Source organism: Streptomyces sp. NPDC004838, from assembly GCF_053600955.1.
The window spans coordinates 57,672-227,038 of record NZ_JBSGAW010000010.1 but is presented as its reverse complement, the minus strand read 5'-3'; the positions used below and the strand labels follow the sequence as shown (position 1 = coordinate 227,038).

At 70.4% G+C, this 169,367-nt stretch carries 146 protein-coding genes, 5 tRNA genes, 4 pseudogenes and 1 riboswitch (1 of these 156 only partly in view); of the genes and pseudogenes, 70 read left to right on the top strand and 85 right to left on the bottom strand.

Annotation, left to right across the window (positions count from 1 at the left end):
* Window positions 1-173: 173 nt before the first annotated feature.
* On the bottom strand, window positions 174-2,600 hold the full coding sequence (locus tag ACWEFL_RS14575) for an MMPL family transporter (protein ID WP_451711610.1): 2,427 nt from the start codon (window positions 2,598-2,600) through the stop codon (window positions 174-176).
* Between the two features lie 545 nt (window positions 2,601-3,145).
* Here ACWEFL_RS14575 and ACWEFL_RS14570 point away from each other — a divergent pair.
* Window positions 3,146-3,823 (top strand): TetR family transcriptional regulator, encoded by a 678-nt coding sequence (locus ACWEFL_RS14570; protein ID WP_451711647.1) that lies wholly within the window; start codon window positions 3,146-3,148, stop codon window positions 3,821-3,823.
* A 100-nt stretch (window positions 3,824-3,923) separates the two neighbouring features.
* Entirely contained in the window at window positions 3,924-4,241 is a 318-nt protein-coding gene (locus ACWEFL_RS14565; protein ID WP_451711607.1) for a heavy-metal-associated domain-containing protein, read from the top strand.
* 1,150 nt (window positions 4,242-5,391) lie between these two features.
* On the opposite strand, the gene ACWEFL_RS14560 is transcribed toward ACWEFL_RS14565, so the two are convergent.
* The 5 genes from ACWEFL_RS14560 to ACWEFL_RS14540 all read right to left on the bottom strand — a co-directional run bounded on the left by ACWEFL_RS14560 (window position 5,392) and on the right by ACWEFL_RS14540 (window position 11,475).
* Window positions 5,392-6,681: a citrate synthase gene (locus ACWEFL_RS14560; protein ID WP_451711605.1), complete on the bottom strand. Its 1,290-nt coding sequence runs from the start codon at window positions 6,679-6,681 to the stop codon at window positions 5,392-5,394.
* Window positions 6,682-6,909: 228 nt separating this feature from the next.
* Complete coding sequence (gene recD2 / locus ACWEFL_RS14555; RefSeq protein WP_451711602.1) at window positions 6,910-9,117, bottom strand: SF1B family DNA helicase RecD2; 2,208 nt, start codon at window positions 9,115-9,117, stop codon at window positions 6,910-6,912.
* A 271-nt stretch (window positions 9,118-9,388) separates the two neighbouring features.
* Complete coding sequence (locus ACWEFL_RS14550) at window positions 9,389-10,207, bottom strand: hypothetical protein (RefSeq protein WP_451711600.1); 819 nt, start codon at window positions 10,205-10,207, stop codon at window positions 9,389-9,391.
* A complete protein-coding gene (locus tag ACWEFL_RS14545; RefSeq protein ID WP_451711597.1) occupies window positions 10,204-10,785 on the bottom strand; it encodes a SigE family RNA polymerase sigma factor in 582 nt (193 codons plus the stop codon). The genes ACWEFL_RS14550 and ACWEFL_RS14545 overlap by 4 nt, the downstream gene beginning before the upstream one ends.
* A 63-nt stretch (window positions 10,786-10,848) precedes the next feature.
* Window positions 10,849-11,475 carry a hypothetical protein gene (locus tag ACWEFL_RS14540; RefSeq protein ID WP_451711594.1) on the bottom strand — a complete coding sequence of 209 codons (627 nt, stop codon included), beginning with the start codon at window positions 11,473-11,475 and terminating at the stop codon, window positions 10,849-10,851.
* 733 nt (window positions 11,476-12,208) lie between these two features.
* Between ACWEFL_RS14540 and ACWEFL_RS14535 the strand changes: the two are divergent.
* Window positions 12,209-12,376 (top strand): annotated as a pseudogene (locus ACWEFL_RS14535) (MarR family transcriptional regulator); the annotation flags it as partial.
* An 83-nt stretch (window positions 12,377-12,459) separates the two neighbouring features.
* Here the strand turns inward: ACWEFL_RS14535 and ACWEFL_RS14530 are convergent.
* Complete coding sequence (locus tag ACWEFL_RS14530; RefSeq protein WP_451711592.1) at window positions 12,460-13,416, bottom strand: EamA family transporter; 957 nt, start codon at window positions 13,414-13,416, stop codon at window positions 12,460-12,462.
* A gap of 125 nt (window positions 13,417-13,541) precedes the next feature.
* Here ACWEFL_RS14530 and ACWEFL_RS14525 point away from each other — a divergent pair, with 125 nt between their 5' ends.
* From ACWEFL_RS14525 to ACWEFL_RS14515, 3 genes are all read left to right on the top strand, one after another.
* Window positions 13,542-14,471: a LysR family transcriptional regulator gene (locus ACWEFL_RS14525; protein WP_451711589.1), complete on the top strand. Its 930-nt coding sequence runs from the start codon at window positions 13,542-13,544 to the stop codon at window positions 14,469-14,471.
* Window positions 14,472-15,132: 661 nt separating this feature from the next.
* Window positions 15,133-16,974 carry a glycoside hydrolase family 3 protein gene (locus ACWEFL_RS14520; RefSeq protein WP_451711586.1) on the top strand — a complete coding sequence of 614 codons (1,842 nt, stop codon included), beginning with the start codon at window positions 15,133-15,135 and terminating at the stop codon, window positions 16,972-16,974.
* A gap of 216 nt (window positions 16,975-17,190) precedes the next feature.
* The gene (locus ACWEFL_RS14515) at window positions 17,191-17,817 is read left to right on the top strand and encodes a hypothetical protein (RefSeq protein ID WP_451711583.1); all 627 of its coding nucleotides are present in this window, start codon (window positions 17,191-17,193) and stop codon (window positions 17,815-17,817) included.
* 94 nt (window positions 17,818-17,911) lie between these two features.
* On the opposite strand, the gene ACWEFL_RS14510 is transcribed toward ACWEFL_RS14515, so the two are convergent.
* The 7 genes from ACWEFL_RS14510 to ACWEFL_RS14480 form a co-directional block, all read right to left on the bottom strand.
* Window positions 17,912-19,369, bottom strand: a complete 1,458-nt coding sequence (locus ACWEFL_RS14510) for a S28 family serine protease (RefSeq protein WP_451711580.1) — start codon at window positions 19,367-19,369, stop codon at window positions 17,912-17,914.
* A gap of 193 nt (window positions 19,370-19,562) precedes the next feature.
* The gene (locus ACWEFL_RS14505) at window positions 19,563-20,108 is read right to left on the bottom strand and encodes a hypothetical protein (protein WP_451711577.1); all 546 of its coding nucleotides are present in this window, start codon (window positions 20,106-20,108) and stop codon (window positions 19,563-19,565) included.
* 406 nt (window positions 20,109-20,514) lie between these two features.
* Window positions 20,515-24,414: an ABC transporter ATP-binding protein gene (locus tag ACWEFL_RS14500; RefSeq protein ID WP_451711574.1), complete on the bottom strand. Its 3,900-nt coding sequence runs from the start codon at window positions 24,412-24,414 to the stop codon at window positions 20,515-20,517.
* Window positions 24,415-24,545: 131 nt separating this feature from the next.
* Complete coding sequence (locus ACWEFL_RS14495) at window positions 24,546-25,508, bottom strand: serine hydrolase (RefSeq protein WP_451711571.1); 963 nt, start codon at window positions 25,506-25,508, stop codon at window positions 24,546-24,548.
* Between the two features lie 275 nt (window positions 25,509-25,783).
* The gene (locus ACWEFL_RS14490) at window positions 25,784-26,632 is read right to left on the bottom strand and encodes a serine hydrolase (protein WP_451711568.1); all 849 of its coding nucleotides are present in this window, start codon (window positions 26,630-26,632) and stop codon (window positions 25,784-25,786) included.
* Window positions 26,633-26,777: 145 nt separating this feature from the next.
* Complete coding sequence (locus ACWEFL_RS14485) at window positions 26,778-27,527, bottom strand: ABC transporter permease (RefSeq protein ID WP_451711566.1); 750 nt, start codon at window positions 27,525-27,527, stop codon at window positions 26,778-26,780.
* Window positions 27,528-27,529: 2 nt separating this feature from the next.
* Window positions 27,530-28,492 (bottom strand): ABC transporter ATP-binding protein, encoded by a 963-nt coding sequence (locus ACWEFL_RS14480; RefSeq protein WP_451711564.1) that lies wholly within the window; start codon window positions 28,490-28,492, stop codon window positions 27,530-27,532.
* A gap of 109 nt (window positions 28,493-28,601) precedes the next feature.
* Between ACWEFL_RS14480 and ACWEFL_RS14475 the strand changes: the two genes are divergently transcribed.
* The 4 genes from ACWEFL_RS14475 (at window position 28,602) to ACWEFL_RS14460 (ending at window position 32,733) form a co-directional block, all read left to right on the top strand.
* Complete coding sequence (locus ACWEFL_RS14475) at window positions 28,602-29,771, top strand: sensor histidine kinase (RefSeq protein WP_451711562.1); 1,170 nt, start codon at window positions 28,602-28,604, stop codon at window positions 29,769-29,771.
* A gap of 43 nt (window positions 29,772-29,814) precedes the next feature.
* Window positions 29,815-30,465: a response regulator transcription factor gene (locus tag ACWEFL_RS14470; RefSeq protein ID WP_451711559.1), complete on the top strand. Its 651-nt coding sequence runs from the start codon at window positions 29,815-29,817 to the stop codon at window positions 30,463-30,465.
* Window positions 30,466-30,672: 207 nt separating this feature from the next.
* A complete protein-coding gene (locus ACWEFL_RS14465; RefSeq protein ID WP_451711557.1) occupies window positions 30,673-31,830 on the top strand; it encodes an acyl-CoA dehydrogenase family protein in 1,158 nt (385 codons plus the stop codon).
* Between the two features lie 30 nt (window positions 31,831-31,860).
* Window positions 31,861-32,733, top strand: coding sequence for an acyl-CoA thioesterase (locus ACWEFL_RS14460; protein ID WP_451711554.1), 873 nt, complete (start codon window positions 31,861-31,863; stop codon window positions 32,731-32,733).
* Between the two features lie 228 nt (window positions 32,734-32,961).
* Here the strand turns inward: ACWEFL_RS14460 and ACWEFL_RS14455 are convergent, their stop codons facing one another.
* Together ACWEFL_RS14455 and ACWEFL_RS14450 are read right to left on the bottom strand one after the other, a co-directional pair.
* Window positions 32,962-33,741, bottom strand: a complete 780-nt coding sequence (locus tag ACWEFL_RS14455) for a phosphatase (protein WP_451711551.1) — start codon at window positions 33,739-33,741, stop codon at window positions 32,962-32,964.
* A gap of 298 nt (window positions 33,742-34,039) precedes the next feature.
* Window positions 34,040-34,633, bottom strand: a complete 594-nt coding sequence (locus ACWEFL_RS14450; protein WP_451711548.1) for an SACE_7040 family transcriptional regulator — start codon at window positions 34,631-34,633, stop codon at window positions 34,040-34,042.
* 96 nt (window positions 34,634-34,729) lie between these two features.
* Between ACWEFL_RS14450 and ACWEFL_RS14445 the strand changes: the two genes are divergently transcribed.
* The 4 genes from ACWEFL_RS14445 (at window position 34,730) to ACWEFL_RS14430 (ending at window position 40,591) form a co-directional block, all read left to right on the top strand.
* Window positions 34,730-36,346 (top strand): carboxyl transferase domain-containing protein, encoded by a 1,617-nt coding sequence (locus tag ACWEFL_RS14445; protein WP_451711545.1) that lies wholly within the window; start codon window positions 34,730-34,732, stop codon window positions 36,344-36,346.
* 179 nt (window positions 36,347-36,525) lie between these two features.
* Entirely contained in the window at window positions 36,526-38,484 is a 1,959-nt protein-coding gene (locus ACWEFL_RS14440; protein WP_451711543.1) for an acetyl-CoA carboxylase biotin carboxylase subunit, read from the top strand.
* Window positions 38,481-39,419 (top strand): hydroxymethylglutaryl-CoA lyase, encoded by a 939-nt coding sequence (locus tag ACWEFL_RS14435; protein WP_451711541.1) that lies wholly within the window; start codon window positions 38,481-38,483, stop codon window positions 39,417-39,419. Before ACWEFL_RS14440 ends, ACWEFL_RS14435 begins: the two co-directional genes overlap by 4 nt.
* Window positions 39,420-39,424: 5 nt before the next feature.
* On the top strand, window positions 39,425-40,591 hold the full coding sequence (locus tag ACWEFL_RS14430) for an acyl-CoA dehydrogenase family protein (protein WP_451711538.1): 1,167 nt from the start codon (window positions 39,425-39,427) through the stop codon (window positions 40,589-40,591).
* A gap of 114 nt (window positions 40,592-40,705) precedes the next feature.
* Here ACWEFL_RS14430 and ACWEFL_RS14425 read toward each other — a convergent pair.
* Window positions 40,706-42,304, bottom strand: a pseudogene (locus ACWEFL_RS14425) (beta-N-acetylhexosaminidase); the annotation flags it as partial.
* A gap of 316 nt (window positions 42,305-42,620) precedes the next feature.
* Here ACWEFL_RS14425 and ACWEFL_RS14420 point away from each other — a divergent pair.
* From ACWEFL_RS14420 to glmS, 3 genes are all read left to right on the top strand, one after another.
* Entirely contained in the window at window positions 42,621-43,559 is a 939-nt protein-coding gene (locus tag ACWEFL_RS14420) for a DUF4429 domain-containing protein (RefSeq protein ID WP_451711536.1), read from the top strand.
* A gap of 67 nt (window positions 43,560-43,626) precedes the next feature.
* Entirely contained in the window at window positions 43,627-43,929 is a 303-nt protein-coding gene (locus ACWEFL_RS14415) for a hypothetical protein (protein ID WP_451711535.1), read from the top strand.
* Window positions 43,930-43,982: 53 nt separating this feature from the next.
* The gene (gene glmS, locus ACWEFL_RS14410) at window positions 43,983-45,800 is read left to right on the top strand and encodes a glutamine--fructose-6-phosphate transaminase (isomerizing) (protein WP_451711532.1); all 1,818 of its coding nucleotides are present in this window, start codon (window positions 43,983-43,985) and stop codon (window positions 45,798-45,800) included.
* Window positions 45,801-46,239: 439 nt separating this feature from the next.
* Here the strand turns inward: glmS and ACWEFL_RS14405 are convergent, their stop codons facing one another.
* Together ACWEFL_RS14405 and ACWEFL_RS14400 are read right to left on the bottom strand one after the other, a co-directional pair.
* Window positions 46,240-46,809 carry an acetate uptake transporter gene (locus tag ACWEFL_RS14405; RefSeq protein ID WP_451711529.1) on the bottom strand — a complete coding sequence of 190 codons (570 nt, stop codon included), beginning with the start codon at window positions 46,807-46,809 and terminating at the stop codon, window positions 46,240-46,242.
* A gap of 331 nt (window positions 46,810-47,140) precedes the next feature.
* Window positions 47,141-47,662 (bottom strand): universal stress protein, encoded by a 522-nt coding sequence (locus ACWEFL_RS14400; protein ID WP_451711527.1) that lies wholly within the window; start codon window positions 47,660-47,662, stop codon window positions 47,141-47,143.
* A 1,320-nt stretch (window positions 47,663-48,982) separates the two neighbouring features.
* Between ACWEFL_RS14400 and ACWEFL_RS14395 the strand changes: the two genes are divergently transcribed.
* From ACWEFL_RS14395 to ACWEFL_RS14385, 3 genes are all read left to right on the top strand, one after another.
* A complete protein-coding gene (locus ACWEFL_RS14395) occupies window positions 48,983-50,203 on the top strand; it encodes a helix-turn-helix domain-containing protein (RefSeq protein WP_451711524.1) in 1,221 nt (406 codons plus the stop codon).
* 9 nt (window positions 50,204-50,212) lie between these two features.
* The gene (gene orn, locus ACWEFL_RS14390) at window positions 50,213-50,815 is read left to right on the top strand and encodes an oligoribonuclease (protein WP_451711521.1); all 603 of its coding nucleotides are present in this window, start codon (window positions 50,213-50,215) and stop codon (window positions 50,813-50,815) included.
* A gap of 156 nt (window positions 50,816-50,971) precedes the next feature.
* Window positions 50,972-51,044, top strand: a tRNA-His gene (locus tag ACWEFL_RS14385).
* A gap of 645 nt (window positions 51,045-51,689) precedes the next feature.
* On the opposite strand, the gene ACWEFL_RS14380 is transcribed toward ACWEFL_RS14385, so the two are convergent.
* The 3 genes from ACWEFL_RS14380 to ACWEFL_RS14370 all read right to left on the bottom strand — a co-directional run bounded on the left by ACWEFL_RS14380 (window position 51,690) and on the right by ACWEFL_RS14370 (window position 55,637).
* Complete coding sequence (locus tag ACWEFL_RS14380; protein WP_451711520.1) at window positions 51,690-53,198, bottom strand: cellulose binding domain-containing protein; 1,509 nt, start codon at window positions 53,196-53,198, stop codon at window positions 51,690-51,692.
* 289 nt (window positions 53,199-53,487) lie between these two features.
* Window positions 53,488-54,918, bottom strand: a complete 1,431-nt coding sequence (locus ACWEFL_RS14375; RefSeq protein WP_451711517.1) for a sensor histidine kinase — start codon at window positions 54,916-54,918, stop codon at window positions 53,488-53,490.
* A gap of 23 nt (window positions 54,919-54,941) precedes the next feature.
* Window positions 54,942-55,637, bottom strand: a complete 696-nt coding sequence (locus ACWEFL_RS14370) for a response regulator transcription factor (protein ID WP_451711514.1) — start codon at window positions 55,635-55,637, stop codon at window positions 54,942-54,944.
* Between the two features lie 133 nt (window positions 55,638-55,770).
* On the opposite strand from ACWEFL_RS14370, the gene ACWEFL_RS14365 reads away from it, so the two are divergent.
* Entirely contained in the window at window positions 55,771-56,379 is a 609-nt protein-coding gene (locus tag ACWEFL_RS14365; protein WP_451711511.1) for a hypothetical protein, read from the top strand.
* Between the two features lie 174 nt (window positions 56,380-56,553).
* Here the strand turns inward: ACWEFL_RS14365 and ACWEFL_RS14360 are convergent, their stop codons facing one another.
* Both ACWEFL_RS14360 and ACWEFL_RS14355 read right to left on the bottom strand, forming a co-directional pair.
* The gene (locus ACWEFL_RS14360; RefSeq protein WP_451711510.1) at window positions 56,554-57,426 is read right to left on the bottom strand and encodes a spermidine synthase; all 873 of its coding nucleotides are present in this window, start codon (window positions 57,424-57,426) and stop codon (window positions 56,554-56,556) included.
* A gap of 119 nt (window positions 57,427-57,545) precedes the next feature.
* Window positions 57,546-58,109: a hypothetical protein gene (locus tag ACWEFL_RS14355; RefSeq protein WP_451711645.1), complete on the bottom strand. Its 564-nt coding sequence runs from the start codon at window positions 58,107-58,109 to the stop codon at window positions 57,546-57,548.
* Between the two features lie 232 nt (window positions 58,110-58,341).
* Here ACWEFL_RS14355 and ACWEFL_RS14350 point away from each other — a divergent pair, with 232 nt between their 5' ends.
* On the top strand, window positions 58,342-59,763 hold the full coding sequence (locus ACWEFL_RS14350; protein ID WP_451711508.1) for a tetratricopeptide repeat protein: 1,422 nt from the start codon (window positions 58,342-58,344) through the stop codon (window positions 59,761-59,763).
* Between the two features lie 78 nt (window positions 59,764-59,841).
* Here the strand turns inward: ACWEFL_RS14350 and ACWEFL_RS14345 are convergent, their stop codons facing one another.
* The 4 genes and pseudogenes from ACWEFL_RS14345 to ACWEFL_RS14330 all read right to left on the bottom strand — a co-directional run bounded on the left by ACWEFL_RS14345 (window position 59,842) and on the right by ACWEFL_RS14330 (window position 65,105).
* On the bottom strand, window positions 59,842-61,176 hold the full coding sequence (locus tag ACWEFL_RS14345; protein ID WP_451711505.1) for an AAA domain-containing protein: 1,335 nt from the start codon (window positions 61,174-61,176) through the stop codon (window positions 59,842-59,844).
* A complete protein-coding gene (locus ACWEFL_RS14340; RefSeq protein WP_451711503.1) occupies window positions 61,173-62,858 on the bottom strand; it encodes a hypothetical protein in 1,686 nt (561 codons plus the stop codon). Before ACWEFL_RS14340 ends, ACWEFL_RS14345 begins: the two co-directional genes overlap by 4 nt.
* Before the next feature lie 320 nt (window positions 62,859-63,178).
* Window positions 63,179-64,297 (bottom strand): annotated as a pseudogene (locus ACWEFL_RS14335) (hypothetical protein); the annotation flags it as partial.
* Window positions 64,209-65,105: a phosphatase PAP2 family protein gene (locus ACWEFL_RS14330; protein WP_451711501.1), complete on the bottom strand. Its 897-nt coding sequence runs from the start codon at window positions 65,103-65,105 to the stop codon at window positions 64,209-64,211. The pseudogene ACWEFL_RS14335 and the gene ACWEFL_RS14330, both read right to left, overlap by 89 nt.
* A 237-nt stretch (window positions 65,106-65,342) precedes the next feature.
* Between ACWEFL_RS14330 and ACWEFL_RS14325 the strand changes: the two genes are divergently transcribed.
* From ACWEFL_RS14325 to ACWEFL_RS14310, 4 genes are all read left to right on the top strand, one after another.
* Window positions 65,343-65,996 (top strand): histidine phosphatase family protein, encoded by a 654-nt coding sequence (locus ACWEFL_RS14325; protein WP_451711500.1) that lies wholly within the window; start codon window positions 65,343-65,345, stop codon window positions 65,994-65,996.
* A 297-nt stretch (window positions 65,997-66,293) separates the two neighbouring features.
* Window positions 66,294-66,647: a hypothetical protein gene (locus tag ACWEFL_RS14320; RefSeq protein WP_451711497.1), complete on the top strand. Its 354-nt coding sequence runs from the start codon at window positions 66,294-66,296 to the stop codon at window positions 66,645-66,647.
* 226 nt (window positions 66,648-66,873) lie between these two features.
* Entirely contained in the window at window positions 66,874-67,536 is a 663-nt protein-coding gene (locus ACWEFL_RS14315) for a bifunctional DNA primase/polymerase (protein WP_451711496.1), read from the top strand.
* Window positions 67,527-67,600: transfer RNA gene (locus ACWEFL_RS14310), tRNA-Lys, on the top strand. Before ACWEFL_RS14315 ends, ACWEFL_RS14310 begins: the two co-directional genes overlap by 10 nt.
* Window positions 67,601-67,801: 201 nt before the next feature.
* Here ACWEFL_RS14310 and ACWEFL_RS14305 read toward each other — a convergent pair.
* A complete protein-coding gene (locus ACWEFL_RS14305; RefSeq protein WP_451711493.1) occupies window positions 67,802-69,004 on the bottom strand; it encodes a M6 family metalloprotease domain-containing protein in 1,203 nt (400 codons plus the stop codon).
* A gap of 114 nt (window positions 69,005-69,118) precedes the next feature.
* Between ACWEFL_RS14305 and ACWEFL_RS14300 the strand changes: the two genes are divergently transcribed.
* Together ACWEFL_RS14300 and ACWEFL_RS14295 are read left to right on the top strand one after the other, a co-directional pair.
* A complete protein-coding gene (locus ACWEFL_RS14300; protein ID WP_451711490.1) occupies window positions 69,119-69,316 on the top strand; it encodes a hypothetical protein in 198 nt (65 codons plus the stop codon).
* A gap of 575 nt (window positions 69,317-69,891) precedes the next feature.
* The gene (locus ACWEFL_RS14295; protein WP_451711487.1) at window positions 69,892-71,697 is read left to right on the top strand and encodes a putative bifunctional diguanylate cyclase/phosphodiesterase; all 1,806 of its coding nucleotides are present in this window, start codon (window positions 69,892-69,894) and stop codon (window positions 71,695-71,697) included.
* A gap of 299 nt (window positions 71,698-71,996) precedes the next feature.
* Here the strand turns inward: ACWEFL_RS14295 and ACWEFL_RS14290 are convergent, their stop codons facing one another.
* Both ACWEFL_RS14290 and ACWEFL_RS14285 read right to left on the bottom strand, forming a co-directional pair.
* A complete protein-coding gene (locus ACWEFL_RS14290) occupies window positions 71,997-73,676 on the bottom strand; it encodes a glycosyl hydrolase family 18 protein (protein WP_451711484.1) in 1,680 nt (559 codons plus the stop codon).
* 435 nt (window positions 73,677-74,111) lie between these two features.
* Window positions 74,112-75,194, bottom strand: a complete 1,083-nt coding sequence (locus tag ACWEFL_RS14285) for an LLM class flavin-dependent oxidoreductase (protein ID WP_451711642.1) — start codon at window positions 75,192-75,194, stop codon at window positions 74,112-74,114.
* Window positions 75,195-75,710: 516 nt separating this feature from the next.
* Here ACWEFL_RS14285 and ehuB point away from each other — a divergent pair.
* From ehuB to ACWEFL_RS14250, 7 genes are all read left to right on the top strand, one after another.
* Window positions 75,711-76,574, top strand: a complete 864-nt coding sequence (gene ehuB / locus ACWEFL_RS14280; protein WP_451711641.1) for an ectoine/hydroxyectoine ABC transporter substrate-binding protein EhuB — start codon at window positions 75,711-75,713, stop codon at window positions 76,572-76,574.
* Window positions 76,571-77,353 (top strand): ectoine/hydroxyectoine ABC transporter permease subunit EhuC, encoded by a 783-nt coding sequence (ehuC, locus tag ACWEFL_RS14275; protein ID WP_451711481.1) that lies wholly within the window; start codon window positions 76,571-76,573, stop codon window positions 77,351-77,353. Before ehuB ends, ehuC begins: the two co-directional genes overlap by 4 nt.
* Entirely contained in the window at window positions 77,353-78,003 is a 651-nt protein-coding gene (ehuD, locus tag ACWEFL_RS14270; RefSeq protein WP_451711478.1) for an ectoine/hydroxyectoine ABC transporter permease subunit EhuD, read from the top strand. The genes ehuC and ehuD overlap by 1 nt, the downstream gene beginning before the upstream one ends.
* 127 nt (window positions 78,004-78,130) lie before the next feature.
* A complete protein-coding gene (gene ehuA, locus ACWEFL_RS14265) occupies window positions 78,131-78,934 on the top strand; it encodes an ectoine/hydroxyectoine ABC transporter ATP-binding protein EhuA (RefSeq protein WP_451711638.1) in 804 nt (267 codons plus the stop codon).
* Between the two features lie 1,190 nt (window positions 78,935-80,124).
* A complete protein-coding gene (locus ACWEFL_RS14260) occupies window positions 80,125-80,673 on the top strand; it encodes a DUF6197 family protein (protein ID WP_451711475.1) in 549 nt (182 codons plus the stop codon).
* Window positions 80,674-81,063: 390 nt separating this feature from the next.
* Window positions 81,064-81,822, top strand: a complete 759-nt coding sequence (locus ACWEFL_RS14255; RefSeq protein ID WP_451711637.1) for an IclR family transcriptional regulator — start codon at window positions 81,064-81,066, stop codon at window positions 81,820-81,822.
* A gap of 161 nt (window positions 81,823-81,983) precedes the next feature.
* Window positions 81,984-82,057: transfer RNA gene (locus ACWEFL_RS14250), tRNA-Lys, on the top strand.
* Between the two features lie 121 nt (window positions 82,058-82,178).
* On the opposite strand, the pseudogene ACWEFL_RS14245 reads toward ACWEFL_RS14250, so the two are convergent.
* The 6 genes and pseudogenes from ACWEFL_RS14245 to ACWEFL_RS14220 all read right to left on the bottom strand — a co-directional run.
* Window positions 82,179-82,600 (bottom strand): annotated as a pseudogene (locus ACWEFL_RS14245) (acyl-CoA synthetase); the annotation flags it as partial.
* Between the two features lie 26 nt (window positions 82,601-82,626).
* Window positions 82,627-83,217, bottom strand: a complete 591-nt coding sequence (locus ACWEFL_RS14240) for a lytic polysaccharide monooxygenase auxiliary activity family 9 protein (protein WP_451711472.1) — start codon at window positions 83,215-83,217, stop codon at window positions 82,627-82,629.
* 297 nt (window positions 83,218-83,514) lie between these two features.
* Window positions 83,515-83,883 carry a DoxX family protein gene (locus ACWEFL_RS14235; protein ID WP_451711469.1) on the bottom strand — a complete coding sequence of 123 codons (369 nt, stop codon included), beginning with the start codon at window positions 83,881-83,883 and terminating at the stop codon, window positions 83,515-83,517.
* Window positions 83,880-84,476, bottom strand: a complete 597-nt coding sequence (locus tag ACWEFL_RS14230; RefSeq protein WP_451711466.1) for a TetR/AcrR family transcriptional regulator — start codon at window positions 84,474-84,476, stop codon at window positions 83,880-83,882. Before ACWEFL_RS14230 ends, ACWEFL_RS14235 begins: the two co-directional genes overlap by 4 nt.
* 424 nt (window positions 84,477-84,900) lie before the next feature.
* Window positions 84,901-86,349 carry an SPFH domain-containing protein gene (locus tag ACWEFL_RS14225; protein ID WP_451711464.1) on the bottom strand — a complete coding sequence of 483 codons (1,449 nt, stop codon included), beginning with the start codon at window positions 86,347-86,349 and terminating at the stop codon, window positions 84,901-84,903.
* 332 nt (window positions 86,350-86,681) lie between these two features.
* The gene (locus ACWEFL_RS14220; RefSeq protein WP_451711462.1) at window positions 86,682-88,226 is read right to left on the bottom strand and encodes a peptidoglycan-binding protein; all 1,545 of its coding nucleotides are present in this window, start codon (window positions 88,224-88,226) and stop codon (window positions 86,682-86,684) included.
* Window positions 88,227-88,412: 186 nt separating this feature from the next.
* Between ACWEFL_RS14220 and ACWEFL_RS14215 the strand changes: the two genes are divergently transcribed.
* Window positions 88,413-88,486: transfer RNA gene (locus tag ACWEFL_RS14215), tRNA-Lys, on the top strand.
* Between the two features lie 193 nt (window positions 88,487-88,679).
* On the opposite strand, the gene ACWEFL_RS14210 is transcribed toward ACWEFL_RS14215, so the two are convergent.
* The 5 genes from ACWEFL_RS14210 to ACWEFL_RS14190 all read right to left on the bottom strand — a co-directional run bounded on the left by ACWEFL_RS14210 (window position 88,680) and on the right by ACWEFL_RS14190 (window position 93,825).
* Entirely contained in the window at window positions 88,680-89,390 is a 711-nt protein-coding gene (locus ACWEFL_RS14210; protein ID WP_451711460.1) for a class F sortase, read from the bottom strand.
* A gap of 1 nt (window position 89,391) precedes the next feature.
* Window positions 89,392-89,937: a hypothetical protein gene (locus ACWEFL_RS14205; RefSeq protein ID WP_451711457.1), complete on the bottom strand. Its 546-nt coding sequence runs from the start codon at window positions 89,935-89,937 to the stop codon at window positions 89,392-89,394.
* A gap of 269 nt (window positions 89,938-90,206) precedes the next feature.
* A complete protein-coding gene (locus ACWEFL_RS14200) occupies window positions 90,207-90,986 on the bottom strand; it encodes an HAD-IIA family hydrolase (protein ID WP_451711455.1) in 780 nt (259 codons plus the stop codon).
* Between the two features lie 285 nt (window positions 90,987-91,271).
* Window positions 91,272-92,315 (bottom strand): hypothetical protein, encoded by a 1,044-nt coding sequence (locus tag ACWEFL_RS14195; protein ID WP_451711452.1) that lies wholly within the window; start codon window positions 92,313-92,315, stop codon window positions 91,272-91,274.
* A gap of 142 nt (window positions 92,316-92,457) precedes the next feature.
* Window positions 92,458-93,825: an ROK family protein gene (locus ACWEFL_RS14190; RefSeq protein ID WP_451711449.1), complete on the bottom strand. Its 1,368-nt coding sequence runs from the start codon at window positions 93,823-93,825 to the stop codon at window positions 92,458-92,460.
* Window positions 93,826-94,015: 190 nt separating this feature from the next.
* Between ACWEFL_RS14190 and ACWEFL_RS14185 the strand changes: the two genes are divergently transcribed.
* Together ACWEFL_RS14185 and ACWEFL_RS14180 are read left to right on the top strand one after the other, a co-directional pair.
* Window positions 94,016-95,101 (top strand): Gfo/Idh/MocA family oxidoreductase, encoded by a 1,086-nt coding sequence (locus tag ACWEFL_RS14185; protein WP_451711446.1) that lies wholly within the window; start codon window positions 94,016-94,018, stop codon window positions 95,099-95,101.
* A complete protein-coding gene (locus ACWEFL_RS14180) occupies window positions 95,098-95,571 on the top strand; it encodes a heme-degrading domain-containing protein (RefSeq protein ID WP_451711443.1) in 474 nt (157 codons plus the stop codon). Before ACWEFL_RS14185 ends, ACWEFL_RS14180 begins: the two co-directional genes overlap by 4 nt.
* Before the next feature lie 295 nt (window positions 95,572-95,866).
* Here ACWEFL_RS14180 and ACWEFL_RS14175 read toward each other — a convergent pair whose 3' ends face one another.
* From ACWEFL_RS14175 to ACWEFL_RS14165, 3 genes are all read right to left on the bottom strand, one after another.
* A complete protein-coding gene (locus ACWEFL_RS14175) occupies window positions 95,867-96,724 on the bottom strand; it encodes a fumarylacetoacetate hydrolase family protein (protein WP_451711441.1) in 858 nt (285 codons plus the stop codon).
* 238 nt (window positions 96,725-96,962) lie between these two features.
* Window positions 96,963-97,715, bottom strand: a complete 753-nt coding sequence (locus ACWEFL_RS14170; RefSeq protein ID WP_451711438.1) for a YidC/Oxa1 family membrane protein insertase — start codon at window positions 97,713-97,715, stop codon at window positions 96,963-96,965.
* A 90-nt stretch (window positions 97,716-97,805) separates the two neighbouring features.
* On the bottom strand, window positions 97,806-98,126 hold the full coding sequence (locus ACWEFL_RS14165) for a DUF6412 domain-containing protein (RefSeq protein ID WP_451711435.1): 321 nt from the start codon (window positions 98,124-98,126) through the stop codon (window positions 97,806-97,808).
* A 499-nt stretch (window positions 98,127-98,625) separates the two neighbouring features.
* Here ACWEFL_RS14165 and ACWEFL_RS14160 point away from each other — a divergent pair, with 499 nt between their 5' ends.
* Window positions 98,626-99,639, top strand: a complete 1,014-nt coding sequence (locus ACWEFL_RS14160) for an SEC-C metal-binding domain-containing protein (protein ID WP_451711432.1) — start codon at window positions 98,626-98,628, stop codon at window positions 99,637-99,639.
* 826 nt (window positions 99,640-100,465) lie between these two features.
* Here ACWEFL_RS14160 and ACWEFL_RS14155 read toward each other — a convergent pair.
* Window positions 100,466-101,665: a DNA cytosine methyltransferase gene (locus ACWEFL_RS14155; protein WP_451711429.1), complete on the bottom strand. Its 1,200-nt coding sequence runs from the start codon at window positions 101,663-101,665 to the stop codon at window positions 100,466-100,468.
* Between the two features lie 181 nt (window positions 101,666-101,846).
* Here ACWEFL_RS14155 and ACWEFL_RS14150 point away from each other — a divergent pair, with 181 nt between their 5' ends.
* Window positions 101,847-102,281 carry a very short patch repair endonuclease gene (locus ACWEFL_RS14150; protein ID WP_451711426.1) on the top strand — a complete coding sequence of 145 codons (435 nt, stop codon included), beginning with the start codon at window positions 101,847-101,849 and terminating at the stop codon, window positions 102,279-102,281.
* 129 nt (window positions 102,282-102,410) lie between these two features.
* On the opposite strand, the gene ACWEFL_RS14145 is transcribed toward ACWEFL_RS14150, so the two are convergent.
* Window positions 102,411-103,043, bottom strand: a complete 633-nt coding sequence (locus tag ACWEFL_RS14145; RefSeq protein WP_451711423.1) for an ATP-binding protein — start codon at window positions 103,041-103,043, stop codon at window positions 102,411-102,413.
* 219 nt (window positions 103,044-103,262) lie between these two features.
* Between ACWEFL_RS14145 and ACWEFL_RS14140 the strand changes: the two genes are divergently transcribed.
* The 5 genes from ACWEFL_RS14140 (at window position 103,263) to ACWEFL_RS14120 (ending at window position 107,156) form a co-directional block, all read left to right on the top strand.
* Window positions 103,263-104,108, top strand: coding sequence for a helix-turn-helix domain-containing protein (locus ACWEFL_RS14140; protein ID WP_451711420.1), 846 nt, complete (start codon window positions 103,263-103,265; stop codon window positions 104,106-104,108).
* Window positions 104,108-104,317: a DUF397 domain-containing protein gene (locus ACWEFL_RS14135; protein WP_451711417.1), complete on the top strand. Its 210-nt coding sequence runs from the start codon at window positions 104,108-104,110 to the stop codon at window positions 104,315-104,317. The genes ACWEFL_RS14140 and ACWEFL_RS14135 overlap by 1 nt, the downstream gene beginning before the upstream one ends.
* 74 nt (window positions 104,318-104,391) lie before the next feature.
* Window positions 104,392-106,110 (top strand): hypothetical protein, encoded by a 1,719-nt coding sequence (locus tag ACWEFL_RS14130; RefSeq protein ID WP_451711414.1) that lies wholly within the window; start codon window positions 104,392-104,394, stop codon window positions 106,108-106,110.
* A gap of 23 nt (window positions 106,111-106,133) precedes the next feature.
* Complete coding sequence (locus tag ACWEFL_RS14125; protein ID WP_451711412.1) at window positions 106,134-106,628, top strand: hypothetical protein; 495 nt, start codon at window positions 106,134-106,136, stop codon at window positions 106,626-106,628.
* Between the two features lie 15 nt (window positions 106,629-106,643).
* On the top strand, window positions 106,644-107,156 hold the full coding sequence (locus ACWEFL_RS14120; protein ID WP_451711409.1) for a nucleoside deaminase: 513 nt from the start codon (window positions 106,644-106,646) through the stop codon (window positions 107,154-107,156).
* Window positions 107,157-107,472: 316 nt separating this feature from the next.
* On the opposite strand, the gene ACWEFL_RS14115 is transcribed toward ACWEFL_RS14120, so the two are convergent.
* On the bottom strand, window positions 107,473-107,997 hold the full coding sequence (locus ACWEFL_RS14115) for a COG4315 family predicted lipoprotein (protein ID WP_451711407.1): 525 nt from the start codon (window positions 107,995-107,997) through the stop codon (window positions 107,473-107,475).
* Between the two features lie 171 nt (window positions 107,998-108,168).
* Between ACWEFL_RS14115 and ACWEFL_RS14110 the strand changes: the two genes are divergently transcribed.
* Entirely contained in the window at window positions 108,169-109,116 is a 948-nt protein-coding gene (locus tag ACWEFL_RS14110; protein ID WP_451711404.1) for a CHRD domain-containing protein, read from the top strand.
* A gap of 180 nt (window positions 109,117-109,296) precedes the next feature.
* Here ACWEFL_RS14110 and ACWEFL_RS14105 read toward each other — a convergent pair whose 3' ends face one another.
* The 5 genes from ACWEFL_RS14105 to ACWEFL_RS14085 form a co-directional block, all read right to left on the bottom strand.
* On the bottom strand, window positions 109,297-110,754 hold the full coding sequence (locus ACWEFL_RS14105; RefSeq protein WP_451711403.1) for a DUF445 domain-containing protein: 1,458 nt from the start codon (window positions 110,752-110,754) through the stop codon (window positions 109,297-109,299).
* A 273-nt stretch (window positions 110,755-111,027) separates the two neighbouring features.
* Complete coding sequence (locus ACWEFL_RS14100; RefSeq protein ID WP_451711401.1) at window positions 111,028-111,747, bottom strand: DUF1707 SHOCT-like domain-containing protein; 720 nt, start codon at window positions 111,745-111,747, stop codon at window positions 111,028-111,030.
* A gap of 33 nt (window positions 111,748-111,780) precedes the next feature.
* Window positions 111,781-112,887 carry an ABC transporter ATP-binding protein gene (locus ACWEFL_RS14095; protein WP_451711400.1) on the bottom strand — a complete coding sequence of 369 codons (1,107 nt, stop codon included), beginning with the start codon at window positions 112,885-112,887 and terminating at the stop codon, window positions 111,781-111,783.
* Window positions 112,888-112,893: 6 nt separating this feature from the next.
* Window positions 112,894-113,658 (bottom strand): ABC transporter permease, encoded by a 765-nt coding sequence (locus ACWEFL_RS14090; RefSeq protein WP_451711635.1) that lies wholly within the window; start codon window positions 113,656-113,658, stop codon window positions 112,894-112,896.
* Between the two features lie 43 nt (window positions 113,659-113,701).
* Window positions 113,702-114,502, bottom strand: coding sequence for an ABC transporter permease (locus ACWEFL_RS14085; protein WP_451711397.1), 801 nt, complete (start codon window positions 114,500-114,502; stop codon window positions 113,702-113,704).
* 341 nt (window positions 114,503-114,843) lie between these two features.
* Here ACWEFL_RS14085 and ACWEFL_RS14080 point away from each other — a divergent pair, with 341 nt between their 5' ends.
* Window positions 114,844-117,135 (top strand): transglycosylase domain-containing protein, encoded by a 2,292-nt coding sequence (locus ACWEFL_RS14080; protein ID WP_451711394.1) that lies wholly within the window; start codon window positions 114,844-114,846, stop codon window positions 117,133-117,135.
* An 80-nt stretch (window positions 117,136-117,215) separates the two neighbouring features.
* On the opposite strand, the gene ACWEFL_RS14075 is transcribed toward ACWEFL_RS14080, so the two are convergent.
* Both ACWEFL_RS14075 and ACWEFL_RS14070 read right to left on the bottom strand, forming a co-directional pair.
* Window positions 117,216-117,572 carry a GroES family chaperonin gene (locus tag ACWEFL_RS14075; protein ID WP_451711392.1) on the bottom strand — a complete coding sequence of 119 codons (357 nt, stop codon included), beginning with the start codon at window positions 117,570-117,572 and terminating at the stop codon, window positions 117,216-117,218.
* A 78-nt stretch (window positions 117,573-117,650) separates the two neighbouring features.
* Window positions 117,651-117,971 carry a DUF3618 domain-containing protein gene (locus tag ACWEFL_RS14070; protein ID WP_451711389.1) on the bottom strand — a complete coding sequence of 107 codons (321 nt, stop codon included), beginning with the start codon at window positions 117,969-117,971 and terminating at the stop codon, window positions 117,651-117,653.
* A 127-nt stretch (window positions 117,972-118,098) separates the two neighbouring features.
* Between ACWEFL_RS14070 and bcp the strand changes: the two genes are divergently transcribed.
* The 4 genes from bcp to ACWEFL_RS14050 all read left to right on the top strand — a co-directional run bounded on the left by bcp (window position 118,099) and on the right by ACWEFL_RS14050 (window position 120,313).
* Entirely contained in the window at window positions 118,099-118,566 is a 468-nt protein-coding gene (bcp, locus tag ACWEFL_RS14065; RefSeq protein ID WP_451711387.1) for a thioredoxin-dependent thiol peroxidase, read from the top strand.
* 192 nt (window positions 118,567-118,758) lie between these two features.
* Window positions 118,759-119,382, top strand: coding sequence for an HNH endonuclease (locus tag ACWEFL_RS14060; RefSeq protein ID WP_451711385.1), 624 nt, complete (start codon window positions 118,759-118,761; stop codon window positions 119,380-119,382).
* On the top strand, window positions 119,379-120,233 hold the full coding sequence (locus ACWEFL_RS14055) for an HNH endonuclease (RefSeq protein WP_451711383.1): 855 nt from the start codon (window positions 119,379-119,381) through the stop codon (window positions 120,231-120,233). The genes ACWEFL_RS14060 and ACWEFL_RS14055 overlap by 4 nt, the downstream gene beginning before the upstream one ends.
* Window positions 120,234-120,238: 5 nt before the next feature.
* Window positions 120,239-120,313 (top strand) — tRNA-Leu (locus ACWEFL_RS14050).
* Between the two features lie 61 nt (window positions 120,314-120,374).
* Here the strand turns inward: ACWEFL_RS14050 and rdgB are convergent.
* From rdgB to ACWEFL_RS14030, 4 genes are all read right to left on the bottom strand, one after another.
* Complete coding sequence (rdgB, locus tag ACWEFL_RS14045) at window positions 120,375-120,977, bottom strand: RdgB/HAM1 family non-canonical purine NTP pyrophosphatase (RefSeq protein WP_451711380.1); 603 nt, start codon at window positions 120,975-120,977, stop codon at window positions 120,375-120,377.
* A gap of 332 nt (window positions 120,978-121,309) precedes the next feature.
* A complete protein-coding gene (locus ACWEFL_RS14040) occupies window positions 121,310-121,693 on the bottom strand; it encodes a hypothetical protein (protein WP_451711632.1) in 384 nt (127 codons plus the stop codon).
* 171 nt (window positions 121,694-121,864) lie between these two features.
* Window positions 121,865-122,605, bottom strand: coding sequence for a ribonuclease PH (rph, locus tag ACWEFL_RS14035; RefSeq protein ID WP_451711377.1), 741 nt, complete (start codon window positions 122,603-122,605; stop codon window positions 121,865-121,867).
* A 102-nt stretch (window positions 122,606-122,707) separates the two neighbouring features.
* Entirely contained in the window at window positions 122,708-122,983 is a 276-nt protein-coding gene (locus ACWEFL_RS14030) for a glucose PTS transporter subunit EIIB (protein ID WP_451711629.1), read from the bottom strand.
* 280 nt (window positions 122,984-123,263) lie between these two features.
* On the opposite strand from ACWEFL_RS14030, the gene ACWEFL_RS14025 reads away from it, so the two are divergent.
* Both ACWEFL_RS14025 and ACWEFL_RS14020 read left to right on the top strand, forming a co-directional pair.
* The gene (locus ACWEFL_RS14025) at window positions 123,264-124,490 is read left to right on the top strand and encodes a PTS transporter subunit EIIC (RefSeq protein WP_451711375.1); all 1,227 of its coding nucleotides are present in this window, start codon (window positions 123,264-123,266) and stop codon (window positions 124,488-124,490) included.
* Window positions 124,491-125,139: 649 nt separating this feature from the next.
* The gene (locus ACWEFL_RS14020; RefSeq protein WP_451711372.1) at window positions 125,140-126,408 is read left to right on the top strand and encodes a PTS transporter subunit EIIC; all 1,269 of its coding nucleotides are present in this window, start codon (window positions 125,140-125,142) and stop codon (window positions 126,406-126,408) included.
* Window positions 126,409-126,577: 169 nt separating this feature from the next.
* Here ACWEFL_RS14020 and ACWEFL_RS14015 read toward each other — a convergent pair whose 3' ends face one another.
* Window positions 126,578-127,330 (bottom strand): MBL fold metallo-hydrolase, encoded by a 753-nt coding sequence (locus ACWEFL_RS14015; RefSeq protein WP_451711370.1) that lies wholly within the window; start codon window positions 127,328-127,330, stop codon window positions 126,578-126,580.
* A 199-nt stretch (window positions 127,331-127,529) separates the two neighbouring features.
* Here ACWEFL_RS14015 and ACWEFL_RS14010 point away from each other — a divergent pair, with 199 nt between their 5' ends.
* On the top strand, window positions 127,530-128,051 hold the full coding sequence (locus ACWEFL_RS14010; protein WP_451711367.1) for a type II toxin-antitoxin system PemK/MazF family toxin: 522 nt from the start codon (window positions 127,530-127,532) through the stop codon (window positions 128,049-128,051).
* A gap of 170 nt (window positions 128,052-128,221) precedes the next feature.
* Here the strand turns inward: ACWEFL_RS14010 and ACWEFL_RS14005 are convergent, their stop codons facing one another.
* From ACWEFL_RS14005 to clpS, 10 genes are all read right to left on the bottom strand, one after another.
* Window positions 128,222-129,172, bottom strand: coding sequence for a PLP-dependent cysteine synthase family protein (locus tag ACWEFL_RS14005; protein WP_451711364.1), 951 nt, complete (start codon window positions 129,170-129,172; stop codon window positions 128,222-128,224).
* Between the two features lies 1 nt (window position 129,173).
* Window positions 129,174-129,461, bottom strand: coding sequence for a MoaD/ThiS family protein (locus ACWEFL_RS14000; RefSeq protein ID WP_451711361.1), 288 nt, complete (start codon window positions 129,459-129,461; stop codon window positions 129,174-129,176).
* A 95-nt stretch (window positions 129,462-129,556) separates the two neighbouring features.
* Complete coding sequence (locus ACWEFL_RS13995) at window positions 129,557-129,661, bottom strand: putative leader peptide (protein WP_451711359.1); 105 nt, start codon at window positions 129,659-129,661, stop codon at window positions 129,557-129,559.
* A gap of 66 nt (window positions 129,662-129,727) precedes the next feature.
* Window positions 129,728-130,531 carry an ABC transporter ATP-binding protein gene (locus tag ACWEFL_RS13990; protein WP_451711356.1) on the bottom strand — a complete coding sequence of 268 codons (804 nt, stop codon included), beginning with the start codon at window positions 130,529-130,531 and terminating at the stop codon, window positions 129,728-129,730.
* A complete protein-coding gene (locus tag ACWEFL_RS13985; RefSeq protein ID WP_451711626.1) occupies window positions 130,528-131,505 on the bottom strand; it encodes a FecCD family ABC transporter permease in 978 nt (325 codons plus the stop codon). Before ACWEFL_RS13985 ends, ACWEFL_RS13990 begins: the two co-directional genes overlap by 4 nt.
* 374 nt (window positions 131,506-131,879) lie before the next feature.
* The gene (locus tag ACWEFL_RS13980; protein WP_451711353.1) at window positions 131,880-132,944 is read right to left on the bottom strand and encodes an ABC transporter substrate-binding protein; all 1,065 of its coding nucleotides are present in this window, start codon (window positions 132,942-132,944) and stop codon (window positions 131,880-131,882) included.
* A gap of 40 nt (window positions 132,945-132,984) precedes the next feature.
* Window positions 132,985-133,116, bottom strand: a riboswitch (cobalamin riboswitch).
* A gap of 15 nt (window positions 133,117-133,131) precedes the next feature.
* The gene (locus ACWEFL_RS13975) at window positions 133,132-133,554 is read right to left on the bottom strand and encodes a Mov34/MPN/PAD-1 family protein (protein WP_451711350.1); all 423 of its coding nucleotides are present in this window, start codon (window positions 133,552-133,554) and stop codon (window positions 133,132-133,134) included.
* A 109-nt stretch (window positions 133,555-133,663) separates the two neighbouring features.
* Window positions 133,664-135,145, bottom strand: a complete 1,482-nt coding sequence (locus ACWEFL_RS13970) for an amino acid permease (RefSeq protein ID WP_451711347.1) — start codon at window positions 135,143-135,145, stop codon at window positions 133,664-133,666.
* Window positions 135,146-135,712: 567 nt separating this feature from the next.
* Window positions 135,713-136,348: a DUF2017 domain-containing protein gene (locus ACWEFL_RS13965; RefSeq protein ID WP_451711345.1), complete on the bottom strand. Its 636-nt coding sequence runs from the start codon at window positions 136,346-136,348 to the stop codon at window positions 135,713-135,715.
* A complete protein-coding gene (gene clpS, locus ACWEFL_RS13960) occupies window positions 136,348-136,662 on the bottom strand; it encodes an ATP-dependent Clp protease adapter ClpS (protein WP_451711342.1) in 315 nt (104 codons plus the stop codon). The genes ACWEFL_RS13965 and clpS overlap by 1 nt, the downstream gene beginning before the upstream one ends.
* Window positions 136,663-136,808: 146 nt before the next feature.
* On the opposite strand from clpS, the gene ACWEFL_RS13955 reads away from it, so the two are divergent.
* Window positions 136,809-138,137 (top strand): nicotinate phosphoribosyltransferase, encoded by a 1,329-nt coding sequence (locus ACWEFL_RS13955; protein ID WP_451711340.1) that lies wholly within the window; start codon window positions 136,809-136,811, stop codon window positions 138,135-138,137.
* Window positions 138,138-138,551: 414 nt separating this feature from the next.
* A complete protein-coding gene (locus tag ACWEFL_RS13950) occupies window positions 138,552-139,139 on the top strand; it encodes an isochorismatase family protein (RefSeq protein ID WP_451711338.1) in 588 nt (195 codons plus the stop codon).
* Between the two features lie 173 nt (window positions 139,140-139,312).
* On the opposite strand, the gene ACWEFL_RS13945 is transcribed toward ACWEFL_RS13950, so the two are convergent.
* Window positions 139,313-139,672 (bottom strand): hypothetical protein, encoded by a 360-nt coding sequence (locus ACWEFL_RS13945; RefSeq protein WP_451711336.1) that lies wholly within the window; start codon window positions 139,670-139,672, stop codon window positions 139,313-139,315.
* Window positions 139,673-139,831: 159 nt separating this feature from the next.
* Window positions 139,832-142,249, bottom strand: coding sequence for an immune inhibitor A domain-containing protein (locus ACWEFL_RS13940; RefSeq protein ID WP_451711334.1), 2,418 nt, complete (start codon window positions 142,247-142,249; stop codon window positions 139,832-139,834).
* A gap of 381 nt (window positions 142,250-142,630) precedes the next feature.
* On the opposite strand from ACWEFL_RS13940, the gene ACWEFL_RS13935 reads away from it, so the two are divergent.
* Window positions 142,631-142,954 (top strand): hypothetical protein, encoded by a 324-nt coding sequence (locus ACWEFL_RS13935; RefSeq protein ID WP_451711333.1) that lies wholly within the window; start codon window positions 142,631-142,633, stop codon window positions 142,952-142,954.
* Window positions 142,955-142,991: 37 nt separating this feature from the next.
* Here the strand turns inward: ACWEFL_RS13935 and ACWEFL_RS13930 are convergent, their stop codons facing one another.
* From ACWEFL_RS13930 to ACWEFL_RS13920, 3 genes are all read right to left on the bottom strand, one after another.
* Window positions 142,992-143,831, bottom strand: a complete 840-nt coding sequence (locus ACWEFL_RS13930; protein WP_451711331.1) for an RDD family protein — start codon at window positions 143,829-143,831, stop codon at window positions 142,992-142,994.
* Between the two features lie 308 nt (window positions 143,832-144,139).
* On the bottom strand, window positions 144,140-145,705 hold the full coding sequence (locus tag ACWEFL_RS13925) for an RDD family protein (protein WP_451711329.1): 1,566 nt from the start codon (window positions 145,703-145,705) through the stop codon (window positions 144,140-144,142).
* A gap of 371 nt (window positions 145,706-146,076) precedes the next feature.
* Entirely contained in the window at window positions 146,077-146,631 is a 555-nt protein-coding gene (locus ACWEFL_RS13920) for an SRPBCC family protein (RefSeq protein ID WP_451711327.1), read from the bottom strand.
* A 129-nt stretch (window positions 146,632-146,760) separates the two neighbouring features.
* Here ACWEFL_RS13920 and ACWEFL_RS13915 point away from each other — a divergent pair, with 129 nt between their 5' ends.
* Together ACWEFL_RS13915 and ACWEFL_RS13910 are read left to right on the top strand one after the other, a co-directional pair.
* Window positions 146,761-147,363 (top strand): TetR/AcrR family transcriptional regulator, encoded by a 603-nt coding sequence (locus ACWEFL_RS13915; RefSeq protein WP_451711325.1) that lies wholly within the window; start codon window positions 146,761-146,763, stop codon window positions 147,361-147,363.
* Window positions 147,364-147,474: 111 nt separating this feature from the next.
* A complete protein-coding gene (locus ACWEFL_RS13910) occupies window positions 147,475-147,951 on the top strand; it encodes an SsgA family sporulation/cell division regulator (RefSeq protein WP_451711323.1) in 477 nt (158 codons plus the stop codon).
* 267 nt (window positions 147,952-148,218) lie between these two features.
* Here the strand turns inward: ACWEFL_RS13910 and ACWEFL_RS13905 are convergent, their stop codons facing one another.
* Window positions 148,219-149,658, bottom strand: coding sequence for an FAD-binding oxidoreductase (locus ACWEFL_RS13905; protein WP_451711321.1), 1,440 nt, complete (start codon window positions 149,656-149,658; stop codon window positions 148,219-148,221).
* A 108-nt stretch (window positions 149,659-149,766) separates the two neighbouring features.
* Between ACWEFL_RS13905 and ACWEFL_RS13900 the strand changes: the two genes are divergently transcribed.
* The 4 genes from ACWEFL_RS13900 (at window position 149,767) to tgmC (ending at window position 154,248) form a co-directional block, all read left to right on the top strand.
* Complete coding sequence (locus ACWEFL_RS13900; RefSeq protein WP_451711319.1) at window positions 149,767-151,515, top strand: tetratricopeptide repeat protein; 1,749 nt, start codon at window positions 149,767-149,769, stop codon at window positions 151,513-151,515.
* Window positions 151,516-151,717: 202 nt separating this feature from the next.
* Window positions 151,718-152,038, top strand: a complete 321-nt coding sequence (locus ACWEFL_RS13895; RefSeq protein ID WP_451711318.1) for a putative ATP-grasp-modified RiPP — start codon at window positions 151,718-151,720, stop codon at window positions 152,036-152,038.
* 18 nt (window positions 152,039-152,056) lie between these two features.
* Entirely contained in the window at window positions 152,057-153,019 is a 963-nt protein-coding gene (gene tgmB, locus ACWEFL_RS13890; RefSeq protein WP_451711623.1) for an ATP-grasp ribosomal peptide maturase, read from the top strand.
* Window positions 153,016-154,248, top strand: coding sequence for an ATP-grasp peptide maturase system methyltransferase (gene tgmC, locus ACWEFL_RS13885; protein ID WP_451711316.1), 1,233 nt, complete (start codon window positions 153,016-153,018; stop codon window positions 154,246-154,248). The genes tgmB and tgmC overlap by 4 nt, the downstream gene beginning before the upstream one ends.
* A 364-nt stretch (window positions 154,249-154,612) precedes the next feature.
* On the opposite strand, the gene ACWEFL_RS13880 is transcribed toward tgmC, so the two are convergent.
* The 5 genes from ACWEFL_RS13880 to hppD form a co-directional block, all read right to left on the bottom strand.
* A complete protein-coding gene (locus ACWEFL_RS13880) occupies window positions 154,613-155,236 on the bottom strand; it encodes a class F sortase (RefSeq protein ID WP_451711621.1) in 624 nt (207 codons plus the stop codon).
* 122 nt (window positions 155,237-155,358) lie between these two features.
* The gene (locus ACWEFL_RS13875) at window positions 155,359-155,754 is read right to left on the bottom strand and encodes a sortase-dependent protein (protein ID WP_451711314.1); all 396 of its coding nucleotides are present in this window, start codon (window positions 155,752-155,754) and stop codon (window positions 155,359-155,361) included.
* A gap of 107 nt (window positions 155,755-155,861) precedes the next feature.
* On the bottom strand, window positions 155,862-157,931 hold the full coding sequence (locus ACWEFL_RS13870) for a sensor histidine kinase (RefSeq protein WP_451711312.1): 2,070 nt from the start codon (window positions 157,929-157,931) through the stop codon (window positions 155,862-155,864).
* On the bottom strand, window positions 157,918-158,637 hold the full coding sequence (locus tag ACWEFL_RS13865; RefSeq protein ID WP_451711310.1) for a response regulator transcription factor: 720 nt from the start codon (window positions 158,635-158,637) through the stop codon (window positions 157,918-157,920). Before ACWEFL_RS13865 ends, ACWEFL_RS13870 begins: the two co-directional genes overlap by 14 nt.
* Window positions 158,638-159,017: 380 nt before the next feature.
* On the bottom strand, window positions 159,018-160,163 hold the full coding sequence (gene hppD, locus ACWEFL_RS13860) for a 4-hydroxyphenylpyruvate dioxygenase (protein ID WP_451711308.1): 1,146 nt from the start codon (window positions 160,161-160,163) through the stop codon (window positions 159,018-159,020).
* Window positions 160,164-160,310: 147 nt separating this feature from the next.
* Here hppD and ACWEFL_RS13855 point away from each other — a divergent pair, with 147 nt between their 5' ends.
* The 7 genes from ACWEFL_RS13855 (at window position 160,311) to ACWEFL_RS13825 (ending at window position 165,726) form a co-directional block, all read left to right on the top strand.
* The gene (locus ACWEFL_RS13855; protein WP_451711306.1) at window positions 160,311-160,787 is read left to right on the top strand and encodes an Lrp/AsnC family transcriptional regulator; all 477 of its coding nucleotides are present in this window, start codon (window positions 160,311-160,313) and stop codon (window positions 160,785-160,787) included.
* A gap of 34 nt (window positions 160,788-160,821) precedes the next feature.
* Complete coding sequence (locus ACWEFL_RS13850) at window positions 160,822-161,469, top strand: ABC transporter permease (protein WP_451711304.1); 648 nt, start codon at window positions 160,822-160,824, stop codon at window positions 161,467-161,469.
* 151 nt (window positions 161,470-161,620) lie between these two features.
* The gene (locus ACWEFL_RS13845; RefSeq protein ID WP_451711619.1) at window positions 161,621-162,814 is read left to right on the top strand and encodes a betaine/proline/choline family ABC transporter ATP-binding protein; all 1,194 of its coding nucleotides are present in this window, start codon (window positions 161,621-161,623) and stop codon (window positions 162,812-162,814) included.
* Complete coding sequence (locus ACWEFL_RS13840; protein WP_451711302.1) at window positions 162,811-163,671, top strand: ABC transporter permease; 861 nt, start codon at window positions 162,811-162,813, stop codon at window positions 163,669-163,671. Before ACWEFL_RS13845 ends, ACWEFL_RS13840 begins: the two co-directional genes overlap by 4 nt.
* Window positions 163,672-163,673: 2 nt before the next feature.
* Window positions 163,674-164,648, top strand: coding sequence for a glycine betaine ABC transporter substrate-binding protein (locus ACWEFL_RS13835; protein WP_451711300.1), 975 nt, complete (start codon window positions 163,674-163,676; stop codon window positions 164,646-164,648).
* Between the two features lie 113 nt (window positions 164,649-164,761).
* Window positions 164,762-165,508, top strand: coding sequence for an ArsR/SmtB family transcription factor (locus ACWEFL_RS13830; protein ID WP_451711298.1), 747 nt, complete (start codon window positions 164,762-164,764; stop codon window positions 165,506-165,508).
* A complete protein-coding gene (locus ACWEFL_RS13825) occupies window positions 165,505-165,726 on the top strand; it encodes a hypothetical protein (protein WP_451711296.1) in 222 nt (73 codons plus the stop codon). The genes ACWEFL_RS13830 and ACWEFL_RS13825 overlap by 4 nt, the downstream gene beginning before the upstream one ends.
* A gap of 87 nt (window positions 165,727-165,813) precedes the next feature.
* On the opposite strand, the gene ACWEFL_RS13820 is transcribed toward ACWEFL_RS13825, so the two are convergent.
* The 4 genes from ACWEFL_RS13820 to ACWEFL_RS13805 all read right to left on the bottom strand — a co-directional run.
* Complete coding sequence (locus ACWEFL_RS13820) at window positions 165,814-166,602, bottom strand: S16 family serine protease (protein WP_451711294.1); 789 nt, start codon at window positions 166,600-166,602, stop codon at window positions 165,814-165,816.
* Window positions 166,603-166,725: 123 nt separating this feature from the next.
* Window positions 166,726-166,962, bottom strand: coding sequence for a type II toxin-antitoxin system VapB family antitoxin (locus ACWEFL_RS13815; RefSeq protein ID WP_451711292.1), 237 nt, complete (start codon window positions 166,960-166,962; stop codon window positions 166,726-166,728).
* 53 nt (window positions 166,963-167,015) lie between these two features.
* Entirely contained in the window at window positions 167,016-167,657 is a 642-nt protein-coding gene (locus ACWEFL_RS13810) for an IclR family transcriptional regulator (RefSeq protein ID WP_451711290.1), read from the bottom strand.
* Window positions 167,658-168,065: 408 nt separating this feature from the next.
* Window positions 168,066-169,367 carry the 3' portion of a DEAD/DEAH box helicase gene (locus tag ACWEFL_RS13805; protein ID WP_451711289.1) on the bottom strand. It continues 489 nt past the right edge of the window, so 1,302 of the gene's 1,791 nt are visible here — the last part of the coding sequence; its start codon lies beyond the right edge, outside the window; it ends in the stop codon at window positions 168,066-168,068.

Genomic DNA, 169,367 nt, shown 5'->3' with positions numbered 1-169,367 from the left:
GATGCAGATCAGGTCGGTGCGCGGCACCATCACCTCGCGGACGAGGGTGTCGCCCAGCTCGAAGACGGAATGCACCATCCGGCGTTCCTCGCCGCCTCTTTCCCCGGTTCGCGGTCCGCTCACTGCGGCGACGGGGCCCTGGCCTGGAACGGGGCTCGTCGCCGTCGGCTTTCTCAGGCCCGCGGCTCACGCCCCGCGGCGACCTTGTCGCGCGACCCGGATCCCCCGCCCGGCCCGGAGCCGACCCCCGGACCGGAGTCGTGATCCGCCGAGTGGGCGGAATGAGCGAGGTGTGCGGCGGCAGGCACGCCGGCGGGTATCTCCCCCTCACTCAGCCCGAATCGCTCATGGAACCGGCGCAGCGGACCAGGCGCCCACCAGGTCCACCTGCCCATCAGCTTCATCACCGACGGCACCAGCAGACCGCGCACCACCATGGCGTCCATCAGCACGGCCAGCGCGATGCCGAGACCCAGCATCTTGGTGTTGGTCACCCGTGAGGTGCCTATGGCCACCATCACCACCGCGAGAATCAGAGCAGCCGCGGTGATCAGCCCGCCGGTGCGCTGGAGCCCGAACCGCACCGCCTGGTCGTGGTCGTGCGTACGGTCGTACTCCTCCTTGATCCGGGAGAGCAGGAAGACGCCGTAATCCATCGAGAGCCCGAAGGCGACGCAGAACATCAGCACGGGCAGATTGGTCTCGATGTCCCCGGTCGCGGTGAAGCCCAGCAGCCCGGAGAGATTGCCGTCCTGGAAGATCCAGACCATCGCACCGAACATGGCCGTCAGGCTCAGGCCGTTGAGCACCACGGCCTGGATGGGGATCATCACGCTGCCGGTGAGCAGGAAGACGAGCAGCAGAGTCACCACGATGATGATCCCGAGCGCCAGTGGCAGCCCGGCCCCGATCGCGGCCTTGGAGTCCTCCAGGACCGCCGCCCGGCCCGTCACCGAGGTCTCGAACGGCGCCGATATCTCACGGATGTCGTGCACCAGGCGCTGAGCGCCCTCGCCCACCGCCTCCCCCTCGGGCTGCACCGTGAAGTAGGCGACGCCGTCCGCGGTGATCGGCCCGTCCACCCGCATCACCCCCGGAATCGCCGCGATCCGGTCGCGGTACTCGGCGTACTCCGCGGGTGTCGTACGGGCCCCCTCCCTGTCCTCGGCGAACACCTCGACGCCACCGTCCGGGCTGCCGGGGAAACCGTCCCGGATGTGCTGCTGGACCACATGGGACTGGGCGGTCGACGGCAGTTGGCGGTCGTCGGGCGTACCGAACTTGACGCCGAGGAAGGGCAGGCCCAGCAGCACCAGAGCGGCCACGGTGGTGAAGGCGAACAGCGGGGCGCGGCACATCACCAGATCCGCGAGCCGGGCCCAGCCCGCACCCTTCTCGCGGGCCCCTTCGGGGCTGCTGCCGGTGTCGCCCTCCCCCGCCGCACCGGCCTTCGTCGACGACGCGGCCTCGGCGCGGCCGTCGCCTGGCGCCCGCTTGCGCCCGCGCCTGAAGAGAGTGCGTATGTCCAGCGCGTTGATCCGATGGCCCAGCAGCATGAGCGCGGCCGGCAGGAGAATCAGCGCGGCAGCGGCGGCGAGGAGGACCACCGCGATTCCCGCGTAGGCGAAGGAGCGCAGGAAGTACTGAGGGAAGACCAACATCGCGGCCAGGGACACGGCCACGGTCAGAGCGGAGAACACCACCGTGCGCCCCGCGGTGCGCAGGGTCGTGCCCACCGCGTCCCGCACCTCGGCCCCTGCTTCCAGTTCCTCCCGGAATCTGCGCACGATGAACAGGGCGTAGTCGATGGCGAGTCCGAGCCCCAGGGCGGTGGTGAGGTTCTGTGCGAAGACCGAGACCTCCGCGAATTCGGTGATGCCTCGCAGGACCGCGTTCGTCCCCAGGATGGCGACGATGCCGACGCCGAGCGGCAGGACCGCGGCGACCACGCTGCCGAAGACCAGGATCAGCAGGACAAGCGTCACCGGCAGGGCGATCAGCTCGGCCCGCAGCAGGTCTTCCTGAATGGTCGTCGTCATCTCGTGCGCGACGGCGACGGGGCCGCCGAGCGAGACCTCCACCGCGCCCTGCTGCCCCCGGAAGTCGGGCGCCATCCGCTCAAGGGTCTCGGCCCTGGCCTTCTCATCGCCCAGAACGCGGGCCACGATCAGGGCTTCGCCGCCGTCCTCCGAGCGCAGCGCCGGGGACGGGGTCTGCCAGTACGACCCGACGCCCGTGACGCCCTTCTCGGCGGCGAGCCGCTCCGCCAGTCGGCGTCCCTCGGCCGCGACCGCCGGGCTGTCCACACCCTCCTCGCCGCTCTGGACAAGTAGGAGCAGATTCGGCTGGGATGCGGGGAACTCACGCTCCAGAGCCTCGGTCGCATAGGTCGACTCGGCGGCCGGATCCTCCCAGCCGCCGCTGCCCATACGGTCGGCGACTCCGCTGCCGGCGAATACGGCGAGAGTCGTGATGATCAGGGCTGCCAGCAGCGCGAGGCGCGGGCGGGCGGTGACGAATCGCGTCCATCCCCCCACCCGCGGCGCGTCCCCGGCACGGGACGGGCTCCCTGCCGGAGGTGGGCTGTTGACTTCGGACATAGTGCGGTGTCCCCTTCACCGTGACCCATGCTCATGTCCGGACTTGCGAGCAGGCAGCATGGGTATATCGATCGCCAAGACATCGGCAAACACGAGCGATCGCTCGCATTAATCTAGAATGCGAGCGACCACTCGCATTTGTCAACCGCACCAGGAAGCTGGGGATTTCAGTGCCGGAGCCGACAAGGCGCGAGCGGACGGATTCGGGTCCGAAGCCACCGAGGACCGGGAAGCAGGCACCCGGAAAGCAGGAACTCCCGGCCCCCGCCCCCGCCACGCCCGCCGAAGCCGCCACCGGGACGGCCGGGGTCGCCCCCACCCGGTCGGCCGCCACTCACCGAGCGCCGGCCGCGGCCCGCGGAGCCACCACCGAAGAGGAACCCGGGCACGGAGAAGCAGGGAACGGAGGAGCAGGGAAAGGAACGGACCCCGAAACGGGAACGGGCCGAGCGGAAGAGGCAGAACCAGCAGAGACAGAGCCGGGGGAAGGAGCGGGGCCGGCGGAAGGAACAGGGCAGGCGGAAGGCACGGAACCCGAGGCGGGAATCGCGCACGCCAGGCCGCGCCGTCGCCAGGCCCGCGGCGAGCGCCGCATCGCCCAGCTCCTGGAAGCCGCCGCGTCCGTCTTCTGCTCCACCGGCTACACCGCGGCCAGTACCAACGCCATCGCCCGCGAGGCGGGCGTCTCCCCCGGCACCCTTTACCAGTACTTCCCGAACAAGGAAGCCATCGCCATCGAGCTCGGCGGTCGCCTGCTCGAAAGGTGGAGCGAGTCGCACGGCACGGCCCTCGTCGCCGTCGGCCTCGACCTCCCCCTCGACGCACTGCTCGACGCGGTCCTCGATCCGCTCTTCGCGTTCAACTACGAGAACCCCGCCCTCGCCGTACTGATCCAGAGCCCGGACGCACCCGGCCAGGTCGCCCAGGAGTTCGAGGCGATCCACACGGGACTGCTCACCCGCCTCGAAGAGATCCTCGGGGGCGATCTCCCCGACTCCACCCCTCTCGAACTCTCCCTCATCGCCAACACGGCCTTCGCCATCTTCAAGGCCGGCCTCGACCTGGCCCTCACCCACGAGGGCGCGGAGCGGGAGGCGTACGCCGCGGAGATCAAGAGGGCCATGTTCCGGTATCTGGAGCCGCTCTTCCCCGAGCACGGGAAGGGCACATGCGCCCGCATCTCGGCGCAGTCGGATTCCCCCAGCTCCATCAATACCCCCTAGGGGTATAGTATGGTGAGCAGCGCAGGCCCGGCAGCCTCCACAACCCGTGGCATGTCTGGAATGCGATGAATGCTGCCCCATGCCCTACGAGGAGAACGACATGACCGCGAAGTCCGAGATCGAGATCACCGAGACCGCTTCCGCCTCCAGCTGCTGCGGTGGCAGCACGTGCGGCACAGACGCGGCCGATGTCCAGACCGAGGGTTCCGTCACCACCGTCTACAAGGTCGCGGGAATGACCTGCGGCCACTGCGAGGGCGCCATCTCCAAGGAGATCTCCGCGCTGGCGGGCGTCTCCTCGGTGAGGGCCGTGGCCGCCACCGGTCTCGTCACCGTGTCGTCCGAGGCCCCGCTCGACGAGTCCGCCGTCCGCGACGCGGTAGACGAGGCCGGATACGAACTGGTCGGCCCGGCCTGAGCCCCGCCGCCCGCACCGGTCTCCGACGCGGGCCCGGCGACGACACCGACACCTCGGCCCCGGTCCGCCGACCGGGGCCGAAGGTGCCCCTCCGCCTCCCCACCCGGCATCCCGGTTTCACAACCCGAGCGGAGGGCGGGCGCGACACCGCGCGCCTCGACGGCGACGGGCACCACGCACGGGACGCACCCGCGATGCCGTACCGCGTCCGCCCTCCGCACGAGCCATGGCTCCCGGCGCTCCATACCGCCAGGGCCCGCAAGGCCGTCCGCGGGGCCGAGAATCGGCGGGCGTCGTTCTGGACCTTCCGACCCCCGGAGGGTCCAGGAGGGGGCGTTCCGACCCCCGGAGGGCCCAGGAGGGGCGCACCGAGCCGCCTCGCGGCGACGGAGGCATCGACCCCGGTGACGCTTCGCGGGCACAGGCGTACGCCGGGACACAGCCGCCACGGACGCAATTCGGGCACGGCTTGGGCACGACTCGGAAACGGACGCCGTGATCGAAGCGGGTGCGCCCGCTCCGTACGGAGCGGGCCGGTGCCACGGCGGATGCGATCCCGTCTCGCACGGTGGACGCCCGGCATGATCGAACGGAATATTTTCGCGATTTTCGGCTACCGGGCCGCCACATGGGCTCGGATGACATCCATGCTGATCAACCCCATGATCATCGAATTTGAGGTGGTCTTTTCGTCCGCCTTTGCGGGGACAGGGGACCGGCGATTCCGTCTCGGTGTGTGGCTACATGTGACGCACAAGACCTTCACAAAGAGACCTAGATCACAGATATTGAGGGGTAACCATCGGGGCCTCTCGCGGGTCTAAATGGACGATGCCAGGAACGTCTTGGGGGACGTTCGCGGGATGTCTTGGGGGACATCTCAGGCAAGCGTTGGCCGGGGCACGTGCCCGGGGAGCTTTGAGCGGCCCTCCCGTGCGTACGTACCCCGGCAGACCGCGTGAGCTTCTGCGGTTGCAGACACCCGGCCGGATCCCGTGGGGGGAATCCGCTCCGGGGATATGGGAAGCGCCCCGCTCGCCGACCCGTGGGGGGATCGGCGGTGGGGCGCTTTCCGCTTTGCTGTGGGGCTCCTTCGCCGTCGGACGTGACAATCCGCCGTCCGGCGTCGCGCCGGGCCTCGCGGGAACGGTCAGCGGGCCTCGACCGGCACGAAGTCGCGCAGGACCTCACCCGTGTAGATCTGGCGCGGACGGCCGATGCGAGATCCCGGCTCCTTGATCATCTCGTGCCACTGGGCGATCCAGCCGGGCAGGCGGCCGAGCGCGAAGAGCACGGTGAACATCTCGGTCGGGAAGCCCATGGCCCGGTAGATCAGACCGGTGTAGAAGTCGACGTTCGGGTAGAGCTTGCGCTCGACGAAGTAGTCGTCGGCCAGCGCGTGCTCTTCCAGCGTCAGGGCGATGTCGAGCAGTTCGTCGGACTTGCCGAGCGCCGAGAGGACATCGTGCGCCGCCGCCTTGATGATCTTCGCCCGGGGGTCGAAGTTCTTGTAGACGCGGTGCCCGAAGCCCATGAGCTTCACGCCGTCTTCCTTGTTCTTCACCTTGCGGATGAAGGTGTCGACGTCGCCGCCGGTCGCCTGGATGCCCTCCAGCATCTCCAGCACCGACTGGTTGGCACCGCCGTGCAGCGGGCCCCAGAGGGCGGAGATGCCGGCCGAGATCGAGGCGAACATGTTCGCCTGCGAGGAGCCCACCAGGCGCACGGTGGAGGTCGAACAGTTCTGCTCGTGGTCCGCGTGCAGGATGAGCAGCTTGTCGAGCGCCGAGACGACGACCGGGTCCAGGTCGTACTCCTGCGCGGGGACCGAGAAGGTCATGCGCAGGAAGTTCTCGACGTACCCGAGGTCGTTGCGCGGGTAGACGAACGGGTGACCGATCGACTTCTTGTACGCGTACGCCGCGATCGTGGGCAGCTTGGCGAGCAGCCGGATCGTGGAGAGGTGACGCTGATTGTCGTCGAACGGGTTGTGGCTGTCCTGGTAGAACGTGGAGAGCGCGCTGACCACGGAGGACAGCATGGCCATGGGGTGCGCGTCACGGGGGAAGCCGTCGAAGAACCGCTTGACGTCCTCGTGGAGCAGGGTGTGGTGGGTGATCTCGCCCTTGAAGGCCGCCAGCTCGTCGACCGTCGGAAGCTCTCCGTTGATGAGCAGATAGGCCACCTCGGCGAAGGTGGAACGCTCCGCGAGCTGCTCGATGGGGTAGCCGCGGTAGCGGAGAATCCCCTTCTCGCCGTCGAGGTAGGTGATCGCGGATTTGTAGGCGGCCGTGTTGCCGTAGCCGCTGTCCAAGGTCACGAGCCCGGTTTGGGCTCGGAGCTTTCCGATGTCGAAGCCCTTGTCGCCGACGGTGCTCTCGACCACCGGGTAGGTGTACTCGCCGTCCGCGTACCGCAGTACTACAGAGTTGTCGCTCACGTCATCCCTCACCGACGTAGTGCCTCTTCTTCGAGGTGCCCTGACTGTCTCTACCATCCCCCATTTGGCGCATGAGAGTGCACTCGGGGTCGACCATTGGGCCCATTGGAGGCACTGAGTGCCGCCAACCTGCTCATCCTGCCCCGTTCGCCCCGATTCCGGAAGTCGGGGTGTCATTTCCCACCCCGTGGGAAGGGCGGCTCATCCGGCCGGGCGAGCCGCTCCGCGTCACCCTCCGGCGAGCCGGTGATCCAGCGCCGTGAAGCGTCTGCCTGCGGAAACCGTGCGCACCGCCTGCCCTATCGCCTTCCGCGAACCGACGAGAACCACAAGTTTCTTGGCCCGGGTGACTGCCGTGTACAGAAGATTCCGCTGGAGCATCATCCACGCTCCGGTCGTGACCGGGATCACCACCGCCGGGTACTCACTGCCCTGCGAACGATGAATGGTCACTGCATACGCATGGGCCAGTTCGTCCAGTTCGTCGAAGTCGTACGGCACCTCCTCGTCCTCGTCCGTCAGCACGGTCAGACGCTGATCGTCCAGGTGAAGGGAGGTGACCACGCCGACCGTGCCGTTGAAGACGCCGTTCTTTCCCTTCTCATAGTTGTTGCGGATCTGGGTGACCTTGTCGCCGACGCGGAAAACACGGCCGCCGAAACGCTTCTCGGCCACATCGGGCCGTGCGGGGGTAATCGCCTGCTGGAGCAGGCCGTTGAGGGTGCCGGCACCCGCCGGACCCCGGTGCATCGGAGCAAGGACCTGCACATCTCTGCGTGGGTCGAGACCGAACTTGGCCGGAATTCTCTTCGCAGCTACTTCCACGGTGAGCCGTCCCGCGTCCTCCGTCTCGTCCTCCACGAAGAGAAAGAAGTCGGCGAGGCCCGTCGTAATGGGCTGTTGGCCGGAGTTGATCCGGTGCGCGTTGGTGACGACGCCGGACTGCTGGGCCTGCCGGAAGATCCGGGTCAGCCGGACGCTCGGCACCGGACTGCTGTCGGCGAGGAGATCGCGCAGCACCTCGCCCGCCCCCACACTCGGCAATTGGTCCACATCGCCCACCAGCAGCAGATGCGCGCCGGGGGCGACCGCCTTGACCAGCTTGTTGGCCAGCAGCAGATCGAGCATGGACGCCTCGTCCACCACGACGAGATCCGCGTCCAGCGGCCGGTCGCGGTCGTACGCGGCGTCACCGCCGGGCCTCAGCTCCAGCAGGCGGTGCACGGTCGACGCCTCGGCCCCGGTCAGTTCGGAGAGCCGCTTGGCCGCGCGGCCGGTGGGGGCGGCGAGCACGACCTTGGCCTTCTTGGCCCTGGCCAACTCGACCACCGAACGCACCGTGAAGGACTTCCCGCACCCCGGTCCGCCCGTCAGCACGGCGACCCGGCTGGTCAGGGCGAGCCGGACCGCGGCCTCCTGCTCGGGGGCCAGTTCGGCGCCCGTGCGCTCCGCGAGCCAGGCCAGCGCCTTGCCCCAGTCGACGTCCTGGAAGGCGGGCAGCCTGTCGTCGGGGGCCCGCGACAGCCGGGCCAGCTGGGCGGCGAGAGATATCTCCGCCCGGTGGAACGGCACGAGATAGACAGCCGTGAGCGCCTCCCCTCCGTCGGGCGCCGGAACCCGCTCCCGTACGACTCCCTCCTCGTCCTCCGCCAGCTCGGCCAGACACTCGATGACCAGGCCGGTGTCCACCTGGAGGAGCTTCACGGCGTCGGCGATCAGCTGTTCCTCGGGCAGGAAGCAGTGTCCCTGGTCCGTGGATTGCGACAGGGCGTACTGAAGGCCCGCCTTGACCCGCTCCGGGCTGTCGTGGGGTATGCCGACCGCCTGGGCGATCCTGTCCGCGGTGAGGAAACCGATGCCCCACACATCGGCCGCCAGGCGGTAGGGCTGGTTCTTCACGACCGAGATCGAGGCGTTCTCGTACTTCTTGTAGATACGGACCGCGATGGAGGTGGAGACGCCGACACCCTGGAGGAAGACCATGACCTCCTTGATGGCCTTCTGTTCCTCCCAGGCCGCGCCGATCAGCTTCGTCCGCTTCGGGCCGAGGCCGGGGACCTCGATGAGTCTCTTCGGCTCCTGCTCGATGACGTCGAGGGTGTCGATGCCGAAGTGGTCGACGATCCGCTCGGCGATCCGGGGGCCGATGCCCTTGATCAGACCGGAGCCGAGATAGCGCCGTATGCCCTGGATCGTGGCCGGAAGGACCGTCGTGTAGTTCTCGACCGTGAACTGCTTGCCGAACTGGGGGTGGGAGCCCCAGCGGCCTTCCATACGCAGGGACTCGCCCGGCTGCGCGCCGAGCAACGAGCCGACCACCGTGAGGAGGTCTCCGGAGCCGCGGCCGGTGTCGACCCGGGCGACGGTGTACCCGTTCTCCTCGTTGGCGTAGGTGATCCGCTCCAGGACGCCTTCGAGCACTGCCAGATTGGACATGCCCAGACGCTACCGCCGAGGTCGGACACGTGAGGATTCCTGTGGACAACCCACTTCCGGCCGCCTGTGGACAACTCCGGGGCCGGCAGCCGGTGTCCCTACAGTGAGATCACGGGCCCGGACGTCGAGGGACCCGGCCCGGACGGACGCTGTCCGGGCCGGCCGAGCCCACTGCATCCCCCGAATTCCCCGGATCTCCCGGATTCCCGAAGGAGCCTTGATGACGGATACAGCACACCCGACGCACGGAGGATCGCGGGACCGCGGGCGGTTAGTTCCGCGGAGGCCCACCTTCCACCGCGGGGAAGTCCCCCGATACCAGGACGCGCCCGTCCGCCGCGTACGCCGTGACGCTGAAGTCCTTCCAGCCGTCGCCGACGAAGGCGTGGTAGACCCCCCAGCCGCTGTCCCCGCGCAGGCGCAAGATCCCGGCCCGGTGCTCCTTGCCGTCGGCCGTACGCACCACGATCACCGCGGGCGCCGTTCTCGTACGGAACGCTCCGACGACGAGCTCCCATTCGGAGCCGGAGCCGGCGCTGAGGCTCTCCGGCCTGATGCTGTCGCCGCCGCCTCTCCGCCGTGCCTCGTCGATATCGGCCAGCAGGTCGCCCTCGCCGTAGACGAAGTTCTGCCGCCCCTCCGGCAGCAGCGCGATCCGGACACCCCCTCCGATATCGACCACCTCGTACGACTCCACGATCCGCGTGCTCCCCGGTTCCGGGGAGACGGAGGGAACAGGGCGCGGCACAGCCGTCGTCGGCGAAGCCGGAGGCGCTTCCCCGTCGGGGCCCGGCGCGGTGAAGTACGAGACGTACGCGACCAGACAGACGAGTGCCGCGAGCACGACGGTGACGCCCGACCCCGCGACGGTACGGCGGCGGCGCGCGGCCCGGCCACGGCGTACCACCTCTTCGACCGGGACCCGGCCGACCGGGTAAAGGTCCGCCTCGCGGCGCAGCGCGCGGGAGAGCCCTTCGTCGGTGCCGATGCCGGATCGGTCATCACCAGTCCAAGGGGTTGTGCCGCGCCCGTCGGAGCCGGAGGCTCCGCCGGAGCCACCGGTGTGCTCTGGGCGCTCGGCTCCGGTCATCGCCGGACCTCCTCGGATCTCGGTCCGCCCGCGCTCGGCGTCGTGCACACACGGCCCGTTCCCCCACCCGTCTCCCCGCCCCGGCCCGCGTCCCTCATGCCGGGCTGGTCGCGCAGCTTGCGCAGTGCGCGGGCCACATGGCTGCGGACCGTTCCCACGCGGGTACCCAGTATCCGGGCCACATCCGATTCGCTGCGGTCCTCCAGATACCGCAGGACGATCACCGCACGCTGTCTGGGAGGAAGCCGGTGAAGAGCCTCCGCGAGCACACTGCGCTCGGCGATGCCGTCCGTACGGTCGGGTGCGGCCGTTTCGGGGAAGCGGGTGGTCAGCCACTCCCGTGCGCGCCGCCTCCGCAACCGGTCCACATTGGCGTTGATCATGATGCGCCAGACGTAGGCGTCGGGGTCGTCCGTGCCCTGGACGCGCTCCCATCGCACGTACGCCTTGGCCAGGCTCGCCTGCACCAGGTCCTCCGCGTCATGGTGATGTCCGGTCAGAAGGCGGGCGGTCCGGAGCATTCGCGGCCAGCGGCTGACCACGAATGCCCGGAACTCCGCCTCGGCGCTCGTCTTCAATCAGGGTCCTCTGTCAGCGGCCGCTGTGCGCCCAGGGGGTCCACGGTCAACGGGATATGTCGATCAGGACTGGACGGGATCCACCGTCAGCTTCGCGAGTACCTTCCCGTGGGCCGAGTAAGCGGTGATCCGGACCGACTTCGTCAGGGGGCCCGAGCCGGCGGCGTCAAGGTAGTACGTCCCCCAGCCGGGCTTTCCGGGCAGCCGCAGCATCGCGGCGGATCGCTCGGGACCCGTCCCGACCTTGATGGTCAGCCGTTCGGGTGTGGTGTCCGTGCGCCAGGCCCCGGTGAACAGGACGTCCTTGCCCTCGGTGGCGACGCCGGCGCTCAGGCTGTTCCGGCGGATGGAGTCGCCGACGTATCCGGGGGCCTTGGCCTGCTTGAGGCTTTCGGCGAAGCTCGCGTCGTCGTAGGCCACGACGTAGTTCTGCCTGCCCTCGACGAGGAGGGCCATGCGTGCGCCGTCCCGTCCGATCCCTACGGGCTGGTCGGCCTTGACGACGCGCGGCCGGGTGGCGACGGAGGCGCTGGGGGTCTTGACCGCGGCCGACGGCGCGGAGACGCCGACGATGGCGCCCGGCTGGGTCTGGGCCGGTGCGGGCGCTCTGTCGACGGCGATGGCCGTTCCGGCCCCCGCCGCCACCACAAACGCCATCGCCCCCACGGTGACGAGCCGCTTGGTCCTCATGAATCCCCCAGATTGGTCCTCGCGATCACCGCGACCGGTGAACGCCTACATCTGTCAGACGGCGTGCGGCCCCGGTGTCTATGTCAGGGAGGACGCGTCACTTTCGGGACTGCGAGTGGTGCGGGGGGTTGTTCGGTGCGGGGTGCCTGCGGGCGCAAGTGGTGCGGGGACTTGTTGCGTGCGGGTTGCCTGCGGCTGCAGGTGGTGCGGGGACTTGTTCGGTGCGGGTTGCCTGCGGCTGCGGGTGGTGCGGGGACTTGTTCGGTGCGGGTTGCCTGCGGCTGCGGGTGGTGCGGGGACTTGTTCGGTGCGGGTTGCTTGCTGCCGCAAGGGGCGTGAGGGCTTGTTCGGTTCGGGTTCGGGGGTCCTCCGGGCTCGACTCCTCGGGGTCGGCGGCGTACAGGTGTCTTGTACGGGAGCCCGGGTTTTGCCGCCGATCCCCTGCGGGGACGACCCTGCACACCCCCTCCCAGAGGCGGACAAGAACGGCCCACCCCCGGGGCTTGCCGGAGTTGCGAAACTCGAGTCCCTCGGGGCCAGGCAGGCACACGTGGTGCGGGCACTTGTCGGGTGCGGGTTGCCCGCTGCCGCGAGTGGTGCGGGCACTTGTCGGGTGCGGGTTGCTTGCTGCCGCAAGGAGTGTGGGGGCTTGTCGGGTGCGGGTTGCTTGCTGCCGCAAGGGGCGCGGGCACTCGTCTAGTGCGGGTTCGGGGGTCCTCCGGGCTCGACTGGCGGGTACCGGGAACTCGTGCTCTGGACCAATGACGTACTCGCCGGAGCCCGCAGGCTGTACCAGCGGGCCGGGTTCACACTCGTCGCGGAGAAACCGCATCGCTCGTACGGGGTGGATCTGGTCGGCCAGGACTGGCGGCTGTCGCTCCGGGAAGGAACACCCGGTTGAAGGCTCTCCTTCTCGGCTCCCGAAGTGCCGGCCACGACGCCCGACGTGCCGCCCGGTCAGAAGTCGCCGAGTGCGTCGGCCCCTCACCGCGGGGACTTGGCCGTACTGGATGCGACGGCGTCCGCGGGCCGCGGTCCTGACGGGTGCGCCGGCGGCGGGGCGGGGGCACCGGGCGCACCCGGAGAAACCGTTCGTGACAGCGAGGTGAGCGCGACCCCGCCGACCAGCAGCACCGCCGCGCCCCACCGCAGCGGGCTCACGGACTCGTCCAGAAGCAGCGCAGCCGATGACATCCCGAAGACCGGGACGAGCAGCGAGAACGGCGCGACGGAGGACGCGGGGTAGCGGCGCAGCAGATACCCCCAGGCGCCGAAGCCGAAGACGGTCGCGGCCCAGGCCACGCACACGATGGTCCCGACGCCGGTCCAGTCGAGGGAGCGCAGCGCCTCCAGATCGGCCCGCGGGCCCTCGAAGATCAGGGAGAGCCCGAGCAGCGGGAGCACCGGAACGGTCGAGACCCAGATCATGAAGGCGAAGGCGTCGGGCGGTGACGCCATACGGGTCAGGACGTTCGAGACACCCCAGCAGGCCGCGGCGGCGATGACGAGCAGGAACGCGGACAACGGCCCCGAGGCGCCTTCGTCGATCGCGGCCAGCGCGATGCCCGCCAGTGCGACTCCCATGCCGGCCACCCGGAGCCCACCGGGGCGTTCGGCCAGGACGACCGCGGCGATCAAGGCCGTGAAGACTGCCTGGATCTGGAGCACCAGCGACGAGAGTCCGGGCGGCATTCCTTGGTCCATGCCGACGAAGAGGAGGCCGAACTTGGCCACCCCGAGCGCGCAACCGACCCCCACGATCCACTTCCAGGCGACCGCGGGGCGTCTCACGAAGAAGATCGCGGGAAGTGCGGCGACCAGGAAGCGGAGGGCGGAGAAGAGCAGCGGCGGGAAGTGGCCGAGGCCGATGTCGATGACGACGAAGTTCACTCCCAGCACCGCGGTGACGAGAACGGCGAGAGCGATGTGTCCTGGACGCATGGAGTGAGGATCACCCGACCCGACCATGTAGCACCAGCGCAGGCTTCTTTATAGTTGGGTTGAGTATTGCTTACGAATCGATGCCCGCGCCGGAACGCGCCGCGGTCGGGCCGGAGGGGGTCGGGATGCTCGATCTGGGACGACTGCGGGCGCTGCACGCGGTCGCCGTCCACGGCTCGGTCGCCGCGGCGGCGACCGCCCTGGGATACACCCCGTCCGCCGTATCGCAGCAGATCACCAAGTTGGAGCGGGAGACGCGTACGACCCTGCTCGAACGTCGGGGACGGGGCGTCGCCCTCACCGAGGAGGCGCACCACCTCGCCGCGACCGCGCAAGAGTTGCTGACGATCGTCGAACGCGCGGAGACCGTGCTGGAGGAGCGGCGGGGGCAGCCGACCGGGCGGCTCACGATCGCCGCGTTCGCCTCGGCGGCGCGCGGGCTGCTGCCGGGCGTCCTCGCCGAGCTGGGGCGGCTGCATCCGGGGCTGGACGCGCGGCTGACGGAGGTCGATCCGCACCTCTCGATCGATCAGGTGTCCCGCGGCACGACCGATCTCGCGGTCGCCCACGACTGGGACATCGCACCGCTGCCCGCGCCGGAAGGGGTGGAGCAGGCGGTCATCGGCGACGATCTGTGCGATCTGCTGGTGCCTGAGAACCATCCGCTGGCGACGCGCGGATCGGTGCGGCGGGAGGAGCTGACGGGCGAGCGCTGGATCTGCCAGCCGCCGGGGACGGTCTGCCACGACTGGCTGATCCGTACGCTGCGGGCGGCGGGCTGCGAGCCGGATCTGGCCCATCAGGCGGAGGAGAACCACACCCAACTCGCCCTGGTGGCAGCGGGTCTGGGCATCGCCCTGATCCCCCGGCTGGGGCGCGGCCCCCTGCCGGCCGGAGTGGTGGCGGTGCGGCTGGACCCGGTGCCCAGACGGCGGCTGTACGCGCTGTGGCGGACGGGTGCGGCCAGACGTCCGGCGATCACGGCGACGGTGACGACCCTTCAGGAGCACTTCCTGCGCCTGGGATCGGCGGGCGGCCCCGTCGAGGCGGCGTAGCGCGACGGTCCCGTCGCCTTCTCGCGCCGATTTCCCGATGCCGGGCGTTCTCCGGAACCCCGCCTCCTGAACTCCCGTCTACCAGGCTGCCCTGTCGGCCGAGTTCCCGGTGCGGTGCCGGATTCCGCCTGCGGCGGATCGCCGGCGCTCCCTCTCCAGCCGCCCCGCGGTCGGCGGCACTCCGCCCCCGGACTGTCTCCCCCCGACGGTCCGGGTGGCGGTCTTCTCTCTCTCACTTCCCGCGCTTCCCGCACGTGCCGGTACGCGCCGGCACTTCCCGGGCGTTCTCGCCCCCGGCGCTCCGCCGCGATCCCCTGCGCCTGTGCCCCCGACAGTCCCCGGCGCTCTCCCGGCGTCCTCGCTCCCCGAGCGTTCTCTCACTCCTCGGGCCTCTTCGGATCCGGACTTTTCACTCGGCTGACCCCCTCCGATCCATTGGTCCAAACCATTGCCCGACAGGTCCACACCACCGCATCTTCACGACCTCCACAATTTTCACAACGTCCACGTTTCACGTGTTGCAACGCCGATGACCTCGTGTTTTTTCCGTGCGAGTCTTATTGCCCTCCCCGCTCCCTGACAGTTACTTTCAGACCCGTCCCGGCATCCTTGGACATTTCCTTCAACTCCCTTGTCTGCAAGGCTGGAAGGAGCACCCCACATGCACAACCAGCACGTTTCCAGACGCACTCTGCTCGCCGCGACCGCGGTCGCGACAGCAGCCGTCACCGCCGGCGCCGCGCCGGCCTTCGCGGCGCGCACCCCACAGCAGCGCGCGATCAGCGACCGACCGCTGAAGCGGATCATTTCCCGCATGACCCTCGACGAGAAGGTCGGCCAGCTCTTCTCCACCTATGTCTTCGGCAGTTCGGCCACCGACCCGGCCCAGCGCGACGTCGACGACAACCTGAACCTCCTTCAGGTACGCAACGCCACGGAGCTGGTCGCCAAGTACCACCTGGGCGGCATCATCTACTTCGGCTGGGCACGGAACATCGTGAACCCCCGCCAGCTCGGCGAGATGTCCAACGCCATCCAGACCGCCGCGCTCGCCCAGCACTCCCCCGTGCCGGTGCTGCTCTCCATCGACCAGGAGCACGGCAGCATCGTCACCCGGCTCGGCCCGCCCGCGACGCAGTTCCCCGGCGCGATGGCGATGGGCGCCGGCGGCTCCCGCGGCGACGCCAAGACGGCGGCCCGCATCTCGGGCCTCGAACTGGCCGCCACCGGCGTCTACCAGAACTACGGCCCGGTCGCGGACGTCAACATCAACCCGCTCAACCCGGTCATCGGCATCCGCTCGTACGGCTCCGACCCGCAAGCGGCCTCCGGGATGGTCGCCGCCCAGGTCAGCGGCTACCAGAGTGCGGGCGTCTCGTCCTGTGTGAAGCACTTCCCGGGCCACGGCGACACCGGCACCGACAGCCACACCGCCCTCCCCCTCATCACGCACACACGTGAGGAGTGGAACCGGCTGGACGCCCCGCCGTTCCGGGCGGCCATCGCCGCCGGGGTCGACTCGATCATGACCGCGCACATCCAGGTCCCCGCGCTGGACCCGAGCAACGACCCGGCCACGCTCTCGCGGCCGATCCTGACCGGCATCCTCCGCGAGGAGCTGGGCTTCGACGGTCTGATCGTGTCCGACGCCCTCAACATGGAAGGCGTCCGCACCAAGTACGGCGACGACCGCGTGCCGATCCTCGCGCTGAAGGCGGGCGTGGACCAGCTTCTGTTCCCCTTCCGGCTCCACATCGCGTGGAACGCGGTCAAGAACGCCGTCCTCAGCGGCGAGCTGACCGAGGCCCGCCTGGAGGAATCGATCCTTCGCATCCTCCGGATCAAGCAGAAGGTGGGGCTGCTGGAGGACCCGCTGGTCTCGCTCAGCAAGATCGACCGGGTGGTCGGCAACCGCAGGCACCTCGACATCGCGGAGGAGATCACCGAGAAGACCACCACGCTCCTGGTCAACAAGAGGAACACCCTGCCGCTGCGCAAGCGCAAGCAGAAGAACGTCCTGGTCGTCGGCGCGAACCCGCTCCGTCCGAACGACACCGAGGCATGGACCACCGAGGTCGTCACGACGACCCTCAACGGGCTGGGCTTCTCCGCGACCGAACTGCCCACCCCCCGCGGCGAGGAGCCGACCGCGGCGCTGATCGAGCAGGCCGTGGCCGCCGCGAGCGGCAAGGACGTCATCGTGGTGGCGACCCAGAACGTCCTGGCCGCCAGTTCCCAGCGCACCCTGGTCTCCCGGCTGGTCGCCACGGGCGTCCCGGTCGTCGCCCTCCACGTCGGCAACCCGTACGACATCGCGCAGCTCGACGGCGTCGCCGCCTCGGTGGCCTCGTACGGCTGGACCGGGAACGAGGTGCGGACCGCCACCCGCGTGATCGCGGGCCGCGTCCAGCCCGAGGGACGGCTGCCGGTGCCGATCCAGCGCGCGGACAACCCGTCGCGGGTCCTGTTCCCGCTCGGCCACGGGCTGGAGTACGACGACTGACGGGCCACGCGGGTCTCGTACGCCCGGCCTCATGGCGGACGTACGGCCGACCCACGCGGACGGAGTGCCGTCCGGCTGACGTAGGGAAACCGGTCAGGCGTCGTCGGCGCACTCCGTCATCCGGCCCCGGCCACCCGACGCGGCTGGCGTGGTCCGCCCACGGCGGGCCACCCTGGTCCCACCGGCCGGGCGGCCGGAGCCACGACAGGGGTGAGGATGGGGCGCAGGCGGTCCGCGAGTGCGGTCGGCACGCTGGTACTGGGATCGGTTCTGGTACTGGCGCTGCTCGCCACGGGCTGCCGGCAAGCCGATGAAAGCCCCGCCGCGACCGCTTCCGGCATCACTTCCCCGACCCCCGGAAACGGTCTGGTCTTTCTCGGCCCCGGCGACTGCGGCTCACGCGGCGAGGACTTCCGTGAGGTGCCCTGCACCAGCGAGAGGGCGGTCGCGCGGGTGCTCGCCCGCCACGGCGGGCGGCCCGCGACCGGTCCCGTCTGCCCTGTGAACACGGACTTCGTGCTGCACATCTCCGAGAGCCGGGTGACGTCCGACGAGGACGGCGACGGGATCGTCGGGCAGGGATACGCCTGTATGCGCAATCTGGAACCACCGCATCCAGGCGATCCCGGTGGGGGCGGCGGCCCCCACACCGTCACCGGCGACTGCCTCTACGACGCGGACGAGGGGCAGGTGAAGGAGACGGCCTGCGACGGATCGGGCCGGCACACACCGGAGTTCAGGATCGCGTCGGCGGTGGCGAAGCGATCGCAGTGCCCACCGTCGACGGACCTGTATGTGCGGTTGCGCGGACCGCAGCCGGTGGGCTGCGCCCGCCGCGTATGACGCGAACGTCGTACACGGCGGGCGCGGCCGACCGTCGTACGAGGGCGGGCGCGGCCGACCGTCGTACGCGGCGGGCACGGACCCCTTCCGGCGGTCACGGACGCAGCGTCGGCTCCCGCTCGATGTCCCGCTTGTCGAGCCTCGCGTCGAACGCGGCCAGCGGCTTGGCCTTCGTCTCGTCCCGTTGGACCGCAGCCGGGGCGACATCGGCCCACTTCAGGATGGACGCGGTGGCCGCGGCCCTCTCGTCGGACACCAGAGCGGCCACATTGGCCCCGTGGTTGGCGCCGGGCGCGATGTACACATGGCTGTCCCGGCTGTCCTCGCCCGGACGGAACCGCTCCGCGCCCCAGGGGTCGTTGCTCCCGTAGACGAACATCATCCGGTCGGCGTTCTCGCGCACCCACCGGTCCACGTCCCGCATCGCGTTCTTCTTGAAGCGCATCGGGATCTCACGCGGCACGAAGTTCCGCGGCGGCTGGTACCCGTACCGGCTCAGGCCCCGCAGATGGGGCTGCTCGATGTCCGGCGAGCCCAGCTCCGTACCGGCCTGGTAGTAGTACGGCGTGTAGGGCGCGAGTCCCTGGTCCGTGTAGAACGAGAACCCGGAGATCGCCTCGACGGTGTCCCACAGCTCCTGGTCGGTCGCGGTCCCGGCGACCGGGATCGAGGCGCAGTCGGAGACCAGGCTGTACTGCCAGAAGACCCAGGCATAGTCGAGGACGACGGCCTCGAACGCGCGGTCCAACGAGCCGACCGTGTTGAAGGTGTAGCCGTTGTCCGCGGCGTACTGTGCGTAGATCTTCTTCAGCGGCTCACGGCGGATCAGGGCCTCGCGCTGCACGGCGTTCAGCTTGTCGCGGCACTCCTTGGTGCCGACCTTGGCGAAGAAGCGGTCGTAGGCCGAGTCCTCTCTGTCGTCCACGTCGTTGGGGGCGACGTAGGCGACGACGCCGTCCATGTCCCGCGGGTAGAAACGCTCGAAGTAGGTGGCGGTCATACCGCCCTTGGAGCCGCCGGTGGCAAGCCACTTCTTGTCGTAGATCTTCTTCAGCGCGGTGTGGACCCGGTGCTGATCGCTGGCGGCCTGCCAGATGTCGAGCTTGGACCAGTCGGCCGGATCCGGTCGGGACGGGGTGAAGAACCGGTACTCCAGGGAGACCTGGTTGCCGTCGATGATGGCCGTCGGCTCGCTGCGGCGCGGGTTGGTGTTCAGGCCGTAGCCGGAGGTGAAGAAGACGGTCGGACGGCTGGTGTCCTTGTGCAGCAGGGTGAGCCGCTGCTGGAAGGTTCCCTTCCGCGGATTGCGGTGATCGACCGGCTGGGTGTATTCGAGGACGAAGAACCTGTATCCGGGAGTCTGCCGCTCCTCGATCAGACTCATTCCGGGGATGGCGAGGACCCGGTCCTTGATGTCCGCGGTCGGCGGAGCGCTGATACCGCTTCCGGACGCGGGCCCGGCGGTGGTGACCGCCCCCGCCGTCGCGCCCGTCGCGCTCACGGTGCCGATGAGCAACGCGAGCGACAGCACTCCTGTGAGCGCCTTGCGCATGAACCCTCCCCTGGTTCCTTCTGTGGGTCGCCGTGAACCTAGCGGGCTCAACACCCGTCCCGCCAGACCTAGTTGTGCACGGCATGCACAGAAGTACGCAGAGTCGGACAGCCCTTCGAAACCGGCCGCGGGAACCGGCCACCGGGAGGACCGGCCCGCGCGCGGTCCGCTGGACCGTCCGCGATTCGGCCGGTCAGCAGGAGATCCAGCCGGTCGAACGGCCGATTCCCGCGATGGATCCGTACGCCCGCACACAGCGGTTGACGGCGGACACCCTGACGGGGCCCGCGTGCCGGCGGAAGGTCCCCTGGATGACGACGGCCCGGCTGCCGCGCGCCTGGAGGGAGACGAGCATCGCGCGCCGGGAACCGGGCTTCTTGGCGATGGTCACGGCACAGGCGGAGCGCCCGCTCCGGTAGACGCGCAGCTCGCCGGTGGCGAACCGGACCGTCCTCACCGGCCGTCCCGAGCAGAGGGAACGGGCCCCGGCGGACGCGAACGCGGATGCGGACAGGGATACGGATGCGGGCACGGCACCGGTGCCGACGCTTGCAGCAGCACCAGCACCGGCACGAGCACCAGCACCGGCTGCGCCCATGGAGGCGCGGGGGAAGCGCTCACCGTCGCGGGCGGAGTCCTGGCCCCCGGCGCGGGCGAGTTCATGGGCCGCGACCGACTCCGTGCCGGGCCCCGCCAGAAACGCGGCCGCGACCAGAAGAACGGCCGGAAACCACCTCATCCCCCGACGCCCCGGCCGCACTGCCCCACGACCGGCCCTCCCGGCACGACGCCCCGCGCGAACCGGCCCTCCCGCTCTCCCGGTGCGTCCGGGCTCTCCCACGGGCTCGGCCTCCCCCGCGTGCCCCGCTCGCTCCGCCTCCCCCGCTCGCTCCGTCCTCCCGGCCCCCGTACGACTCCACACGGCTGCTCCCCCTGACACTCGGCCGCGACCAGCCGATCAGCCGACCGGCCGACCGGTCTCCCGTTTCCCGTGCTTCCCGTGCTTCCCGTGCGCCACGCCTCCCGCGCGGCTTCCGCGCTCGGCGCTTCCCTCTCTTCCCGTACTTGTTCCTGTACTCGTTTCCTGTACTTGCGTACGACGCTCCGGGGGCCCGAAGGGTTGTCGAACGGCAGGGGGACGCGAGTTACACGACGGCGGGCGCTCCCTCGGGCTCGTCCTCGCCGGTGAACGTGCGCCACAGCACCGCGTACCGGCCGTCCCGCTCGAGGAGTTCGTCATGGGTGCCGTCCTCGGCGACCCGGCCGTCCGCCATCACCACGACCCGGTCGGCACGGGCGGCCGTCGTCAGACGGTGGGCGACGACGAGGGTGGTACGGCGGCCGGCCAGCCGGTCCGTGGCCTGGTTCACCTGGGCCTCGGTGGCCAGATCGAGCGCCGCGGTCGCCTCGTCCAGCAGGAGGATGTCCGGGTCGACCAGTTCGGCGCGGGCCAGGGCGATCAGCTGCCGCTGTCCGGCGGAGAGGTTCCGTCCGCGCTCGGAGACCTCGTGGAGATAGCCGCCGTCCAGGGTGGCGATCATGCCGTGCGCTCCCACCGCGCGGGCGGCGGCCTCCACCTCGGCGTCGCTCGCGCCGGGACGGCCGTACGCGATAGCGTCCCGTACCGTCCCCTCGAAGAGATACGCCTCCTGCGGCACGACGCCCAGCCGGTGCCGGTAGGCGGTCATGTCCAGCTCCCGCAGATCGACACCGTCCACCGTGACCCGGCCGTGGGTGGGGTCGTAGAAGCGGGCGACCAGCTTGACCAGGGTCGACTTGCCCGCGCCCGTCTCCCCGACGAAGGCGACGGTCTGGCCTGCGGGGATGCGCAGATCGATGCCCCTCAGAGCCTCCTCGTCGTCCCCGTACGCGAAGTCGACCCCTTCGAAGGCGATCTCGCCGGTCAGCGAGCGCACCTCGACGGGCCGGTTCGCGGTGGTGGTCGAGGGCTTCTCGGCCAGCAGTTCCTGGATGCGTCTGAGGGAGACCGCGGCCTGCTGGTAGCCGTCGAAGACCTGGGACAGCTGCTGTACGGGAGCGAAGAACAGGTCGATGTAGAGGAGGTAGGCGACCAGCGCTCCGGTGGTCAGGGTGCCCGCCTCGATCCGGTTTCCGCCGACGATCAGCACGGCCGCCGCCGCGACGGACGCCAGCAGCTGAACGAAGGGGAAGTAGACGGATATCAGCCACTGGCCGCGGATCCGGGCCTGCCGGTAGTGGTCGCTGCCCGCCACATAGCGATGGTTGCCGTCGCTCTCGCGGCGGAACGCCTGCACGATCCGCAGCCCCGAAACGGACTCCTGGAGGTCGGCGTTGACCACTGCGATGCGTTCACGGGCCAGTTCGTACGCCTTGACGCTCTGCCTGCGGAAGAAGTAGGTGCCGATGATCAGGGCCGGCAGGGTCGCGAAGACGACCAGCGCGAGCTGGACGTCGATGACGACCAGGACGACCAGGATGCCGAAGAAGGTGACGACGGAGACGAAGGCGGTGACCAGGCCGGTCTGGAGGAATGTCGACAGGGCGTCGACGTCGGTGGTCATCCGCGTCATGATCCGGCCGGTCAGCTCGCGCTCGTAGTAGTCGAGCCCGAGCCGCTGGAGCTGGGAGAAGATCCGCAGACGTACGGAGTACAGGACGCGTTCGCCGGTCCGGCCGGTCATCCGGGTCTCGCCGATCTGCGCCGCCCACTGCACGAGGACGGCGAGCAGGGCGAGGAGGGAGGCGGCCCACACCGCGCCGAGCGCGGCCTGTTCCACGCCCTGGTCGATGCCGTGCCGGATCAGTACGGGAAGGAGCAGGCCCATTCCGGCGTCGATCGCCACCAGGAGGAGGCTGATCAGCAGCACCGGCCCGAAGCCGCGCAGCAGAAGACGGAGTCCCCCGCCCTCGCCGTGGGACTGTTCGGCGCGGGTGGCCCGTGCCTCGTCGATGTCCGGGGTGTCGTCGGCCGGGGGCAGGGCGTCGACCTGGGCGAGCAGTTCGGGTGTCGCGTCGGGCTCCTTGGACCGTACGGCCGTGCCGTCCCGGACCCAGAGCCGGGGGGTGATGCCCTGCTCGACGTCCCACGCCGGGTCGTCGTACCCCTCGTCCCCTACGTCCCCTACGATCCGGTCGCCGTCCGGCTCCGCCTCCAGCGGCGGGGCGTGGCCCGGTGAGACCGCGCCCAGCTCGTCGGGGTCGGTGAGCAGTCTGCGGTAGAGGGCCGAGCGCTCGGTCAGCTCCTCGTGCGTGCCGATGTCGGCGAGCCGTCCGCCGTCCAGGACGGCGATCCGGTCGGCGAGGCCGAGGGTGGAGCGGCGGTGGGCGATCAGCAGGGTGGTGCGGCCGGCCATGACCGAGCGCAGGGCGTCGTGGATCTCGTGCTCGACCCGCGCGTCGACGGCGGAGGTGGCGTCGTCGAGGAGCAGGAGCCGGGGGTCGGTGAGGATGGCGCGGGCGAGGGCGATGCGCTGGCGCTGGCCGCCGGAGAGCGTGAGGCCGTGTTCGCCGACCTTCGTGTCGTAGCCGTCGGGCAGCTCGGCGATGAAGCGGTCGGCCTGGGCGGCGCGCGCGGCGGTCTCGATCTCGTCCCGGGTCGCGTCGGGCTTTCCGTAGGCGATGTTGGCGCGGACGGTGTCGGAGAAGAGGAAGCTGTCCTCCGGTACGAGTCCGATGGCGGCGCGGAGCGAGGAGAGGGTCAGTTCGCGGACGTCGTGTCCGCCGACGAGGACCGCGCCGTGGGTGACGTCGTAGAAGCGGGGCAGCAGCAGCGACACGGTGGACTTGCCGCTGCCGGAGGAGCCGACGACGGCGACGGTCTCGCCCTCGCCGATCTCCAGCGAGAAGCCTTCGAGGACGGGCCGCTCAGGGTCGTAGCCGAAGGTCACACCGTCGAATTCGACGGTGGCGGGGGCGTGTGTGGGGAGTTCCTTGGGGCCGTCGGCGAGGGTGGGTTCGGTGTCGATCAGCTCCAGGACGCGTTCGACGCCCGCGCGGGCCTGCTGGCCGACGGTGAGGACGACGGCGAGCATGCGGACGGGTCCGACGAGCTGGGCGAGATAGGTCGAGAAGGCGACGAAGGTGCCGAGGGTGATCTCACCGCGGGTGGCCAGCCAGCCGCCGACCGCGAGCATCGCGACCTGTCCGAGGGCGGGGACGGCCTGGAGGGCGGGTGTGTAGCGGGAGTTCAGCCGGATGGTCCGCAGCCGCCCGGCGAAGAGCCGGCGGCTGGCCTCGCGGAGTTTGCCGGTCTCCTGTTCCTCCTGGCCGAAGCCCTTGACGACGCGTACGCCGGATATCGCGCCGTCCACGACGCCGGCGACCTGGGCCGCCTGGCTCTGGGCGTACCAGGTGGCGGGGTGGAGGCGGGTGCGGCTGTGGCGGGCGATCCACCACAGGGCGGGGCCGACGGCGAGGGCGATCAGGGTGAGCGGCAGCGAGAGCCACGCCATGATCGCCAGGGAGATGAGGAAGAGCAGGACGTTCCCGATGGTCATCGGGAGCATGAACAGCAGACTCTGGATGAGCTGGAGGTCGCTGGTCGCGCGGCCGACGACCTGTCCGGTGGAGAGCTCGTCCTGGCGGCGTCCGTCGAGGCGGGTGATCGTCCCGTACATCTCGGTCCGCAGGTCGTGCTGGACGTCGAGGGCGAGTCTGCCGCCGTAGTAGCGGCGTATGTAGGTGAGGACGTAGACGACGAGGGCGGCGGCTATGAGGAGGCCGGTCCAGAGCGCGAGCGATCCGGTGCCGGCCCCGATGACGTCGTCGATGACGACCTTGGTGATGAGGGGGACGAGGGCCATGACGGCCATGCCGGCGAGGGAGGAGCCGAGGGCGAGGAGGACGTTGAGCCGGTACCGCCAGGCGTAGCCGGAGAGTCTCCGTGCCCAGCCCCGAGGCTGCTCGGCGCCCTTGGCCTGCCCGGAACCCTTTGGCTGCCCGGAGTCCTTGGCCGGCTTGGGGTCCTTGGCCTGTTCAGCCGGCTTCGCCGCCGCCACGTGATGCCTCCCGCTCGTGTTGCTGTTCCACCGGAAGGCACCAACACGGCGAGGCCCGGATTTCATCCCGCCGCGACGTCGCGTCGCGGATCGTCACGCAGGATGCGTGACGGATCACCCGGGGCGGGATGCGCCGACGGAGTTCGCGGACGGTATGCGCAGACGGGATACGCGGGCGGGATGCGGGGCGGGCGGTGTCAGCCCGTCGCCGGAATCGGCTCCTTCGCGGGCTTCTCCGGGGTGGCCGGCACGGCCTCGTGCGGGACGGCGGCCGGCGCGAAGGCGGTATGGGCGGGGGCCGCCGGATTGAGGGCCTTGTGGATGGCGCGCGAGACGGCCTGGATGGTGTTCACACCGTCGTTCATGGTCCGGTTGTTGTGGGTGAGGACGGTGATCGAGTAGTCGTGTTTCGTACCCGTGAACGCGCCGATGCTGTGGACGCGCCAGCCGTAGGTCTTACGCGGCAGCCAGCCGTTCTTGACCTGTACGGCGGCGGTGGCGGGAGCCCCGGCCGGGGTGCCCCAGCGCTGGGACGGGATCACCGCGCGCATCAGCTTGAGGACGTACGCGCGGGAGGCGTCCGTGAGGACCGTGCCCTTCGTGGTCAGCATTCCGAGGAGGCGCTGCTGGTCGCGGGCGGTGATCTGGGTGAGTCCCCAGTAGCCGTTCGAGCCGGGGACGGTCTGCGTCATACCGGTCGCGGTGAGAAAGCGCTGGATCTTCGTCGTGCCGAGCTGCCTCCACAGGGTGCTGGTGGAGTCGTTGTCCGACTTGGTGATCATGGCCGTCGCGAGACTCTTCTCACGTGTGGTGAGGGAGCGGTTGGCCTTCTGCGCGTCCAGGAGCAGAGCGCCGAGGACCGTGACCTTGACGATGCTCGCCGAGTCGAACTTCTGCGAGGCCCGCAGCTGGCAGGTCGTACCGGTCTTCCGGTCGACGGCGTAGATGGCGGTGACCGACTTGCGGTTCTTGAGCGCCGCGTTGACGTCCTTCGTCAACTTGGCCGCGAGACCCGGCTTGTTGGAGGTGCACGAGACCTGCGGCGTGGCCGCGGCGGCGGGCGTCGCGGACAGCGCCGCCGGTATGAGCGCGGCGGCGGCAAGGGCCGCGGCGACGGTCCGCGAGCGGCGTGGCCCACTGCCCGTTCCGTGCTGAGTCATGGAGGTTCCCCCGTCTGGTGTACGAGTCGTGTGAGGGTGCGGATTCCTGTGCGCCCGTCCCGTTGACGCCCGGAGAATCGAAGGGTTGCACGGATTTCGCACATTTCTGCGAACAGTTATCGAGAGGTGACCTGCGCCGATGCCGTCCCCCTGGACGCGTCAGCCGGACCGCGGGCCGCGACGGTGACGGCGGCCGCGACGGACCGGGAGATGCGCCGGAGATCCGGTCCGGCCGGGAGATGCGGTTCGGCCGAAAGATCCGCCGGAGATCCGGTTCAGGGATGCCGGTGGATCGCGCGGGAGACGGCCTCGATGGTCTCGACGCCGGACGCCATGGTGACGTTGTCCTCGGTGAGGACGACGATCGTACGACCGTGGCCGTTCCCCGTGAACGCGCCGATGCTGTGGACGCGCCAGCCGTGGGTGGCCCGCGGCAGCCAGCCGTTCTTGACCTGTACGGCGGCGGTGGCGGGAGCCCCGGCCGGGGTGCCCCAGCGCTGGGACGGGACGACCTCGCGCATGAGGGTGAGCGCGTACGACCGCGAGGCCGGGGTGAGCACGCTGTCGCCCGTGGTCAGCACTTCCAGCAGCCGGTGCTGGTCCCGTGCGGTGCTCCGGGTGAGCCCCCAGTGACCGCCCGAGCCGGGAACGGTGTCGTCCATCCCGGCCGCCCGCAGGAATCTCTTGATCCGGTCCGTGCCGAGCTGCCGCCACAGGGCGTCGGTCGAGGCGTTGTCGGAGCGCGTGATCATGGCCCTGGCAAGGCGGTCCTCGCGGGCCGTTGGCCTGCGTCCCCGCTCTTTCGCCTCCATGAGCAGCGCGCCGAGGACGGTCACCTTGACGACGCTCGCCGTGTCGAACGCGCGGTCGGCCTGTACCTCACAGCTGGTTCCGGCGGGCCGGTCGTCGAGATGGACGGCCGTCGTCGAGGGGCGGCCTTCGAGCGCGGTGATGATGTCCCTCAGCAGACCGAAGGCCAGCTCCACGTTCGAGGATGTGCAGGAGACCTGCGGCGTCGTGGCCGCGGCGGCGGGCGTCGCGACCACGACGGACGGTAGGAGCACGGTGGCCGCGGCCACGAAGGCAACGGTCGTACGGGTACGGGGGGTTCGGCGGTGAGCCATGGCGGAATTGACTCACGCTTTCCTGTGAGCGGTCCGGGCGAGCGGGTCGGCTTCCGGACCGCCCGCCTCGCGGACCACTCGCATGACACCGGCCTCACGGACCGCTCGCGACCACGGACGGGGGCGGTGCGGCGGCGAGGCGGGTTCAGGCGTCCCGCCGCCGGAGAGAGATCCCGCCCGCCAGGACCGCCGTTCCCGCCCAGAGGGCGAGTACCCCGAGCCCGGCCCATGGACCCAGCGGGCCCGTCGGGTCCTGGAGCAGGATCTGCTGACCGGCGCGATCGGGGAAGAAGTCCGCGATACCGCCGTCGTCGTCGATGTCACCGATGACGAACGACACCAGCACCGTGAACGGGATGAGGACGCCCATCACCGCGGCCCCGCTGCGCAGCAGCGTCGCGAGGCCCGCCGCGAACAGGGTGATCAGAGCCAGGTTGATCCCGCAGCCGATCACCGCGCGCGGGGCGCCCGGGTCGGCGAGGCTCAATCCGACGCCCTCGGCGTCGATGAGGTACTGGCCGACCAGGAAGCAGGTCAGACTCGTCACCATGCCCATCGCGAGGGACAGCGCGCCGATCACCGCCAGTTTCGCCGCATAGAAGACGCCCCGGCGCGGGACCGCGGCCAGGGAGACGCGGATCACGCCGGACTTGTACTCCCCCGCCACCGCGAGCGCGCCGAAGCAGACCGCCCCGACCATGCCGAAGTTGAGGCCGAAGAACGAGGACCGCAGGGGGTCGTAGTCGGGCTGGGCCATGTCCTCGGCCGTGAAGGTGCCGCTCATCAGCAGCGAGAAGGCGAGCGTCGCGACGAACACCGACGCGAGGGTGATGAGCAGGGACCGTACGGTACGGATCTTCAGCCACTCCGAGTGGAGGGCGGCGGAAATGGACACGGTCAGATCTCCTTGGCGGCTGAGCTGGCGGCTGACGCGGCGGCGGTCGCGTCGGCTCCGGCGGCGGTGAACTCGGTCTCGCCCGCGGTCAGGGCCAGATAGGCGTCCTCCAACGAGGGCTCCTCACCCGTCAGTTCGAGGATCGGAATGCCCTCCCGCGCGGCGAGCGGCCCGATGTCGTCCACTCGGGCCCCCTCGACGCTCCAGCTCCCGTCGTCCGCCTGGACGGGCTCGTACCCCTTGGCCGTCAGGGTCGTACGCAGCCGTTCGCCTTCCGTCGTACGCAACCGGACCCGGCGCGTCGTCCAGGTCTCGATGAACTCCGCCGTCCCGGTGTCCGCGAGGAGCCTGCCCCTGCCGAGGACGACGAGATGATCCGCGAAGGACGCGGTCTCGCCCATCAGATGGCTGGAGACCAGGACCGTCCTGCCCTCCTTCGCCAGATCCCGCAGCAGCCCGCGGATCCAGATGATCCCCTCGGGGTCGAGCCCGTTCGACGGCTCGTCCAGCATCAGCACCCGCGGGTCGCCGAGGAGGGACGCGGCGATGCCCAGGCGTTGGCGCATCCCGAGGGAGAAGGTCCTGATACGGCGGTCCGCGACGCTCGCGATGCCGGTCCGTTCGAGGACCTCGGTGACCCTGCCGACCGGGATCCGGCCGGCGGCGGCGATCACCCGGAGATGGTCACGGGCGGTACGGGAGCCCATCGCGGCCCGAGCGTCGAGCAGCGCGCCCACCGTGCGGAGCGGATCGTCGAGGTCCCGGTAGACGCGCCCCCCGACGGTGGCCGTGCCGGACGTCGGGCGGTCCAGTCCGAGGACCAGGCGCATGGTGGTGGATTTCCCGGCTCCGTTCGGGCCGAGGAAGCCGGTGACCCGGCCGGGGCGCACGGTGAACGTCAGCGCGTCCACGGCCCGTCTGCTGCCGTACTCCTTGGACAGGTTCGTGACATCGATGCTGGTCATGGCAGCAAGCCTGGGCTCCGGAGGCCGGGCCCGGCCTCCCCCGGCAGGGGAGAACGGCTCCCTCGCACGGGGGACCCGCACCGGGCTGGGGCACTGGCACGATGGCGGAATGCTCCGGTTGCTTCGCCCCCTGACCCGCGCCGTCACCTATACCCGGTGGCTGCATCTGTTCATGGGCGTGATCGTCATCGGCATGTGGATGCTGGTCTACCACGGGCGGCTCTACATCCCGATCCTGCTGCTGGGACTGGCGGGGTTCATTCCGGCGACCCGGCTCGCCGAGGGGCTCCAGGCGCGCGTGCTGCTCACCCGCCAGGGCTTCAAGGACTCCGCCTCCGGCATCTCGGCCGCACCCTCGGTCACGTGGGGCGATCGCTGGCGTACGGTCCTGTGGCTGGAGATCAGGCTGCTCCTGGGCAACACCGTCGGCTTCGCCACCGTCCAGTTGCCCGGCGTCTCCATCGATCTCGCGCGGGCCGCGGCCGGCAGCACCGGCCGGGTCTCCCTCACCGCGCTGGAGAGCGGCCACTGGTGGTACGCGCTGCTCGTCCCGCTGCCGATCGCCGCGCTTCTGGCGATCGTCGTCGGGGCCGGGGAGCTGATCACCCTCATCGCCCGGCGGCTGCTCGGCCCCTCCGCCCAAGAACGGCTCGCCGCCCTGGAGGAGCGCACCGAGCAATTGCTGGAGCGCAATCGCATCGCCCGTGAACTGCACGACTCCATCGGGCACGCGCTCACGGTCGCCGTAGTGCAGGCGGGCGCGGCCAAGGCAGCGGGCAGCGCGGAGTTCACCGACCGGGCGCTGACCGCCATCGAGGAGACCGGTCGGACGGCCCTGGAGGATCTGGAGCGGGTGCTCCTGGTGCTGCGGGAGTCCGGGCAGCCCGTGAGCAGCAGGCCGACGCTCAGCGACTCGGACCGGCTGCTGGAATCCGCGCGGGCGTCGGGCGCCGAGGTCGACGCGGAGGTGTCCGGTCCGGTCGGGGCCGTTCCGGGGCCGGTGTCCCGCGAGGGGTACCGCATCCTTCAGGAGGCGCTGACGAATGTGCTGCGGCACATGGGTCCGGTGCCGACGCGGGTGCGGATCGCCGTCGTCGGCGAGACGCTCCACCTGGAAGTGGTCAATCCCCTCGACCGTCCCACCGTTCCCAACGGCCGCGGCAGCGGGCTGCGCGGCATCCGGGAGCGGGCGGCGCTGCTGGGCGGGGAGGCCGTGACGGGTCCGTACGAGGGCGAGTGGCGGGTCCGGGTCGGGCTGCCGCTGAACGGTCCGGGCTGATCCGGCGCGTACCGCCCGCTTCCCCGCCGCATACGCTGGTCGGGTGCCGATCTCCGTACTCCTGGTCGACGACGAGCCTCTCGTACGCGCGGGCCTGCGCGCCGTGCTGGAGGCCCAGCCCGATATCGAGGTCGTCGGCGAGGCCGCGGACGGCGCCGCCGTGATCCCTCTGGTGCGGCGGTTGCGGCCCGATGTGGTGGCGATGGATGTGCGGATGCCGCTGCTCGACGGCATCGAGGCGACCCGCGCCGTCCTCAGAACCGTCGACGATCCGCCGAAGATCCTGGTCATCACGACCTTCGAGAACGACGAGTACGTGTACGAGGCGCTGCGCGCGGGCGCCGACGGCTTTCTGCTCAAGCGGGCCCGTCCCACGGAGATCGTGCACGCGGTACGGCTGGTGGCGGAGGGCGAGTCGCTGCTCTTTCCGGCGGCGGTGCGGGCCCTGGCGGCCGAGTACGGGAGCGGCGCGGCCCGTGCGGCGATGGAGCGGGCCGCGCTGACCGAGCGGGAGGCGGCGGTGCTGCGGCTGATGGCGAGCGGGCTGTCCAACGCGGAGATCGCGGACCGGCTCCATGTCGGCACGGAGACGGTGAAGACCCATGTGAGCGCGGTGCTCGGCAAACTGGGCGCGCGTGACCGTACGCAAGCGGTGATCGCCGCGTACGAGTCGGGTTTCGTCACGCCCGCCTGAGCGTTCCGGCGCCGCCCCGGCACGTGGACCGACGGCCGCAGAACCCGTCGCCCGTGCTGTGTTGTACGACCCCGGCCCATTCCTCTGGACAGCACCGATAACCAACGGGTAACTTAATATGAGCAAGCGCTTAGACATCCGATGAGTCAGAAGATCTGCCCAGACCAGCGCAGTCCACCAGACCACCGCCGTCCAGAGGGGGCGTTCGTGCGCCGCAGCGTTTACAACGAGGACCACGAGGCGTTCCGGGAGACCATCCGCGCCTTCATCGAGGCCGAGGTCACCCCGGTCTACGACGAGTGGTACGCGGCCGGCCAGGCGCCCCGCGACTTCTACTACAAACTCGGCGAGCTGGGCGTCTTCGGCATCGAGGTACCGGAGGAGTACGGCGGCGCGGGCCTGGAGACGTTCAAGTTCGAGGCCGTCATGGCCGAGGAGTGCGCCCGCGCGGGCGTGTCCTTCGGCGGCAGCGGTGTGCATGTGATGCTCTGCCTGCCGTACCTCAAGGCGTACGCCACGGACGAGCAGAAGAAGCGCTGGCTGCCGGACTTCGTCACCGGCGCGACGATGTACGCCATCGCCATGACCGAGCCCGGCACCGGCTCGGACCTCGCGGGCATGAAGACCACCGCCAAGCTCTCCGAGGACGGGACGCACTACGTCCTCAACGGCGCCAAGACCTTCATCACCGGCGGTGTGCACGCGGACCGGGTCATCGTCTGCGCCCGTACCGACGCCCCCACCCCCGAGGACCGCCGCCACGGCATCTCGCTCTTCGTCGTCGACACCGCGTCCGAGGGCTACGCCGTCGGCCGCAAGCTCGACAAGCTGGGCCTGAGGGTCTCCGACACGGCCGAGCTGTCCTTCAGCGACGTCAAGGTCCCGGTCGGGGACCTGCTCGGCGAGGAGAACAAGGGCTTCTCCTACCTCGGCCAGAACCTGCCGCAGGAGCGCCTCGGCATCGCCGTCGGCGCCTACGCGCAGGCCGCCGCCGCGATCCGCTTCGCCCAGAGCTACGTCGAGGAGCGCACCGTCTTCGGCAAGACCGTCGCCTCCTTCCAGAACACCAAGTTCGAGCTGGCCGCCTGCAAGGCCGAGGTGGACGCCGCCGAGGCCGTCGTGGACCGGGCGATGGACGCCCTCGACGCGGGCGAGCTGTCGGCCGCCGAGGCCGCCTCCGCGAAGCTGTTCTGCACCGAGGTGGCGCACCGCGTCATCGACAAGTGCCTCCAACTGCACGGCGGCTACGGCTATATGAACGAGTACCCGATCGCCCGGCTGTACGCGGACAACCGCGTCAACCGGATCTACGGCGGGACCAGCGAGGTCATGAAGTCGATCATCGCCAAGTCCATGGGTCTGTAGGAGCGGGCCGGCTCCGGATACCTTCGAACCATGAGTTCAGCACTTGACGAACTGCTCGATCTGCTCGATCTGGAGCGGATCGAGCAGGACATCTTCCGGGGTCGGTCGCGGCCCGCCGTCATCCCCCGTGTCTTCGGCGGGCAGGTCGCCGCCCAGGCCCTGGTCGCGGCGGGGCGCACCGTACCCGAGGAGCGCACTGCCCACTCCCTGCACGCGTACTTCCTGCGCATAGGGGACCCCGGCGCGCCGATCGTCTACACGGTCGACCGCATCCGCGACGGGCGTTCCTTCACCACGCGCCGCGTGGTCGCCGTCCAGCACGGCCAGCCGATCTTCCATCTGTCGGCGTCCTTCCAGACGTACGAGGAAGGTCTCGAACACCAGGCTTCGATGCCCGACACCCCAGCGCCCGAGACGCTGCCGACGGCGGCCGAGACCCTGCCCGACTACGCGGAGCACTTCATCGACGCGGGCGTGGCCGACCGCCTCCTCGAAGCGCGGGCGGCGATCGACCTCCGCTATGTCGACCCCCCGCCGTACGCCACCGTCGGCGAGATCCGCGAGCCCCGCTCCCAGGTCTGGTTCCGCGCCAACGGCAAGCTCGCGGACGAGCCGCTGCTGCACGTCTGTCTCGCCACCTATGTCTCCGACATGACCCTCCTCGACTCGGTCCTGCTGGCGCACGGCCGGGGCGGCTGGTCCGTCGGCGATGTCGTGGGCGCTTCGCTGGACCACGCGATGTGGTTCCACCGGCCCTTCCGCGCGGACGAATGGCTGCTGTACGACCAGGAGTCGCCGTCCGCTTCCGGCGGCCGGGGGCTCGCCCAGGCGCGGATCTACACCCGCGACGGCCGGCTGGCCATAACCGTGATCCAGGAGGGCGTGCTGCGCGTTCCGCGCTGAGCCCGCGCGCGTGCGGTCCGCCGTATGACCGAACCGGACGGATCCACCGGAGCCGGGGCGGAGATCGGGCCGGGGCTGATGCGGCGGGCTCGGGCGGAACGGCGGACGGCGGCGGCCCGTGCCGCGGTCAGGGCTACCGGAACCCGGGCCGCGCGGGAGCGGCACCCGGGCCGCGCGGTAACCCGGCCGCAGGAAACCGGCCGCCGGGCCGCCCCCGTGCCGCGCCGCTCAGGTCAGGCCGGCCGCGTCGAGCAGGTAGTCCGTCATCGGATCGTAGAACCGCGGGTCCGTGACATGGTCGTCGAGGGGCACGGTCACCTGGAGCGTCCCCTCCGCCTCCCCGATGAACAGCGCCGGGTCGTTGCAGTCGGCGTACCCCACCGCGTCCAGTCCGCGCTGGCCCGCGCAGCCCGCCCAGCCGTGGTCCGCCACCACCAGGTCCGGCTGCGGTTCGCCCTCGCGCTCCAGACCGTCCAGGATCGCGGCCATCGGCGCCGGGGAGTGGGTGTGCCACAGGGTGGCACCGCGCTCCAGCATCGCCACGTCCGCGACCTGGAAGACCATGCCCTCGTCCGCCATCAGCCCGCCCGGAATGCGGACGATCTCGCAGCCGGCCCGGCGCAGGGCGTCCGCGGTGCGGCGGTGCACGTCGAGCAGCCCGCCGGGGTGGCCGGTGGCGAAGAGGACCCGCTCCCGTCCGGCCGCGGCCTTCCTCAGCCTGGCGGCGAGCCGCTCCAGCGCGGCGACGGTCAGTTCGGGGTCGATGGTGTCCTGGCCGACGCGATGCTCGGGGTCGTCGACGACGCCGCAGCGCTCGGCCATCACGGCCAGTACGTCCTGCTCGTCCGTCCAGCGGTCGCCCAGCTCGAGGCCCAGCCAGTAGTGGCGGTCGCCGTTGGCGAGTTTGCGGTAGTGGGAGAGGTTGTTGTCGCGTGGAGTGGCGACGTCTCCGGCGATACGGGTGCGGACGAGGTGATCGACGAGGGCGGCACGGCTGGGTATCGGCATGTGCCCCATTGTGCCGCCACGTCTCCGGAACGGGCGGTTCGTCCCGGACGGTGGACGGTGCCCGGCCGAAGGAACCGAGCGCTGGGGCGGGGCGGGCCGCACCGGAACCGGGCCGGAAGCACACCTGAACCGGGCCGGCTCCGGGTCTCGACAGGAGAGCAGGAGCGGTCGCCCCCGTGCCGCACCTGCCGTACGTGCCGCACCTCACGCCGCCCCCGTGCCGCGCGTGCCGCACCTCACGCCGCATCTGCCGCGCCCGCCGCGTCCGCGCCGGACCTACGGCGTCCTCGCGCCGGACCTACGGCGTCAGCGACCGGAACGCCCCGTGCGCCAGCCGTCGAAGCAACGTTTCCGTGGCCGTCCGCGACGACGGTCCACCGCCCTGCGCGCCCAGATGAGGCGTTGAGTTCAGCAGGCCGAAGACGGCGTGGACCGACGCCCGCGCCTCCGCTTCGGGGACCTCGGGGTGCAGTTCCCGTACGGCCACGACCCATAGCTCGACGTACTGCCGCTGGAGCTGCCGCACGAGCTTGCGGTCGCTGTCGCGCAGCCGGTCCAGCTCGCGGTCGTGCAGGGTGATCAGGGGCCGGTCGTCGAGAGCGAAGTCGATATGGCCGTCGATCAGGGAGGAGAGCAGCGTCTCCGGGTCGCCGGCCGCCTCCTCCACCCGGAGCCGGCCGCCGCTCAGCAGCCGCTCGCTGATGCCGACGAGCAGTTCCGCGAGCATGGCGTCCTTGCCCGCGAAGTGGCGGTACAGGCCCGGACCGCTGATTCCTACCGCGGCTCCTATCTCATCGACCCCCACGCCGTGGAATCCGCGCTCCGCGAAGAGCCGAGCGGCCTCTTTGAGGATCTGCTCGCGGCGGGTCGGCGCGTCCGTCCTGGTGCTCATGGGAACCGATTCTAGACAACGCTGTTAGCGTTCGTTAACCTGTGGAGTGAGTTAACGTTAATTAACCGACGTTGTACGGGCGAGGGGGCTGACTCGATGCAGCAGGCACCCGTGCTGACCAGCACGGCAGACCCGGCTTCCGCGGCCTGGCAGGCCAATGAGGCGGCACACCAGGAGCTGGCGGACACCCTGCGGGCCAAGCTCGCGGAGGCCCGCCTCGGCGGTGGCGAGAGGGCCCGCGACCGGCACACCGCGCGGGGCAAGCTGCTGCCGCGCGACCGGGTGGACACGCTCCTGGACCCCGGCTCGCCCTTCCTGGAGCTGGCCCCCCTCGCGGCCCACGGGATGTACGGGGACCAGGCCCCGGCGGCCGGGGTCATCGCGGGCATCGGCCGGGTCAGCGGGCGCGAGACCGTGATCGTCGCCAACGACGCGACCGTCAAGGGCGGCACGTACTACCCGATGACGGTCAAGAAGCACCTCAGAGCGCAGGAGATCGCGCTGGAGAACCGGCTGCCGTGCGTCTATCTCGTGGACTCGGGCGGGGCCTTCCTGCCGATGCAGGACGAGGTGTTCCCGGACCGCGAGCACTTCGGCCGGATCTTCTACAACCAGGCCCGGATGTCGGGCGCCGGCATTCCGCAGATCGCGGCCGTCCTCGGCTCCTGCACGGCGGGCGGGGCGTATGTCCCGGCGATGAGCGATGAGGCCGTGATCGTGCGGAACCAGGGGACGATCTTCCTCGGGGGCCCGCCGCTGGTGAAGGCCGCGACCGGCGAGGTGGTCACCGCCGAGGAGCTGGGCGGCGGCGAGGTCCACTCCCGGATCTCCGGCGTCACCGACCATCTCGCCGAGGACGACGCCCACGCCCTGCGGATCGTGCGGAACATCGTGGCCACGCTCCCCGCGCGCGGCCCGCTCCCCTGGTCCGTCGAGCCTGCCGAGGAGCCCAAGGCCGATCCGGCCGGGCTGTACGGCGCGGTGCCGGTGGATTCCCGTACGCCCTACGACGTACGGGAGGTGATCGCCCGGATCGTCGACGCCTCCCGGTTCGCCGAGTTCAAGGCGGAGTTCGGGCAGACCCTGGTGACCGGCTTCGCCCGGATCCACGGCCACCCGGTCGGCATCGTCGCCAACAACGGCATCCTCTTCGCCGAATCGGCCCAGAAGGGCGCGCACTTCATCGAGCTGTGCGATCAGCGCGGCATCCCGCTCCTCTTCCTCCAGAACATCTCCGGCTTCATGGTCGGCAGGGACTACGAGGCGGGCGGCATCGCCAAGCACGGCGCCAAGATGGTCACGGCGGTGGCCTGCACCCGCGTCCCCAAGCTGACGGTCGTCGTCGGCGGTTCGTACGGTGCGGGGAACTACTCGATGTGCGGCCGCGCCTACTCCCCCCGCTTCCTGTGGATGTGGCCCAACGCCAAGATCTCGGTCATGGGCGGAGAGCAGGCCGCCTCGGTGCTGGCGACGGTCAAGCGGGACCAGTTGGAGGCGCGCGGGGAAGCCTGGTCCACCGAGGACGAGGAAGCGTTCAAGAACCCGATCCGCGGTCAGTACGAGCAGCAGGGCAGCGCCTACTACGCGACGGCCCGGCTCTGGGACGACGGCGTGATCGACCCGTTGGAGACCCGCCAGGTGCTGGGTCTGGCCCTGACCGCGTGCGCCAACGCGCCCCTGGGCGACCGTGGCTTCGGCGTCTTCCGGATGTGAGGGAATCCCCAGCGATGCAGACGATACGGACAGAGAACATGCGGTCAGGGCAGGCTCCGACAGGTTCGGCGGGGGCGACAGGGCAGTCCGAGCGGGCACGGCGGTCCGAGCCGCCACAGCGGCCAGGACAGGCAGGGCAGACAGGACAGGCGGGACAGACAAGGCAGGCGGGGCGGTCCATGTTCGACACGGTCCTCGTGGCCAACCGGGGCGAGATCGCCGTCCGCGTCATCCGTACGCTGCGGGCGATGGGCATCCGCTCGGTCGCCGTCTTCAGCGACGCGGACGCGGACGCCCGGCATGTACGGGAGGCGGACACGGCGGTCCGGATCGGCCCCCCGCCCGCCGCCGAGAGCTATCTGTCCGTGGAGCGCCTGCTGGACGCGGCCGTACGGACCGGGGCGGGCGCGGTCCACCCCGGCTACGGCTTCCTGGCGGAGAACGCGGCCTTCGCGCGGGCCTGCGCCGACGCCGGCCTGGCCTTCATCGGCCCGCCGCCCGAGGCGATCGCGCTCATGGGCGACAAGATCCGCGCCAAGGAGACGGTGCGGGCGGCCGGGGTCCCGGTCGTGCCCGGCTCGTCCGGCTCCGGACTCACCGATGAGCAGCTGGCGGCCGCGGCACGGGAGATCGGCATGCCGGTCCTGCTGAAACCGTCGGCGGGCGGCGGCGGGAAGGGCATGCGCCTGACACGGGTGGAGTCGGCACTGCTGGAGGAGATCGCGGCGGCCCGCCGCGAGGCCCGCTCCTCCTTCGGCGACGACACCCTCCTCGTGGAGCGCTGGATCGACCGGCCCCGGCATATCGAGATCCAGGTCCTGGCCGACGGTCACGGCGGGGTGGTCCACCTCGGCGAGCGCGAGTGCTCCCTCCAGCGCCGCCACCAGAAGGTCATCGAGGAGGCCCCGTCCGTCCTGCTGGACGAGGAGACCCGCGCGGCCATGGGCGAGGCAGCGGTACAGGCGGCGCGCTCGTGCGGCTACGCGGGCGCGGGCACGGTCGAGTTCATCGTCCCCGGCGACGACCCCTCGCAGTACTACTTCATGGAGATGAACACCCGCCTCCAGGTCGAGCACCCGGTCACCGAGCTGATCACCGGCCTCGACCTGGTCGAGTGGCAGCTGCGGGTCGCCGCGGGCGAGTCCCTGCCGTTCGGACAGGACGACATCAGGCTCACCGGCCATGCGATAGAGGCCCGTATCTGCGCCGAGGACCCTTCACGCGGCTTCCTCCCCTCCGGAGGCACGGTCCTCGCGCTCCATGAGCCGCAGGGCGACGGCGTGCGCACGGACTCCGGTCTGAGCGAGGGCTCGGAGGTCTCCAGCCTGTACGACCCGATGCTGTCGAAGGTCATCGCGTACGGCCCCGACCGCCCGACCGCCCTGCGCAGACTGCGCGCGGCCCTCGGGGAAACGGTCACCCTCGGCGTCCCGACGAACGCCGGCTTCCTGCGCAGACTGCTCGCCCACCCCTCGGTGACCGAGGGCGACCTGGACACGGGTCTGGTGGAGCGGGAGGCGGCCGGCCTGCTGCCGGACGGCGTCCCGGACGAGGTGTACGCGGCGGCGGCGGCCGTCCGCCAAGCCGCGCTCACGCCGAGCCCCGACCCGACCGGCTGGACGGACCCCTTCTCGGCCCCCAGCGGCTGGCGGCTCGGCGGCTTCCCCGCGCCGCTGGCGTTCCCGCTGCGAGTGGCGGGACTCGAACCCGCGACGGTCGAGGCGCCCGCGGCCTCGCGAGTCACCCCGGACGCGGTAGCCGTCACCGTCGACGGGATCACCCACACCTTCCGCCGGGCGGGCGACTGGCTGGGCCGCGACGGCGACTCCTGGCACGTGGTGGATCACGACCCGGTGGCCGCGTCCCTCACCGGCGCGACCCACGCGGGCGCGGACGCCCTCGCCGCGCCCATGCCGGGCACGGTCACCGTCGTGAAGGTGGCCGTCGGGGACACGGTGGACGCCGGTCAGAGCCTGCTCGTCGTCGAGGCGATGAAGATGGAGCACGTCATCTCCGCGCCGCACGCCGGGACGGTCACCGAACTGGACGCCGTTCCGGGGGCCACGGTCGCCATGGACCAGCTGCTGGCCGTGGTCGTTCCCCACCAGGAGGCGGACGACGCAGGAGGCGGACGATGAGTGACGGACTGCCCATGGAGGTACCCGCCCAGGACCTCCCGCCCCGGGTGCGGATCCATGAAGTGGGCCCGCGCGACGGACTGCAGAACGAGAAGACGGTCGTACCGACCGAGGTGAAGGCGGAGTTCGTGCGCCGTCTCGCCGACGCCGGACTGACGACCGTCGAGGCGACGAGCTTCGTCCACCCCGCCTGGGTGCCCCAGCTCGCCGACGCCGAGGAGCTGTTCCCGGCCGTCCGGGACATCGGGGGCGTCCGCCTCCCCGTCCTCGTGCCGAACGCGCGGGGGCTGGAGAGGGCGATGGCGCTCGGGGCCCGCGGCATCGCCGTGTTCGGCTCCGCGACCGAGACGTTCGCCCGGAAGAACCTCAACCGCACGATCGCCGAATCGCTCGCCATGTTCGAGCCGGTCGTCGCCCGCGCCAAGGACGACAAGATCCATGTGCGCGGCTATCTCTCGATGTGCTTCGGCGACCCCTGGGAGGGCCCGGTGCCGATCCATCAGGTGGTGCGGATCGCCAAGCAGCTGCGGGAGCTGGGCTGTGACGAACTGTCGCTCGGCGACACGATCGGCGTCGCGACCCCCGGCCATGTCCTCGATCTGCTCTCCGAGCTGAACGAGGAGGGCGTGCCCACCTCCGAGATCGGCGTGCACTTCCACGACACCTACGGTCAGGCGCTCGCCAACACCTATGCCGCGCTGGAGCACGGCGTCACCACCGTGGACGCCTCGGCGGGCGGCCTCGGCGGCTGCCCGTACGCGAAGAGCGCCACCGGAAACCTCGCCACCGAAGACCTCGTGTGGATGCTCCACGGCCTCGGCATCGAAACCGGGGTCGACCTCGGCCGGCTCACCGCCACCAGTGTGTGGATGGCCGAGCAGCTGGGCCGCCCCAGCCCCTCCCGCACTGTTCGCGCTCTCTCCCACAAGGAGTGACTCCCATGTCCCTGGATCACCGGCTCACCCCCGAGCACGAGGAACTCCGCCGCACGGTCGAGCAGTTCGCGCGCGAGGTGATTGCTCCGAAGATCGGCGATCTCTACGAGCGCCATGAGTTCCCGTACGAAATCGTCCGCGAGATGGGCCGGATGGGCCTGTTCGGGCTGCCGTTCCCCGAGGAGTACGGCGGTATGGGCGGCGACTATCTCGCCCTCGGCATCGCCCTGGAGGAGCTGGCGCGGGTCGATTCGTCCGTGGCGATCACCCTGGAGGCGGGGGTGTCCCTCGGCGCGATGCCCGTCTTCCGCTTCGGTACGGAGGAGCAGAAGCGCGAGTGGCTGCCGAGGCTCTGCGCGGGCGAACTGCTGGGCGCGTTCGGGCTCACCGAGCCGGCCGGCGGCTCCGACGCGAGCGGCACCCTGACCACGGCCGTCCGTGACGAGGCCGCGGGCGAGTGGGTGATCAACGGCTCCAAGTGCTTCATCACCAACGCCGGCACGGACATCACGGGCCTGGTGACGGTCACCGCGGTCACCGGACGCACCGAGGCGGGGAAGCCGCTGATCTCCTCGATCATCGTCCCCTCCGGCACCCCCGGCTTCACCGTCGCCCCGGCCTACTCCAAGGTCGGGTGGAACGCGTCGGACACGCGCGAGCTGTCCTTCGACGAGGTGCGGGTCCCGCTGGCGAATCTGCTCGGCGAAGAGGGCCGGGGGTACGCCCAGTTCCTCCGCATCCTCGACGAGGGCCGCATCGCGATCTCCGCGCTCGCGACGGGCCTCGCGCAGGGCTGCGTGGACGAGTCGGTGCGGTACGCCAAGGAACGGCACGCCTTCGGACGCCCGATCGGCGACAACCAGGCCATCCAGTTCAAGATCGCGGACATGGAGATGCGGGCGCACATGGCCCGCGTGGGCTGGCGGGACGCGGCCTCCCGGCTGGTGCGGGGAGAGCCGTTCAAGAAGGAGGCGGCGCTGGCGAAGCTCTACTCGTCGACGATCGCGGTGGACAACGCCCGAGACGCCACACAGATCCACGGCGGCTACGGCTTCATGAACGAGTACCCGGTGGCCCGGATGTGGCGCGACTCCAAGATCCTGGAAATCGGCGAGGGCACCAGCGAGGTCCAGCGGATGCTCATCGCCCGCGAACTGGGACTCACGGGCTGAGAGTTTCTTGTACGGCAGCGCACCGGACCGGCGGCGCGGCACGTCGTTCGGGCTCGTACCGTCCGCCGTGCCCGCCCCGCCCGACGCCTCGCCCTTGAGCAAGTCATCCGGCCTTGGCCAGGACACCTTCGGGGACCTGTAGTAGTCGACGCCCCGCGCGGCCAGCCTCGGCCCCTGTTCGGCGAGTCTCATCCGGTACTCCTCCCAGTCGCCGCCCCGCGACCACCCCTTCTCCGCGATCCCGAGCACCCGCGGGAACGCCATCCGCTCCAGTTCCGCGCTGGTGGTCAGCGTCTCCGACCACAGAGGGGCCTCGACGCCCAGCACCGCCTCCTCGGGAACTCCCTCGTCCGCGAAGTACTCCGACGGTTCCCAGCCGTAGGACCGGTCCACCTCGATCCGGCTGGCCCATTCGAGCCCCAGCTCGGTGTCGGCGTCGTACTTCATGTCGAGATAGGTCCGGTCCGCCGGCGACAGAATGAGTCGCGCGCCCTTCTTCACCGCCTCGGCCACCTGCTCGCGCTCGTCCCCCGGCGTCCTGCCGGTGCCCCAGTACTGGACCACCCCGCCGTCCACCACGTCCGCGCCCGCGATCTGGTGCCAGCCGATCACCGTCTTGCCGTGCCGGGCGACCGCCGCCTGCGCCCTGGCCATGAACGTCGCGTAGTCCTCGTCGCTCGTGTTGTCCGCCTCGTCGCCGCCGATATGGAGGTACGCGCCCGGTGTGATCGCCGCCAGTTCCCGGATCACGTCGTCCACGAAGTCGTACGTCACCGGCTTGCCCACGCAGAGCGAGCTGAAGCCGACGTCGATGCCGGTGTAGAGCGGCGGCGCGACGCCCCCGCAGTTCAGCTCGGCGTACGAGGCGAGTGCGGCAGTGGTGTGGCCCGGCATGTCGACCTCGGGAACGACCTCCATATAGCGGGAGGCCGCGTACGCGACGATCTCCTTGTACTGGGCCTTGGTGTAGTACCCGCCCGGCCCTTCGCCGACCGATGTGGAGCCGCCGTGGGTCGCGAGCCTCGGCCAGGAGTCGATGGCGATCCGCCAGCCCTGGTCGTCGGTGAGATGCAGATGCAACTTGTTGATCTTGTACACGGCGAGCTGGTCGACATAGCGCTTGACCTGGTCCACGGTGAAGAAGTGCCGGGCCACATCGAGCATCGCGCCGCGATAGGCGTACCGCGGGGTGTCGGTGACGGTCCCGCCGGGAACGCTCCACGGCCCGGCCTGCTCCGTCCGCTTCTCCACGGCGGCCGGAAGCAGCTGACGCAGGGTCTGCACCCCGTGGAAGAGCCCGGCGGGCGCACGCGCGACGACGGTGAGCGCGCCGCCCGAGGACTCCAGCCGGTAGCCCTCGTCTCCCAGGGGTTTCTCCGACGGCCGCAGCCGCAGCTGAACACCGTCGTCACCGGGACCCGGCGTCACGGACAGGGGGTATCCGGTCGACGGCCGCAGGATCCCGGCGAGGTACTCGCCGACCCGGCGCGCCTCGGGGTTGTCGTCGACCCGGATCACGGTGTCGGCGGTGAGGGTGTACGCCGTGCCACCGGGCTTCACGGAGGCGGGCGCGGGGACGACCCGGCCGAGCGCGTGCACGGGCGTACGGTCGCCGGACTTCGACCCGGAGCCGCCGTCAGCGGCGAAGCAGGCGGCGCCCGCCCCGGCGACGAGAAGCAGCGCACCGAAGAGACGGGGGAAGGTACCGGGCATTCTCACAGGCTGAACCCCTTCGACGGGCGTCGCGGCCACGGTGCGCGGCGGTGACGGTGCTCACCCTGGCTATCGTGCACCGGCACCCGTTCAAGGTCTAGACCTTTGCATCGCAGCACGGCGCACCCCGGCCGGGAGCGCGCGGCGATGCCGTACCCGGCGGCGACGGAACGGCGGACCCGGCCCCCGGCCGCCCCCGATCCACCCGCCCCGCGCGCCCCCTCCGGACCGAGAGGAACCGACAGGAACCGGCCGCCCCAGTCCGCCCGGACCGGAGCCCGCCCGGCCACCCGGCCGCGGATGAAAGAATCCCGGCATGGCGGAAATCATCCAGAAGGACGGCACCTGGACCTTCGACGGGGAGACGGTGCGCATCGTGCCCGGCTCCGACAAGAGCGTGGGTCTCTTGCGCAAGTCGCTCGGTGAACTCGCCGTACCCCTGGAAGCGATCTCCGGCATCTCCTTCGAACCGGGCAGAAAGTCCGGCCGGCTCCGCCTGCGGCTGCGCAACGGCGCCGACCCGCTGCTCCAGATCACCGGCGGCAAGCTGCGGGACAGTTCGGACCCGTACCAGCTGACCGTGGAGAACGACCGCACGGGAGTGGCCGAGTACCTCGTCGACGAGGTGCGGAACGCCCTGCTCCTGGAGCAGATCTCCGGCGATCCCGTCGACCGCTACCTCCTGCCCGGCCCCTCACTGCCGGTCAACGCCTCCGCGGGCGACGGCACGGCCGACTTCGACGGCGAGCAGATCCGGCTGTCGTGGAACTGGAAGACGGAGGAGTCCAAGGCGTCGGCCGGGACCCGCATGATCGAGCTGGCCGATGTGACGGCCGTGGAGTGGCAGCCGTCGGCCTCCCTGGAGAACGGCTTTCTGCGGTTCACCGTCGCCAAGGGCCGGACCTCGGCCCCGCCGAAGTACGACCCGCACTCGGTGGAGCTGTGGGGCTTCCGCAAGGACCCCCTGATGGCGCTGGTGGCGGCGGCCGTCGTGGCCCGTATGCCTCATCCGTACGCCCCCGAGGACGCGGGGCCCGCCGACACGGCAGCACCCCTCGCTCCCCCGCCTTCGCCCGCCCCCTCGCTCACGTCCGCTCCGGACCCCGCACCCGCGCCCGGCCCCGCGCCGTCCGCCGACCTGGACCATGACGCGATGCTCCGCCGACTGCGCGAACTGGGCGAGCTGCATCAGGCCGGGATACTCACCGATGACGAGTTCAGTACCGCCAAACGAGCCATCCTCAAGCGCCTGTGACGCGAATCCTGCCCGGAAGCGGGCAGAAATCTTGCAATCCTCCCGAATGAACCCTCAATATCGACAGGTGCTCGAACAACGCCAGCCCGGTCGTCCGCAACCCTCGGCTACAACGCACGACGACCTCATCGACCATCTGGTCCGCAGCACCGCGCTCCGGCGCGGCGAGGCGAACCGGGTGGTGCTCGACGTGCTGGCGTACTTCGACGAGAGAACCGAGGACTACGTCCGCCGCCGCCACCGTGAGCTGCAATCGGGCGGTCTGGCGAACTCCGAGATCTTCGAGCGGATCGCGGCCGAGCTGCCGCACCGCGCGGTCGCACCGCCGGAGCTGTCGCTCCGCCAGTTGCGCCGCCTCGTCTACGGCTGACAGGGCCGGCCGTAGCTCGGCACCGGTCTTTCATCTACGGAGGGTCAAACCTTATGTGCGGAATTGTCGGATACATCGGCAGGCGTGACGTGGCACCGCTGCTGCTGGAGGGGCTCCAGCGACTGGAGTACCGGGGGTACGACTCCGCGGGCATCGTGATCACGAGCCCCAAGTCCACCGGGCTGAAGATGGTCAAGGCCAAGGGCCGGGTCCGCGACCTGGAGGCCCGTGTTCCGAAGCGCTTCGCCGGCACCACCGGCATCGCCCACACCCGCTGGGCCACCCATGGCGCGCCGAGCGACGAGAACGCCCATCCGCACCTCTCCTCCGACGAACTGGTCGCGGTCGTCCACAACGGCATCATCGACAACGCCTCGGAGCTGCGCGCCAAGCTGGAGGCGGACGGCGTCGTCTTCGCCTCCGAGACCGACACCGAGGTCCTCACCCACCTCATCGCCCGCTCCCAGGCCGACACGCTGGAGGAGAAGGTCCGCCACGCGCTGAAGCTGGTCGAGGGCACGTACGGCATCGCCGTGATGCACGCCGACTTCAGCGACCGCATCGTCGTGGCCCGCAACGGCTCGCCCGTCGTCCTCGGCATCGGCGAGAAGGAGATGTTCGTCGCCTCGGACGTCGCCGCGCTGGTCGCCCACACCCGTCAGATCGTCACCCTCGACGACGGAGAGATGGCCACCCTCAAGGCCGACGACTTCCGTACGTACACCACCGAGGGCTCGACGACGACCGCCACGCCCACCACCGTGGAGTGGGAGGCCGAGTCGTACGACATGGGCGGCCACGACACGTATATGCACAAGGAGATCTCCGAGCAGGCCGACGCGGTGGACCGCGTGCTGCGCGGCCGGATCGACGACCGGTTCTCCACCGTGCACCTCGGCGGGCTCAACCTCGACGCCCGCGAGGCCCGTGGCATCCGCCGGGTCAAGATCCTCGGCTGCGGGACCTCCTACCACGCGGGAATGATCGGCGCGGGGCTCATCGAGTCCCTGGCCCGTATCCCCGCCGACGCCGAGCCGGCGTCCGAGTTCCGCTACCGCAACCCGGTCGTGGACCCCGACACGCTCTACATCGCCGTCTCCCAGTCCGGTGAGACCTATGACGTCCTCGCCGCCGTCCAGGAGCTGAAGCGCAAGGGCGCGCGCGTTCTCGGCGTGGTGAACGTGGTCGGCTCCGCGATCGCCCGCGAGGCCGACGGCGGTACGTACGTCCACGCCGGTCCCGAGGTCTGCGTCGTCTCCACGAAGTGCTTCACCAACACGGTCGTGGCCTTCGCCCTCCTCGCCCTGCACCTGGGCCGGATCCGCGATCTCTCCGTCTCCGAGGGCAAGCGCATCATCGACGGCCTGCGCCGGCTGCCCGAGCAGATCACCGAGATCCTGGAGTCCGAGGCCGACATCAAGAAGCTGGCGGAGGAGTACGCGGGCGCGCAGTCGATGATGTTCATCGGCCGGGTACGGGGTTACCCCGTCGCCCTGGAGGCTTCCCTGAAGCTCAAGGAGATCTCCTACATCCACGCCGAGGCGTACCCCGCCTCCGAACTGAAGCACGGCCCGCTCGCCCTGATCGAGCCCGCGCTGCCGACGGTCGCGATCGTGCCCGACGACGACCTGCTGGAGAAGAACCGGGCCGCCCTGGAGGAGATCAAGGCCCGCAGCGGGCGCATCCTCGCGGTGGCCCACCGCGAACAGGAGAAGGCCGACCACACGATCGTCGTCCCCAAGAACGAGAACGAACTCGACCCCATCCTGATGGGCATCCCGCTCCAGCTCTTCGCCTACCACACGGCGCTCGCCATGGGCCGCGACATCGACAAGCCCCGCAACCTGGCCAAGTCGGTCACCGTCGAATAGCCCCCACCCCGACCGCCCCACGTCCGAAAGCCCGAGCCCCACGGCCACCCAAGGCACGGGGGTTCGGGCCCATCCGGCTCCGGACCCATCCACCCCCACCGGCGACCGAGGCGCGGGGGCAGAGCCCCCGAACACGACCCGCACCACGCAAGATGCGGCAACTTGCCCAGGCCCAGGCGGAGCCCCACAAGAACCCGAGGCCCACGAAACCGGGCACATCCAGCCCCGCCGGCGATTGAGGCGCGGGGGCGCGGGGGCAGAGCCCCCCAACACGACCCGCACCACGCAAGGTGCCGCAACCTGCCCCGGCCCAGACATGGGCGCGGCCCGGCCGGCGAGGCCCCCGCATCCCAACACAGAAGGCCCCTCGCGCGTCGCCACCAGTGCGCGCGAGGGACCCCTGGCGCCGGCGCAGCCACCCGCACCGGCCTGCGCCGCCTCAGCCCGTGGCCGTCACTCCCCGGCCGGCAGCGCGTCCGGACAGCATGGGCCACTTCGCCAGCGCGGCCGTCGCGCCGTACCAGGCCGCCAGCCCCGTCACCACGGCGACCCAGCCGCCCGCCTTCGTCAGCCCGCTGTTCTCCGCGAGCGCCGCGATGCCGAGCAGCACCAGAGCGACCGTGAGGAGCCCGTACAGACCTTGGGTGAACAGCCCCGCGGACGCGGACGCGACCGTGAGAGTCAGGGCGAGCAGGGCCCACAGGAGCATGAAGAGACCCACGGCCTCCGCCGATGTCGGGTCGCCGACCCCGGTCCCCCAGGTGAACCAGAACGCGCCGAGACCGGAGAACGCCGTGCCCGAACCCGCGTTGCCCGCGCGGAATTCGAGCAGTCCGACGATGAACAGGGCGACACCGCCGACCCAGGTGGCGAGCGCGGACGCGTCCGCCGCCGACACGTTGTCGACGACCCCGGTGGTGCCGACGCCGAACGCCAGCAGCGTCAGCCCGAGGGCGAGGTGGCCGAGAGTTGAAGTAGTAGCGCTTCCCGCGGAGACGTCGTTGTCCACGGCGGGCTCCCTTCCTGTCTGTGCAGTTATGGGTGCAGTTGTCTGCGCGATGTGCGTGCCGAGCCCGTGCGAGGTCCGTGCGAGGTCCGTGCGATGCGCGTGCGGCTCCCGGTGGAGCAGCCATGCCCTCGCACTACGGCCCAACGACCGTTATGTACCCTTCACAAGCGCACAATTCACCTCTACGCACGAGTAGATTTCCGTGTACACGACGAAAGTTGACCGCGTATCACCCGCGCGGTCATCCGTGCGGATCCGCACCGTGCCGAAGAGAAGCCCCACCCGTACTGCGGGGAAGCCGGCTCGCACCGAAGGGAAGCTGACCCGGCCGTCAGGGAATGACGACGACGGGCCGCTGTGCCCGCCGCGCCAGCCGTCCGGCCACCGAGCCGAAGATACGGCCGACGATGCCGTGCGTGGAGCCGACGACGATCGCGTCGGCGGAGTACTCCCGCCCGACCTCCTCCAGCTCATGGCAGATGTCGCCACCGCGCTCCACCAGGATCCACGGCACCTCGGTGAGATAGTCCGCGCAGGCCAGCTCCAGACCGAGCACCTCGGTGCGGTGGTCGGGCACGTCGACGAAGACCGGGGGTTCGCACCCGGCCCAGACAGTGGTGGGCAGCCGGTTGGCGACATGCACGATGATCAACCCGGAGCCGGACCGCCGCGCCATGCCGATGGCATAGGCGAGCGCCCGCTCACTGGACGTCGACCCGTCGAAGCCGACGACGACTCCGTGCCGGAAGGCCGGATCGCAGGAATGGCGTGACTCTTCCGCCGCTTGCAGGTCCGACGAATGATCGGCTACCTGCTTGCGGTCCGCGGGTTCTGGGATTTCGTGAGCGGCCATCGGTGTCTCGGCGAAGGAAGTCCTCAGTGGGAGGGGAGAACAGGTGGGCAAACGAAACGGAGCCGTGTCCGGGAATCATCTTCCCTGGCCATACCCGTAAGGGTACGGCGACACTCCTCCTCCTGCCCAGGGCCCACCGCCCCAATCGGGCGTTCCAGGGAGCATGCCCGAGGCCGTGCCGTATGGCAATGCCACTTGGTCCTTACAGCCGTCCGGCGGGGTCCATACGGCCCCTTGCGAGCCGCGGACCTCGATCCCGGCGGGGGGCCGCGATCCGGTCACAGCCCGCGAGGGAGCCGGAGACGCCCGCCCTGATCGCCGTACGGAAAGCTCCTCGGCCACGCCGGAGCACCCCCCGATCGCCCTCCCGGAGCGGCGCCCACGCGTACGGCCGACCACAGCGCCGCACGCGTGCGACCGTGGCACTCCGTGCCGCGGTGACCGGAAGGCTGCGCTTCTCGTCGGCGCCTCGGTCACCCCGACGCCACCCCGGAGCCCCGAGGGAGCCTCCGCGTCCGCGCCGGGGCACCGCTCCGCCGCCGACCCGGCCGGCGACATCGTCGGCTGGGGCGTTCGGCTGTCCGCCCGCCCCCTTCGTCCTTGTCGCGTACGGAACCTCCGCGGGCGGGGCGGCAGCCGCCGCCCTCGGTCTCGCCGCGGTGACGGCCGCACTCCGGGTCCCGCTCCGGCGCTCGGAGCGAACCGTCGCGCGGGCCCGCGCCACCGGGCCGACGGCAGCGGGGAGCCCACAGGGACATCAGAGGCACCGGAGACACCACAGACCGCGGCGACTGCGGCGACTGCGGCGACCGTGAGATCGGAAGGAACAGAAGGAACGGAAGTGGCGCCGACACCGCGCGCCCCACGCGCACAGACGGCTCAGGGGGCGCACGGAGACGCCCGTCACAGCAGGCCGTGTGCTTCCGCGTACCGGCCCATTCGCATGCCGACACCCGTATAATTTCAGCCAACTTCGCGCCACTGCCCCTCCCTTGGGGAAATGGCCTGCCAACCCCCTTGTCAGCAGGCGGGAAAGGGCCAACCGCGTCATCCGCACCCTACGGGGACGGGCCATGCGCGCGAGACGCACTTCCCTGCGAGGCTTGCAGATGGAACGCTTCGTGATCGAATGCTTCGCGCCAAGTTCCCATGCAGACATAGCGGGGCATGCCGAACTTGTCACGTCGGCGCCACGGGACACAGTAGATTCGATCATGGGTATCGAAGGCTCGGGACTCGTGCAACACCGAGGGGAAAAGTGCAGGAGCGAAAGGCCCGAAACGAACGGGGAGACGCGAACACCGAGGGGGGCTTAGCGTCATGAGTCAGGACTCCGCCGCACCGGAGGTAGCACGGAAGCTCTCCGGGCGCCGGCGCCGGGAAGTCGTCGCGGTACTGCTGTTCAGCGGCGGCCCCATCTTTGAGAGTTCCATACCGCTTTCGGTGTTCGGAATCGACCGCCAGGACGCCGGCGTTCCCCGGTACCGATTGCTCGTCTGCGCAGGCGAGGACGGACCGCTGCGGACCACGGGCGGACTCGAACTCACCGCGCCGTACGGCCTGGAGGCCATCGGCCGGGCGGGCACCGTCGTCGTCCCGGCATGGCGGTCCATCACGTCACCGCCACCGCCCGAGGCGCTCGAAGCGCTGCGCCGCGCGCATGAGGAAGGCGCCCGGATAGTCGGACTGTGCACGGGAGCGTTCGTACTCGCCGCGGCCGGTCTGCTCGACGGCCGCCCGGCGACGACGCACTGGATGTACGCGCCGACGCTGGCCAAGCGGTACCCGTCCGTCCATGTGGATCCGCGGGAGCTGTTCGTCGACGACGGCGATGTGCTCACCTCCGCGGGAACGGCGGCCGGAATCGACCTCTGTTTGCATATCGTGCGTACCGATCACGGCACCGAAGCCGCCGGAGCGCTCGCCCGCAGACTGGTCGTCCCGCCGCGGCGCAGTGGCGGACAGGAGCGCTATCTGGACAGGTCTTTACCTGAGGAAATCGGGTCGGACCCGCTGGCCGAGGTCGTCTCGTGGGCGCTGGAGCATCTCCATGAACAGTTCGATGTGGAGACCCTGGCGGCACGGGCGTACATGAGCCGGCGCACCTTTGACCGGCGATTCCGCTCACTGACCGGCAGCGCGCCTCTCCAGTGGCTGATCACCCAGCGGGTGCTTCAGGCACAGCGACTCCTGGAGACCTCCGACTACTCGGTGGACGAGGTCGCGGGCCGCTGCGGCTTCCGCTCGCCCGTCGCGCTGCGCGGGCACTTCCGGCGGCAGCTGGGCTCGTCCCCGGCCGCGTACCGGGCCGCGTACCGGGTACGGCGTCCCCAGGGCGACCCGTCACCGACGTCGGTGGTGGAGTCGGTCGTACCGGCTCAGGCCAGACGCACCTCCGTGCCGGGCGTGCCCGGTCAGCCCGGCGCGCCCGGTCATGCCATCGCACCGTCCGCTCCTCCGGAGCTGGGCAAGCCCGCCGCGGGGGCGTACGCGGCAGGTCACGGGCGGCCTGGCCTGCCCGGCCAGCGGAGCGCGCCATAAAGTAGTCGCATGAACGACCGCATGGTGTGGATCGACTGCGAGATGACCGGGCTCTCGCTGGCGGACGACGCACTCATCGAGGTGGCCGCACTGGTCACCGACTCGGAACTGAATGTGCTCGGCGACGGAGTGGACATCGTGATCCGCCCCCCGGACGCCGCGCTGGAGACGATGCCCGAGGTGGTACGGCAGATGCACACCGCCTCGGGTCTTCTCGACGAACTGGCGGAAGGCACCACGCTCGCCGACGCCGAGGCACAGGTCCTGGCCTATATCCGGGAGCATGTGAAGGAGCCCCGGAAGGCTCCGCTGTGCGGAAACTCGGTGAGCACGGACCGCGGATTCCTGGCCCGGGACATGGCCGCGCTCGAGCAGCATCTGCACTACCGGATCGTCGATGTCTCCTCGGTCAAGGAACTGGCACGCCGCTGGTACCCGAGGGCGTACTTCAACAGTCCGGAGAAGTCCGGCAACCACCGGGCGCTGGCCGACATCCGCGAATCCATCGCGGAGCTGCGCTACTACCGGGAGGCGGTCTTCGTACCGCAGCCCGGCCCGGATTCGGATACGGCGAAGGCGATCGCGGCGAAGCATGTGGTGCCCTCGGGCTGAGCCGGGGTTCCGCTTGAGGTCCCGTGTTGAGCCGGATGGGGTGCGGGAATGGGTGAACGCGAGGTGAGCGTCGTGTCGGCGCGGAAAACCTGGCGCGAGCACCCTCCCGGACCCTGTACACTTTTTCTCGGCCGGTCAGAAAAGTGACCGGTCATGGTGGGTGTAGCTCAGCTGGTAGAGCACCTGGTTGTGGTCCAGGATGCCGCGGGTTCGAGTCCCGTCACTCACCCTTCGGTAAGAGGCCGTCGATCCGCTTCTCGCGGATCGACGGCCTCTCGCGTTGCCCTGATGGCCACGCCGGTGTCCGCACCCGTGGAGGCTCAGCCCCGGATCGCCTGCCGAGGGACACCCGGTGCCGGGCCCGCCGCTCCCTCCGGCCCCGACCGTCGGCCCGCGCCCTTCTCGGCGGGGCGATCAGCCGGGGGCGTGAGCCGGGCGGCGGCTGGGCAGGTGCCCGCGATGCCGCAGCCGGGTGTGCAAGGAGCAGCCGTGGAAGCGGCGGGCGGGTCGCGGCCGACTGGGGTGGTCCGGAGCGTTCGCCCCACCGCCTGAGAGGGACTGAGGGGCCCCGGGAGGTTCCGCTCGGGGCCTGAGAGGACTGAGGGGCCTTTGAGGGGCCTGGGACTCCCGCTCGGGGCTGCGGGGGCCCGAGCGGCCCTGCGCGGAACCCGAGGCGGAGTCCCACGGCGGCCGGCCCGCCGCGCTTCGGCGCACGGGCGGAGACGGAGGAGGAGTCACGCGCCCCGGCCGGTTGTGGGGGGGGACCGACCGGGGCGCGCGGGTGGGGGGTGCGAGAGGGGCTAGGGGGACCTTCTCGCCTTGCGGGTTGAGCCGATGGAACCGGTGGGGCTGATGGAACCGGTAACCGGTGGGGCTAGTCGTAGGCGGCGAACGCCTTGGTGAACGCGAGCGGCTGCTGGTTGATCGAACTGCAGCTCGCGTTGGGGGTGACGGACTGCTCTTCAGGGGAGCATCGTTTGTCCCGGGTCGCGGACCACATCGACAGCCAGCCGATCTTCTTCGTGCGGGCGAAGGCGACCAGTTCCTCGGCGTTCTTGACCGTGAAGACCTCGGACACCACGTCGTTGACGCCGATCATCGGGGTGACGGCGAGACGCTCCCAGGCCGCCGCGTCCGAGAGGCCGTACAGCCCCTTGAGCTGTTCCTGGGTCGCCGTGGCCGCCCGGATGGCGTACTGGCCCATGTCGTCGGTGTAGGTGTCGCCGTAGTCCATCGCCATGATGTTGACCGTGGAGACCCGCACACCGTTCTGCCTGGCCTCGTCCAGCAGTTCGAGACCCTCTCGGGGCAGGCCCCACGGTTTGACGGGAAGGGTGAAGGAGACGTCGAGCCCGGGAAGGGACTGCTGGAGCCGGGCGATCGCCTGGGCGCGGCGGGCGTTGGCGGCCTTGTTCAGCAGTCCCTTTCCCTCGACGTCGAAGTCGATCCGGGTGAGCCCGTAGGCGTCGATGACCTTCCGGTACGCCTTCGTCAGCGCGTCGACCGTGGTGCAGCGCAGGGCCAGTTCGGAGCCCCGGCCGCCGCCGAAGGACACCCTGACGTCACCGCCCTTGGCGCGCAGGGCGCTGATCTGGGCGGCGACGCCGTTCTTGCCGAGCTCGATCCTCCCGCCCCAGAGCGGCACGCAGTCCCGGCCCGCCCGGACGAAGGCGAGGTTGAAGTTCTTGACCCCCGTCTTGGCGGCGGTGTCGAGCATGTCGTACGCCGGGTACTGCGAGACGTCGACGAACGGCGCGTAGCGGGCGGTTGAGGCGGACGGCGGCACCGCGGTGGGGGTCTGTGCGGGGGAGGCGGTCTTCGTCGGGCCGGGCGGAGAGGCCGTGGTCCCGTCCGGGCTCTGGGTCCGGGTGGGGGTCGGCGCGAGGTCGGGGGTGGGCGGCTCCGTGGGGAGTCCGGTGGAGTCCGGGGCAGGGTCCGGTCCGGCGGAGCAGGCGACCTTGTTGATGAGACAGGAGGAGGGGTCGTCCTCCGTGGCCGTGGTGGGGGAGGCGGTGGCGAAGCCGATGGTCACCGATGCTCCGGGAGCGAGGCGACGGTTCTCGTCGGCGGGCTTCACGGTGACGTGGCGGCCGTCGACGGTGTGCTCGCCGTTCCACAGCGACTCGATGGTGGTTCCCGCGGGGAGGTCGAATTCGAGGGTCCAGTCCGACTCGGTCTCACCGGTGTCGTTGGTGATGACGTACTGGCCGCTGTAACCGCCGGCCCAGGCGGCGGTCCTGGTGTAGGTGGCGCCGACGGAGGCGGCCTGGGCGGTGCCCGACAGGGTTAAGGCGGCTCCGCCGGCCACGGCGGAGGCCGCGGCGATCGCGCAGACCGCCTTGGTCCTGCCGCTCGCCCAGCGCCGGTGCGTCGTCCTGCCCATCGCCTGCCTGTCTCTGCGTCATGGAACGTGGAGGGGAAGCCGTGCGGTGTGCTCATTTCGGGTCGGGTGCGAATCGGGGGTGCGGCAGCACGCTAGCGAGCCCGGAGCGGACATGCGCCCCCTTCGGCGAACTGGCCGAGCTTCTTAGGGCGCTCTTAAGGGTTGCATCGGACCGGATTAAATCGGACCGGATTAAACCGACGCCTCGGCCCGCGCCGCACGGCCGACGCCTCGACCGGCGCCGCGCAACGGGCGGCCAACACCTCGACCCGCGCCGCGCGACGGTGCGTCAGATGACGGAATCGTCGTCGTCGCGGGTGCGCCGTCCGGCGGGGATCAGGGTGCGGCGGCGGTCGGATACGCGGTGGCCGCGCCGCCGTTCCTCACGGCCGCCGCCGCGTGGGTCGAGCCCGAGCCAGATCCGTACCTCCGTGCCGCCCAGCACGGAGCTGCCGATCCGTACGTCACCGCCGGTGGACTCGGCGACCCGGCGCACGATGTCCAGACCGAGGCCGGTCGATCCGTCACGGGAGCCGCTGTTGCCTCGGGCCATCGCGGCGGCGGGGTCGGCGATGCCGGGGCCGGCGTCGGAGACCAGGACGATGACCGCGTCACCGCCGTTGTGGACGTCGACCGAGAAGGCCGTGCCCTCGGCCGTGTGGCGGAAGACATTGCCGAGCAGGGCGTCGAGCGCCGCGACCAGGTCGGACCGGGCGACGGGGATGCGTACGGGACGGTCGACTCCCGCGACCCGTACCGTACGGCCCTCGTCCTCCGCGAGCGCGGACCAGAAGGCCATCCGCTCCCGGATCACCTCCGAAGCGTCGCAGCCCACGCCCGTCCCGGCCGCCGTGGTCTGCGGTTTGGCCTCCCGCGCGGTGCGGATGATGGTGTCGACCTCGCGCTCCAGCTGCTCGACGGCGGCCCTGGTCTGGTCGGCGGCGAGGCCCTCGCCCAGGGAGGCCGCGTTCAGCCGCAGCACGGTCAGCGGGGTGCGGAGGCGGTGGGAGAGATCGGCGGCCAGTTCCCGTTCGTTGGCGAGGAGTTGGACCACCTGGTCGGCCATGGCGTTGAAGGCGATGGCGGCGGATCTGAGTTCGGTCGGCCCTTCCTCGGGGACGCGCGCGCCGAGTCTTCCCTCCCCCAGTTCATGGGCCGCGCCCGCGAGCCGCTGGGCGGGCTGGACCATCCGGACCCCGAGCCGGTCGGCGACGGCGACCGAGCCGACGATCAGGGCGAACCCGACGCCGGCGAGCATCAGCCATGCGGTGTTGACTCCGTTGGTCATCTCCGCGTCGGGGACGAACACCTCGACGATCACGATCTGTTCGACGCTGATCGCGGTGGGCTGGAGCAGGGCCGAGCCGCCGGGCACCTTGGCGATGGAGGCGCGGACGAGCCGTTCGACGACGTCACGGTCCGCCTTGGTGGCCCGAGGCTTCCCGATCTCGATGGGAAGGCTGCCCGGTTCGCCGGACGGCGGGATGTGCACCGCCATCCGCCCGGCCACTCCGGCCTGGGTGGACTGCACGGCGCGCTCCAGCGAGCGGCGGTCGACGGTGAGGGAGAGGGTGGGCCCGATGGCGGCGGCCTGACGTTCGGCGTTGGAGAGGGCTCTGTCCCGCGCCATCTCCTTGATCACGAGCCCCAGCGGTACGGCGAAGGCCACCACGACCATCACCGTGACGGCCAGCGAGACCTTGACCAGCGCCCATCTCATCGTTGATGTCCTCGTTGGTGTTCTTAGCGACCAGTGGGGGGTTCGAGCTTCACTCCGACACCGCGGAGCGTGTGCAGATAGCGCGGCTGGGCCGCCGTCTCCCCGAGCTTGCGCCGAAGCCAGCTCAGATGGACGTCAATGGTCTGATCGTCGCCGTAGCTCTGTTGCCAGACCTCGGCGAGCAGTTCCTTGCGGGGTACGACGACACCGGGGCGTCCGGCGAGGAAGGCCAGCAGATCGAATTCACGGCGCGTCAGATCGAGTGACGCGCCGTCGAGTTCGGCCTGCCGGCGCAGTGGATCGATGGAGAGACCGCCGACCTGGATCACTCGGGGAGGTGGGGCTTCCCCGGCCGAAGCCCGCGACCGGCGGAGTACGGCAGACATCCTCGCGGACAGATGCTCCACGGAGAAAGGCTTCGTGAGGTAATCGTCCGCGCCGTCGTTGAGGAGTCGTACGATTTCGGTCTCGTCGTCCCGCGCGGTCGCGATGATCACGGGTACATCGGTGATGCCACGGAGCATCTTCAACGCCTCGGCGCCGTCCAGATCGGGCAGGCCGAGGTCGAGAATGACCACGTCGAAACGGAAATGCGCCACTTCGCGCAACGCCTCCAGGGCCGTGCCGACGCTCCGTACCGTGTGAGTCGCCTCGGTCAGGTGCCGGATGAGCGCGGAGCGCACGAACTGGTCGTCCTCAACCACGAGCACACTTGCCATGGGCGGCACCGTACGCCATGTGGGGGACATCGGTCGCCACCCACCGCACAGCATCGGTCACTCGTCCGGGCCCGCTCCCATATCCGGAGCAGGTGGGTCCCCTCAAGGACATGAAGGGGGTGAGTGGTGCAGTATGGCCCCGATGCGTAGAGGACTTGTACATGCCATGGCGTGGGCGCTGTCCACCGGGGCGGCGGTCACGCTGTCGTGGTGGGGCGTTCACACCGTGATGTCCGGGACCGCTTACGACCGGCCGCGCGCACTGCCGATCAACGCGGACTCTCCGACGATGCAGGGCGCGAAGCCGCAGGTGTCGGCCACCGCCCGGCCGCCCAGCGCCCCGCCGAAGTCGCGCCCGACGAAGTCGTCTGACTCCGTTGGCACTTCGGGCGGTTCGGGCGGGAGAACCGACCGGCCGACATCGACACAGGGAGTCGGCGCCAAGCCCGGCAAGACGGCGAAGCCGACCCCTCCTTCGGCGACCCCGCCGGCCGCGAAGCCCTCGGGGAACGGGAATGTGAAGGGCTACACGGTGGACGGCGGCCGGGTCGTCTTCGACATGGGCCCCACCTCGGCGGAGTTGGCGTCGGCGACGCCCAACGCGGGCTGGCGGATGCAGGTGTGGACGGACACCTACTGGATCCGGGTGGCGTTCATGAAGGACGGCCGCGAGGTCTCGGTGTTCTGCACCTGGAACGGGCATCCGCCGAAGGCCGACTTCTACGAGGGCGACGCGCCGTAGCGACGCCCGGACCGGGTTCCCGACGTGCCGCCGGCGAGCACTTCCGGCGTCCACGTCCAGGGTCCGTCGTTCGGATCAGGCCGGTTCAGGGAGCGGGCACCGGTGACATGCGCCGCGGGGCCGCGCTGGTTGGGGGTCCCCCGGACGGAGTCCGGGGGAGAACCGGGCCCTGAATCAACGAAAGACGGCGGGCGGGGGTGCGGGGGAAGGTCGGGCGCTGGCGTCGGTGACCGGTGCGGCGCCGCCCGTGAAGTCGAGGAGTTCCCTGCCGTGTTCGACGCGGCCGGGATGCGGGTCGCCCGCGACGCGGCGGGTGAGTTCCGCGACCGGCAGGGGGGAGTCCGAGGCGAGGAGCACCGCGTTCCCGAAGCGTCGGCCGCGCAGTACGGCCGGGTCCGCCGTGAGCGCCAGTTCCGGGAAGACGGTCGCGGCGGTGGCGACTTGGGCGCGTAGATGCGCGAGGGGCGGCCCGTCGGCGAGATTCGCCGCGTAGTGCCCGCCGGGTGCCAGTACGCGCCGGACGTCGGCGAGGAACTCCGCGCTGGTGAGATGCGCCGGGGTCCGGGCTCCGCCGAACACGTCCGCTATCACCAGGTCCGCCCAGCCGTCCGGGATCCTGCCGAGCGCCGCGCGGGCGTCGGCGGACCGTATGCGTATTCGGGCGTTCGGGTCCAACGGCAGCCGGGTGCGCACCAGTTGGACGAGCGCCGCGTCCAGTTCGGCGATCTGCTGGGTGGAGCGGGGGCGGGTCGCCGCGATGTACCGGGCGAGGGTGAACGCCCCGCCGCCGAGATGGACGGCCCTGACGGGCATACGGGGTGGGGCGGCGAGGTCGGCGATGTGCCCGAGCCTGCGCTGGTACTCGAAGGACAGATACTCCGGGTCGTCGAGGTCCACATGGGACTGCGGAGCGCCGTCGACGAGCAGCGTCCAGGCGTGGCGGCGGTCGGGGTCCGGGGTCAGCTCGGCGATCCCGCCGTCCACCTGCGCGACCACGGCTTCGGGGGTGTCGGCCCCGCCTCTGCCCCGCCGCTTGCTCTTCGCCATCAGCCCATTATCGGCCGGGGCGGAACGTCTCGCCCGGTGGGGGGCGGGCGAGCGCCCGGCGGGACCTGCTCACGGCGTGAGGCGGGGGTGACGGGCGGTGTCGGCGGCGGGCGGCGGTGTCAGCTGCAGCCGTCCGCGGCTTCGATGAGACGGGCCGCCTCCCCCAGCGCCTCGCGGAGCACCTCCGGGTCGGTGACGCGGTCCGCGTCGTCGGGCGGCAGCAGCCAGCCGCTGCCGCGCACCGGGGGCTCGGCCGGGATGCGGAGTCCTCGGCCCGAGGTCTGCGTACAGGCGCTGCCCGGCATGTCCCAGCCGTCCGCCGTGCCCGGCGGCACGAGGAAGCCGAGGGTGTCGCACGCGCCGTCGTGCAGGACCGGGCCGACGGCCGGGGCGGCGGCCGTACGGCGCAGGATGTCGACGGCTTCGAGGCCCTGGCGGGTGGGAACGGTCACCAGATCGCAGGGTCCGGGACCGGGGTCGGCCGATACGGGGACGCCCGCGGCGGGCGCCGTGAGCGGGGTGCTGATGGGTGGGGTGCTCATGGGTGGGGTGCTGATGGGTGGGGCGGCGACCGGCGACGCCGGTGCCTGCCGTGGGGACGGCCGGGCCGGCGTCCTGGTCGTCTCCGTTGTCGCAGGTGTCCGGGCACCGCCGTTGGCGCTGGTCTCCATGCCGACCTCCAACAAGGGGGATCCCCTCCTCGCTCCTCAGTCAGGGACGCGTACTGCGCCTCCAAGGAGTTCAACGCTCGATTCCGTCAAGGGCTACGGCGTAACACCCCCGCAATGGATGGCAGTTCATGGCAGATCGCGGGAGAGTTATCCCTTTTGTAGCTAAACCTCGTGTGAATGCGCCATCACAGCGGGTACGTTCTTGGTCGCCGAGAACACGGCTGCACCAGGAGAGGGCTCGGCCATGGCGTCGTCGTCACAGGCATCACGGGCAGTTCCCAACCTTGTCTTCCGGCGGCTGCGCGGACCGCGCTCCCCGGGGGAGTTCGCCGCGGCGGTGAGAAAGGCCGCGCGGGAGATCGGCGAGAAGGTCTCGTGCGACGCCCGGTACATCGGGCGGGTGGAGGCAGGCGAGATCCGCTGCCCGAACTACGCGTACGAGCGGGTTTTCCTGCATATGTTCCCCGGTCTGGCACTGACGGACCTGGGGTTCACGGCGCGGGAGCGAGTACGGGGCGGGGGGCGGGGCCGGGGGGCCGTACCGCCCCCCGCTTCGAAGGCGCTCGGCATCACTGACGGCGACGGCGACGAGGAGAGCGACGTGTTGCGTCGCGCATTCATGACGGGCGGCTCCGCCGCGGTGGCGACCGCTTCCCTGGGGAGCGGGCTGGGTTCCCTGCTGAGCGCCGGGCCCGGTTCCGGTTCCGGTTCCGGCTCCCCGGCCGATCCGCCGCGCGGCTCCGTGCCCGCGCGGCGCCGGGTCGGCGAGAACGAGGTGGCGGCCGTGGAGGAGGCGGTACGGCGGATCCGGCTGCTCGACGACCGGCATGGCGCGGACGGGCTGTACCGGTTGGCCGCACAGCCGCTGCGGGCGGCGTACGCGCTCCTCGACTCGGGCGTCACGGCTCATCGCGCGACGTCGGAACGGCTCCACTCCGGGGCGGGTGAACTCGCCATCTCCGTCGGCTGGCTGGCGCATGACTCCGGCCGGGTGCAGGACGCCCGCTCGCACTATGCCGAGGCGCTGGCGACCGCGCGGGTCTCCGGTGATCCGGCGCTGGAGGCGCACGCCTTCTCCAACGCGTCCTTCCTCGCGCGGGACACCGGCCGGCACCGGGAGGCGGTCCGCGCGGCGCAGGCGGCCCAGCGCGCGGCGCGTGACCTCGGGTCCCCGCGGCAGCTGGCGCTGCTGTCGCTGCGGGAGGCCGGAGGGTGGGCGGGGCTCGGGGACCGTACGGGGTGCGAGCAGTCGCTGGGCCGGGCGCACGCGTACTTCGGCAAGGGCGCGGCGGACGCGGATCCGGAGTGGATGTCCTTCTTCGGCGAGCCCGAGCTGGAGTTTCTTCAGGCCCAGTGCTGGGTGACCCTCCGCGAGTGGCCCCGCGCCACCCGCCACGCCCGCCGTGCGGCGACCCTTCAGGACCGCCGCTTCACCCGCAACCTCGCGCTGTACCACGCCGAACTCATGACGTCCCTCGCTCATGGCGGCGTCCCCGACGAGGCGGCCTCCGCGGGCCAGCGGGTGCTGGATCTGCTGGAAGGGGTCCGGTCCTCCCGTATCCAGTCGATGCTGGCGTCAGCGGCCCGGGTTCTGGAGAGGCACAGGGAGGTGGCGGGGGTGGCGGAGTTCCTGTCGCGGCGGGGGAAGTCGGCGGGCCGGGCGTAGCGGATCGGATCGGCTCCGCCGTCGCTTGAGGCGCGGGGGGTCGGGGCAGCGCCCCGACCCGGCGGGCGCTGGAGAGGTTCAGGATGGGGCGGCGCGGACGCGGTGTTCTTGGAGGCGGGCCAGCACCGCGTGGTTCGCTTCCCAGCCGTCCGGGAACTTCACCGTCACCCCCAGCCGCACCGGCTCCGTCGACGGATGCTCGTCCAGCAGTTCGGCGACTCCGGCCCGGCAGACCACGATGCACGCGTGCCGGTGCCGGGACGTCAGCACGCAGAGCCGGCCCGTCTCCAGATGGAAGGCCGTGGCGTCGGGGCGGCCGGACAGCGGGTGGAGGACCACCGTGACATCGAACTCGCGGCCCTGGAGGCGGTTCGCCGTGTCGACGGTGACGCCCCTGACGCCCAGTTCGGCGAGGGCCGAGCGAATCGCCGCCGCCTGGTCGCGGTGGGCCGTGCCGACCGCGACCCGGTCGGCGGTGACGGGTGTCGGTTCGCCGCCCGCCGTACTCGTCGCGACGCCGCCTCGGTCCAGCACGCGGCGGACGACGAGCGCCACCGCCCGTACCGCCCCGGGGTCCGTACGAGGGGTGCGGCGGGCGGGGAGTTCGAGCAGGCCCCAGCCCGACCGGGCCGCCTCGTCGATGACCTGGTCGTGCGCCGAGCCGTCCGGTGCCACGCCGAAGGAGAGGAGCCGGTCGCCGTGGCCGGTGCCGCTGCGGAAGGGGGTGTACGGATAGAACGCGTCGGAGACGAGCGGCGCGGCCGAGGCGGGCAGCCTCCATGACACGGGCAGCCGGTGCTGGGGCAGGTCCGGGTTGTGGGCGAGCAGCGTGGAGACCGCGCTCGCGGACGGGTCGTACGACAGCCCCGCCCACTGGTCGGCGCCCACGATCGAGAAGGGGTCCAGCTGGCCCGGATCTCCCACGAACAGCGCCCGTTCGAAGAGGCCCGCGACGGCGAGGAGCGCGTCGGAGCGCATCTGGTACGCCTCGTCCACGATGGCGTGCGGCCAGGGCTCGACGCCCTGCACATGCCCCCATTTCGCGGCGGTGGAGATCACGATGCCGAGGTCCGCGAGATCCGCCGCCTTCGCGGACTTGCGGACGCCGGGCAGCTCGTCCAGCGCTTTGTCGTACGGGTCGGGGTCGTTGCTGTGCAGCCGGCCCACGGGGAGTTCGGGGTCTTTCTCGGCGAGACGGACAACCAGGTCGTCCACCTGTGCGTTGGTCTGGGCGATGACCATCAGCCGCCGCCCGGCCGCGGCCAGTTCGTGTGCGGCCCGGACGACGAGGGTGGACTTCCCGGCGCCGGGCGGCGAGTCCACGACGACGCCGTCGGAGCCGCCGTGGAGTGTGTCGGCGAGGATCGCCTCCGTGGCACGGGCCGCCTCGGCCGCGGGATCGAACTCGGTCACAGGATGTCCTCCGGGGTGACGGGATCCGGGTCCTCCGCCGCTGTGCCGGGCGGGCCGCCGTGGGTCCACGGCGTGTCCTCCGGCTCCGGCAGCTTCGGCCCACCGCGCTGATCGTGCTCGAACAGGGTCCAGGCGATGCGGTCGCCCTTGACCGGCACGGACCCTTCCACCGGGTCCTTGGCGCGGCCCATGCGGTCGGTGATCCGCAGCACCAGTACGCCGTCGGCCTCGGAGCCGACGTACTCGACGAACTCGGCGGACTGCGGCTTGCCCTCCAGCGAGCGGTAGACCTTCATCCGCTCCCCCAGCCGCGGGCGGTCGTCCGTGCGGACGGTGACGAGGGGCCTGGGCGAGGGCCTCTTGGACTCGGTCCAGGCCATGACGACCTCGGTCACCTCGCCGATGAACGCCTCGCCCGCGAGTCTGCGTCCCGCGAGCACCAGCGGATCGTCCAGCGCCTCCTGGGCCTCCAGCTGTGCCTGCGCGGTCTCGCGCGAGGCGAGTTTGCGCGCGGCCGTGACGGCGTCGTCGCGGCGCGGCTGCGGGGGCTCGCCGGCGCGCACCCGGTCGCGGTGGGCGGTGAAGGACCAGCGGTCACGGGTCCAGCGGTCGGCCACTCGGGAGCCTTCGGGCAGCTCGCGCAGGATGTCGACGGCGCTCCACACCGCGTGCCAGGTCGGTTCCATCTGGGTGAGCAGGAGTCGGCGTATCTCCCGCTCGGCCAGGGAGAGCCGGCCGAGCCAGGCGTCCGCCTCGGTGCCGTCCTCCGCGGAGCCGAGCTTCGCGCGGACCCGGTCGTACGCTTCGACGGCGGGGGCGAGCAGCCGGTTGTCGAAGGCGGGGTCGGTGGCCGGGCCCGCGGGCGGGCAGAGCAGCTGGCCGCGCGCGTCCCTGCCCAGTTCCGCGCGGAGCGCGGCCTCCGCGCCGGAGAGCCGCTGCCCGGACCGCGCGGCGGGAACGCCCCGCTCGCCCGGCTCACCGGACGGGTTCAGCCCGTCCGGGGCGTCCGGGGCGTCCGGCACACGGTCCCCGTCTTGGATCCAGGCGAGCAGCGCGCCCAGGTGCTGGTCCTCCAGCGAGGACTGGCCGGTCGCCCAGTGCCGGTTCAGCAGATCGGTCGCCGCCAGCAGCAGCGAGGCTCCGGGGACCCGTGCCCGTTCGCCGTAGTGGGTGAACCAGCGGCCGAGGAGCGGGACGCGCGGCGGGGCGGGGTAGGCGGCGTCGGGGTCCTGCTCGGCGGTGCGGCGGAACCGCATCGACCGTCCGAGGAGGCGTACGAACTCGATGCCCGCCCGTCCCGGCACGATCAGCTGGGGGGCGTCCGCGCAGAGTTCGGCCTCGACCGTGACGCGCTTGCCGGTCTCGGGTTCCGTCTCCTTCCGCTCGACCAGCTCGATGTCGTCCCCGTACCCGTCGAGATACGGCAGTACGGCGTCGGCCAGCTCGGCGAGGAAGGCGAAGCGCAGATCGCGGTCGCGGGGCTGGGCCACGGTCAGCAGCCGTGGCGCGTCCCGGTCGGTTCCGACGAGCGCGCCCAGCGGCGCTCCGGCCTCTCCGGCCGTCGTGAGCGGTACGAGGACGAGCGGACGGTCGGAGAGATGGCGGTGCCGTACGGTCGCCAGGGGCTGGGCCCGGCCCGATTCAACGGCCTCCAGCCGGGCGAGGGTGGAGATCAGCGACATACGGCGGCCCCCGAAGTCCCGGAAGTCGCCGCACGGGAGACGTCAGGGGCGGCGGAGGATGCTCCGGAAGGCGTGCCGGAGCCTGCGGTTCCGGCCGAGGACGCCGTCCGCGCGCTCCCCCGCGCACTCTGCGGGCCGCTCATGGCGGGCTCTTCGGCCCGGCCGGTGACGGGGCTCCGCCTCGACCCTCGCGCCTCGTCCGTCGGCGAGACCTGGCAGGGGACACCGTCTCCAACAGCACCGTCCCCACCGGCTCCGCTACCGCCGACACCGGCACTGCCTCCGCCGACACCGTCCCCGCCATCCGCGCGCCAGTCGCCCAGCGCCTCCGCGCGCAGAGCCGCCGCCCGGCGCAGGGCCGCCACCGCGGGGTCGCCGGGGTCGCCCGCCGTACCGCGGGCCGCCGCCAGTACGTCGCCGATCGTCGTCAGGCCGCCCAGTTCGCCGCGCACCGAGCGGCCGAGGGTTTCGACCGCGCCCGCGCGCCGGGCGCGGTCCCGGCAGTGGAACGCCAGGTCACAGGCGGCGAGGCACTCGGGGGCGTACGCCGCCGGCACGGACTCCACGGCGGCCGTGAGCTCCTGTGGCGAACGGTCCGGCTCGAAGGTGACGCCCTCGGGCAGCGCGGCGGCGATGTCCTCGATACGGGTCAGCCGGGCCAGCTGGCGGCGGGTGACCGACAGCTGTTTGCGCACGTCCACGACGGAAGCGGTCGGCAGATTGGAGAAGTCCTTGGGGCAGACCAGCAGCACGCTGTGGGCGACTCGCGCGCCGTCGGTGACCTCGGCCGTGCGCTCCAGGGCCAGTACATAGACCGCGGCCTGGCGGGCGGCGGCGCCCACCTTCGCCGCGTCGGCGGACGCGTCGATCATCGGGAAGGACTTGATCTCGACGACCGTCCACCGGCCGTCGGGCGCGACGACCACCGCGTCCGGCTCCAGATAGGCGGGGGAACCGGCGACCTCCAGCGCGAGCAGCGGATGGTCGAGCAGGGTCCACTCCCCGGCGGCCGTGGCGTCCCGCAGGGCGAGAGCGGTCCGCGCCGCACGGCCCTCGGGGCCCGCCGCCGTGAGATCGGGGACGCTGAATCCGGTGCCGCCGTCCACCCCCAGCAGCCGCATCAGCTCCGCGCCGCCGTCTGACTTCACCCGCGCCTCGAAGGCGTTGCCGCGCATGAACGCGAACTGCGACTGGCCGAAACCGCCCGGTGAGCCGAGGGCCGCCGCGAGCGCCGCCTTGTCCACCCCGGCGCCGTCCAGCAGCGCGCGCCGGTCGCATCCCGGATTGGCCGCGAGGGCGGCCAGCGCCCGCGCGTCGAGCGGACGGGGGCGCGCGGCGGGGCCGCGCAGCTCAGCGAGCCGCTGCCGGAGTGCTGTCGTCCGCGCCTGCGGACGGGGTGGTGCCTGCGGAGGAGGTCCGCTGTCCAGGGATTCGCTCACCCGTGGAAGTCTGGCATCCGGCACCGACAATCGGGGACTTCCCGGTGGACGGGGTCGGGGAGAACCGCTTCCGAACGCGGTCGGCGAGCCGCATCGCGGGGCGGGTCAGCAGCGCGCCGACGCCCATCACGACAGCTCCGGCGACAGCGTCGAGGAAGTAGTGATTGGCGGTTCCCATCACCACGACGGTGGTGGCGAGCGGGTAGGCGACGGCAAGCGACTTCGTCAGCGGGCCGCGCCCGTGCCGCCAGAGGATCACCGCGCACCACAGCGCCCAGCCGACGTGCAGGCTCGGCATGGCCGCGTACTGGTTGGTCAGTCCGCCCATGCCGCGCGGCGCGCTCGCCTCGCCGCCCCACCAGCCGTACGCGCTGTACTGGGCCATCGTGTCGACGAAGCCGTGGGTGGCGTCCAGGAGCCTCGGGGGGCAGGTGGGCATCAGGGTGAAGCCGACGAGGCCCAGCAGGGTGGAGATCATCAGCCAGGTGCGGGCGGCGCGGTAGCGGAGGGGGCGGCTGCGGAAGAGCCAGATGAGGATGGCCGGGGTGACCAGATAGTGCAGTGAGGCGTAGAAGAAGTCGGCGGGGACGCCGATGAGCGGGTTGTCGGTGAAGAAACGGTTGAGGGGGGTCTCCGCGTTCAGGAAGATCGCCTTCTCGGCCCGGAGTATCGCGAGGCCGTTGTCCACCGCGGTGGTCACATCGCCGCGGGCGAAGAGCCGGCCGGCCGAGTACGCGACGTAGACCACCGCGATCAGCAACAGCTCGCTCCACCAGCGTGGTCGGCGACCGGTGGTGATGTACGGCATCCGAACGTTCCCCCTAGTGTCCCGGCGGTCGGCGGCCACCGTCCAACCGTACGGTGTAAGGGACGGCGCTCGGTCAGTGGGTGCCGACCTAGACAGGGACGCCGCGATCGTGCCGGAGGTTGCCTCGCTCCGGAGTGAACGATGATGGGGCTCAGCACCCGTCCGACCTTTCATCCGAACCCCTCGCACCCCGCTTGCATTCCTCTTCACCCCATTGACTCCAGGGAGATTTGCGACATGGCACCGCGCATCCTGCTCGTCCGGCACGGCCAGACCGAATGGTCCCTGCTCGGCAGGCATACCGGCAGGACGGACATCCCCCTGCTGGAGGAGGGGCGGCGTGGCGCGAAGCTCCTGGGCGAGCGGCTGCGGAGGTCGCCGTGGTCGGGGCTGCCGGACGTGGAGGTGCGGACGAGTCCGCTGGTCCGGGCTTCGCAGACGTGTGAGCTGGCGGGGTTCGGGGACCGGGCCGAGGCGTGGGACGCGCTGATGGAGTGGGACTACGGGGCGTACGAGGGCCTGACGCCGCCGGAGATCCGGGCGGTGAGCCGCCCGGACTGGCTGATCTGGCGGGACGGCGTCAAGGACGGCGAGGCGCTGTCGGATGTGGCGGCGCGGGCGGACGAGGTCATCGAGTGGGTACGGTCCCAGGACCGGGACGTCCTTCTCTTCGCGCACGGGCATGTGCTGCGGGTGCTGGGGGTGAGGTGGCTGTCGCTGGATCCGTCGTTCGCGGCGAGGATTCAGCTCGATCCGACGTCCCTGTCGGTGCTGGGCTGGTCCTACGGCGCGCCCGCGGTGGAACGCTGGAACGATACGGCGCACTTGGAGGGTGGGGTGGACGGGGCGGGCGGGGCGGACGGGGCGGACGGGGTCGAGGCGGGCGGCTGAGCCCATCGCTACCCGCGCGCCGCTGTAGAGCCTGCGGCGAGCCGCCGGGAAGCCCCCGCACGCACCGCCGTGGAGCCTGCGCGCGCCCCGAACGGCGCCAGGGCTGCGCCCCCGGCCCGCTTCCGTCGCCCGGGTACGCGCCCGAGACGTGGGAAACGCCACACGAAAGGCCGCGGAGCCCGGCCCTCCGCTCGCGTCACCCGCCCTCTTGCGCCGGGCGCGACAATGGATCCGCGGTCCGGCGCACCGGCGGGCCGGGGACAGAGGCACGGACAGAGGCACGGGAGGACAGCGCAGATGGCGGAGCCCGAGGGGAATCAGCGGACGCGGCGGCAGCGGAAGCCCCGGCCCGCGGCCTTGTTGTTCGAGCCGTCGGAGGCCGCCGCGGACCCCGAGCACTTCTTCGAGCTGGACACGATCGAGGATCCCCGGGAACTGCTCACCCGTGCCACCGAGCTGACGCTCGCGTTCCGCGCGGCGACCGACCGCGCCATGGAGTTCCAGGCGCTCGCGGCGGCGCAGCTCGCCGATCCACGGCGGTTCGACCGGCTGACGCCCGGGGACATCGCCGAGCGCGCGGGGTGGACCGCGGACTACGCGGAGAAGATGATCGAGTTCGGTCGCGGGCTCCTCCGCGACAGCACGCCGTAGGCGGCCCGGGAACCCGCGGGGCCCCGACGCCCGCCGGGTAGACCTCTCAGAAGCCCCCGCGGCGGCCGACGCAGACCCGTTCGCCCGCAGAACATCCGAGCGAACCTGCCAATCAACAGCACATCTGGCATATGCCGGTTGGCAAGATACCCCATCCCACCCCACCCTGTCCCGATTTTACGAACCCTCTGGAACCATCCCGTCACTGCCGGTAGATGTAGATCCCATGAGTGCCTGGCTGCGAGACGAACACCTGCTGACCCCCGGCGACGAAGACCGCCGAACCGACCTTTTCACCCTCCTGAGAGAGGACACCGAGCATCACGCCACGCGAGTCACGGCACCCGGCGCGGACTGGCTCGCCTCGGCGGGCCCGTACCCGCACTCGATGCTCTCGCTCTGGGAGAAGCAGCCGACAGCAGCCGTCGTGCTCCCCTGCGGCTCGGTCTTCGACGTCGTGAACGTCCCCGCGGTCTTCGGCCGCCATATGCTCGACCGGCTCTGGTCCGAGGGGCCGGGGTCCGGGCCCGTCGCCGTGCACCGCGGGCGGATGCTGATCTTCGCCGCGCCCGGCACGGCCTGCCGGCTTCCGGCCCTGCTGGAGTGGGAGGAGTGGAGCGACTCCGTACCGCCGCTGCTGTACCACGGCACCGGGGACGCGGTGACGATTCCGCCCCTCGCCGACGACTCCGCGGGCGGCGAGCAGTCCGGCAGCCCGCGCTGGCTGGTCGCCCCGGACACCCGGCATCCATGGCTGCCCGGACCCGACGTTCTGCTGTGGGCCTGCGTACGGGCGGCCCGCGCGACCTCGTGCGCGGGCGTTCGGGTATCGATTTTTCCTCCCCCCGAACAGGGTGCTAAGGTCTACGACGTCAGCAGGCGCCGCTAGCTCAGTTGGTTAGAGCAGCTGACTCTTAATCAGCGGGTCCGGGGTTCGAGTCCCTGGCGGCGCACAGACGAGAGAAGGCCCTCCGCGAGAGCGGAGGGCCTTTTTGCTGCCCGGATCGGGGCCGGTTGGCTCCCCGGTCGTGGCTCCGGACCGGGAGGCGAACCGGGCACGGACCGGGGTGTCCGCCTCCCTGAAGACCGCGCACACGGAAGACCGCACACCCCGAGGGCCGTACGCACCCCGAGGGCCGGCCGGGCCGCACCGGTCACGCCGGGGTGATCTTGACCGTCCACGCCCCCGACTTCGTACGGTCCGCCACCTCGATCCTCGTACGCTCCCCGGACACCCCCGGCATCGTGAACGTCTCCCCCACCCCCAGCGGCGCGTCCGCCAGCTGCGGATACACCGACCGGTCCCAGCACGCCCCGGTCTCCGGATGGGTGTCCACCACCTCGACGGGCCCGCGGCCGGACGCCGTGTCCGCCTTGACGCGGTAGAGGAGCACGCCCTCCGTGCAGGTGGACTCGTCGTTGCCCACCGCGGCGCGCGCCTCGATCGCGAGGGCGGTATTCGCTCCGGTGCGCACGACCGCGAGCCGCGTGCCGAGGCTCCCGCCGGGCGTGGGCGCGGCGCCGACGGGCTCCAGGGTGATCAGCTCGGGGCTGGTCACACAGCGCACGGCCCGGCCGTCCAGCCATCCCAGCTTCCATTTGTGCCAGGCGAAGAGATCGGGGGCCATCCCGAACTGGCTGCCCATGACGTCCCAGTCCCCGACGTGGGTGTCCCAGTCGCCCTTTCTGTTCACGGGCCGGTGGTAGAGATCCGGCAGATCGAAGACATGACCGGTCTCATGGGCCAGCACATTGCGGTCCGGCGGATGCTGTTCGAAGACGGTGACGACACGCCTGATCTCCGTGCCGTCGAACCTCATCGGACGGTTGAAGTTGACGACTTTCGTGGCGTCGGAGTCCACACCGGGCGCATCCGGGTCGGCGACCAGATAAACAATGTCGTACCGGGAGAAATCGACCGTCTTGTCGGCGGCCGAGAGCGCATCGCGCAAATAGGCGCTCCGGTCGGCCGGCTTCCAGTCCCGGTTTATGGCGTACGCGGTCGACGTTCGCGGCATCTTCACCCAGGCGCGCTGCGGATGCGGACGGAGAGTGAACCTCCCGTACGAGGCCCGCTCGAAGAACTCGCTGGTGGCGGGGAAGTGATCGGCCGCGAGGACGTCCGGGGAGTGGCGGGGCACGTGGTCCGGGAACGACAGGAAGATCATGACCGCGTCGAGGTCCTCGACGGGCTGCGGATATCCGGTGTTCCAGGTGTCCAGACCCAGGGAGTGGTGCGCGGGCGAACGGGGGAGCGCGCACGACGCGGACGAGGTCCTGGCCTCAGCAGGCCCGGCGACCAGGGAGGTGGCGGCGAGGGCCATCAGGGAGGTCAGCGCCGCGGTGGCGCTGCGCACCCGGCCGCGCTCACCGCCTCCGCGAGAGCGCCCGCCTCCGGGACCCGAGCCTCCGCCGGACCCTCCACCGGGCCCACCGCCTCGTCCCCGCCCGCCTCGGCCGCCCTGGCCCCCTTGACCGCCCTGACCGCCCTGACCGCCTCGGTCGCCGAGACGGTCCTGTCCGCCCGAACGGTCCTGTGCGCCCCAACCGTCCTGGTGGATCAGCCCGCCCGTGCTCCGGCGGCCCCGGCCGGGGCCGCCGTCTCCTCCGAGGAGGCCGGAACCGTACAGACGCACGTGTTCCACTCCCCGGGGCGTTCCCGTGGGTGACTGCTGACCCTCCACGTAGACCTCCGGCTGCGGAATGGAAGACACCTCCACCACCTTGTGGTGTTTTCTTGGTATACGTCCTGTTCCGCTGCACCACATGGGTGACCGGGCCGACATCGGCCCGACATCGACCCGAGATCCATGGGCGCCCGCCCGACCGCAGGCGAATCACAGAAGGTCACATACGGTCAGGGTGAAATCAGACCCGCGCAGCACCGGGCCGATGTCCGCGCAGATCCGCGCAGAAACGATCGGTCAAAGTGCGCCGGTGGGATGCGCCAAGGTGGCGAAGGTGGAACGGCCGACGGGCCAGCCTCTATGATCGGCACACTTTCCCCGGCCTCTTTCCTCGGCCGATTTCCCCGGCTTTCTCTGAGTTTTTCTGAGTCACCCAGAGTCACCTCAGTTTTCCCGTTCTTCTCTGGCTTTCCCTGATTCACTGCGACGATTCACTGCGACTTTTCGCCGGCTCGCGCCTGCTTTTCGCTGTCTGTCACGATCTCCGACTCTTTCCGACCACATCTGTACGGCTGTACGCCCCTGTACGACACAAATGCACTGCGGGAGTGAAAGCGGTGAGCGGAACCCCCCAAGGAACAGGCCCCGTGCGAGCGGCGGCCCCCGGCAGGACCCGGCCGCGGATCCACGAGCGTCACGACTCCTCCCCCGCCGAACTGCGCGACCACCGGGCCGCGTTCAACGCGGCGCACCTCCCCATGGCGGTGGTCGACCGCGACGGCCTCGTCGTCAGCGCCAATACGGCCTTCGCGACCCTGTGCGGCACCGACCCGGCCGGACGGCCCGCCGACGAGTTCGCCGACCTCAGCGCCGACCACGGAACCTGGCACGCCTACCGCGAGGTGCTGTCCGGGCAGCGTTCCCGCTTCAGCTGTACGCGGCGGCTCAAGCACCCGGACGGACGTACTCTCTGGGCCGAGGTCACACTCACGCCCCTGCCGGGCACGGACGGCCCCCGCGTACTGCTCACCGTCACGGATATCAGCGACCGCCGCGAACTCCTCGCCCGGCTGCGGCATCTGGAGACGCACGACACGGTGACCCGGCTGCCCAACCGCACGCTCTTCTTCGAACGGCTCACCGCGGCCCTGGACGCCTCCGTGTACGACCGGGGCTCCACGGGCCGGATCGGGCTCTGCTACCTCGACCTCGACGGCTTCAAAGCGGTCAACGACACGCTCGGGCACCGCATCGGCGACCGGCTGCTCACGGCGGTCGCCAGGCGGCTCACCGAGTGCGCGGACGGCCACGGCAACGCCCGCGGCGGCGGTCATCTGGTGGCCCGGCTCGGCGGCGACGAATTCGCCGTCCTCGTCGAGGACTCGACGGGTACGGACCAGCTCGCCGACCTCGCCGGGGCCGTGCTGGCCGCGATCCAGCGGCCGTTCGACCTCGACGGGCAGCGGCTGTCGGTCTCGGCGTCGATCGGGGTGGTCGAGCGCTCGGTCGCGGGAACCACCGCCACCCGGCTGATGCAGGCCGCCGACACCACGCTGTACTGGGCGAAGGAGGACGGGAAGGCCCGCTGGACCCTCTTCGACCCCGAGCGCAACGCCCACCGGATGACCCGTCAGGCGCTCTCCTCCACACTCCGGCCGGCCGTGGAGCGCGGGGAGTTCGCGGTGGAGTACCAGCCGCTGGTGGGGCTCGCGGACGGGATCACGCGCGGTGTGGAGGCGCTGGTGCGCTGGCGCCACCCGCAGTTCGGGACGCTCGCGCCGAATCGGTTCATCTCCATCGCCGAGGAGGACGGCTCGATCGTCCAGCTCGGCCGGTGGGTCCTGCGGACGGCCTGCCGTCAGGCACGCGAGTGGCAGCGCGACCACCCCGGCGCCCAGCCGCTGTTCGTGAGCGTCAATGTCGCCGTACGGCAGGTGTGGGACTCGGACCTGGTGCAGGACGTGGCGGAGATCCTGGCGGAGACGGGCCTGCCCGCGCATCTGCTGCAACTGGAGCTGACCGAGTCGGCGGTGATGGGCTCGGCGGGCCGTCCGCTCCAGGCGCTCCACGCGCTGAGCGACATGGGGGTGCGGATCGCGATCGACGACTTCGGGACGGGGTACTCGAACCTGGCGTATCTGAGCAGGCTGCCGGTGTCGGCGCTGAAGCTCGACGGGGCGTTCGTACGCGGATTCCAGGACGAGGCGCATCCGAACCCCGCCGACGAGACGATCGTCGAGGCGCTGGTCCAGCTCGCGCACCGGCTCGGGCTCACCGTCACGGCGGAGTGCGTGGAGACCACGGGGCAAGCGGCCCGGCTGCGCCGTATCGGCTGTGACACGGGGCAGGGCTGGCTGTATTCGCGGGCGGTGCCGCCGGACCGTATCCCGGAGATGATCGGGCTCGCCCCGCTCTCCGCATAGCGGCGCATAGCGGGGGGCCGGAGCCGAGGCAGGGCCGGGGGCCGGGGCAGGGCCCTGGGGCCGGAACCGTGCACCAGGAATCGGAGGCCAGGGACCAGGGCCCCGAACCGGGAAACGGAACGCGCCGGTCTTGAGAAGCCGGGCGATCCTCGGGAAGCCCGGCCCGCCCCCCTCTACGCGGCCCGACGCGGCCCACCCGCCCCGACGCGGCCCGCGCAATGGAACCGCCCCCGCCTGGAGATACTCCGGGCGGGGGCGGTGTTGTGGGGGGACTCAGTGGTTCTCAGGGGCGGTACGGGTCAGCAGGCGCCCTGGTCGCGCCAGACTCCCCATTCGCCCGTGGTGCCGGGCTCCTCGCCCTGCGTCCACCACTGGGCCTTCCAGAGACGGCCCTTGTGGCTGACGATCGTGCCGGCGGTGATGGTGTCGGCCGCCTTCCACGGTGTGGTCGCGGCGCAGCCCGTGGGGGAAGGGCTGGTCGACGTCGGGTCCGGGGTGGTCGCTGTCGGGTCCGGAGTGGTCGGGTCGGGCTTGGGGGTGGCGCCGACCGCGTTCACGATGTGGTTCAGCAGGGTGGTCTGCTCATCGAGACCGAGCAGGGAGTACATCATCGCTCCGCCGAGACCGCGGGTCTTGGCGTAGGCGGCGCGGGCGTCGATGGTGCGCTTGTCGAGGCCGGTGAAGAACTCGCCGTCCTTGTAGAAGTACGCGGACTGCGCGTCCTCGTCCCAGAAGGTGGTCGCCGCGTTGTCGACGATGCCGCCCAGTTCCTTGTAGTTGGCGATGCCGGCCGCCTGGCTGAGCGGACGCGCGTTGGAGCCGCCGGTCGCGGTGCCGCCGAGGCCGTTCTTGGTGCCCGCGGGGACACCCTTCCAGCCGCGGTAGTAGAACTCGTATCCGAGGGTGATCTTGTTGGCGGGGAAGCCGCCCGCGATGCCGTAGGTCGGGTCACCGTCGATCCACGCGTCGACCGCGTTCTGGATCGAGTACTTCTCCGTGCCCGGCTTGATCGCGTCGGTCGGGTCTGACGCCTTCGAGTACAGCGGCGACTGGTGGTACGCCGGGCCGTCGCCGTCCCAGGCACCGTGCATGTCGTACGTCATGATGTTCGCGTAGTCGAGGTACGCGCCGATCTTGTCCGTCTCGATGTACTTGATCTTGTCCTGGCCGGCCGGCATGGCAGCGGTCAGCATGTACTTCTTGCCGCCGTTGGCCGCGCCCTTCTCGTCGAGCTGCTTGCGGAACTCGGCGAGCAGCAGCGTGAAGTTGGCCTTGTCCTCGGGGCCGTAGTTGTTGCCGAGGTGGCCGCCGTTGGAGCCCGGGTACTCCCAGTCGATGTCGATGCCGTCGATGATCCCGGCCGCCGTGCCGGGCCCGCCGAAGCCGTCGGCCTTGGGCAGGTCGCCGTCGATCCACTGCTTGATGCAGGACGACACCAGCTTCTTGCGGCTGGCGTCGGTCTTGGCCGCGTCGTGGAAGTACTTGGAGTAGGTCCAGCCGCCCAGCGAGATGTTGATCTTCAGGTGGGGGTGCTTCGCCTTCAGCTTCTTGAACTGGTTGAGGACGCCCACGATCGGCTGGTCCCACTTGTCCGCGACGCCGTCGACGCTGTCGGCCGCCGAGAACGACTTCTGGTAGTCGGCGTAGGAGTCACCCGCGCCGTCACCGGCGTTGGGGTTGTTGTCGTCGCCCGCCGCCTTGTTGGCCTGGAAGCAGGTCAGCTCGGTGGGGTGGATGTTGGCGAACGAGTAGTTGATCACGTCCAGCTTGGCCGCGATGCCCCGGGTGTCCAGGTGCTTGGGGTAGAACGCGTTGCCGTAGACGCTCCACTGGTCGTAGTACGCGATCTTCACTCCGGGAGTGGCCGCGGCAGCCTTCTCCGGCGTGGTGGCATTGCCGGTCGCGGCGAAGCCGGCGATCACGCCTGCGGCGAGCGCCGCGGTCGCCACAGCCGCGATCAAGGGTTTACGGGAGCGCACGAACTGCCTCCGGGAGTGGGGGGAAACGGGGGTCGGTCCGTTCGGTGAAACAACGGGCCGGAGAGAAGAGATAGCGATCCGGCCACCACCGCGTCAATGGTCTCGACCAAAGAAGGACTAGACCAATTCTGAGGCATAAGTGCTCGTCAGAGGCGTTCGATGAGAAAGATGAAGCGCTGCTCACCGTAAATGACGAGCGCTTTAAGCACTGTTTAAGGGGGATTTAAGGACGGAATGAACCGGCCAGGGCGACAGTTCACGAATGAACCACTTCGTCGAACGAACCCCGCCCGGACGAGGTCCGGGCGGGGTCCGAGCGGGGCCCGGGCAGGGTCCGAGCGGGGCCCGTACGAGAGCCGGGGCGGGGTCGGGACGAAAGCCGGGCGGGGGCCGGGCGGGGTCGGGACGAGCAGGCGGGAAGGTGCCGGGCCCGCGCTACGGCCGGGGCAACCCATAGGCGTCGGCGATGAGTTCGTACGAGCGGAGCCGCATCTCACCGCTGTGCGTGTTGGCCGTGATCATCAACTCATCGGCCCCGGTGCGCTTCTGGAGCCCGTCGAGTCCGTCGCGTACCGCGTCCGGTGTGCCATGGACGATGTCGCGCAGCCAGCCGTCCACGAACTCCCGCTCCGCGGAGGTGAACGGGTACGACTCGGCCGCCTCGGGCGTGGGGATCAGCCCCGGACGGCCGGTCCGCAGCCGCAGCATCGAGAGGGCTCCCGTCATCACCTGGCGGCGGGCCTCTCCCTCGTCGTCGGCCGCGAGCGCCGCGACGCCGATCACGCTGTACGGCGCGTCCAGCGCGGCGGAGGGGCGGAACGAGTTCCGGTACAGCTCCAGCGCCGGCACGGTGTTCTGCGCCGAGAAGTGGTGGGCGAAGGCGAACGGCAGCCCCAGCGCCCCCGCGAGGCGCGCGCTGAACCCGGACGATCCGAGGAGCCAGATCGGCGGCCGGGCCGCGGGGCCCTGTACCGGGCCGGGCACGGCGTGGATGCGGGCGTAGGGATGCCCGTCGGGGAAGTCGTCGTCCAGGAAGCGCGTCAGCTCGGCGAGTTGCTGCGGGAAGTCCTCCGCGCCCTCCCCCGCCCGCTGGGTCCGCCGGAGCGCGGCGGCCGTCGCCCCGTCCGTGCCCGGCGCTCGCCCGAGCCCGAGGTCGACCCGGCCCGGAGCGAGCGCCTCCAGCGTCCCGAACTGCTCGGCGATCACCAGCGGCGCGTGGTTGGGCAGCATCACCCCGCCCGAGCCGAGCCGGATGCGCTCGGTGTGCGCGGCGAGATGGGAGAGGATCACGGCGGGAGAGGACGAGGCGACACCGGGCATGGAGTGGTGCTCTGCCACCCAGTGGCGGTGGTAGCCCCGGCTCTCCGCGAGACGCGAGATCGCGACACTGGTCCGCAGCGCGTCCGAGGCGGTGTGCCCTTCGCCGACGGTGACGAGATCCAGTACGGAAAGGGGCACGGGCGCGGTTCCGTAAGCCGTGCCGGCGATGGGGTCGCTCTGAGGGGCGCCCTGTCTCACGTCGTCCACCGATTCAGCCCTTCGTGCGCGGACAAGCAAACTACAGCAAAGGCGTAACGGGAGGTGACCTCCGTTTATTCCCGCTCTTTGCCCGCTCCTGTCCGGGGCATTGCCTCACTCTTTCCCCCTCTTTGCCTCGGAATCCGTCGCTCCGGCCCTGCGAACCGTGCGGTGAGTCCGGGCCCCTGCCGCATACCTCGGGGGGTTCCGGGTAGCCGCGCGACCATGGCCCGACCACAGGAGAGAACAAGACAGCGCACGGACACCACAGGACTCGGAAGGAACACGACAGGACGCGGCACAGCACCCGGCACAGGTCGGGGCGCAGGGCACGGCGCACGATCCGGCACCGCCCCCGGCACCCCACCCGGCGCCCAACCCGGCGCAGGATCGCGCGCGGGATCCGGAATCGCTCGCGATGGCGAACCCGACCGCCTCGCCGCAGCCGTCGCCGCCTCCGTCGGGCACCCCGGAACCCGGCCGTCCGCCGCTTCCCGGGGGCCGGGACGCCGCTCGCTGCTCGCGGGGGCCGCCGCCCTCGGCGCCGCCGGAGTCGTGGGAACGGCCGGCGGCTGCTCCCGGGTCGCCACCGCGGACGCCGGGAACGGCGGGAATCTGCTGGAGCGGCTGCGGGCGAACGGGACCGTACGGCTGGGTCTCGCGGGTGAGCAGCCGTACGGCTACATCGGCAAGGACGGCGAGATGACCGGGTCGTCCCCGGTCATCGCCCGCAGGATCTTCGAGGAGCTGGGCGTCGACGACGTACAGCCCTTCCCCACCGAGTTCGGGTCGCTGATCACCGGCCTGAACTCGCTCCAGTTCGACATCGTCGGGGCGGGCATGTACATCAACCCGGCCCGCTGCGAGCAGGTCCTCTTCGCCGACCCCGAGTACCAGATGCTCAGCGCGTTCATCGTGCGCAAGGGGAACCCCAAGGGGCTGCGCACCTACCGGGACGTCGCCGAGTCCGGCGCGAAGCTGGCGACCGGCGTCGGATACGCGGAGATCGAGTACGCGAGGGAGGCGGGGGTCGAGCGGGTCACCACCCTGCCGGACCAGCTCGCGGGGCTGCTCGCCGTGGAGCAGGGACGGGTCGACGCCTTCGTCGGGACGGCCGTCGCCGTGCGCAACGTCGTACGGAGCACCGAGAGCACCCGCGCCGAGGCGACCGAGGAGGTGACCCCGTATCTGAAGGGGAAGCCGGTCGTCGACGTGGGCGGGTTCGCGTTCCGCACCCCGGAGACCGATCTGCGCGACGCGTTCAACCGTGAGCTGCGCAAGCTGAAGCGGAGCGGTGAGCTGCTGGAGCTGATGCGGCCCTTCGGGTTCACCGAGGACCAGATGACCACGGTCACCGCCGGGGAGAGGTGCGCCGCATGAGCGACATCACTCCGGGGCTGTGGGAACTGCTCCTCGACGGCGTGTGGATCACCGTTCAGCTGACCGTCCTCGGCGCGGCGTTCGCCGCCGCCGTCTCCTTCGCCGTCGGGCTGGCACGCGCGCACCGGCTCTGGATCGTGCGGTTCGTCGCCGGGGTCTACTTCGAGGTCTTCCGGGGCACGTCGGCGCTGATCCTGATGTTCTGGATCTTCTTCGTGCTTCCGCTCGCCTTCGGCTGGCAGCTCGTCCCGATGTGGGCGGCCGTACTGACGCTGGGCCTCACCTACGGGGCGTACGGCTCCGAGGTGGTGCGCGGGGCGGTCGCCGCGGTGTCGGCGGGGCAGCGGGAGGCGGGGATCGCCCTGGGCTTCACCCCCGCCCAGCAGCTGAGGAGGGTCGTACTGCCGCAGGCGTGGCCGGAGATGATCCCGCCGTTCGGCAATCTGCTGATCGAACTGCTGAAGGCGACGGCCCTGGTCTCGGTCATGGGCGTGCCCGACATCGCGTTCGGCGCCTCACTGGTGCGCAACGCCACGGGCGACAGCGCGCCGGTGTACACGGTGATCCTCCTCATGTACTTCGTGATCGCGTTCGTGCTGACGCGGGGAATGCGGGCGCTGGAGCGGCAGGCGAAGGCCGGGCTCGGCCAGGAGCGGCCCGCGCCGGTGTTCTCGCCGCGCTCCATACGGCGGAAGGCCGCCATGCGCGCTTCCGCGAAGGCGTCCGAGAAGGCGTCCGAGAGGGCTTCCGTGAACGCTTCCGTGGGAGGTGAGGGCTGATGCGGTGGGACTGGTCCGCGGTCGGGGACTTCCTGCCGCGCTTCTGGGACGGGCTGCTGGTGACCGTCCAGGCCCTGGTGCTGGGGGCGCTGGTCGCCTTCGCGCTCGGGCTCGTCTGGGCGCTGGCGGGGCGCTCGCGGTTCGCGGCGGTGCGCTGGCCGGTGGCCATGGTCACCGAGTTCGTGCGGAACACCCCGCTGCTGGTGCAGTTGTTCTTCCTGTACTACGTGCTGCCGGAGTGGGGCCTCACGCTCTCGGCGATGGTGACCGGGGTCGTCGGCCTCGGGCTGCACTACTCGACGTACACCGCCGAGGTCTACCGGGCCGGGATCGACGGCGTGCCGCGGGGTCAGTGGGAGGCGGCGACCGCGCTGAGCCTGTCGCGCGGCCGGACCTGGGGCGCGGTGATCCTGCCGCAGGCGGTCCGCCGGGTGGCCCCGGCGCTCGGCAACTACGTCATCGCGATGCTGAAGGACACGCCGATGATCTTCGTCATCGGCGTGATGGACATGCTGGGCGAGGCCCGGCAGTTCGCGTCCGAGACCTTCCTGACGGTCGAGGCGTTCACGGTCGTCGGCATCGCGTTCATCGCCCTCTCCTACCCGGCATCCCTTCTCATGCGAGCCCTGGAGCGTCGTCTTGTCCGCTGACAGCACCCTTCCCGATGACCGCGCGTCCGCCGCGTCGAACGCCCGGAACGATCCTGCTGGTTCCGCCGGGCCGGCCGATTCCGCCAGGCCGACCGATTCCGCCGGGCCGTCGGTTCCTCCGGCCCCGATCGGCCTGGACGGCCCGGCGGCCGACCGGGAGGCCGGCCTGAGCGAGTTGATCCGCTTCGACAAGGTCACCAAGCGCTTCGGGTCCCAAACCGTTCTCGATTCCCTGGACTTCACCGTCCATCCCGGCAGACACGTCACCCTCGTCGGACCGTCCGGATCGGGCAAGACGACGATCCTGCGGCTCCTGATGACCCTGCTGAAGCCGGACGAGGGCACCATCAGGGTCGGCGGCGAGTATCTGAGCCACGAGGAGCGCGGCGGTCGGCTCGTGCCCGCCGGCGACCGGCACGTCCGCGAGGTGCGCAAGAACGTCGGCATGGTGTTCCAGCAGTTCAACCTCTTCCCCCATATGAAGGTCCTGCGCAATGTCACCGAGGCGCCCGTGCACGTGCTCGGGCTGTCGCGGGACGAGGCGGAGGAACGGGGCCGCGAACTGCTGGAGCTGGTCGGGCTCGGGGACCGCTGCGACGCGTATCCGAGCCGGCTCTCCGGCGGCCAGCAGCAGCGGGTCGCCATCGCCCGCGCGCTCGCCATGCGGCCCAAGGTGCTGCTGCTGGACGAGGTGACGTCGGCGCTCGACCCCGAGCTGGTGGCCGGGGTGCTCGACATCCTGCGGGACGTCGCGCGCACCACGGACATCACCATGCTCTGCGTGACCCATGAGATGGGCTTCGCCCGGGACGTCTCCGACACCGTGATGATGTTCGACGAGGGCAAGGTGATCGAATCCGGCCACCCGGACAAGATCTTCACCGACCCCGAGCACGAGCGGACCCGCGCGTTCCTGAGCGCTGTGCTCTAGCTGTACCGACCCGTGAGGTTGGGGACGCGGCCGGCGGGGGCCGCGGCGTCCGGTGCGTGCGGCGCGTGCGATCGCGAGGCGGAGGATCGTTCTCGTACCGGACGTACTCGGATGACTCCGACACCACAGCATGGGGGTACCTCCCGGGCCGCAGGGCCCAGGGGGAGCGTGCGGGGCATCGCGGGCGAGGCGGGACTCCGCGGCACGCCCCGGTGCCGGGCGCTGCGGCAGTGCGCGGCACCGGAGCAGCGCGACCTCTCTCCGACCGCGGCACCGGGGCTGTGCGCGCCGGGCACGGCCCGCTCGACCGCCGGGGCTCCGCCCGCGCAACGAGGTCAACACTCCGCACGTACGCGCATGGCGTTTCGTGCCATTGCTCCGCCCGCGCAACGAGGTCGACACCGCGCACATCCCCATCGCCCCCGTGAACCTGGCCGACTACGTCACCGGCCCCGTCGACGACTGGGCCCGCCCGCCTCGTCGGCACCAGGCCCGCCCTGCTGCCCGAGCCTTACCCGACACCGGTCGCCGCCCTTCTGTGGCGCGCCCACCACCGCCTGCCCACCACCGCCTGCCCACCGGCGGCTGGTGCAAGAACGTCCCGACAGACGCCGCCCGCCGCCCGCCGCCCGCTCGGAGCCATTCGGCCGAGGCCCGTGGCGACAGCGCCTTGGAAGCCAACGCGGCCGCCGGGCTCCCGGACGCGATCCGCCGCGCCTTCGGCGACCACATCGACTCCGTGCCGTCTTTCGACGACGCGCACGGCTCCGGCCGCGTCCCGCTCCGCATCGTCGGCCCCGCCGACGGCGGCAAGTCCCGCGGACGTTCTGGTCAAGCCCGACGCCCTGGACGAGATCCTGCGCGAATTCCGGGCCGCTCCCCGAACCCTCACCCGTCGAAGTAACCCGCCCGGCCTATCCCACCGGGCGGTGCCCACCCCTGCCCACCACCCTGAAAAGGACCCTCGCCCGTGGCCGTGACCATCTCCCTGCCCCTGCTGCCGCTCCTGATTCATCTGATTCGTCGCCGCGCTGCTCAGGCGCGGCACAGCCACCACCGCCTCCGCCTCCCCCCTCGCCTGCGCCGTGTTCGGCTTCACTCTCGCCTCCACCGGCGTCGCCCCGCCATCACCCTCCTGATCAGCCCCCTCGCCGACCTGGCCGCCCTCTTTCCGACCGGAGCCCTCCGTGATGCCTGCCTCCGCCCGCCCCTCCACGGCCCTGCCGCGGCCCGTCGCCGCTCCCGTCGCGGCACCCGTGACACTCGGGCTGGAGGCCCGCCTGGCCGCCGTCGACGCCGCCATGACCCTCCGCCTCGAAGAGGCCGCCGTCGCCCACGAGGTCCGCACCGCGCACCTGTCCACCGACCCCCTCGACCTCGCGGACGTCGTCACCGTCCCCCTCACCCCGGCCCACCCGCAGCCCCCAGCCACCTACGCCACCCCGGCCGCCACGCTCCTGGAGCGCGCCCACCACCGCATGCAGACCGCCGGATGGTGCGCGGGCGCCCTGGCCGACGACGATGGCGCGGTCTGCCTCATCGGGGCCATCCGCACGGAGGCCCGCGGAAACGAGGACCTGGCCGCCGACGCGGCCTCGATCCTCCTCGACGCCATCCGCCGCACCTTCCACGAGGGCTACGAGTCCGTGCCCGACTTCAACGACCGGCAGCGCGACGGTCGCCTCCCGGCCCGGATGCTGCTGGCAGCCGCCGGCCTCGCCGACGCCCACGGCCGATAGCCGAGCCGCCCGCCCTCAGCCGTCCAGCTCGATCATCAGCCGTGACGGCGATGGCTGATTCGCTCAGCACTCCGGAACAAGGTGAGTGAACTCCACCCAGAGTTGTCGACGATGTCGAGGACCGGTTCGCCGGTCAGGGTTCGGTTTCCGATGTTCCACCTCGGTCGCAGGACGTCGGCACCTGAGATCGGCGTCGGCTGCCCGGCCACCCTGCAATCGCCCGTGAAATTGCAGAATCACAGACCATTCCTCTGGCATATGCCAAACAAATAAGTCCAGCGTGCAGGGCTGTTGCACCCCGCCTTTCTGGCCAACAACCGTGCTTCTGAGGGCTCTTGACCGCTATCGTGGTAAAGGAAGCTGGCGGTGACGACCTGTAAGGGGGAGACCGTGGCGCTGAGGCCCGAGCCGACCGTGCCCTTCCCATCGGTGCAGTACGTTCTGCGCGTTCTGGAGACGGTCTCCCGGCACTCCGGCGGTGTCTCCGAGGTCCAGATCGCCCGCGAGACCGGCCTCCCGACCGGCCATCTCGCGCCCATGCTGACCATGCTGCGCCGCGAGGGATATGTGGAGCGGAACACCGACGGCGCATACACGATCGGTGACTCGCTGGTTCTGCTGGGCTCCGGGGCCGCCCGTCAGCAGGCCCTGCAGGACAAGCTCCAGGAGACCCTGGCCGAGCTGCGCGACTCGGTGGGCGCGGCGATCTATCTCAGCCGGTACGTCGACGGCGAGATCAAGGTCACACAGGTGGCCGACAGTCCACTCACGCCCAAGGTGCACGAGTACGTGGACTTCCGCACCGCCGCGCACGCGAGCGCGATCGGCAAGTGCCTGCTGACCCAGCTCGACCGGAACGGCCGCCGCGATCATCTCTCCCGCCACAAGATCACCCGCTTCACCTCGCGGACGATCACCAGCGAGCAGCTGCTCTTCTCCAAGCTGGACAGCCAGCCGCCGACCGTCCCGATCCTCGATCTCCAGGAGTACGCGGTGGGCACGGTCTGCGCGGCGGTGCCCCTGACAGCCGGTTCGGCGGTCGGGTGCCTCGCGCTGTCATTGCCCGTCGAGCACGCGCACCGGCTGCGCTCGGCCGCGGACACCCTGAACCGCAAGGCCGCGCCGCTGGTGCTGTCACTGACCCTCTGAAGCGTCGCCGGCGGGCCGCCGCCCGCGCGGAGAGCGAGCAGGCGGTGATCCGGCTGGCGCGGTCCGGGGTCCGGGGTCCGGCCGGCACGCGGCGGAAGTCCCGCCCGCCCGGTGTGTAGGTCAGAGCACCAGGCCGGACCAGGTACTATTTACGTCAGCAGGCGCCGCTAGCTCAGTTGGTTAGAGCAGCTGACTCTTAATCAGCGGGTCCGGGGTTCGAGTCCCTGGCGGCGCACAGCTGGTCATCCGAGGCGTTCCGGTCACTCCGGGACGCCTCGGATGCGTTTGCGGGCTGGGCTGGGCTGGGTTTGCGGGGCGGTGGGGCCGCGGATTCGCGGGTTCGCGGGAGCTTTCGCGAGCCCGTCGAGGTGGGGAAGGTGGGCGCGTTCGGTGATCAGCGCCCGGCAGTCGCAGTCGGCGTGCAGGATGCCGCGGGCGAGTTCGGGCCCGCGCCGGGTCGGGTCGATGCCCGCGACGGCGGCCCCGGCCAAGGCCGCCGCGCTGAGCCGGAGTGAAGACTCCGAGGTGTTGTCGAGCAGCACCCCGAGAGCGGCACCCCGAGATGCGGCTCCGCTCCGCGTGGCATGAGATCCACTGAGATCCACGAGGAACGCAGCCCGTGCGGCCGCGCCGGAGGCCACCGGGTGGGGCTGAGGGCCCGGCTCCGGCCCCTCAGCCCCACCCGGTGGTCACCCCACCGGCGCCGTACGAGTTCCGCGACTGTCGCCGTACCGGCTGTACCCGTTCTCCCTGCGCCCGGTGTACCCGCGATTCCCATCGTTCCGCACGGTTATTGACAAGACGTCAGAACTGAACGTCCGAGCAGGCGTAGAACGCGTTCTCCGTGTCGTACACCGACCACACCGCGAGGATCACGTGCTTGCCCGAACGGGACGGCAGCGTGCCCGTGTGGGAGAGCGAGTACGGAGGCTGCTTGCCGCCGTACGGAACGGTCAGGAACGGCTGCGACTCCAGCGCGGCCCTGGTGAGCCGCTGGCTGGGGTTCCAGCCCGGCTTGGTGATGAAGTACTTGAAGTCGGCGGCGCGGTGCGGTGCGGTGAAGCGCCAGCTGAACGTGAAGCTCGAACCCGAGTTGACGCGGGTGGCGGGCCAGGCTCCGCCGCGCGGGTCGTCGAGCTCCGAGAAGCGGCCGTTGCCGCCCGAGCAGATGGTTCCGTCGGCGGGTCCGGAGGCCGGGAAGCCCTTACGGCCTTCGGCGCTCTGCGGCTCCCACTGGATGGCACCGCAGTTCTGCACAGTGCCGTTGGCACAGAGCTTCTGACGGCTGATGGGGGATTCGGTGTAGCCGTGGCTGGTCGCGGTGCTGCCGGTGGCGAGCACCGTGGCGCCCGCCATCAGAAGGCCGACGGCGGCGGCCGTGATTTTCTTGCGCATGCTTCGCTCCAGGGAACGTGGGGGTTCGATGAGCCGTGCTGCACGCGTGCGTGTACTGCTCTGCGCATCGGCGCGCGTGGGGCGCGTGATGCGGTGGGGTTTACACGGGCGCTCCTTCTGCGCCATTTTCAGGTCTAGACCAACACCCAATGTATTGGCCAGAGTCAGCCATGTCCAGACCAATAACCGCGCCTTCCCTTGACACGGCCGTCGGGATCCCCCCAGGGGTCAGGATCCCTGTGAAGTCGCGCCCGAGGGCGATTCCGACACTGCCGCAACGTCAGCGCCCGTGATGAGTTACAGCCGCACGAAGCTCACCACGAGCACAGCCAGGGACAGCAGCAGCATGCCCAGGCAGTTGACCCAGAACGCGGAGTTCAAGGCTCGAGCGCGAATGTGGGACGCGGCGGCCGCCAGGAAGTAGACGACAATCGCGGCAGTGGTCGTCATGGCGACCCCGGGCACCCAGAGCCCGACGACGAGCCCCACTACGGAGGCCGCCTTGAAGGTGATCAGCACCCACCACCAGTCGCGCGGGAACCGTACGCCGTCCAGGCAGTCGACGATGAATCCCGGCGGACGGAGCGTCATCGCGGCGTCGCCCGCCTGTATCCCGAGCAGGATCAGGATCGGCCAGACGGGAGACGGGAGTTCGGAGAGGGTCATCGGCCACTCCCTTCGTATGCGGTGACGAACTCGGCGGTGCGCCGGATCCCGGTCGCCGTCTGCTGCCGGTCGGTGGATCCCGCGGCAAGCAGCATCAGCTCACCCAGGTAGCTGGTGAACATCACCTGCGCACCGTGCCGGGCGCGGGGGCCGGGGATTCCCGCCTTCACCATCGCCGCGGTGAGATTGTCCTCGCTCAGCCTGCGCAGCCCGCCGAGGGCCTCGTTCCCGGGTTGGCCTCGGGCCAGGGTCCGGAAGTACGAGCGCGCGAGTTCGTCGTTCTCGGCGAACAGATCGAGGAACGGGTCGAAGTAATGGGCCAGGTAGTCGACTGCGGAGGCTGCGGACCCCGCCGCCGGTGGCGCGGGGATACGGGCGGCGATGGCTTGGTCGTAGACAAGGCTCAACAGAGACTCCTTGTCCCCCACTGCCATGACGGCACCCACGGAAACACCCGCCTCCGCCGCGATCTGCCGCACCGTTGTGCCCTGGAAGCCACGCTCCTGGAAGAGTCTTTCGGCGGCCTCGACGATGCGGGTGGCGGTCTGCCGTTTTCGTTCGGCGCGGGTTACCTGAACGTGTTCAGTGAACATGTTCAGAAGGTAGTCGGCGCGGCTGCACCGACGCAATGGTGTCGGTCAGCACCGTTTCGGAACGGAGGCCAGGAGCCGGGCCGAACGCGGCGACGGCAGCACAGGGTGGTTCGCGACGGCCCACTGTGCTCCCTCACGACTCTCTGTGGTTGGTGCCTGAACTACGGATCCCGGCCTACCGCACGGACAACAGCCCCACCTGGTCCACAAGGAACCGGGCCCTTCCGAACCGCGCCTTTCAGGGACGCGGGCCGAGAGAGCCCGGTGACACACAAGCCATCGCCACCCGCCCTCACTTGATGGCGCACTCCAACCGGCACGAACCCGATCAAGAAGTCACCCGACAGAGGTGGCTCTCATTCACTTTGACGATCACGGGCCTGTGTCGTCGTCAGTCCTCTCCACGGGGGATGACGGGACGGCGTCAGCCTTCCGCCGCCCCGGAACGCCCCGTGTAGAAAGCGACCGTCAGGTCCTTCACCAGTGCCTTGCGCTCGTAGTCGTCGAGTTCGACGAGTCCGCGCGACGTCAGCCTGCCGACCGTGTCGTCGACCGCGTCCACGACCGAGGTGAGCACGCTGTCCCGGTGTCTGGCGTCGAGCGCGGCGACCCGGCGGCGCTGCATCGCCGCCGCCACCTCCGGCGCGTACTCGATCCCCGTCGGCTGCGCGGAGAAGATCTGGATCCCGACAGGGGCGCATTCGGCCGCGAGCATCCGTGTCAGCGCGTCACCCACGGCCTCGGCGTTCCGCAGCGTCCTGGTGTCCTCGTGTCCGGCCGTTCCCCCGTCGGCCACGCCCCTCCCGGCGGCGGAGCCGGCGCCTGCCCTGCCGGAGAGAACGCTTCCCGTACCGGAGATGGCGGGAGCGTCCACGGGCAGCTGCGAGAGGACCCGCGCCATCGCCGCCTCCACCTGCTCGGTCAGATACTCCTCGTGGTTCTCGACCCCGAGGATCGCCTTCGCCGTGTCCCTGACCCGCCACACCACCAGCACGACCACCCGCAGGGCGGTGCCGTGCGCGTCCACGGCGGGCATCGGTTCACTGCGCCAGTGCCGGAGCCGTACGTCCACCCTGCGGCGGCGCAGCAGCGGACTCATCCACATCAGACCCGTACGCCGCACACTCCCCCGGTACTCGCCGAAGAGCGTGAGCACCCAGGCGTGCCCGACCTGTCCGCGCTTGATCCCCGCGAGCGTGAAGACCGCCAGGACCGCCCCCAGCGCGATCACCGCCCACAGCAGGGCACTGATGCCCTCGTACGGATGGGGCGTGAGGCCGAGCGCCCTGGTGACCACCGCGGGCAGCACCCCGGCGCCCCAGAGCACCGCGCCGATCCCGGCGAGCGCGCACGCTCCCGCGATCACCCCGGTCCAGCCGGCCAACGCGGGCCCCGGCCGCTCGACGAGACCCGGATCGACGGGCGGCGCGGGCCGCCGGGCGACGGCGGCGTGCGCGGGACGGCCCGTGGGACGTGGCGTGGGACGTGGCGTGGGACGTGGCGTGGGACGTGGCGTGGAATCCGACGTGGGACCCGTTGCGGAACGTGGTGGCGTGGGACGCGTTGCGGGACGTGACGCGGAACCCGACGTTGGACCCGTTGGACCCGTTGGACTCGTTGCGGAATCTGGTGCGGAACCCGGCGTCGCGGCGGACGGCCTGCTTCCGACGCGCGGCTGCTCCCCCGTGCCCTGTCGCCGGGACACCACGGCGGGACGCAGGGGGATCGGCTGCGAAGGACCGCTCGTCAAGTCGTCGCGGAAGAGCAGGTGCACCGGGATTTCGGTGGTCGCCTCCGGGGTGATGACCGGGGTGTGCCGTGGCACGCCGGAGGGCGAGCCGGTGCCTTCCGGGTCCGAGGTGGTGGTGTTCATGGCTTCTCCCGCCTCCGCTGGTTGATCCGACTCGGATCGCTGGGATCACTGAAATCGCTGAGCTGACTGAGTCCGCTGGGCTCACTGAGCCTGCTGAGCTGGCCGGGCTGACCGGGCTGACCAGGCTGGCCGGGCTGACCGGACTTACTCGGCCCGTTCGGCCGCTGGGCCGTTTGGCCATTGGGCCGTTGGCCCGTTCGGCCGCCGGGTCATTCGGCCGTTCGGTTCAGCCGTTCGGTTCGGCCATTCGGCCGTTCGGCCATTCGTCGGGCGCGGCACGCCCGGCGGGCCGGCTGGGCGCAGGCCGGCCGTGCCGCCGTGCGCCCGGCCGGTCACTTGGCGAAGAGCCGCTTCCAGGTCTCCGGGCCGGGGTAGCCGTCGGCCGCCGAGCCGCGCCAGCCCTGGGCCTTCTGGAACGCCTCGACATTGCGCCGGTCGGCCTCGCCCCAGCGCGGCCCCGGACCCTGGGTGTAGTACTTGCCGTAGCCGCGCTTCACCAACTGCTGGCCGAGCAGGGTGACGTACGCGTTGGACTGGCCGGGCCGGAACAAGCCGGCTCCCGGGAACACGGGCGCGGGCGTCGCCGTGGGTGGCTTGGGTTCCGGTTTCGGCTTCGGCTTCGGATCGGGCGTCGTGGTCTGTGTACCGGGGATGTTCTTGCCCTTCCCGGTGACGAGCAGCTGCCAGGTGTGCGGCCCCGGCAGCCCGTCCGCTTCGGCGCCGCGCCAGCCCTGGGCTAGCTGGAACGCCTGGGTGGCCCTGCGGTCGGCGTCGCCCCAGCGCGGTCCGGGTCCCTGGGAGTAGAACCTCTTGCCTCCGCGCTTGACGAGCATCTCGCCGAGCCTGGTGACGTGCTTGTTGTTCGCTCCGGGCCCGAACGACTTCGCGCCCGGGTAGGCGTCGGGGCTCGTGGGGCCGGGATTGGTCGTACCGGTGACGCCCTTGTAGCGGTACGGGATGTACTTCTCGGAGTTGCTCCAGTACCCGATGGGCGTGGACTGCTTGCGGGTGGCCGGTTTGGTCTGCTCGTACGCCATGTAGTAGGTACGGCTCTGGTCCGTCCAGCCGCCGAAGATCGTGGCGTGCGACCCCTTGTTCGGATCGGCCGGGTTGTGGAAGAGCAGGATGTCGCCGGGCTGGAGTTCATCACGGGTGATCCGGGTGGCGAACTGCGCGAGGCTGCCGGTCCACTCGTTGGTGGGCAGGCCCCAGGCCATCGAGATGTATCCCGAGCAGTCCTGCCGGTAACCGTCGGACCAGTACTTCGACATGCTGTACGGGACCTTGGCGTCGACCCACTTCTGGGCCCGATTCATGATCTCGGCCCTGGTCGCCTTGGGGAACGTCGACGCGGCCAACGGCTGGGCGGAAGGGCGGGACAGCGTGCGGCCGTGGAGCGGACCCCTGTCGCCCTGCTCGTTGTCGGGACCGTCTGAACCGGCGACCGCGGCCCGGCCCTCGGGGCCCGCGCCCGCTCCCGGTTCGCCGATACCCGCGCCCGTTCCCGCTTCCGGATCGGCGATATCGTCGGCCGGCCTCCACTCGGTGCGCGCCGCGCTCCCCGCGTCCCCCGCGCTGGCTGAACTCCCCACGCTCCCCGCGCTCCCCATGTCCACGGGATTCGCCGTCGCGGCGGGATCCATCACGCCCGCCGTCTCCGTGAGACCTCCGCCACCGCCGAGCCCGGCCGCGCCCGCCACGCCCGTCACCCCGCCACCGCCGAGCGCTACGCCCGCCGCGGTGAACACCACGAGCGCACGCCGGCAGCCATGAGCCGCCGGATGCCCACCGGCCGCGAGGACGCGGCGCCGCTCGGCGCACCCCGGGCAGCCGCAGTCCGGCGCGGGTTCGTACTCCTCGAATACCGGCACCGTCATGATCTGTCCCCTCCGCACTTCGAAGATCGCCCGAGGTTCGCCCACAGAGAGCAGCCGCACCCCATTTGCCCTAACTGATTGCAGTTTGTCTCACAAAAAGGACAAAACGACCATCCGACAGGCCGAACCGGTCTGAAAATGGTCAGGAGCATCGTGCGGGGTCCGGTAGAGTTCCTGCGTCAGCAGGCGCCGCTAGCTCAGTTGGTTAGAGCAGCTGACTCTTAATCAGCGGGTCCGGGGTTCGAGTCCCTGGCGGCGCACGCGAAACGAGGCCCCCTCGCCATCGGCGAGGGGGCCTCGATCATGCGGTCCGCGATCCCCGGTCACATAATCCCTGGTCACGCGATCCGCGGTCACGCGATCCCTGGTCATGTGATCCGCGGTCATGCGGGTGTCGTCTTCAGTGCGGTCGTCACGACCGCTCATCACACCGTCGCGGCACGGACGGGACGGTCACCGCCTCACCACCACCGCCGGCTGCTGCTGCCGGGCCCCGGAACCGCTGACCCCGGTGAGATACGCGGAGACGACGACATTAGCCGTGTACGCGCCGGACTTACGGTCGAACCTCCCGCCACAGGTGATCAGCCGCAGCTCCGCGCGCCCGTCCTGGCGGGGCCCGTACACCTTGCGCGCGTCGAAGCGCTCCCGGCTGAAGACCTGGACGTCGTCGATCGTGAACTCGGCGACCGAGCGGTCCGTCCGGGTCACCCGTACCTTCGCGCCGGCGCGAAGGGCACTCAGTCCGTAGAAGACGGCGGGTTTGGTCTTGGTGTCCACATGGCCGACCAGCAGGGACGCTCCGGACGCGCCCGGCTGCGTACCCCTGCCGAACCAGCCGACCGTCCCCGGTTGCGCGTACGGCGGCGGGTCGATCGCCCCCGAGACGTCCAGGCCGCGCGTGACCACGGGGGCGGCGGCGACCCCGATGGACGGGATGTCCACGCGGTGGGGCATTGCGGGCTCCACCGGATCATGGGCAGGCGGCAGCGATGCCAGGAGCGGTCTGCCGACCGCCGCGACATCGCCGGTGGCAGGAGCGGAACCGCCGCCGGAGCGCCCCGCGAGCTCCTCGCCCCAGACTGTGATCCCGAGCAGGAGCACCGCGCAGACCACTCCGGCCAGCAGTCTGCCGACGCCTGCCGGAAGGCCGGCTGACCGCATGTCAGTCGGAGCCGGTACGGCGACGGCGACGCGAGGTGCGGAATGCCACGGCGACCGCCGCGGCTGTCGCGAGCACCACGCCGATCACGGCATGGGGGGTGCCGGGGCCCTCGCTCTGGACCTCGTCGCCCTGTGGCCCGGAGGCGAGGACGGCCGTACCGCCGCCGCCCGCCTTGACGGGGGCCACGGGGGCGGGCCCGCCCTTCGCCGGAACCACGATCGTGCGGTTGGTGGCGTGCCCCTGACCGTCGCAGATGATGGTGACGGGGTAGCTTCTGGGGGTGGCCCCCGCCTTGACCTTGGCGCGCGCGACGAGCCCGTCGCCGCGACCGGACGCCGGATAGAGCTGCGCACCCGCGTCGAAGGCCCTGGTCTTGGCGGCGCCGGTCTTGGCCTTGCAGCCGTTCACCCGGATCTCCACCTCGTCCCCGGGGCCGGCCACGGCCGGGATGACCGTGGCGGTGACGGAATCATGGGCGTATGCGGCGGTGGTCGCGGCGGGAGAGAGGACGAGCGCGGCGGGTGCCGCGGCAAGCAGGGCAGCCATCCCTGCGCAACGGAAAGTAATCAATGATGAACGCATAGTGAACCTCCTGGTACCGACAGATTCACGTGCGTGCGACGATCCCGCATCCGCAATGGGGCCGAACGCCACAGAGCACCACTCCGGCCCGTCCCGATAAGACGGAGAACGGGTGAAGGGCAACGGCCCAAGAGGCGGAACGGCGAAGGGGCGTGCCGGAGGGGCGTGGCGGACGGAATCAGATCCGGGTCTGACCCGGGTCACACTCGGGTCAGACCCTGGTCAGATCCTGGTCAGATCCGCTCGACGAGGTCCGCGATGGAGTCGACGATCGTGGACGGCCGGAACGGATAGCGGTCGATGTCCGCGGCCCCGGTCACCCCCGTCAGTACGAGGAAGGTCTCCATTCCCGCCTCCAGGCCGGCGAGTACGTCCGTGTCCATCCGGTCGCCGATCATCGCACTGGTCTCGGAGTGCGCGCCGATGGCGTTCAGCCCGGTCCGCATCATCAGCGGATTCGGCTTGCCCGCGAAGTAGGGGTCCTTGCCGGTCGCCTTGGTGATCAGCGCGGCGACCGACCCCGCGGCGGGGAGCGGCCCTTCGTGGGAGGGGCCGGTCTCGTCCGGGTTGGTGCAGATGAACCGGGCCCCCGCGCTGATCAGCCGGATCGCCTTGGTGAGCGCCTCGAAGCTGTACGTACGGGTCTCGCCGAGCACCACGTAGTCGGGGTCGTGGTCGGTGAGTACGTAACCGATGTCGTGCAGGGCGGTCGTCAGACCGGCCTCACCGATGACATACGCCGTGCCGCCGGGCCGCTGGTCGTCCAGGAACTGGGCGGTGGCCAGCGCGGACGTCCAGATGTTCTGGACCGGCACGTCCAGCCCCATGCGGGCGAGCCGCGCGTGCAGATCGCGCGCGGTGTAGATGGAGTTGTTGGTGAGGACGAGGAAGGGCTTGCCGGTCTCCCGGAGCTTCCCGAGGAAGGCGTCGGCGCCCGGGATCGGCACGCCCTCGTGGATCAGGACACCGTCCATGTCGGTGAGCCAGGATTCGATCGGCTTGCGCTCTGCCATCTGTCGGGACTCCTGCCGTGCGCGGCGTACGGGGTTGATGCGTACGCGGTGAGCTGGGTGCCGGAGGCACGGCACTGTGGCCCCCCGACACGGACAGCCTAGTCCGACGCGTGCCCTAGTCCGACGCGTGCCGGGGCTGGTCGGCGCGGGCGGAGCGGAGCCGTTCGTTCCCGTCGGGGCCGGCCGGAAGCGGAGCCGCCGTTGCCGTCAGGGCTGTCAGGGCTGTCAGGGTTGTCAGGGCTGTCGGGGCCGTCTGGACCGGCCAGGGCGGAGCCGTCGTCGCGATCAGCGTCGGCGGGAGCGGAGCCGTCGGGACACGAGCACCAGCGCGCCGCTGCCGAGCAGGATCGTGCCCAGCGCGGTGCCGAGGCGGAGAAGGGGGCCGGGGCCGGTGGTGGCGAGTGCGTCGTGGGTGACGGGGACGCCTGTGCCGTAGTTCTTGAGGACGGCGAAGCGGTACTCGTCGGACTCGCCGACCCAGTCCCCGTCGTCGCCGTGCCGCTGGACGACGGCGGCGTTCACGGTGACCTGGTTGGGCGGGGTGTCGGCGGCGAGGGCGAGGCGCACCTTGACGGTGACGGTGGAGCGCCCCTTCACGGAGAAACCGCCGCCCTGCTCGCCCCGGCGGACGGCGGCGTCACGGGTCCCGGCCCCGCCCTGGTCTCCGTCCCTGCCCTGGTCTCCCCTGCTCTGGTCTCCGTCCCTGCTCTGGTCTCCGGCCGCTCCTTCTGTCCCGGCCTCCTCGCCCGCTGTCCCCGCTCCCGCTTCTTCGCCCGTCCCCGCCTCTCCCCGGATGCCGAGCACCCCCACGACCTCGTCCTCGGTGGTGCTCTCCAGTTGGGCCGCCCGCCAGAGGGAGGCACGGTCGTCGTAGAACTCCAGCGTCATCCTCTGCGGAGTCAGCCCCGGGTCGCCCCCTGCGAAGACGATCACCGGATGGATCTCGTCACAGGTCCGGTCCGTGGTGTTGGTGAGGTCCACGGACCACTCCTCGAAGCCGCCGCCCGGATGGTGCACCGACGGTCCCCCGTGGATCCGGGTGTCGATCGGGAAGCCCTTGCCGACCGCGGTGGAACAGCCGGTCGCACGCCGGGCGACCGTGGCCGCCGCCGGGTCGAGGGCGGATGCGTGAGCGCGGGCGAGGGCGGGCGCGAGGGCGCGGGCGTGGGAGGCGGCTGACATGGAAGCGGGCGCGGCCTCCGTAACGGCTGAGACGTGAACGCCCGAGACGGGAAGGGCCGTCGTGACCGCTGTGGCGGAGACGACGGCCGGACCGGCCAGGGCGGTGGCCGCGGTGACGCCGACGACGAGGACAGTGCGCGGTCGCATGGTCGATCAAGGGCCTTTGCTGCTCGGCTGCTGCGGGTGGCGTGGGGGTGGGGGGCGTCGGGCGAGACGTTGCCACGCGGGCCGGGCGTCGGGCGGTCACCACGTCCTTCAGAGGGCCGAACAGTCATACAAGTCCGCCCATTCAGCGTATTTTCTGACTGATCTCCGCACCCGCGTCCCGCCCGAACAGGGGCGCGAGCACCAACTGCGCCGCGCCCTGCGCCACCAGGTGTGGCCCGCCGCCCGCGAGGGCGACCGGAACGCGGGCGCGCGCCGCCGCTTCCCGTACGAAGGTCTCGCCCGCGGCGGCGACGGCGCGCCCGCCGAGCAGCAGCCGGTCGATGTCGAGCAGGGCGACGAGATTGGCGGCTCCGACGCCGAGGATCCGCGCCGCCGCCTCGATGTCCCCGCGCGCCACGGCCTCGAGGCAGAGCGCCTCGATGCACCCGCGCCGCCCACAGCCGCACGGGGGCCCGTTGAGCTGCACCACCTGGTGGCCGAACTCCCCGGCCCCGGTCCGCTCCCCCCGGTAAAGCCCTCCGCCGAGCACCAGCCCGGCCCCGAGCCCGCTCCCCAGATGCAGATAGGCGAACGAGTCACGGCCGCGCCGACCTGATCGCAACGCAAGCCCGAGGGCGGCGGCGTTCGTGTCCTTGTCGAGTACGGCCGGCAGGCCGAGGCGGGCGGCGACGGCGTCCCGGAGGGGGTAGCCGTCCCACTCGGGGAATCCGGTGACCCGGCCGGTGACGCCGGCCGAGTGATCGAGGGGACCGGGCATGGCGACGCCGACACCGAGCACGCGCGCCACCCCCACCGGACCGCCGGGCGCGGTTCCGGTACCGCCGCCGCGTACGGCGACGAGCGAACCGGTCTCCCACAAGGCATCCGGCTCGGCATCGGTGTCCGCCTCGGCATCGGGCTCGGTGACCGAACCGACCCCGACGACCGAACCTGCCTCCGCCGCCGAACCAGTCACCGAACCAGTCGCGGAACGCGCCGCCGAACCGGCGGAGGCCACCGTGCCGAAGGGGCCCACCGTGTCGAAGGGGTTCGACGCGCCGTCCTCCGCGACCGCATCCGCCCCGGCCCGTGGGCCACGCGCCCGAGCAGCCGCCGACAGCAGGGTCTCCACCTCCGCCGCGGCCTTCTCCACGACCGATTCCGCGCCCGCCCCCAGATCCAGCGGAGCCACCCGGACCGCGACCAGGCCGCCCGCCAGATCGAGAAGGGCGACGGTGAGTTCATCGCGGTCCAGATGGAGGCCGATCGCATGGCCGGCCGACGGGACGAGGCGCAGCACCGTGCGGGGTTTGCCGCCCGTCGAGGCGCGGTGTCCCGCCTCGGCCGCCAGGCCCTCGGCGCGGAGTCGGGCGGTGATCTTGCTGACCGCCTGGGGGGTGAGGCCGGTGCGCTCGGCGAGTTCGAGACGGCTGACACCGTCCTCGCCGCCCGCCCTGAGCAGATCCAGCACGAGCGCCGCGTTGTGGCCGCGCAGCACCGGCAGGTTCACGCCCGAGGCGCCACCGCCGCGGGGAGCGTACGCACGCCCAGCGCCGCCCGCACCCGTGCTCGTCCCCCGGTCGGCACCCCTGCCCACGTCCCTGATTACGTCCCCGCCCGCGTCCCTGTTCACCCCGCTGTTCACGTCCCCATTCTCTCCCCTGCTTGCACTTTGGCAACGCCGTTGCTTAAGTGGCCGCATGACCGAACCCGGCACTCCCCTCCGTGTAGGACTCGTCGGATACGGCCTCGCGGGCTCCGTCTTCCACGCCCCGCTCATCGCCGCCGCCGAGGACCTCGCGCTCGACACGGTCGTCACATCGAACCCCGAACGGCAGGAGCAGGCCCGCGCCGAGCATCCGGGTGTGAGTATCGCCGCCCGGTCCGAGGAGCTGTGGGCGAAGTCGGACGCGCTCGACCTCGTCGTCATCGCCTCCCCCAACAAGACGCACGTCCCCCTCGCCACCGCCGCCCTCGGCGCGGGCCTCCCGGTCGTCGTGGACAAGCCCATCGCGGGTACGGCCGCCGAGGCGCGGGGCCTCGCCGCGCTCGCCGAGGAGCGCGGTCTGCTGCTCTCCGTCTTCCAGAACCGCCGCTGGGACAGCGACTTCCTCACCCTCGGCCGCATCATCGAGAGCGGCGAACTGGGTGACGTACAACGCTGCGAATCCCGATTCGAACGCTGGCGGCCCCGGCCGAAAGGCGGCTGGCGGGAGTCCGGCGACCCGCGGGAGATCGGCGGTCTGCTCTACGACCTGGGCAGCCATGTCGTCGACCAGGTACTGACCCTGTTCGGCCCGGCAATGCGCGTGTACGCGGAGTCGGACGTACGCCGCGAGGGCGCCGGGGCGGACGACGACACGTTCATCGCGCTCACCCATGCGAACGGCGTCCGCTCCCATCTGTACGTCAGCGCCACCGCCGCCCAGCTCGGCCCCCGCTTCCGGGTACTGGGCTCGCGCGCCGGCTGGGTGAAGTACGGGCTCGACCCGCAGGAGACCGCCCTCCGCGAGGGCAGACGGCCGACACCCGGTACGGCGTGGGGTGTGGAGGACAAGGCGCTCCGGGGCAGGATCGGTGCCGGGGAGTCCCCGCTGACCGGCGGCGGCCAGCCGGTCGGGACGGTGCCGGGCGACTACCCGGCGTACTACAGGGCCATCGCCCGTGCGCTGCGCGACGGCACACCGCCTCCGGTCACCGCCTGGGAGGCCGCCGCCACGCTGGACGTACTGGAGGCGGCACGGCGCTCGGCCCGTGAAGGCATCACCGTGGAGGTGTCCGTATGACCACGCAACCGACCATCGAGGACCTCGTCGAACAGGAGCGCCGTCTCAGGCTCCGCCGCTTCACCCACGCGGACGCCTGGGCGCTGGGCAGCATGCTCGTGGAAATGGCGCACCTCCGTGACGCACCCGTCGCGATCGACATCCGGCTCAACGGGCAACAGCTCTTCCACGCCGCGCTGCCGGGTTCGAGCCCGGACAACGACGCGTGGATCGACCGCAAGCGCCGGGTCGTGGAGCGCTACGGCGAAAGCTCCCTCCTGGTGGGCGTCCGCCACCGCGAGAAGGGCACGACCTTCGAGGAGGCGTCCCGTCTCCCGCCGGACGCCTACGCGGCCCACGGCGGCTCGTTCCCGATCAACCTGGAGGGCGCGGGCGTGATCGGCACGGTCACCGTCTCCGGCCTGGCGCAACTGGAGGACCACGCGATGGTGGTGGAGGCGCTGGAGAGGTTCGGTGCTGCTTCTTTTTGAGGGCTCGGTTCTCCCCCAGACCCCCACGGAGCGCTCCAGCGCGCGTCGACGGTCGACCGTGCTCGATACCCCCTTTTTTGCTCGGTTCGCCTCCGGGGCGCTCTGAGCGTGTGTCGACGGTCGACCGTGCTCGATCCCTCGTTCCTCGGGACCTCCGCGCGCTCTCCACTTTCGACACCCGCGCGCCCCTCCAGCTCACTCGCCAGGGAGACAGCCAACCAACGCACCCAGCCACCGCACCGGCGCGCGGCACGGCACCGAGCCGCGGACGGCAGCCACCCCCAGCGGGAGGCGACTACGCGTCCTGGAAGGGCTGGCGTTGCCTGCCCAGGCCCTCCACCTCCAGCTCCACCACGTCCCCCGCCCGCAGGAAACCCTTCGGCTCCGGCTGCCCGAGCGCCACGCCCGCCGGCGTCCCCGTGTTGATGACGTCGCCCGGATACAGGGTCATGAACCGGCTGACGTACCGCACGATGTCCCGTACCGGGAAGATCTGGTCCGCCGTCGTCCCGTTCTGCTTCAGCTCGCCGTTCACCCAGAGCTTCAGGCTCAGCGCCTGCGGGTCCGGCACCTCGTCCGGCGTCACCAGCCAGGGGCCCAGCGGGTTGAAGGTCTCGCAGTTCTTGCCCTTGTCCCAGGTGCCGCCGCGCTCCAGCTGGAACTCGCGCTCGGAGACGTCGTGGGCGATCGTGTACCCGGCGACGTACGCCATCGGGTCCTCGTCGTCCTCCACATGACGTGCGGTACGCCCGATGACGACCGCCAGTTCGACCTCCCAGTCGGTTTTTCGGCTGCCGCGCGGTATGAGGACGGTGTCGTACGGGCCGACGACCGTGTCGGCGGCCTTGAGGAAGACGACGGGCTCGGTCGGCGGCTCCGCGCCGGTCTCCGCGGCGTGGCCGTGATAGTTCAGCCCGATGCACACGACCTTGCCGATACGGGCCACGGGCGGCCCCACCCGTACGTCCTCGCCCTCCAGCCGGGGCAGCACCCCGGCGTCGGCGGCGGCCCGGACGCGGTCGAGGGCGAAGGGGTCGGCGAGGAGTTCCCCGTCGATGTCGGCGACGAGGCCCGAAAGATCACGCAGGGCGCCGTCCTCGCCGAGCAGGGCCGGACGCTCCGCGCCCGCCGCTCCGACACGCAGCAGCTTCATGTCTGACTCCCTGGTTCAGCGCTGGTCCAAGCCGGTCCGGCCGATCCTGCTGCGGTACGGGCCCGGAGGGCGGGCGGCGACCATCGAGGGACCGATAATTCGGTTGATCCTCCAAGAATGGCGACCGCTCCACAAGACCCGTTCCGCCCCCTGGGACCCACTCACGGCACGCTCATGGCACGCCACGGGAGGCGCCCCGTACCGGGCGCGGCCACGGGGCACGGCCACCGGGCATCCGCTACAGAGGGCTGGCGAGCGCGCCGGCCGTCGGCATGTCCCGGTAGAGGTAGGCCCTCTCGATCGCCGACCAGGTCGTACTGGTGACGATGTAGAGCGCGGCGGCGAGCGGCACCACCGCGACCGTGACGAGCGTGGCGAAGGACATCAGCGGCATGACCTTGGCCATCGCGGCCATCGTGCCCATGCCCGGCGTGTCCGGGTCAGGCTGCGGCATCGGGTTGGCCGCCATCTGCCGCTTCGTACGGCGGTAGTTGAAGACGGCGACGCCGGTGACGATCACGAACAGCCCGAGGTACACCGCGCCCGCGCCGCCGAGGACCCCGCCGTTCGCGAGGGCGTCGCCCCAGCGGTCGCCGAGCGGCGCGGCGAAGAGGGTGTGGCCGAGGAGCCCGTTGGGCTCGCCGCCGATGCTGCTGTTGGAGAACAGGTGGTACAGGAGGAAGAACGCGGGCAGCTGCAACAGGCTCGGCAGACAGCCGGAGAGCGGCGACGCCTTCTCCTTGGCGTACAGCTCCATGAGGGCCTGCTTCATCTTCTCCGGGTTCTTGCCGTGCTTCTTGCGCAGCTCGGCGACCCGCGGCGCAAGCCGGGCGTTGGCCTTCTGCCCGCGGGCCGCCGCGCGGGACAGGGGATGGACGGCGAGGCGTACGAGAGCGGTGAACAGGATGATCGCGGCGGCGGTGGCCGACGCCTGGAACAGCGGCTCCATCAGATCGGCGAGATGCTCGACCAGAGTGGCGAATACGGACATGGGTGAGCCCTCCGAGGGTCTCGTCGTACCGGGAAACGGAGACGCGACGACCTGGGGAGGGCGGTGGAGAAACGGAAGAGCTGCCCTGCCCTACGCGGCCGTCGGGAGGGCTCGGCCGGGCGCTCGGGGGCGGGTACGGCCTCTGGCGTCGGGATCGCGTTGCGGGAGGAAGGCGGTCCGTTTCTCCCGGTCGCGGAGGGCGGTCCGTACTCGGGTACGCGGCACGGCGGGCGCGCAGCGGGCCCTGACGCGCAGGGCGACGAGGGCGGACCCCACGGTGGCGGTGGCGGTCGCGGCGAGCGCGAGGGCGGTCGAGAGGCCGCCGACGCCATCGGTGATCAGGATCTCGAAGACGAGGACGAGGGCGAGCACGAGGGGCTGCAGTACGAGTGCCGCGCGGCGACGCTCCATGCGTGTCCCTCCCTGCTGTGGCCCGGCTTCCGGCTGTGGCGGCGGCTTCTGGTTCCGCCCGTTGCCGGACCAGACTACCGGGGACTGCCGGACTTCGGCTTCGTCCCAGACGATGATCCGATATCTGGAGCTGTACTCGGGCGTACAGGTGGATGCGATAGGAGCCGGGTCGCCGTATCCGGCGGAGGCGCTGACCAGGCTGCGCGGCACGACCCGGATCACGCCGGTGTCACACCGAGTGGTGCGGGCCGGCGCGCTGACGACCTCGTGGACATGGACGGCGATCTCGGCGGCGGCCCACAGCCCACGGGCGAGCCAACGCGCGCCGCCGGGGTCCGCGCCCCCGCACGACGACGAGTGTCCGCCCCGGCCTCCCTTGCCCGATTCCGCAAGGGCGCACGATAGGCCCTGACCGCGAAACCCACCAGAGTCGCGCGGCCCCCCGGTCAAGGCGAGACGCCATGCCGCCCACCCCCCGTACGGCAGTACGGTGTCCCCCATGCGCCCCGACACGCCTGCTGACCACACCGCCGAAGCCGAGCGCCTGCTGCGTACCGCGACGCAGTACCCCGAGGACAACGAACAGCTGGTCCTCCAAGCCGCGGCCCACCTCGAACTGGCCGGCGACCGCGAACGCGCCTCCACCCTCTACGACCGCCTCCTCGCCTCCGACTCCGAGCACCCCCTCCTGGTGAAGGCCCTCCAGGCGGCGAACCTCTGGGAGTACGGACACGAGGCCGAGGCCCGTGCCCTGATCAACGGCATCCGCACGGCGGCCCCCGTGGACCCGGCGCCCTGGGAGATCATCGCCGAGACGCTGGAGTCCCACGACGAGCTCGAAGCGTCCCACGACTGCTTCACCACGGCGGTCACGCTCCTCCTCACCCCGGGCGACGACGAGGTCCCGTACGACTCCCAGTCCCTCCTCACCGGCCGCCACCGGGTCCGCCGCATGCTGGGCCGCCCGCACGACGAGTGGGACGCCCTCGCCGACAAGGTCCACACCGCCCACGCCGCCATCTCGCTGGACGAACTCCACGACCCCAACCGCCTGTGGGCCCTCGGCTCCGACAACCCCGCCGAACTCCGCGCCGAAATCGCCCGCCTCCGCGCCGAACTCGGCTCCTACCGCTCGGCCCTCTCCCGCCCCTTCCCGGTGGCGGTCCTCCACTGGCCCGAGCCGGAACTCACCGAGCTGCTCGCCGCGTACCCCGAACTCGAATCCGAGTACCCGACCCACCGGGCCCACCTCACGGACATCGAATCCTCCCTCCGCGACCTCGCCTCCACGGGCACCGGCAACCTCGGCATCGTGACGGCCACGGTCCCCTCCTACGAGGCGTTCGCCGCCTCCGAACAGTCCTCCCCCGCCAACGCGGACCTGCTCCCCCAGTACGCCACAACCCTCGCCTCCCGCGGCCGGGCCATCCCCTGGCCTCCCGTAAAAACGGCACCGTGCTGGTGCGGGTCGGGGAGGGGGTACGGGGGGTGCCACGGCTCGAACGGTGAATGAACCGGTATTTTCTCCGTCGGTGAGATGACCACTCGCCATCACCCAGCCCCTCAGAAGGAGTGCAGTGTCGGGGAGTAAAGACGCACCCAAAGCCACCAGGCTCATTCGCGCGAAAATCAGGGAGTTCATGGAGCAGCCTGACCCAAACGATCACACCATCAGACTACGCAAAGCATCAGCGGCGATTTACGCGTTCTACGATTTCGACGATGAGCCAATTTACGTGGGCCAGACAGCAGAAGGCGTTGGAGCGCGAATTGGACGTCATCTAACAGGTCAACGATCCGACGCAGTCGCAAAATTCGTTCTCGACCCATTCGAGGTGGCATTCATTTCAGTTTGGACTCTGCCTCAAATATCCGCGCTTAAAGTCGGCACCAAAGAAAAGCGCCGACTACTCAACCCCTACGAATCAACCGTTTACCAAGCCCTCAAGGGTCTCTCGCGGTTCAATGCCGTTTTGAACGAGGCGGTACCGGAGACAGTGGCTGCCGTGCCTCTGCCCACTCCAGTTCGCGGATGCATTATTCCCGAAGAACTATGGGAGGATCGGGCCCATGCCGACGTCAGAATTGCCCGAAGAGCAAATCACGTAGGCAGGCTATCTCAACTGATCAGCGAACGAGAGCCTAGCCCTGGCCTGCGACGCACACTACATCTTCAAACCCAGCGCCTAGAGTGGCTGAGTCGAAAAAGGATCAGCGAACTAGGGCTATCTAAGGAACCCACTCAGAACGAACCACACGAGGTACAGGACGAAGGGTGAACTGTTGCGCAGCGGAGGCGACTTGCCTCTGCTGCGCTCATCGAGACTCTCTGGTCTGCCTCAAAGAGGCTCGCGTGCAATCACAGGCATGAGATAATGCTGTGCCAACCACGCCACGGCGTCAACGCAAACCGCGTCCCCAAAGCCAGAGACCACCTGACTATTCCGCGCGGAATGAATATTGTAATCACCCGCCCCCATTAGACGAGCGTACTCCAGAGGCGTCATCCACCTCACCCTGGTCTGACCGTCCTGACTGAACTGAACGACTGCCTGCTTGGACGATCCTCCCCGCGCGGTACGGAGGCAACCAGCGATGTCGTCCGCCCGGATCTCCCATGTGGGAATGCCCTTGCGGGTACGACGATAGGCGGTGCGAAATGTCAGCTCTCCAAGCGAGCCGAGTTCCTTTACGCGAATAGCTTGGGTCTCAGAGAGTGACGAAAAGAACTTCCCCGTTCGCTCTTCATCCCACCAGCGGGAATCACTTTCAGTCAATCTTTCAGCAACGGACGAAAATCCATCCGTCTTCAGCCTTGGAAGCTGTTCCATCACAAGCGCCGCGCGGTGGGTTCGCAAACTTGGATCATCAAACACCTTCTGAAGCCAGAGGGGTCGAATCTCATTGACGCTGAGATCCTCCTCTGAGGGGACATCAGTGCAACCGACCAGAAAGAGACGTGGCCTAGACTGCGGTACCCATCTACGCGCGTCCAATGTTAGGACATCCACGCTGTAGCCAAGCTTGTTCAATTCTCTGATTGCCACTTTGATATCTTCACCAGAATGACTCGTCGCAAATCCATTGACATTCTCCAAGGCGATAACCGGAGGAAGGCTCCCGCCCCTCAAAAGGATTTCCGAAAGGATCCTAGTAAACTCGAAGAAAGTACGAGAATTTTTCCCTGAAAGCCCTTCTCGGCCACCAGCCAGCGACAGGTCTGTGCATGGAAAGGAAGCCCACGCCAGGGAGATGTCGGCCGGTAGGTCAGAAGCTTGAATCTCTGCGATATCCTTCGGCTGATGCGCTTCAAGATCGATCTCGAAATGATCGGCGTACATTCGGCACTTATCAAGGTCGAAATCATTCGCCCACTCAACATGAAAGCCAACTGACTCCAACCCCAGTCGAGCCAGCCCAATCCCAGCAAAGAACTCCGCAACTTTGAAAGGTTCCGACGCCTTGCGGGCCTCGCTCTTCTCTCGGGGCTCGCGAAGAGCCGCATCGGGCAGGGTCGTCTCAGTCGGCGCAACGGTCACGTCGCCGATCGTAAGCCACAACTGACTTGCCATGGTGTCCACTCCCAATGCGACGGGACGGCAACGTTGCGTTGCCGTAGAAACGAAGCGGCAGAGGACGCTCGCAGCGCACGCCCCTGATGTCACTGACAGTATTCGCTGCCACTGACAAGGCGACTCGTCCTCCTCGTAAGGTTGATCTGTGAAACGCGATGAGAAGTCCTGGGCTTCCAGCCCCGCTGTGCGCGCCAGCATGCGATCCAACCGCAGCCGAGACACGAAGCCGGAGCTGGCGCTGCGCCGAGCCGTCCACGCGCGAGGTATGAGGTACCGCGTCGCCGTCAGACCACTCCCCAAGGTCCGCCGAACCGCTGACCTGGTCTTCAGCAAGTTGAAGGTCGCTGTCTTCCTGGATGGCTGCTTCTGGCACGGCTGTCCTGACCACCACTCGAAGCCTGCTGCGAACGCTGGATACTGGAGCGAAAAGGTCCGGCGCAATCGTGAACGTGACGCCGAGACTGATCAGATGCTGCGTGACGCTGGCTGGATCCCCATCCGAATCTGGGAGCATGAGGACCCGTCAGTGGCAGCCGACCTCATCGCATCCATAGTGATCGCTCAACGGAACGGGCTTTAATCGGAACCCGATACCCGTCGTCGCCACTAGCCAGGCGCCGAACCAAGGCAATCCACACAGGCCAGAGGTCAGGGGCGCCTGCACAAGAGATCAGGTCGTCGTAGCGGAGCCGCATGGGTGACCTGGACCTCAAGCCGTCTCGGCTTCGAAGTGCATGTGGGCCTGCTCAAGGATCGCGTCAGGGTCTCCACCCCGGGCCGCCAGCCAGTGCAGCAGGTCAGCGATCAACCCCGTCGCAGAATCCTCAAGTACTGCCGCAGAGCCGATGCCGGGCCGCCCCGGACCGCCGGACGCCTGCTGATATCCCTCAAGTGCCGCCGCCGCGCGCTGGATGCGCAAGCAGCGCCCATCCTGGCCCAACTCGAACTCGCACCAGACCGCTTTGCCTGAGGCGGTCACGATGGTCCCCCAGCCTGCGGTTACTTCAGTCAGTGTGTGCAGCCCTCGCCCGCACTCGTCACCGCACTCCGGGTCAGCCGGCTCAGGGATGACGGGGCTCTGGTCGTGGACTTCCACCCGGAGCGACCCTTCTCCCGATTCCATGACGAGCGTCGCGGCTGTGCCGAGACCTACATGTCTGATCACGTTCGTCGCGAGTTCCGTAACCGCCAGCTGCACCTCGTCGGCGACCGCGAGGATGCCCCATTCAGTGAGCTGTTTCCTCGCAAACCGGCGGAGGACACTCAGCCCCTCGGGTTCCGCCTCAAAGAGCAGGACACAGCGGAGCCGTGGCCGGGCGGTGCTGGCGTCACTACTGCACATGACTGCACTCCCTACTGCGCTGCAGCAGCACTGCACCCACCGCGTCTGCACGGCTGCGCTGCGTAGCGTCACGAGCGAGTATGGCAGTGAGAAGTCTCCTCATGTAACTTCTCACCAAATCGTTCGAGTGAATCCAGTGAGTGCTCAACCGAACGCCTGCCTAGCCTTGTTGCGGCCAGGGCACTGGTCGGCGTCGGCACGTAACGGAAGGTCTCTGCCATGTCCGCGAGGACCACCACCCGGCGTCGCCAGCTCGGGGCGACGATGCGCAAGCTGCGTGCCCGGACGGGCATGACTCTGGAGGAAGCCGGTCGGCTCGTCGGCGTCTCAAAGGCAACAGTCAGCCGATACGAGACTCAGGAGGGGCCTGTCAAGTGGCCCATCGTGGACGCCCTCTGCCGCGAGTACGGCGCGAGCGAGGCCGAGCGTCTGGCCGTCGTCGCTCTCGCCAAGGACGCCAGACAGCAGGGATGGTGGAGTTCATTCGCCGATTCCATCCCCGAGACCATGAACCTCCTGCTCACGCTTGAGGACGAGGCTGTGCGCGAGGACCACTTCAACTGTCTCTACGTACCAGGGCTTCTGCAGACCCGCGCCTACACCGAGGCCGTCCAGAACGCATCCGACATGCGCCTGCCTCCTGACGAGATCAAGCGACTGGTCGATATCCGGATGAAGCGCCAGGAGATCCTCAGGCGTCCCAAGCCTCTGCATCTCTGGGCGATTCTTGACGAGTCAGTGATCCGCCGCGTGGTCGGTTCCCGATCGGTGATGAAGGAGCAGCTCAGCCATCTGCTCGACGCGAACCGGTCCCAGGACATCACCCTGCAAGTGCTGCCCTTCTCCAAGGGGGCTCACTCAGCGGCGATGGGCAGTTTCGTGATCCTCGGCGGCGCCGAGCCCACCCTCGACGTCGTCTACGTGGACACCCACGTCGGCTCACTCTTCATGGAGAAGGCCGAGGAGCTTGACCGGTACCGACTTGCCTTCGACTACCTCCGCGCCCAAGCGTTGGACATGACAGCATCGTCAGCTGTGATCGAACGCGTCCGTGAGGAGATGTAATGCAGAGCCGTACGCCTGTCATCCCTGCCGAGTCATGGTTCAAGTCGTCCTACAGCGGGGCGAACACCAGTGAGTGCGTAGAGGCAGCAGCCTTGGACAGCGGTGCTCTCGTGCGCGACAGCAAGACCCCTCTCGGCCCCGTTCTTCCGTTCGCAGCCCCCGCGTGGGTGACCTTCGTGACCGCGCTGAAGGACAGTCACCTGGGCTGACCCCGTCTTGGCAACTCCGTGGGCCCCTGGCACAGTTGATCCACATCAGATGAGTCTCTCGGAGTGGGACGGGCATGGTCCATGCACGGCGGCGGGCCGCGCTCATCGCGTGTGTGCTGATGGTGGGCGGTCTCGCCTGGAAGTTCCCCGTCGGCAAGGACGAGGTGGTCGGCGCGACTCAGTTCTCCGTCGCCTTCTTCGCCACGCTGCTCACCGGCGAAGCAGTGATCTTCGCCCTCACCTTCTCCGCCGCGAGTTCATGGCCGTCATTACGTGCCATCGACAGCCACATCGCCTTCCGTGAGTGGGTCCTCGTCGGCTGGGCCGGCGCAATGCTCACCGCCTCCGGACTGCTCGGGGGCGGTGATGTCAGCGCAACCTACGGTGCGCTGCTGTTCCTGCTCGCCAACTTCCTCGGCGTCTTCTCCTTCATGAGGCTCTTCGGCCTGGCGAGCATCGGCGGGCGCAACCGGCTGCTGCGGCAGACCCTCGCCAGAGGGTTGGCCGATCTGGGCGACCAGGAGTTGCGGTTCGACCAGGAGCTCAGCGACGACCCCGTCGTAGCCGCCTATCTGAGCACACTCGACCAGGTCATCAGCGGCAACGATCCCACCGGAATCAGAAATCTTGTGGGTCAGCTGGTCGACGCGGATGTGCCCGCGCCTGCCAAGGAGAACCTCGCTGCTCTGCACCTGGAGGTGCTGCATCGACTGGCACGCGCGGCGCTTGTCAGGGGAGCGGATCCGGTCGTCGTGACCGACTGCGCCAACTCTCTGATCGACTCGATCCTCACCCAGTGCCGCAGTTTCCGCGACACGGCAGCGGTGCTAGGGGCCGTAAGCCGGTATCTCGCCTGGCTCGGCAGCACCTCAAGGCTCATGTCAGTACGTGGCATCGCATCAAGTCGGGCTGCCCGTGAACTGGTCGCCATGTCCGTCGATTGTCGGCATCGCATCCTGCTGCGCGTCGATCCCGACCCCAAAACCGTCACAGGGCTGGACGAGACGATCTCCGTGATCGAGGAGCCCGTCGGAGTACTGCTCTGGATCAGGGACTACACCGAATTCCACGGCGCACACCAGGCAAGTGCCTTCTACGGCGTTCATCAGTTCCTGACAGGCCGTAAGTTCATGGGCAACTACTGGGACGGCGCATCTGTGCTCACTCAGCTACGGGACACCCTGTATGGCGCGACGGACCCGGCCAGCGGAGACGCACCGGATGCGGGCAGACGGGCATTCGGTTCCGTGGATGGATATGACCGCTTCTGGTCCCTGGTATCCGTCGGCGCCATCGCCACCCTGCGCGACACCCGCCTCCCCCATCCTCCGGAACTCATCCGCCCGGAGTTCACTCCCGATCCCCAGCTTCTGGGCGCGTATCTGCGTACCTTCGCGACTCATCGCTGGTTCTCGACGGCCCTCCAGGCCCAGGAAGAGCTGCTGGCCCTCATGGGCAGTGCCGACCCTCATGGTTCCTTGTGGAAGGAGCTGGACACCCGCACCGCCAGAAGCCTGCTGCCCAGCCCGACGCCCAGGGTGGAACCGGAAGGACGGCCGGCAGCCATGGTCCTGGCCATCGCATGTCGGCTGGCTCCGCTTGCGCCGGGCGAGCCGGAGAGCGAGCTGAGGGCGTTCCTCACCGGCCTGCCCGCTCCGTCCCTCGCAGCGGCGGCCACTCTCGCCAAGCGGACACTGCCTCAGGTCGCCGACACGAACGACCCCTGCGAGGTCATCGTCACCGGACTCCGCGTCCTGCAACTGGTCGGGGCTCACACCCGGGCGGGCTCATGATGCAGGGAGTGTGGCAGGAGCGGATGACGCGACTCCAATCCCCCCACGTCGAGGCCGCCCTCCTCGTCCAGTGCGCACTCGACTGGTTGCGGCCGGACCGACTACGTCTCCGTAACACCATCGACAAGGGCATCATGGCAGCTCAGCTGAGGCGCGGCGGCTCACTGCGGATCACCAGAGTCATCCTGCACAACCTGCCTTCGTCAGCCGCCACGGCATCGGATTCCCAGCACATGCAGCAGGCATTCGACGAATGGCATCACCGGCTCGCGGCAGCGAGTGCCCTGCTCTCAGGTCCGGCTCCACGCATCCACCGGCTGATACTCCACGGAGATCAAGCCGAATCTCCCATACCGGATATGGTCGAACTACAGGAGAACGGGCGCTGGTCAGGCCAGGAGAACGTCAGCCTGGCGCTCCACGCGCTCGGCACCACGGGTACCACGACGCCATTGACCAGCTACGACGTGGATCTGGACGGCCCGTTCAGCGACGGGGATCCCTCGATCCACATGTGAGAGTGGGAGATTCGGTTGCCTTACGTCAAGGAAGATCCCCAAGATCGCGAGTTCCTTGAACACGCTATTGCCACCTCGCGCCAGGCGCTGAAGGACGGTGGCAAGACGCCCTTCGGCGCCCTGATCGTCGTCGGTGGGGAAGTCGTCGGCACAGGTACGAGTTCCGTCGTAGAGCTTCGCGATCCAACGGCGCACGCAGAGGTGATGGCGCTTCGGTCCGCGGGCCAGACACTCGGCCGGCACCTGATGGAAGACGCCGTCATGTACGCCAGCAGCGAGCCCTGCCCCATGTGTCTGGTCGCCTGCTACTGGGCGCGCATCCCCCGACTCGTGTACGCGGCGACCAGCCACGATGTCGGGACCAACGGCTTCGAGGATCTTCAGTTCTACCGGGAGCTGGCCCTGCCCAACAAGGAGCGCACGCTTCTCGCCGAGGTGTCCGTGACCGGAGACCCCCAGGAGCGGGCGGCTGGGACTCTGGCGGAGTGGGCGGCGGGGCTGTCGGCCCCCATCGTCCCCAAGCTCTGACGCAGCCGAGGCAGCGGGATCGCCGTGGCGAAGGAGGTGCCGTGCGCGGGGGCGATGGGGCAGGGCGAAGGCCGGAAGCCTGGCCGGGCGCAGTGCCAGGTGACCGCCTGGCCCCCATTCCCGGTACCCGGCCGCCTCGGGGGATGTGGGCGTCGCGGGTGCCGGGAATGGGGTGGGTGCGGCGGTCGAAAGGGGCAGTTTTCGGCCGCCGCGGTCTTGGTGGGGCGGAGAAAGCGAGAAGGCGATGAGAAAGATGAGAAGGAGGTAATTCGGAGAGCCGATCCGCTTTTCGCAACGGATCGATGACGGCCTCGTCTCAGGTCGTCTTCTTGATGAGTTTGCCGTCCGCGGCGATCGCGAACCACTCGCCGTCGAGGCCCTGCCCGTTGACGTCTCCGGGGGTCGCGTCGCCGACGTAGTAGTACAGCGGCCAGTCTCCGTAGACCGTCTGGTCCGCGCCCTCGCCGAGCCTGGTCTCCTTCAGGAGGGCGGCCCGGGCGCCGGGGCCGGCGGTGATGTCCTTGTCGGTGGTGAGGGCCGGCCAGACGGCGATGCAGTCGGCGTCGCACTGGCTCGCGCCGCGCTTGTCCTTGGTGAATCCGTAGAGCGTACGGCCCGATTCGTCGACGAGGATCCTGCCGAGCGCGGAGTCGGCGACCTTGATGGAGGAGACGGCGGCGGGCTTGGGCGGGGCGCTCACGCCGGTCGCACCCCTGCCGGACGGAGTGGGCTCTCCGGTGGCGGGCGGCTCCTTCGAGCCGCCGCCGCAGCCGGTCAGGGTGAGGAGTGCGAGCGCGGCCGTGGACGCGGCGAAGAGCATGACGGAACGGTTGCTGCGCATGGTGGATCCCCCGGTTTGAGGCTGTCGTTGGGTCTGCCATGTTGTACGGAGCCAACTGACCCGCGGTTCAATGGAATTCCGGGAAACTTGTATTGAACGAGCCGAGTCCGGATCGCGTACTCCCACTCGACCGACCAAGACCAGTCGGCCTCAACGGGAGGACCCAGAACAATGCGTAAACAAATCATCGCGGTGGCCGCGAGTGCAATTGTGCTCGGTGTTACGGGTGTTACTCCGGCCCTCGCGAACGGGGACGCCCACGGCTCCCACCCCGGACAGGGCGGCCAGGCCGCCGGGGCCGCCTTCACCAAGGCGTCCACCGGGCGCGCGGCGAACTTCGTCGCGGAGCTGTCCGGCGCCGACGAGGTGCCCGTCGCGGGCGGGCCCGCTGTCAACGACCCCGACGGCAAGGCCGTCGCCCTGATCAAGGTGAAGGGCGACCGTGTCGCCTTCGCCCTCCAGTGGAAGGGCTTCGTGCCCAGCCTCGGCCACATCCACCAGGGGCGGGCCGGCCAGAACGGCGCGGTGAAGGTGGGCCTGTTCGGGACCGCCATGCCCGACTCCGTACACTCCGCCGCCGGACAGGTGGCCCTCACCGACGCCAAGCTGGCACGGGAGATCCGGACCAACCCGGCCGGCTTCTATGTGAACCTGCACAGCGCCGAGTTCCCGGGCGGTGCCGTACGAGGGCAGCTCAAGCCCGCCAAGCACGACATCAACCCGCTCAGCGTCATCAAGGGCAAAGGGCTGCGGGCGCTCTCCAACGGTGAGCAGGAGGTCCCGAAGAACGACGCGTCCAAGGTCGGCGACCCGGACGGGCGCGCCGTGACCTTCGTCAGCCCCAAGGGAACCAGCGTCGACTACTCCCTGGCGTGGGTCAACATCCAGAGCCCCAGCCTCGGACACATCCACCAGGGCAGGTTCGGGGTGAACGGCAGCGTCGTCTTCGACTTCTTCAACCGGCCGGTGCCGGACGGCGTCTTCGCCGTCTCCGGCAGGCTGAACGGCCAGAACGCCGACGCCGTCCAGCGCGTCCGTGCCAACCCGCGCGACTACTACTCGAACCTCCACACCGCGGAGTTCCCCGACGGAGCCGTCCGGGGACAGCTCTTCGGCTGACCCGGAGAAGGAGAGACGGGGGGCGTTCGGCGGATTGCCGGGGGCGTTGAACGTAACCGTGCCGCCGTACGTACTACCCGACACCTCCCCCGGTGCCTGGGCGTGTGACCGCGGAACGAACGCGGTCACGCGCCCAGCATCTTGACACGCGGAGAAGGAGGCGGCTGCGATCCCGGTCGCTCAGCCGCCGAGCGCGTGCGCCACCGTGTAGATCAGCAGGCCGGCCAGCGCGCCGACGACCGTGCCGTTGATCCGGATGAACTGCAGATCCCGGCCGATGTGCGCCTCGATCTTCCGTGAGGTGTGCTCCGCGTCCCAGCTCGCGACGGTCTCCGAGATCAGCGAGGTGATCTCCGCACGGTACGTCGTCACCACATACACCGCGGCGTCCTCGACCCACCCGTCCAGCTTCGACTGCAGCCGCTCGTCGGTCGCCAGCCGCGCCCCGAGGGAGAGCAGGGAGGCACGGGCCCGCAGCCGCAGCTCGCTGCGGTCGTCCTCCGCCGCCGACATGATCATCGAACGGACCGAGGACCAGGCCGACGCGATCACATCCTGCACCTCCCTGCGGGCGAGCAGATCCGACTTCATCCGCTCCACCCGTGCACGGGTGTCCGTGTCCGACTGGAGGTCGGAGGCGAAGTCCCCGAGGAAGCGGTCGATCGCCCCCCGCGCCGGATGGCCCGGCATGTCCCGCATCTCGGTCACGAACCGCAGCAGCTCCCGGTAGACCCGCTCACCGACCTTCCGGTCCACGAACCTCGGGGTCCAGCCGGGCGCTCCGCCCTCCACCGCGTCCATCACCGAGTCGGAGTGGAGCACCAGCCAGTCGTGGGCTCGGGAGCAGATCAGGTCCACGGCACGGTGGTGGGCACCGTCCGCGACCACCTTCTCCAGCGTCTTTCCTATGCCCGGCGCGATCTCGGCGGCGTTGGCACGCCGGGTGATGGCCTCGCCGACGACCGCCTGGACGTCCGAGTCCCGCAGCACCGTGAGCGCGCCGCGCAGCGCGGTGGACAGCTCGGAGGTCACCCGGTCGGCATGGGCGGGCTCGGCGAGCCACGCGCCGAGCCGGCCGCCGATGCCGAGTGCGCGCAGCCGCCCGCGTACGACGTCCTCCGAGAGGAAGTTCTCCCCCACGAAGGAGCCGAGCGAGGCTCCGAGCTGGTCCTTCTTGTTGGGGATGATCGCCGTGTGCGGGATCGGGATGCCGAGCGGATGGCGGAAGAGCGCGGTGACCGCGAACCAGTCGGCGAGCGCGCCGACCATGCCCGCCTCCGCCGCCGCGGCCACATAACCGGCCCAGGGGCCCGCGCCCTCGTTCTTCGCCCAGGTGGCGAGGGCGAAGACCAGCGCGACGAAGAGCAGCAGACCGGTGGCCGTCAGCTTCATACGCCGTACGCCACGCTGCTTCTCGGCGTCGGCCTCGGTGTACGCGAAGGAGGGGAGCCCCGACCGGGGCGCGCCGGAGCCCGTGCCGGTACGCGTGGCAGCGGCCGGGGCCGCCGTGGCGGTGTCCGTCGTACGCCTGCGGGGGGCCGCGCCGTCCTCCCCGGCGGTCCCCGGATCCGGGCCGGGCCCGGCCGGCCGGGCGCCGCCCTCCGGCTCGTCCGGCTCTTCCCGCTCTGTGCGATTCATCCCGCTCCACCCGTCCACGCGCATCCCGTACGCATTGTCCCTACCTCAGGGACTCCCGAGACGCACCCCGAGTTCCCGCGCCCCACCGGATGCAACGTTCACGACAGTCTTCTCGCTCCCGACGGCCCTCGCGCTCCCGCAGGTCCCGGGCCTCCCGACGGCCCTCGCGCTCCCGCCGGTCCTGGGCCTTCCGTCGGCCGCGGGCCTCCCTTCGGCCCTGGCACTCCCCCGGCTCCCCCGGCCCTGGCACTCCCCCCGGCCCTGGGCGCTGATTCAGCCCAGTTCCTTGCGCCGCCGCTCCTCCCCCTTCTCCAGCCTGACCCGCTCCCTCTCCAGTTCCCGCTCCCGTTCCCGCTCGGCCTTCAGCCGCGCCTTCTCCGCCTTCGTACGCTTGCGCCGGACGCCCACACCGCCCATCAGGGCGAAGCCGGTGACCGTCACCCTCGGGGCGGACGGATCGGGTTCCACGTCCACATCGGTGCTCTCCTCGCCGAAGCCGCCCATGACGCCGAAGCCGTTGACCTCGAGATTCACCTCCGGAGGCACGACCACATCGATGCCTCCCATGATGGTGAAGCAGCGGATCACGATCTCCCGGTCCTCGAAGTTGGCTTCGCGGAGATCGAGCGCACCGCCGGCCATCACCGCGAAGGCCGAGAAGCTCCGGGGCGCGGTCCACCGGCCCTTGCGCTCGAAGCCACCCCAGAAAGCGAACGCCATCCTCGATGTGGCGGTCCCGTCGACGCGGTCGGCCCAGTTCCGCGAGCCGGTGGCGGCGGAGGCCGTGACGCCGGAGGAGGGCGCGGCACCCGGCGCCGGAAGGTCGCTGACCAGGGGCTCCAGCTCGCCATGGGTACGGGCCTTGTACGTCGCGTCCAGGCGTTCCTCGAACTCCTCCATCGTGAGCCGCCCCTCCGCCACGGCGTCGCGCAGCCTCTCGGCGATCCGCTCACGTTCGGTGTCCGACGCCCGCATCTCAGGGAGTTCGCTCATGGAGGGAAGAATAGTCAGTGCGGCGAACACCCATCAGAGGTCGAATCCCGCGGGCAGCCCCGCTCCGGCCCGCGTTTCCGGCCGCCGCGCGTACATCTTCGCGATCACCGCCTCGATGTCCGGCTCCCGGATCGACAGATCCGCCACCGGGTACGCGTCCGCGAGCGCCGCCACCAGCGGAGCCGCCGACTGGTCCGCCGGGAACGCCAGCCACTGGCGGGGGCCCTCCACTCTCACCGTGCGGGCCGAGTCCAGTACCAGCGGGGGGAGTTCGCGCTCCAGGTCGACCACCAGGGTGCGTTCGCCCTCTCCGGCCTGGTGGAGGCCGGAGAGCGGGCCGTCGTACATCAGCCGGCCGTGGTCGATGACCATCACGCGGCGGCAGAGCTGCTCGATATCGGTGAGGTCGTGCGTGGTGAGGAGCACCGTCGTGCCCTGTTCGGCGTTCAGCTCGCGCAGGAAGTCACGGACCTTCGCCTTGGAGATCACGTCGAGCCCGATCGTCGGCTCGTCGAGATAGAGCACCTCGGGGTCGTGGAGCAGCGCCGCCGCGATGTCGCCGCGCATCCGCTGGCCGAGGGAGAGCTGGCGTACGGGAACGTCGAGCAGCTCGCCCAGATCGAGGAGTTCGACACAGCGGTCCAGATTCTCGCGGAACCGGCGGTCCGGCACCCGGTACATCCGATGGACCAGCCGGTACGAGTCCTTGAGCGGCAGGTCCCACCACAGGGTCGTGCGCTGCCCGAACACGACACCGATCCGCCGGGCCAGCCGGGCGCGCTCACGGGACGGGTCGATGCCGGCGACCCGCAGCCGGCCGCCGCTCGGGGTGAGGATGCCGGTCAGCATCTTGACGGTGGTGGACTTGCCCGCGCCGTTCGGGCCGATGTAGCCGACCATCTCGCCGCGCGGCACCCGGAAGCTGATGCCGTCGACGGCGCGCACCCGGTGCTTCTCGCGGCGCAGCAGGCCCGCCCGCCGCCGTACGTCGAAGACCTTCTCGACGTCCTCCAGCTCGATGAGGTCGTCCGGCTGGGCGGGGTCTTCCGGTTCGGTGCGGGCGTCCCGTTCGATGGGGGCGTCCCGTTCGACGCGGGCGTCCCCTTCCGTGCGGGCGTTCCGTTCGGTGCGGTCGTCCATCCGCGATCAGCTCCCTGTGCTCCGGTACGAACGAAGGCCCGCGCGCCACGCCAGCGCGGCCAGCCAGCAGCACCCGGCGGCCACCACAGGCGGCGCGAACGCCAGCCACTGCGGTACGTCGAGCGGATAGGGCCGCCCGAGCACATACAGCGCGGGCAGCCAGTTCACGAAGGCGAGCGGCACGATGAAGGTCACCCCGCGCACCAGGTCCTGGGCGAAGACCGTCGGCGGGTACTGGAGCAGGGTGCCGCCTCCGTAGGTGAAGGAACTCTGCACCTCGGCGGCGTCCTGCGCCCAGAACTGGAAGGCCGCCCCGCCGACGAACACGGCCCCGAAGATCGCCGCCCCGCTCAGCACCATCATCGGCACCATGAGCACCTTCAGCACGGTCCAGTCGACGTCGACGGCCGCCACTCCGTAGCCGAGGACGAGCACGCCCTGGATGATCCGTCCCAGCCGGCGCGGCGCGAAACGGTCGGCCGCGACCTGGGCGAGCACCGGAGCCGGGCGGACGAGCAGGGTGTCGAACGTGCCGTCGCGCACCCGCCGCCCGAGCCGCTCCATCGAGCCGAGCAGCAGATCGGTCAGGCCGAAGGCGGTCCCGGCCGCCCCGTACAGGAACGCGATCTCGGCGAGCGAGTAGCCGCCGAGCGCGTCGACGTGCGAGAACATCAGCAGGATCGCGGCGAAGTCGAAGGCGGTCCCCGCGAAGTTCCCGAGCGTCGTCATCGCGAAGGACGCGCGGTAGGTCATGGTGGAGCGCAGCCACATCGCGGCGATCAGCACGTACACGCGTACACCGGCCGTGATCGTCTCAACCACCCTGGACCACCACCCTTCTGGTCGCCACCGACTGGAGCAGTCGGCCGGCCGCCAGCAGCGCGATCGCCCAGCCGGCCTGGAAGGCGTACGCCTCGGCCAGGCCCCGGCCCGTGTGCTTGCCGAGGAGGACGTCGGCCGGGATCTGCAGCAGCGACGACCAGGGCAGCGCCCGCGCGATCTCGCCGAGCGCGCCGGGGAAGAGGTTGAGCGGGAGCAGCATCCCGGAGAAGAACAGTCCCACCAGCATGCCGATCTGGGTCACCCCCGCGCCGTCCAGCAGCCAGAACGCTGAGAGCGCCATCAGGAACCGCAAGGCGAAGCCCACCAGCAGCCCGAGCGTCACCGACACCAGGAAGGCGAGCCAGGTCAGCGGGGACGCGGGCAGCGCCAGATCGAAGGCGAGCGCGCCGAAAGCCATCGGGAGGACGCCCCGGCCCAGGAGATGGAAGCAGGCGCGGCCCATGTCGGCGGCCAGCCACCACAGTTGGAGGTCGGCGGGCCGGAAGAGGTCGATGGCGATGTCGCCGGTGCGGATGCGTTCGACCAGCTCGTCCTCGAAGCCGCCGCCCATCATGGCGCAGGCCATCAGCAGCGACTGGCCCAGCCAGACATAGGTGAGGGCCTGGGAGACGTCGTAGCCGCCGAGCTGCGGGCGCTCGTCCCACAGGGCCGTGTAGGTGTACGCCAGGATGAAACCGAAGACGGTGTTGGTGAACACTCCCGCCGCGGTCGCGACCCGGTAGGTCGCGTAGCGGCGGAACCAGCCGACGGCCACGACACCGTACAGCCGCACGTCCCCACCACCCCCCTTGTCCGCCGTTTTGTCCGGCCGTCCGCGGATCCGCCCGGCCGTCCGGTCCCCTCGGTCCACTGATCCGGCCGTTCGATCCGCCCGATCGTTCGATCCGCCCGGTAGTCCGATCCGCCCATTGGTCCGATCCGCCCGGCCGCCGAATCCGTCTGGCCGTTCGATTTGCCTGGTTGTTCGATTCGCCTCAGTGCCCGCCGGGCGAACCCCCCGATCCGCCCGGTCCCGCCAAAGCCCCCGAGCCTAGTGCGGACGCCCGCCCCTCCGCGAGGCGTTTATCGGTGAAGATCCGGTGGATATCTCATCGAAAAGTGCACTATGTACATATGAACGAGGAGTCAGGACAGCAGGAGGGCTGGGAGCCGAGGGACGAGACCGCCGACAGACCGGCGCACGCCCCCGAAGGCCCCTCCCGGACGCCGCGGCGCAGGCGGACCGGACTTCGCAGGCTCCTCCCCACCTGGCGGATGGTCCTCGGCACGTGCCTGACCGTCGCGCTGATCCTGATCGGCGGATTCGTGGCCGGTTACACGCTCGTCCACATCCCGCCCGCGAACGCCACGGCCACCGCCCAGTCCAATGTCTACCTGTACGCGGACGGCACCCAGATCGCCCGCGACGGCGAGGTCAACCGCGAGAACGTCCAGCTCTCGCAGGTCCCGCCGACCGTGCGGAACGCCGTACTGGCCGCGGAGGACCGCGACTTCTACTCGGAGCGGGCCGTCGACCCCAAGGCGATGGTCCGCGCGGCCTGGAACACCGCCACCGGCAAGGGGAAGCAGTCCGGCTCCACCATCACCCAGCAGTACGTCAAGAACTACTACCTCGGCCAGGAGCAGACGCTCACCCGGAAGTGGAAGGAGTTCTTCATCGCGATCAAGCTGGGCCGCGAGCAGAGCAAGAGCGAGATCCTCCAGGGCTACCTCAACACCAGCTACTTCGGCCGCAACGCCTACGGCATCCAGGCCGCGGCCCAGGCGTACTACGGCAAGGACATCAGCGCCCTCGACACCGCGCAGGGCGCGTATCTCGCCACGCTCCTGAACGCCCCGAGCGCGTACGACGTCACCACCCACCCCGAGAACAAGCCCGCCGCCCTCGCACGGTGGAACTACACGCTCGACGGCATGGTGAAGAAGGGGTGGCTGAGCCCGGCCGAACGGGCGACGACGGTCTTCCCCGAGCCGCAGCGCGCGAAGCCCGCTATCGGCCTCTCGGGGCAGCGCGGCTATGTCGTGCAGGCGGTGGAGGAGTATCTGACCGGCAACGGCATCATCGACGAGAACACCCTGGCCGCCGGAGGCTACCGCATCACCACCACGTTGGAGCGCTCCAAGCAGAACGCGCTCGTCAAGGCCGTGGACGACCAGGTGATGTCCCGGCTGGACCCGGAGCGGGAGCCCGACCGCAATGTGCGCGTCGGCGGGGCGTCGATCGACCCGGCGACCGGGAAGGTCGTGGCGATGTACGGCGGCGTCGACTACACCAAGCAGTACGTCAACAACGCGACCCGCCGCGACTACCAGGTCGGCTCCACCTTCAAGCCGTTCGTCTTCACCGCCGCCGTCGAGAACGGCTCACGCACCCAGAGCGGCCGGCGGATCACCCCCAACACCGTGTACGACGGCACCGACCGGCGACCGGTCCAGGGCTGGAAGGGTCAGTCGTACGCCCCCGAGAACGAGGACGGGTACTCCTACGGGCCCATCACCGTCCGGGCCGCCACCGACAAGTCGGTGAACGCGGTGTACGCCCAGATGGCGGTCGACGTCGGCCCGGCCAGGGTCGAACAGACCGCGCTCGCCCTCGGCCTCCCGGAGAACACCCCCGATCTGAACCCGTCGCCCTCCATCGCGCTCGGGCCCGCCACCGCGAGCGTCCTCGACATGGCCGAGGCGTACGCGACCCTGGCGAACCACGGCAGGCACGGCACGTACACCCTCGTGTCCGACATCACCAAGGACGGGGTGGAGGTGAAGCTGCCGAACGCGGCTCCCGAGCAGGTAGTGAGCCGACGGGCCGCCGACACGACCACCTCGGTCCTCCGGAGTGTCGTGCAAGGCGGCACCGGGACGGCCGCCCAGTCCGCGGGCCGCCCGGCCGCCGGGAAGACGGGGACCGCCGAGGAGGACAAGGCCGCCTGGTTCGCGGGCTACACCCCGCAGCTGGCGACGGTGATCGCGATGATGGGCCAGGACCCGGACTCGGGCGAGCAGAAACCGCTGTACGGCGCGCTGGGGATGGCGCGGATCAACGGGGGCGGGGCGCCCGCGCAGATCTGGGGCCAGTTCACGCGCGCGGCCCTGGCCGGCGAGGAGATCGAGGAGTTCGATCTGCGGCTGGAGCGGGGCGCGGGCGAGGTGTGGGAGCCGTCGTCGCCGGGCACGGAGTCCCCGTCCGGATCGTCGTCCTCCTCCGGATCCTCCGAGTCCCCCGGAGCGAGCGGGTCCACGAACCCCTCGCCGGGCGGCCCGACCGGCCCGGAGCAGGGGGCCTCCTCCCAGCGGCCCTCCGATTCCGGCCGGACGGAGGAGAGTGCGACCCCGGACGACCAGCCGGGCGGCGGAACCGGCCCGGACACGGGAACGGACACGGGAACGGGACCAGGCACGGGGTGACACCGGTCACCCGCCACCGGCCGCTGCGGACGGCTGCCAGGGATTCAGAGATGCGAGAGATGTAAGAAATGTGAGAGGCGTCAGAGATACAGCCCGGTGGAGTCCTCGGAACCCTGGAAGCGGTCCGCGGCCACCGCGTGCAGATCCCGCTCCCGCATCAGTACGTACGCCACCCCGCGCACCTCGACCTCGGCGCGATCCTCGGGGTCGTACAGCACCCGGTCCCCCGGCTCGACGGTCCGCACGCTCTGCCCGACGGCCACCACCCCGGCCCAGGCGAGCCGGCGGCCCACCGCGGCGGTCGCGGGGATGACGATGCCGCCGCTGGAACGCCGCTCACCCTCCGGGATGTCGGTCCTCACCAGCACACGGTCGTGCAGCATCCGGATCGGAAGCTTGTCGTGCTGGGGGCTGTGGTCATTACTGTTGGCGCTCACCCGTTGAACCTACCTGTCCCGGAGCATTCCTCATGCCGCCGGGGCGCTCCGCGCGGCCGGCCGGGGGCTCCCCCGAGGTCAGCTCTTGCGCCTGCGCGCCGACACGGCGAGCAGGCCCACCAGACCGACCACCACCGCGGCCACCGGAAGCAGCCGTTCCAGCCGGGGCGCGCCGTCCTCCGACACGAACTTCGACCGGACGTCGGAGACCGTCCGGTGTACGGCGTCCATGGCGCGGCCGGTCGTCTGGTCCACGGTCGAAGCGACCTTGGCCTTGGCATCGCCGATGATCGTCTTCGGGTGCACCCGCACCCCGATCTCGTCCAGCGTCTCGGCAAGCTTGTCGCGCCTGCGGACGATGTCCGCCTCGATCTGCGCAGGGGTCCTCGCGTCCGACACCGCGCCGCCTCCGTCGTCGTTTCCGGTAATCCTTCCTCGACAGTCTGTCAGCTCCGCCGCCGTCGCACCCCCCGGCACCCCCATTACGCTCGACTGCGTACACCATGCACGCCTTCCGAGGAGACCCATGAGCGAGCGACTCCAGCCCGGCGACACCGCCCCCGATTTCACCCTGCCCGACGCGGACGGCAACGAGGTGTCCCTCGCGTCGCACAAGGGCCGGAAAGTGATCGTGTACTTCTACCCGGCGGCCCTCACCCCCGGCTGCACCAAGCAGGCGTGCGACTTCACGGACAACCTGGAACTGCTGGCCACGGCGGGTTACGACGTGATCGGCGTCTCCCCCGACAAGCCGGAGAAGCTCGCGAAGTTCCGCGAGAAGGAGAACCTGAAGGTCACGCTGGTCGGCGACCCGGACAGGTCCGTGCTGGAGGCGTACGGCGCCTTCGGGGAGAAGAAGCTGTACGGGAAGACCGTGACGGGAGTCATCCGTTCCACGGTGATCGTGGACGAGGAGGGCAAGGTGGAGCGGGCGCTCTACAACGTGAAGGCGACCGGGCATGTCGCGAAGATCATCAAGGATCTCGGGATCTGATCCCGCCGAGAGAGGAACGACCGCGGCGGAATGACCCGCGTCACTTCCCGTGTGGACCGGACGACCGGACGGACTGGATGGACTGAGGGAAGTGACATGGGTCATTCCGCATTTCGGACGTGACTGTCCGAATGTCGGATCGTTAATCCGTTCGGGCCGCCGATGAGCGGCGGCCGGGGACGGAGGGGATCCATGCCGGTCAAGTACACCCGCGCGCTGCTCGCGGAAGCGGCCCGCGAGACGAACAGCTACGACGAGGCCGTGCGGTGGTGTGGAGGCGCACCGACACCGGGAAGCAGACGCTATCTGCGCGACAGGATGAGCGAGGCCGGGATCGACACCTCGCACTTCAGCACAGCCCGTGTGCGCCACACCGAAGACAGGCTGCGCGAGCTGGTCGCCGACTCACTGAGTGTGGCCGAGGTGGTCCGCCGCCTCGGCATCAGCCCCGTAGGGGGCAACCATGCTCACATAGGCCGCCGGATCGTGGCGCTCGGCATCGACACCTCGCACTTCACCACGGTGCGGAGCGGACCGAAAGGCACTCGCGGCCCACTGCTCGCGCTCGGAACACCCGAAGACGGCAGGACACCCGGAGAACGGTTGCGGCGCGAACTCCTGCGCGCGGGTGTCCCCGAGATCTGCGGCGCGTGCGGCACGGGACCCGAGTGGAACGGTATGCCGCTGAGACTCGAAGTCGATCACATCAGCGGCGATTGGTGGGACAACCGTCGGCAGAACCTCCGACTGCTCTGTCCCAACTGCCATGCGGTGACGGACACATACCGCGGTCGCCGACGGAGGGCCGGGATATGACGAGCAAGTACCCCCGAGATCTGCTGGCACGGACGGCACCCGGATGCACGAGCCTCGTCGACCTGCTGCGCCGACTGGGGGCTCCCTTGGGGAGCGGCCCACTCCGGTACCTCCGAAAGCGGCTGGAGCACTACGGAATCGACACCTCGCACTTTCGCGAGGAGCCTCTTCCCGAACGGCCGCGTCGTTCCTACACCAGGGAAGTCCTGGCGAAAGCCGCCGCTCGCTCCCACAGCATCCGGGACATGATGCTGTTCATGGGGCTCTCTCCGGACGACGCTCCGTACAGTCACATCAGGAAGAAGCTGGACCAGTTCGGCATCGACACGTCGCACTTCACCAGCGGGCTCCGATACGGTGCGCGCGCCCTGCCGCGCGCCGAACTGGCCTCGGCCGTCGCTGCGTCCTCAAGCCTGGCGGGAGTTCTGCGCGCTCTCGGCCTCCCGGCCGACGGCGCCCGGCGCGAACTCCTCAAACGGAGTCTGCGTGCCTACGGCATTTCCACTGAGCACTTCAGGGGGCAAGGACACAATCGCGGCGTGCCCTCCCCTCAGCGGAAGTCGGCGGCCGAGATCTTACGGCGGCTCGACTCGGGCTCCCCGCGCACGAAGACGGCTCTGCTGAGGCGCGCGCTCGACGATCTCGGCGTGCCGCATGCCTGTTCGGCGTGCGGTATCGATGACATATGGCAGGGCAAGCGGCTCGTCCTGGAGATCGACCACATCAGTGGCGACAGACTGGACAATCGCATCGAGAACCTGAGGTACCTGTGCCCGTCCTGCCATAGCCAGACCATCACCTTCTCAAACCGCTCTCGGGGCAAGGAACGGTCCCGCGGGCCAGTAGAGTAACGGCGGGGCCCGTACCCCAGCTGGCTAGAGGGCGCCGGTTTAGGTCCGGTGTGTCGTGGGTTCGAGTCCCACCGGGCCCACGGAGAGGGCGCGGCCTCGGTAACGAGAGAGCCGCGCCCTTCGACGTACGCAAGCGGTGTGTCAGCCCACCAGTTCCCGTACCACCGGGACCAGCGCGCGGAACGCCTTGCCCCGGTGGCTGATCGCGTTCTTCTCCTCGGGGCTCAGTTCGGCGGCGGTCCGGGTTTCGCCGATCGGCTGGAGGATCGGGTCGTAGCCGAAGCCGTTGGTGCCGGCGGGGGTGTGGCGGAGGGTGCCGAGGAGGTGGCCTTCGACCACGCGTTCCGTGCCGTCCGGGAGGGCCAGGGCCGCCGCGCAGAGGAAGTGGGCTCCGCGGTGGGGGGCGTCGATGTCGGAGAGCTGGGCCAGGAGCAGGTTGAGGTTCGCGGTGTCGTCGCCGTGGGTGCCGGCCCAGCGGGCGGAGAAGATGCCGGGGGCGCCGCCGAGGACGTCGACGCAGAGGCCGGAGTCGTCGGCGACCGCGGGGAGGCCGGTGGCGCTGGCCAGGGCGTGGGCCTTGAGGAGGGCGTTCTCGGCGAAGGTGACGCCGGTTTCCTTGACGTCGGGGATCTCGGGGTAGGCGTCCGCGCCCACGAGGTCGTGCGGCAGGCCGGCGGCGGCGAGGATGGCCTTGAGTTCGCTGATCTTCCCGGCGTTGCGGGTGGCGAGGACGATACGGGTCATGTCCCGATTATCGGGGGTGTGACCGGCCGTCTCGTGCCACGAGTTTGACGGGCGGCGACGGTGGGTGGGGGCGACGCCCGGCCCACAGGGTCTGGGGCCGGGCGTGCGTGTGCGCGCAGCTTCGGGCTCGGGCTCAAGCGAGGGCCCGCCTGGGGCGTCAAGCTCGGGTTCGGGTTCGGTTCGGGTTCAACCGCAGGCTCAGGCCCGGGCTCAAGCAGGGCCCGGGCCTCCGGCTCCGGCTCCGGCTCCGGCTCCGGCTCCGGCTCAAGCGTGGGCTCGGGCGTGGGCTCGGGCGTGGGCTCGGGATTGAATGTGCCGGGGCCGTCGGTTCGTCAGGGGGAGCAGACCTTGCCGATCTCCGTCGCCGCGTCCGTGACCGGCTTGAGGTCGGGGGTCGCGTCACCGGCCTCGACGGACTTGCGGACGTTGTCGACACCGGCGTTGAGGTCGTCGACGGCCTTGCTCAGATCGGCGTTGTCGGTCTTGTCGCCGAGGCTGTCGAGTTCCTTGTCGATGGAGTCGAGGGCTTCGCGGGCCTGGGTGGGGTCGTCGGCGGCGCTGGAGACGGCCTGCTGGAGATTGTTGACGCTGGTGGCGATGGCGTCGGCGGTCTCGACGCAGTCGAGCGCCTTGTCGATGGCGCTGCAGCCGACGGTGATCGGCACGATGAGTGCGGCGGTTGCGAGCGTGAGTGCGATACGGCGGCGCGCGGGCATGTGGCGTTCCCTCCCCGGGTACGGCCGGGCGCACGGTTCGGCCCGTGCGCCCGTGTTGATGACGACGCCCCTCGGGGCGTTCTCGGTTGCTTCTTCACCCAGCGGGTCGATCATGCCCGGGGGCGGTGGCCCTGCGGGGGCTCGACCGGTGGGCGTGCTGCCCGGCGGGGCTCACGCCTCGGTGTCGGTGTGGCCCAGGGCTTCGCGCTGGAGTGCGGCGAGGTCCGCGCAGCCTCCGGCGGCGAGGTCGAGGAGTGCGTTGAGTTCCTTGCGGTCGAAGGGCTCGGCCTCGGCGGTGCCCTGGACTTCGACGAAGCGGCCGTCGCCGGTGCAGACGACGTTCATGTCGGTGTCGGCGCGTACGTCCTCTTCGTAGCGGAGGTCGAGGAGCGGGGTTCCGTCGACGATGCCGACGGATACGGCGCTGACGGTGCCGGTGAGGGGGCGGCGGCCCGCTCGGACGAGCTTCTTGTTCTGGGCCCAGGCGACGGCGTCGGCGAGGGCGACGTACGCGCCGGTGATGGCGGCGGTGCGGGTGCCTCCGTCGGCCTGGAGCACATCGCAGTCGAGGACGATGGTGTTCTCGCCGAGGGCCTTGTAGTCGATGACGGCGCGCAGTGAGCGTCCGATGAGGCGGCTGATCTCGTGGGTTCGGCCGCCGATCTTGCCGCGTACGGATTCGCGGTCGCCGCGGGTGTTGGTGGAGCGCGGGAGCATCGAGTACTCGGCGGTGACCCAGCCCTCGCCGCTGCCCTTGCGCCAGCGCGGTACGCCTTCGGTGACGGAGGCGGTGCAGAAGACCTTGGTGTCGCCGAAGGAGATGAGGACGGAGCCCTCGGCGTGCTTGCTCCATCCGCGTTCGATGGTGACCGGGCGGAGCTGTTCGGGGGTGCGGCCGTCGATTCGAGACATGGCCCTGAGCCTATCGGCACGCGCCGGGGCGGTTCGGCCCGTGCGTGAGGGCCCTGTTCCAGCGGGAGCAGGGCCCTTGGGGCGGTCGGTGTGCGGCGCCGGTTACATCATGTCCTCGATGTCGGCGGCGATCGGGTCGGCGTCGGTGCCGATGACGACCTGGATCGCGGTGCCCATCTTGACGACGCCGTGCGCGCCCGCGGCTTTGAGCGCGGCCTCGTTGACGAGGTCGGGGTTGACGACTTCGGTGCGGAGGCGGGTGATGCAGCCTTCGATCTCCTCGATGTTCTCGATTCCACCGAGACCGGCGACGATCTTCTCAGCCTTGCTGGCCATGTCTTCTCCCTGATGTTCACGGGCGCCCGCTGGGGCGCTCAGCGCTGCCTCGGCCCACCATCGGTCCGATTTGTCACGGTAACGCACGGTTGGCCCATCTTCACGGGCGAGTAACTGCCTTGTACCCAATGATGACGATCACCGGTGCTCCGTGCCGCGGCCTGGCTGCCGCCGAGCCCCGGAGCCGTACCGCAACTGGTCTACACCAGTCTGCGGCACCTGCCAAACCAGGCCCAGTACCGGGAGGATGCCGATGGCCTCTGAGAGCGCCGCCCCACCCCAACCGTCATTGTGGAGCAAGTTGTTCCAGGGACTCCAGAAGATGGGCCGCAGTCTCCAGCTCCCCATCGCGGTCTTGCCCGCCGCGGGCATTCTCAACCGGCTCGGCCAGCCCGACGTCTTCGGCGCGGACGGCCTCGGGTGGGACAACGTCGCCAAGGTGATGGCGGGCGCGGGTGGCGCACTCCTCGACGCCAATGTCGGTCTGCCGCTGCTGTTCTGCATCGGTGTGGCGATCGGGATGGCGAAGAAGGCCGACGGTTCGACGGCGCTGGCCGCGGTGGCGGGCTTTCTCGTCTACTACAACGTGCTGCGGCAGTTCCCCAAGGACTGCGAGGTCGGGGGGCAGGCGGTTCTCGTCGGCTGTCAGGGGGTGAGCGGCACGGTCACCCCGTTCACGTATCAGAACCCCGGTGTCTTCGGCGGCATCGTGATGGGTCTACTGGCCGCGTACTTCTGGCAGCGCTACCACCGCACCAGGCTGGTGGACTGGCTGGGCTTCTTCAACGGGCGGCGGCTCGTCCCGATCATCATGGCGTTCGTCGCGATCGCCTTCGCCGCTCTCTGTCTCTGGGTCTGGCCGCCGATCGGCAGCGCGCTGGAGAGCTTCAGCGACTGGCTGGTGAGCCTGGGGGCGTGGGGTTCGGGCATCTTCGGCGTCACCAACCGGGCACTGCTGGTCATCGGACTGCACCAGTTCCTCAATGTGCCGATCTGGTTCCAGCTCGGCAGTTACACCAAGCCGGACGGGACGGTGGTGCACGGTGACATCACGATGTTCCTGGCGGGCGACCCGGACGCGGGCCAGTTCACGACCGGCTTCTTCCCGATCATGATGTTCGCCCTGCCCGCCGCCGCGCTGGCCATCACGCACACCGCGAAACCGCACCGCCGCAAGGAGATCGGCGGTCTGATGCTCTCGGTGGGCCTGACCTCGTTCGTCACCGGCATCACCGAGCCGATCGAGTACTCGTTCCTCTTCGTCGCGCCGGTGCTGTACGCGATCCACGCGGTGCTCACGGGTGTGTCAATGGCGGTGACCTGGGCGCTTGGCGTCAAGGACGGCTTCAGTTTCTCGGCGGGCTTGATCGACTACGTCATCAACTGGAGTCTGGCGACGAAGCCCTGGCTGATCATTCCGATCGGGCTCGGTTTCGCGGTGGTCTATTACGTGATCTTCCGGTTCGCGATCACGAAATTCAATCTCCCGACACCGGGGCGCGAGCCCGACGAGGTGGAGGAGGAACTGGAGCGCGGCAACGTCGGATAGGGGCGCGGGGCGGCCGCCTCGACGGCTCCCGTTCCCTCCATTCCCTCCGTTTCCCGCACTTCCTGCACTTCCTGCACTTCCTGCGATTCCTGTGCTTCCTGCGTTTCCTTCGGCGGCTCGCGATGTCCTTCGCGGGCCGCCGTCGCGGCCCCTCATGGCCGCCGTCGGCTTTCAGTCGCTTTCATCCGGTTTCCGCTGTTCTCAGTCGATCTTTATTGGTCTCCTTCGGCCTTCTTCGGACTTCATCGGTCCAGATCGGTCTCGATGCGGGCTTCATGGGCATCTATGGGACTTCACAGGGTTTCATCGGTCCGGATAACCTCTGTCACCTCCTGTCGCCTTCTGTCGGATTCATTGGAATTACCGACGATTCAGAGGCGTACAACCCTGCTCGACCGACTTCTCGATGATCCATAAGCCCTGGGAACCCTGTATGCGACAGTGACCCCTGCAGCCTTGTGTCACGAATAGCGATCGATGTCACAGAGCATTGAATTCGCAGGTTCCTTATCTATCCCCCACGTGCTACAACAGGTCTACACCAGTGACTGGTTTAGACCACGCGGCGTCGCAACGCCGCGTTCCCCTTGAGACGTCGCCTCTCCCTGTTCCGTCCCTCGGCGACGTCTTGCTCTCCTGGAGGATGTTGATGTCCACGGCTAGCGACGCCGCCTCCGCGGCTCCCAAGAACAAGGGCGCGGGCGCGATGGCTGTCATGCAGCGCATCGGCCGCAGCCTCATGCTGCCGGTCGCGGTGCTGCCCGCAGCCGCGCTCCTCGTCAGGCTCGGCGCCACCGACATGCTGGGGCGGGAGTCGTTCCCGACCTTCGTGCAGAAGATCGCCGGATACATGCACGCGGGCGGTGACACGCTGCTGGGCAATATGCCGCTGCTGTTCGCCGTCGGCATCGCGATCGGTTTCGCGAAGAAGTCGGACGGCTCGACCGCGCTCGCCGCGGTCGTCGGTTACCTGGTCTTCAAGAGCGTGCTGTCCACCTTCACCGACAGCAATCTGCCCGAGGTCGCGACAGTCGTCGACGGCAAGATAGTCATGGCCGAAGCACCGGTGGACGCGAAGGTGCTCGGCGGTGTGGTGATGGGTCTGGTCGTGGCCCTCTTGTACCAGCGCTTCTACCGTACGAAGCTGCCGGACTGGCTGGGCTTCTTCGGCGGCCGTCGCCTCGTCCCCATCCTCTCCGCCTTCGCCGGTCTGCTCATCGCCATCGTCTTCGGATTCATCTGGCCGGTCCTCGGCACCGGTCTGCACAACTTCGGTGAGTGGCTGGTCGGCTCCGGTGCGGCGGGCGCGGGCATCTTCGGTGTGGTCAACCGTGCGCTGATCCCGGTGGGCATGCACCATCTGCTGAACTCGTTCCCGTGGCTCCAGGCCGGTGAGTACGAGGGCAAGAGCGGCGACATCGCACGCTTCCTGGCGGGCGACCCGGATGCCGGGCAGTTCATGACCGGTTTCTTCCCGATCATGATGTTCGCCCTGCCCGCCGCGTGTCTCGCGATCGTGCACTGCGCCCGTCCCGAGCGCCGCAAGGTCGTCGGCGGCATGATGCTCTCGCTGGCGCTGACGTCCTTCGTGACCGGGGTGACCGAGCCCATCGAGTTCACCTTCATGTTCATCGCGCCGGTGCTGTATGCGATCCACGCGGTGCTCACCGGTGTCTCGATGGCGCTGACCTGGGCACTCGGCATGCGGGACGGCTTCGGCTTCTCGGCCGGCGCGATCGACTTCCTCCTCAACCTGGGCATCGCCAGCAATCCCTGGGGGCTGGCGCTCGTGGGGCTCGGATTCGCGGCGATCTACTACGCCGTCTTCCGCTTCGCGATCACCAAGTTCAACCTGCCGACGCCGGGACGCGAGTCCGACGAGGAGCTGGCCGAGCTCCAGAAGGCCGAAGCCAAGTAACCACCCAGACCGCTGTCCGCCGCTCAGGCCGACGCCCCCGGTTCCGTTCCGTACGGTGCCGGGGGCGTCGGTCGTTCCGGCGCAGGGACCTTGCGCGGAGAAGGGGCAGGGAAAGAGCAGGGAAGCGAAGGGGCCGGGGGCGTACGCGGCCCGGCGGTGCGGGTCCCGGTCAGACCTCGTACACCGCGCCCGCCGCGGCGATCTCCGCCGGACCGTCGTACACGGCACGGGCGTCCGCCAGATTCCGTCCCCCGTCCGTCCACGGCGGGATATGCGTCAGCACCAGCCGCCCCACCCCCGCGCGCCGCGCCTGGGCCCCGGCCTCCCGGCCGTTGAGATGCAGGCCCGGAATGTCCTCCTTGCCGTGCGTGAAGGACGCCTCGCACAGGAACAGGTCCGCTCCCTCGGCGAGTTCGTGCAGGGGTTCGCAGACACCCGTGTCACCGGAGTACGTGAGCGTTCTGCCGCCGTGCTCCAACCGGATGCCGTACGCCTCCACGGGGTGGGCGACCCGTTCCGTACGGACGCTGAACGGGCCGATGTCGAAGCTGCCGGACTTGAGGGTGTGGAAGTCGAACACCTCGCTCATGGAGGACGTGGTCGGGGTGTCGTCGTATGCGGCGGTCAGCCGCTGTTCGGTGCCTTCGGGGCCGTAGACGGGCAGCGCGGGGCACCGGCCGCCGTCGTGGCGGTAGTAGCGGGCGACGAAGTATCCGCACATGTCGATGCAGTGATCGGCGTGCAGGTGGCTGAGGAAGATGGCGTCGAGGTCGTAGAGACCGACATGGCGCTGCAGTTCGCCGAGGGCGCCGTTGCCCATGTCGAGGAGCAGCCGGAAGCCGTCGGCCTCTACGAGGTAGCTCGAACAGGCCGATTCCGCGGATGGGAACGACCCCGAGCAGCCGACGACGGTGAGCTTCATGGAGCTTGAACCTCCGTGGAAGGGGAGGGCTGGGGGTGGATCGTGCGGTTCGTCGAGGGTAGAGCGCAAAAGTGGTGGCCGCTCCTCTGGAGTGCGGGGTTGTGGGGGAACTCACCTGCACTGTCACTGAATCGGAGGGCGTGCGGGTGGGTGTGTGCGGGGCGCGCAGGTCGTACGGGGTGCCGGTAGCGTCGCCGGTATGGACGCGTCTTGGTGGTGGGCGTTGTGCGCGGTGGTGCTGCTGGCACTGGTCGCGGCGGTGGTGGACGGGCGGGGGCGGCGCTCCTCCGGCGGGACCCGTGGTGCGCGCGGTGCACGTGGTGGGCGTGATGCGCGAAATGGGCGTGATGTCCGTGGTCCGCGGGGGCGTACGCGTCCGCCGGGTCGCCCGGAGGGCCGGCGTGAGCTGCCCAGCCCCGAGCCGGGGGAGATCTGGTGGGCGGACGTTCCCTATGAGGACGGCCCCGGTTCGAAGGACCGTCCCTGTCTGGTCCTCTCGGTCCATGGGGCCACGGCCCGGGTAGCCAAGATCACCAGCAGGCGGCACGACGGCCGGCCGGGGGTGATCCCGCTGCCGCCGGGCACGGTGGGCGACGCGCTCGGCCGGACGAGCTTTCTGGAGTCGGATGAGCTGCGCACGGTCCGGATCGATGGGTTCCGCCGCCGGGTGGGGACGGTGGACCGGAAGGTGTGGGCACGGGTCCGCCGCCTGTCGGGGTGAGCGGTTCGCCGTCGGTCGGGGTGCGCGCGGGGCGGGCGGCGGAGGGTGAGCGCCGGGCGGGTGCCGGGGCGCGGGCGGCAGTGCGCGGCGTACAGGAAGGCCCGCGCCGGTCGCGGCCGCCGGGGCGGCTGGACGGGGGCGCGGGCCAGGAAGAGCCGGGGCGCGTGGGGCTACGCCCAGAGCTGGCCCTGGAGCGCTTCGATCGCGGCTTCCGTCGTCGGGGCGGTGTAGACGCCGGTCGAGAGGTACTTCCAGCCGCCGTCCGCGACGACGAAGGCGATGTCCGCGGGCTCGCCCGCCTTCAGGGCCTTCTTGCCGATGCCGATCGCGGCGTGGAGGGCCGCGCCGGTGGAGACTCCCGCGAAGATGCCCTCCTGCTGGAGGAGTTCGCGGGTGCGGGTGACGGCGTCGGCGGAGCCGACGGAGAAGCGGGTGGTGAGGACGGAGGCGTCGTACAGCTCGGGGACGAAGCCCTCGTCGAGGTTGCGGAGGCCGTAGACGAGGTCGTCGTAGCGGGGTTCGGCCGCGACGATGCTGACGCCGGGGACGTGTTCGCGGAGGTAGCGGCCGACGCCCATGAGTGTGCCGGTCGTGCCGAGGCCGGCGACGAAGTGGGTGATGGAGGGGAGGTCGGCGAGGATCTCGGGGCCGGTGGTGGCGTAGTGCGCGCCCGCGTTCGCGGGGTTGCCGTACTGGTAGAGCATCACCCAGTCCGGGTGCTCGGCGGAGAGTTCCTTCGCCACGCGGACCGCGGTGTTGGAGCCGCCCGCCGCGGGCGAGGAGATGATCTCCGCGCCCCACATGGCGAGCAGTTGGCGGCGCTCCTCGCTGGTGTTCTCCGGCATGACGCAGACGATGCGGTAGCCCTTGAGCTTCGCCGCCATCGCCAGCGAGATGCCGGTGTTGCCGGACGTCGGCTCCAGGATCGTGCTGCCGGGGGTGAGGCGGCCGTCCTTCTCCGCATGCTCGATCATATGGAGCGCCGGGCGGTCCTTGATCGAGCCGGTCGGGTTGCGGTCCTCCAGCTTGGCCCAGATGCGGACGTCGTCCGAGGGCGACAGCCTGGGGAGGCGGACCAGCGGGGTGTTGCCGACCGCGGCGAGCGGGGAGTCGTAACGCATCTCAGTACATTCCGCCGGCGACCGCCGGGAGGATGGTGACGCTGTCGCCGTCGTTCAGCTCGGTGGAGATGCCGTCGAGGAAGCGCACGTCCTCGTCGTTGAGGTAGACGTTGACGAAGCGGCGGAGCTGGTCGCCGTTGCCCTTGTCGATGAGCCGCTCCTGGATGCCCTTGTGGCGGGTTTCGAGGTCGGCGAAGAGCGCGGCGAGCGTGTCCCCGCTGCCTTCGACGGCCTTGGCGCCGTCGGTGTAGGTGCGGAGGATGGTCGGGATGCGGACCTCGATGGCCATGGCGTGGACTCCAGTCGGATGGCGGTGGGCGCGCGGCTCGGTCCCCCGCGCGAGGGGTGGGGATCGGTTGAGCTGACTGCTCGGGTACTGGCTGCTCAGGTACAGAGCGCGCTGGCGAGGCGGCACAGGTCCACATGCAGCCGCGCCACGAGCAGCGTCGTGCCGCCCGGCGTCTTGTCCCGCATGTATGGAGGAACCATGCGGTCATCGTATCGATTCCCGCTCCGGGATCCGGAATGTGGTCTCGTATCGCGGACTCGAGGTGCTCACCATGCGGGCGGGAGGTAGGTGATGGAGGGGGCCCCTGTGACGGGGTGGGGGGCCACGTCGGCGTCGACGCGGTACACGTCGGCGAGGAGCCGGGGGGTGAGGACCTGCTCGGGCGTGCCGGAGGCGACGAGCCGTCCGGCGTGCAGGACGTGCAGCCTGTCGCAGTAGTACGCGGCGAGGTTGAGGTCGTGCAGGGCGAGGAGGCTGGTGGTTCCCAGGGTCCGTATCAGGCCGAGGATCTCCAGCTGGTACCGGATGTCGAGGTGGTTGGTGGGTTCGTCGAGTACGAGGAGGGCGGGCCGCTGGACGAGGGCGCGGGCGACGAGGGCGCGCTGGCGTTCGCCGCCGGAGAGGGAGGGGAAGGCGCGGTCGGCGAGGTCGGTGATGGAGAGCCGGGCGAGCGCGTCGTCGGCCAGTGCGGCGTCGGCCGCGGTGTCGGCCTCCCAGAACCGTTTGTGCGGGGCGCGGCCCATGAGGACGATCTCGCGGACGGTCAGCTCGAACTCCGCGGCGCCGTCCTGCGGCACGGTCGCCACCCGCCGCGCGCGTTCCTTGGGGCCGAGGGCGGTGAGGTCGTCGCCGTCGAGGAGGGCCTGTCCGGCCGTGGGGCGCAGGGTTCCGTAGACGCAGCGCAGGAGGGTGGTCTTGCCGCTGCCGTTGGGGCCGACCAGGCCGACGGTCTCGCCGGGCCGGGCTTCGAGGTCGATGCCGCTGAGCAGCGTACGGCCGTCGGTGTCGTATCCCAGTCCGCGTACGGTCAGGGCCGCGCCGGGGCGCGCGGCGGCTTCGGGGGCGGTCACCGTGCGGCTCCTTCCACGGGCCGGGAGCGCATCAGCCAGAGGAAGAGCGGGCCGCCGATGAGTGCGGTGAGGACGCCGACCGGGATGTCCTGGGGTGCGGCGACGGTACGGGCGGCGAGGTCGGCGACGACGAGCGCGAGGGCTCCGCCGAGTGCCGCGACGGGGAGCAGGGCGCGGTGGGTGGCGCCGACGAGCAGCCGGGCGGCGTGCGGGACCATCAGGCCGATGAAGCCGACCGCGCCGCTCACGGCCACGAGGACGGCGGTGACGAAGGAGGCGAGGACGAAGACGGCGGCGCGGAAGCGGGCGACGTCGAGGCCGAGCACGGTGGCGTCTTCCTCCCCCACCAGCAGCAGGTCGAGCGGTCGGGCGAGGGCGAGCAGCAGCGGCAGGCCGAGGCCGAGGACCGCGGCGGGCAGCCAGAGGCTGTCCCAGCGGGCGCTGCCGAGGCCGCCGAGGGTCCAGTACAGGGCCTCGCGGAAGTGCTCGGGTCGGGCGGAGGCGATGAGGACGAGGGTGGTGAGGGCGGTGAGGATGTACGAGACGGTGACTCCGGCCAGGACCAGCCGGGTCCCGGTCATCGAGCCGTCGCGCCGGGCGAGCCAGTAGACGAGTGTCAGTGCGCCGAGCGCCCCGGCGAAGGCTCCGGCGGGCATGGCGACGGCGGTGGTGGCGCCGATGCCGAGGGTGAGGACGACGACGGCCCCGGTGGAGGCTCCGGAGGAGATCCCGAGGATGAAGGGGTCGGCGAGCCGGTTCCGTACGAGGGCCTGGAGGACGGCGCCCACGACGGCCAGGCCCGCGCCGACGATCGCCCCGAGCAGGACGCGGGGCAGCCGCACCTCCATGATGATCGTGCGGGTAGGGCTGGGTGCGGCGTCCGGGCGCAGGGCCTGGAGGACCTCGCCGGGCGGGATGTGTACGGAGCCGAGGGCGAGGCCCGCGACGATCGCCGCGGCGAGGGCGAGCAGCAGGCCGGTGGCGACGGTTCCGTACCGGAGCCGGGACGTGGTGGCGGGGGTCTTCGACGGGGCGGACCCGACGGGTCCGGGGCGCGGCGCGGCGGGCGGGGCGGGCGGGGGCTCGGAGGCGTGCGGGACGGGCGCGGCGGGCACAGGTCTCGACGGGGCAGGGCCGGCCGGGCCGGGCTCGGAAGCGGGCGCGAGCGCGGCTGACGGGGCGGACCCGACGGGTCCGGGGCGGGGTGCGGTGGGGCCGGAGACGTCGGCCCTGGACCGACCGGACCCGGACGCGGTGGGGCCGGACGGGCCCGCACCGGATGGGGACGCGGCGGACCCGACCGGGCCCGGACCGGGGCCGTCCGGTCCGGGCTTCGCGGCTGGGGTCCTCACCGCGCGAGCTGCGGGGCCAGCTTGGCGATGGCGTCGGGTGCTCTTACGCCGAGGACCGCGTCGGAGAGCGGCAGCACGGCGAACCGGCCGTTCCTGATCGCCGGTACGTCCCCCAGCGCCGGGTCGTCGAGCAGGCGCTTCTTCTTCTGTTCGACGGTGGTGGCGCCGTAGTCGTAGATGAGGACGACCTCCGGCTTGCGGGCCACGACCTCCTCCCAGGTCGCGTCCCCGAAGTTCTTGTCGAGGTCGGCGAAGACGTTGCGGCCGCCCGCGCGGGCGATCAGCTCGTTGCCTATGCCCTTGCCGCCCGCCGTGAACGCGGTCTTGTCGCCGCTGTCGTAGACGAAGACGGGTACGGGGGTGCGGTCCTTCAGTCCGGTCGCGGTCCCGGCGACCGAGGCGCGGGAGGCGTCGATCCACTTCCGGGCGCGGTCGCCGACGCCGAAGGTGCGGCCGATCTCCTCGACCTCGCGGTAGACGTCGTCCAGCGTCGTCCTGCCCTTGACGCAGTTCTCCACGTTGAGCCGGGTGTCGATGCCGGACTTCTTCAGCTCGTCGCGGGTGCGGCCGTCCTTGGCGTCGAAGGCGCTGGCGTAACCGCCGTACACGAAGTCGGGGTTGAGGGAGAGGAGCTTCTCCTTGGAGGGGTACTCCTTGGCCGCGACCGGCACCGAGGCGTACGCCTTCCGGTAGCGCGGCAGGACCTCGTCGTCGAGGTAGGCGGTGCCGACGAGGGACTTCTCCAGTCCGAGTTCCAGCATGATCTCGGTGACGTGCTGGTTCATGGTGACCGCGCGCTCGGGGGGCGCGTCGTAGGTCGTCCGTACGCCGCAGTTGTCGACGGTGTAGGGGAAACCCGACGAGGCTGACGAGGCTTTGGCGGCGGGCTTGTCGGCGGACGACGCGTCGGAACGGTCGTCTCCCGTACCGCAGGCGGTGAGCGGGAGCAGCAGCGCGGCGGCTGTGAGAGCGGCGGTGCGGGCCGGGCGGCGGGGGGACGGACGGCTGGATATCCGCCGGGAGACGCGGCTGTTCGTGCGCCGGGGCATGGGGCTGGGCATGCGGATGGCCTCCTCCGGGGATTTCCACGTCCCCTGGGTGGTGGGAGAAGGGCGGCCGGTCAGTTCCTGGCTGGCGAGCGGGGACGCGGGGGCGCGTCGGACGCTCGGTCACAGTGGCGGGACCGCGCCGGATTCACACCGGCTTCCTGGGTCCTGCCGCCCCTGTATGGAGTTGGGTCGGTCCGGGTCAGTATGCCTGGACGACCTTGACCTCTTCCTCGGTGACCTCGCCTTCGAGGATGCGGAACGAGCGGAACTGGAACGGGCCGGCGTCGTCCGCGTCCGCCGTGGAGACCAGGACGTAGTGCGCGCCGGGCTCGTTGGCGTAGGTGATGTCCGTACGGGAGGGGTATGCCTCGGTCGCGGTGTGCGAGTGGTAGATGATCACCGGCTCTTCGTCGTTGTCGTCCATCTCGCGGTAGAGCTTCAGCAGGTCCGCGGAGTCGAACTCGTAGAACGTGGGCGAGCGGGCCGCGTTGAGCATGGGGATGAAGCGCTCCGGGCGGTCGCTGCCCTCGGGGCCGGCGACGACGCCGCATGCCTCGTCGGGGTGGTCGGCGCGGGCGTGCGCGACGATCTGGTCGAACAGGGCCTGGGTGAGGGTCAGCATGCCGATCAGCATAATCAGCGGGCCGTCCCGTACCGGGGGGCGGTACGGGACGGCCGGTGGACCGGCCGGTCCCGGAAGGGCCGGCGGTCCGGTCCGCACGGGGGGTGGGTCAGGGCTTGGCGAACGCCGCGCCGCGCGGGTTCCTGGCCTTCAGTGTCAGATACGCCACGCCCATGATCAGCGCCCAGACGGGAGCGCAGTACAGAGAGATCCGCGCGTCCTCGTCGATGCCCATCAGCACGATGACCATGAGGATGAACAGAAGGGCGAACCAGCTGGTCCAGGGCGCGCCGGGGGCTTTGAAGGAGGAGTGCGGGAGTTCGCCGCGCTCGGCTCGGGCCCGGTAGCGGAGCTGGCTGACGAGGATCATGATCCAGGCCCACATGCCGGAGATGGTGGCGAACGACACGATCTTGTTGAACGCTTCGCCGGGCCACTGGTAGTTGATCCAGACGCCGATCAGCATCAGGCCCGCGGAGAAGGTGGTGCCGATCAGAGGGGTGCCGCGCTTGGTGAGCCGGGTGAAGAAGGCGGGGCCCTGGCTGTTGAGGGCGAGGTCGCGGAGCATCCGTCCGGTGGAGTACATGCCCGAGTTGCAGGACGACAGGGCCGCGGTGAGGACGACGAAGTTGACGATTCCCGCGCCGGCCTGGAGGCCCATGGTGTCGAAGGCGGCGACGAAGGGGGAGACGCCGGGCCGGAAGGTGGTCCACGAGACCACCGAGAGGATCATGATCAGCGCGCCCACGTAGAAGACCGCGATCCGCCACGGGACGGTGTTGACGGCCCTGGGGAGCGTCTTCTCCGGGTCCTTGGACTCCCCCGCCGTGACGCCGACGAGTTCGACGGCGAGGAAGGCGAACATCACGATCTGCAGGGTCATCAGGGTGCCGCCGATGCCCTTGGGGAAGAAGCCGCCGTCGGCCCAGAGGAGGGAGACGGACGCAGTGTCCCCGGCGTCGGAGAATCCGAGGGTGAGGATTCCGGCGCAGATGAGGATCATGCCGACGATCGCGGTGACCTTCACCATGGAGAACCAGAATTCGAGTTCGCCGAACAGCTTCACGGAGATCAGGTTCGCGCCGTAGAGGACGACGGTGAAGACGAGTGCGGAGACCCACTGCGGGATGTCGAACCAGTACGTCATATAGGCGGCCGCGGCGGTGACTTCGGTCATTCCGGTGACGACCCAGAAGAGCCAGTACGTCCAGCCGGTGACGAAGCCCGCGAAGGGGCCGATGAACTCGCGCGCGTACTCGGAGAACGAGCCCGACACCGGGCGGTACATGAGCAGTTCGCCCAGGGCCCGCATGATGAAGAAGATGACCAGGCCCGCGATGGCGTAGGCGAGAATGAGGCTGGGGCCGGCCTTGGAGATGCCCTTGCCCGCGCCGAGGAAGAGGCCGGTGCCGATGGCTCCGCCGATCGCGATCATCTGGATCTGGCGGGCGCCGAGTGTGCGGTGGTAGCCCTGGTCGTCCGGGGAGCCGCCGGGGCCCGCGGGGCCGCCGGGATCCGTGGGGCCGTGCCCGCCGTGCTTGTCGTGCTTGTCGTGCTTGTCGGGGGTGTCGTCGACCTGCACCGAGGTCATGGTGGTGCGCCCTTTCTCCATGCCGATCCGCGTCCGCCGTCCGAAGACGCGCGGTTGCGGATCAGGTCCCGATCCCCCCGAATACGTCCTGATCCCCCCGGATACGGATGGAGTGCCACCGGCGGTCCGCCGGTGGCGGCACCGCCAGGCGCATGGGTGGCACCCCTGGCGGCCGTGCAGATTTATCACGGTTGCGCCGGAGATCGGCGGTGGCGAAAGTGGCGCACACCACAGGGAAAACCGGACAAAAACCCCTCCGGCGAACAAAACACGCCGAGGTGGTGATGTGATTGTTATCCGGATTTGAGCGTCCGCTGAGCGAACGTTTGCCCCGGCATGGACGTCGGGGCGACGTCCGCGCAGAGGCGGGCCCGGACGACGAGGGGCACCGCGTGGGGCCGGTCCGGGCGATCGCGCAGACGTCCACGACCGTACGAGAGCCGGTCCGGGCGACCGAACAGGTACACCCGAGAGCCGACCGGACGACCACACGGTCACCGCATGGGTGCTGGTCCGGACGACCGCACAGGCGACCCGCACAGGCGACCGCGCGAGCGGCCCGCACGGTCAGGGCATCAGGGTGTCGATCAGGGTCTCCTGGAGCACGCCGAGCCAGAGGTACGCCATCACCATCGGCTTGCGCGGATCCGAATCCGGCAGCCGGTACAGACCTCCGGCGTCCGCGCCCTCGGCGTCCCCGCCGTCGTCGTCGGTGACCTCCAGCCGGGTGCCGATGGTCAGCCGCAGATCGTTGAGCGCGCCGAGCCAGCACCGACTGTCGTCGGGGGTCAGTTCGAGTACGGCCTCGCCCTCCCCGACCGTGCCGAGGGAGTCGAGGGCGCGGACGACGGCGAGCGCGTTCTCGCGCTTGCCGGAGCGCAGATCCCTCTCGGTGAAGCGGCGGAACTCCGCGGAGGCCGCCTGGAGCTCCTCGTTATCCTCCTGATCCTCGCGATCCCCATGATCCGCTTCCGGGTCCGCGTAGGCGTCCGGGAACAGCCGGGCGAGCGCGGGGTCGGCGGGCGGTTCGCTGGGGCCCTCGGCGAAGAGCGCGGCCAGCGGGTCCTCGCCCTCGACCGGCTCGTCGCCCGGCCCGATCAGCTCCAGCAGCTGCACGGCCAGCGAGCGCAGGATGGCGATCTCGACCTCGTCGAGCGCGACGGCGGCGCCACCGCCGGGGATGGCCTCGAAGTGTCCCGGCATCAGCCGCGGTCCTGGGAGAGGGTCGCCCACAGTCCGTACCCGTGCATCGCCTGCACATCGCGCTCCATCTCCTCGCGGCTGCCGCTGGAGACGACGGCGCGTCCCTTGTGGTGGACGTCGAGCATCAGTTTGCGCGCCTTGTCCTTGGAGTATCCGAAGTACGCCTGAAAGACATAGGTGACGTAGCTCATCAGATTGACGGGGTCGTTGTGGACGAGCGTCACCCACGGCACGTCCGGCTCGGGGACGGCGAACGTCTCCTCCGCCGACGCGGGGCGTTCGATCTCTGTGGGAGCAACACTCACCCGGTCCATGCTGCCACTCCGGGAGGGGTATCGCACAAACGGGACCACATTTCGTCACTCTGACGAAATGTGGGGTAGCATCCTGGCCATGGCTGGATCGCTCGGGGTTTCCGGGCGACCTGGGCGACCTATACGAAAGCGCGAGGTTGAGTGTCGTGAGCACTGCGGACCTGGGGCTGCCGGTGGATGTTCCCTCGACAGCGCTCTTCACCGACCAGTACGAGTTCACGATGGTCCAGGCGGCGCTGAAGGCGGGCACCGCGAACCGGCGCTCCGTCTTCGAGGTCTTCACCCGCAGGCTGCCCGAGGGACGCCGCTACGGGGTCGTGGCGGGCACCGGGCGGGTGCTGGACGCGGTGGCGAACTTCCGCTTCGAGGCGGGCGTTCTCGGTTTTCTGCGCGAGATGCGCATCGCGGACGAGCCGACGCTCGAATGGCTCGCCTCGTACCGCTTCAGCGGCGACATCTGGGGCTATCCGGAGGGCGAGGTCTACTTCCCCGGCTCCCCGCTGCTGCGGGTCGAGGGCTCCTTCGCCGAGTGCGTGCTGCTGGAGACCGTGATCCTGTCGATCCTCAACCACGACTCGGCGATCGCGGCGGCGGCCTCCCGGATGTCGGCGGCGGCGGGCGGACGGCGGCTGATCGAGATGGGCGCGCGGCGCACCCACGAGCTGGCCGCGGTCGCGGCGTCACGGGCGGCGTACGTCGGCGGCTTCGACTCCACCTCGGACCTGGCGGCGGGGTTCCGCTACGGGATTCCGACGGTGGGCACCAGCGCCCACGCCTTCACCCTGCTGCACGACAGCGAGCGCGACGCGTTCCGGGCGCAGGTGGACTCCCTGGGGCGGGGCACGACGCTGCTGGTCGACACCTACGACGTGGCCGAGGCGGTCCGTACGGCGGTCGAACTCGCGGGTCCGGGGCTGGGCGCGGTGCGCATCGACTCCGGTGACCTGCTGCTGGTCGCCCACCGGGTGCGGCAACAGCTCGACGAGCTGGGCGCGCGGGACACGAAGATCACGGTCACCTCCGATCTGGACGAGTACGCGATCGCCTCGCTGGCGGCGGCGCCGGTCGACGCGTACGGCGTCGGCACCCAGCTCGTCACGGGCAGCGGTCACCCCACGTGCTCGATGGTCTACAAGCTGGTCGCCCGCGCCCGCTCGGCGGACCCGCAGGCTCCGCTGGAGCCGGTGGCGAAGAAGTCGCTGGGCGCGAAGACCTCCATCGGCGGACGCAAGTGGGCCGCCCGCAGGCGGGACGCCGAGGGCGTCGCGGAGGCGGAGGTCGTGGGCGTCGGTCCCGTACCGCCGTCGCTGGCCGACGACCGGCTGCTGGTGGAGCTGGTCAAGGGCGGCGAGATCGTGGCCCGCGAGCCGCTGGACGCGGCCCGCAGCCGGCACATCGCCGCACGGGCCGGCCTGCCGCTCTCCGCGACCCAGCTCTCGAGGGGGGAGCCGGTACTGCCGACGGAGTACCTGTGAGCCGGCACGGCACGGCGGGGGGCTCGAAAACCGTCTTCCGCGTGGGTACGACGGCGGGCCGCGGGGACGACGGGGCGCGCGGGGGCGCGCGGCGGGGTCGCCGGAGGCGCGTCTTCGGAACTCGGACCGATTTCCCGAGTCTTCGTTCGAAAGAAATGGGGCGAATGCGGGAATTCCGACCCGTCAGGTGTGGGACGCGGATCCGCGGGGACGCTCCCGTGCAGAGGCGCTCCCCCACGGGGGCGGTCCCGTCCGCACCCCGCACGCCTCTCCCGCGCGGCGACCGGAGGCTCTAGGCTCCCGCGATAGCCGCACCGCCGCCCACCCCCATGGCCCACCGCAGCGTCCCGGCACTCTCCACCGCACCGCATCCCCCCATATCCCCGACCCCGACATCCCCGAAGGACAGCCGCCATGCACCGCGCCTTGATCGTCGTCGACGTTCAGAACGACTTCTGCGAGGGGGGAAGCCTCGCGGTGGCGGGAGGCGCCGAGGTCGCCGCCGCCATCACCGACCTGATCGGGCAGACCGCGCCCGCGGGGTACCAGCACGTCGTCGCCACCCGTGACCACCACATCGAGCCGGGCGACCACTTCTCGGAGACCCCCGACTATGTGCGCTCCTGGCCGCGGCACTGCGTGGCCGGCACGGAGGGCGTCGGCTTCCATCCGAACTTCGCGCCCGCCGTGGCGTCCGGCGCCATCGACGCCGTGTTCGACAAGGGCGCGTACGCGGCGGCCTACAGCGGCTTCGAGGGCGCGGACGAGAACGGGATGACCCTGACCGAGTGGCTCCGGGCCCACCAGGTCACCGAGGTCGACGTCGTCGGCATCGCCACGGACCACTGCGTACGGGCCACGGCCCTGGACGCGGCCCGCGAGGGCTTCACCACCCAGGTGCTGCTGGATCTGACGGCCGGAGTCGCCAAGGAGACGACCGGCCGGGCGCTGGAGGAGCTGCGCGCGGCTGGCGTGGAGCTGTCCGGCAAACCGCTGGTGTGACGCTCCGGCGTCCGCCGCCGGGCCGGTCCCGCTCCCGCGGGCCGCCCGGCCCGTACGCCGGCTCCGTACGGCCGGCTCCGGGCCGCTCTCCCCCGGCTCCAGCGGCCACCGTCACCGACCGCCGCGGGCCGCGCCCGCTCCCGCTTCCGCTTCCGTGACGCCTCCCAGGGGGCTCAGCCCTCCCGTACGCCTTCCCGCACACCCTCCCGTACGCCCTCCCGGAAGGCCGAGCGCTCCCGCAGCAGCGCCCTGATCGGATGCCACAGTTCCGCGCCGGTCTGCGGCTGGGCCCGCCACAGGAGGCCGTCCGGGTGGTGGAGCACCGCCGTGATCTCGTCCGGGGTCGGGGGTTCCGCGTTGCCCCGGAGATAGACCGCCCGCAGGCCCAGGTTCCGCAGCCGGGTGAGGGCTCGCGCGCGATTGGCCGCGTGGACGAGAAAGCGGGCCGTGCCGCCGTCGTTCGCCGGGCTGGGCAGACTGAGGGCGACGACGACGCTGCCGTTCGGCAACTTGCTGAAACCTCCGCCGGGCATGCTGGACCACTCCCCCGTGAGTAGGCGTTCGGTACGTGCACAGAGCACGCTTCATTCGGTGTCCGTCAATAAGCATCTCGCATCACGCACCTAAACACGATCGGCCGCCGCCCGCTAGAGGGCAACGGCCGATCATGTTCTGACCTGCGGAAATACCGATTACTTGGTCGACGGACCAACCTTCACGGTGATCTTTTCGCCATTCAGCGGCTCGTTCACTATGGAGATCTTGGTGTTGGTGTCAGTTACCTTGACACCGGCCGTCGGGTTCTCGGCGTACCAGTAGACGCCCTTGCGGTCGTCGAAGACCGGGTTGCCCGGCCGGGGTGCGATCCGGGTCGGCGCGTCCGCCTTGTGCAGCCGCAGACCGTCGGTCGGCCACCGGCTGAAGGTGGAGTCGTACGACTGGATCCGGCTCCGCATCAGCGTGCCGTCGGCCCACTTCAGGGGCTTCGGGTTGGCGTCGACCGGAAGGACGAGTCCCTGGCCCGGATGGGCGCTGGTGTTGTTGTCCTTCTGGGAGGTGTCCCAGAGCCAGACCAGCAGCCCGTTCTGGTACGGGTAGTGCTCGACCCAGCCGTCCTTCGGCGACTTGAAGCCGAAGTTGTACGGTCCGGTCCTCAGCGTCCTGTCGTAGCTGACGTACTGGCGGTTCTCGGCGATGTAGTACTGCTCGTACTCCTTGGTGAAGGACTCGCCGATGCGCGAGAAGCCCTTCGAGGTCCAGCCCGCGTCGCCGCCCTCGGCGCCGTCGGTGAACAGCGCGGTGCCGTCCGCCGTGACCGAGATGCCGTCCGCCGCGAAGCCCTTGCCGCCCGCGCCGCCGTCGGTCTGGTAGCGGAAGCGGACGTCGATCTTCTTGCCCGCGTAGGCGTTCAGCGGGTAGACGAGCTTTCGGTACGTCTCCGACGCGCCGGTCAGCGCCGGCTTGTCGCCCGCGTCGCGCGGGATCGCCTTGCCGTCCGCCGTGCCGTCGACCGGCGTCCAGTTCGCGCCGCCGTCCGTGGACACCTCGGCGTAGAGGTAGTCGTAGCCGGACTCGATGTCCCACCAGCCCGAAAGCTCCAGGGACGCAGAGGACTTGCCGGTGAGGTCGACCGGGCGGGCGAGGGTGTTCTTGAGGTCGTCACCCATGTCGCTCCACCACTGCCGGGAGCCCTCGGCGGGCTTGACGACGGTCGTGGTGACCGGCTTCTTCGGCAGCTCCACCACGAGGGCCTGGGGGCGCTTGGTGTTGTACTCGGCCACACCCAGCGTATGGGTGGACTCCGTCGCCGCCTTGCCCTTGGTGTAGTTGAGCCAGCCGAGCTGGAGCTTGTCCCAGGCGGTCATGTCGCCCGGCAGGTCGCCGATGGAGTCCTTGCCGGCGCCGAGCCAGGAGCCCGACGACATCAGGGTCCAGAAGCCGGTCGAGTTCTCGCCCCGGCCCGAGGTGTCGTAGTGGTCGGGCAGACCGAGGTCGTGACCGTACTCATGGGCGAAGACGCCGAGGCCGCCGTTCTCGGGCTGCACGGTGTAGTCGCCGACCCAGATGCCGCTGTCGCCGATCTGGGTGCCGCCGGCCTTGTTGTTCGCCGGGCCGGTGCGGCCCGCGTCCGTGCCGTACGCGTACCAGCGGTGGGCCCACAGGGCGTCACCGCCCTGCGCGCCGCCGCCCGCCGACTCGTCCTCGCCGGCGTGGACGATCTGGAAGTGGTCGATGTAGCCGTCGGCTTCGTTGAAGTTGCCGTCGTTGTCGAAGTCGTAGCGGTCCCACTGGTCGTACTGCGCGAGGTCCGCCTTGATCTGCGCGTCCGTACGGCCCTGGGCCTTCTGGTCGGCGACCCAGGCGGTGACACCGTCGCGGACCGTGTCCCAGACGTTGGCGCAATTGGAGTCGCCGCAGTAGTTGGAGCCGTAACGGGCCTCGTTGTACTCGACCTTGACCCAGTCGGAGACCCCGCCCTCGACCGAGTACCGGCCGGACGACGTCTTCTCGTAGTAGGTCTTCAGCGACTCCTTCGGCTTCCCGTTCTTGTCCTTTCCTGTGCCGAAGTAGAGGTCCTGGAAGTGCTGGCGGTTGTAATCCGCCTGCCAGGCCGTGGAGTTGTCGACCTTCCGGTCGGGCTGGGCGATCTGGTTGTGGCGGGGGCCCGGCGTGCCGCCGTACTTCTTGACCGGCGGCTCGGGGCCGTCCGGCCCGTCCGGGTCGTACAGGGTGGTGTCGTCGACCTTGTCGCCGAACTCCACCAGGATCGTGAAGATCTTGTCGGTCTTCTCGCGCCCCAGTTCGACGTACTTCCTGTCGCCGAGCTTGACGACCTTGGAAGCACCGCGCTGCTGCACGGTCGCCTCTCCCGCTATCACCTGCTCCAGCGCCGCTTCACGCTGCTGTTCCTGCTGTCTGCTGAAGGGCCCTTCGAGATCGTGCTCGACGTGGCCCTTCTGCGGTGCCGGATCCTGGCGCTCGATGCCCGCCGGTGCCGGAGACCCCTGTCCCCCGGCCTGAGCGGTGCTGAACGCCGATGCCGTCGCCGTGGTCGCGGCCAACGCCACGATCACGGCGGACGCTCTGATCGTCCGTCTCTTGATGGTCACTTGATGTGAATCCTCCCCTGCGCCCCTGCGCCGCGGACGTAGATGTGGGGTTGTCCGGGCAGGGGGTCGCGTCTCAAGTGACGGCATTCGACCGCAGTCCCACCGGAAAAGACAGCCCTTGACTTGAACACACCAACTGCACTATGCAGTAGTCGAACCCCGATATCCGGACAATGCGCGGAACAACGACGGCGCACGGACGGGTCACCTGTCGGGACGCATGAATCCGTGCGCCCCCCATGCACCGGCGGCGTGCAGAAGGTCACGCATAGCGCCGGTACCGGCCGGGCATCCAGCACCGTAGAGTCACTTGACAGTGCGACCGCGTTGAGCGACATCCCCCGATCCATGCCACAGCCTGTCCCGAGGACGGATACCGTCATGCCGCGTCCGACTGCCGCACAGCTCGCCTCCGGTTCGGCCACCGTCGTCTTCTCGGCGCTCGCCCTGCTGCTGTTCACACGCACCACCCATGGTCTCGGCGTCGCCGCCATCGGCGTCGCCTCGATGGCTCTCGGGCTTCTGGTGGCGGCGTCGCTGCCGATGAGCCGGGCCGTGCGGGCGGCCCGCGCCACGACCCGGCAGGGTGCCGCCGCCGCGCCCTCCGCGTCGGCCGAGGGGCTCGGCGGGCGGGTGCCCGGCCCCAGGGCGCGCGCCGGAGCGGGAGCGGAGACCAGGGTCACCGAGCCCTCGCTGCGCAGGTAGCCCGCGCGCCGGTGGATCCGGCGGCCGCCCCGCCTGTCTACTGGGCCACCGTGACCACCACCGTCTTGGCCGCCTTGTCGTGCAGGCCCTGCCTGTACGGCTTGTCGAACAGGATCGTGACGGCGATGACGATCCACCAGAGGCAGAAGCAGCAGACCAGCGCCGGCACCCAGAGCACGGCCGCGCGGGTCAGCGACGCGTTCGTCCCGGGAGTGCTGCCGTCGTTGAGCATCGCGATCCGGATCTTCAGCAGCCGCTTGCCGACGGTCTGACCGCTCTTCTTCACCATGATGGTGTCGTAGCCGACATAGGCGATCAGCGCGATCAGCGACCAGAGCCACTGGCGGCCGGTGTTCACCTGGTTCGCGATGTCGCCGCTGTTGGCGGTGGCGTCCCAGCCGCCCGCGAGCAGGGAGATCAGGAACAGCGGCACGAAGATGATCAGGCCGTCGATCACACGGGCGGCGAACCGCTTGCCGAAGTCCGCGAGCGGCGGCATTCCGGCGAGCGGGTCGGGGGACCCGCCGTACGGGCCGCCGCCGAACGCGTTGGGGTCGTACGGGGGTGGCATCCCGCCTCCTCCGCTGCCGTAGGGGCCTCCCTGGCCGCCGTAAGGGCCGCCCTGGCCTCCCTGGCCGCCGTAGGGACCGCCCTGTCCGCCGTAGGGACCGCCTTGGCCGCCGCCGTACGGGGAACCCGGCGGAGGGCCCTGCGGGGGCCCCTGCCCGGGGCCCTGGGGCGGCTGGTCGGCTCCGCCCTCCTGACCGCTTCCCGGTCCGCCGCCGGGGGGCGGCTGCTTCTTGAAGGGGTCGTTCTCGGGAGGCCGGCCGGACTCGGGATCGCCCCAGCCCGAGGGCGGTGGCTGGTCGTTGCTCATGAGGGCAGTGCATCCCGCGTCACGGGCCGGCGCAAAAGCTCGCACGCCGTTCGGGGGAACGCCTGCTGATGGGGGGTCAGCCGACGTGCCCCGAGGACGGGTCCGGGTGCGGGGCGGGCACGGGGCGGGAGCTGCCGGGAAAGGGGGCCGGGGGCGGTTCCGGAGTCGGTCGGGGGGCGGTTCCGGGGAGACGGTTCCAGGGGGACGGCCGACCGGACGCCGTGCCAGGTCACAGAGGGTCAGCTGACACGGCGTCCGATGACGAAACGCACGGCCGACCGGAGCCCGGCCCGGCCCCGCCCCGCGAATCAGCTGACGCGGCGTCCGGTGACGAACGTACGCGCGGCCTTGTCGTGCCAGCACTGCCGCCAGGGCCGGTCGAACAGACACCAGAGCACATTGACCACACCGACGGCGATCACACCGAGCACGGAGTACACCAGCCAGCGGCGCAGCGCGGTTCCGAACGACGGGGTGTCGTACGACTCGATGTCCACCACCCTGAGCCCGCACAGTTTCTTGCCGAGCGTACGGCCCCACTTGGCGGTCGGGAGCGCCTCGTACAGCACCCCGAGGACCAGCAGCGCGCCGACGACGATGGCGAGATGCACTCCGGTGGTGCCGTCGACGAGCCAGACGGTGACCGTCTCGCCGGACTGCTTGGCGGCCTCGATCTTGTCGTCGACATGGGCGATCGCCCGCGAGACCACGGGCACGGCGATGGCCCCGACGAGCGCTCCGAGCACCGCCGTGTCGATGAGCCGGGCGGCGAACCGCCTGCCGAGCGGAGCGGGACGGGCCGCAGCCTGTGCCTGGGCGGCCCGGAGGAACGGGTCGTCGACCGGGGGCTTGAACGGCGCGACGGCCTGCTCGCCCTCGGGCTGGGCGAGCCGGTGCACCTGCTGCGCCCAGGAGGCCGACCCTCCGCCGGGCCCGTGGGTGACGGGGTCCGGACGCGCCGCCTGCGACGGCTCGGGCGCCTGGGGCCGCGCGGGCAGGGGCGCGGGCGACGGCGTGGGGGCGGGAGCCTGGGCGGGTGCGGGTGCGGAAGCCTGAGCTGGGGCGGGTGCGGGTGCGGGCGGCTGTGCGGCGCCGGGTGTCATGGAGCGGACGCTCAGGGCCTCTTCCGCCTGCTCCGCGGCGACGCGGGCACGCAGGGCGCGGATGGCGACCGTACTGTCCCGCGGCGGCTGGGCAGCACCGGGCTGCTGAGGCTGCTGGGTCTGCGGAGCCGCCTGCCGGGCCGAGGCGGCGGCCTCGCTCTCCCGGTCCGGTCCGCCCGACCGTACGCCGGGCAGCGCCCCGCCGGTCGGATCCGCCGCCGTCGCGGGCTCCTGGGCCCGGCCTTGCTCCGGCGGCCGTCCCTGAGTACGTGACTGTCCCTCACCCTGCCCCTGTGGCGGGACTCTCGGGTCCGCGCCGGGTGTGCCGGGCGTACGGGAGTCCTGGCCGCCGCCCCAGGCGACCCGGTTGTCCCGCTCACCGCCGAACCCGGTCTGCCGTGCGGTGTCGGCCCGCCACGCGCTGGCGGGCTCGGGCCGCGACGGCTGATCGGACGGCTCCTCGTCGAGGAAGACCGGACCGGTCTCCTCCAGCTGAGCCGGGGCCTGAGCCTGAGCGGGGGTCCGCGCGGGCGTCGGCGCGGGAGGGGGAGCCGGGCTCGGGGTGTGGCGCTGGGCCGGGCTCTGGGCGGTGGACGGCGACGCCTGACCGGGCGTCATGGCCGCGCCTTCGTCCTCCTTGGGGGCGGGACGGCTCGTACCCGGCACCCAGGCCGCGCCGTTCCAGTACCGGACGTATCCGGGAATCGACGGATCCGGGTAGTAGCCGGGGGTGGGACTGCCGTCGTCACCGGGCGGGGTTGGGGCGCTCATCACCGTGGTCCCGTATCTCCTCGCGAGCCTTTGTTCAAGGCTCCACATCTACCAGACCCCAACACCCCCCTGGGCCCGTCCTGCTGTAACGACCACTTTCCGGTACGTTCGCGTCACCATCGGGAGGGGAACGCGTACCTGCGGAAACCCGGTCCCTGCCACCCCGTCACCACGGGGACGGACGCCCGGATCCACGGCATCACCAGGAGATGCGCCCCGGCCGGGCGGATCGTCCTTCGGTCGCCCGCCGCGGCCCCCTCCCCTTGCGTGGCCGATAGCGCCCCCCCTGCCGCCGAGCGTGAGACCGCGCGGTTCCGGCCGACGCGACGTCAGGAACGCGGGCGGGCCGGGAGGGCACCCGCCTCACCCTCTCAGCGCGACGGACCGCGCGACCGGCCGCGTGCCGGATCGCGTGACCGGCCGCCCGGCAGCCCCCGTGCGCGGCTCCGCGCGAGGCTCCGCAGCAGCCGCACATACGGGCTCCACCGCGCGGGGCGCGCGACCGCGCCCGTGCACGCCGACTCGGCGCGGTCCAGGGCGTCTTCCACCAGTGCGTCGTGCATCGGCCGGAAGAACAGGGGCCAGGTCAGGCGCGCCGGTCCGCGGACGTTCATGGCGAGGGTGTGGCGGAGCAGGGTGTGGCCGTCAGGGGCGTTCAGGACGGTCAGTTCGTGGAATCCGTGGAATCCGCGCGGTCCGCTGAAGGTGAAGCGCACCCAGGTGGCGGGGACATGGGCGGTGACGGTGTAGCGGACCGGGCCATGGCCGCCGGCCGCGCCTTCGCCGAGGGCGCGGTCGAGCTTCATGGCCGGCCAGACCCGGTGGGGCCACAGCCGGTCGTCGCCGCCCGAGAGGCTGTCGATCAGGGCTCCCACCTCACGCTTCTCCGCCGCGAGCAGCCGCTCGTGCACGTTGTAGACCCCCATGGCCGGATCCTCCCGATCCTCACCGGATCCTCCCGCCAGGCACGTTTCCCCCGGAGGATCCACCGCTGATTCCCCTGCGAAAAAATTCTAGAGAGAAATCTCTAATACTGGGAGGGTACTCTCCAGCGCATGGCCAGACCACCCCGCTTCGGCGCCGATCAGTTCCTCGACGCCGCCGTCGGAATCGCGGCGGCGTCGGGCCCCGCCAGGGTCTCCATGACCGCGGTCGCCGCCGAAGTCGGGGCGCCGAGCGGTTCGGTGTACCACCGCTTCGCGGGACGGACCGCGCTGCTGGCCGAGGCGTGGCTGCGTACGGTCGAGCGCTTCCAGGACGGTTACTGCGAGATCCTCGAATCGGACACCAACGCCCGGCGGTCGGGGCTGGCGGCGGCCCGGCACGTCGTCGCGTGGAGCCGCGCCCATCCGCAGGAGGCCGTTCTCCTCCTTTACGGCGCCGAGGACTTCGGGCGGGCCAAGTGGTCCGATGAGCACCTCCAGCGCGCGGCCCGCGGCCATCAGCGCGTGCGCTCCGCCCTCGCCTCCCTCGCCGTGGCCCTGGGCGCCGACGACTCCCAGTCGGCCGAACAGGTGGTCGTGGCGCTGGTGGATCTGCCGCTCTCGCTGGTCCGGCGCTACCTCCGGTCCGGCACTCCCCTCCCTCTCCACGCCGAGGATCTCGCCGAGGACTGCGCCGCCGCGCTGCTGGGCCGGCTACCCACGGAAGATCTCTGAAGATCTCTGAAAAAAACTCGGCCGAAGTCGCGTAATGACCGCGCCGCACCCCGCTCTCTCCTCGTGAGGGCCCGCTCCCGGACCCGTACGGACAAGGAGAGAAGAGCTGTCATGCACTCCGTGGTGGAACGCGAACTGGAAATGAAGCTGGTGCTGTCGCCGGAGCTGAGCATCCCCGTGCCCGCGCGGCTGACCTACCGTACGGACGACCCGTACGCGGTGCACGTCATCTTCCACATCGGCTCGGAGAACCCCGTCAAGTGGACTTTCGCCCGAGAGCTGCTGGTGGAGGGGGTGTTCCGGCCGTGCGGGCACGGTGATGTGCGGATCTGGCCCACGAAGGCCGGGGGCAAGAACGTGCTCCTGATGGCGCTCAGCTCGCCCGACGGCGACGCGCTGCTCGAAGCGCCGTCCGCGCCGGTGTCGGCGTGGCTGGAACGGACGCTGCGGGTGATTCCGCCGGGAGCCGAGACCGCCGCGCTCGACATCGACGACGGGATCGCCGGGCTGCTGGCGCACCACCCCGCCGACGGCCGCCGGGCGCGGGGGCACCATCCCTCCGACGAGTGCCCGGACGGCGATGTCTGACGGGCCGTACGGTCCGCCGCGCGAGTGGCCGGACGAGCGGCCGTGCGTGAGACCGGACGGGCGGTCGGACAGGCCGCCGCGCGTGAGACCGGACAGGCGGTCGGACGAGCCGCCGTGCGAGTTGCCGTACGGGCCGCCGCGCACGTGGCCGTGCGTAAGACCGGACGGGGCGCCGGGCGGAGTCCCCGCCGACCTCACACGAGCCCCGGAAGAGCCCGGCGGGGCCCCCGCCGGGCTCGCACGAACACCGGCGGGCCCTGCTGGGCGTCAGAAGAGCTTGCCCGGATTGAGGATGTCCAGCGGATCGAAGGCCCGCTTGATGCCGCGCTGCAGTTCCACCCCCACCGGGCCGAGTTCGCGGGCCAGCCACTCCTTCTTCAGTACGCCCACTCCGTGCTCGCCGGTGATCGTGCCGCCGAGTTCCAGGCCGAGGGCCATGATCTCGTCGAAGGACTCGCGGGCGCGCCGGGACTCGTCCGGGTCGGTGTGGTCGAAGCAGACGACGGGGTGGGTGTTGCCGTCGCCCGCGTGGGCGCAGACGCCGATGGTGAGCGCGTGCTTCTCGGCGATGGCGGCGGTGCCGTCGATCATCGCGCCGAGCCTGGAGCGGGGTACGCAGACGTCGTCGATCATCGTCGCGGACTTCAGACCCTCCAGAGCGATGATCGACAGACGCCGGGCCTGGAGGAGGAGTTCGGACTCGGCGGCCGTGTCGGCGGGGACGACCTCGGTGGCCCCGGCCGCCTCGCAGAGTTCGGCGACGGCGGCCAGATCGGCCGCAGGGTCGGGGGTGTCGAAGGCGGCCAGCAGCAGGGCCTCGGTGGAGTCGGGCAGGCCCATGTTCGCCATGGCGTTGACGGCGCGGATCGTCGTACGGTCCATCAGTTCCAGCAGCGACGGGGTGTGGCCGCGCTCCATGATCGCGCAGACGGCGTCGGAGGCGGCCGACGCGCTGGGGAACTCGGCCGCCAGGACGAGCTGCGCGGGCGGCTTCGGACGGAGCGCCAGCACCGCCTTGACGACGATGCCCAGGCTGCCCTCGGAGCCCACGAAAAGCCGGGTGAGGTCGTATCCGGCGACTCCCTTGGCGGTGCGGCGGCCGGTGGAGAGCAGCCGTCCGTCCGCGAGGACCACGTCGAGTCCCAGTACGTACTCCGCCGTCACCCCGTACTTCACACAGCACAGGCCGCCCGACGCGGTGCCGATGTTCCCGCCGATGGTGCACGTCTCCCAGCTGGAGGGGTCGGGCGGGTAGAAGAGGCCGTGTTCGTCCACCGCGCGCGAGAGCGCGGCGTTGATCACGCCCGGTTCGACGACGGCGATCCGGTCGACCGGGCTGATCTCCAGGATGCGGTCCATCTTGATGAGCGAGAGCACGATGCAGCCGTCGGAGGCGTTGGCCGCGCCCGACAGTCCCGTACGGGCCCCTTGCGGGACGACGGGGACCCGCAGGGCCGTCGCCGTACGCATCACATGCTGGACCTGCTCGACCGTCCGCGGCAGGACGACGACGGCCGGGTCTCCCGCGTCGCAGAAGCTCGCCATGTCGCGTCCGTACGACTCCATGACGTCCCGGTCGGTGATCAGGGCCTCGGCGGGGAGTCCGGCACGCAGTCGCGTGAGGAGTTCGGGGTGGCCGGGATGACCGGAAGATTCGGGAAGGCCGGAAACATCGAGAAAATCGGGAAGGTCAGAAAGATCGCTCATGGCTCCAGCGTCGCACTCGGGGCCATCGGTGTGAACCCGGCTCCGTTCCACCGCACAGGGCGGAGTGCGTTCTTCGTACCGGCGGTGCACTGACGCAAAGTGATCATCATGAACGGCGAAGTGATGAAGAACACGGCGGTCGGCGCGCTGGTCGCGGCGGTGCTGATCGCCGGGATCCTCGTGGCCGTCCCCGGCGGCGGGCAGGGTCCGGGGCCCGCGCCGGGACCGGCCGCGCGGGCCGGAGCGGCGGCGGGCTCGGGCGTGCCCTCGTCGCTCGCGGATCTGAACGCGCTGATCGCCGACCGGGAGCGGTGGCTGCGGAAGCACCCACGGGACGGGGAGTCCTGGGCGACGCTGGGCTCCGCGTACACCGAGCGGGGGTCGCGGCTGGCGGAGTGGGCCGCGTTCTCAAAGGCGGAGAGGGCGCTGCGCCGTTCACTGGAGGCCCGGCCGGAGGCCGCGGGCAACACGGACGCCCTGCTGGGGCTCGCGGTGCTGGCCAACGCGCGCCAGGACTTTCCCGCGGCCCTTGACTTCGCCGAGCGGGCGCGGGAGCGGAAGCCGCGACAGTGGACGGTGTATCCCGCGCTGATCGACGCGTACAGCGGGCTCGGTGACTACGAGGCCACCAAAACCGCGCTGGAGACGCTCCGGAAGCTGTCCGACGGGTCGCGGGCCCGGAGCGTGTCCGCGCGGGTCTACCGCGACCGCGGCTGGCGCGAGGACGCGGCGGTGAACGCGTCGGACGCGGTGGCCGCCGCGAAGGCGCGGCCGGAGAAGGCGGCGGCGCTCTGGCGGCTCGGCGAGCTGGCCTGGGAGCGGGGCGAGCCTCGGGAGGCGGCAGAGACCTACGGCGAGGTGCTGCGGCTGGCCCCCGACCACTACGCGTCGCTGGTTTCGCGGGGCCGGGCGCTGGCGGCGCTCGGGCGCGCGGACGACGCTCTGCGCGACTACCAGGCGGCGCTGGTGAGGACGCCGCTGCCCGAGTACGCGCTGGAGGCGGGCGAGTTGTACGAGTCGCTGGGCCTCCGCGAGGACGCCGCCGGCCAGTACGAGCGGATGCGGCGGTCCGCGGAGCGGGCTGCGGCGCACGGAGTCAACCAGGAACTGGTCCTCGGCCGGTACGAGACCGACCACGGCGAGCCCGAGGCGGCCGTGCGCCGGCTGCGGGCCGAGTGGGACCGGGGCCGGCACAGCGTTCAGATCGCGGACGCGCTGGGATGGGCGCTGTTCCGGGCGGAGCGGCCGGACGAGGCGCTGCCCTTCGCCAGGCGCGCGACGGACGAGGGGCCGCTGAGCCCGCTGTTCTCCTACCACCGGGGCGAGATCGAACGCACCCTCGGCCTCTACGGCCCGGCGCGCCGCCATGTCGCCGAGGCGCTCCGGATCAACCCGCACTTCTCTCCGCTGCTCGCTCCGGCGGCGCGCGGCACGCTGAAGGCTCTGGGGGAGCCGTCGGCGGGAGGGCCGGGTGAGGGCGCGGACCGGGAGGGCGGGGAGAACGAGAACGAGGACGGGGAGAGGCAGAAGCGGACGGGGGCGGCGGGCTCGGATGCAGGATCCGGGCCGGGGCCGGGCGCGGGGCCCGGCGCGGGTACAGGGTCGGTTGTAGGTACGGGGCCCGGCGCGGGTTCGGGTCCCCGTCCCGATGCCAGTACGGAAGCGGCGTCCGGGTCCGGCGCGGGGTCCGGGCCTGGCGCGGAGCCCACCGCGAGTACGGGTACGGGATCGGCGCCCGGTGCCGACGCCGGTCCGAGTGCGGGGCCACGCCGGGAGTCGCCGTCGCCGCCGGGGGCACCGGGGGCTGGTCCTTCGACGCCAGGCACGAGCGCGCCTGCGGGGGCGGGGACCGACTGAGGGCTCGCGGTAGTGCGATACGCCGCGCCCGGACCGCCGTCTCTCTGTCAGGGCCACTCCCTCCTCGTAGGAGAACCCCGGGCGGCCTCCCGGTCCCGCCCCGGAACCAGCGGACACCACCGCACCCCGAACCCGTAAGGGTTCACCGGACGTTTCCGGGTTCACTGGTGCTCGGGGCGGGAGGGCACGTAACGTCGTATTGATGTCCTGGAGGCAGGTGCCCGGGACGGTCTGGTCGGGTAAGCCGAGAGGCGGGTCGATGCTGGACGCTCCGTGGGGATTACGTTTGGTCACTGACCGGTTGCCGGTGTCTCCGCCGCCGTATGCGCGGGTGGAGCTGGACCCCGTGACACAGCTGGCCCGCTACACCGACGCGAACGGTGCGGTCGTCGAGATGGGGAAGCACGGCACGAGCAAAACGAAGGGGACGGCATCGATGTCCGGGGGATCGGGCGGTGGCGATGGTCAGGCGCCGAAGCCTCAAGTCCAGGACGATGTCACCACCGACTTTGAATCCGACTAGCCGGTGCGCCAGACGGTAATGGTGGTGACCTCCCTGGAAGACGTCACCGCAGACCTCGTGATCGAGGAGCTGAACACCCTCGGTGCGCGGGTGGTGCGCGTCGATCCGGCGGGCATCGGCCCTGATCTCGTTTTCGGGGCGGCCCTGGGCGTGCGGGGGTGGTCGGGATCTTTGCGGACTCCGAGCCGCGCGGTGGCACTGGAGGAGATCGGGGCCGTGTACTACCGGCGGCCGAATCCCTGGCTTATGCCGCACCTCGAGGGTGCAGGTGAGCAGGTGCGGGCCTTCGCCGCGGCAGAGGCGAGACACGGCCTCGGGGGTGTGTTGGCGAATCTCCCGAGCTGCCAGTACGTGAATCATCCCGCCGCCGTCGCCCGCGCGGAGTTCAAGGCGGCTCAGCTCCAGACTGCCTCAAGGATCGGGCTGGTGGTCCCGCCGACGCTGATCACCAACGCCCCGGAGCAGGCACGGGAGTTCATGGCCGTGCACCGTCCGGTGGTCTACAAGGCGTTCCGGGGTCTGCCGGTGTCAGGCGACGGTCTGGCGGGTGCGATCTGGACGCAGCGGGTAGACCCGGAATCGCTGGATGATTCTGTTGTCCTGACGGCCCACCTCTTCCAAGCCGAGGTGCCGAAGACGGCGGATGCCCGGATCACCGTGGTGGGCCGACGGATCTTCGCGCAGCGGATCACAACCCCGGACGGGGCGCTGGACTGGCGCCGAGGCGACTGGGACGCCTTGGAGCACCGGCCCGTGTCCGTGCCGCCGGAGGTGGCGGAGACGCTGTTCGCCTACCTGGACGAGTTCGGGCTGGTGTTCGGCTGCTTCGACTTCGCTTTGAGGGAGGACCTGCCCGAGGGTGCGCCGGAGCGGTTCACGTTCATCGAGTGCAACCCCAATGGACAGTGGGGATGGCTGCCGGACTCCACCGAGATCGCCGTTGCTTTCGCCCGCCTGCTGATGGAAGGACCCACCGCATGACCGGTGCCCGCGAGACCGATCTGGAGCAACGGGCGCTGGCCCTGCGCGGGGAGCTGGCCGCCGCCGTCGCGCAACCCGGCGAGTTCAAGGGGTGGCGCAGGGCTTTGGAGACCGTGCCACGGCACGCGTTCACGCCCGGGTTCTACCTGCCCGCCGAGAAACCCTCACCGCAGGGGATGACCTGGTGGGAGCCCGTCACCGCCCGCCTCGATCCCGACCGGTGGCTGAGCGCCGCCTACACTGACCAGACACTCGTCACCCAGCTCGACGGCGAGGAACCGCACTGGGACAACCCGACCCCTCGGGACGGAGGCAGCCCTACCTCTTCATCCACCCTGCCGTCTTTGGTCGTGCGCATGTGGCAGGACGCGGACCTCAGCGAAGGGCAGGACATCCTGGAGATCGGCACCGGATCCGGTTACTCCACCGCCCTGGCCTGCGAACGCTACGGATCCGGCTCCATCACCTCTCTCGAAGTCGACGCCCACCGGCTCGACCAGGCAGCCACCAGCCTGTACGGCCTCGGCCACACCCCCGACCTCGCCATCGCCGACGGTCTGTACGGCTACTGGCCTTCCGCCCCGTTCGACCGGATCGTCGCCGCCTGCTCCGTGCGCGCCATCCCGCCGATGTGGATCGCCCAGACCCGCCCGGGCGGGAAGATCCTCACCACGCTCGGCGGTTGGCAGTTCGCCTTCGCCCGCACCCTCCTCACCATCCACGACGACGGCACAGCCACCGGCCCCCTCCTGCCGGGCACCGTCTCCTTCATGCTCGCCCGCCCCCACCAGCCCCCCGCCTTCGGCAATCCCGCTCACTGGAACACCCTCCTCACCGGTGTGTCCCCCACCACCAGCCAGCACTCCCTCTCCTGGCTCACCGAAGCCACCGAGGAAGCCTTCTTCACCCGGTTCCTCATCCAGTGCGCCCTGCCGACCACCCAGATCACCACCCTCGACGGCACCACCCGCCTCATCGACACCACCACCGGCTCCACCGCCACGCTCACCCCCAGCGGCGAACACCTTGATGTACAACAGGCCGGGCCAACCCGTTTGTGGGACCGCGCCGAAGAAGTGCTCACGGCCTACGAAGCAGCGGGCCGCCCCGGCCCGCAGGAGTTCCACCTCACTGTGGACCGAACTGAGCACCGGCTACAGCACCCCCACATGCCTGACCTGCTGATCGGCGGGGGAAGCCTTGGCCATCGCGGTCAGTCTCTTCATTAGCCCTGTTCACCGTGGCGAGGCGACGGGGGATCGAGGAGCAGGGCGCACCGCTGCGTACCGGCACCACCGTGCACCTGTGGGACTGGCAGCCGGAGGCCGGGGGCGTGTACGGAACTCGGCTCTGTCTCACATGCGGTGGTGACGGTAGGTAGTCGCCGTGGCTGACAGAAACGCTCCCAGACCAGCACGGGTGCCACGACCGTGGATACCGTGTCCGTTCCGCTCGACGGTGCGTCGTCGACTGCTCTCCTCGGAGCCCGGACCAGGCACATCAGCGATGACGTTCTGTCACCACCGCATGTGAGACAGGGTCGATGATTAGACACTCCCGCACGTTCAAACAAGGCGCAGGGGACGGGCGAGTTCAGCGCAAGGTCGCGTAGACGATGAGGTTGTCGACGGGGTGGCCCGCCGCGTCGAAGCCGCCGTCGCAGGTGATCAGACGGAGTTCGCGGGAGTCGGTGGGGCCGTAGACGCGCTCCGTGGGGAAGGCCGTCTTCTTGACGGTCTCCGTCCTGGTGACCGTGAAGCGCGCGGTGACGCCCTTGGTGTTGCGTACGGTGATCTCCGCACCCTTGGCGATCTTCTTCAGGTCCTTGAAGACGGCCCGGCCGTCCCTGGTCTCGTTGTGGCCGATGATGACGGCGGCTCCGGGCTCGCCGGGCGCGGGCGCGCCGGTGTACCAGCCCGCGGTCATGCCCTTCTCCGGGGGCGGGACCTCGACCGTTCCGTCCTTGTTGAGGCCCAGTCGCATCAGGGAGCTGTTGATGCCGAGGGAGGGGACGGTGACCCGGACCGGCGCGGCGGCGGACGTGACCGGCTGGTTCGGCTGGTCCTGCTGGCCGGGAGCGGTCGCGTTCGGGGACGGGGCGGACGAGGCCGGCGGGGACGCCGAGGTCGCGGTGGGTTCGGCGGCGGAGGAGCAGCCCGTGGCCAGACCGAGGGAGAGGGCGAGGGCGAGGGAGTGACGGACGGACGCGCGGGTCATCGGGGGCTCCAGGGCCTGCGGAACGACGGTGACGGCGGGACGGCGGTAGCGGCGGCGGGGGCGGGTTCGCGGTGGCACCGTCCGAGCGGTGAGGTGACCGTGCCACCGCGGATGGGGACGGGTCAGCCGTTGCCGCGGGCCGCGTTGCGGCGGCCGATCAGGACGTATCCGCCTGCCGCGAGCAGCGTCGCGGCGGCCGTTCCGGCGATGGCGGTGGTCGTAGCGGTGGCGGTGCCGCCGTTCTCCTCGGCGGCGGGCCGCTCACCGGCCGCGACCCCGCCGCGCGGGACCACGCCGCGCGGGACCACGCCGCCCCACTTCGTACCCGTACAGAGCTTGATCTTCTCGCCGTCCCCCTTTGTTTCCGGGGAGATGCGGCAGTCGCCGAGGGGCACCACAGACGGCGAGGGCTTCGGCTTCGGCTTTTCGTCCGCGGAGGCGGCGGTGCCGGGGACGAGCACGGCGCCGATCGCCAAGGAGGCGACGGCGAGGGAACGCAGGGTGAGGCGTGGGGACATACGGATGGCTCCATTCCAGCTCGGTCTCGGTGGCACCCGGAACGGCCGCTGTGCTGACAGGCCGTCCGGACACACCGACAGGCTGGACCGAGGTTGTGAGGAACCTGTCAGATCGCTGTGTTGTCGCCATCAGGGTCGCCGCCTGGTCCGCCGCCGGGGTCTCGACCGGGGACCCGCGGGCCCGCCGCCGGCAGCCGGAGCGTGAAGAGAGCCCCCTCCCCCACCGTGCTCACCGCGTCCGCCCGGCCGCCGTGCGCCTCCGCCAGCTTCCGTACGATCGCGAGACCCAGCCCGCTCCCGCCCGTGCGTCGGCTGCGGGACTTCTCGGCCCGCCAGAAGCGGTCGAAGACATGCGGCAGATCGTCCGCCGGGATGCCCTCGCCCGTGTCGGCGACCTCCACGACGACCTCTTCCACGAGAGCCCGATCCCCCGTCGCGTCGGCGCGCTCGGCCCCCTCGGCCCGGGTTTCGCTGCCGTACGCCCGCAAAGTGACCGCGCCGCCGCGCGGGGTGTGGCGCACCGCGTTGGAGACCAGATTGCCGACCGCCTGGCGCAGCCGGACCGGATCGGCCGTCAGCGGGGGCGTCCTGTCGGGGACGGAGACCTTCACCGTGACGCCCGACGCGTCCGCCCTCCCCTGGTGCGCGGCGGCGACCTGACCGAGCAGTTCGTCGATCCTGACCGGTCCCGGGCTGAGCCGCAGCGCACCCGCGTCGGCCTGGGCCAGGTCCTGGAGGTCGTCGATGATGTGCTGGAGCTGGAGGGCCTCCTCCAGCAGCGAGGAGACGAACGCGGGGTCGGGTTCGGCGATGCCGTCCTGGACTCCTTCAAGCCAGCCGCGGATGTTGCTCAGCGGGGTACGGAGTTCATGGGCAACGTCGCTGACCATCTCCCGGCGCTGGGTCTCCAACCGGGCGCGGTGCGCGGCCATGTCGTTGAACGCGGCGGCCAGCCGTCCGATCTCGTTGTCCGAGCGGACGGGGACGGGGTCGCCGCTCTCGCCGTCCTTCATCCGCTGGGCGGCTCCGGTCAGGGCTCGCAGCGGCCGTACGAGCCGGGTGGCGGCGAGCACGGACGCTCCGACGGTCAGGGCGAGTACGAGGGCGGCGGCCGCGGCGATGCGCGCGGTGTTGTCCGGGGAGAGCGCGAAGCCGGGGTCGGTCGTGCCGTCGGGGTCGCTGATGAACAGCAGTGCGGGGGCGGAGACGTAGGTGGCGAGCTGCTCACGGCGCGCGGTCTCCACACAGGACGAGACGGCCCGGTCCGCGACCATCATACTGAGGCGCTTGGACCCGTCCGCGCTGATGCCTCCCCATTCCACGGTGCCCAGGGGGACGGGCCGGATGGCGAGCCTCATGTCGTTCCGTACGACTCCCATCTCCCGCCACGACGACGAGTCGAGGCGCAGGGGAACGTGCCGCAGTCCCTGGCGGCTCAGGCAGGCGTCGGACAGCTTGTTGAGTGCGGCGAGGGCCGTGCGTTCGGTCGTGGTCGGCTCGTCCAGCGTGACGTACGAGCACATGGAGTCGCGGTATTTCTCATCGGCTTCGCTGCCGGGGAACTCCACGTGCGGGCGGCCGCTCGGGGCGTACAGGATGTTCGGTTCGATGTTCCACCGGCGCAGACAGGACGCGATCCGTTCCGCGGTCTGGCGCAGCCGGGCGCGTTCCGCCCGCGGCAGCTGGAACGGTCCGACGGCGCGCGGGTCGATGCGGTCCGTCGTCTCGCCGCCGTTCTGCTGGACGGCGGGGTTGAGCGCGGTGTCCGCCGAGAGCGGGTCGACGACGGCCGACGCCTTCTCCGGGAGCGCGGGGGGCGCGGCCCCGGTGGCGGAGTCGGCGATGGGCCGCCGGTCCGCGGTGGTGAGGGCGATCCGGCGGTCGTACTGCCGGGCAAGGTCCCGCACGGTCTGCTGGACGCCGTCCCACTCGGGGTGGGTGGCGGCGTATCCGAGGAGAGTGTTGTAGACGCGGGCGTCGTTGGAGAGGTTCTGCCCCTGCTCCTTCCTGATGGCTCCGGAGGTGGTCTGGGCGGCCAGCCAGGCGGTGGCTCCGACCGAGCAGAGGGCGACCAGCGCGGAGACGGCGAGCAGGCGTCCCAGCAGACTCTTGCGGAGCGGCAGCCGCCGTTGCGCCCGCCCCGGCCGCCGTGCCCGTCGAGGCTTACGGCTGCGCACGGTCGGCCCGTTTCGCCGGGTCGACCATCTTGTAGCCGACGCCGAAGACCGTGAGCAGTCGGGTGGGTCTCCGCGGCGAGGATTCGACCTTCTTGCGCAGATTCATGATGTGGACGTCGACGGTCCGGTCGCCTATGTAGCGGGCGTAGCCGTGGAGTTCCTGGAGGAGCCGCTGCCGGGTGAAGACCCGGCCGGGTTCGGTCGCCATCGCGGCGAGGATGCGGAACTCTCCGGGCGTGCAGTCGATCCGGGTGTCGTCGAGGGTGACCTCGTGCCGCTCGGGGTCGATGACCAGGGTGCCGACCTTCAGCAGACGGTCGGTGTCGGCGGACGGGGCCTTGCGGGTGCGCCGCAGGAGTGTGCGGACGCGGGCCATCAGCTCGCGGGGGCTGTAGGGCTTGGTCATGTAGTCGTCGGCGCCGAGGTCGAGGCCGAGCAGCAGATCGTCCTCGGTGGAGCGTGCCGTGAGCATCAGCACCGGCAGTTCGTGCGCCTCGGCCCGCAGGATGCGCAGGACGTCCAGGCCGTCGGCCTTGGGCATCATCACATCGAGGACGAGCAGGTCGGGCGCTCTGTGGCGGACGGATTCGATGGCCGCGCGGCCATCGCGTACGACGGTGACGGCATGGCCGTCGCGTTCGAGGTAGCGGCGGACGAGTTCGGCCTGTTTGTCGTCGTCCTCGGCGATCATCACATGGGCGCACACGGCAACGATCGTAGGCAACTCCCGGGAACGGAGGGCGGGGCGGGCGGGACCGATGGTTCCCGGCGGGTGTTCTGAACTCGCCGGGATGCGCCGGGACTACGCCGGTGGTCCCTGGCCTCACGGGGCTCCACGGCCCCTCGGGACACGGCGAGACGGCGAGGACGGCGAGGACGGCGAGGACGGACGGCGGGTCCCGGCGGTTCTCCGGGCTCCGCCGAGAACCGCCGGGACCCGCCCGGAACAGCTGAGAAACGGCCGCGAACCGCCGAGGCGCACCGGGCCGACCATGGCCACCAGACGCACCGGGCGGACCGTGGCCACCTGACGCACCGGGCCGACCAGCCCGCCGAGCCGCCGGACCGGGTCGACCAGCCCCGCGCTCAGAGGTTGCCGCGCCTCTCCTGCTCCCGTTCGATCGCCTCGAACAGCGCCTTGAAGTTGCCCTTGCCGAAGCCCATCGAGCCATGGCGCTCGATCATCTCGAAGAAGACCGTCGGCCGGTCCTGCACCGGCTTGGTGAAGATCTGGAGCAGATAGCCGTCCTCGTCGCGGTCGACGAGGATCTTCAGCTCGCGCAGGGTCTCGACCGGCACCCGCGTCTCGCCGGCCCAGTCGCCGAGCGTGTCGTAGTACGAGTCCGGGGTGTCCAGGAACTGGACACCGGAGGCGCGCATGGCCCGTACGGTGGCGACGATGTCGTTGGTCGCGAGCGCGATGTGCTGGACGCCCGCGCCGCCGTAGAACTCCAGATACTCGTCGATCTGGGACTTCTTCTTCGCGATCGCCGGCTCGTTGATCGGGAACTTCACCTTGAGCGTGCCGTCGGCGACGACCTTCGACATCAGGGCGGAGTACTCGGTGGCGATGTCGTCGCCGACGAACTCCTTCATGTTCGTGAAGCCCATGACCTTGTTGTAGAAGGCCACCCACTCGTTCATCCGGCCGAGTTCGACATTGCCCACGCAGTGGTCGATGGCCTGGAAGGTCCGCTTGGCGGGCGGCTCGACGATCGGGTCGGCGGCGGCGAAGCCCGGCAGATAGGGGCCGTCGTAGCCGGAGCGCTCGACGAGGGTGTGCCGGGTCGTGCCGTAGGTGGCGATCGCGGCGACGACGACCGTGCCGTGCTCGTCCTTCAGCTCATGCGGCTCGGTGATGCCGCGCGCGCCGTGCTCGGTGGCGTACGCGTACGCGGCACGGGCGTCCGGGACCTCGATGGCGAGGTCGACGACGCCGTCGCCGTGCTCGGCGACATGTCCGGCCAGGAAGCCGCCCCACTCGGTGGACTGCTTGATGACGGAGGTGAAGACGAACCGGGCGGCGCCGTTCTCCAGGACGTAACTGGCGGTCTCGCGGCTGCCGTTCTCCGGTCCGGAGTAGGCGACGAGCCGCATGCCGAAGGCGGTGGAGTAGTAGTGCGCGGCCTGCTTGGCGTTGCCGACGGCGAAGACGACCGCGTCCATCCCCTTGACCGGGAAGGGGTCGGCCTCGCGCGCGGTGGTGGGGTGGTTCTCGATGGTCTCAGTCATAAGGGCAGGCTCCACCCGATCCACAAGGTGCGCAATAGTTCGTCATTCCTCTGGGCAATCCGCCCAGCCCGGATGGAGGATGGCCGGACTTTCTGTACAGGATGACCACCGGAATGGCGTTCCGGACGACTCTCGGGGAGACACCGAATGGCGATCGATCATCTGGACGGCCGGCTCATCGTGCTGCTGGCCCGTGAGCCGCGCATCGGAGTGCTGGAGGCGTCGCGGCGGCTGGGCGTGGCGCGCGGAACCGTACAGGCGAGGCTCGACCGGCTTCAGTCGAATGGAGTCATCCGCGGATTCGGCCCGGACGTCGATCCGGCGGCCCTCGGCTACCCCGTGACGGCGTTCGCGACGCTGGAGATCAAACAGGGGCAAGGCACCGATGTACGGGCCCACTTGGCGGGCGTCCCCGAGGTGCTGGAGCTGCACACCACGACGGGGCAGGGGGACATGTTCTGCCGTCTGGTGGCGCGCTCCAACGCCGATCTCCAACGGGTGATCGATCGGGTTGTCGGTTTTGATGGCATCGTCCGGGCCTCCACGGCGATCGTCATGGAGAACCCGGTGCCGCTGCGGATCATCCCGCTGGTGGAGCAGGCCGCGGACGACGCCCCGGACTGAGCCGCCTCGGGCAGTGAAAGTGAGGGAGGGGCGAGTGAGCTTCTGGGAGTATCTGGTGACGCGTCACCAGCAACTGCTCACGGATGCCTTTCAGCACGCCAGCGTCGTCTTTCAGTGCATGGTGATCGCCACCGTGCTGGGCATCGCGCTCGGCGCGCTGACCTACCGCAGCACGGTGGGGGGCGATCTCGCCGTCACCACCACGGCCACGATGCTCACCGTCCCCTCCCTCGCCCTGATCGGCCTGCTGATCCCGCTGGTGGGCCTCGGGGTGGCGCCGACCGTCATCGCCCTGACGCTGTACGGGCTGCTGCCGATCGTCCGCAACTGCGTCGTGGGGCTCCGCGGGGTCGATCCCTCGCTGGTGGACGCGGCGAAGGGCATCGGGATGTCCCGTACGGCCCGGCTGATGCGGGTGGAGCTGCCGCTGGCGTGGCCGCCGATCCTCACGGGGATCCGGGTCTCCACCCAGATGCTGATGGGCATCGCCGCGGTCGCCGCGTACGCCTCCGGGCCCGGCCTCGGCAATGAGATCTTCCGCGGCATCGCCTCGCTGGGCAGCGCCAACGCGCTCAACCAGGTGCTGGCGGGGACCCTCGGGATCGTCGTGCTCGCCCTGCTCTTCGACGCCGCGTACGTACTGCTGGGACGGCTGACCATCCCGAGGGGGATCCGTGACTGAGGCTTCAGGAACCACCCGGACCACGGGCGGTCCGGACGCCGCCCCGACGACGGACGGGACCACCGGGAAGACGGCCGCAGGGGGCACGGGCGGTGCCGGTGGTGCGTGCGGCCCGGGTGGTGCCGGAACCACCCGGAACACGGGTGCGGGGATCGAGCTGGAGAATCTCACCAAGCGCTATCCGGGCAGTCCGAATCCCGCCGTGGACAACGTCTCGATGGAGATCAAGCCGGGCGAGACGGTGATCTTCGTCGGCCCGTCGGGCTGCGGGAAGTCGACCACGCTGAAGATGATCAACCGGCTGATCGAGCCGTCGTCCGGCCGGATCAGGATCGGCGACGAGGACGTCACCGGCATCGACCCGGTGAAGCTGCGGCGGAAGGTCGGCTACGCGATCCAGTCCTCCGGGCTCTTCCCCCACATGACGGTCGCGGAGAACATCGCGCTGGTGCCGAAGATGGTCGGCTGGTCGAAGTCGCGGGTGCGGGAGCGCGTCGAGGAGATGCTCGATCTGGTGGGCCTCGACCCGAGGGAGTTCCACGACCGCTATCCGCGCCAGCTCTCCGGCGGGCAGCAGCAGCGGGTGGGCGTGGCGCGGGCGCTCGCCGCCGACCCTCCCGTACTGCTGATGGACGAGCCCTTCGGGGCCGTCGATCCGATCACCCGCGATCACCTTCAGGACGAACTGATCAGACTTCAGCACGAGTTGCACAAGACCATCGTCTTCGTGACCCATGACTTCAACGAGGCCATCAAGCTCGGCGACCGGATCGCGGTCCTGCGGGAGCGTTCGCACATCGCCCAGTTCGACACTCCGGAGGCCATCCTCACCAATCCGGCCGACGACTTCGTCTCCGGGTTCGTCGGCGCGGGTGCGGCGCTGAAGAGACTCAATCTCAGCCGCGTACGGGATGTGGAGATCGCGGACTTCCCCACCGTCACGGTGGACGACCCGCTCCAGTCGATCTTCAACAAGCTGCGGACCGGGCACCACAACGAACTGCTGCTGCTGGACAGGCGGGCCCGTCCGTACAAATGGCTGCGGCGCGGCGATCTGATGCGTGCCAGGGGTTCGCTGGCGCGCGCCGGGCAACTGGTGCACGACACCGTCACGCGGGACGCGACCCTGCGGGACGCCCTGGAAGCGGTGCTCACCGACTCGGGCGGGCGGGTCGCCGTGACCGGGCGGCGCGGGGAGTTCATCGGGGTGGTGGACATGGAGACGCTGATGAACTCCGTACACGAACTCCTCGAAGCCGACCGGCTGGCCGCCATCGAGCACCGGCACGATCTGGAGGGACTGCGCGCGCATCAGACCGAGACGGCGCAGGAGGGCGGGGAGTGAGCCCGGGTGCCGGGCGGTCGCCCGGACAGGTCGCGGATCCCGTTTTCGGCGATACGGGCGGCGACGGCGACGAGGCACTGGGCCGGGCGGAGCAAGCGCCCCCACCGCCCCCGAAGGCTCCCGTGCGCCGGATCACCTGGCGGAAGCTGGTGTTCCTGCCGGCCGTGGTGGCGGTCGCCCTGCTGATCACCTACGTGTGGATCGACAACGTCCATCTCGACGCGATCGCCCGGAACTCCCTGGCCGGCGGAAATGTGCGGCTGCGGCTGTGGCAGCACATCCGGCTCACCGCGATCTCCACCTTCTGGGTGCTGATCATCGCGATCCCGCTGGGGATCGCGCTCACCCGGCGGGGGCTGGCCAAGGCCGCCCCGGTGGTCACCGCGTTCGCCAACATCGGCCAGGCGACCCCGGCGATCGGTCTGCTGGCGCTGCTGGTGATCTGGCTCGGCATCGGTCCGTCCACCGCGATCGTGGGCATGGTCGTCTACGCGGTGCTGCCGGTGTTCTCCAATACGGTGGCGGGGCTGCGGGCGATCGACCCGCGGTTGGTGGAGGCGTCGCGCGGGATCGGGATGTCCGCGCTCGGCTCGCTGGTGAAGGTCGAACTGCCGCTGGCCGTGCCGCTGATCCTGGCGGGGGTGCGGACCGCGCTCGTACTGAACGTGGGCACCGCGACCCTGGCGACCTTCGGCGGCGGTGGCGGACTCGGCGATCTGATCACCTCGGGCATCCAGACCCAGCGGATGCCGGTCCTCGTCCTCGGCTCGGTGCTGACGGTGACGCTGGCGCTGCTGGTGGACTGGCTGGCGTCGCTGGCCGAGCTGACGCTGACGCCGCGCGGGCTGGAGGCATGATGATGCGTTTCCGTACCCGCGAGGGGGCTCTGCTGCTCGCCGGGCTGGTCCTGCTGACCGGCTGCGGGCTCAAGAGCGGCTCCCCGATGGTGGACGACGTCGAGCCGGGCTCGGTCGGCCGGGGCGAGCCCCTCAAGGGCGCGTCCCTGACGGTCGCCTCGAAGAACTTCAGCGAGAACATCATCCTGGGCCAGATGATCGGCCTGATCTTCAAGGCGGCCGGCGCGGAGGTGCTGGACCGGACGAATCTGCCGGGGTCCATCAGCGCGCGCGAGGCCGTCGTGAACGGCGACGCGGACGCGATGTACGAGTACACCGGCACGGCCTGGATCACCTATCAGGGCAAGCAGAAACCGATCGCCGATCCGCGGGAGCAGTGGCGGGCGGTGCGGGACGCCGATCGGAAGAACGGAGTCACCTGGCTGCCGCAGTCCACGCTCGACAACACCTACTCGCTCGCGATCAGCAAGAAGAACAACGCGAAATACGGGCTGAAGACACTCTCCGACGTGGCGGCGCTGGCGGCGAAGAACCCCTCGGCCGTGACGATCTGCGTGGAGAACGAGTTCGCGTCCCGCGAGGACGGTCTGCCGGGCATGGAGAAGGCGTACGGCATGCGGATCCCGGCGGGGAACATCAAGAAGATGGACGCCGGGATCATCTACACACAGGTGTCGAAGTCCGATTCCTGTCTGCTCGGCGAGGTGTACACGACGGACGGCCGGATCAAGGCGATGAACCTGGACACGCTCGCGGACGACAAGCACTTCTTCCCCAACTACAACGCCGCGCCGGAGATCCACAGCGCGACGATCGAGAAGTGGCCGGTGATCGCCGAGCTGCTGAATCCGCTGAGCGCACGGCTGACGACCGAGGTCGCGCAGAAGCTGAACGCGCGGGTGGACGTGGCGGGAGAGGACCCGCACGAGGTGGCGAAGGACTGGCTGATCGCGGAGGGGTTCATCAAGAAGGGGTAGCGGGGGCGGCCGGAGGGGCGAGGGCGGGTGGGGGACACCGAGAGGTACGCACGCCGAGAAGCGAATGCAAAGGAACCCTTGCAACGCATCCTCTGCAAAGATACCTTTGCATCATGCCCGAACCTGCCGAACCCGGAACCGAGCCCCGCCGAGAGGGCGAACCCGCGCACGGCGGCGGTGACCGCGCCGCTGCCGCAGGACGAGACCGCCGGTCGTCCCGCGGCGGTAGCACCTACCGCCCCCTCGATCCGCGCACCCTGCGGGGCCTCGCCCACCCCCTGCGCATCCGGCTGCTGAACGCGCTCCGCCACCACGGGCCCGCGACCGCCTCCGGGCTGGCCGAGCGGCTGGGCGAGTCCAGCGGGGCGACCAGCTACCACCTGCGCCGGCTCGCCGCGTACGGCTTCGTCGAGGACGATCCCGAGCGGGGCAGGGGCCGGGAGCGGTGGTGGAAGGCGTCGGAGGAGGGGACGAGCGTCGACCACTCCCTCTCCGTCGACCCGGATCCGGCCGTACGGGGAGCCGCCGACCTCTACATCCACGAGGTGGCGAGGCTCCACACGGAGGAGGTCGGCACCTGGCTCGGCACGGCGCACGAGTGGTCCGACGCATGGCGGCGCAGCTCCGACCTGAGCAACTTCACGCTCCGGCTGACGCCCGCTCAGGCCCTTGAGCTGAACGAGAAGGTGCACGAACTGATCGAGAGCTACCGGGAGGCGGAGCCGGCCCCCGAGGCGACGGACGCCGCGAGGTTCCGGGTGCATCTGCACTCCTTCCCGCGCGCCGACGCCGCCCCGGACACCCGCGCAGGAACCCAGGCGGGAACCCACGCCGACTCCGGAGAGGACGAGGGGCGATGACCGGCGACCACCCCGAGATACTTCTGCGGCTCCACGCCGAGCGATCCCGCCGCCTGCGCGCGGAGGCGGACGCGGCCCGCCTGGCACGGAGCGTCCGGGCCCCGTCTCCGCCGCGCCCCGAACTGCGTACCCGACTGGGCTGGACGCTGGTGGAGGTGGGACTGCGCCTGGTGCAGAAGGAGCACCGCCGGGCTGTGCCGCGTTCACAGGCGGCATGAACGGGGGCGGGCCGGGCTTGGTCCGGGCGGCGCGACGCGCGAGTCGGAACGGCTCGCCCCACCCCGTACGAGACGGGTGACGCGGGCTCAGCAGGCCGGGACCTTGCCGCCCTTCTCCAGCGCCCGGAGGGACTCCACCGCGCCCTCAAGGGTCGTCACGGGGATCAGCCGCAGGCCCTTGGGCAGCTCGGACCGGGCGTCCGAACACTCCCCCTTCGGCACGAGGAACACGGTCGCCCCGTCCCGCTTGGCGGCCTGCGTCTTCAGGGAGACCCCGCCGACCTCGCCCACTTCCCCGTCGGCGGTGATCGTGCCCGTACCGGCGATGACCCGGCCGCCGGTCAGATCGCCGCCGGCGCCGTCACCGTCGAGTTTGTCCACGATGCCGAGCGAGAACAGCAGCCCCGCGCTGGGGCCGCCGACGTCCGCGAGCCTCAGTTCGACCTTCACCTTGGCCGGATCCTCGTCGAGATACGAGAGCGCGGCCCGCGTCGCCTCGTGCTGCGACTCCCGCATCGCCTTCAGGTTGACCTGTTCGACCTGCTTGTCGGACTTCCCCGACGGATAGACGGAGTCGCGCGGCAGAACGGAGCGGTCGCCGCGGAACCAGCCGTCCACCACGTCCTCCACGTCCACATCGGCGGACGGCCCGGTCGCGAGGATGGTCGTCATGCGCAGCGCCCCCGAGGGCTTCCGCACCGGCGCTCCGGTGATCGAGATCACCGGCGTCCCCTTGACCTCCCCCAGAACGTTCGCGGTGGTGCCGGGCTGGGCGATGACGAACGGCAGCGGCGCGAACGCGACGACGGCGAGCAGCGCGACGACGGGCACGGCGCTGAGGAGGATCGCTTGGGCACGTGTGAGGCGGGAGAGCACGGTGTCAATCTATCCGGGCACGGGCGGGCCCTGTCGCCCGGTGCGGACGGTGGGCACGGCGTCTGGCGCGGACGACCGACGCGGGCGGCCGGTACGGACCAGGAACGGGACACAGTCGGAAGCTCAGCGGTCGGCGGTGCCGGGCGGGACGACCCATTCGGCGGACTGGCCGGTGGACTCGATGATCTCGCTGAAGTCGAGCTCGCCGGCGTCCATGGCGTCGAAGAACTCCTGCCGCAGGTGGCGCTTGACGGCATCCTCCATGGCAAGACGCACGGCCTCCGCCTTCGTCCTGGTGCCGAAGATGCGCATGGCTTCGGCGACCATGTCCTCGTCGAGGTCGATGACGATCTTCGCCATGTGAACGACTCCCTCACGATGCCCGGCTCATAGTGCTCACGCCCCCGAGCGCGTCAGCGCAGCGCGTCGGCCACCTCGCGGGCCGCGTCGACCACGCGGGGGCCCACCCGTTCGGGGACCGAGTCCGCGAGCATGACGACGCCGACGCTGCCCTCTATGCCGGTCACTCCGACGAGCGGCGCGGCGGCACCGCTCGCGCCCGCCTCCAACTCGCCGTGGGTGAGGGTGTAGCCGGGGTCGTTCGGGTTGCCCTGGCGGGCCGCGAGTATCGCCTTGCCCGCCGCGCCGCGGTGCAGGGGGTGGCGGAAGCCCGTGCGGTAGGCGACGTGGTAGTCGGTCCAGGTCGGTTCGACGACGGCGACGGCGAGCGCCTCCGCGCCGTCGACGAGGGTGAGGTGGGCGGTCGCGCCTATGTCCTCCGCGAGTGACCGCAGCGCGGGCATCGCGGCTTCCCGGACCAGGGGGTGGACTTGGCGGCCCAGGCGCAGTACGCCGAGCCCCACCCTGGCCCGTCCGCCGAGGTCGCGGCGGACGAGGGCGTGCTGCTCAAGCGTGGCGAGCAGACGGTAGACGACCGTCCGGTTGACACCGAGCTTGCCGGACAACTCGGTGACGGTCAGCCCGTGGTCGGTGTCGGCGAGCAGCTTGAGGACACGCAGTCCCCGGTCAAGCGTCTGGGAGGTCTCCGCGGTCACGACGCCCCCTCCTTCGGAGTGAGTGACGGCGGACGCTCGCGGTTGTCGCGACGCCGGTCCCATCGGCGACGCACCCAGAGGCCGCCGGTAGGCCATGGCACACCGGCTGCGCTCCGCGGCGCTGCTGCCACGGGGCGTTGGCATTTCCGGGGACAGTAACCACTCAGGTTCGCTCAGCGGAAGACCTCGTCCAGAATCCGGTCATACTGATACGAAATGAGCCCGCTTTGCGCCGATTTGACCATGAAGCGTGTGTGGGGAATCGGAAGCCCACGGGCCCATCGGGTTCCGGGCCGGATCCGGAACCGCGTCAGGGACCGGCCACCCGGCACACCGGCCCGGCCCGCCGACCCGGTTCACCACCTCGGCTGACCAACCCGGTTCACCGCCCCGGCCGACCGACCCGGTTCACCGCATCCGCGTGGCCCACTCCTGCACCTTCTTGATCCGTTCCCGGATCTGCCCGGCCGTCGCCTCCGCGCTCGGCGGCCCGCCGCACACCCGCCGCAGCTCGGTGTGGATGACCCCGTGCGGCTTTCCGCTCTGGTGGACGTACGCGCCGACCATCGTGTTGAGCTGCTTGCGCAGTTCCAGCAGTTCCTTGTGCGAGACGACCGGCCGCCGCTCGGCGGGCAGCTCCAGCAGATCGGCCTCCGCGTCGGGCTTCTTGCGGCTGTGCGCGATCTGCCGAGCCTGCCGCTTCTGGAGCAGCATCTGCACCTGGTCGGGTTCGAGGAGGCCGGGGATGCCGAGGTAGTCCTGCTCCTCCTCGCTGCCGGGGTGCGCCTGCATCCCGAACTCGGCGCCGTTGTACATCACCCGGTCGAAGACCGCGTCGGACTCCAGCGCCTCGAAGGGCAGCGTGTCCTGCTCTCCTGTGTCCTCGTCCTCCTGCCGGTTGGCCTCGTCCATCTCCTTCTCGGACTCGGCGTACGGATCCTCCTCGCCGTCCTTCTTCGGCCGGTCGAGGACGTGGTCGCGCTCGACCTCCATCTCGTTGGCGAAGCCGAGGAGCATCGGGATGGTCGGCAGGAAGACGGAGGCCGTCTCACCGCGCCTGCGCGACCGTACGAAACGGCCCACGGCCTGCGCGAAGAACAGGGGCGTGGAGATGGTCGTGGCGTACACGCCGACGGCCAGCCGCGGCACGTCGACGCCCTCCGACACCATCCGGACGGCGACCATCCACCGGTCCTGGCCCTCGCTGAACTCGTCGATCCGCTTCGACGCGCCCGAGTCGTCGGAGAGGACGACGGTCGCGGAGGTCCCGGTGATCTCGCGCAGGAGCTTGGCGTACGCGCGGGCCGAGTCCTGATCAGTGGCGATGACCAGACCGCCCGCGTCCGGGATGGACTTGCGGACCTCGGTCAGCCGCTGGTCGGCGGCGCGCAGGACGTTCGGCATCCACTCCCCGCGCGGGTCGAGCGCCGTGCGCCACGCCTGCGAGACGGCGTCCTTGGTCATCGGCTCGCCGAGCCGCGCCGCGATCTCGTCGCCGGCCTTGGTGCGCCAGCGCATGTTGCCGCTGTACGAGAGGAAGATGACGGGCCGCACGACGCCGTCGCTGAGCGCGTTGCCGTATCCGTACGTGTAGTCGGCCGCGGAACGGCGGATGCCGTCGTTGCCCTCCTCGTACGTGACGAAGGGGATCGGGTTGGTGTCCGACCGGAAGGGCGTACCGGTCAGGGCGAGCCGCCGGGTCGCCGGGTC

Coding starts and splice junctions, on each gene's coding strand:
- ACWEFL_RS14575 (WP_451711610.1), bottom strand. CDS start 2,600: ATGTCCGAAGTCAACAGCCCACCTCCGGCAGGGAGCCCGTCCCGTGCC.
- ACWEFL_RS14565 (WP_451711607.1), top strand. CDS start 3,924: ATGACCGCGAAGTCCGAGATCGAGATCACCGAGACCGCTTCCGCCTCC.
- recD2 (WP_451711602.1), bottom strand. CDS start 9,117: ATGTCCAATCTGGCAGTGCTCGAAGGCGTCCTGGAGCGGATCACCTAC.
- ACWEFL_RS14550 (WP_451711600.1), bottom strand. CDS start 10,207: ATGACCGGAGCCGAGCGCCCAGAGCACACCGGTGGCTCCGGCGGAGCC.
- ACWEFL_RS14540 (WP_451711594.1), bottom strand. CDS start 11,475: ATGAGGACCAAGCGGCTCGTCACCGTGGGGGCGATGGCGTTTGTGGTG.
- ACWEFL_RS14530 (WP_451711592.1), bottom strand. CDS start 13,416: ATGCGTCCAGGACACATCGCTCTCGCCGTTCTCGTCACCGCGGTGCTG.
- ACWEFL_RS14525 (WP_451711589.1), top strand. CDS start 13,542: ATGCTCGATCTGGGACGACTGCGGGCGCTGCACGCGGTCGCCGTCCAC.
- ACWEFL_RS14520 (WP_451711586.1), top strand. CDS start 15,133: ATGCACAACCAGCACGTTTCCAGACGCACTCTGCTCGCCGCGACCGCG.
- ACWEFL_RS14515 (WP_451711583.1), top strand. CDS start 17,191: ATGGGGCGCAGGCGGTCCGCGAGTGCGGTCGGCACGCTGGTACTGGGA.
- ACWEFL_RS14510 (WP_451711580.1), bottom strand. CDS start 19,369: ATGCGCAAGGCGCTCACAGGAGTGCTGTCGCTCGCGTTGCTCATCGGC.
- ACWEFL_RS14505 (WP_451711577.1), bottom strand. CDS start 20,108: ATGAGGTGGTTTCCGGCCGTTCTTCTGGTCGCGGCCGCGTTTCTGGCG.
- ACWEFL_RS14500 (WP_451711574.1), bottom strand. CDS start 24,414: ATGAAATCCGGGCCTCGCCGTGTTGGTGCCTTCCGGTGGAACAGCAAC.
- ACWEFL_RS14495 (WP_451711571.1), bottom strand. CDS start 25,508: ATGACTCAGCACGGAACGGGCAGTGGGCCACGCCGCTCGCGGACCGTC.
- ACWEFL_RS14490 (WP_451711568.1), bottom strand. CDS start 26,632: ATGGCTCACCGCCGAACCCCCCGTACCCGTACGACCGTTGCCTTCGTG.
- ACWEFL_RS14480 (WP_451711564.1), bottom strand. CDS start 28,492: ATGACCAGCATCGATGTCACGAACCTGTCCAAGGAGTACGGCAGCAGA.
- ACWEFL_RS14475 (WP_451711562.1), top strand. CDS start 28,602: ATGCTCCGGTTGCTTCGCCCCCTGACCCGCGCCGTCACCTATACCCGG.
- ACWEFL_RS14460 (WP_451711554.1), top strand. CDS start 31,861: ATGAGTTCAGCACTTGACGAACTGCTCGATCTGCTCGATCTGGAGCGG.
- ACWEFL_RS14455 (WP_451711551.1), bottom strand. CDS start 33,741: ATGCCGATACCCAGCCGTGCCGCCCTCGTCGATCACCTCGTCCGCACC.
- ACWEFL_RS14450 (WP_451711548.1), bottom strand. CDS start 34,633: ATGAGCACCAGGACGGACGCGCCGACCCGCCGCGAGCAGATCCTCAAA.
- ACWEFL_RS14445 (WP_451711545.1), top strand. CDS start 34,730: ATGCAGCAGGCACCCGTGCTGACCAGCACGGCAGACCCGGCTTCCGCG.
- ACWEFL_RS14440 (WP_451711543.1), top strand. CDS start 36,526: ATGTTCGACACGGTCCTCGTGGCCAACCGGGGCGAGATCGCCGTCCGC.
- ACWEFL_RS14435 (WP_451711541.1), top strand. CDS start 38,481: ATGAGTGACGGACTGCCCATGGAGGTACCCGCCCAGGACCTCCCGCCC.
- ACWEFL_RS14430 (WP_451711538.1), top strand. CDS start 39,425: ATGTCCCTGGATCACCGGCTCACCCCCGAGCACGAGGAACTCCGCCGC.
- ACWEFL_RS14420 (WP_451711536.1), top strand. CDS start 42,621: ATGGCGGAAATCATCCAGAAGGACGGCACCTGGACCTTCGACGGGGAG.
- glmS (WP_451711532.1), top strand. CDS start 43,983: ATGTGCGGAATTGTCGGATACATCGGCAGGCGTGACGTGGCACCGCTG.
- ACWEFL_RS14400 (WP_451711527.1), bottom strand. CDS start 47,662: ATGGCCGCTCACGAAATCCCAGAACCCGCGGACCGCAAGCAGGTAGCC.
- ACWEFL_RS14395 (WP_451711524.1), top strand. CDS start 48,983: ATGAGTCAGGACTCCGCCGCACCGGAGGTAGCACGGAAGCTCTCCGGG.
- orn (WP_451711521.1), top strand. CDS start 50,213: ATGAACGACCGCATGGTGTGGATCGACTGCGAGATGACCGGGCTCTCG.
- ACWEFL_RS14380 (WP_451711520.1), bottom strand. CDS start 53,198: ATGGGCAGGACGACGCACCGGCGCTGGGCGAGCGGCAGGACCAAGGCG.
- ACWEFL_RS14375 (WP_451711517.1), bottom strand. CDS start 54,918: ATGAGATGGGCGCTGGTCAAGGTCTCGCTGGCCGTCACGGTGATGGTC.
- ACWEFL_RS14370 (WP_451711514.1), bottom strand. CDS start 55,637: ATGGCAAGTGTGCTCGTGGTTGAGGACGACCAGTTCGTGCGCTCCGCG.
- ACWEFL_RS14365 (WP_451711511.1), top strand. CDS start 55,771: ATGGCCCCGATGCGTAGAGGACTTGTACATGCCATGGCGTGGGCGCTG.
- ACWEFL_RS14360 (WP_451711510.1), bottom strand. CDS start 57,426: ATGGCGAAGAGCAAGCGGCGGGGCAGAGGCGGGGCCGACACCCCCGAA.
- ACWEFL_RS14350 (WP_451711508.1), top strand. CDS start 58,342: ATGGCGTCGTCGTCACAGGCATCACGGGCAGTTCCCAACCTTGTCTTC.
- ACWEFL_RS14340 (WP_451711503.1), bottom strand. CDS start 62,858: ATGTCGCTGATCTCCACCCTCGCCCGGCTGGAGGCCGTTGAATCGGGC.
- ACWEFL_RS14330 (WP_451711501.1), bottom strand. CDS start 65,105: ATGCCGTACATCACCACCGGTCGCCGACCACGCTGGTGGAGCGAGCTG.
- ACWEFL_RS14325 (WP_451711500.1), top strand. CDS start 65,343: ATGGCACCGCGCATCCTGCTCGTCCGGCACGGCCAGACCGAATGGTCC.
- ACWEFL_RS14320 (WP_451711497.1), top strand. CDS start 66,294: ATGGCGGAGCCCGAGGGGAATCAGCGGACGCGGCGGCAGCGGAAGCCC.
- ACWEFL_RS14315 (WP_451711496.1), top strand. CDS start 66,874: ATGAGTGCCTGGCTGCGAGACGAACACCTGCTGACCCCCGGCGACGAA.
- ehuC (WP_451711481.1), top strand. CDS start 76,571: ATGAGCGACATCACTCCGGGGCTGTGGGAACTGCTCCTCGACGGCGTG.
- ehuD (WP_451711478.1), top strand. CDS start 77,353: ATGCGGTGGGACTGGTCCGCGGTCGGGGACTTCCTGCCGCGCTTCTGG.
- ACWEFL_RS14260 (WP_451711475.1), top strand. CDS start 80,125: ATGCCTGCCTCCGCCCGCCCCTCCACGGCCCTGCCGCGGCCCGTCGCC.
- ACWEFL_RS14240 (WP_451711472.1), bottom strand. CDS start 83,217: ATGCGCAAGAAAATCACGGCCGCCGCCGTCGGCCTTCTGATGGCGGGC.
- ACWEFL_RS14235 (WP_451711469.1), bottom strand. CDS start 83,883: ATGACCCTCTCCGAACTCCCGTCTCCCGTCTGGCCGATCCTGATCCTG.
- ACWEFL_RS14230 (WP_451711466.1), bottom strand. CDS start 84,476: ATGTTCACTGAACACGTTCAGGTAACCCGCGCCGAACGAAAACGGCAG.
- ACWEFL_RS14225 (WP_451711464.1), bottom strand. CDS start 86,349: ATGAACACCACCACCTCGGACCCGGAAGGCACCGGCTCGCCCTCCGGC.
- ACWEFL_RS14220 (WP_451711462.1), bottom strand. CDS start 88,226: ATGACGGTGCCGGTATTCGAGGAGTACGAACCCGCGCCGGACTGCGGC.
- ACWEFL_RS14210 (WP_451711460.1), bottom strand. CDS start 89,390: ATGCGGTCAGCCGGCCTTCCGGCAGGCGTCGGCAGACTGCTGGCCGGA.
- ACWEFL_RS14205 (WP_451711457.1), bottom strand. CDS start 89,937: ATGGCTGCCCTGCTTGCCGCGGCACCCGCCGCGCTCGTCCTCTCTCCC.
- ACWEFL_RS14200 (WP_451711455.1), bottom strand. CDS start 90,986: ATGGCAGAGCGCAAGCCGATCGAATCCTGGCTCACCGACATGGACGGT.
- ACWEFL_RS14195 (WP_451711452.1), bottom strand. CDS start 92,315: ATGCGACCGCGCACTGTCCTCGTCGTCGGCGTCACCGCGGCCACCGCC.
- ACWEFL_RS14185 (WP_451711446.1), top strand. CDS start 94,016: ATGACCGAACCCGGCACTCCCCTCCGTGTAGGACTCGTCGGATACGGC.
- ACWEFL_RS14180 (WP_451711443.1), top strand. CDS start 95,098: ATGACCACGCAACCGACCATCGAGGACCTCGTCGAACAGGAGCGCCGT.
- ACWEFL_RS14175 (WP_451711441.1), bottom strand. CDS start 96,724: ATGAAGCTGCTGCGTGTCGGAGCGGCGGGCGCGGAGCGTCCGGCCCTG.
- ACWEFL_RS14170 (WP_451711438.1), bottom strand. CDS start 97,715: ATGTCCGTATTCGCCACTCTGGTCGAGCATCTCGCCGATCTGATGGAG.
- ACWEFL_RS14165 (WP_451711435.1), bottom strand. CDS start 98,126: ATGGAGCGTCGCCGCGCGGCACTCGTACTGCAGCCCCTCGTGCTCGCC.
- ACWEFL_RS14160 (WP_451711432.1), top strand. CDS start 98,626: ATGCGCCCCGACACGCCTGCTGACCACACCGCCGAAGCCGAGCGCCTG.
- ACWEFL_RS14145 (WP_451711423.1), bottom strand. CDS start 103,043: ATGTGCAGTAGTGACGCCAGCACCGCCCGGCCACGGCTCCGCTGTGTC.
- ACWEFL_RS14140 (WP_451711420.1), top strand. CDS start 103,263: ATGTCCGCGAGGACCACCACCCGGCGTCGCCAGCTCGGGGCGACGATG.
- ACWEFL_RS14135 (WP_451711417.1), top strand. CDS start 104,108: ATGCAGAGCCGTACGCCTGTCATCCCTGCCGAGTCATGGTTCAAGTCG.
- ACWEFL_RS14130 (WP_451711414.1), top strand. CDS start 104,392: ATGGTCCATGCACGGCGGCGGGCCGCGCTCATCGCGTGTGTGCTGATG.
- ACWEFL_RS14125 (WP_451711412.1), top strand. CDS start 106,134: ATGACGCGACTCCAATCCCCCCACGTCGAGGCCGCCCTCCTCGTCCAG.
- ACWEFL_RS14115 (WP_451711407.1), bottom strand. CDS start 107,997: ATGCGCAGCAACCGTTCCGTCATGCTCTTCGCCGCGTCCACGGCCGCG.
- ACWEFL_RS14110 (WP_451711404.1), top strand. CDS start 108,169: ATGCGTAAACAAATCATCGCGGTGGCCGCGAGTGCAATTGTGCTCGGT.
- ACWEFL_RS14105 (WP_451711403.1), bottom strand. CDS start 110,754: ATGAATCGCACAGAGCGGGAAGAGCCGGACGAGCCGGAGGGCGGCGCC.
- ACWEFL_RS14100 (WP_451711401.1), bottom strand. CDS start 111,747: ATGAGCGAACTCCCTGAGATGCGGGCGTCGGACACCGAACGTGAGCGG.
- ACWEFL_RS14095 (WP_451711400.1), bottom strand. CDS start 112,887: ATGGACGACCGCACCGAACGGAACGCCCGCACGGAAGGGGACGCCCGC.
- ACWEFL_RS14090 (WP_451711635.1), bottom strand. CDS start 113,658: ATGTGGCTGCGCTCCACCATGACCTACCGCGCGTCCTTCGCGATGACG.
- ACWEFL_RS14080 (WP_451711394.1), top strand. CDS start 114,844: ATGAACGAGGAGTCAGGACAGCAGGAGGGCTGGGAGCCGAGGGACGAG.
- bcp (WP_451711387.1), top strand. CDS start 118,099: ATGAGCGAGCGACTCCAGCCCGGCGACACCGCCCCCGATTTCACCCTG.
- ACWEFL_RS14060 (WP_451711385.1), top strand. CDS start 118,759: ATGCCGGTCAAGTACACCCGCGCGCTGCTCGCGGAAGCGGCCCGCGAG.
- ACWEFL_RS14055 (WP_451711383.1), top strand. CDS start 119,379: ATGACGAGCAAGTACCCCCGAGATCTGCTGGCACGGACGGCACCCGGA.
- rdgB (WP_451711380.1), bottom strand. CDS start 120,977: ATGACCCGTATCGTCCTCGCCACCCGCAACGCCGGGAAGATCAGCGAA.
- ACWEFL_RS14040 (WP_451711632.1), bottom strand. CDS start 121,693: ATGCCCGCGCGCCGCCGTATCGCACTCACGCTCGCAACCGCCGCACTC.
- rph (WP_451711377.1), bottom strand. CDS start 122,605: ATGTCTCGAATCGACGGCCGCACCCCCGAACAGCTCCGCCCGGTCACC.
- ACWEFL_RS14025 (WP_451711375.1), top strand. CDS start 123,264: ATGGGCCGCAGTCTCCAGCTCCCCATCGCGGTCTTGCCCGCCGCGGGC.
- ACWEFL_RS14020 (WP_451711372.1), top strand. CDS start 125,140: ATGTCCACGGCTAGCGACGCCGCCTCCGCGGCTCCCAAGAACAAGGGC.
- ACWEFL_RS14015 (WP_451711370.1), bottom strand. CDS start 127,330: ATGAAGCTCACCGTCGTCGGCTGCTCGGGGTCGTTCCCATCCGCGGAA.
- ACWEFL_RS14010 (WP_451711367.1), top strand. CDS start 127,530: ATGGACGCGTCTTGGTGGTGGGCGTTGTGCGCGGTGGTGCTGCTGGCA.
- ACWEFL_RS14005 (WP_451711364.1), bottom strand. CDS start 129,172: ATGCGTTACGACTCCCCGCTCGCCGCGGTCGGCAACACCCCGCTGGTC.
- ACWEFL_RS14000 (WP_451711361.1), bottom strand. CDS start 129,461: ATGGCCATCGAGGTCCGCATCCCGACCATCCTCCGCACCTACACCGAC.
- ACWEFL_RS13995 (WP_451711359.1), bottom strand. CDS start 129,661: ATGGTTCCTCCATACATGCGGGACAAGACGCCGGGCGGCACGACGCTG.
- ACWEFL_RS13980 (WP_451711353.1), bottom strand. CDS start 132,944: ATGCCCAGCCCCATGCCCCGGCGCACGAACAGCCGCGTCTCCCGGCGG.
- ACWEFL_RS13975 (WP_451711350.1), bottom strand. CDS start 133,554: ATGCTGACCCTCACCCAGGCCCTGTTCGACCAGATCGTCGCGCACGCC.
- ACWEFL_RS13970 (WP_451711347.1), bottom strand. CDS start 135,145: ATGACCTCGGTGCAGGTCGACGACACCCCCGACAAGCACGACAAGCAC.
- ACWEFL_RS13965 (WP_451711345.1), bottom strand. CDS start 136,348: ATGCCGGGACACTTCGAGGCCATCCCCGGCGGTGGCGCCGCCGTCGCG.
- clpS (WP_451711342.1), bottom strand. CDS start 136,662: ATGGACCGGGTGAGTGTTGCTCCCACAGAGATCGAACGCCCCGCGTCG.
- ACWEFL_RS13950 (WP_451711338.1), top strand. CDS start 138,552: ATGCACCGCGCCTTGATCGTCGTCGACGTTCAGAACGACTTCTGCGAG.
- ACWEFL_RS13945 (WP_451711336.1), bottom strand. CDS start 139,672: ATGCCCGGCGGAGGTTTCAGCAAGTTGCCGAACGGCAGCGTCGTCGTC.
- ACWEFL_RS13935 (WP_451711333.1), top strand. CDS start 142,631: ATGCCGCGTCCGACTGCCGCACAGCTCGCCTCCGGTTCGGCCACCGTC.
- ACWEFL_RS13930 (WP_451711331.1), bottom strand. CDS start 143,831: ATGAGCAACGACCAGCCACCGCCCTCGGGCTGGGGCGATCCCGAGTCC.
- ACWEFL_RS13925 (WP_451711329.1), bottom strand. CDS start 145,705: ATGAGCGCCCCAACCCCGCCCGGTGACGACGGCAGTCCCACCCCCGGC.
- ACWEFL_RS13920 (WP_451711327.1), bottom strand. CDS start 146,631: ATGGGGGTCTACAACGTGCACGAGCGGCTGCTCGCGGCGGAGAAGCGT.
- ACWEFL_RS13915 (WP_451711325.1), top strand. CDS start 146,761: ATGGCCAGACCACCCCGCTTCGGCGCCGATCAGTTCCTCGACGCCGCC.
- ACWEFL_RS13910 (WP_451711323.1), top strand. CDS start 147,475: ATGCACTCCGTGGTGGAACGCGAACTGGAAATGAAGCTGGTGCTGTCG.
- ACWEFL_RS13905 (WP_451711321.1), bottom strand. CDS start 149,658: ATGAGCGATCTTTCTGACCTTCCCGATTTTCTCGATGTTTCCGGCCTT.
- ACWEFL_RS13900 (WP_451711319.1), top strand. CDS start 149,767: ATGAACGGCGAAGTGATGAAGAACACGGCGGTCGGCGCGCTGGTCGCG.
- ACWEFL_RS13895 (WP_451711318.1), top strand. CDS start 151,718: ATGTCCTGGAGGCAGGTGCCCGGGACGGTCTGGTCGGGTAAGCCGAGA.
- tgmB (WP_451711623.1), top strand. CDS start 152,057: ATGGTGGTGACCTCCCTGGAAGACGTCACCGCAGACCTCGTGATCGAG.
- tgmC (WP_451711316.1), top strand. CDS start 153,016: ATGACCGGTGCCCGCGAGACCGATCTGGAGCAACGGGCGCTGGCCCTG.
- ACWEFL_RS13880 (WP_451711621.1), bottom strand. CDS start 155,236: ATGACCCGCGCGTCCGTCCGTCACTCCCTCGCCCTCGCCCTCTCCCTC.
- ACWEFL_RS13875 (WP_451711314.1), bottom strand. CDS start 155,754: ATGTCCCCACGCCTCACCCTGCGTTCCCTCGCCGTCGCCTCCTTGGCG.
- hppD (WP_451711308.1), bottom strand. CDS start 160,163: ATGACTGAGACCATCGAGAACCACCCCACCACCGCGCGCGAGGCCGAC.
- ACWEFL_RS13855 (WP_451711306.1), top strand. CDS start 160,311: ATGGCGATCGATCATCTGGACGGCCGGCTCATCGTGCTGCTGGCCCGT.
- ACWEFL_RS13835 (WP_451711300.1), top strand. CDS start 163,674: ATGCGTTTCCGTACCCGCGAGGGGGCTCTGCTGCTCGCCGGGCTGGTC.
- ACWEFL_RS13830 (WP_451711298.1), top strand. CDS start 164,762: ATGCCCGAACCTGCCGAACCCGGAACCGAGCCCCGCCGAGAGGGCGAA.
- ACWEFL_RS13825 (WP_451711296.1), top strand. CDS start 165,505: ATGACCGGCGACCACCCCGAGATACTTCTGCGGCTCCACGCCGAGCGA.
- ACWEFL_RS13815 (WP_451711292.1), bottom strand. CDS start 166,962: ATGGCGAAGATCGTCATCGACCTCGACGAGGACATGGTCGCCGAAGCC.